Annotated in this window: 204 protein-coding genes, 4 tRNA genes, 1 other RNA gene and 2 pseudogenes (1 of these 211 running past the window's edge); 134 read left to right on the top strand and 77 right to left on the bottom strand. The window is 62.9% G+C overall.

The features are described 5' to 3' along the window. Positions 1-107 precede the first annotated feature (107 nt). Positions 108-347, top strand: a complete 240-nt coding sequence (locus C7H85_RS20005; RefSeq protein ID WP_245879536.1) for a hypothetical protein — start codon at positions 108-110, stop codon at positions 345-347. 25 nt (positions 348-372) lie between these two features. Here C7H85_RS20005 and C7H85_RS02290 read toward each other — a convergent pair whose 3' ends face one another. After that, entirely contained in the window at positions 373-933 is a 561-nt protein-coding gene (locus C7H85_RS02290) for a DUF3157 family protein (RefSeq protein ID WP_158260053.1), read from the bottom strand. Between the two features lie 158 nt (positions 934-1091). On the opposite strand from C7H85_RS02290, the gene C7H85_RS02295 reads away from it, so the two are divergent. Next, complete coding sequence (locus C7H85_RS02295; RefSeq protein ID WP_106728095.1) at positions 1092-1562, top strand: hypothetical protein; 471 nt, start codon at positions 1092-1094, stop codon at positions 1560-1562. A gap of 6 nt (positions 1563-1568) precedes the next feature. Here the strand turns inward: C7H85_RS02295 and C7H85_RS02300 are convergent, their stop codons facing one another. Both C7H85_RS02300 and asnB read right to left on the bottom strand, forming a co-directional pair. After that, positions 1569-2837 carry an MFS transporter gene (locus C7H85_RS02300; RefSeq protein ID WP_106728096.1) on the bottom strand — a complete coding sequence of 423 codons (1269 nt, stop codon included), beginning with the start codon at positions 2835-2837 and terminating at the stop codon, positions 1569-1571. A 270-nt stretch (positions 2838-3107) separates the two neighbouring features. Continuing rightward, positions 3108-4772: an asparagine synthase B gene (gene asnB / locus C7H85_RS02305; RefSeq protein WP_106728097.1), complete on the bottom strand. Its 1665-nt coding sequence runs from the start codon at positions 4770-4772 to the stop codon at positions 3108-3110. A 470-nt stretch (positions 4773-5242) separates the two neighbouring features. Between asnB and C7H85_RS02310 the strand changes: the two genes are divergently transcribed. Together C7H85_RS02310 and C7H85_RS02315 are read left to right on the top strand one after the other, a co-directional pair. Beyond that, the gene (locus C7H85_RS02310; protein WP_106728098.1) at positions 5243-6262 is read left to right on the top strand and encodes a patatin-like phospholipase family protein; all 1020 of its coding nucleotides are present in this window, start codon (positions 5243-5245) and stop codon (positions 6260-6262) included. 70 nt (positions 6263-6332) lie between these two features. Next, positions 6333-6866, top strand: a complete 534-nt coding sequence (locus tag C7H85_RS02315) for a Mut7-C RNAse domain-containing protein (protein WP_158260054.1) — start codon at positions 6333-6335, stop codon at positions 6864-6866. Positions 6867-6935: 69 nt separating this feature from the next. On the opposite strand, the gene C7H85_RS02320 is transcribed toward C7H85_RS02315, so the two are convergent. Next, positions 6936-7574 (bottom strand): 2OG-Fe(II) oxygenase, encoded by a 639-nt coding sequence (locus tag C7H85_RS02320; protein ID WP_106728100.1) that lies wholly within the window; start codon positions 7572-7574, stop codon positions 6936-6938. A gap of 262 nt (positions 7575-7836) precedes the next feature. Between C7H85_RS02320 and ffs the strand changes: the two genes are divergently transcribed. Next, positions 7837-7933, top strand: an RNA gene (gene ffs / locus C7H85_RS02325) — signal recognition particle sRNA small type. 341 nt (positions 7934-8274) lie between these two features. On the opposite strand, the pseudogene C7H85_RS02330 reads toward ffs, so the two are convergent. The 3 genes and pseudogenes from C7H85_RS02330 to C7H85_RS02340 all read right to left on the bottom strand — a co-directional run bounded on the left by C7H85_RS02330 (position 8275) and on the right by C7H85_RS02340 (position 11815). Then, positions 8275-9353 (bottom strand): annotated as a pseudogene (locus C7H85_RS02330) (IS4 family transposase). A gap of 369 nt (positions 9354-9722) precedes the next feature. Next, positions 9723-10994, bottom strand: a complete 1272-nt coding sequence (locus C7H85_RS02335; RefSeq protein WP_106728101.1) for an MFS transporter — start codon at positions 10992-10994, stop codon at positions 9723-9725. Between the two features lie 174 nt (positions 10995-11168). Then, positions 11169-11815 (bottom strand): annotated as a pseudogene (locus C7H85_RS02340) (PhzF family phenazine biosynthesis protein). 67 nt (positions 11816-11882) lie between these two features. On the opposite strand from C7H85_RS02340, the gene C7H85_RS02345 reads away from it, so the two are divergent. From C7H85_RS02345 to C7H85_RS02360, 4 genes are all read left to right on the top strand, one after another. Beyond that, complete coding sequence (locus tag C7H85_RS02345; protein ID WP_106728102.1) at positions 11883-13253, top strand: aminotransferase-like domain-containing protein; 1371 nt, start codon at positions 11883-11885, stop codon at positions 13251-13253. A 125-nt stretch (positions 13254-13378) separates the two neighbouring features. Further along, entirely contained in the window at positions 13379-13759 is a 381-nt protein-coding gene (locus C7H85_RS02350) for a hypothetical protein (RefSeq protein ID WP_146140400.1), read from the top strand. Between the two features lie 72 nt (positions 13760-13831). Beyond that, a complete protein-coding gene (secD, locus tag C7H85_RS02355; protein ID WP_106728104.1) occupies positions 13832-16339 on the top strand; it encodes a protein translocase subunit SecD in 2508 nt (835 codons plus the stop codon). Between the two features lie 12 nt (positions 16340-16351). Continuing rightward, the gene (locus C7H85_RS02360; protein WP_106728105.1) at positions 16352-17455 is read left to right on the top strand and encodes a calcium/sodium antiporter; all 1104 of its coding nucleotides are present in this window, start codon (positions 16352-16354) and stop codon (positions 17453-17455) included. A 38-nt stretch (positions 17456-17493) separates the two neighbouring features. Here C7H85_RS02360 and C7H85_RS02365 read toward each other — a convergent pair whose 3' ends face one another. Beyond that, positions 17494-18105, bottom strand: coding sequence for a LysE family translocator (locus tag C7H85_RS02365; RefSeq protein ID WP_106728106.1), 612 nt, complete (start codon positions 18103-18105; stop codon positions 17494-17496). Positions 18106-18212: 107 nt separating this feature from the next. Here C7H85_RS02365 and C7H85_RS02370 point away from each other — a divergent pair, with 107 nt between their 5' ends. From C7H85_RS02370 to mmsA, 4 genes are all read left to right on the top strand, one after another. Next, a complete protein-coding gene (locus C7H85_RS02370; protein ID WP_210433538.1) occupies positions 18213-19184 on the top strand; it encodes a GlxA family transcriptional regulator in 972 nt (323 codons plus the stop codon). Positions 19185-19325: 141 nt separating this feature from the next. Then, complete coding sequence (locus tag C7H85_RS02375) at positions 19326-20237, top strand: LysR family transcriptional regulator (protein WP_106728108.1); 912 nt, start codon at positions 19326-19328, stop codon at positions 20235-20237. 152 nt (positions 20238-20389) lie between these two features. Continuing rightward, entirely contained in the window at positions 20390-21733 is a 1344-nt protein-coding gene (aptA, locus tag C7H85_RS02380) for an omega-aminotransferase AptA (protein WP_106728109.1), read from the top strand. Between the two features lie 291 nt (positions 21734-22024). Further along, positions 22025-23404 carry a CoA-acylating methylmalonate-semialdehyde dehydrogenase gene (gene mmsA, locus C7H85_RS02385; RefSeq protein WP_106728110.1) on the top strand — a complete coding sequence of 460 codons (1380 nt, stop codon included), beginning with the start codon at positions 22025-22027 and terminating at the stop codon, positions 23402-23404. 200 nt (positions 23405-23604) lie between these two features. Here the strand turns inward: mmsA and C7H85_RS02390 are convergent, their stop codons facing one another. The 6 genes from C7H85_RS02390 to acnA form a co-directional block, all read right to left on the bottom strand. Then, complete coding sequence (locus tag C7H85_RS02390; protein WP_106728111.1) at positions 23605-24348, bottom strand: transporter substrate-binding domain-containing protein; 744 nt, start codon at positions 24346-24348, stop codon at positions 23605-23607. 77 nt (positions 24349-24425) lie between these two features. Then, on the bottom strand, positions 24426-25955 hold the full coding sequence (locus tag C7H85_RS02395) for a tripartite tricarboxylate transporter permease (RefSeq protein WP_106728112.1): 1530 nt from the start codon (positions 25953-25955) through the stop codon (positions 24426-24428). After that, the gene (locus C7H85_RS02400; RefSeq protein WP_106728113.1) at positions 25943-26395 is read right to left on the bottom strand and encodes a tripartite tricarboxylate transporter TctB family protein; all 453 of its coding nucleotides are present in this window, start codon (positions 26393-26395) and stop codon (positions 25943-25945) included. Before C7H85_RS02400 ends, C7H85_RS02395 begins: the two co-directional genes overlap by 13 nt. Beyond that, positions 26392-27378, bottom strand: a complete 987-nt coding sequence (locus C7H85_RS02405; RefSeq protein WP_106728114.1) for a Bug family tripartite tricarboxylate transporter substrate binding protein — start codon at positions 27376-27378, stop codon at positions 26392-26394. Before C7H85_RS02405 ends, C7H85_RS02400 begins: the two co-directional genes overlap by 4 nt. Positions 27379-27608: 230 nt before the next feature. Further along, the gene (prpF, locus tag C7H85_RS02410; RefSeq protein ID WP_106728115.1) at positions 27609-28751 is read right to left on the bottom strand and encodes a 2-methylaconitate cis-trans isomerase PrpF; all 1143 of its coding nucleotides are present in this window, start codon (positions 28749-28751) and stop codon (positions 27609-27611) included. 25 nt (positions 28752-28776) lie between these two features. Further along, on the bottom strand, positions 28777-31359 hold the full coding sequence (gene acnA / locus C7H85_RS02415; protein ID WP_106728116.1) for an aconitate hydratase AcnA: 2583 nt from the start codon (positions 31357-31359) through the stop codon (positions 28777-28779). Between the two features lie 336 nt (positions 31360-31695). On the opposite strand from acnA, the gene C7H85_RS02420 reads away from it, so the two are divergent. Further along, positions 31696-32577 carry a GntR family transcriptional regulator gene (locus tag C7H85_RS02420; RefSeq protein WP_106728604.1) on the top strand — a complete coding sequence of 294 codons (882 nt, stop codon included), beginning with the start codon at positions 31696-31698 and terminating at the stop codon, positions 32575-32577. Between the two features lie 182 nt (positions 32578-32759). Here the strand turns inward: C7H85_RS02420 and C7H85_RS20210 are convergent, their stop codons facing one another. The 4 genes from C7H85_RS20210 to C7H85_RS02440 all read right to left on the bottom strand — a co-directional run bounded on the left by C7H85_RS20210 (position 32760) and on the right by C7H85_RS02440 (position 35481). Further along, positions 32760-32882 (bottom strand): hypothetical protein, encoded by a 123-nt coding sequence (locus tag C7H85_RS20210; RefSeq protein ID WP_281257554.1) that lies wholly within the window; start codon positions 32880-32882, stop codon positions 32760-32762. 122 nt (positions 32883-33004) lie between these two features. Continuing rightward, entirely contained in the window at positions 33005-33895 is an 891-nt protein-coding gene (locus tag C7H85_RS02430) for a dihydrodipicolinate synthase family protein (protein WP_106728117.1), read from the bottom strand. Between the two features lie 113 nt (positions 33896-34008). Next, positions 34009-34650: an FMN-binding negative transcriptional regulator gene (locus C7H85_RS02435; RefSeq protein WP_106728118.1), complete on the bottom strand. Its 642-nt coding sequence runs from the start codon at positions 34648-34650 to the stop codon at positions 34009-34011. Between the two features lie 138 nt (positions 34651-34788). Then, entirely contained in the window at positions 34789-35481 is a 693-nt protein-coding gene (locus C7H85_RS02440; protein WP_106728119.1) for a B3/B4 domain-containing protein, read from the bottom strand. Positions 35482-35524: 43 nt separating this feature from the next. On the opposite strand from C7H85_RS02440, the gene C7H85_RS02445 reads away from it, so the two are divergent. From C7H85_RS02445 to C7H85_RS02475, 7 genes are all read left to right on the top strand, one after another. Beyond that, on the top strand, positions 35525-36157 hold the full coding sequence (locus tag C7H85_RS02445) for a helix-turn-helix domain-containing protein (protein ID WP_106728120.1): 633 nt from the start codon (positions 35525-35527) through the stop codon (positions 36155-36157). A 99-nt stretch (positions 36158-36256) separates the two neighbouring features. Next, positions 36257-37342, top strand: coding sequence for a fatty acid desaturase family protein (locus tag C7H85_RS02450; protein ID WP_106728121.1), 1086 nt, complete (start codon positions 36257-36259; stop codon positions 37340-37342). Between the two features lie 24 nt (positions 37343-37366). Next, positions 37367-37681 carry a MocE family 2Fe-2S type ferredoxin gene (locus C7H85_RS02455; RefSeq protein WP_106728122.1) on the top strand — a complete coding sequence of 105 codons (315 nt, stop codon included), beginning with the start codon at positions 37367-37369 and terminating at the stop codon, positions 37679-37681. Continuing rightward, on the top strand, positions 37665-38921 hold the full coding sequence (locus C7H85_RS02460; RefSeq protein ID WP_210433539.1) for an NAD(P)/FAD-dependent oxidoreductase: 1257 nt from the start codon (positions 37665-37667) through the stop codon (positions 38919-38921). Before C7H85_RS02455 ends, C7H85_RS02460 begins: the two co-directional genes overlap by 17 nt. Continuing rightward, complete coding sequence (locus C7H85_RS02465) at positions 38918-39757, top strand: sugar phosphate isomerase/epimerase family protein (protein WP_106728124.1); 840 nt, start codon at positions 38918-38920, stop codon at positions 39755-39757. The genes C7H85_RS02460 and C7H85_RS02465 overlap by 4 nt, the downstream gene beginning before the upstream one ends. 275 nt (positions 39758-40032) lie before the next feature. After that, a complete protein-coding gene (locus C7H85_RS02470; RefSeq protein ID WP_106728125.1) occupies positions 40033-41043 on the top strand; it encodes a LacI family DNA-binding transcriptional regulator in 1011 nt (336 codons plus the stop codon). A gap of 83 nt (positions 41044-41126) precedes the next feature. Next, entirely contained in the window at positions 41127-41507 is a 381-nt protein-coding gene (locus C7H85_RS02475; protein ID WP_106728126.1) for a VOC family protein, read from the top strand. A 44-nt stretch (positions 41508-41551) separates the two neighbouring features. On the opposite strand, the gene C7H85_RS02480 is transcribed toward C7H85_RS02475, so the two are convergent. Beyond that, positions 41552-42769 carry an MFS transporter gene (locus C7H85_RS02480; RefSeq protein WP_106728127.1) on the bottom strand — a complete coding sequence of 406 codons (1218 nt, stop codon included), beginning with the start codon at positions 42767-42769 and terminating at the stop codon, positions 41552-41554. Between the two features lie 109 nt (positions 42770-42878). Here C7H85_RS02480 and C7H85_RS02485 point away from each other — a divergent pair, with 109 nt between their 5' ends. The 3 genes from C7H85_RS02485 (at position 42879) to C7H85_RS02495 (ending at position 45893) form a co-directional block, all read left to right on the top strand. Beyond that, positions 42879-43811: a LysR family transcriptional regulator gene (locus C7H85_RS02485; RefSeq protein ID WP_106728128.1), complete on the top strand. Its 933-nt coding sequence runs from the start codon at positions 42879-42881 to the stop codon at positions 43809-43811. 20 nt (positions 43812-43831) lie between these two features. Further along, positions 43832-44011 carry an Lrp/AsnC ligand binding domain-containing protein gene (locus C7H85_RS02490; RefSeq protein WP_210433540.1) on the top strand — a complete coding sequence of 60 codons (180 nt, stop codon included), beginning with the start codon at positions 43832-43834 and terminating at the stop codon, positions 44009-44011. 439 nt (positions 44012-44450) lie between these two features. Then, positions 44451-45893, top strand: coding sequence for an SLC13 family permease (locus C7H85_RS02495; protein ID WP_210433541.1), 1443 nt, complete (start codon positions 44451-44453; stop codon positions 45891-45893). Between the two features lie 387 nt (positions 45894-46280). On the opposite strand, the gene C7H85_RS02500 is transcribed toward C7H85_RS02495, so the two are convergent. After that, complete coding sequence (locus C7H85_RS02500; RefSeq protein ID WP_106728606.1) at positions 46281-47186, bottom strand: LysR family transcriptional regulator; 906 nt, start codon at positions 47184-47186, stop codon at positions 46281-46283. 198 nt (positions 47187-47384) lie between these two features. Between C7H85_RS02500 and C7H85_RS02505 the strand changes: the two genes are divergently transcribed. The 3 genes from C7H85_RS02505 (at position 47385) to C7H85_RS02515 (ending at position 52247) form a co-directional block, all read left to right on the top strand. Further along, on the top strand, positions 47385-49010 hold the full coding sequence (locus tag C7H85_RS02505; protein WP_281257555.1) for a fumarate hydratase: 1626 nt from the start codon (positions 47385-47387) through the stop codon (positions 49008-49010). 215 nt (positions 49011-49225) lie between these two features. Further along, complete coding sequence (locus C7H85_RS02510; RefSeq protein ID WP_106728130.1) at positions 49226-50206, top strand: tripartite tricarboxylate transporter substrate binding protein; 981 nt, start codon at positions 49226-49228, stop codon at positions 50204-50206. 13 nt (positions 50207-50219) lie between these two features. Beyond that, positions 50220-52247 (top strand): tripartite tricarboxylate transporter permease, encoded by a 2028-nt coding sequence (locus tag C7H85_RS02515; protein WP_106728131.1) that lies wholly within the window; start codon positions 50220-50222, stop codon positions 52245-52247. Positions 52248-52644: 397 nt separating this feature from the next. On the opposite strand, the gene C7H85_RS02520 is transcribed toward C7H85_RS02515, so the two are convergent. After that, positions 52645-53568, bottom strand: coding sequence for a LysR family transcriptional regulator (locus tag C7H85_RS02520; RefSeq protein ID WP_106728132.1), 924 nt, complete (start codon positions 53566-53568; stop codon positions 52645-52647). Between the two features lie 251 nt (positions 53569-53819). Between C7H85_RS02520 and ttdA the strand changes: the two genes are divergently transcribed. Beyond that, a complete protein-coding gene (gene ttdA, locus C7H85_RS02525) occupies positions 53820-54725 on the top strand; it encodes a L(+)-tartrate dehydratase subunit alpha (RefSeq protein WP_106728133.1) in 906 nt (301 codons plus the stop codon). Further along, entirely contained in the window at positions 54722-55330 is a 609-nt protein-coding gene (ttdB, locus tag C7H85_RS02530) for a L(+)-tartrate dehydratase subunit beta (RefSeq protein WP_106728134.1), read from the top strand. The genes ttdA and ttdB overlap by 4 nt, the downstream gene beginning before the upstream one ends. Before the next feature lie 367 nt (positions 55331-55697). Here ttdB and C7H85_RS02535 read toward each other — a convergent pair whose 3' ends face one another. The 3 genes from C7H85_RS02535 to C7H85_RS02545 all read right to left on the bottom strand — a co-directional run bounded on the left by C7H85_RS02535 (position 55698) and on the right by C7H85_RS02545 (position 58843). After that, entirely contained in the window at positions 55698-56960 is a 1263-nt protein-coding gene (locus C7H85_RS02535) for a dicarboxylate/amino acid:cation symporter (protein ID WP_245879538.1), read from the bottom strand. A 45-nt stretch (positions 56961-57005) separates the two neighbouring features. After that, positions 57006-57380: a RidA family protein gene (locus C7H85_RS02540; protein ID WP_106728135.1), complete on the bottom strand. Its 375-nt coding sequence runs from the start codon at positions 57378-57380 to the stop codon at positions 57006-57008. A gap of 296 nt (positions 57381-57676) precedes the next feature. Beyond that, positions 57677-58843 (bottom strand): alanine racemase, encoded by a 1167-nt coding sequence (locus tag C7H85_RS02545; protein WP_106728136.1) that lies wholly within the window; start codon positions 58841-58843, stop codon positions 57677-57679. A gap of 111 nt (positions 58844-58954) precedes the next feature. On the opposite strand from C7H85_RS02545, the gene C7H85_RS02550 reads away from it, so the two are divergent. After that, positions 58955-59869, top strand: a complete 915-nt coding sequence (locus tag C7H85_RS02550) for a LysR family transcriptional regulator (protein ID WP_106728137.1) — start codon at positions 58955-58957, stop codon at positions 59867-59869. A gap of 30 nt (positions 59870-59899) precedes the next feature. On the opposite strand, the gene C7H85_RS02555 is transcribed toward C7H85_RS02550, so the two are convergent. Continuing rightward, positions 59900-60793 (bottom strand): LysR family transcriptional regulator, encoded by an 894-nt coding sequence (locus C7H85_RS02555; RefSeq protein ID WP_106728138.1) that lies wholly within the window; start codon positions 60791-60793, stop codon positions 59900-59902. Positions 60794-60984: 191 nt separating this feature from the next. Between C7H85_RS02555 and ampC the strand changes: the two genes are divergently transcribed. Both ampC and C7H85_RS02565 read left to right on the top strand, forming a co-directional pair. After that, positions 60985-62172 carry a class C beta-lactamase gene (gene ampC / locus C7H85_RS02560; RefSeq protein ID WP_106728139.1) on the top strand — a complete coding sequence of 396 codons (1188 nt, stop codon included), beginning with the start codon at positions 60985-60987 and terminating at the stop codon, positions 62170-62172. Positions 62173-62257: 85 nt separating this feature from the next. Beyond that, positions 62258-63214 (top strand): DNA-3-methyladenine glycosylase family protein, encoded by a 957-nt coding sequence (locus tag C7H85_RS02565; RefSeq protein WP_210433542.1) that lies wholly within the window; start codon positions 62258-62260, stop codon positions 63212-63214. Positions 63215-63224: 10 nt separating this feature from the next. Here C7H85_RS02565 and C7H85_RS02570 read toward each other — a convergent pair whose 3' ends face one another. From C7H85_RS02570 to C7H85_RS02590, 5 genes are read right to left on the bottom strand one after another with little or no spacing between them, the layout of a single operon-like run. Further along, positions 63225-64439, bottom strand: a complete 1215-nt coding sequence (locus tag C7H85_RS02570) for a beta-barrel domain-containing protein (RefSeq protein ID WP_106728140.1) — start codon at positions 64437-64439, stop codon at positions 63225-63227. After that, positions 64429-66564, bottom strand: coding sequence for an ATP-binding cassette domain-containing protein (locus tag C7H85_RS02575; protein ID WP_210433543.1), 2136 nt, complete (start codon positions 66562-66564; stop codon positions 64429-64431). The genes C7H85_RS02570 and C7H85_RS02575 overlap by 11 nt, the downstream gene beginning before the upstream one ends. Beyond that, the gene (locus C7H85_RS02580) at positions 66557-67813 is read right to left on the bottom strand and encodes a TolC family protein (RefSeq protein ID WP_106728142.1); all 1257 of its coding nucleotides are present in this window, start codon (positions 67811-67813) and stop codon (positions 66557-66559) included. The genes C7H85_RS02575 and C7H85_RS02580 overlap by 8 nt, the downstream gene beginning before the upstream one ends. Then, positions 67813-70443, bottom strand: a complete 2631-nt coding sequence (locus C7H85_RS02585) for a tetratricopeptide repeat-containing sulfotransferase family protein (RefSeq protein ID WP_106728143.1) — start codon at positions 70441-70443, stop codon at positions 67813-67815. The genes C7H85_RS02580 and C7H85_RS02585 overlap by 1 nt, the downstream gene beginning before the upstream one ends. Before the next feature lie 9 nt (positions 70444-70452). Beyond that, a complete protein-coding gene (locus C7H85_RS02590) occupies positions 70453-74148 on the bottom strand; it encodes a cadherin domain-containing protein (RefSeq protein WP_210433544.1) in 3696 nt (1231 codons plus the stop codon). Here C7H85_RS02590 and C7H85_RS02595 point away from each other — a divergent pair. From C7H85_RS02595 to C7H85_RS02640, 10 genes are all read left to right on the top strand, one after another. After that, positions 74116-75009: a 2-hydroxyacid dehydrogenase gene (locus C7H85_RS02595; RefSeq protein WP_168388223.1), complete on the top strand. Its 894-nt coding sequence runs from the start codon at positions 74116-74118 to the stop codon at positions 75007-75009. The two genes, C7H85_RS02590 and C7H85_RS02595, sit on opposite strands and share 33 nt — an antisense overlap. Positions 75010-75440: 431 nt before the next feature. Further along, on the top strand, positions 75441-76484 hold the full coding sequence (locus C7H85_RS02600) for a type 2 periplasmic-binding domain-containing protein (protein ID WP_106728145.1): 1044 nt from the start codon (positions 75441-75443) through the stop codon (positions 76482-76484). A 90-nt stretch (positions 76485-76574) separates the two neighbouring features. Further along, positions 76575-77018, top strand: coding sequence for a tripartite tricarboxylate transporter TctB family protein (locus C7H85_RS02605; protein ID WP_106728146.1), 444 nt, complete (start codon positions 76575-76577; stop codon positions 77016-77018). An 18-nt stretch (positions 77019-77036) separates the two neighbouring features. After that, entirely contained in the window at positions 77037-78569 is a 1533-nt protein-coding gene (locus C7H85_RS02610; RefSeq protein WP_106728147.1) for a tripartite tricarboxylate transporter permease, read from the top strand. Between the two features lie 7 nt (positions 78570-78576). Continuing rightward, positions 78577-80121 carry a galactarate dehydratase gene (gene garD, locus C7H85_RS02615; RefSeq protein ID WP_106728148.1) on the top strand — a complete coding sequence of 515 codons (1545 nt, stop codon included), beginning with the start codon at positions 78577-78579 and terminating at the stop codon, positions 80119-80121. 179 nt (positions 80122-80300) lie between these two features. Next, on the top strand, positions 80301-81212 hold the full coding sequence (gene kdgD, locus C7H85_RS02620) for a 5-dehydro-4-deoxyglucarate dehydratase (RefSeq protein WP_106728149.1): 912 nt from the start codon (positions 80301-80303) through the stop codon (positions 81210-81212). Between the two features lie 67 nt (positions 81213-81279). Beyond that, positions 81280-82605 carry an enolase C-terminal domain-like protein gene (locus tag C7H85_RS02625; protein ID WP_106728150.1) on the top strand — a complete coding sequence of 442 codons (1326 nt, stop codon included), beginning with the start codon at positions 81280-81282 and terminating at the stop codon, positions 82603-82605. A gap of 50 nt (positions 82606-82655) precedes the next feature. After that, a complete protein-coding gene (locus tag C7H85_RS02630) occupies positions 82656-83405 on the top strand; it encodes a FadR/GntR family transcriptional regulator (RefSeq protein WP_106728151.1) in 750 nt (249 codons plus the stop codon). Between the two features lie 71 nt (positions 83406-83476). Beyond that, positions 83477-85048, top strand: a complete 1572-nt coding sequence (locus tag C7H85_RS02635) for an aldehyde dehydrogenase (NADP(+)) (RefSeq protein WP_106728152.1) — start codon at positions 83477-83479, stop codon at positions 85046-85048. Between the two features lie 269 nt (positions 85049-85317). After that, positions 85318-86259 carry an AEC family transporter gene (locus tag C7H85_RS02640; RefSeq protein ID WP_106728153.1) on the top strand — a complete coding sequence of 314 codons (942 nt, stop codon included), beginning with the start codon at positions 85318-85320 and terminating at the stop codon, positions 86257-86259. A gap of 9 nt (positions 86260-86268) precedes the next feature. Here C7H85_RS02640 and C7H85_RS02645 read toward each other — a convergent pair whose 3' ends face one another. The 3 genes from C7H85_RS02645 to mtgA form a co-directional block, all read right to left on the bottom strand. After that, entirely contained in the window at positions 86269-87840 is a 1572-nt protein-coding gene (locus C7H85_RS02645) for a cation:proton antiporter family protein (RefSeq protein ID WP_106728154.1), read from the bottom strand. Positions 87841-87868: 28 nt separating this feature from the next. Further along, positions 87869-88621 (bottom strand): HAD-IIA family hydrolase, encoded by a 753-nt coding sequence (locus C7H85_RS02650; protein ID WP_106728155.1) that lies wholly within the window; start codon positions 88619-88621, stop codon positions 87869-87871. A 97-nt stretch (positions 88622-88718) separates the two neighbouring features. Beyond that, complete coding sequence (gene mtgA, locus C7H85_RS02655) at positions 88719-89387, bottom strand: monofunctional biosynthetic peptidoglycan transglycosylase (RefSeq protein WP_106728156.1); 669 nt, start codon at positions 89385-89387, stop codon at positions 88719-88721. A gap of 144 nt (positions 89388-89531) precedes the next feature. Between mtgA and C7H85_RS02660 the strand changes: the two genes are divergently transcribed. The 3 genes from C7H85_RS02660 to C7H85_RS02670 all read left to right on the top strand — a co-directional run bounded on the left by C7H85_RS02660 (position 89532) and on the right by C7H85_RS02670 (position 92335). Next, a complete protein-coding gene (locus C7H85_RS02660; RefSeq protein WP_106728157.1) occupies positions 89532-90548 on the top strand; it encodes an adenosine deaminase in 1017 nt (338 codons plus the stop codon). Between the two features lie 54 nt (positions 90549-90602). After that, positions 90603-91472, top strand: a complete 870-nt coding sequence (locus C7H85_RS02665) for a flagellar protein MotY (protein ID WP_106728158.1) — start codon at positions 90603-90605, stop codon at positions 91470-91472. 71 nt (positions 91473-91543) lie between these two features. Next, positions 91544-92335 carry a sulfite exporter TauE/SafE family protein gene (locus C7H85_RS02670; RefSeq protein WP_106728159.1) on the top strand — a complete coding sequence of 264 codons (792 nt, stop codon included), beginning with the start codon at positions 91544-91546 and terminating at the stop codon, positions 92333-92335. Positions 92336-92486: 151 nt separating this feature from the next. Here C7H85_RS02670 and lpxM read toward each other — a convergent pair whose 3' ends face one another. Then, on the bottom strand, positions 92487-93455 hold the full coding sequence (lpxM, locus tag C7H85_RS02675) for a lauroyl-Kdo(2)-lipid IV(A) myristoyltransferase (protein WP_106728160.1): 969 nt from the start codon (positions 93453-93455) through the stop codon (positions 92487-92489). A 55-nt stretch (positions 93456-93510) separates the two neighbouring features. Beyond that, a complete protein-coding gene (locus tag C7H85_RS02680) occupies positions 93511-94287 on the bottom strand; it encodes a DUF3025 domain-containing protein (RefSeq protein WP_245879539.1) in 777 nt (258 codons plus the stop codon). 155 nt (positions 94288-94442) lie between these two features. Here C7H85_RS02680 and C7H85_RS02685 point away from each other — a divergent pair, with 155 nt between their 5' ends. Further along, positions 94443-94955, top strand: coding sequence for an ATP-dependent zinc protease family protein (locus C7H85_RS02685; protein ID WP_245879540.1), 513 nt, complete (start codon positions 94443-94445; stop codon positions 94953-94955). Positions 94956-95028: 73 nt separating this feature from the next. On the opposite strand, the gene C7H85_RS02690 is transcribed toward C7H85_RS02685, so the two are convergent. Further along, positions 95029-95124: a MetS family NSS transporter small subunit gene (locus tag C7H85_RS02690; RefSeq protein WP_106728161.1), complete on the bottom strand. Its 96-nt coding sequence runs from the start codon at positions 95122-95124 to the stop codon at positions 95029-95031. After that, a complete protein-coding gene (locus C7H85_RS02695) occupies positions 95121-96599 on the bottom strand; it encodes a sodium-dependent transporter (protein WP_106728162.1) in 1479 nt (492 codons plus the stop codon). The genes C7H85_RS02690 and C7H85_RS02695 overlap by 4 nt, the downstream gene beginning before the upstream one ends. A gap of 575 nt (positions 96600-97174) precedes the next feature. Here C7H85_RS02695 and C7H85_RS02700 point away from each other — a divergent pair. Next, a complete protein-coding gene (locus C7H85_RS02700; protein ID WP_106728163.1) occupies positions 97175-97381 on the top strand; it encodes a DUF1127 domain-containing protein in 207 nt (68 codons plus the stop codon). A 69-nt stretch (positions 97382-97450) separates the two neighbouring features. Here the strand turns inward: C7H85_RS02700 and C7H85_RS02705 are convergent, their stop codons facing one another. Then, positions 97451-98818 (bottom strand): SLC13 family permease, encoded by a 1368-nt coding sequence (locus tag C7H85_RS02705; protein WP_106728164.1) that lies wholly within the window; start codon positions 98816-98818, stop codon positions 97451-97453. A gap of 71 nt (positions 98819-98889) precedes the next feature. Between C7H85_RS02705 and C7H85_RS02710 the strand changes: the two genes are divergently transcribed. The 19 genes from C7H85_RS02710 (at position 98890) to C7H85_RS02800 (ending at position 119920) form a co-directional block, all read left to right on the top strand. After that, a complete protein-coding gene (locus C7H85_RS02710) occupies positions 98890-101625 on the top strand; it encodes a hybrid sensor histidine kinase/response regulator (protein ID WP_146140402.1) in 2736 nt (911 codons plus the stop codon). A gap of 240 nt (positions 101626-101865) precedes the next feature. Beyond that, complete coding sequence (locus tag C7H85_RS02715) at positions 101866-103119, top strand: D-amino acid dehydrogenase (protein WP_106728165.1); 1254 nt, start codon at positions 101866-101868, stop codon at positions 103117-103119. A 98-nt stretch (positions 103120-103217) separates the two neighbouring features. After that, on the top strand, positions 103218-104099 hold the full coding sequence (locus tag C7H85_RS02720) for an AEC family transporter (RefSeq protein ID WP_106728166.1): 882 nt from the start codon (positions 103218-103220) through the stop codon (positions 104097-104099). A gap of 145 nt (positions 104100-104244) precedes the next feature. After that, positions 104245-104511 carry a DUF4212 domain-containing protein gene (locus tag C7H85_RS02725; RefSeq protein WP_094040994.1) on the top strand — a complete coding sequence of 89 codons (267 nt, stop codon included), beginning with the start codon at positions 104245-104247 and terminating at the stop codon, positions 104509-104511. A gap of 10 nt (positions 104512-104521) precedes the next feature. Beyond that, positions 104522-106222 (top strand): sodium:solute symporter family protein, encoded by a 1701-nt coding sequence (locus tag C7H85_RS02730; protein WP_106728167.1) that lies wholly within the window; start codon positions 104522-104524, stop codon positions 106220-106222. 125 nt (positions 106223-106347) lie between these two features. Then, a complete protein-coding gene (locus C7H85_RS02735; RefSeq protein WP_106728168.1) occupies positions 106348-107211 on the top strand; it encodes an MSHA biogenesis protein MshI in 864 nt (287 codons plus the stop codon). After that, a complete protein-coding gene (locus C7H85_RS02740) occupies positions 107208-107786 on the top strand; it encodes a fimbrial assembly protein (RefSeq protein WP_106728169.1) in 579 nt (192 codons plus the stop codon). Before C7H85_RS02735 ends, C7H85_RS02740 begins: the two co-directional genes overlap by 4 nt. Next, entirely contained in the window at positions 107783-108421 is a 639-nt protein-coding gene (locus C7H85_RS02745) for an MSHA biogenesis protein MshJ (RefSeq protein ID WP_106728170.1), read from the top strand. Before C7H85_RS02740 ends, C7H85_RS02745 begins: the two co-directional genes overlap by 4 nt. Next, on the top strand, positions 108414-108728 hold the full coding sequence (locus tag C7H85_RS02750; protein WP_106728171.1) for a SctD/MshK family protein: 315 nt from the start codon (positions 108414-108416) through the stop codon (positions 108726-108728). Before C7H85_RS02745 ends, C7H85_RS02750 begins: the two co-directional genes overlap by 8 nt. Then, the gene (mshL, locus tag C7H85_RS02755; RefSeq protein ID WP_106728172.1) at positions 108725-110365 is read left to right on the top strand and encodes a pilus (MSHA type) biogenesis protein MshL; all 1641 of its coding nucleotides are present in this window, start codon (positions 108725-108727) and stop codon (positions 110363-110365) included. The genes C7H85_RS02750 and mshL overlap by 4 nt, the downstream gene beginning before the upstream one ends. After that, on the top strand, positions 110362-111114 hold the full coding sequence (locus C7H85_RS02760; RefSeq protein ID WP_106728173.1) for a tetratricopeptide repeat protein: 753 nt from the start codon (positions 110362-110364) through the stop codon (positions 111112-111114). Before mshL ends, C7H85_RS02760 begins: the two co-directional genes overlap by 4 nt. Beyond that, positions 111092-112789 (top strand): GspE/PulE family protein, encoded by a 1698-nt coding sequence (locus C7H85_RS02765; protein WP_106728174.1) that lies wholly within the window; start codon positions 111092-111094, stop codon positions 112787-112789. The genes C7H85_RS02760 and C7H85_RS02765 overlap by 23 nt, the downstream gene beginning before the upstream one ends. Further along, entirely contained in the window at positions 112789-114012 is a 1224-nt protein-coding gene (locus C7H85_RS02770) for a type II secretion system F family protein (RefSeq protein ID WP_106728175.1), read from the top strand. Before C7H85_RS02765 ends, C7H85_RS02770 begins: the two co-directional genes overlap by 1 nt. Before the next feature lie 111 nt (positions 114013-114123). Beyond that, complete coding sequence (locus C7H85_RS20215; RefSeq protein WP_281257556.1) at positions 114124-114687, top strand: pilus assembly FimT family protein; 564 nt, start codon at positions 114124-114126, stop codon at positions 114685-114687. Positions 114688-114730: 43 nt separating this feature from the next. Beyond that, positions 114731-115279 (top strand): pilus assembly FimT family protein, encoded by a 549-nt coding sequence (locus tag C7H85_RS02780; RefSeq protein WP_106728177.1) that lies wholly within the window; start codon positions 114731-114733, stop codon positions 115277-115279. Continuing rightward, the gene (locus C7H85_RS02785) at positions 115269-115805 is read left to right on the top strand and encodes a type IV pilus modification PilV family protein (RefSeq protein WP_106728613.1); all 537 of its coding nucleotides are present in this window, start codon (positions 115269-115271) and stop codon (positions 115803-115805) included. The genes C7H85_RS02780 and C7H85_RS02785 overlap by 11 nt, the downstream gene beginning before the upstream one ends. After that, positions 115802-116551 (top strand): prepilin-type N-terminal cleavage/methylation domain-containing protein, encoded by a 750-nt coding sequence (locus C7H85_RS02790; protein WP_106728178.1) that lies wholly within the window; start codon positions 115802-115804, stop codon positions 116549-116551. The genes C7H85_RS02785 and C7H85_RS02790 overlap by 4 nt, the downstream gene beginning before the upstream one ends. Further along, entirely contained in the window at positions 116541-116906 is a 366-nt protein-coding gene (locus tag C7H85_RS02795; protein ID WP_245879541.1) for a hypothetical protein, read from the top strand. The genes C7H85_RS02790 and C7H85_RS02795 overlap by 11 nt, the downstream gene beginning before the upstream one ends. Next, positions 116903-119920: a polymer-forming cytoskeletal protein gene (locus C7H85_RS02800; RefSeq protein WP_146140403.1), complete on the top strand. Its 3018-nt coding sequence runs from the start codon at positions 116903-116905 to the stop codon at positions 119918-119920. The genes C7H85_RS02795 and C7H85_RS02800 overlap by 4 nt, the downstream gene beginning before the upstream one ends. Positions 119921-120006: 86 nt before the next feature. On the opposite strand, the gene glpD is transcribed toward C7H85_RS02800, so the two are convergent. Further along, complete coding sequence (glpD, locus tag C7H85_RS02805) at positions 120007-121524, bottom strand: glycerol-3-phosphate dehydrogenase (RefSeq protein ID WP_106728181.1); 1518 nt, start codon at positions 121522-121524, stop codon at positions 120007-120009. 316 nt (positions 121525-121840) lie between these two features. Between glpD and C7H85_RS02810 the strand changes: the two genes are divergently transcribed. Continuing rightward, entirely contained in the window at positions 121841-122602 is a 762-nt protein-coding gene (locus C7H85_RS02810) for a DeoR/GlpR family transcriptional regulator (protein WP_106728182.1), read from the top strand. Between the two features lie 57 nt (positions 122603-122659). On the opposite strand, the gene glpK is transcribed toward C7H85_RS02810, so the two are convergent. Both glpK and C7H85_RS02820 read right to left on the bottom strand, forming a co-directional pair. Beyond that, positions 122660-124165 (bottom strand): glycerol kinase GlpK, encoded by a 1506-nt coding sequence (gene glpK, locus C7H85_RS02815; RefSeq protein WP_106728183.1) that lies wholly within the window; start codon positions 124163-124165, stop codon positions 122660-122662. Between the two features lie 30 nt (positions 124166-124195). Continuing rightward, entirely contained in the window at positions 124196-125050 is an 855-nt protein-coding gene (locus C7H85_RS02820) for an MIP/aquaporin family protein (RefSeq protein ID WP_106728184.1), read from the bottom strand. Between the two features lie 412 nt (positions 125051-125462). Here C7H85_RS02820 and C7H85_RS02825 point away from each other — a divergent pair, with 412 nt between their 5' ends. Next, positions 125463-127463, top strand: a complete 2001-nt coding sequence (locus C7H85_RS02825; RefSeq protein ID WP_245879542.1) for a methyl-accepting chemotaxis protein — start codon at positions 125463-125465, stop codon at positions 127461-127463. Here the strand turns inward: C7H85_RS02825 and mepA are convergent. Continuing rightward, entirely contained in the window at positions 127456-128214 is a 759-nt protein-coding gene (mepA, locus tag C7H85_RS02830) for a penicillin-insensitive murein endopeptidase (RefSeq protein ID WP_106728186.1), read from the bottom strand. The genes C7H85_RS02825 and mepA overlap by 8 nt on opposite strands. A gap of 93 nt (positions 128215-128307) precedes the next feature. Between mepA and C7H85_RS02835 the strand changes: the two genes are divergently transcribed. Then, positions 128308-128919 carry a hypothetical protein gene (locus C7H85_RS02835; protein ID WP_106728187.1) on the top strand — a complete coding sequence of 204 codons (612 nt, stop codon included), beginning with the start codon at positions 128308-128310 and terminating at the stop codon, positions 128917-128919. A gap of 52 nt (positions 128920-128971) precedes the next feature. Continuing rightward, complete coding sequence (locus C7H85_RS02840) at positions 128972-129865, top strand: dienelactone hydrolase family protein (protein ID WP_106728188.1); 894 nt, start codon at positions 128972-128974, stop codon at positions 129863-129865. Here the strand turns inward: C7H85_RS02840 and C7H85_RS02845 are convergent. Then, positions 129843-131072, bottom strand: a complete 1230-nt coding sequence (locus C7H85_RS02845; protein ID WP_106728189.1) for an MFS transporter — start codon at positions 131070-131072, stop codon at positions 129843-129845. The genes C7H85_RS02840 and C7H85_RS02845 overlap by 23 nt on opposite strands. Positions 131073-131173: 101 nt before the next feature. Between C7H85_RS02845 and C7H85_RS02850 the strand changes: the two genes are divergently transcribed. Then, positions 131174-132067: a LysR family transcriptional regulator gene (locus tag C7H85_RS02850; protein WP_106728614.1), complete on the top strand. Its 894-nt coding sequence runs from the start codon at positions 131174-131176 to the stop codon at positions 132065-132067. Between the two features lie 133 nt (positions 132068-132200). Here the strand turns inward: C7H85_RS02850 and C7H85_RS02855 are convergent, their stop codons facing one another. The 4 genes from C7H85_RS02855 to C7H85_RS02870 all read right to left on the bottom strand — a co-directional run bounded on the left by C7H85_RS02855 (position 132201) and on the right by C7H85_RS02870 (position 136534). Continuing rightward, positions 132201-132833 (bottom strand): MBL fold metallo-hydrolase, encoded by a 633-nt coding sequence (locus C7H85_RS02855; RefSeq protein ID WP_106728190.1) that lies wholly within the window; start codon positions 132831-132833, stop codon positions 132201-132203. Positions 132834-132848: 15 nt separating this feature from the next. Next, positions 132849-133952, bottom strand: a complete 1104-nt coding sequence (mnmH, locus tag C7H85_RS02860) for a tRNA 2-selenouridine(34) synthase MnmH (RefSeq protein WP_106728191.1) — start codon at positions 133950-133952, stop codon at positions 132849-132851. Continuing rightward, complete coding sequence (gene selD, locus C7H85_RS02865; protein WP_425445057.1) at positions 133945-135000, bottom strand: selenide, water dikinase SelD; 1056 nt, start codon at positions 134998-135000, stop codon at positions 133945-133947. Before selD ends, mnmH begins: the two co-directional genes overlap by 8 nt. A 340-nt stretch (positions 135001-135340) precedes the next feature. Next, positions 135341-136534, bottom strand: a complete 1194-nt coding sequence (locus C7H85_RS02870) for a class I SAM-dependent methyltransferase (protein ID WP_106728193.1) — start codon at positions 136532-136534, stop codon at positions 135341-135343. A gap of 75 nt (positions 136535-136609) precedes the next feature. Between C7H85_RS02870 and yccX the strand changes: the two genes are divergently transcribed. Then, positions 136610-136882, top strand: coding sequence for an acylphosphatase (gene yccX / locus C7H85_RS02875; RefSeq protein ID WP_106728194.1), 273 nt, complete (start codon positions 136610-136612; stop codon positions 136880-136882). A gap of 117 nt (positions 136883-136999) precedes the next feature. Further along, the gene (locus tag C7H85_RS02880) at positions 137000-137296 is read left to right on the top strand and encodes a helix-turn-helix domain-containing protein (RefSeq protein WP_106728195.1); all 297 of its coding nucleotides are present in this window, start codon (positions 137000-137002) and stop codon (positions 137294-137296) included. A 60-nt stretch (positions 137297-137356) separates the two neighbouring features. Here C7H85_RS02880 and C7H85_RS02885 read toward each other — a convergent pair whose 3' ends face one another. Next, entirely contained in the window at positions 137357-141379 is a 4023-nt protein-coding gene (locus tag C7H85_RS02885; protein ID WP_106728196.1) for an NACHT domain-containing protein, read from the bottom strand. Positions 141380-141579: 200 nt separating this feature from the next. Then, on the bottom strand, positions 141580-143100 hold the full coding sequence (locus C7H85_RS02890; RefSeq protein WP_106728197.1) for a fumarate hydratase: 1521 nt from the start codon (positions 143098-143100) through the stop codon (positions 141580-141582). 128 nt (positions 143101-143228) lie between these two features. On the opposite strand from C7H85_RS02890, the gene pabB reads away from it, so the two are divergent. The 3 genes from pabB (at position 143229) to C7H85_RS02905 (ending at position 146689) form a co-directional block, all read left to right on the top strand. Beyond that, a complete protein-coding gene (gene pabB / locus C7H85_RS02895) occupies positions 143229-144605 on the top strand; it encodes an aminodeoxychorismate synthase component I (protein WP_106728198.1) in 1377 nt (458 codons plus the stop codon). Then, the gene (locus C7H85_RS02900; protein WP_106728199.1) at positions 144602-145165 is read left to right on the top strand and encodes a CoA pyrophosphatase; all 564 of its coding nucleotides are present in this window, start codon (positions 144602-144604) and stop codon (positions 145163-145165) included. The genes pabB and C7H85_RS02900 overlap by 4 nt, the downstream gene beginning before the upstream one ends. A 141-nt stretch (positions 145166-145306) precedes the next feature. Further along, entirely contained in the window at positions 145307-146689 is a 1383-nt protein-coding gene (locus C7H85_RS02905; RefSeq protein WP_106728200.1) for an L-serine ammonia-lyase, read from the top strand. Positions 146690-146926: 237 nt separating this feature from the next. Here C7H85_RS02905 and C7H85_RS02910 read toward each other — a convergent pair whose 3' ends face one another. Both C7H85_RS02910 and metG read right to left on the bottom strand, forming a co-directional pair. Next, positions 146927-148201: a capsule biosynthesis protein gene (locus tag C7H85_RS02910; protein WP_106728201.1), complete on the bottom strand. Its 1275-nt coding sequence runs from the start codon at positions 148199-148201 to the stop codon at positions 146927-146929. A gap of 254 nt (positions 148202-148455) precedes the next feature. Next, positions 148456-150486, bottom strand: a complete 2031-nt coding sequence (gene metG, locus C7H85_RS02915) for a methionine--tRNA ligase (protein WP_106728615.1) — start codon at positions 150484-150486, stop codon at positions 148456-148458. Positions 150487-150603: 117 nt separating this feature from the next. Between metG and glk the strand changes: the two genes are divergently transcribed. From glk to C7H85_RS02970, 11 genes are all read left to right on the top strand, one after another. Beyond that, positions 150604-151560, top strand: a complete 957-nt coding sequence (gene glk, locus C7H85_RS02920; protein ID WP_106728202.1) for a glucokinase — start codon at positions 150604-150606, stop codon at positions 151558-151560. Further along, positions 151557-152273: a response regulator gene (locus tag C7H85_RS02925; RefSeq protein WP_106728203.1), complete on the top strand. Its 717-nt coding sequence runs from the start codon at positions 151557-151559 to the stop codon at positions 152271-152273. Before glk ends, C7H85_RS02925 begins: the two co-directional genes overlap by 4 nt. Continuing rightward, entirely contained in the window at positions 152270-153721 is a 1452-nt protein-coding gene (locus C7H85_RS02930; protein ID WP_106728204.1) for an ATP-binding protein, read from the top strand. The genes C7H85_RS02925 and C7H85_RS02930 overlap by 4 nt, the downstream gene beginning before the upstream one ends. Before the next feature lie 163 nt (positions 153722-153884). Then, the gene (locus C7H85_RS02935) at positions 153885-155138 is read left to right on the top strand and encodes an ABC transporter substrate-binding protein (RefSeq protein WP_106728205.1); all 1254 of its coding nucleotides are present in this window, start codon (positions 153885-153887) and stop codon (positions 155136-155138) included. Between the two features lie 59 nt (positions 155139-155197). Further along, entirely contained in the window at positions 155198-156139 is a 942-nt protein-coding gene (locus tag C7H85_RS02940) for a carbohydrate ABC transporter permease (protein ID WP_245879543.1), read from the top strand. After that, positions 156132-156995: a carbohydrate ABC transporter permease gene (locus C7H85_RS02945; RefSeq protein WP_106728206.1), complete on the top strand. Its 864-nt coding sequence runs from the start codon at positions 156132-156134 to the stop codon at positions 156993-156995. Before C7H85_RS02940 ends, C7H85_RS02945 begins: the two co-directional genes overlap by 8 nt. Before the next feature lie 288 nt (positions 156996-157283). Continuing rightward, complete coding sequence (locus C7H85_RS02950) at positions 157284-158399, top strand: ABC transporter ATP-binding protein (RefSeq protein ID WP_106728617.1); 1116 nt, start codon at positions 157284-157286, stop codon at positions 158397-158399. A gap of 103 nt (positions 158400-158502) precedes the next feature. Continuing rightward, positions 158503-159576, top strand: coding sequence for an iron-sulfur cluster carrier protein ApbC (gene apbC, locus C7H85_RS02955; RefSeq protein WP_106728207.1), 1074 nt, complete (start codon positions 158503-158505; stop codon positions 159574-159576). A gap of 27 nt (positions 159577-159603) precedes the next feature. Next, positions 159604-160245 carry a uridine kinase gene (gene udk, locus C7H85_RS02960; protein ID WP_106728208.1) on the top strand — a complete coding sequence of 214 codons (642 nt, stop codon included), beginning with the start codon at positions 159604-159606 and terminating at the stop codon, positions 160243-160245. 21 nt (positions 160246-160266) lie between these two features. Then, positions 160267-160848 (top strand): dCTP deaminase, encoded by a 582-nt coding sequence (dcd, locus tag C7H85_RS02965; protein WP_106728209.1) that lies wholly within the window; start codon positions 160267-160269, stop codon positions 160846-160848. Positions 160849-160869: 21 nt separating this feature from the next. Next, positions 160870-162783, top strand: coding sequence for an AsmA family protein (locus C7H85_RS02970; RefSeq protein WP_106728210.1), 1914 nt, complete (start codon positions 160870-160872; stop codon positions 162781-162783). A gap of 24 nt (positions 162784-162807) precedes the next feature. Here the strand turns inward: C7H85_RS02970 and C7H85_RS02975 are convergent, their stop codons facing one another. After that, complete coding sequence (locus tag C7H85_RS02975) at positions 162808-163452, bottom strand: glutathione S-transferase family protein (protein ID WP_106728211.1); 645 nt, start codon at positions 163450-163452, stop codon at positions 162808-162810. 168 nt (positions 163453-163620) lie between these two features. On the opposite strand from C7H85_RS02975, the gene C7H85_RS02980 reads away from it, so the two are divergent. Further along, positions 163621-164106, top strand: coding sequence for a low molecular weight protein-tyrosine-phosphatase (locus tag C7H85_RS02980; protein WP_245879544.1), 486 nt, complete (start codon positions 163621-163623; stop codon positions 164104-164106). Positions 164107-164147: 41 nt separating this feature from the next. On the opposite strand, the gene rne is transcribed toward C7H85_RS02980, so the two are convergent. Beyond that, the gene (rne, locus tag C7H85_RS02985) at positions 164148-167186 is read right to left on the bottom strand and encodes a ribonuclease E (RefSeq protein WP_106728213.1); all 3039 of its coding nucleotides are present in this window, start codon (positions 167184-167186) and stop codon (positions 164148-164150) included. A gap of 332 nt (positions 167187-167518) precedes the next feature. Between rne and rluC the strand changes: the two genes are divergently transcribed. Further along, positions 167519-168469 carry a 23S rRNA pseudouridine(955/2504/2580) synthase RluC gene (gene rluC / locus C7H85_RS02990; protein ID WP_106728618.1) on the top strand — a complete coding sequence of 317 codons (951 nt, stop codon included), beginning with the start codon at positions 167519-167521 and terminating at the stop codon, positions 168467-168469. Next, positions 168466-169107, top strand: coding sequence for an HAD family hydrolase (locus C7H85_RS02995; protein WP_106728214.1), 642 nt, complete (start codon positions 168466-168468; stop codon positions 169105-169107). The genes rluC and C7H85_RS02995 overlap by 4 nt, the downstream gene beginning before the upstream one ends. A 182-nt stretch (positions 169108-169289) precedes the next feature. On the opposite strand, the gene C7H85_RS03000 is transcribed toward C7H85_RS02995, so the two are convergent. Further along, the gene (locus C7H85_RS03000; RefSeq protein WP_106728215.1) at positions 169290-169868 is read right to left on the bottom strand and encodes a Maf family protein; all 579 of its coding nucleotides are present in this window, start codon (positions 169866-169868) and stop codon (positions 169290-169292) included. A gap of 165 nt (positions 169869-170033) precedes the next feature. Between C7H85_RS03000 and yceD the strand changes: the two genes are divergently transcribed. The 15 genes from yceD to C7H85_RS03075 all read left to right on the top strand — a co-directional run bounded on the left by yceD (position 170034) and on the right by C7H85_RS03075 (position 181965). Further along, positions 170034-170555 carry a 23S rRNA accumulation protein YceD gene (gene yceD, locus C7H85_RS03005; RefSeq protein ID WP_106728216.1) on the top strand — a complete coding sequence of 174 codons (522 nt, stop codon included), beginning with the start codon at positions 170034-170036 and terminating at the stop codon, positions 170553-170555. A 21-nt stretch (positions 170556-170576) separates the two neighbouring features. After that, on the top strand, positions 170577-170747 hold the full coding sequence (rpmF, locus tag C7H85_RS03010) for a 50S ribosomal protein L32 (RefSeq protein WP_094040976.1): 171 nt from the start codon (positions 170577-170579) through the stop codon (positions 170745-170747). Positions 170748-170757: 10 nt separating this feature from the next. Next, the gene (gene plsX / locus C7H85_RS03015; protein WP_106728217.1) at positions 170758-171768 is read left to right on the top strand and encodes a phosphate acyltransferase PlsX; all 1011 of its coding nucleotides are present in this window, start codon (positions 170758-170760) and stop codon (positions 171766-171768) included. A 5-nt stretch (positions 171769-171773) separates the two neighbouring features. Further along, entirely contained in the window at positions 171774-172733 is a 960-nt protein-coding gene (locus C7H85_RS03020; protein ID WP_106728218.1) for a beta-ketoacyl-ACP synthase III, read from the top strand. A 13-nt stretch (positions 172734-172746) separates the two neighbouring features. Further along, on the top strand, positions 172747-173682 hold the full coding sequence (gene fabD / locus C7H85_RS03025; RefSeq protein WP_106728219.1) for an ACP S-malonyltransferase: 936 nt from the start codon (positions 172747-172749) through the stop codon (positions 173680-173682). 102 nt (positions 173683-173784) lie between these two features. After that, positions 173785-174519, top strand: coding sequence for a 3-oxoacyl-ACP reductase FabG (gene fabG / locus C7H85_RS03030; protein ID WP_106728220.1), 735 nt, complete (start codon positions 173785-173787; stop codon positions 174517-174519). Between the two features lie 158 nt (positions 174520-174677). Beyond that, complete coding sequence (acpP, locus tag C7H85_RS03035) at positions 174678-174914, top strand: acyl carrier protein (protein ID WP_106728221.1); 237 nt, start codon at positions 174678-174680, stop codon at positions 174912-174914. Positions 174915-174986: 72 nt separating this feature from the next. After that, positions 174987-176228: a beta-ketoacyl-ACP synthase II gene (gene fabF / locus C7H85_RS03040; protein WP_106728222.1), complete on the top strand. Its 1242-nt coding sequence runs from the start codon at positions 174987-174989 to the stop codon at positions 176226-176228. A gap of 57 nt (positions 176229-176285) precedes the next feature. After that, a complete protein-coding gene (gene pabC, locus C7H85_RS03045; protein ID WP_106728223.1) occupies positions 176286-177083 on the top strand; it encodes an aminodeoxychorismate lyase in 798 nt (265 codons plus the stop codon). Beyond that, a complete protein-coding gene (mltG, locus tag C7H85_RS03050) occupies positions 177067-178074 on the top strand; it encodes an endolytic transglycosylase MltG (protein WP_106728224.1) in 1008 nt (335 codons plus the stop codon). Before pabC ends, mltG begins: the two co-directional genes overlap by 17 nt. A 3-nt stretch (positions 178075-178077) precedes the next feature. Beyond that, positions 178078-178701 carry a dTMP kinase gene (gene tmk, locus C7H85_RS03055; protein ID WP_106728225.1) on the top strand — a complete coding sequence of 208 codons (624 nt, stop codon included), beginning with the start codon at positions 178078-178080 and terminating at the stop codon, positions 178699-178701. Beyond that, positions 178686-179666: a DNA polymerase III subunit delta' gene (gene holB / locus C7H85_RS03060; protein ID WP_245879545.1), complete on the top strand. Its 981-nt coding sequence runs from the start codon at positions 178686-178688 to the stop codon at positions 179664-179666. Before tmk ends, holB begins: the two co-directional genes overlap by 16 nt. A gap of 23 nt (positions 179667-179689) precedes the next feature. Then, entirely contained in the window at positions 179690-180478 is a 789-nt protein-coding gene (locus C7H85_RS03065; protein WP_106728226.1) for a TatD family hydrolase, read from the top strand. Positions 180479-180574: 96 nt separating this feature from the next. Further along, positions 180575-180988: an NfeD family protein gene (locus C7H85_RS03070; RefSeq protein ID WP_106728227.1), complete on the top strand. Its 414-nt coding sequence runs from the start codon at positions 180575-180577 to the stop codon at positions 180986-180988. A gap of 29 nt (positions 180989-181017) precedes the next feature. After that, a complete protein-coding gene (locus C7H85_RS03075) occupies positions 181018-181965 on the top strand; it encodes an SPFH domain-containing protein (protein ID WP_245879546.1) in 948 nt (315 codons plus the stop codon). A gap of 62 nt (positions 181966-182027) precedes the next feature. On the opposite strand, the gene C7H85_RS03080 is transcribed toward C7H85_RS03075, so the two are convergent. Continuing rightward, complete coding sequence (locus C7H85_RS03080) at positions 182028-183215, bottom strand: Bcr/CflA family multidrug efflux MFS transporter (protein ID WP_106728229.1); 1188 nt, start codon at positions 183213-183215, stop codon at positions 182028-182030. Between the two features lie 365 nt (positions 183216-183580). On the opposite strand from C7H85_RS03080, the gene C7H85_RS03085 reads away from it, so the two are divergent. Next, entirely contained in the window at positions 183581-183853 is a 273-nt protein-coding gene (locus C7H85_RS03085; protein ID WP_106728230.1) for a YebG family protein, read from the top strand. A gap of 9 nt (positions 183854-183862) precedes the next feature. On the opposite strand, the gene C7H85_RS03090 is transcribed toward C7H85_RS03085, so the two are convergent. Beyond that, entirely contained in the window at positions 183863-185653 is a 1791-nt protein-coding gene (locus C7H85_RS03090) for an ABC transporter ATP-binding protein (RefSeq protein WP_106728231.1), read from the bottom strand. Between the two features lie 74 nt (positions 185654-185727). Here C7H85_RS03090 and C7H85_RS03095 point away from each other — a divergent pair, with 74 nt between their 5' ends. The 8 genes from C7H85_RS03095 (at position 185728) to C7H85_RS03130 (ending at position 198585) form a co-directional block, all read left to right on the top strand. After that, entirely contained in the window at positions 185728-186186 is a 459-nt protein-coding gene (locus C7H85_RS03095; protein ID WP_106728232.1) for a GAF domain-containing protein, read from the top strand. Positions 186187-186274: 88 nt separating this feature from the next. Further along, positions 186275-186820, top strand: coding sequence for an RNA chaperone ProQ (proQ, locus tag C7H85_RS03100; protein ID WP_106728233.1), 546 nt, complete (start codon positions 186275-186277; stop codon positions 186818-186820). Between the two features lie 10 nt (positions 186821-186830). Then, positions 186831-188837: a carboxy terminal-processing peptidase gene (prc, locus tag C7H85_RS03105; RefSeq protein WP_106728234.1), complete on the top strand. Its 2007-nt coding sequence runs from the start codon at positions 186831-186833 to the stop codon at positions 188835-188837. Between the two features lie 74 nt (positions 188838-188911). Next, positions 188912-191509 carry an aminopeptidase N gene (pepN, locus tag C7H85_RS03110; RefSeq protein WP_106728235.1) on the top strand — a complete coding sequence of 866 codons (2598 nt, stop codon included), beginning with the start codon at positions 188912-188914 and terminating at the stop codon, positions 191507-191509. Beyond that, complete coding sequence (locus C7H85_RS03115; protein WP_106728236.1) at positions 191509-191730, top strand: DUF2835 family protein; 222 nt, start codon at positions 191509-191511, stop codon at positions 191728-191730. The genes pepN and C7H85_RS03115 overlap by 1 nt, the downstream gene beginning before the upstream one ends. A gap of 319 nt (positions 191731-192049) precedes the next feature. Then, entirely contained in the window at positions 192050-196885 is a 4836-nt protein-coding gene (locus C7H85_RS03120) for an NAD-glutamate dehydrogenase (RefSeq protein ID WP_106728237.1), read from the top strand. 57 nt (positions 196886-196942) lie between these two features. Further along, positions 196943-197950 carry a quinone-dependent dihydroorotate dehydrogenase gene (gene pyrD / locus C7H85_RS03125; protein WP_106728238.1) on the top strand — a complete coding sequence of 336 codons (1008 nt, stop codon included), beginning with the start codon at positions 196943-196945 and terminating at the stop codon, positions 197948-197950. A gap of 98 nt (positions 197951-198048) precedes the next feature. After that, positions 198049-198585, top strand: coding sequence for a cell division protein ZapC (locus C7H85_RS03130; RefSeq protein ID WP_106728239.1), 537 nt, complete (start codon positions 198049-198051; stop codon positions 198583-198585). 78 nt (positions 198586-198663) lie between these two features. On the opposite strand, the gene C7H85_RS03135 is transcribed toward C7H85_RS03130, so the two are convergent. From C7H85_RS03135 to C7H85_RS03150, 4 genes are all read right to left on the bottom strand, one after another. Then, positions 198664-198740, bottom strand: a tRNA-Met gene (locus C7H85_RS03135). 49 nt (positions 198741-198789) lie between these two features. Continuing rightward, a tRNA-Met gene (locus tag C7H85_RS03140) sits at positions 198790-198866 on the bottom strand. A 50-nt stretch (positions 198867-198916) separates the two neighbouring features. Beyond that, positions 198917-198993: transfer RNA gene (locus C7H85_RS03145), tRNA-Met, on the bottom strand. Between the two features lie 58 nt (positions 198994-199051). Beyond that, a tRNA-Met gene (locus tag C7H85_RS03150) sits at positions 199052-199128 on the bottom strand. Between the two features lie 182 nt (positions 199129-199310). Here C7H85_RS03150 and rlmKL point away from each other — a divergent pair. The 4 genes from rlmKL (at position 199311) to rmf (ending at position 203918) form a co-directional block, all read left to right on the top strand. Then, positions 199311-201419 carry a bifunctional 23S rRNA (guanine(2069)-N(7))-methyltransferase RlmK/23S rRNA (guanine(2445)-N(2))-methyltransferase RlmL gene (gene rlmKL, locus C7H85_RS03155; protein ID WP_106728240.1) on the top strand — a complete coding sequence of 703 codons (2109 nt, stop codon included), beginning with the start codon at positions 199311-199313 and terminating at the stop codon, positions 201417-201419. Beyond that, the gene (locus C7H85_RS03160) at positions 201412-201651 is read left to right on the top strand and encodes a glutaredoxin family protein (RefSeq protein ID WP_106728241.1); all 240 of its coding nucleotides are present in this window, start codon (positions 201412-201414) and stop codon (positions 201649-201651) included. The genes rlmKL and C7H85_RS03160 overlap by 8 nt, the downstream gene beginning before the upstream one ends. Then, positions 201648-203555, top strand: a complete 1908-nt coding sequence (uup, locus tag C7H85_RS03165) for an ATP-binding cassette ATPase Uup (protein WP_106728242.1) — start codon at positions 201648-201650, stop codon at positions 203553-203555. The genes C7H85_RS03160 and uup overlap by 4 nt, the downstream gene beginning before the upstream one ends. Positions 203556-203741: 186 nt before the next feature. Next, positions 203742-203918 carry a ribosome modulation factor gene (gene rmf, locus C7H85_RS03170; protein WP_094038823.1) on the top strand — a complete coding sequence of 59 codons (177 nt, stop codon included), beginning with the start codon at positions 203742-203744 and terminating at the stop codon, positions 203916-203918. A 63-nt stretch (positions 203919-203981) separates the two neighbouring features. Here rmf and fabA read toward each other — a convergent pair whose 3' ends face one another. Further along, the gene (gene fabA, locus C7H85_RS03175) at positions 203982-204512 is read right to left on the bottom strand and encodes a 3-hydroxyacyl-[acyl-carrier-protein] dehydratase FabA (protein ID WP_106728243.1); all 531 of its coding nucleotides are present in this window, start codon (positions 204510-204512) and stop codon (positions 203982-203984) included. A 92-nt stretch (positions 204513-204604) separates the two neighbouring features. Further along, positions 204605-206563, bottom strand: coding sequence for a Lon protease family protein (locus C7H85_RS03180; RefSeq protein WP_106728244.1), 1959 nt, complete (start codon positions 206561-206563; stop codon positions 204605-204607). Between the two features lie 178 nt (positions 206564-206741). Between C7H85_RS03180 and C7H85_RS03185 the strand changes: the two genes are divergently transcribed. From C7H85_RS03185 to C7H85_RS03200, 4 genes are all read left to right on the top strand, one after another. Next, a complete protein-coding gene (locus C7H85_RS03185; RefSeq protein ID WP_106728245.1) occupies positions 206742-207257 on the top strand; it encodes a phosphatase PAP2 family protein in 516 nt (171 codons plus the stop codon). Positions 207258-207270: 13 nt separating this feature from the next. After that, the gene (locus C7H85_RS03190; protein WP_106728246.1) at positions 207271-208326 is read left to right on the top strand and encodes an MJ1255/VC2487 family glycosyltransferase; all 1056 of its coding nucleotides are present in this window, start codon (positions 207271-207273) and stop codon (positions 208324-208326) included. A gap of 130 nt (positions 208327-208456) precedes the next feature. Further along, complete coding sequence (locus tag C7H85_RS03195; RefSeq protein WP_245879548.1) at positions 208457-208948, top strand: Fic family protein; 492 nt, start codon at positions 208457-208459, stop codon at positions 208946-208948. Between the two features lie 111 nt (positions 208949-209059). After that, positions 209060-210178, top strand: coding sequence for a CapA family protein (locus tag C7H85_RS03200; RefSeq protein WP_106728247.1), 1119 nt, complete (start codon positions 209060-209062; stop codon positions 210176-210178). 56 nt (positions 210179-210234) lie between these two features. On the opposite strand, the gene C7H85_RS03205 is transcribed toward C7H85_RS03200, so the two are convergent. The 4 genes from C7H85_RS03205 to C7H85_RS03220 form a co-directional block, all read right to left on the bottom strand. Continuing rightward, positions 210235-210537: an MTH1187 family thiamine-binding protein gene (locus C7H85_RS03205; RefSeq protein ID WP_106728248.1), complete on the bottom strand. Its 303-nt coding sequence runs from the start codon at positions 210535-210537 to the stop codon at positions 210235-210237. A gap of 13 nt (positions 210538-210550) precedes the next feature. After that, the gene (locus C7H85_RS03210) at positions 210551-210805 is read right to left on the bottom strand and encodes a hypothetical protein (RefSeq protein WP_146140404.1); all 255 of its coding nucleotides are present in this window, start codon (positions 210803-210805) and stop codon (positions 210551-210553) included. Further along, on the bottom strand, positions 210802-211077 hold the full coding sequence (locus C7H85_RS03215) for a putative DNA binding domain-containing protein (RefSeq protein ID WP_106728250.1): 276 nt from the start codon (positions 211075-211077) through the stop codon (positions 210802-210804). Before C7H85_RS03215 ends, C7H85_RS03210 begins: the two co-directional genes overlap by 4 nt. A 243-nt stretch (positions 211078-211320) precedes the next feature. Further along, complete coding sequence (locus tag C7H85_RS03220) at positions 211321-211653, bottom strand: helix-turn-helix domain-containing protein (RefSeq protein WP_106728251.1); 333 nt, start codon at positions 211651-211653, stop codon at positions 211321-211323. Positions 211654-211775: 122 nt separating this feature from the next. Here C7H85_RS03220 and C7H85_RS03225 point away from each other — a divergent pair, with 122 nt between their 5' ends. From C7H85_RS03225 to C7H85_RS03265, 11 genes are all read left to right on the top strand, one after another. Then, positions 211776-212009, top strand: a complete 234-nt coding sequence (locus C7H85_RS03225; protein ID WP_106728252.1) for a hypothetical protein — start codon at positions 211776-211778, stop codon at positions 212007-212009. Positions 212010-212023: 14 nt separating this feature from the next. Beyond that, positions 212024-212230, top strand: coding sequence for a hypothetical protein (locus C7H85_RS03230; RefSeq protein WP_106728253.1), 207 nt, complete (start codon positions 212024-212026; stop codon positions 212228-212230). Next, positions 212223-213437, top strand: a complete 1215-nt coding sequence (locus C7H85_RS03235) for a replication initiation factor domain-containing protein (RefSeq protein WP_158260055.1) — start codon at positions 212223-212225, stop codon at positions 213435-213437. Before C7H85_RS03230 ends, C7H85_RS03235 begins: the two co-directional genes overlap by 8 nt. A gap of 15 nt (positions 213438-213452) precedes the next feature. After that, positions 213453-213761 carry a hypothetical protein gene (locus C7H85_RS03240; RefSeq protein WP_106728255.1) on the top strand — a complete coding sequence of 103 codons (309 nt, stop codon included), beginning with the start codon at positions 213453-213455 and terminating at the stop codon, positions 213759-213761. A 180-nt stretch (positions 213762-213941) separates the two neighbouring features. Then, positions 213942-214082, top strand: a complete 141-nt coding sequence (locus C7H85_RS19695) for a major capsid protein (protein WP_158260056.1) — start codon at positions 213942-213944, stop codon at positions 214080-214082. A gap of 82 nt (positions 214083-214164) precedes the next feature. Further along, the gene (locus tag C7H85_RS19460) at positions 214165-215403 is read left to right on the top strand and encodes a virulence factor TspB C-terminal domain-related protein (RefSeq protein ID WP_146140405.1); all 1239 of its coding nucleotides are present in this window, start codon (positions 214165-214167) and stop codon (positions 215401-215403) included. A 9-nt stretch (positions 215404-215412) separates the two neighbouring features. After that, positions 215413-215709: a DUF2523 domain-containing protein gene (locus tag C7H85_RS03245; protein ID WP_106728256.1), complete on the top strand. Its 297-nt coding sequence runs from the start codon at positions 215413-215415 to the stop codon at positions 215707-215709. Further along, entirely contained in the window at positions 215706-216782 is a 1077-nt protein-coding gene (locus C7H85_RS03250) for a zonular occludens toxin domain-containing protein (protein WP_106728257.1), read from the top strand. Before C7H85_RS03245 ends, C7H85_RS03250 begins: the two co-directional genes overlap by 4 nt. Further along, positions 216676-217890, top strand: coding sequence for a type II secretion system protein GspD (locus tag C7H85_RS03255; RefSeq protein WP_106728258.1), 1215 nt, complete (start codon positions 216676-216678; stop codon positions 217888-217890). Before C7H85_RS03250 ends, C7H85_RS03255 begins: the two co-directional genes overlap by 107 nt. A gap of 151 nt (positions 217891-218041) precedes the next feature. Further along, a complete protein-coding gene (locus C7H85_RS03260) occupies positions 218042-218296 on the top strand; it encodes a type II toxin-antitoxin system RelE family toxin (RefSeq protein WP_106728259.1) in 255 nt (84 codons plus the stop codon). Continuing rightward, complete coding sequence (locus C7H85_RS03265) at positions 218280-218618, top strand: type II toxin-antitoxin system prevent-host-death family antitoxin (RefSeq protein ID WP_106728260.1); 339 nt, start codon at positions 218280-218282, stop codon at positions 218616-218618. The genes C7H85_RS03260 and C7H85_RS03265 overlap by 17 nt, the downstream gene beginning before the upstream one ends. A gap of 716 nt (positions 218619-219334) precedes the next feature. Here the strand turns inward: C7H85_RS03265 and C7H85_RS03270 are convergent. The 3 genes from C7H85_RS03270 to C7H85_RS03280 all read right to left on the bottom strand — a co-directional run bounded on the left by C7H85_RS03270 (position 219335) and on the right by C7H85_RS03280 (position 222335). Continuing rightward, positions 219335-219883, bottom strand: a complete 549-nt coding sequence (locus C7H85_RS03270; protein WP_168388229.1) for a heme-degrading domain-containing protein — start codon at positions 219881-219883, stop codon at positions 219335-219337. Continuing rightward, positions 219855-220901, bottom strand: a complete 1047-nt coding sequence (locus C7H85_RS03275; RefSeq protein ID WP_106728261.1) for a Gfo/Idh/MocA family protein — start codon at positions 220899-220901, stop codon at positions 219855-219857. Before C7H85_RS03275 ends, C7H85_RS03270 begins: the two co-directional genes overlap by 29 nt. Before the next feature lie 141 nt (positions 220902-221042). Next, positions 221043-222335, bottom strand: coding sequence for a tyrosine-type recombinase/integrase (locus C7H85_RS03280; RefSeq protein ID WP_106728262.1), 1293 nt, complete (start codon positions 222333-222335; stop codon positions 221043-221045). Between the two features lie 171 nt (positions 222336-222506). Between C7H85_RS03280 and C7H85_RS03285 the strand changes: the two genes are divergently transcribed. Further along, positions 222507-225398, top strand: a complete 2892-nt coding sequence (locus C7H85_RS03285) for an AMP-binding protein (protein WP_106728263.1) — start codon at positions 222507-222509, stop codon at positions 225396-225398. Between the two features lie 37 nt (positions 225399-225435). Here C7H85_RS03285 and C7H85_RS03290 read toward each other — a convergent pair whose 3' ends face one another. The 8 genes from C7H85_RS03290 to C7H85_RS03325 all read right to left on the bottom strand — a co-directional run. Next, a complete protein-coding gene (locus tag C7H85_RS03290) occupies positions 225436-225627 on the bottom strand; it encodes a hypothetical protein (RefSeq protein ID WP_106728264.1) in 192 nt (63 codons plus the stop codon). A 76-nt stretch (positions 225628-225703) separates the two neighbouring features. Then, entirely contained in the window at positions 225704-226300 is a 597-nt protein-coding gene (locus tag C7H85_RS03295; protein ID WP_210433546.1) for a VOC family protein, read from the bottom strand. A 29-nt stretch (positions 226301-226329) separates the two neighbouring features. Further along, entirely contained in the window at positions 226330-227904 is a 1575-nt protein-coding gene (locus tag C7H85_RS03300) for a GMC family oxidoreductase (protein ID WP_106728265.1), read from the bottom strand. 40 nt (positions 227905-227944) lie between these two features. Further along, positions 227945-228529, bottom strand: coding sequence for a gluconate 2-dehydrogenase subunit 3 family protein (locus tag C7H85_RS03305; RefSeq protein WP_106728266.1), 585 nt, complete (start codon positions 228527-228529; stop codon positions 227945-227947). Beyond that, positions 228513-229253 carry a lipoate--protein ligase family protein gene (locus C7H85_RS03310; protein WP_106728267.1) on the bottom strand — a complete coding sequence of 247 codons (741 nt, stop codon included), beginning with the start codon at positions 229251-229253 and terminating at the stop codon, positions 228513-228515. Before C7H85_RS03310 ends, C7H85_RS03305 begins: the two co-directional genes overlap by 17 nt. Then, a complete protein-coding gene (locus C7H85_RS03315; protein ID WP_106728268.1) occupies positions 229234-229941 on the bottom strand; it encodes a 2-oxo acid dehydrogenase subunit E2 in 708 nt (235 codons plus the stop codon). Before C7H85_RS03315 ends, C7H85_RS03310 begins: the two co-directional genes overlap by 20 nt. Next, complete coding sequence (locus C7H85_RS03320) at positions 229938-230180, bottom strand: biotin/lipoyl-containing protein (protein WP_106728269.1); 243 nt, start codon at positions 230178-230180, stop codon at positions 229938-229940. Before C7H85_RS03320 ends, C7H85_RS03315 begins: the two co-directional genes overlap by 4 nt. Continuing rightward, a protein-coding gene (locus tag C7H85_RS03325) for an alpha-ketoacid dehydrogenase subunit beta (protein WP_106728270.1) crosses the window boundary here: on the bottom strand, positions 230177-230686 show its 3' portion. It continues 519 nt past the right edge of the window; 510 of the gene's 1029 nt are visible here — the last part of the coding sequence; the start codon falls outside the window, past its right edge — the gene reads right to left on this strand; the stop codon is at positions 230177-230179. The genes C7H85_RS03320 and C7H85_RS03325 overlap by 4 nt, the downstream gene beginning before the upstream one ends.

The following is a 230686-nucleotide window of genomic DNA, read 5'->3' on the forward strand; positions in this document are numbered from 1 at the left end:
AATCCCCATGCTGGCCTTTGCCCTGGTCGGCGCCATTTCACCGGGTCCGGTCAATATGATTGCCACCGGCACGGGTGCCGGCTTCGGCATCGTGAAAGCCCTGCCCTATGTGCTGGGGATACCACACCCATGCGCACGACGAGTTCTCCTTCGGGGTCATCGATCAGAGCTCGGCCAGCTATCGCATGCTGTTCGTGGATCGCCGCTGGCTGGGCCGACTGCAACGGGAACTGGTGTTCGGCAGCCGGGATTATCTGGCTTTTGCCGATCAGGCGCATTTTCAGCGCCACTTCAAGCGACGGCTGGCGATCACTCCGGGCCAGTATCAGGCTTTTCTCTCTGATTGACGGGGGATAACATCACGGCGTCCGGCTACCGATAGAGCACCTCGGTGATGTCTGCCGACAGTCGGTAGGCGTCGGCCCGGGGGACCGCCAGCGCGATGTCCTGGCCCTGCCGGCGACTGCCGGGCCTGAAATAGGTGTCCGGCAAGCGCTTGATGGCGGTCAGCACCCGGATTTGTTCCTTGCCGAGCGGGCGCCCCTGCTCATCGCTCAGGGTCAGGGCGACCACCACCGAGATCACGGACTGGCTGCCGTGGTTGCCGAGCCGGGTCGGGATCACCAGCCGGCCATCTTGATAACGGGCGGGTTGCAGCAACAGCTCGACGCCGCCCTTGCTCAGCTGCAGCACCGGCTTGTCGCGGCCGGGCTCGACCCGCACCGAGGCGGGTTCGACAACTACCGAAGCGGGCGCGACCGGCACCGGCGTAGCGGCGCCGGATGGTACATCGTTCAGGTAGCGCCAGGTAAAATCGTCATGCAGCACGGCCTGGCGCCCATCGGGCAGGGTGACCCGCTGCTCGGCGGCCGGGGCCTGGCCGGCCCCCAGGGTGGCGAGCAGCAGTATGCCCGCGGGGATGAGTCTGTTCATGGCTGACTCCTGGTCGGGGCGGTGCACAGACCGCCTGGTGGTTAAATGGCTGTCCAGTTTAGCAAATAATGGCCGGGGCGGGGACGGATACCCGGGGCCGGTTAGCATTCCTCGCCGGCAGCGGTTAGGCTGTAAATAGCCGGGTAGGGAGGTGTCGCATGAAACTGCATCTTTGGGTGTTGCTGTGGTTGCCGCTGGCCGGTTGCGCCAGCCAGCAGGAGCGGGCGCTGATGCGGCTGAACGAGGTGGCCGAGCGGGTACTGGCGCAGGAATGCGCCCGGCCGCAGCTCAGCTACCGGGCGGTGGAAAATGCCCATGTATCGGGGCTGGTCGACGAGGTGGAAACCCTGCGCTGCCCGGGGCTGGAAGCACAGACCTACCTGTCCGAGGCGGCGGCCAACCCCAGGGGCATGCCCATCTATCTGCACGTCTTCGCCCCGCATCCGGCGTTGCCGGGCTTCATGAACATCGGCGCCGGCGCCGAAGGCGTCATCGAGGTGCTGGGCCGGCCGGCCCGGCAGGACGCGCGGCAGCTGCGCTACCAGTCCGGCGAAACCACCGACAGCGTGACGTTCCGGTTGCGCGGCAACCGTATCGGCGCCATTCGCTGGGAGTGGTATTTCGACTGAGCGCCGTTATGCCGGCTGACGCCGGTGCGCCGAGCCCGTCGCGGGCTCCACGTCGCTGAACCGGTCGACCCGCAGCAGGGAGCGGAAGCCCCACATCCAGGTGCCGGCCACCGCCAGGGTGGCCACCCCGCCGATGACGGCGGCGGGCACGGTGCCGAACCAGGCGGCGCTGGTGCCGGCGCGGAACTCGCCGAGTTCGTTGGACGAGCCGATGAACAGCATGTTCACCGCGCTGACCCGGCCGCGCATTTCATCGGGGGTGGCCAGCTGGATCAGGGTGGAGCGTACATAGACGCTGATCATGTCCGCCGCCCCCGCCACCAGCAGGGCGGTGAACGACAGCCAGAACAGGGTGGAGAAGGCGAACACCAGGTTGGCGACCCCGAACACCATGACGGCGACAAACATCGCCGGCCCCACGCGGCGGCTGAGCGACCAGGTGCTGAGCACCATGCCCATCAGCAGGGCACCGATGGCGATGGCGCTGCGCAGGGCGCCCAGGCCCTCCGGCCCCACCATCAGCACTTCCTGGGCATAGATGGGCAACAACGCCACCACGCCGCCGAGCAGCACCGCGAACAGATCGAGGGAAATGGCGCCGAGGATGATGGGCCGGGAGCGGATATAGCCGATGCCGGCGGTAAAGCGACGCCAGGCGGTGGCTTCCAGCGGCCTGGCGCCACCGGCAAAACGCACCCGTGCCATCGGCAACAGCGCCAGCGCCAGCAGGAAACAGCCGAGGCAGACCGCGTAGGCCAGGCTGCCGCCCAGGGCGTAGAGGATGCCCCCGAGCAGGGGGCCGCCGATGACCGCGATTTTCATGATCATGCTGTTCACCGCGATGGCGCGGGCCAACTGGGCCCGGGGCACGATTTGCGGCAACAGGCTCTGCAGGGTGGGGCCGGTAAAGGCGCGGGCACAGCCGAACAGTACCAGCACCGCGTAATAGTGGCGCACGTCCGGGGTCTCGTTGAGCGACAGGCCGAGCAGCAGGGCGCTGCACAGTCCCTGCACCGCCCAGCTCAGCCACAGTATCTTCTTGCGCGAATGACGGTCGGCCAGATCGCCGGCCGGCAGCAGCAACAGCAGCATGGGGATGAACTGGGCCAGGCCCACGTAGGCCAGGGCCAAGGGCTGGCGGGTGAGATCGTACACCTGCCAGGCCACCACCACCGCCTGGATCTGCATGGCGAACACCGCCGCCAGCCGGGCGGTCAGGAAGGGCAGGAAGCCCTGTTGTTGCAGCACCGTTGTGCTGCCTGGATCGGAAGACATACATTCTAGGGTAAAGCGGGACGGGCGGGCAGTGTAAACCCGCCGGCCCGAGGCAGCAAGTCGAGTGGGGGCGCCTCGGCAATCGGGCGCCGGGCCCGGTCGAATAAATTCGACCCTACGGATCCAGCCCGTCACGGCGCCATGCCAGATTGGAACGCCGGGTTGGCCGTAGGGTCCACTTCAGTGGACCACCCGACCACGGCGCCGCGCCCGGTCGAATAAATTCGACCCTACAGCCTGGGCCCTAGGGTCGATTTCAAGCGACTGTGCTCAGTAGGACTGGCTATGCACGCCCTTGATTGCGCGGCCGGAAGGATCGGCCATGTTCTTCCACTGCTCGTCCCACTCCAGGGCGGTGGGGGTGGAGCAGGCCACGGAGGGGCCGGTTGGCACGCACCTGGCGGCGGACTCCTGAGGGAAGTGATCCTCGAAGATGGCGCGGTAGTAGTAGGCTTCCTTGCTGGTCGGGGTGTTCAGCGGGAAGCGGAACGCCGCCGTGGCCATCATCTGATCGGTCACCTGCTCCTCCACCATCGCCTTGAGGCTGTCGATCCAGGAGTAACCCACGCCGTCGGAGAACTGCTCCTTCTGGCGCCAGGCCACTTCATGGGGCAGCATGTCGCTGAAGGCCTCGCGCAGTATGTGTTTTTCCATCTTGCCGTTGCCGCACATCTTGTCGGCCGGGTTCAGGCGCATGGCCACGTCCATGAATTCCTTGTCGAGGAAGGGGACCCGGGCTTCGACACCCCAGGCGGCCATGGACTTGTTGGCGCGCAGGCAGTCGAACATGTGCAGGGCCTTGAGCTTGCGCACGGTTTCCTCATGGAACTCCCGGGCGTTGGGCGCCTTGTGGAAGTAGAGGTAGCCGCCGAACAGCTCGTCGGAGCCCTCGCCGGAGAGCACCATCTTGATGCCCATCGCCTTGATGCGGCGGGACATCAGGTACATGGGGGTGGAGGCGCGCACCGTGGTGACGTCGTAGGTTTCCAGGTGGTAGATGACCTCGCGCAGGGCGTCCAAGCCTTCCTGTACCGTGTAGTGCAGCTCGTGGTGCACCGTGCCCAGATGATCCGCCACCTTACGCGCCGCCACCAGATCCGGGGCGCCTTCCAGGCCCACGGCGAAGGAGTGCAGCCGTGGCCACCAGGCTTCGCTGTGGCCGTCGTCTTCCACCCGGCGGTCGGCATACAGCTTGGCCACGGCGGAGATGATGGAGGAGTCCAGGCCGCCGGAGAGCAGCACGCCGTAGGGCACGTCGCACATCAGCTGGCGCTTGACCGCCGCCATCAGCGCGTCGCGCAGTTCGGTCACGCTGGAGACGTTGTCCTGCACCGCCTCATAGCTTTCCCAGTCGCGCTGGTAGTAGCGGCGCGGCTGCCCTTCCTTGCTGTACAGCAGGTGGCCGGGGGGGAATTCGCTAATGGTCTTGCACACCGGGGTCAGTGCCTTCATCTCGGAGGCGACGTAGAAGTTGCCCGCTTCGTCGTAACCGGTGTAGAGCGGGATGATGCCCATGTGGTCGCGACCGATGAGATAAGCGTCGTTTTCCTCGTCGTAGAGCACGAAGGCGAAGATGCCGTTCAGATCGTCGAGGAACTCGGGCCCTTTTTCCTGGTACAGGCCGAGGATGATTTCACAGTCGGACTTGGTCTGGAACTCGAACCCGCAGGTGAGCCCGGCTTCCAGCTCCTTGTGGTTGTAGATCTCGCCGTTCACCGCCAGGGCGTGGGTCTTGGCCGGGTTCAGCAGCGGCTGGGCGCCGCTGTCCAGGCCGACGATGGCCAGCCGCTCGTGCACCAGGATGGCGTTGTCGCTGCTGTACACACCGGACCAGTCGGGGCCGCGGTGACGCAGCAGTTTGGATAATTCCAGGGCGCGGCTGCGCAGGGCGGCGGGTTCGGATTTGAGTTCAAGAATACCGAAAATGGAACACATGGGGGCTTGTCCTTAACGTGCTGATCTACATGAATGAACGAAGGTTGCCAGAGTCAAACCGGGATGAAAAGCGAAAATAACGAAAATTTATAAAAAAAGGCCGTTAAACTTTGATTCGATATTTAAAGTGCCATTTTTTGGTAAATAAACAATTAAGCTGGCTATATATTGATTATTCATTAAAAAATAACCGGGCTGGGCAGGACGATCCGGAATCCGCGTCGCGGCGACCCCGCCGGCTGGCCGGCTCCGGATACCGCGGCAGCCCACCGCCATCGGCGGGCCGCTGTCATTAAAGCGATGTTCGGGGGATAGTAGGGTATGCAGGAGGGCGGGCGTCGGTAGCAGCCCTGTCCGCCCGTGCAGACCCTGCCGCCGGAGACGGTTCGGAGGCAGGCCGTGAAGAACTATTGTTGCAAAGGCACTGTTGCAGTGAGATGGCGGGAGCCTGGCGCAACTCGGAGGCTGTCATGCTGTTTCGTTCATCCCGCCGTCGTTCCATCAGCCTTGCCCTTCAGGGCGGCGGCGCCCACGGCGCCTTTACCTGGGGCGTACTCGACGCCCTGCTGGAAGACGGCCGCTTTGTCATCGAAGGCGTCAGCGGCACCAGTGCCGGTGCCATGAACGCCGTGGTACTGGCCCACGGCCTGTTGCAGGGCGGCAACGAGGGCGCACGGGAGGCGCTGGCCCGCTTCTGGGAAGCGGTCGCCGACTGTGCCCCCATGCTCAATGCCGGCGCCGACAGTGAAAGCGGCCGCCTGGCCTCCGCTATCAGGATCATGCTGTACTGGACGCAGCAGTTTTCACCACAGCAGTTTAATCCTTATGGTATCAATCCATTACGGGATATTGTCAGTCGGCAAATCGATTTTGACCGGCTGCGCGAGCGTTGCCCGCTGAAACTGTTCATCGCCGCCACCCATGCCAATACCGGCAGGCTGCGGCTGTTCCGGACGGCCGAGCTGAAGGCGGAGATGTTGCTGGCCTCGGCCTGTCTGCCGACCCTGCATCATGCGATATTGATCGATGGCGAGCCATACTGGGACGGCGCCTTTGCCGCCAATCCGGCGGTTTTTCCCCTGGTCTACGAGGCGTCCTCGGCGGATATCCTGCTGGTATTGCTCAGTCCCTTCGAACATGCGCAACTCCCGCTGACTCATGAGGAAATTCACCATCGTACCCAGGAGCTGGCGTTCAAAAGCACCTTGCTGCGGGAGATGCACAGTCTGGCGCTGGCGCGCCAGTTTGCCGGTCGGACGCTGTGGCCGGCGGGACGGCTGGAGCGGCGTCTTTCTCGCACCAGAATGCACCTGATCGATACCGGGGATCTGGTCGGCCGGCTGGCGATGGAATCCAAGCTGACGACCAGCCGGTCGTTTCTGGAGATGCTGCGTGATCAGGGCCGGGAGCGGACCAGCGTCTGGCTGTCGGAGCATGGCGACACCGTGGGCAAAGGTGCCACGGCAGACATTGCCAGGCTGTTTCTTTGAGTGACAGGGTGACCTCGGGGTTGAACAGATGTCGGTGCAAAGCGGAATAGGCGATGAGGTCGCCGGCAGGATGGCGGAACGCTTTTTTGCCGACGCCATGCTGGGCGGCCTGGCCAGGTGGTTGCGCCTGCTGGGTATAGATACCGCCTTCCAGGCCGGTATTGACGACGGCGAGCTGGTGCGCCGGGCCCGGAGCCAGCGGCGGGTGGTGCTGAGCCGGGATCGGGGGTTGGCCTGGCAGCAGCCGGAGCACGACCTCTATCTGGTGCGGGCGGAGCAAACCTATCTGCAACTGCGGGAGGTGACGCTGGTTTTTCGGCTGTGGCGGCAGTTTGCTCCGTTCAGCCGTTGCAGTTGCTGTAACCAGCCGGTACAGGCGGCGGATGCCGACACCCTGCACCGGCACCTGCCGCCCGGGCTGGTGGGTTACAACACCGAAGGCTGGTTCTGCCCGGTGTGCCGCAGGCTGTACTGGCGGGGCAGTCATGTGACGCGGATGGAGCAGATGCTGGCCCGGTTGCGTGAGGATCTGCTGGCCGAGCAGGTGTCGGCGGCATCGCTGACGGCGCTCGAGGGCAGGGGGCAGGCGACTCGCCGGGGGTGAACGGCCCGCAGACGGCCGACACCCTCCCGGGCCGGCTCGAGCGGCATGCCCATGCCGAACGGGCGGCACCTATAGCAGCACCGCCGGCGCGACGGGATCGTCGATGCGGAACCAGCCGGCGATGCTCAGCCGCTCCCGGCGGGCCGGCAGCACCTCGTGGGGAAACTGCTCCGAGAGAAAGCACACCAGGGTGCCGGCTTCGGGAAGCACCCGGTGCAGCACCGCCTTGCCCTTCTCCGGATACACCAGCAGGTCGCCGCCATCGGCGGGCCGCCAGTCTTCATTCAGGTAGACGACCGTGGTCAGTCGCCGGTTGCCGCGGCCGCGAAAGGCGTCCAGGTGTTTCTTGTAGAAGTCGCCGGGCTGATAGAGCGCGTAATGGCACTCATAATCCTTGAGCCCCATGAACAGCTGGCGGTTCATCTGTTGCTGCAGCCCGGCCATCAGCGCCAGGTAATCGCGCCGGGCCGGGCTGTCGCCTTCCAGCCAGCGGGTCTTGTCGGTGCGGATCCGCTTATTGGTGTGCTGGTGCTGGTCCCGGCCGATGCCGGCAGGGGTGAGCTGCCAGGCCGGCAGGGCGGCGAAATCCTGGTGCAGTGCCGCTACCCGGGGCGCGTCCAGGAAACGGGGAAAGATGCCGATGCCCCGCTCGGCGATGGCTTCGACAACCTCATCAAAGGCATTATCAACTGACGGCACTGTGTTCACGTGGTAAACCCTCTTGTGGAGCGCTCATATACACCCAACCGTCGCGATCCGGCCAGAGAGAAAAACTGCGTGTCGGGTGCAAAAATGCTGTTGTATCGCGCAGCCTGTGCCATGCAGGAGGAGATCGCCGGCCATGGCGCGGCAGGACGGCGTTTCCGGCGTGGCGGGCTCGCCTGGCAAGAGTAATAAACCAGCAGTTAAACAATGGCTTGTTGCATTCAAAGGGATTTTTGCTAGACTGGCCGCTCTTCGATGGTGGCCCCGTTGGTCCTCTCGCATCGATACCTCGTCGACCTGGTCAGGCCCGGAAGGGAGCAGCCAAGGCGAGCGACTCGAGTGCCGGGATGTGGCTGGCGGGCGCCACCTCCAATTTTCCCCTGTTGTCGCTTTCACCCTAAGTTGGCATATTTTCACTATAACCTGACATAGCCTATTTTTGTTGTAGAAAAACAACGGAAAGGCAGCTTGGCTATGTATTGGCGCCGATTGAAATACTCCCCGGTCAAGAACCTCTTTCGCTTCGCCAGCGCCAAGATGAAAACGGTGCTGACACTGGAATCCTTATTGCCCCGCTACACCTTCGAGTACTCGAACTGGTTGAAAAATATGGCATGATCATCTCTGATGAACTTGGTTTGCTCAACCGGAACAGGCGAAGGAGAGATGCTCGGTCCCTTAGAGATCCCCTCGTTTTTATTACTCAGGTAATGCCGGAGATGCGCTTGTACAATTTGTGCTGCGACAGATAGTAGGAAAACGTTTTCAACAGCGTGATGGCGTTTTCCTCTTTCATCTTCGGCAGCATCTGGTAATAAATGCCCCCTTGGCGGAAAAGGAGTTGGTCCGGGTTTTACTGGTGTTGGCTTTTATCATCTTCATCCAGTCCGGCGGCATCACCGGCCTTGCCTAGCAAGGTCAGCAGCACGATGGCCAGGGCGCTGAACAGGAACAACCGGTCGCGGCGCAAGGTGGAGCGCACATGGGTATCGGCCATGCCCATGCCGAACTTGTAGTCCTTGATGTCCCGGAAACTGCACTCGATGCCCCAACGTTTGCCGTACAGTTTGAGGGCATCGGCGGCGCTCAGGTCACGTCGGTTGCTGGCCAGCAACCAGGCCTCCTTCATGCCGGCTTTCTTGCAACAGAACACCCGGGCCACGGGCTGCCGCTGGCCGGTCAGCTCCATGTCTTCCAGGGGGCGCGTACGGCCGCTGGGCATCAGCCACGTCTTCGCCGGCTGGAGCTTTTCACCCACCGGACAGAGCAGAATATTGTCTTTAAAACGAATGAGATAGTCGAACTCCAGCGCGTCTTCCAGCAGGGTAAACAGCGCGGTGTCACCAACGCCCGGTCGGCCACCACGGTCACGCTCACATCGCTCGGCTGCGTGTTTTTCAGCTTCCACAACAACTCGTCTTCGTGGTCATTGCGCTTGCCTTTCAGTAGGGGTTTCTTGTGCGTCTTTACAGCAGTGGCGTGTTGCGTCCGTGGCTGGTCTGCATGCTCTGCACGATGCTGCAATGGTCGTCGGCATCGAATTCGGTCCAGTCCATGGAGACCACGATTTCCTTGCGCTCGGCCACCACGTAGGGCACCCAGTCGTCGAACAGCGACCAGATGTTGAGCTTGGTGTTGCTCAGCAAGCGGTCGACCTGCTATGGCATATTTACGCTCCAGGCCATTGGCCTGGGCCAGGCCAATGGCATGAATGGCCAGCGAGCTCGCCTCAATGACCCCCAAGGTGGCATTGGCCAATGAGAGCACACGCTCGGCATGCATATCCTGGCCGAAGATGTCGTTGAGGTATTCGGAGATGGAAGCGCGGGTGAGCAGGGGTGGTGATGCCGCCGAGTTTGGTTCAAAGGCGGGTAGTCTACCCGCCAGGCCGCGCCAGCTCTAGCTCATATGAGGGGATGGCTGAGGCTACGAGCAGCTATTTAGAGATACATCCGTCTCGGGTGCCGGCAACGTCGATTACCTGTTTTTCGCCAGATATTCCTCTTTTATCACTGCTGGTTAACCGTGGTCACCTCCGTGAAGACGAAGAACCATGACGGTTGCTACCGGACTCCCGCCTTCGCGGGAGTGACCACAGGGAAAGTCGAAGGTTTGTCACCAGACAAGAGCGGGCATCGGCCCGTCCTTGCCTTATACCGCTGTCAGCGGCTTTTCCCGCTTTGACCATGGCTTTTCTTCGATGGGCAGGTGCACCAGTGCCGACAGGGCACCGAAGCCGACGCCAATCCACCACACCAGCAGGTAGTTCGAATGCAGGTCATACAGGGTACCACCCAGCCAGACTCCCAAAAAGCCACCCAGTTGATGGGAAAAGAACACCAGGCCGTAAAGGGTGCCCATGTAGCGCAGCCCGTATATCTGGGCCACCAGGCCGGAAGTCAGCGGCACCGTGGCCAGCCAGAGGGCGCCCATGGCCATCGAGAACAGCACCACGCTTTCCGGGGTGATGGGGTTCAGGATAAAGAGCGCGGCCACCAGGGTGCGCAGGGCATAAATGCCCGCCAGCAGGTACTTGCGCGAGTACTTGTTACCCAACCAGCCGGCCAGCAGTGTACCGCCGATATTGAACAGGCCGATCAGGGCGATGGCCACGGCGCCGAGGCTGGAGGTGGAGCTCACGCCCAGGGACCGGATAATGCTGCCCGGCGCGATGGCGCTGCACATCTCGGTGATGAAGGCCGGGAAGTGGGCGGTAATAAAGGCCAACTGGTAGCCGCAGGAGAAAAAGCCGATAAAGATGAATAAAAATGACGGATCCTTCAGCGCCCGTTTTACGACCTCGCCCATGTTTTCTTCATGGGGCTGTTTTGGCGCGGGGGGTGGCACCCGCATCAGGAACAGCGCCAGCAGTGAAAGCACGATAAAGCCCGACAGGCTGACGAACACCGACTGCCAGGGCATCCGCTCCAGCAGCCACTGAGTGAGCGGCGGGCCGATGATCTGCCCGGCCGAGCCGGCGGCGGTGGCAATACCCAGGGCCAGGGAGCGGTGTTGGTCGGAGGCCGCCCGGCCCACCACGGCAAGGATAACGCCGAAGCCGGTGCCGGCGACGCCAAAGCCTATCAGCATCTCCAGCAACTGGTGCTGGGCCGGGGTAAACGCCTGGGCGGAGAGCACCAGCCCCAGCACATAACAGGCGACACCGGCGACGATGGCCTTCCTGTCGCCATACTTCTCGGCCAGGGCGCTGAACAACGGCTGGCCTATGCCCCAAAACAGGTTCTGGATGGCGAGGGCAAAAGAGAACTCCGCCCTCGGCCAGTTGAATTCCTCGGCAATGGGGAGCTGGAACAGCCCGAACGACGCCCGCACGGAAAAGCTGATCAGGATGACGATGCAGCCGCCGATCAGCACGGGATTGATCAGGCTGGGGTAATGGGGGGCTGGCGTGCTCTTGGCCATGTTCTTTATCCTGCATTATCTGAAATACAGCGCCTTTTCCCGATGGGGTAAAAGGGCTCCATACCGGGTTGGAAACAACAACCTGAACATCAACCGCCGGGCCGGCTGCCACGGCGTTCTTCCCCGGTGCGCATTATGGTAAAGGGCTGATTTTGCGCCGCTTCACCCGTTTCGTCAAAGGTGCAGCCGGCCGCTCGCAACAATAGCGGCTGCTCCGCTGAACCGCACGATCAGCGCCTCACCGTTCCGCTCCCAGGATGCATGAGCCTCGCCGTCCCGGCCGATCTCAATGCCCTGCTCGGCGACATAGCTCCCCGACGTTTCTCCCGGATGCTGATGCCGGGCGATAAAGGCCGCGACCGAGCCGTTGCCGGATCCGCACACCGGATCTTCGGGCACCCCCTCGCCGGGGCAAAGGTACGCACGCGCAGGCGAACCGGCCCATCCTGCCCTCGCTCGGCAAAGACGGTAACACCGGCCGCCTTGAGCCGCTTGCATTCACGCGCTATCAACCCCAGGTCCGGGTTGAGCGCCGAGATGGCCGCCAGCCGGGACAGCTCCACCACCAGCCAGGGCACCCCGGTCGAGACCACCTCGCACGGCGTGGCGGCCAGATCCGACTCGACACAGCCCAGCATCCTGGCCAGAGGCGCGCGCGGCAGGCCGGCGTCGCGCCAGCCGGGGGCTCCCTGGGTCATGCGCAGCAGCTTGCCCCCGGAGGCGGCGGGGTTGCCATAGAGGGGGCGATGGGTAAAGGCGTCTACCTGCACGAACTCCACGGCCATGATGTTCTCCTCCTGCTGTGCTGAAAACAGGAGCATAATAATTGGCACACTTTAGGTAAATAAATATAGTGTCACGTGACACTATATTTTCGAGGCACACAGTATGCGCCTGGTTTCTCCCTGGCATCCCCGGCTGAGCGAGGGGCCGGCTCCGCCCTCCGAGCGCCTGGCGGCGGCGCTGGCCGAGGATATTCTCGATGGAAAACTGGCATCGGGTGACCGGTTGCCGGCGCACCGGGATCTCGCCGACAAGCTCGGCATCGGCGTCGGCACCGTGACCAAGGCTTACGGCATACTGGAACGAAGAGGCCTGGTGTTCAGCGTGAAAGGGCGGGGCACCTTTGTGGCCCTGGTGCAGCGCCGGCGGGGGCCGCAGATCGAGCTGGCCCGCAACGTGCCGCCGGCGGTGATCACCGAGCGACTGCTGGGACAGACCCTGGCGGCGGTGGCCAGGCGTGTCGATGCCGGGCTGTTCAACGACTATCCTCCCCTGGGCGGACACGACGAGCACCGGCGGCTGATGGCGCGCTGGTTTGCCGGCATGGGGATGGAGGCCGATCCGGGCCGGCTGGTGCTGACCAGCGGGGCCCATCATGCGGTTTCCCTGGCCCTGCTGCTGACCTGTGGCGCCCGGGGAACCCTGTTTACCGAGGCGCAAACCTACCCCGGTGTCATCGCCCTTGCCCGTCACCAGGGCATCCGGCTGGTCGGCGTGGCGATGGATGAGCAGGGCATGGTCCCCGAGGCGCTGGAGCGGGCCCTGAGCGCCAGGGCCGAGGGACCGGCGGCGCTCTATGTCACGCCGACGATGCAGAACCCGACCACGGCGACCATGAGCCGAACCCGACGCGAGGAGACAGTGGCGCTCTGCCGCGCCCATGATATCGCCATCATCGAAGACGACGTATACAGCCTCTCGGCGGATGCACAACTGGTGCCCCTGGCCATGCTGGCACCGGAGCGCACCTTCTATGCCAACAGCCTGTCCAAGACCCTGAATCCGGCGCTGCGCATGGGCGGACTGGTCACCCCGCCGGGCCGGGTCGAGGCGGCCATCACGGCGCTGCAGGCCACGGCCATCATGGTGTCGCCACTGAGTTGTGCCCTGATGGAGCAATGGCTGCTGGACGGCACGGCGCAGGACGTCATCCAGGCGATCCAGGTGGAGTCGCAACGGCGCACCGTCCTGGCCGAGTCGATACTGGGCGACATGATGCGCGCGCGCCAGTATCACGGTTATCACGTATGGCTTCCGATGCCTAGGCGGGACGCGGAGCAGCTGGCACGGGCCGCCGGAGAGCTTGGCATCATGCTGACGCCGCCGTCCGCCACCGCGGCTGACCCCGGATCGGACGCAAGCGGCATCCGCCTGTGCCTGGGATCCCCCGACATGTCCGAACTGAACACGGCGCTGAACACCATAGCGCGGGTCCGGCAAGAAGTACGGACGACCAGCGCCCAATTGGCGCTATGACTTACCGCTTCGCCGCTTTTGCGGCCGGACGGCAGGCATGTCCGATGTTCCGACAGGTGCAGATATAGGCGTTGACTGTGACCCGGTCTGTCTCCAGACTGATGCGGTATCCCTGAGACAGCAGCATGATCCGACACCCTTCTCCCGACCATGGTTTTCCCCGCCTTTCACGCCCTGGCGTGGCCTTGGTGTGGCTGCTGTTTTTCATGTTGTCCTTTGGCGCTCATCATCCGCTGGCCGCCGCCGGACACCAGCAGGGCTTTACCGGCGAGCCGCTGTCACCGGCGGTGGCCAGCCCCAATGATCACTCGAGACTCCTGAAGGCAGCCAGGCCGACCACCCCGGCCGACCCGGACTCGCCGCCGGCCTGGCTGCCCGCGGTGGCCATGGTGCCCAAGGCGGGTGGCGGGCTTCTGCTTGCCACCGCCCGCAATCCGGTATATCCCCATCCCCGGGGCTATCCTCCTTTCCTGCGCCCACCGCTCCGGGCACCTCCTCTGGCGTAATCCGCACTGCCGACCACGGCTGCCGTTACCGGCGGCCCCACAGACAAGCGAACATCGTTTCGAGGATTTGCCATGAGATCGTTAAGAGCCAGGGCCGTCGTCTACGGCCTGGTGATCGTGCTCGGCTTGCTGAGCGCGTTGCCCAATGTATTGCCCGACCGGCTGGCCGACCGCCTGCCGGACTGGTACAGCGCCAACACCCTGTCGCTCGGGCTGGATCTGCAGGGGGGCTCCCAGCTGCTGCTGGAAACCGACACCACCGAGCTGCTGGCCGCTGAGCACCGGCGCCTGGCCGACGAGGCCGCCACCGCCCTGAATGAGGCCGGCATCGCCCATGCCCGCCCGCAGATCGATGCCGGCGGCGCCGAGCTGGCGCCGCGGGATCCGGCCCGCCTGGCCGAGGCCCTTGAGCTGCTCCGCGCCCTGGCGCGGGACGACGCCAGCGGCGTGCGCCGCTTCGACATCGAACGGGAGCCGGGCCGGCTGCGCCTCGTGCCAACCGAGGCCTGGCGGGCCCAGCTGACCCAGGACACGGTGGAGCGCACCCTGGAGGTGGTGCGCCGGCGGCTGGACGAAACCGGGCTGGTGGAGCCGGGCATCACCCGCCAGGGTGACAGCGGCATACTGGTGCAGATGCCCGGGGTGGCGGATCCGGCCGAGATCCGCTCGCTGCTGGGGACCACGGCCAGGATGAGCTTCCACTGGGTGGCCCGGGAGGGCGCCGCCGGCCAGGCCGTGATCACCGTGCCCGGCTCCGCCGGGGAGGGCAGCTACCGGCTGGAACGGCGAGTGGCGATGGCCGGCGAGCGCATCCGCGATGCCCACATGGCCTTCAGCCCCGCCACCGGCGAGCCGGTGGTCAGCTTCAAACTGGACAACGAGGGTGCCCGCCACTTCGGCGAGCTGACCCGGGACAACCTTGGCCGCGCCCTGGCCATCGTGCTCGATAACAAGGTGATCACCGCCCCGGTGATCCGCAGCGCCATTCCCGGCGGCAGCGGCGAGATCAGCGGCCGTTTCACCACCGGCGAGGCCAACGAGCTGGCCCTGTTGCTGCGGGCGGGGGCCCTGCCGGCGCCGCTGCTGGTGCTGGAGGAGCGGACCGTGGGCCCGGATCTGGGCAGCGACGCCATCGCCATGGGGCTTGGCACCGGCCTGCTCGGGGCCGCCCTGGTGGTTGCCTTTATGCTCGGGGTGTACGGCCGCTGGGGGCTGATCGCCTGCGTGGGCCTGGCGGTCAACATCGGCCTGGTGTTCGGCATCCTGAGCCTGCTGGGCGCCACCCTGACCCTGCCGGGCATCGCCGGCATCATCCTCACCGTCGGCATGGCGGTGGACGCCAATATCCTGATCAACGAACGCATCCGCGAGGAAAGCCGGCGGGGGCGTTCGGCCGCCATGGCCCTGCGCGAGGGCTTCGGCCGCGCCTACGGCACCATTCTCGACTCCAATTTCACCACCCTGATCGCGGTGAGCCTGCTGTTCCTGTTCGGCAGCGGCCCGGTCAAGGGCTTTGCCGTCACCATCGGCATCGGCCTGCTCACCTCCCTGTTCACGGCCATATCGGTGACCCGGCTGCTGATGGAGTGGCGGGTGAAGGGCAGGGAGCGGGCGCCGCTCAACCTGGCCGGCGGCCGGTTGTTCGAGCGGCTGGCCGGCTGGCGGCCGGACTTTCTGCGCGGCCGCTACCTGGGCCTGGCCGCCTCGGCGGTGCTGTCGGTCGCCTCCCTGGTGCTGTTCGTGCAGCCGGGGCTGAAATACGGCGTCGACTTCACCGGCGGCACCCTGGTGGAGGTGCGGGCGCCGGCCCTGGCGGTGGAGCCGCTGCGCGAGCGGCTCCACGACCACCAACTGGCGGACGCCGCCATCCAGGAGGTCGGCGAGGGGCGCTTCCTGATCCGCCTGCCGGTGGCGCAGGGCGGCGCCGACCAGGTGGCCGGGCTCAAGGCGGCGGTGCTGAGCGCCGAGCCCGAAGCGCAATTTCCCCGGGTGGACATGGTGGGCGCCAAGGTCAGCGGCGGCTTCTTCGAGGCTACGGTGCTGGCCATCCTGCTCGCCGGCGGCGGCATGCTGCTTTACCTGTGGTACAGGTTCGAGTCCCACTTCGCCCTGGCGGCCACCCTCACCATAGTGCTGGATCTGACCAAGACCATCGGTTTCTTCGCCCTGGCCGGGGTGGAGTTCAACCTCACCGCGGTGGCGGCGCTGCTGGCGCTGATCGGCTACTCGGTGAACGACAAGGTGGTGGTGTTCGATCGCATTCGCGAGAACCTGCGGCTGACCCCGGACAAACCCATGCTGGCGCTGCTCAACGACAGCATATCCGCTACCCTTACCCGGACCCTGTTTACCTCGTTCAGCACTTTCCTGGCGCTGCTGCCGATGGGGCTGGCGGGGGGCAGCGCGGTGGCCAGCTTCGCGCTGCCCATGCTGTTCGGCATCCTGGTGGGCACCAGCTCGTCGGTGTTTATCGCCTCGCCGCTGCTGTATTTCCTCGGCCAGCGGCGGCAGCGGCAGGGCAAGGCCCAGCTGCGGCCCACCGCCGAGCAAATGCGCAAGGAACTGGATTCGTTACCTTAAGGAGACAATGCGATGACCTGGTTAATGCTGATAACGGGATTGCTGCTGCTGATCCTGGGCGCCGAACTCCTGGTGCGGGGGGCGGCCCGGCTGGCCGCCAGCCTGGGGGTGCCGGCCCTGGTGATCGGCCTCACCGTGGTGGCCTTCGGCACCAGCGCGCCGGAGCTGGCGGTGAGCGTCAAGTCCGCCTGGGCCGGCCAGGCGGAGCTGGCCATCGCCAACGTGGTGGGCAGCAACATCTTCAACGTGCTGTTCATCCTCGGCCTGGCGGCGCTGATCTCGCCCCTGGTGGTGTCGAAGCAGCTGATCCGCCAGGATGTGCCCATCATGATTCTGGTGTCGGTGGTGGCGGTGCTGATGGCCTGGGACGGTACCCTGGGCCGGGGCGAGGCGGTGCTGTTGTTCGCCGGCCTGCTCGGCTACACCGCCTTCCTGTTCGTGCAGGGCCGACGGCAGGGCATGGACACGGCGGACGAGGAGGTCGACGAGCTGATACGCAGGCCCGTGCCCGCCTGGCAGAACCTGCTGCTGGTGGCGGGCGGCCTGGTGCTGCTGGTGGCGGGCGCCCGCTGGCTGGTACAGAGCGCGGTGCAGATCGCCGCCGCCTTCGGGGTGAGCGAGGCGGTGATCGGGCTGACCATCGTCGCCGCCGGTACCTCCCTGCCGGAGGTGATGACCTCGGTGATCGCCACCCTCAAGGGGCAGCGGGACATCGCCATCGGCAACGTGGTGGGCAGCAACGTGTTCAACATCCTGTGTGTGCTCGGCCTCTCGGGTCTGGTCTCGCCGGCGCCGCTGCTGGCCGGCGCCCAGCTGGCCAGCCTGGACATGCCGGTGATGCTGGGGGTGGCGGTGCTGTGCCTGCCACTGTTCTTCGTGGGTGCCAGCCTCACCCGCTTCGAAGGGCTGCTCTTCCTCGTCCTGTATCTGGCCTATGTGTGGTACATGGTGGCGCTGACCCTGGCCTTGGATTACCTGCCCCGGCTCGGTGCGGGCATCGTCTACGGCCTGATCCCGCTGGTGGTGCTCTACGTGGCCGCCACCCTGGGGCGGGATCTGTGGCGCCGGCGGCGGGGAACGGAGCCGGCCGAGGCCCGTGATAACCGAGCACCGTGATTTACTTGGGCACCGTTCCGGGCTATGGCTAGCTATGGCTAGCGGCTGAGCGGCAGCCAGGCCCCGAGCAGGACGAAGAGGCCGCCACAGGTCCGGTTGAAGCCCTTGCCGCAGCGCCCCAGCCAGCCGGAGACCCGGCCGGCAAAACCGGCGATAAACAGCTCGGTCAGGCACTCCACCAGCGCGAAGGTGGCCGCCATGATGGCGAACTGCAGCCCAAGGCCGGCCTTGGGGTCGATAAACTGGGGCAGGAAGGCGGCGAAGAACAGAATGACCTTGGGGTTGGCCAGGGCGGAGAGGAACCCCTGGCGGGCCATGGCCCAGCCGCTGGCCCGGCCTGCCAGGGTGCCGACGCCGCCGCCCGGGGTGGGCGAGCGCCACACCTGCACGCCCAGCCACACCAGGTAGAGGCCGCCGACCACCTTCATCACCAGCAGCAGCTCCCCCGCTAGGCTCAGCAGCGAGGCGATGCCGAACATCGACAGCCCGATCACGGCCACGAAACCCAGGGCGCCGCCCGCGATGGTGGCCAGGGTCTTGCCCGGGCCGTAGAGGGCGCCGTGGGTCAGCGCCAGCAGGCCGTTGGGGCCGGGAGTGAGCGACAGGCCGATGGTGGCCGCGAGGTAAACAAGCCAGGTATCCAGGGTCATGGCGGGCTCCTTATGGTGATGATGGGCGTCATTATGGGGCCACGGCCCCTTTCATTCTTGGTGCAAATAAGACATAAAAAAGGAATATTTGGACCAGTGGAGTCATGATGCCGAGCCCCGATGTCGGTTTTTTGCTGTTGCCCCTGCCGGGCTTCGCCCTGCTGCCCTTCGGCGGCTTCCTCGACAAGCTGCGCTTTTCCGCCGACGACGAGGATCACAGCCGCCAGCGCTATTGCCGCTGGCGGATACTGGGCCTGGCGGAGGACGAGACGATCACCGCCAGCTGCGGGGTGGAAGTCCGGACCCAGGCCTCGCCCCGGGAGCTGGACTGGACCCATTATCAGTACCTGGTGGTTTTCGGCGGCCGCGAAGCGGGGCAGACCCGGCAGCTGGCGCCGCGTTACCGCCACCTGCTGCGCCAGGCCAGTGCCCGTGGCCTCGGCCTGGTGAGCATCGACAATGCCTGCTTCCTGCTGGCCGAAGTGGGCCTGCTGGAGGGGCACCGGGTGGCGGTGCACTGGCGCCATGCCCGGGAATTTGCCACCGGCTTTCCGCACCTGGCCATGACCACGGAGCAGTTGTACCTGCTGGACGGCCAGCGCATCAGCTGCGCCGGCGGCAGCGCCGCCATCGATCTGGCCACGGAACTGCTCGGCCGTCATTGCGGCCGGGAACGCGCCCTGAAGGGGCTGGCCGACATGCTGGTGGATGAAAGCCGGGAAAGGGGCCACCGGCTCCGGTCGCTGCAGCCGGAGCCGGATACCGGCCGCCACCTGGGGCGGGCCCTGGCCCTGATGCGCCAGTATCTGGGCTCGGCCATGACGGTGGCGGAGCTGGCCGAGCGGCTGGGGGTGGGCCGGCGCCAGCTGGACCGGCTGTTCGTGGCCCGTTTCGGCCAGCCGGCCCGGGCCTACTGGCAGGAGCTGCGGCTGCAGCACCTGGCCTGGCGCCTGCGCCACAGCCACCATCCGCTGGCCCTGCTCGCCGAGGAAGTCGGCATCCCGGACACCGGCTACCTGGCCAAGCTGTTCAAGCGCCGCTTCGGGCTGACCCCGGCCCAATACCGCCGGCAATCATGAAGACGGCTTGCCGGGACCTGGGAGACGCCCGGTCCGATAAGCGATGAGCTCATGTCCTCCAGTCACCGGCCAGGCTTGCACCAGCGCCATGGTTGAGTTAATGCTGTAGTTACCCAGTTTTTGTTAAGTAAATCCAAAACCATGAGATCAAAAACGCCCTTGTCCCAGGTGACCGACTTCGATCTTCGCCTGCTGCGCCTGTTCAAGGTGGTGGCCGAGTGTGGGAGCTTTTCCGCGGCCGAAAGCGCCCTGGGGGTGACCCGTTCGGCGGTGAGCCTGCAGATGAGCGATCTGGAAAAGCGCCTGGGCATGCGGTTGTGCCAGCGCGGCCGGGCGGGCTTTGCCCTGACCGACGAGGGCAGGGAAGTGCTGCGGGCGGGGGAGGTGCTGTTGAGCGCGGTGGAGAACTTTCGCGCCGAGATCAACCAGATCAACCGGCAACTGCGGGGCGAGCTCAATATCGGCATCGTCAACAACCTGGTGACTCAACCCCATATGGAAATCACCCGCGCCCTGAAGGCACTGCGCGAGCGCAGTGACGAAATCCGGGTCAACATCAGCATGAGCACCCCCGGCGAGATAGAGCGGGGGCTGTTCGACGGCCGCCTGCACGTGGGCGCCATTCCCCTGACCACGCCGCTTTCGGGCCTGGACTACCGCCTGCTCTACGAGGAGCGCTCCAGCCTGTATTGCAGCCGCGAGCATCCGTTGTTTCATGCCGGCGCCGAGCCGGACGACGATACCCTGGGCTCGGTCGACGCCGTGGTGCCCGGCTACCGTATGACGGCGCAGGCCATGGCCCTGCATCAGTTGCTGAACTGCCCCGCCACCGCCTCCGACCGGGAAGGCATCGCCTTTCTGATCCTCACCGGCAGCTACATCGGCTACCTGCCGGATCACTATGCCGCCAACTGGGTAGCCAAGGGACAGATGAAGCCCCTGTGCCCGGAGCGGCTGTTTTTTGACTCCAAGCTGGCCGTTGTGACCCGCAAAGGGCGCCGCCCGAATCTGATCCTGGAGAGCTTTCTCGACTCCCTGCAAGACCCCCGCTAATGGCGGGGTGTCCGTGCCGGCGACACGCCGGCGCCGTTAAAGTTAAGTATTGGCTTACCTATGGTTAAATAGATTTGCATTTAACTTAACCAATCCGGCGACCAGAATGATCCCATCACTCCTTAATCATCAATGGCAGCAGGGATTGGATCATGGCTAAACAGGATATTCTGCAGCGCGCCGGCCTGAGCCCCGAGCAGCTCGACGCCTACTGGATGCCGTACACCGGCAACCGCCAGTTCAAACAGGATCCGCGCATCATCGTCGGTGCCGAGGGGGGCTACTACCGGGATGTGGACGGCCGCCGGATCTTCGACGGCCTGTCCGGGCTCTGGACCTGCGGCGCCGGCCACAACAGGCCCGAGATCGCCGAGGCGGTGGCCAGGCAACTGCGCGAGCTGGACTATGCCCCGGCCTTTCAGTATGGCCATCCCAAGGCGTTTGAGCTGGCCCATCGCCTGCGCGAGCTGACGCCCGCCGGCCTCGACTACGCCTTTTTCACCGGCTCCGGCTCCGAGAGCGCCGATACCGCCCTGAAAATAGCCCGGGCCTACTGGCGCAAGAAGGGCAAGGCCGGCAAGACCAAGCTGATCGGCCGCGCCAAGGGCTACCACGGCGTCAACTTCGGCGGCATCAGCCTGGGCGGCATCGGTGCCAACCGGGCCCTGTTCGGCCAGGGGATCGATGCCGACCACCTGCCCCATACCCTGCTGAAGGAGAATGCCTTCACCCGGGGCCTGCCAGGGCAGGGCGCCGCCAAGGCCGAGGATCTGCTGGAGCTGATTGCGCTGCACGACGCCTCCAACATCGCCGCCGTTATCGTCGAGCCGCTGGCCGGCTCCGCCGGGGTGATACCGCCGCCGGTGGGTTATCTGAAGCGGCTGCGCGAAATCTGTGATGCGCACGACATCCTGCTGATCTTCGACGAGGTGATCACCGGTTTCGGGCGCATGGGGTCCATGACCGGCGCCGAGGAGTTCGGGGTGGTGCCGGACATCATGAACCTGGCCAAGCAGCTGACCAACGGCGCCGTGCCCATGGGGGCGGTGATCTGCCGGGGCGAGATCTACCACACCTTTATGGAGCAGGGCGGGCCCGACTACATGCTCGAGCTGCCCCACGGCTACACCTATTCCGGCCATCCGGTGGCCTGCGCCGCGGCGCTGGCCTCGCTCGATATCCTCCAGCAGGACCAGCTCATTCCCCGCGTGAAGGAGCTGGCGCCGTATTTCGAGAATGCGCTGCACAACCTGAAAGGCACCCGCTATATCAGCGATATCCGCAACTACGGCCTGGCCGGCGCCCTGCAGATCGAAAGCTACCCCGGCGAGCCGGCGCGTCGCCCCTACGAGATTGCGATGAAGTGCTGGCAGAAGGGTTTTTACGTGCGCTACGGCGGCGACACCATCCAGCTGGGCCTGCCCTTTATCGTGGAGCGGGAAGAGATAGACCGGCTGGTCAACGCCCTGGGCGAGGCCATCGGCGAGCTGGACTGAGACCGCAGCCGTAATGCCTCTCGGTTTGAGGTGTTAGCGGGGCAGGCTATCGCCACGCCAACTCGCAGCAAGTACGTCCCTGTATGCTCGACGATGGCGATATCGCGGAAACCGTCGTTATCGCCGCGCTGCGAGTTGTCACTGGCAACTCGGTCGCGGCGATAACTCCGGTGCAAGGCGCTTCGCGCCCCCTGCCATCGACGGTTGGCTTAGGCAATAGCCTGTCCCTCTGCATGGGACGGCATTACGGTCACCGATTTTTGAATCACAGGAATTTAAAGAGGTATCTCAATGAAAACCATCGGCCACCTGATCAACGGCACCATCGTGACCGACGGCGCCCGCACCCAGGACCTGTTCAACCCCTCCACCGGCGAGGTCGCCAAACAGGTGTCCCTGGCCGGCAAGGCCACCGTGGAGGACGCCATCGCCGCCGCCCAGGCCGCCTTTCCGGCCTGGCGCAACACGCCGCCGCTGAAGCGGGCGCGGGTCATGTATCGTTTCAAGCAACTGCTGGAAGAGCATGCCGAGGAAATCTGCCGGCTGATCGGCGAGGAGCACGGCAAGATAGCGCACGACGCCATGGGCGAACTGCAGCGCGGCATCGAGAACGTCGAATACGCCTGCGGCGTGCCCGAGCTGCTCAAGGGCGAGCACAGCAAGAACGTGGGCCCGGCCATCGACTCCTGGAACGAGCTCCAGCCGCTGGGCGTGGTGGCCGGCATCACCCCGTTCAACTTTCCCGCCATGGTGCCGCTGTGGATGTACCCCATGGCCATCGCCTGCGGCAACTGCTTTGTGCTCAAGCCCTCCGAGCGCGACCCCAGCTCGACCCTGTTCATCGCCCAGTTGCTGGTGGAAGCGGGCCTGCCGGCCGGGGTGATCAACGTGGTCAACGGCGACAAGGAAGCGGTCGACACCCTGCTGGACGACCCCCGGGTGCAGGCGGTGAGCTTCGTCGGCTCCACCCCCGTTGCCGAATACATCTACGCCAGGGCCAGTGCCAACGGCAAGCGTTGCCAGGCGCTGGGCGGGGCCAAGAACCACGCCATCCTGCTGCCCGATGCCGACATGGACAACGCCGTCAATGCCCTGACCGGTGCGGCCTTCGGCTCTTCCGGCGAGCGCTGCATGGCGCTGTCGGTGGCGGTGGCGGTGGCGGTGGGCGACGCGGCCGCCGAGGCCTTTATCGAGAAGATGAGGGCGCAGATGCAGGGCCTCAAGGTCGGCGCCTTCAGCGAGCGGCAGAACGACTTCGGCCCGGTGATCACCCGCGCGCACCTGGACAAGGTGGTCGGCTATATCAATAGCGCCGAACAGCAGGGCGCCGAGATAGTGGTGGACGGCCGCAATCCCAGCGTGCCCGGTTTTGACAACGGCTTTTTCGTGGGCGGCACCCTGATCGATCGGGTCACCCCGGACATGCTTTGCTACAAGGAAGAGATCTTCGGCCCGGTGCTGCTGGTGGTGCGGGTAGCGACCATGCAGCAGGCGATGGATCTGATCGATGCCCACGAATACGGCAACGGCACCGGCATCTTCACCCCCGCCTGGCCGACAGGCATACCGAACCGGCGGCCTACGCCGTGCTGTTTCCCAGGCCGGTTGGAAAAAACAACCAACGAGTCCGTTTGTTCCCTGCGCCATTACCTTGAAAACAAACAGAATTAATCGACGTAATACCTCCTGAACCGCCGAGGTATCCGCCGCCACTATACCTTTGACCAGAACGCATCGAGGGGAAATGCCGGGAAGTGCAGGAACTGGTGGGGCGCAGGCGGCCCACCTGCGCCCCAATAATCATCGCTGCCCGATATTGCCATCCCTCGCCGAAGGCCCTCTGCCGGGTATTGGGGTCGCCCTGGCCGGCGCTACTGTACGGTCGGGACCTCGAGCCCGAGCTCGGCAAGCGACAGCTCCCGACACCACTGGGCCAGCAGGTCCTGTTGCCGGAGCTCGGCCAGCAGGGCGTCCAGGCCGGCCACTATGGCGTCGTCCTCACCCCTGGGCACGGCCAGCGCCTGCTCGATGAGCATGAAGTTTTCCTCCAGCAGCCGGAAGCCAGGCCGGGTGGCGGCCCATTGCCGCAATGGCCCGCGGATCCCCGCCGCCGCGTCCAGCCCCTGCTCCAGGAACAGCACCACGGCGCCCGGTGTGGTGGCGGCCCGGATCAGCTGCGCCTGTTGCAGGGTGCGGGAAAGGTGCAGGTCGTAGGCCGCGCCCCGGCCGACGGCGATGCGCATGCCGGGGCGGTCCAGCTGTTCATTGCTGTGGCAGGGGGAGTCCGCCGCCACCAGGTAACAGCCCTCTATCCGGGCGTAGGGGACGCTGTAGGCGATGGTCCGGGCGCGTTCGGGATCCCGGGCCAGGAATGCCAGGTCCCAGCGTTGCCGGCCGGCGTCGGCCACCACCTCGCCGGCGGCCCGGTAGGGCAGCAGATCCAGGGGCAGCTCGAGCCGTTCGGCCAGGTGACGGGCCAGCAGGACCGACAGCCCTCCGAGCTCGCCGTCGGTGCCCGCCTGCCGGGCCAGCATGGCGTTGCCCAGGTTGATGGCCACGCGCAGCCGGCCCGAAGGGGCGAGCCGTTGGCGGAGCAGGTGCAGTTCGGATTTCATGGTGAATGGCCTCAGTGAAGGTAAAGAGGGGAACAAGCGTTCCCCTGTCGGATGGAGGCATGGGACGGCCTCCGGCGTCAATCGGTGATGGCGTCCGCCTGCGCCTTTGCCGACGCCATGCGCCGGCGCAGCAGGGGGCCAAGCACGTAGGGCAGGAACAGACCGGCCATGACGACGGCCCAGATGCCGATGGAAATACTGCTGCTCCACAGAATACCCCAGTCTCCGTCGGAAATGGTCAGGGCATGGCGGAGGCTCTTTTCCATTTCCGGGCCCAGCAGCATGCCGAGGATGATGGGCACCAGGGGAATATGCAGCTTGCGCAGCACATAGCCCATCAGCCCGAAACCGATCATGAAGTACAGATCCAGGGCGCTGCTGGTGAGCGCATAGATCCCCACCGAGGCGATCAGGGTTACCACCGGCATCAGGTACTTGGGCGGAATGCTCAGCAGCTTGACGAATACCCCCACCATGGGAATGTTCAGCAGCAGCAGGATCAGGTTGCCGATAAAGAGTGCGGCAATGACTCCCCATACCAGATCCGCGTTCTGCACGAACAGCATGGGGCCCGGCTGGATGTTCAGCGACACCAGCATCGCCAGCAGCACGGCAGTGGTGCCGCTGCCGGGCACGCCCAGGGTCAGCATGGGCACCAGGGCACCGTTGGCGGCGGCGTTGTTGCCGGCTTCCGGCGCCGCTATGCCGCGGGGATCCCCTTCGCCGAACCTGCCCCTGGCGCCGATCAGGCGTTTTTCGAGGGTGTAGCTGACAAAGCTGCCCAGCGAGGCGCCGGCCCCGGGCAGCACCCCGGAGATAAAGCCCAGCACCGAACCGCGCAGGCTGGTCGGAAGCACCTGCACGATGTCGGTCATGGTCAGCTTCAGCTTGTTGAGGCCCACCTTTTTCAGTCCTTCACCGGCGTGCTGTTCGATAAACAGCAGCAGTTCGCTGATGGCGAACAGCCCCACGATGGCGATGATGAAGTCGATGCCTTCGTACAGCTCCAGGATGTCGTAGGTATAGCGTTGGTTGCCGGTGGATATATCCACTCCTATGGTGGCGATCATCAGTCCCAGGCAGGCGGCAACCAGGGTCTTGAACTGATTCTTGCCGGTAATGCCGCCCAGGGTGGCGAAGGCCAGGGTGTACAGGGCGAAGTATTCCGCCGGGCCGAACTTCAGGGCGAATGTGGCCAGCCAGGGCGCCAGTATCACCAGGCCGACCATCGCCAGCAGGCTGCCGATAAAGGAGGCGATGGCGGAGATGGCCAGGGCTTCCGCCGCCTTGCCCTTGAGCGCCATCGGGTGGCCATCCAGGCAGGTCATCATCGCCGGCTCGTCCCCGGGGATGTTGAGCAGGATGCTGGAGATGCGGCCACCGTACATGGCCCCGGCGTAAACCGAGGTCAGCATGATCAGCGAGGCTTCCGCCGATAGCCCGAGGCTGAAGGCCAGGGGGATGAGAATGGCCACCCCGTTGGCCGGGCCCAGCCCCGGCAGGGCGCCGATCAGGGTACCGAGCATGGCGCCGATCAGGGCGAACATCAGGTGTTCCATGGTCAGGGCGACGGAAAACCCCTGTAACAGCAGGTTCAAGGTTTCCATAAGTCGGACTCCAGAATGCCGGCGGGCAGGTGCAGCTCAAGCCCGAAGTTGAACAGAACAAATACTGCCACCGCGCTGCCGACCCCGGTGCCCAGGGACGCCAGGGGGCGGGCTCCCATCCTCCAGCACAGCATCGACACCATCAGGGTGGTGGCCGGCACGAAGCCGGCCGGTTGCAGCAGCAGGGCGAACAGGGCCAGCACCACCAGCACGAACCCCAGCTCGGCCAGCATGGCGGGGCCGGGCCAGGGAGCGTCGGGATCGGGGCGGATCAGCAGGTAAAGGCTGCCTATACCCAGCAAAACGGAGAGCAGCAGGGGAAAGGTTTCCGGACCCACGGCCTCGGCTGCCCCGAAGGGCTCCGGAAAGTGCGCGGCCTCCCAGCCGTAAATCACGGCCAGGAGGAAGAGCAGGGTGCCGAGAATGCGGTCGCCCTTCATTTTATCAACCCCACTTCCTTGGAAATGGCCTGGATCTCCGCCACCTGGTCACGAACATAGTCGGTAAAGGCCGGGCCGGATTTGTGGAAGGGGACCAGGCCGTTTTGCTCCATGATGGTCTTCCACTCATCGCTGGCATAGATCTTGTCCAGACTGCCGTTCCACCATTGGTAGGCCTCTTCCGAGACACCGGCCGGCACATAGAAACCCCGCCAGTTGGGCGACACCGTGTCGATGTTCTGCTCCCTGGCGGTGGGGAACCGGTCCAGCGGGGCGGGTAGGCGCTCCTCGGACAAGACCGCCAGTACCCTCAGGTCGCCGGACTCAATAAAGCCCATGGCTTCGGAGATGTCGCCGGTAAAGGCACCGATATGGCCGCCCACCACCTGGGTAATGGCCTCGGCTCCGCCGGCAAACGCCAGGTAGGTGATGCGGGACAGCCCTTCGACCTCGGCCTCTTTCGCCGCCATCAGCACCTTGAGGTGATCCCAGCCACCGGCGGCGCTGCCGCCGGCGAATTTGACGGCGGAGGGATCCTGCTGCAGGGCGGCCATCAGCTCGTTCAGGTTTTGGTAGGGCGAGTCCTTGGCCACGGCGATCACGCCGTAATCGGCCCCCAGGGCGCCGACCCATTGCACCATGTCGTGATCCATGCCCGCGAACTGGCCCTGGGCCAGGCGGGTGGTGGTGGCGGTGCTGGCGGCGACGATCAGGGCATTGTCCTCGGCGCGTTTGGAAATGACGTGGGCGAAGGCCACGCCGCCGCCGGCACCGGTCATGTTGGTGGTCTGCATACTGCCTCTTACCAGACCCAGTTCGGCCATCAGCCTGCCCACGCTGCGGCAGGTGAAATCCCAGCCGCCGCCGGGGCCGGAGGGGGCGATGCAAGTGACCGAACGGCTCTGCTCGAAGGCCATGGCGCCCTGGCTTCCCAGGGTGATAAGGGTGGCACCGATCAGAGCGAAAATAGTAGTGCGTTTCATAATTCAACCTCTGTATGTGAATGGTTAACCTGGGCGTTGGGGTTATCCCTGCCCGTTAATGCATCTGTAGCGACGGCCTGTCATGTCATCTCCTTGTGTGGTTGAGTAATGAACCCGGGCGAAAGGTCGGGGCGGTTATCGTCCACCGCCCCGGGTCATCCGGCACCGGCATGATCGCGTCGGCTCTGTTGCCGTGGTTTCCGTTGTTGTTATTGATTGAATGGTGCCCTTCAGACCAGCACCCAGCCTTCCATCAGGCGGCGGGCGCTGCGGCTCATGGTGACCTTTTCCACCGTCCAGTCGGCGCCCCGGGGCCGGACGGTGGCGCCCACCGCCATCAGCCCCGAAGGATGGCCGATGCGCAGCGGCTGGCCGCCGATAACCAGTTGGCCGGTGAGCCGCTGTACCAGGGTGCCCTCGACCCCGGCGGCGGCGGCCAGGGCCACTCCGCCGGTGCCGGTCATGGCGTGGTGCGCCTTGCCCATCGACAGGATGCGGGCGGTCAGATCGATGTCCGCCGCCGCCACCGGCTTGCCGCCGGCCCCCGGATAGGGCTGGGGGCGGGACACCCAGGCCAGCTTGGGGGTGTGGGGGCGCAGGCGGGTGGCCTCCTCGGCGCTGCCGGCCAGCCCCATCAGCACGGTGCAGTGGGCGCGGATCTGCTCGCAGCGGCGCAGCAGTTCGGCATCGCCGTTGATGGTGTCGGGCAGCTCGGCGCCGGTCAGGCCCAGGCTCTCGGCGGCGATGAAGATATGCGGGTTGCCGGCGTTGATCAGGGTGACCTCAACGGCGCCCAGCCCGGGGATGTCCACCCGCTCCAGGGCCCGGCCGGTGGGGAAGAGGCCGCCGGCGGCGTCGGCCGGATCGAGAAAGTCGAGCACGATTTCCGCGGCGGGAAAGGTCACCCCGTCCAGGTGGAAATCGCCGAGCTCCACCACCTCGCCGTCGCGCATCGGCACCCGGGCGACGATGCGCTTGCCGATGTTGGCCTGCCAGATCCGGACCTGGGCGATGCCGTTGGCGGGGGCCGGCACCAGGCCTTCGCGGATGGCGAAGGGGGCCACGGCGGAGGTGAGGTTGCCGCAGTTGCCGGACCAGTCGATCACCGGCCGGTGGATGTCCACGGCGCCGAACAGGTAGTCCAGGTCGCAGTCGTCCCGGCTGGAGGGGCCGACCAGCACCACCTTGCTGGTGCTGGAGGTGGCGCCGCCCATGCCGTCCACCTGCTTGCCGTAGGGGTCGGGGCTGCCGAGCACCCGCAGCAGGAGGGCGTCGCGCCCGGCCGGATCCGCGGGCACCGCATCGGCACGGAAGAAGACGCCCTTGCTGGTGCCGCCGCGCATGTACACGGCCGGGATTTTACGTTGCAACATGTTGAATCTCCTTGTGTCTTGATGGTCAGGCCGGGAGGTAGCCGGCGAGCAGGGCGGGCAGCAGGCCGCCGTGGCGGAAGTAGCGGATCTCCTCCTCCGTATCCAACCGGCAGCGCACCGCGATGGCGCGGTGGTTGCCGCCGGCGTCGGCGAGGGTCAGGGTCAGGCGCTGCCCGGGGCGCGGGGCCGCATCCAGGCCGGCCAGGGTGAAGGTCTCCTCGCCGGTCAGCGCCAGGCTGTGGCGGCTCTGCCCCTCCTCGAACTGCAGCGGCAGTATGCCCATGCCGGCCAGGTTGGCGCGGTGGATGCGCTCGAAGCTCTCGGCCAGCACCACCCGCACCCCCAGCAGGCGGGGTCCCTTGGCCGCCCAGTCCCGCGACGAGCCGCTGCCGTATTCCCTGCCGGCGATCACCAGCAGCGGCTGGCGGCGGGCCAGGTAGGCCCGGGCCGCGGTGAAGATGGTGGTGAGGGTGTTGTCCGGCAGCAGTCGGGTATAGGGGCCCTCGCGGCCGTCGGGGCAGAGCTCGTTCAGCAGCCGGGGATTGGCGAAGGTGGCGCGCTGGGCCGCCTCGTGGTTGCCGCGGCGGGTGCCGTAGGAGTTGAACTCCGCCTCGCCGATGCCCCGCTCCAGCAGGTAGCGCCCCGCGTCGCAGCCGGGCAGGATGGCGCCGGAGGGCGAGATGTGATCGGTGGTGATGTGATCGCCGAGCATGGCCAGCACCCGCATGTCGCGCAGATCCCGTTGCTGGCTGCCGGCCCCGAGTTCGCTGGACCAGTAGGGCGGTCGGCGGATGTAGGTGCTGTCGGCCGCCCAGGGATAGCGCGCCGGTACCGCGGCCGCCCGGGTGGACTGGCCTGCGGCCGGCGGCTGGTAGGCCTGGATGAACAGCTCGGCGTTGAGGCAGCGGGCCTCGATGGCGGCCACCTCGTCGTCGGCGGGCCAGAGCTCGCGCAGGTACACCGGCCTGCCGTCCGCGTCCCGGCACAGGGGATCCCGCTCGGGATCAAGCTGGGTGGTGCCCGCCAGCGTATAGGCCACGATCAGCGGCGGCGACATGATGAACACCTCCCGCGCCAGGGGATGGACCCGGCCGGCGAAGTTGCGGTTGCCGGAGGTGACGGCCGCCACCTGCAGCTGCCGGCGGCGGATTTCTTCTTCCACTTCGCGGCTGGCCAAGGGGCCGGACATGCCGTTGCAGGTCATGCAGCCGTAGCCGACCAGGTTGAAGCCGAGCTCGTCCAGGGCGGTGTTCAGCCCCGCCGCCTTCAGGTAGTCGGTCACCACCCGCGAGCCGGGGGCGAAGGAGGTCTTGACCCAGGGGGCCGAGCTCAGGCCCCGGGCCCGGGCGTTGCGGGCCAGCAGGGCGGCGCTGATCACCGCCCGCGGGTTGGAGGTATTGGTGCAGCTGGTGATGGCGGCGATGACCACGGCGCCGTCCTGCAGGCCGCTGGCCGGGGGGGCGGCGATGTCCCGTCGGCCCAGCGGGATGTGCTGGTGGGGCTGCAGGGGGCCGGCGATGGCCCGCCGCACCGAGCCCAGATCCAGGGTGACCACCCGGTCGTAGCGCACCCGCTCCAGGCTGTCGGCCCACAGGCCCTGGCGGCGGGCATAGTGCTCGGCAAGCGCGCAGCACTCGGGGTCCCGGCCGGTCATGCGCAGGTAGTCGATGCTGCGCCGGTCGAGGGGAAAGAGCGCGGCGGTGGAGCCGAACTCCGGAGCCATGTTCGACAGGGTGGCCCGGTCCGCCAGCGAGAGCTGCGCCACGCCGGGGCCGAAGAATTCCAGCAGGGCCCCGATCACCCCTTCCCGGCGCAGGGTTTCGGTCAGGGCCAGGGCGATGTCGGTGGCGATGTAGTCGGCGGGCGGCTCGCCCTCGAGGCGGATGCCGACGATGTCGGGCAGGCGCAGGGTGAGGGACTTGCCCAGCATGGCCGCCTCCGCCTCGATGCCGCCCACGCCCCAGCCCAGCACACCGATGGCGTTGATCATGGTGGTGTGGCTGTCGGTGCCCACCAGGGTGTCCGGGTAGGCGAGCACGCCGCCGTCGGGCATCGGCTCGGCGACGATGGCCGGGGTGAGCCGCTCCAGGTTGACTTGGTGGAGGATGCCGTTGCCGGAGGGAATGATGGACAGGTTGTCGAACGCCTGGTTGCACCAGTCCAGAAAGGCGAAGCGCTCGCGGTTCTTGACCTGCTCGATGTCCATGTTGGCGGCCATGGCGCCGTCGCTACCCCAGTGGTCGACGTTCACCGAGTGATCCACCACCAGGTGGGTGGGGATGACCGGGTTGACCCTGGTCGGGTCGCCGCCGCCCTCGGCCACCGCGTCGCGCAGCCCGGCCAGATCCACCAGCGCCGGGGTGCCCAGCAGATCTTGCAGCACGACCCGGGCCGGCCGGAAGGGGAGGTCGACGTCCCGGGCCCGGGCGGCGATGGCGCCGAGCAGGGCGTCGGCCTCGTCGCCGGCGGTTCTCATCACGTTCTCGGCCAGCACCCGCAGGCTGTAGGGCAGGGTGCCCGGCTCCAGCCCCAGTCGCTCCAGGCGCGCGGCCACATCATGAAAGCGATAGCGGCGCTCCCCGACCTGCAGTTCCGACATCTCGTGCATCTTCCTCTCCCTCATTGCGGTATCTGTCGATAAGCTGAAATTGCACTAAATTTTAAATTTGTGCAATTTTATGATGGGTGAAATTCACAAGTTGAGATGGGGATCTCATTTGTTGCACTGATTATTAATTTTGTGCAATCTTGGTGGGCGTGCCCCGGCAGCACCCGCCGGGGGTTTTCAACACCTTGTTTCTGCTGCGCTTATCATGAAGCAAGGGCTGCCGGGGCGGCGGCGGGGTTTATTCGGCGGCCCGGTGTGTGATAATCGATGTCTTCTTCGAATGTAACGGGAATCGCCATGGCCGCTCCGGTCGACAACCTTGCACTGACTGCGAAAATGACACCACTGCAACAACGCACGGTACGGGAACTGGTGCTGCATATCCGCCAGGAGCGTTACCCCGCCGGCCACCACCTCAAGGCCAGCTTCCTGGCGGAGCAGCTGGGGGTATCCCGCTCGCCGGTGAACGCGGCGCTGGCCCACCTGGCCGAGCTGGGGGTGCTGGAGCACGACCGGAACCGGGGCTTTTTTCTGCGCTGCCCGGCCGACGAGCTGGACAGCGCGCTGGTGGCCCTGGTCGGCGGCTCGGAAGATCCGCTCTACCAGCGCATCGTCGATCTGCGCCTGGCGCGGCAGCTGCCCGACAAGGTGCTGGAGTCGGATCTGATGCGCCTGCTCGATACCAGCCGGGCCAACCTGGGCCGGGTGCTGTCGCGCATTCAGGAAGAGGGCTGGATCGAGCGCCGGGCGGGGCAGGGGTGGGAATTTTTGTCGCTGATCGACTCCCGCCAGGCCTACGAGGAGTCTTACTATTACCGGCTGGCGCTGGAGCCGGCCGCCCTGCTGAGCCCTGACTTCAGGGCGGACCCCGCCGAGCTGGCGGAGTGCCTGCGCCAGCAGGAGTTCATCGCCGAGTCCGGCTACCTCAGCATGACGCCCTTCGAGCTGTTCGAGGCCAACAGCCATTTCCACGAAACCCTGGCGCTGTGGTCCCACAACCGTTTTATCCACCAGTCGCTGGTGCGGCTGGATCAGCTGCGCCGGCTGGTGGAATACCGCCAGGCGGCGCGCCGGGCCCCCCGGCGGGAGCAGGCGCTGGAGCACATCGCCATACTGCAGTGCATCGCCGGCGGCGAGCTGGTCGAGGCCGCCGCCCTGATGCGCCGCCACCTCAACCAGGCCCTGAGGGCGAAGCGGGAATTCCGGCTGGAGCCCTAAAGCGCCATCTCGTTTGAAACTGAGACAGTGATGATTGGAGCGCAGGCGGCCCGCCTGCCTTCCCGCACAGCGCGAACCCCCGGCCTGGAAAGCAATGCTTCAACCCCGGGCATACCCCCTATGCCGACGGGCCGCCCGCGCCCCATTCGGTCACAGGTGCTCTTAGAAGGCATGCCCGGCCATCAAACCGGCAGCGCTGGGGTCAGCTTGATTTTCTGCATGGGGATCTCGGTTTTCACACTCTGCACTCCCTTTATCCGGGTAAAGTGTTCTATCTGGAAACGGCGGTAGTGTTTACGTGGCACAAACCTGCTCCTGGAGCGCAGGCGGCCCGCCTGCCTTCGCGCGCAGCGCGAACCCCGGCCAGGAAAGCAGCGCGTCAGCCTCGGACATAATCCCTACGCGGGCCACCCTCCCTGCGGAGACCTTATGTCAACGCCGGCTCCGCCAGCCACTCGGCGAGCCGTTGCCGGTCGCTGCCGGCCAGGGTCTTGAGCGGCAGCGGCAGGCTGGGCGCCTCGGCCAGACCCAGCAGTTCGGCGGCGGTTGCGGTGACCCGCAGGCTGCCGTATTGGCGGAACAGCTCCCACATTGGCTGCAGCCGGCCGGACAACTGCAGGGCCCGGTGGGCGTCGCCGGACCGGGCGGCCCGGGTGATGGCCAGGGCCGTCTGGGGGAAGAGGCCGCCGGTTACCGAATACCAGGCCTCGCAGCCGGCGTTCAGCCCCCTGGCGGCCAGGGCATCGCCGCTGACGCCTATGGTCAGGTGCGGGGGAAGCTGGGCGCGCAGGCGCTCGATGCGCGCCCGGGCGGCCTCGGCGTCGTCCGGTACGCCGGGGATCTTGATGGAGGCCACCTGCGGCAGCCCCGCTATCCGGCCGTGCAGTTCGTCGCTGAAGGTGAAGTGGGTCGTGCCGGGGTTGTCGTAGACACAGAGCGGCACGGACAGGGTGCCGGTCACGTCCCGGTACAGGCCGAACACCTCGTCGTCCGACAGTTTCTGGTACGACACGGGCGCCAGCAGCACGCCGGCGGCGCCCGCCTGCTGGGCGTCTTCGGCCAGCTCCTGCACGGCGCGGGTGCGCAGGGCGCCGATGCCGGCGATCACCGGCACCGTCCCCGCGTGCTGCACCGCCAGCTGCACGATACGGGCCCGTTCGGCCCGTGTGAGGTAGGCATAGTTTCCCGTCGAGCCGAGCACGCCGATGGAGTCGACCCCGGCGCCGGCCAGGCGTTCGACCAGGCGGACAAAGGCGGCCTCGTCGATGCCGCTCTCGTTCATGGGGGTGAGGGGAAATGCGCTGAGGCCTGCAAACATGGTCGATTCTCCTGGTAACAAAGTTGCTGACAAGGGTTGGCTGCCCCGTGGTTGAACACCGACGCCCATCATCCAGGGCATGCTGCCGATGTTGCGGTATCGGCAGCCGTTATTTACTCATTCTTTGTGCCCGGCACCTGGGCGAGCATCGCCTCGCCGATCACATGGTTTCCACAGGCACTGAGCGCCTGGCCGGCACCCAGTCTGTCTTGTTCTACTTCGTCCTGCCCAAGCTTGTGCTTGCCGACGAGGCGGGTGATGTCGATCCGCAGGCCGATGATCTGCTCGAGCAAAGCGTCGATGTAGTCTCGGGGAGCGTCCGCCATCTTCCAGGGTGCGGGTTGCGATGCTTCGTGAGTGCGGGTCAGCCTGGCCACCACGCCCCGCACATACTTTTCGTCATCGAGGAAGTGGATACGGCCATGGGCGTGGACAACCCTATAGTTCCAGGTGGGTACCTGTCGGTGCGACTCGTGTTTGGTCGGATACCAGTTGGGCGAGATATAGGCATCGCCCGCCCGAAAAGCCACCAGCACTTGGTCGCCATTCTTGACGTCTTGCCATATCGGGTTGGCCCGTGCGATATGGGCCTTTAATACGCCCTGTTCCCCTTCACTCGCCACCAGCTCGAAGGGAAGGTGGTTGGCATCCAGGCCATGCTTGCCATGGGTGATCAGGGTTCCGAACGGATGCTTTTCAATGCATTCGTGCAGTATCTGGGTTCGGGATTCATTAAAATGGACGGGTAAATACATGTTTGCTCCAAGACAGGCTGAGAGAGGAGAGTAGCAAGCACCCTCCTGTCAGCCTTCCTTTTAATAAAACAATGGGCTTTCGACTCAGGTTTTTATTCATAACGGTAACCCGTGCCCGTTACCAGCAACACGCTGTTGTTAGCCCTCGACGCCGACCAGCCGGGACTCTATGGTGGCACCCGGCATCATAAGGTGTAATCCCTGGGTCAATTGCTCGCCAGCCTGGTGCAGTGCAGCCAGCGGCATGGCTGGCAGGCTTTCCAGAATAAACCACATCTGCCTGGCGTCGGCACCCAGCCGAGTCCTCACTCCCTGCCGCCAGTTCCAGCGCCGGCAGGTGACTCCGATGTCGTCGCGCCATACCACTTCCCCTTGTTCGGGGGATTCGTGGGCCGGCGCTCCGTCCTTCATGGTGTCGAACAGCTCGGTGCCGTCCGCGACGACCAGCCGGGGCGTGCCGGCATAGGCCGCCAGGTTCTCGCCGCCGACGGGAACGGCGTACTGGATGCTGATGGCGTTGTACAGATCGACCACCGGATCGATGCTCGGCAACTGCTGGTCGCGCCGTACCCGCTTGAGCAGGGCCTCGGCGGAGCAGGGGGTGCGCTGGGGCTTGGCGCCGAACCGCCTGAACACCTCGCCCCAGGCCTGCAGGTGCGCCTCGGCCCAGGGCGCGCCTCCCGTGCTCAGCGACTGGCAGGCGCGGTTCAGGGCATCGGCGCCGATGTGCGGATTGACGATCTCGGCTGCATCAACGCTGATGCTGAGGGCGCGAAAGCCGGGCGCCAGGTCGGCGATGGCGGGATCGATTGACGGCAGTACGGTGTGCATTGCAGAATCCTTTAATGACCAATTTATTCCATGCTAACGACCGATGACCAATAAAGTCAATATATCGACCGATCCGGGCGCCGATGTCCAGACCGTCAGCCAGGCCGTCGCCACCCGGCTCAAGGCGCACAGAAAAAGGCAGAAGCTTTCCCTGGACGAACTCTCCCGGCGCGCCGGCGTCAGCAAGGGCATGTTGGTCGAGATCGAGAAGGGCAGTGCCAATCCCAGCATCGCCATCCTCTGCAAGGTGTCGGCGGCACTCGGGGTGTCGGTGTCGGATATCGTCAATGTGGCCAGCGCGCCCTCGGTGCACTTGATTGAAAACGAGGACATCGCCACCCTCTGGACCGGCCCCGGGGGCGGCTCCGCGCGCCTGCTCGCCGGCACCAGCGGACCCGACATGATCGAGCTGTGGCGCTGGGAAATGCAGCCCGGCGAGCGCTTCGAATCCGCCGGGCATCCACCGGGCACCGTCGAGCTGTTCCATGTCGAGCAGGGGCAGCTGACGCTCAGGGTGGGGGAGACCGAGCTGCTCGTTGCCGCCGGCTGCTCGGCGGTGGCCAGAACGGATGTGCCCCACCACTATGCGAACGAGGGCGATGCCAGGCTGGTGTTTTCGATGACGGTGGCCGAGCTGCACGGACGACTCAGCCCTGAGGGCATGAACGGGCCCTGATGCTTTTGCATCAACGCCGTGCTGTTTAACGGTTAACGCTTTGTTTACTTTTCCTGTCGAGGGGCCCGCCTGGGCCGCACCACAGACAGGAACAACACCATGACCGCATCCGCAAGCACACGCGATTACCGCCTCACCGGCCCGAGCGCCCGGGAGGCGGTGGCCCGGGGCCTGGCCTCGGCCCAGTGGTACCAGACCCCGGTACCGCGCAAAACCCTCAAGGCGCTGATGCAGCGCCAGGACCGCAGCGCCATCCGCGATACCCTGCTGTGGTGGGCGCTGCTGCTGCTGTTCGCTACCTTGAGCATGCTGGCCTGGGGCAGCTGGCTGGCGGTGCCCTGTTTTCTGGTTTATGGCGTGCTGTACAGCTCGGCGTCGGACTCCCGCTGGCACGAGTGCAGCCACGGCACCGCCTTCCGCACCTCCTGGATGAACGATCTGGTCTACCGCCAGGCCAGCTTCATGATCCTGCGCGAGCCCACCGTCTGGCGCTGGAGCCACGCCCGCCACCACACCGACACCATCATCGTCGGGCTGGATCCGGAGATTAACGCGCCCCGTCCCACCCCGGTGCTGCGCCACCTGCTCGGGCTGCTGGCCATTCCCGCCGTGCTGGGCACCCTGCAAAGCCTGCTGCGCCACAGCGGCGGCCGGCTCACCGAGGACGAGCGGGCCTTCATTCCCGAGATGGAGTGGCCCAGGGTGTTCCAGCAGGCGCGCATGTACCTGGCCCTGCAGATGGCCGTGCTGCTGCTGGCGGTGGGGCTGCAGTCCTGGCTGCCGGTGATGCTGGTGGGGGTGCTGCCCACCATGTACGGCGCCTGGCTGGCCTACCTGTTCGGGCTGACCCAGCACGCCGGCCTGGCCGACAACGTACTGGATCACCGCAAGAACAGCCGCACCATCCGCATGAACCCGGTGTTCCGCTTTATCTACTGGAACATGAACTATCACACCGAGCACCACATGTACCCCATGGTGCCCTATCACGCGCTGCCGGCCCTGCACGAGCAGATCAAGCACGATCTGCCGCCGGTGTATCCCAGCACCTGGGCGGCCCTGTGCGAACTGGTGCCGGCCCTGTGGCGCCAGCGCCAGGACCCGGATTATTTCGTCGACCGGCCGTTGCCGGCGGCGGCCGAACCACCTACCGACGCCGACCTGCGGCCGGCCCATTCCCTGTAAGTCCCCCTGGGGGAGGAGAGCAAGATGAGCAACTGGATAGACGTGTGCGCCTTCGACGATATCGACGAAGAGGATGTTATTCGGGTCGACCGCAGCGAGCGGACCCTGGCCATATACCGCAGCCCGGACGACGAGGTGTTCGCCACCGCCGGGCTCTGCACCCACGAGGCGGTGCACCTGGCCGACGGCCTGGTGATGGGCGACATCATCGAGTGCCCCAAGCACAACGGCCGTTTCAACTACAAGACCGGCGAGGCCAAGAACGCTCCCGCCTGCGTTCACCTCAAGACCTATGCCGCCAAAGTGGAAGGCGGCCGGGTCTATGTCTGCCTGGATTGAGGTGAGCATGGACGAGCGCATCATCATCATCGGCGCCGGCGAGGCCGGCATCCGCGCCGCCCTCACCCTGCGCCAACAGGGCTGCCGGACGCCGATCACCCTGTTCGGCGACGAGCCCCACGCCCCCTACGAACGGCCGCCCCTGTCCAAGGCCGGGGGCGGCGAGCCGGTGGCCATCGGCGACCTGGTGGCCATGGAGCGGGTCGAGCTGCGCCTGGGCGAGCGGGTGGAACATATCGACCGGGCCCATCGCCAACTGGTTACCCGGCATGGCGAGCGCCTGCCCTACCGGCAACTGCTGCTGGCCACCGGCGCCCGTGCCCGGCGGCTGGTGCTGCCCGGCCTGGCGGCGGACGCGGCCCTGACCCTGCGCACCCTGGACGACGCCCGTAGCATCTTCGCCCGGGTGGCCCCGGGCAAAAGGGTGGTCATCGTCGGCGGCGGCTTCGTCGGCCTGGAGCTGGCCGCCGCCCTGATCGGCAAGGGCGCGCGGGTCAGCCTGCTCGAAAGCCAGCTCCGGCTGCTGCAACGGGCGGTGCCGGCGGAACTGGCCCGCGTCGTCGAGGAGGAGCACCGGGCGCGGGGCGTGGATCTTTACCTGGGCGCGGGCATAGCGCGGGCCGAGCCCCGGGGCGAGGGCGCCCGGCTGACACTTAATGACGGCCGCGAGCTCGAGGCCGAGCTGCTGGTGGCCGGCATCGGCTCCGAGCCCAACACCCGGCTGGCCGCCGGCGCGGGGCTGGCGCTCGACAACGGCATCGCCGTGGATGCCGAACTTCGCACCGGCGATCCGGCCATCTTCGCCGCCGGCGATTGCTGCTCCTTTCCCCATGCCCTGTACCGGCAACAGCGGCTGCGGCTGGAATCCTGGCGCTGCGCCCGGGAGCAGGGCGAAACCGCCGCCCTCAACATGCTGGGCGGCCGGCACGCTTACGCCCCGGCGCCCTGGTTCTGGTCGGATCAATTCGATCTGGGCCTGCAGATAGTGGGCCTGCCCCACCTGGCCGACCGCACCCTGTGCCGGGAGCTGGGCGAACGGGCCCGGCTGCTGTTCCATCTGGACCGGGACGGCCGCCTGCTGGCCGCGAGCGGCATCGGCCCCGGCAACGCCGTGGCCAAGGACATCAAGCTGGCCGAGCGGCTGATCAACCTGCGGGCCTGCCCCGATCCCGCGCTGCTCGCCGATCCCGGCGTCAGGCTCAAGCAACTGTTGTCCGCCGCCACCGGGGAGGCCGCATGAAACTGTTGATCCTGCAATCCATGTGGGCCATGGAAAACATCCTGCCGGGCGGCGACACCCTGCCGCTGCCCGAGGCGGTCCGGCGCATTGCCGAGCACGGCTTTGCCGGGGTGACCGACCACTTTACCGATCGCCGCCACGTGCGGCGGCTCACCCAGGAGCTGCGGCCGCTGGGGCTGACCGCCGAGGCCCAGTGCTTCCCTAAAAGCGTGGACGAGCTGCAGCCGACCCTGGAGCTGGCGGCCGAGTTCGGCTGCCACCACGTCACCATCCAGCCCGATGTGCGCACCCGCGACAAGGCGGCGGCGCTGGCCCTGCTGCGGGGCTGGCAGCGGCTGGCGGAGCAGGTGGACTTTCCGGTGCTGGTGGAAACCCACCGCTACCGGCTGACCAACGATCTGTTCTTCACCCTGGAGCTGCTGGAGGAACTGCCCAGCCTCCGGCTGGTGGGGGACTTGTCCCATTACGTGGCCGGGCACGAACTGCCGCTGGTGGAGGGCGACCCCCAGGCCGAGGCACAGCTCAGGGAGATCATGCGCCACTGCCACGCCTACCACGGCCGGGTGTCCAACTGCGAGCAGGTGCAGCTGCCGATAAGCTTTGCCCAGCACCAGCCCTGGGTGGAGCAGTACCGCCGGCTGTGGCGCTGGGGCTTTGCCAACTGGTGCGCGCGGGCGGCCCCCGGCGACAGCCTGGCCTTTACCTGCGAGCTGGGCACCCGTCCCTATGCCATCACCGGCGCGGACGGGCAGGACATCACCGACCGCTGGGCCGAATCCCTGCAACTGAAGCAACTGGCCGAAACCATCTGGGCGGAAGTACGGCAGGGCTTGTAGGTCGAATTTATTCGACTGAACCCGGCGTCGTTGGTGAATGGCCCATTGAAGTGGACCCTGCGGCGGGGTCTGTAGGGTCGAATTTATTCGACCGAACCCCGGCGCCGTTGGCGGGATGGTCCATTGAAATGGACCCTACGGCAGACTCCGGTGTAATCCGGCGCCCGTAGGGTCGAATTTATTCGACCGGATGCGGCGCCGGCTCTGTGCCGGGCTCCCGCCTTGTGCTGAAATGGCGGCCTTAGCGGCAACAACCTGATGCAAGGCGGAGCAGCGTGAAAAAAACCACCATCGTCGAGATCGCCGAACGGGCGGGCGTGGGCCGGGCCACGGTGGACCGGGTGCTGAACGAGCGGGGCAACGTCACCCCGGCCACCGCCGAGCGGGTATTGCGGGCGGCCCGGGAGCTGGGGCTGAAACGCACCCTGCCGGACGCCTGGCAGCCGCTGCGCCACCTGGAGGTGGTGCTCTGCGACAACGGCGCCAGCTTCTTCCGCCGGCTGGAGCAGGGCTTTGTGCGCGCCGCCGAGGTGCTCGGCAAGCGCCAGCTGGTGCTGCACCGCACCCTGGTGCGCGACCCGGAGCCGGAACGGCTGGCCCGGCTGCTGGAGCTGGCGGCGTCGCGGCGCGATGGCATCGTGCTGTTCGGCCCCGCCCATCCGGCGGTGGCGACGGCGGTCAACCGCGCCGGCCAGGCCGGCGTGCCGGTGGTCACCCTGGCTACCGTGCTGCCCAACACCCGTCCGCTCTGCCATGTGGGCATCGATCAGTACGCCGCCGGGCGCACCGCCGGCTGGTTGCTCGGACAACTGTGCCGGGAGCCGGGGGAGGTGCTGGTGGTGTGCGGCCGGCTGGAACTGACCGCCCATCGGGAGCGGGTGCGCGGCTGCCTGGAGCGGCTGGCCCGGTCCAGCCCCCGGTTGCAGCCCCGGGTGTTGGAAGGGCGTGAGCAGAACGAATTGATCGAATCCCTGGTGCGCGAGCGGCTGGCGGCGGGGGCGGTGGCCGGGCTGTACAACACCGGGCCCGGCAACGGCATCATCGCCGGCCTGCTGGAGCGGCGGCAACTGGCCGGACGCTGCGTTTTTATCGGCCATGAGCTTCACCCCACCACTCAGGCCCTGCTGCGCCAGGGCAAGATGCACCTGACCCTGGATCAAAACCCGGAGCTGCACGCCTTCCGCGCCCTGGAGTTGCTGATCTGCCACCTGGAGCGGACCACCCCGCCCGCCGCCGGCGGCCGCATCGACTTCACCCTGTACACCCCGGAAAACCTGGGCGACTGAGGGTGGCGGTGCTCTCATGGATGAGTAGTATTCTTGCAGGCGGTAACCGGTCGGTTAAATCGGCAATATGATGAGGAAGAACAATGATAGATCGTCTGGACCACCTGGTCCTCACCACCGCGGATGAGGCGGCCTGTATCGGATTTTATGTCGAGCTGCTGGGTATGGGGCTGGAATGCTTCGGCCAGGGGCGCAAGGCGTTGCGTTTTGGCAACCAGAAGATCAACCTGCACCTCAAGGGCAAGGAGTTCGAGCCCAAGGCCCACACCCCGGTGCCCGGGGCGCTCGATCTCTGTTTTATCGCCGACCGCCCCCTGGACGAGGTGATCCGCTTGTTGCGGGAAAAGGGGGCAAACATTATCGAGGGGCCCGTGATGCGCACCGGCGCTACCGGCCCCATCCGTTCCATCTACCTGCGCGACCCGGATCTCAACCTGGTCGAGATAGCCGAGCCGGCGGGCTGACCCCGGTTACCGCTGCGGTGCGCACCGGCCCGGGGTGTTTCTCCTCAATGCGCAGTTCTCCTGGCGGCCAGCGACAGCGTTGCCACCAGTGGCGTGGCCAGCGCGGCGAACACGGCGATAACACCAGACACGTAGCCGATATTGCCAACCCCCCAGGCCGAGATGCCGAGGCCGCCGATCATGGCGCCGAGGGCAATGCCGCCGTTGGCGGCGGACACATTGAGCGTGCCGGCCAAAGCCTGGGCCCCGGAAGCGGCGTTCATCACGCGGATCTGGCAGATTGGATAAAGGGCGGTGTTGGCGATACCCCAGACGGCCAGGGCGACGGCAAACCAGAGGCCGGCACTGGCAAACGCCATGGTCGCGACCATGCCCAGGGCGAGCACCACGCTGAAGATGGCGGTGGTGGCGAGCGGTTTTTTGTCCACCCACAGGCCGCCAAGCCAGTTGCCGAACAGGCCGACGGCGCCAAACCCCATCAGCCACCAGCCCACCCGGGCCGGTTCAATGCCCGCCGATGTTTCCATCATTTCCGCCAGGTAGGTGTAGCCGGCGAACATGGCGGTGAAGATCAAAACCGACAAGACGACATTGGCAACAAAGAACGGGCTCTTGAGGATCCTGGCCTGATCCGCCATCGCCACCGGCCGGGGCGCGCGCACGGCCGGCATGCTGATGTATATCAGCAGCGCGATGGCCAGCGACAGCGCGGCCAGCAGGGCAAAGGCGCCGCGCCAACCGATGGCATCGGAGGCAAGGGTTCCCAGCGGAATGCCGAACAGCATGGCGGCAGAGATACCGAGATAGACCCTCGACACGGCCCGGCCGCCCTTGCCCGGCCCGGCAATCTGCGCCGCCGTTTCGCTGGCGGTGCCCCAGAACACGGGCAACGCCAGGGCCGGCAGCAGGCGCGCCACGGCCAGCACCCAGGGGTTCGGCGCGACGGCCGCGAGGCCGTTGGAGAAGGCGAACAGCACCAGGATGCCGATAAATAGCCGCTTGCGATCAACATGAGCGAGCCAGGCGGTGAGGAAGGGGCCCGCCACTATCACCACCACCGCGAACAAGGTGACCAACTGGCCGGCGGTGGCGACCGAGATGGCGAGGTCGCGGGCCAACGCCGGCAACAGCCCGACGATGAGGAATTCGGTGGTGACGATGACAAAGGCGGCCACCGCAAGGATTGAAATGGACGCAGAACTGCCCCTGGCCGTTGCCAGGCGGGGCTGGGGGTCGTCATTCACGGGGTTAATGGTCGGCATGGTCTTTACTCCGGAAAAAGAAGGGCCTTATGTTACAGTGGATAAAAATTCTTTTTATGGATAACATTTACAGATTATTATGGAAATTAATTCTATAAAGGCCTGATTGATGACACCCGCACAACGCCTGAAAGGACTCGATACTTTTGTTGCCGTTGCCCAGGCCGGGAGCTTCACGGCGGCGGCCGCCCGGCTGAACCTGACCAACTCGGCGGTGGGCAAGGCCATCGCCCGGCTTGAGGGGCGCCTGAACCGGCAGTTGTTCGACAGGACGACGCGCCGGCTGGAAATGACGGACGCGGGAGAGGCTTTCTACAAGGTCTGCGTGCGCGTTCTGGAAGAGCTGGAGGCGGCGGAGCGGCAGCTGTCGGCAGAGCAGCTGATCCCATCGGGGCGGTTGAGAGTGGGTCTTCCCGCCACCTTTGGCCGAATGCGGGCACTGCCAGCACTGCTGGCGTTTGCTGAAAAACATCGGCAGGTGGTGCCACACGTATCCTTCACCGACCGATTCGTTGACCTGGCCGAAGACGGGCTGGATGTCGCCGTGAGAATAGGCGGAGCCGATACCTGGCCGGCGACGGTCGGCCATCAATTGCTGGGACACGAGGAACTGATTTTCTGCGCCTCTCCGGGCTACCTGCTGGCGCATGGAGAGCCGGCATCATTGGCTGAGCTGTTTCATCACGAGGCCGTTCTGTACGGCAGGGCCGATGGCGGCACAAGCCCCTGGCTGATCAAGGAAGGGCAGGCCCCGCTGGTGCGGCAACAGGTTGAAGGCCGGATAGTGCTCGGCCAGGCCGAGGCGCAGGTTGCGGCGGTGGAGGCGGGGCTGGGCGTGGCCCAACTCGCCACCTGGCTGGTGGAGCGGCAAATACGTGACGGCAAACTGACAAGGATACTGCCGCAACTGGCCACGCAGGGGCTGCCATTGCACGTGGTCTGGCAGCGTGGCCGGCAGCACCTGCCGAAGGTTCAAGCCCTGGTGTCTCATTTCGAGGCATCGCTCGACATCCGGCCTGGCAGCTGTGGTGCTTCCGGTTAGGAGCTGCCGGAACTTCGCCCTTGCAGCAGCAGTGCGGAGAATGCGACTTCGTGCTGATCTTCCTGGTCCGGGACATGGAGCAGTACGTCGAGCTCACGCACCGGCTGTTCCACGACAATAAAAACGTCAAATCATTCAAGACGCTGGTGGCGATGGACAGGGTCAAAACCGGGATGCAGGTCCCGGTTGACGCGGACTGACGCTGCCCGGCGAATGACGGTCCCGCCGGGCATGAATTATTGAGCTCATTTCAATAATGAAGTGAATCCACGTTAATCCATTACATCTTGCAGGGAGTTATATTAACAACACGTTAACGGGTTGTGGCAATTGATGCCTGACGTTAACGCCAGGCAAGGTATATAAGGATTATGATTGCATCCGCCCCGGATGTGATAAACAGACTCGTCCCTATTTTTATATGCCAATGGAAATAACTGAAAGGGTTTTTACCGGCCCAAACAGAAAAGGGAGTTATCGGTCATGTCATCCGTCAGGACATTCTGGAATCAAATGTGGGCTTGGAACGATCAGGCCAAAAAAACGCTGAGGTTTATTCTCACACTGGGGTTGAGTCCGGGTAATCAGGATTCGGCCTCGGACAATAAAAGATCGAGGAGTTACAGTAACGCGCAATATATGGGGCTGCTGATGGGGCCGGCCCTGTTCTTTATTATCAATGCCTTTTTCGCGCCGGCAGGCATGTCGGCCGAGGCGGTGGCGGTATTGGCCATCGTGGCCTGGGTGGCGACCTGGTGGATCACGGAAGCCATTCCCATTCCGCTCACTTCCCTGCTGCCGCTGATCCTGTTCCCGCTGATGGGCGTGATGAAGACGGGCGCGGTGTCCGCCTCCTACGGCGATCCGTTGATCTTCCTGTTCGTGGGCAGCTTCATGATGGCGCTGGCCATGGAAAAATGGAACCTGCACCGCCGGGTCGCGCTCGGCATCATTTCCTTCATCGGCACCAACCCGAACATGATTATCCTCGGGTTCATGACGGCCACCGCCTTTCTGTCGATGTGGATTTCCAACACCGCCACCACCATGATGATGGTGCCCATGAGCCTGGCGGTCACCAAACACATTGCCGACTCCATCCAGAAAAACAGCCCCGGAACCGACACCACGCCCGGCAACTTTCCCTTCGGCACGGCGATGATGCTGGGCACCGCCTATGCGGCCACCATCGGCGGTTTCGGTACCCTGATCGGTGCCCCCGCCAACACCATACTGGCGGCCACCGTCAAGAAGCTGTACGACGTGGAGATCTCCTTTGCCCAGTGGCTGCTGTTCGGCATTCCGCTGGTGGCCATACTGGTGCCGCTGATCTGGCTTTACCTGGTCAAGATTGCCTTCCCGATGAAGGTCAAGCATCTCCCCGGTGGCGTGGAAGTGATTAAAAAGGAGAAGAAGGAACTGGGCAAAATGAGCTTCGAGGAAACCGTGGTGCTGGCGGTGTTCTCGCTGGTCGCCCTGGCATGGATAACCCGCAGCTTCGTGCTCAAGGCCCTGATCCCCGGCATCGACGACACCATCATCGCCCTGTGCGGCGCCTTCGTGCTGTTTATCCTGCCGGCCAGGAACGCCGTCGGCAATATCCTGGACTGGGACACGGTGAAGAAGCTGCCCTGGGGAATACTGTGGCTGTTCGGCGGCGGCCTGGCCATTGCCGGCGGTATCACCAGCTCCGGCCTGGATCAGTGGATAGGCGGGCAACTGGTTAACTTCACCGAGGTGCCGCTGTGGCTGACCATAGCGCTGATCGTGGGCGTGATCACCCTGCTCACCGAGTTCGCCTCCAACACCGCCACCGCCACCATGGTGTATCCCATCGTGGCCGCCGGGGCCGCCGCCCTGGGCATGGATCCCATCATCCTGATGGTGGCGGCCTGCATGGGGGCGACCTTTGCCTTTATGTCGCCGGTTGCCGCGCCGCCCAACGCCATCGTGTTCGCGACCGGTTACCTGAAGATAGGTACCATGGTGAGGGCCGGGATATGGCTGAACCTGCTCGGCGTGGTGTTCTCGGTGATCATCATCTCGTACCTGGTGCCGCTTATCTTCGGCGGCATGCTCTGAGCCTCGGGGCGGTGATATAAAATGACGAAGGGTGGCAAGGGATGTCGCCCTTTTCCTTTTTCGTTGACCAGGTTGTCGTCGTATTTATTAGCCAGGCATTCTCTCTTCAGCGTGACTATTTAAATAGCTGTTCCGAATAGTAGATCAATAAAGACAGCGGGCAGGTACTACTAAGCAGACCCTCTGCGCCAGGGATAGCGCGGCGGAGCCCCCAGGGATGGGTTTACGGCGTGTCTGTGTGCGGTGCCCGGCCGATGTAGCACCATTAGGATCAGTTATTTAACAGTCACCTCCGCGAAGGCGGAGGTCCATAACGGTTTGCACTGGACTCCCGTCTTCGCGGGAGTGACGGGGTAGGGCCAAACAGCTTTCATATTACTTGTTATTCTATTTGGGCTCTTTGCTTTTTTCTTCATAAATGGATTCCCAAAAATTTTCCACAAAATAACCCATGTTACAGGTTGGCCTATACAGTCTAATTTCCAATGAGATATCAAATTCCTCACCAAATGCTCTTATCAGGGTTCCGTTATTAATATCACCGTCAGCAATAGATTTTGGTAACCAGGCAACGCCTTTGTTCTCTATCACCATCGATAGTAATACTGGTGACAGATGAGATTCAAATGCAACATCTAAGTTAGGGGTGTGAGTTGTTTTTAATATTTTGGAATCTAATATACGACCAAGCGCAGAGTCTTCACTGAACTTAAGGAAGGGAATGCTACTCTTTTTAAAAAGATCAGTGCCGAAGCATACCGTGCTACCAATTACAGGTATAAGGTAGTCATGGCCTATAACTTTATAAATAAATTGATCTTCAGGTAAATATGTTGGTACATCGGGGTGGCTGTGACATAACAAGAAATTAGCGTCACCATGAATAAGCATCTGTTCACATGTTTTCATACTATCAGTGGTTAATCGCATGGACTCAAAAGGAGCTTTGCTGTCGAGAGATCTAACCCATCGAGGAAAAAACATAAAAGAAAGTGAGTAGGTTGCCGCAAAACGCAACAGCCGTAATTCCTTACCTGCAACTTCATTAGCCTCTATACGAAACTGATAGAGTCGCCTGACCAAGTCTTGAGCAGAGTTAAGCACTTCGCGACCTGCTGTTGTAAGCGTTGCGCCTTGAGATGTTCGTACAAATAATTCGACGCCCAGCCAGTCTTCTAAAGAGCGGATGCGACGACTAAACGCAGGCTGCGTAACGTTTCGATGCTTGGCTGCACGAGAAAAGCTCTCATACTCCGCAAGTGCAATAAAGTCTTCTAACCAATGGAGTTCCATAAGCAATGCCGATCATGCATAGGGTCGCTCGAAAATAGCATTTCCTGTTGGATGGGTCAATCTAATAGAATCAAGATAAATGAGGGTGATAGTTATCATTTCTATGAAATGATATTTTTTAATATTTTTAACCATAGGAATATAAGGTAACTAACGCTGTTGTTGAATTTTTATGTGATAATGGCCCTGGAGGTGTTTGTGGAATATAAAAAAATGTTCCCTGTTGGGAAGAGTAATGTTAACTTCAGAAAGATAACGTCAGATTATGTTTCCATTTCCCATTTTGATGGGAAAGAAATATTAAAGGTCGATCCCGAAGGTATACGTTTGCTGACAAGGGAGGTATTTAAAGAAATATCCCATAAAGTCAGGCCATCTCACCTTAAACAAGTTCGTGATATTCTTGATGATCCTGAAGCATCTGAAAATGATCGATTTGTTGCCTTGCAGATGTTAAAAAATGCATCCATGGCTGTTGGCGGTGTGCTTCCAATGTGCCAGGACACAGGTACGGCTATCGTCCATGGTAAGCGAGGTAAGTATGTATGGATAGATGGAGAAGAAGAAGCGTATATATCTCAGGGGGTTTATGATGCTTTCACTCAGCTTAATCTCCGATATTCTCAGATATCTCCGGTTACTTTGTATGAAGAAGTAAACACTCGAAATAACCTTCCGGCTCAGATTGATCTATACAGTAGCGAAGGTCACGAGTATGAATTCTTATTTATGGCAAAGGGAGGAGGGTCTGCTAATAAAACTTACCTTTTCCAAGAAACAAAAGCTCTCTTGAACCACAAATCTCTTATGAACTTCCTTCGGGAAAATCTTAGAAAAATAGGCACCGCAGCATGCCCCCCTTATCACTTGGCAGTTGTTATTGGTGGAACTTCCGCAGAATCAACCCTGAAAACTGTGAAGCTGGCTACTGCTCGTTATCTCGATGACTTGCCGACACATGGTGGTGAATATGGACAAGCATTTCGAGATTTAGAAACTGAGCAGGAAATATTAAAATTAACTCAAGAGTTCGGAATTGGTTGTCAGTTTGATGGAAAGTACTTTTGCCATGATGTAAGGGTTATCAGGTTGCCACGACATGGTGCATCTTGTCCTGTTGGTATTGGCGTATCATGTTCAGCGGATCGCCAGGCTGTAGCAAAAATCACTAAAGATGGCATTTTTATCGAGCAACTGGAAGACGATCCGGCATCTTACCTCCCAGATATATCTGAAGAAGAATTAGGTGGCACGGCAATCCCTATCAACCTAAATGTTCCGATGAATGAGATTCAGGAGCAGTTAACTAAGTTAAAAGTTAGCACAAGAGTAAGCTTAACTGGGACAATTATTGTAGCCAGAGATATTGCGCATGCGATATTAAAGGATCGGCTCGATAGTGGCGAAGGCTTGCCAGAGTATTTCAAGAATCATCCAGTGCTATATGCTGGACCGTCGAAAGTGCCTGAAGGCTTTGTGATTGGCTCTCTTGGGCCAACTACTGCAGCAAGAATGGATCCTTATGTCGATGTGTTTCAGGCAGTTGGGGGTTCCATGGTTATGATAGGAAAAGGCAACCGAAGCCCGATGGTAGCCGCTGCGTGTAAAAAACATGGTGGTTTTCATCTTGGCTCTATTGGTGGAATATCAGCGTCATTAGCCCAGCATTCCGTAAAGGAAATTGAATGCCTGGAATATCCGGAGCTAGGGATGGAGGCAATTTGGCGGATAGACGTAGAGGATTTCCCTGCATTTGTTGTCGTTGATGACAAAGGAAATGACTTTTTTAACCCAAATAGAGGTGAAGTTATTAAGTTAGAATGATTTTTAATGTGAACCGGTATTCTTTTTTATGACACCAAAAAATCATCAATGATGCGAGTGGTTGTCAGGATGGATGCTATACCGGTTGTTTATCTATGACTCATTCCTATTCCTAACATTACTGCTGGATATGGCAGATAGTCATGTTTTGTTGGTTTGTAACTCCGTGATTGACTTTCAATCACGGTTAATTAAAACCTGGAGAGGTAAAGGCAATGCGTACTAATAATTTTAAATATGTTTTTGCAACAATCTCGGCCGCCGCGATATTTTCTGTCTCACTGAACTCAAGTGCGGAGTCTGTGGAGAATTATCCCAGTAAACCCATGAACTATATTATTCCGTTTAGCGCCGGCGGCGAGTCGGACTTGGCCGCTCGCTTTCAACAGGCATCTTTCGAGAAAGTTGCCGGCGTACCTGCCATCATTCAGTATATGGCAGGTGCTGGAGGGGCTGCGGCCTGGTCACAGTTGAACCGTATGCCTGGTGATGGCTATACCGTCATGGGTATCAATATCCCCCATACTATCTTGCAACCGCTGCAAAAAGACGTTGGCTACCAGACCGATGACCTGACTCCGGTTAATTATGATCACTATACTCCTGACGCCATCTTTGTTCTTGCTGACAGCCAGTTTGAGACATTAAATGATTTGATTGACTATGCCAAAAAGAATCCTGCTATGGTTACATTCAGTGGTTCTGGCTCTTACTCTTCCAACAATATCGCCCAGGTTCGTTTAGATGAACTTGCTGGTGTGACCACGACTTATATTCCCTACAATGGCACTGGTCCGGCTATTACTGCGGTGCTGGGGAATCAAGTCGTAGCAGGCTTTAATTATGCCAGTTCCGGATCTAATTACGGTGACAAACTGCGGATGCTGGCGATAGCGGCGGAAGAGCGTCTTCCTGCTTACCCGGAGGTCCCCACTTTTCGAGAGTTGGGTATCGAGCTTGTTGGTGGTGCCTACCGTGGTGTAGCTGTACCGTCATCAACTCCAGAGAAGATCAAGCAGAAAGTGTCGGATATTTTTTCTGAAATAAGCACTGATCCAGAGCATAAGAATAAAATGGAAGCTAATGGATTTGTTATCACTAATATCACTTACGATAAAATGGACGAATTTATTACTGCTAGGAAGAAGGAATACACTGCTGTAGCAGAGAAACTCGGTATCGTCACTCAGCAATAAAAGGGAATAGGGAATGGAAATCCTGACATATCTATTAGAGGCCATGACACCGTTCAATCTGTTATTGGCACTCGCAGGGGTCATTGCCGGTACCGTGATAGGCGCAATGCCTGGGCTCTCTGCCACCATGGCGGTAGCGATCCTGGTGCCATTTACCTATACGATGTCACCGGCATCTGGCCTTATCATGTTAGGCGCCATCTATACGGGGGCCATCTATGGTGGTGCCTTTGCTGCCATATTGGTAAATACCCCCGGTACTCCGTCCGCTATCGCAACCACTTTTGATGGGTTTCCGATGGCCAAGCGGGGGGATGGCGCGCTTGCCATAACGCTTGCAACAATAGCTTCTGTCGTCGGCGGCTTGGTTGGCGGTATCAGCTTGCTGCTGCTCTCACCGCCGTTGGCAGAGGTGGCGCTGGCCTTCGGATCTGCCGAATATTTCTGGCTGGCAGTGTTTGGCCTGACCCTTATCTCGGCGTTGTCGGTTGGCAACACCATCAAGGGGCTAATAGGTGCCTGTATCGGTTTGCTACTCTCGGTGGTAGGGGTTGCAGTTGTTGGAGGGGATATCCGGTATACCTTCAGCAGTCAAGCGCTGCTGGGGGGTATTGATATTACCTCGGCTATTATCGGTCTTTACTGTATTCCGGTGCTGATTGATTTGGTCGCAACCAAGGACCCACACCTGACGATCCAGTCAGTTGACCAGCGCTCACACTTGGCCGAAGCATTTCGAATCACACTGAGAAAAAAATTCAATATACTGCGCAGTTCCATAATCGGCACTATCGTGGGAATTTTACCGGGTGCTGGTGGTTCGATAGCTGGCTTGGTTGCCTATTCGGAAGCCAGGCGATCTTCTCGTCATCCCGAGCGTTTTGGTAAGGGTGAACCCGATGGCCTTATTGCAACCGAGTCAGCTAACAACGCAACTGTGGGTGGAGGCTTTATACCGACGCTCGTGCTCGGGATTCCTGGTACACCTCCTGACGCGATCATTCTGGGTGCTTTACTGGTTCAGGGTATCAAGATCGGACCGACGCTGTTCACTTCGCAGGGTGACGTTGTTTACACCTTTATCTATGGTTTGCTGATTGCGACACTTCTGATGTTGCCGGTGGGACTACTGTTGGGACGCTATGCCTTCAAATCGATCTCACGAACACCGAAGACGTTGCTGGTACCTACCATTGCGTTTTTGACTGTGATCGGTAGCTTCGCCATCCATAGCAACAGCCACGATACATTGATGATGTGTACTCTTGGCGTACTGGGATGGGTTCTTAATCGCTATGGATTCACTCCCTCTCCGATCGTACTGGGGCTGGTGCTGGGACAGATCGCTGAACAGGGCTTCGTTCAGACATATCTGATCGGCAATGCCCAAGGAGCGATCTTCGAGATGTTCTTTGGTCGTCCGATTAGCCTAGGCATTATCTTCTGTGCGGCTTTGGCTCTGTTTTATCCCCTGATCACGGAGTTCTTAAAGCAGCGAAAAGACCGTAAGGTTGTTGAGGATAATGGTGTTCAGGTTCAAGTTGCACATCCATCGGTAAGCTACCGATCTCATGCAGCTATCGGCTTTGCCGCACTATTTACTGCTACTGGTGTTGGAGCTTATGCAGAAACCCAAAATATGTCGGCAATGGGGGCTGTATTTCCACAGACAATTTCGACTTTGTTGGTTGTACTGTCAGTTATCCTTGGTGTGCAACAACTGCGTCGGCCACGTAAGCAAAACGAGGTGGGGAAGACAGTCGAGTCAACATCGATCAACTACCTTTCCAAGGCATCCAGTATTCGCAAGCTTATTGCTGTGCTCATACTTGGTTCTTGGGCGTTGTTGCTACCTGTACTTGGGTTTTTTGTATCAAGCTTGTTTGCTTTCATCGCATTCACGGCAAATGCTACATTTGAACGACCAAGTAAAAAAGAGCTTGCTATCAACCTGATAAGTGCAATAGTCATTATCGGTGGGTTTTACCTGCTAATGACCGAAGTGTTATTGATTCGCATGCCAGATAGTATCTTCTTTTAAATATGAATGATATTCAGCCCCAATATTGATATCCACTGCGATGGTTATTGGTAGGGGCTGAATGTTCATATCCCTAGTTATTTAATCTGTGAAATTATTAGTGTGCAAGTCCGGGCTGTGAATAAGTGGTGTTTGTTATTTTTTTAGCATCTAATTTGGGATGGTTATTAAATTTCATTGATTACGAAATGTAAATATATAAAGCACAAGTTGCGTATTGGTTGGACGGCTAAACTCAATATTATAGAGTGATTTTATGGTGGAGTAATCAAAGTATCTCACAGTATCTATATTAAAATTAGAAGGGCTGGATGTGATTGGGAGTACCTTGATTCGAAATGGGATGTTATTGACAGGGTTGAGAGCGGCAATAAATACCGCCCTATTTCATTTTTATTTACCAGATGGAAGGGCTTTCATTCCGCTCCTGCCTTTCCGGCAGGAAGGATTCCTGCAAATAATCGAGAAAGGCAACGACCTTGGCCGAGATGTTCAGTTTTTCCAGGTAAACCGCGTAAATGTCCGCCGGCGGGGTGGCGTAGTCCTCCAGCACCAGCTCCAGCCTGCCGCTGCGCAGGTAGCGGGCCAGATCCCATTCCGCCCGCATCAGGATCCCGTGGCCGTCCAGGGCCCACTTGAGCGCCACTTCGCCGTCGTTGGTGCTGGCCTTGCCGCTGACCCGGATGTTTTCGGTCTTGCCGTCTTTGGACAGACGCCACAGGCCGTAGGTGGCGTCGTTCTGCCGGAGCACGATGCACTGGTGCCCGGACAGCTCGGCGGCCGTGGCCGGCCGGCCATGTTGCTTGAGGTAGCCGGGGGCGGCGCACAACAGGCGGCGATTGGCGGCGATTTTCCTGGCGATCAGCCGGGAGTCGGGGATCTCGCCGAAGCGGATGGCGATATCGATGGCCTCGTCGGGCAGGTTGATCGGCCTGTCGGTCAGCTTCAGCTGTATTTCCACCTCGGGATAGCGCTGCATGAATTCGGACGCCACCGGGGCGATGTAGGAGCGGCCGAAGCCGAGCGGCGCATTGATGCGCAGCAAGCCCCTGGGGGTGGTGCGGCTGTGGGCAACCAACCCTTCCATGTCCGCGATGTCCGTCAGTATCCGCTGGGCGTAGTGCAGGTAGATCTCGCCTTCGTTGGTCAGGCTGATCCTGCGGGTGGTCCGGTTCAGCAGCCGCACCCCCAGCCGGTCTTCCAGGCCCGACAGCCGCTTGGTCACGGCGGAGGGGGTGACGTTCATCTCCCGGGCGGCGGCGGCCAGGCTGCCGGCCTTGGCCAGCAGGACGAAGAAGCCCAGCTCGGAAACTTGGTTCATTATTATTAACCTCAAGGAAAGAATGAAGTGAGCCCTAATCAACCTCAACATTTGATTAACAGCTTACAATGCAATTGTACCATATGAACAACCCTTGAATAGAAAAGGGATAACAACAGGAATATGGAACCGATACGGAAAGAGCGTATTACCTTTGTACCTGGAATAAATTCAAATGACGTGCCTCTTGTCTTTATTTTGGACAAGCCGACAGGAAATTATTATTTCTGAACAAGAAGAGGACAGCCCCAATGAGCTTAAATCATGACGAAGCCGTAGGTAAATTGACCGATGTCATCGCCAAGTTTACCAGCTATATCGGCAAGCGCCTGCCGACGGATGTAAAGGAAAAGCAGGCCGAGCTGAGAAAGAAAGAAACCAATCCGCTGGCCATCGCCATTTTCGATACCATGGCGGAGAACCAGGATGCCGCCGACAAGCTGAATAGACCCAGCTGTCAGGATACCGGCGTGATCCAATATTTCCTTACCGTCGGTGCCAAGTTTCCCTATCTGGGCGAGCTGGAAGACATATTGCGCAATGCCACCGTTGAAGCCACCCGCATCGGGCCCCTGCGGCACAACGCGGTGGAAACCTTCGACGAAAAGAATACCGGCACCAACACCGGCTCCAAGATCCCGTGGCTGGACTGGGACATTGTCCCCGGCGACGACAGCGCCACCATCGAAGTCTATATGGCCGGCGGCGGCTGCACCCTTCCCGGCTCCGCCAAGGTATTGATGCCCGGTCAGGGATATGAAGGCGTGGCCGAGTTCGTGTTCGATGTGATCACCTCCCGCGGCATCAATGCCTGCCCGCCCTTGCTGGTCGGCGTCGGGGTGTCCACCTCGGTGGAAACGGCGGCGCGACTGTCCAAGAAGGCCATACTGCGCCCGGTGGGCAGCAAGAACGCCAACGACAACGCCGCGCTGATGGAAGAGCTGCTGACCGACGGCCTCAACGAGATCGGCATCGGCCCCCAGGGCCTGACCGGCAACACCAGCGTAATGGGGGTCAATATCGAGTCCTCCGCTCGCCATCCTTCCACCATCGGGGTGGCGGTGTCCACCGGCTGCTGGGCGCACCGTCGCGGCACCATCCGCTTCAATGCCGACCTGTCGTATGAAGTCTTGTCACATCAAGGAGTTGTGTTATGAAAAAAGTACTGACTACCCCCATCAGAGACGAAGATCTTGAGTCCCTCAACGTGGGCGACGTGGTGTACCTGACCGGGCAGTTGGTCACCTGCCGTGATGTGGCGCACCGGCGGCTGATCGAGCTCAAGCGCGAGCTGCCGGTCGATCTGAAGGGCGGCGCCATTTTCCATGCCGGCCCCATCGTCCGGGAAAAGGAAGACGGCGGCTTTGAGATGGTGTCCATCGGTCCCACCACCAGCATGCGCATGGAGAAGTTCGAGAAAGCCTTTATCGAGCAGACCGGCGTCAAGCTGATTGTCGGTAAGGGCGGCATGGGCGAGGAGACGGCCCAGGGTTGCCTCGAGCACAAGGCGGTGCACGCGGTGTTCCCCGGCGGCTGCGCCGTGGTGGCGGCCACCAAGGTCGAGGCCATAGAGCGTGCCGAATGGCAGGATCTGGGCATGCCGGAAACGCTGTGGGTCAATCGTGTCAAGGAATTCGGCCCGCTGATCATCTCCATCGACACCAAGGGCAATAACCTCTTCGAGCAGAACAAGGCCCGCTTCAACGAGAAGAAAAAACCGGTGCTGGAAAAAATCTACGAGCAGGTCCGCTTCATCAAGTAAGCCGAACAGTGCCATGGGGCCCGGTATCCGCGGCGGCAAGACAGGGCCGAATGCGTTTCGGGACCATCGCCTCGATCGGAGAGGCCACGCAGACACGTTGCGCAGGGGGCTCGGCGTGTCCGTGGCGCCATCCGGTCGAGGTGGCGGTCACGGTACCGCTATTTAGCGGTGACTTGATTCACTGCGGATACGGGGCCCCGCCTCAGGCAGACCATATGACGTTGTCAGTGCTGTTTGCCGCGTTTATCCGAATCCTTCATGAATAGTCTGTGATGGGCAACCACGTCTGTAGAGAATGGGAAGTTATCTTTCATATTTGTGGGACAAGGAACCCCATCATATCCAAGAGGTTCCTTTTTATTAAAGGTTAGATAACGGTACCGGCTGAGGGGGCCTCCAGTTCTCCTTCACTTTTGGCCACTATCATGGAGACCATCATATCCCCGCAGACATTAACGGATGTTCTGGCCATATCCAGGATACGATCCACGCCAGCGATGATGGCCAAACCTTCCATCGGTAAACCAACGGACGTCAGTACCAGAGAGAGCATAATCAGTCCTGCGCCAGGCACCCCGGCAGTACCAATAGAGGCCAGGGTGGCGGTAGTGATAATAGTGAAATAATCCACCATGTCCAAGCTTACACCAAAAGCCTGGGCGATAAAAAGAGCAGTCACTCCCTGGTAAAGGGCCGTTCCGTCCATGTTGATGGTGGCTCCCAGGGGCAAGACGAAACCACAGACGGATTTGGAAACCCCCAAGTCTTCTTGAGCATGTCTGATGGTTACCGGTAAGGTACCGGAACTGCTTGCAGTGGAAAAGGCCACCATGGCAGGATTAATGATTGCTTTAAGGTATAGAACCGGATTTGAACGAGCAAGAAGGCCAATGATGCCAGTGTAAACAAGCAGTACCTGCACCAGACAACCGATGTAAACAGCAATGATCACCGAGCCCAGCGATAGCAAAACCTCGAAGCCATACTTGCCTGCCACCCAGGCGATAAGACCAAATACGCCGACCGGGGCCAGACGCATGACCATGGCAGTGAGCTTATACATTGCTTCGGCTAAACTTTCCAGTGCAGTAATGGCAGCCCGTCCCTTCTCACCAGATTGGCTCAGGGCAATACCCAGTGCCAATGCAAACAGAATAATTTGCAGAATATTACCCTCTGCCAGCGCAGCGACCGGATTTTGAGGGATTAAATTCAGCAGGCTCTGGATCAGTGTCTGTGGCTCACTCATTACCGGTGCGGTAATGGAAGTTGCCAGATCCATTCCTCTTCCTGGCTGCAGCACGCTGGCCAGCAGTAGCCCTACGGTAATGGCAACGGCCGTAGTCAAGAGGTATAGAACGAACGACTTCAGCCCTAGACGGCCCATTTTCTTGCCGTCTTTTATCGACGAAACCCCGACTATCAGTGAGCAAAAAACGAGGGGGACGATCAACATTTTTATTAGGTTAAGAAAAAGAATCCCGATCGGCTCCAGCATGACAGCCTGCTCTCCGAGGAATGACCCCGTTAGTGCGCCTAAGAGCATGCCAATTAATATTTTCTTCCATAACGCCATGTTAGAGGCTTTGGTTTCGTTTATTCGCACGGTGGCTTCATGGTGACTACTCATATTTTATACCTCAACTTCCTGTTGTGTTAAAAATCCATCTGTTTTCTATTCAGATAGTGCAAAGGCCTCTACTTCAATCAGATAACCATGGTGCAGTTCTGGTACGGGAACAACAGATCTGGCCGGCTTGGTTTCACCAAATAGTTCCGAGTATATTTTGTTGAATTCAGCCCAGTGTTCCACTCCAACAATGTAAGCGGTCACTTTTAATATCTGATGCTTTTCTGCGCCGGCCGCTCTGGCAATGGCCAGTACGTTGGCAAGGCATTGTCTGGTTTGTTCAGAAAACGATTTATTAAAGCCATGGGTTCCATCCTTTTCTGCGGCTAGTTGCCCAGAAATAAAGATGATGTCACCTCCGGTTTTTGCCTGGGAATAGTGACCAAAGGGGGCTGGTGCGTTCTTGGTTGAAATATTCATAATGAATTCTCCAATGTAAAGAAATGGCTGTTGAATCCTTAATGACCGATACTAATGCTGATTGAACCGGCGTTTAATAAAACCACATGTAGACCTGGTGAACGCCGTTGCAACCTGCCGTGAATACTCATCGAATATTTGCTCAGGCCGAACAGGCTCGCCACGGCAAGATAAAATCCCGGCCTTGGTGTGAGCCTGTTTGCAATGCTTGTGCGCTGCCCGGTCGATACAGCACTATCAGGAGCCGTTATTTAATTATTGCCTCATCCACCGCCACGGCGTCGGTGCTGCCGCAGTTACCACCCCTTGATCCGGTGCCAGACTTCGTGGGTTCCGTGCAGGCCGTCAAACACCTGATACTGGTCGTGCATGGCGGCGGTCGCACAGGCATGGTTGGGCAGGATACGCACCCGGCTGCCGATGGGAAAATCCTCGAAGCAGAGCGGATGGCCATCCACCCGGCCGATGATGCCGTGCTCCTGATTGGCGCTGAGCACCTGCATGCCCGCCATCACGGCGCCACCGGCGTTCGCCACCTGGCCATAACCATAATCGACCGGTGCCCTGGCCGTGCCCCGGTCGGCAGACAGCGCCATCCAGCCCGCATCCACCAGCACCCAGCCCTTGTCCCGATTGTGGCCGATCACGGTGGCGACCACGCTGAGGGCAATATCCTCGAGTTCGCAGACGCCGATATTGGCCATCACCAGGTCGAAAAAGCTGTATACGCCGGCGCGCACCTCGGTCACGCCCTCCAGTTGCCGGTAGCTGAACGCCGTGGGGGTGGAGCCCACGCTGACCACCGGGCAGGGGATCTGCCGTGCGGCCAGGGCGTTGCGGGCCCTGAGCGCGGTCGCGACTTCGTTGTCCGCCGCTTCCTGCAGCCCCTGCCGCCGGTAGCAGCGATAGGACTCACCCGCGTGCAGTAACACCCCCTGGAACTGGGCCGGCCCGTCCGCCAGCAAGCGGGCCAGTTCGATCAGCCGCGGATCTTCGGGGAGGATGCCGCCGCGGTGACCATCGCAGTCAATCTCGATCAGGGCAGGTATGGTGCACCGATGGGCGGCGCAGTAGTCGTTGACCGCCTGCACCTGTTCCGGGCTGTCGAGCAGCACGGTGAGGGTAACCCCTTGTTCAATCAGGGCACCGACCCGGGGCAGCTTGGCCGCCGAAATGCCGACGGCGTAGGTGATGTTGCGATAGCCCGCCTCCGCCAGCGCTTCCGCTTCCCGCAGGGTGGACACGGTGACGGGCGATGAAGCGTCGGGCAGCACATAAGCCGCCGCCTCGATGGCGCGTATGGTCTTGAAGTGCGGCCGCAGGGCCACGCCAAAGGGTGCGATCAGCGAGCGCAACCGGATCAGGTTATCGATGAATTTGGGTTTGTCCACCATTAGAAAGGGGGTGTTCAGATGGCCATGGGCCGCTGCCGGCGCTTGCGTTGATCCTGTATGGGTTTGCATGATGACGTTCCTCCTGTCGTTGCTTCGATAATTTCGCTGGTGTTGAGTATGGAGGAACTATGCTTTAATAAATATTAATCAAAAATTACTTATTAATTAGGTTTCATCTTAATGATCAGTACGGAAGACTTGCGCTTTATCAGGATGCTCGCCGGCCATCGCACACTCGCCGAGGTCGCCCGGGCAATGAATGTGACCCCACCTTCCGTCACCCAGCGGCTCAAGCACATTGAAGACAAACTCTCGACGCCCCTGGTGCAACGGCCTTCCCGCACCATCAGCCTGACCGAAGAAGGGCTGCTGCTGCTGGAGAAGGGGCAGTCCATCCTGAACGAGCTGGATGAACTGCAGGAACAACTGGCCGATCGAAAACGCCTGGTCGGCGGCAAGCTGCGCGTGCTGGCGCCGCTGGGCTTCGGCAACGAGCACGTGGCCCCCCTGCTCGGAGCGTACAAGCGGGCCCATCCGCAGCTGGATGTTGAGCTGGAACTCTCGGATAACCCCGTCTGGTCCAGCTGCCACAAGTGGGACGTGATCATCTACATCGGCGCCCTGAGGGACTCCTCCCTGAAGATGGTGACCCTGGCCAGAAACCGGCGTTTTGTCTGCGCCGCGCCCGCTTACCTGGCCGCCCACGGCGAGCCGCGCAGCCCGAGGGAGCTGCTCCGGCACCAGTGCATCGCCCTGCGGGAAAACAACGAAGACGTGACCTTGTGGCCCTTCAGGCAGCGGAACAGCAACAAGGAAGAGGTCATCCGGATACATCCGCAACTGGCCAGCAACGAAGGCAGGGTGGTCAAGGATTGGGCCCTGGCCGGGCTCGGCATCATCATGCGTTCGGAGTGGGACGTGCAGGCCGCAATCAACAGCGGCGCTCTGGTGCGCCTGTTGCCCGACTACCGGTTGCCGGATGCCGACATCGTTGCCCTGGTGAGCGGCCGGGGAGGGGAACGCTCCGCCCGGGTCTCCGGTTTTCTCGCCGCGCTCAAAGCCGGTCTGCAGCCGGCACCCTGGCTGGCCGGGTAGCGGCTATCGGCTTTCCCGACACCATGTTCCTCAGGTTTTTCCCTCGGTAGCAATGTTCACGGCCGCGAGAATCCATTCCCGAAAAGCGGCCATGGCGGAGGTTTCGACCCGCGACTGCAGGCGTGCCAGCCAGTAGCTTCCCAGGCTGACGGCGGTGTCGAAGGGTTGTACCAGATCTCCGGCGACCAGGTGGCGGGAAAACATCAGGGGAGGAGCCAGGGCCAGGCCCACGCCCTGCCGCGCCGCTTCCATCATGGCGATGGACGAGTCGAACACCATGCTTCCCGGCACCGGCAGGGTGGCGGTCACCCCGGCGGCCAGCAGCCATTCCGTCCACTCGTCGGCCCGGTAGGAGCGCAGCCAGGTTTCGTTCAACACATCGACGGGGCCACTGAGCCGGGCGGCGATGGCGGGAATGCACATCACCGACAGCGAGGCCGGCAGCAGGGGTTGTGCCGCTATGCCGTTCCAGGCGCCGGTGCCGAAGCGGATGGCGTAGTCGAGTCCTTCGGCGGCGATGTCCACCCTGTTGTTATGGGTGGAGAGGCGCAGGTCGACGAAGGGATACCTCGCCTGGAAATCCGCCAGGCGGGGCAGCAGCCAGCCCACGGCGAAGGTGCCCACGGCTCCCACGCTCAGCACTTCCCGGTAGTTGCCGTCCCCGAGCCGTCCCAGGGTATGGGTGATCCGGTCGAACGAGTCGCGCAGCACCGGCAGCAGTAGTTCGCCTTCGCGGGTGAGCATCAGCCCGCGGGGCAACCGTTTGAACAGGGTCACCTGCAGCTGCTGCTCGAGGCTCTTGACCTGGTGGCTGACCGCGGCCTGGGTCACGCACAGCTCGATGGCCGCACGGGTAAAGCTCAGGTGCCGGGCCGAGGCCTCGAAGGCCCGCAGTGCCTTTAACGGCAAGTGGGGACGTGCCATACAAACCCTCAAATTTTTCTAATGGCTGATGCAAAATATCGCCGTTTGTCGATTCGGACGAAGCCCCGTATGTTAGGCGCCTGCAGCGGCCCGCCAAGACTCCGGCGAGCCATGCCGACAGCAACGGGCCGCCTCGTAGCCAAGCGGACGACGACGGCCAATAACCTGATACACGGGAACAGGATCCTATCATGAGCAAGATTTTCATGGCAAAAGCGGGCATTATCGCGGCCAGCTTTCTTTTATTCGGTGCCGCCACCTGGGCCGCCGATGGTGACGACAGGGGGCGGATCGAGGCGCTGGTGAACGAGACCATCGAGCCCCTGCTCGCCGAGCACCGTATCCCGGGGATGGCGGTCGCCCTCAGCCTCGATGGTCGGAGGTATTATTTTAATTACGGTGTGGCCGATCGGGAGGCGGGCGTGAAGGTCACGGAAGACACCCTGTTCGAGATCGGCTCCGTCAGCAAGACCTTCACCGCCACCCTGGCGTCCTACGCCCAGGCGGTCGGCGCCCTGTCGTTCTCCGATCCCGCCAGCCGGTATTTGCCGGCGCTGGCGGGCAGCCGGTTCGATGAGATAAGCCTGCTCGAGCTCGGCACCTACACGGCTGGCGGCCTGCCCCTGCAATTCCCCGAGCAGGTGCAGAGCGAGGAAGACATGCTCGACTATTATCGCCACTGGCGGCCGGACCATGCCGCCGGCAGCCACCGGCTCTACTCCAATCCGAGCATCGGCCTGTTCGGCTATCTGGCCGCCCGGAGCCTGGACGAACCTTTCGAGGAACTGATGGAAAAACAGCTGTTTCCCCGGCTCGGCCTGAGCCACAGCTACCTGCGGGTGCCAGCGGCGCAGCAGCCGCACTACGCCTGGGGTTATTCGAAGGAAGACAAGCCGGTGCGGGTGAATCCGGGCATGCTGGATGCCGAGGCCTACGGGGTGAAAACGAGCGCGGCCGACTTGCTGACCTTCGCCGAGGCCAACATGGATGACGCCGCACCTGACGAGAATCTGCGCCAGGCCATGGCGGACACCCGGGCGGGCTACTTCCGCGTGGGTGACATGACTCAGGGCCTGGGCTGGGAAAGCTATGACTACCCGGTCACGCTCGAACGGCTGCTGGCTGGAAACTCGACGCCGATGATCCTGGAGGCCAACGAGGCCGTCCGGCTCAGCCCGCCGTTGCCGCCGCGCAAAGCGGCCTGGTTCAACAAGACCGGCTCGACCAACGGTTTTGGCGCCTATGTCGCCTTTGTGCCCAGCCAGCGGTTAGGCATCGTCATGCTGGCCAACCGGAACTACCCCAATCCGGAACGCGTCCAGGCGGCCCACCGGATCCTGACGGCGCTGGCGGCCGAGCCCGGGCGCTGGCCCGGTTGATAGACGCCCGGCGCAAGATCCGGGGTGCCGGCGGGGGAATGGGGGGCTATGCTCAAGGCCGTTATCTTGCTTTCAGGATACCCTCATGACCCCTTCGACTGACGATACCGCCCCCTCCGTCGGTAGCGGCATGGCACCCGCCGGCGGCCGGTTGGCCCTGTCGCTTTCCCTTCCCGCCGGTTTTCGCCCCGGCGACATCCTGGCCTTTCACCGTCGGGACCCCGAGGCGATCGCGGAAAGGGTGGATGAGGCGGGCCTGCACAAGGGGCTGCTGTGGCAGGGGAGGCCGGCCTGTTTGAGCATTCGTTTTCAGGGCTCGGTCGCCGTGGTGCGGCTGGCGGTCGACGGCCGGGTTGCGGAGGCGGACTCGCCGGCGCTGGAGGCCATGGCGAGACGCATGCTCGGCCTGGAGCAGGACGTCGCCGCCTTCGAGGCCCGTTACCGGGAGCATCCGCAACTCGGCGAGCTGCTCGGCCGCCAGCGGGGGTTGCGGGTGCCGCTGACCGCCACCCCCTTCGAAGCCCTGGTGTGGGCGGTGACCGGCCAGCAGATCAGCGTGGCGGCGGCGGTGTCGATCCGGCGCCGCCTGCTGCTGGCCGCCGGGCTGCGCCATTCCTCCGGGCTGCTCTGCCACCCCGCGGCCCCGCAACTCGGCGCGCTGGGCGCGGAGCGCCTGCGCCGGGCCGGCTTCTCGGCCGCCAAGACCGCCACCCTGCTGGCCCTGTGCGAACAGGTCGGGTCGGGCCGGCTGCCGCTGGAACACTGGCTGCGGACGCTGCCGGTCGAGGAGATAGCGGCGCGGCTGGGGGCGGTGCGCGGCATCGGCCCCTGGACAATCAACTATTCCTTGCTGCGCGGCTTCGGCTGGCTGGACGGCTCCCTGCACGGCGATGTGGCCGTGCGCCGGGGCCTGCAACGCCTGCTCGGCAAACCCGGGCCCCTTGCCGAAGCCGAGGTCCGGCACTGGCTGGCGGCCTTTTCCCCCTGGCGCGCCTTGCTGGCCGCCCACCTCTGGGCCATGCAGTCCGCCGCCGGCTACTGAACGGTCGGCACTAGCGCTCGCCGAAGGATTCCGACAAAGTCTTGCGCAGGGGCTTGAGCAGATATTTCATCAGGGTGCGGTCGCCGGCGCGGATATCAACCTGGGCGGTCATACCGGGCAGGATATCCAGTGTCTTGCCGGTTGTGGTCGTGACAGGAATACGGGTCGGCGCAACCCTGACCCGATAATAGATATCCATGCCGCGGGGGGTTTCTTCCTTCAGGGTATCGGGGCTGACATAAACCACCTTGCCTTTGACGCTGCCGAAAATGGTGTAGTCGAAGGGGTCGAAGCGAATGGTCGCCTCCTGTCCCGGCCGGACCCGGGAAATGTCAGCCGGACTTACTTTGGCTTCGATCAGCAGGTCGTCATCGATCGGGATGATCTGCATCAGTTCGTCACCGGCCCGCAGCACCCCGCCGACGGTGGTGACCCGGATGTTCTTGACGATACCCGGCACCATGGCGGTAAACACGGCGCCGGCCTGCTCTTCCAGGCGGCGCGCCAGTACCTGCTCGTTCTGGCCGATGTCGTCTTCGGCCTTGGCCAGTTCCTGGCGGGCCTCTTCCAGGAACTGATTCTGTCGATTGACCAGCTTGGCGTCCGCCTCGTTCAGGTTGCGTTGTACCCGTAATCGCTCGGTACCGCTGGCATCCCCGCGCCGGTGCAGGGCCTCGACCAGGTTCAGCTCCTTGCGGGCCAGTTCAACGGCCGTGCGCAGGGTGCGCAACTCTTCCCTTAGCCCGGTCTGGCGCTGGCGGAACAGGGCCTGCTCCAGCGCGGCGGTATCCGGTGCCCGCTCCAGCAGATCCACGGGAAAGGCCAGGCCGTCTTCACCCAGGACTTCGGCCCGCAGCCGGGCGGCCTTGGCCCGGAGGGCGAACAGCCGGGCTTCTATTTCGCCCACAGACGCGCCAAAGCGGGCCTGATCGAGCCTGGCCAGCTCTTGCCCCGGTGTTACCCTGTCACCCTCTCGGACCATCAGGGATTCCAGCACGCCGCCATCGATGGACTGGATCACCTGTACCCGGCTGCTGGCGATCACCTCGCCGCCGGCCCGGGCGACTTCATCGATGCGAAAATAGCTGGCCCAGAGGATAAACAGCACCACCGCCCCCAGGAGCGGCAGCAAAAACCAGCCATAGCGGGCCCGGTGTGCATTCTGCAGCCGGGCCACCCGCGCCCGCAGCCGGGCGTCGTCGTCTTTCACCACCTCAGACCACATGGATACTTTCCTTATGCCTGACCGTTACGCCGGAACGTGCGGCCAGGGCCGGGAGCACCTGCCCGGGGCTGCCGTCCTGGATGATTTTGCCTCGTTGCATCACCAGCACCCGGGTCGCCAGCCGGGCGGCCATCATGGGTCTGTGGGTGGCCATCAACACGATATCTTCCGGTTGGACGGCGGCACCGAGCACCTGCCACAGGCGTTGTTCACTGTCGTTGTCGAGGGAGGCCGTGGGTTCATCCAGCAGCCAGATGCGTGGCCGGGCCAGCATGACCCGGCCCAGGGCTACCAGCTGGCGCTGGCCGCCGGACAGTCCCTCACCGCCTTCGCTGATCGGCAAGTCCAGGCCTTGCGGGCTGCCGGCGGCGATGTCGTCGATGCCCAATTGCCGGGCCAGGCTCAACAACTGCGAATCGCTACCGCTGCCGGCCAGGCCGAGGTTGCTGCGCAGGGTGCCTTTGAACAGCTGCGGGGATTGCGGCAGGTAGCCGACAAAGCTCGTCAGCATCTGCGGGTCGATTTCCCACAAGTCGGCGTCATCCAGCCGGATCCGACCCTCGCCGGGCCGGTACAGGCCCGCCAGCAGCTTCAGCAGCGTGGACTTGCCACAACCCACCGGCCCCACCAGCAGGACCCGCTCGCCGGCCCGTAAATCCAGGCGGTCGATATCCAGCTGGCGTACCGGCGCATCGCCATAGGCGAAGCGGAGCTGCTCCAGGGTGACCGATGCCGGCGGTTGATCGGGCAGTACCAGGTGCTGATCCGGGCGCCGTTCCCGGGGCAGGGCCAGCACCATGTGCACCATTTTCAGGGCCTGGGAAACATGTTGCCACTGCACCAGGTTTTGCACGCTCTGGGCGACAGGGGCGATCACCCGTCCGCCGAGAATGCTGCAGGCGATAAGGCCGCCCATGGTCAGCACACCGGCTTCTATCTGCCATACCCCTACCACCACGGCACCGACATAGGCGAGTGTGGACAGGCTGGCGGTCGTTACCGAGGAAAAGGTACTGATGGCTTTCTGGCGGATATTGTAGGCGTCGACGGAGTCGGTCAGATCCTGCCATTCCTCGGCAAAGCGCCAGCCCGCGTGGTTGGCCCGGATCGACTCGGCTCCGCGGATGGTATCGACCAGCAGTCCCTGGCGTTCGTTGCTGCGGACCAGCTGCTTGCGCAACAGCTCGCGCAGCCGCCATTGCGTGAACAGGCCCAGCACCAGGGCGAGCGGCAACAGCAACGCATACACCCACCCGACCTTGCCGCCGATCACCGCAATCATGGTGATAAAAAACAGGGCAAAGGGTAAATCGATCAAGGCAAAGACGATGCCGGAGGAAAAGAACTGACGCACCGCATCCAGGCCGTTTACCTGGGCCGCCAGGGTGCCCAGGCTGGGAGGCAGGGCGTCCAGCCGGATATGCAGCAGGTGATCAAACACCTGGCGTGACACCCGTTTGTCCACCGCGCAGGCCAGGCTGTCGATGATCCGGGCCCGGATGGTCTTCAGCAGCCAGTCGAGCAGGATCACCAGCAGCATGCCGGCCACCAGGGTGGTCAGGGTGGCGTAGGCCAGGGTTGGAACTACCCGATCATAGACCTGCATGGCGAACAGCGAGGTGGCCACGGCCAGCAGATTGACCAGCACGGTGGCGATAACCACCTTGCCAAGCCAGCCCTGCTCATGGAACAGCGCCTGCCATACCAGCCGGGCGGCCAGGTTGCCGTGCAGGGAGGGCAGGCTGTCGAAGGCCCGGGGCGGCGGTATCCGCAACCACAGTACCCGGGCATCCTGCAGTTCCTCGTCGGTGGCGGTATGGATGGCGCCGGTGTCATCGGTCAGCAGCAACTGGCCGGCGGCATCGCGTTCGGCCAGCCACCATTGCTGTTGGTGGTAAACCAGCCCGGGCAGCCGTCGCGGATCGAACCGGCGCCATTGCAACAGCGCCGGACTGATGGTGCTCTGGCCACATTGTTTCAGCACCTGGCGCAGCCAGTCGGCGATCGGCAAAGAGCCGTCCTGCCCGGCACAGGCCTGGTGCAGAACCGGGGTGTCCACCGTTAGCGCAAGCCGTTGCAGCAGCTTTTGCAGGGCCCGGGCACTGGGGTAGGGCAACTCAGACATGATCGGCGTCATCCTTGATCAGGGCGTCGAAGCCGCCGATCAGCGTCATCAGCTGCAGGCTGTATACCAGCCAATCGTTCTGGGCCTGCACCTGCTGCAGCCGCTGGTCGGCCAGCTCGCGCTGGATATTCAGCAGATCCTGCCAACTCTTGGTGCCGGTTTCATACTGACGGCGGTAGGAGTCGAGCAGCGAGTCCAGCTCCTGGATGGACGTCGCCAGGGAAGCCTGCAGCGTTTGCTGCAACTGTCGCTGGCGGATCAGCCGCTGGCTGATGCGTGTGGTGTCGTTACGGGCGCTGAGCAGGGCCTGCTCGGCGGCGCTCTGCTCGGCGAGCGCGGTGCGGGTCCGGCCGCGGCTGGCAAAGCCCAGCCCATCGAGGGTTCCTTCCAGTACCAAACCGGCGCGGCTGTCGTTGCCATAGCCGGGTTGGTCATAGTCCTGATCCAGTTGCAGATACAGGGTGGGCATGGCGGCGGTGCGGGCCTGAGCCACTCCGGCCCTGGCTCCGGCAATCAGCCGTTGTTTATGCAGTATCTCGGCACTGTTTTCGAGCGCCAGCTCTTCCAGCATCTCGGGGGCGGGCAGGCGCAGCAGCGCATCCGGTACACCGGGTGTGGTGTCCACGGCGATCTGGGTCAGTGAGCGCAGTTCGTTCAGGGCCACATCCAGCTCCCCCAGGAGCAACTCATGGCGGGCTTCCGCCTGGGCCAGCCGGGTTGTCGCCAGGCTGACATCGGCACCGGACGCCAGCTCCCCCCGTGCTCGGCGCTGGATCTGCCGGTGCAACTGGCGGTGGGCGTCGATATTCTCCCCGGCGACGTCCAGGCTGCGACGGCTGCCCTGTACCCGGGCATAGGCCACCGCCGTCTGCTCAAGCAGCTGCCGACGCACCCGCAGCAGATCGGCCTGTTCGGCCTCGGTCTGGGCATCGGCAAAAGCGATGTTGTTGTCGATGCGGCCGAATGCCCACAACGGCTGCCGGACCCGGAGGTTGACCGGAGAGTCGTGGTCGCCGCTGCCCACTCCTTGCTGGGCCTGGGCCGACAGGGTGGGGTAGCGCTGGCTGCGGGCGGTATCGCCACCAAAGGCGCGGGCATCCAGCTCGGCCTGTTTGCCGCCAATGGCCGGATGATGGGTCAGCGCCGCCTCCAGCGCCGCTTCCAGCCCGGCCTGGGCCCAGGTCGGGCCGGACAACAGGCCGAGGCAAGCGGCCAGCAGAGCCGGCCGCCAGCAAGGTAAGCCTTTCATTACACACTATCTCCATCATGATGATATTCGGGATCAATGCCATCGGCTTCATGCCGGTTTGGCACCGCCAGCAGGGTGCCGGCTCGGTCGGGCCGGCCGTGTAATCGCCAGGCCCGGGCCAGATCTTCCCGCCATTGCCGGTTCCAGGGGCAAGCGGCCAGGGCCTTTTCCATCAGGCCGATGCCATCGGCCAGGTGGCCCTTGTCGCAATACACCAGCCCCAGCATGAAATGGGCGGCGGCATGTCCGGGCACAAAATGCAGCAGTTGTTTGAAACAACGCTCGGCCTCGTCCAGCAATCCGGCCCGATATTGGTCCACCCCCTGGCTGAGCCAGCCGGGCTCCGGCAGGGTGACCATTTCGATCGGCTCCCAGCGGATCTTGCGGTTGGTGCCGGCAATCAGCGGCGCCAGGTGTCGTTCATAGCGGCGCCATTTCTCGCGGCTGCTGTGGTAGATGGGCTGGCGCACCTGCCAGACACTGGCGGTTTTCACCGGCCGCTCGAGTTCGCTGAAATTGAGCACCTGTGGTTCCCAAGCGACCCCGATATAGTCGAGCATCATGCGCGCGCTGGCTTCGGGGTCGGCGATCACCGCCTCGTATTGCACTTCCAGGATCTCGCCGGGAAAGACCTGGTTCCAGTGGTGCATCAGCAGGTTGTGATCGGCCAGTTGTTCGCCGATCCACTCGAGATGGTAGGCAAAGCCCATGCCGCCGTGCTTGGCGGCATAGTCGGTGAAATAGTTGGAAAGGGCGATGTCGCGTGGATCCCGCCGCACCGAGATGATTCGGGCATGGGGAAACAGCAGCTTGATTAGGCCGATATTTTCGAAGTTGTGGGGTAGCTTGTCGACCACATGAAGGGCTTCCGGCGCGTACTCCTGCAATTCCTTGAGCACGTACCCGGCGATGCCCCGGCTCACCCGGGCATCAAGATCGTCCACGCAGTCCGGGTAGCCACGACCGGAGCCTGCGCGCCGTTCCCAGCGCTCCAGGCCGGTGATGACCCGTGGCATGATCCCCAGCTCACCGGCGCCGTGGATGCGGCTGTGGCCGGCAATGATCTGCTCCACCAGGGTGGTGCCCGAGCGGGGCATGCCCAGCACGAAGACCGGCAGACGGCTGTCCACCCCGCAGCCAGGCCGATGCTCGTACAGAGCCCGGTTGAAGGCATGGCGAACGCGGGCGCAGCGCTGTCGATGGGCCTTGGGATCATAGTTGAGCAGGCGGCGGGCAGCCGCATTGGCCTCATCCGCCAGCGCAAAGGCCCGGTCGTAGTCTTTTCGCTTCTCCCAGGCGACGGCCAGCTGCAGCAGCAGACTGGCACGCACACTACCTTCCTGCCCCGGGGTGCGCGCCAGGGTTTCGAGGCGCTCGAGGGTGGCGTCGTCATCCGGAAAATGCCGGGCGTTGATCAGGGCGCTGTGACCCCGGGCCGGATCGATGGACTTGAGCTGCTCAAAGCACTCTACGGCCTCATCGATACGGCCCAGCTGCATGAGCAACTGACCCAGGCCCTGCCATGCCGGGACATTACCCGGCTGCTCCTCCAGCACCTGGCGGTAGGCGGCGACCGCTTCGTCGAATTTCTGTTCCTGGCCAGCCAGCCCCGCTCGCGCCAGGCGCAACTGAAGGTTCAGCTCAGCCAGAACCTCGGCCGGCAGGCGAGCCGCGGAATAACCGTCGAGTTCGGCACCGGCCTGGTCGATGGCGTGTCGCGCGGTGGCCGGGTCGAACTGAATGCTGTGGCTGGCCAGTTGCAGCCACAGCCCCACCGAGGGCTCCTGCGCATCCCGCGCGCAGCGAATGGCGCGGCGCAACAGGGCTAGGCACTGGGCCGTGCGGCCCTGTAGCTGGGCCAGTTCGGCCAACTGCGTGAGCAGAAGGCGATTATCGGGGTAGTGGTTGAGGCCGGCACGCAGCCGCTCCTCCGCCTGGGCATGGCGATCGCGGCCTTGCAGGCGCCGTGCATAGCCGGCCAGCAGGGCACACCAGTCGGCTGCCGGCAGTGCGCCGCGCTGCACCTCCAGCCAGCTCTCCGCAGCATCGAAAGCCTCGTCCAGCAACCACAGGTCCAGGCGCAGGCCGCGCAACTGCTGGTCGTAAAAGGCGACGCTGTCGGCCGGCCAGTGGCCGCGCTCCGTCCGCCAGCAGGCTTCGGCCCTGGCCAGCACTGCCCAGCCCTCGTTCACTTGCTGCTGTGCGTACAGGCGCAGCAGGTTAAGGAACACCGGCATGCGGGGGGTCAGTGACAGGCTTTGCCGGAACAGCGTCAGGGCTTCATCAATTTGCCCCTGGTGCTGGCGACAGAACCCCAGGCGGGCCAGCAACAGGCTGTGAGGAGCCTTATCACGCCGCAGCTCGGCTTCCAGCAGCTCGACGGCGCAGTCCAGGTCGCCCAGCGCCAGATGCACCGCGCCGAGGTCGACCCGGGCATCGCGGTCCAGGGCGGCAATATCCAGCCTCTCCAGCATCGCCCGCGCTCCACCGCGATCGCCCAACTGGGCCATGGCCAGGGCCAGCAGAACGGTCACGGCCGGATCGGTGGACGATTCCTGAAGACAAGCTTCTTGCAAGGCGAAGTACGCCTGTTGCTCCGCCAGGCGGCGGAGCAGTGTCAGTATCATCATCCCGCCCGCCTACACCAGGCCTTGGGACGTGAGGATATTGCCGGGCATCTGTGTAAGATAGTGTTGAGCAAGGCCGAGCTTGGGAGGTTGAGCCGACTCCCACAGGTGGTGCGAGGTGCCTTCGCTCGCACTCCAGAGCGTCGCAGAGCCTCTCTCGTTATTCACCGCTCTCGATAGATAAGCGTAGGATGCGAACACGGCAAAGGCGCTGCTGGTCGGGCCCGTCCAGAGGAAGAAGCCTCCCGCCGAGTCGCTGCCCGTCGCGGTGACTACATTCCCTTTGTTCCCGATCATGGGACTGCCATCGCCAACGAATACGATCTTGTCATCGGTTCCCAGCGTTCCTGCGCTACCTGTCCAGGTTCCCCAGCTGGCAGCCGGATTGGACGAAGTACCATCTGTATTCAATATATGAGAATCACTCTGCATACGGATATAGATGGTGTAACTGGTATTCGCATCGAAGACACGTCCGCTGTGGTTGGAGCTGACGCCGTTAACCAGATCGAAAACAACAATGGACGTATCGGTAGAGGATTCGGCCACATCATTGATGGCCAGTGCCACGCCCTGCTCGGTCTGGTTGCCGGCGGCGTCGGTGGCCACCACGGTGAAGTCGTAGCTGGCCTTGGTTTCGAAGTCCGGGTTGCCGGTCAGCGTGACCGCGCCGGTGGCGGCATCGATGGTAAACGCCGCCGCGTCATCGCCGTTGTCGGCCTTGAGGCTGTAGCTCAGCACCGTGTCATCCGTGGCCTGGGCGGTGTAAACCACCTGCTCCGCGCCGCTGTTTTCGTTAATGGCGGTGGCGGTAGCGCCGGAAGTGAACCCGGGAGCTGTGGTATCTACCTTGTAGCCGGCGTTATCCGTGACGACACCGTAGTCGAGGATCACGTCCACCCCGTTGACGTTTTTCAGGGTGCTGCCGTTGAGCTCCAGGGCATCCTCGGGCAGGGCGATGCCATCCAGGTCGGTCTGGCCCGGCAGCACGGTGTAGGTGAAGCTCAACTGCCTGGTGCCCGAGCCGCCGGCATAGGTCGCGTAGACGGTTTCGCCACCGATGTCGAGCGCCAGGCGCGGGTTGCCACCGGTGGTGTCCACCGTTACCGACTCGAACAGCCCGACCGTCAGGGTGAGGGTATCGCCGGCATTGAGGTAATCTCCCTGCTTGCCGGACGCCGCGGTGATCGCCACGCTGGTGATCACCATTTGGGCCAGGCCCTGATCGATCAACACCCCTTCCGGAATGGCATGATCGTAAGCCTGGTTCAGCGAGGCGCCCTGATCCGGGTTGCTGGCCCAGGCGCCGCCCCAGAGATCGACACTGATCGCCCCGGGACGCTGGAGCACCCCGGTATGATGCAGCGCAATCTGGTTGCTGACAGGCATCGGCATTGGAGCGCCAGGATGATACATCGGGAAGCCAAACGATGTAGTCGTATATCCGGGCCCGGGCACCCACTGTATCGTTTGCGTTTTCCAGCCCAGGCTGTTGTCGTTTACCGCAAGCTGTGAGACGGCCTTGTTGACGACGGTGACGGCTGCATCATTGCCTACCAATATGATCTGATCATCGGCACCGAGGTGTTCGGCACCACTCCAGGTACCCCAGCTATCATCCAGCCCCGGCCCCTCGCCGTCGGTACTGGGGCTGGAGCCATAGCCGCCGTTGACCCGGATATAGACGGTGTAGCTCTTGTCCGCCTGGAAAGTACGGTCGCTGTGGCTGGAGCTCACTCCTTCCGCCAGATCGAATACCACCACGGAGGTGTCCATGTCCGGCGCCGTGGTGAAATTCAGCATGCTGCTGTCGGCAATGCCGGCATAAGGGTTGCCGGCTGCATCCGTGAGGGCGCCGTCGTCAATCTGAAGGTGATAGTCGGTTTCGAAAGCCAGGTCGAGCGTGGGATTGATGGTCACCGTATTGCCGCTGATGCTCACCTGGGCGTCATCCACCGCAATGGTGCGGATGTCTCCGGCACCGTCGCTGATCACGATATTGCCGCTGCCCGCCTGCACGGTTTCCGCGAAGGTCAGCACAATATTGCCGTCGACCGCCATAGCCCCGGCGCCATCCACCGGGTTGCTGGAGGCGAGGGCTGGTGCCGTGGTATCAACCAGAAAACCTGCGTTATCGGCCACGGCATGGTGAGCCAGGTTCGCTGCATTGCCTGCCGCGTCACGCAGTATGCCGCCATTTAATTGCAGCGCGTTTTCCGGGATGCCGATGCCATTGGCATCGGTTTGCCCGGCCTCAATGACATAACTGAACACCAGGCTGGTGCCGCCGCTGCCCGAAACATAGTCGGCGTAGACGGTGCTGCCGCCGATATTGAGCGCGATACGCGGCGTGCCGCCCGTGGTGACCACGCTGGTATTCTCGCTCATGGTCACGGTGATGCTGACGGTGTCACCTTCGTTAAGGGTATCGTTCCGCCCCCCAACGGCACCGGAGATGGCCACGCTGCTGACCGAAGGCGGAACCTCGTCGGCAATATCATTGATATTCAGCGTGACCGCCTGCTCACTGTGGTTGCCGGCGGCATCGGTGGCCACCACGGTGAAGTCGTAGCTGTCCTTGGTTTCGAAGTCCGGGTCTCCGGTCAGCGTGACCGCGCCGGTGGCGGCGTCGATGGCGAGCAGGGCATGGTCGTCGACGTCCTTCAGGTGGTAGCTCACGCCGCCGCTGATATCGCCGTCATCGGTGCTGCTGGCGGTGTAGATCCGCTGGCCGGCGCCACTGTTCTCGTCGATAGCGGTGGCGGTCGCACCGGAGGTGATGGTGGGCGCGCTTTCATCCAGATCGTTGATGGTGAGGGTGACCGCCTGCTCGCTGTGGTTGCCGGCGGCATCGGTGGCCACCACGGTGAAGTCGTAGCTGCTCTTGGCTTCGTGATCCGGATCGCCCACCAGGGTGACCTCGCCGGTGGCGGCGTCGATGGCGAGCAGGGCATGGTCACCGACCGCCTTCAAGCGGTAGGTCAACCCCGCACTGGTATCGGTGGTGTCGTCCGTATCGGCCGTGTCGGTAGCCGAGGCGGTATAAATCACCTGTCCAGATCCGCTGTTCTCGTCGAGCGTCGTGGCGGTTGCGCCGGAGGTGATGGTGGGCGCGCTTTCATCCACATCGTTGATGGTGAGGGTGACCGCCTGCTCACTGTGGTTGCCGGCGGCATCGGTGGCCACCACGGTGAAGCTGTAACTGCTCTTGGCCTCGTGGTCCGGATTGTTCACCAGGGTGACCTCGCCGGTGGCGGCGTCGATGGCGAGCAGGGCATGATCGTCGACCGCCTTGAGACGGTAGCTGACGCCATCGCTGATATCGCCGTCATCGGTGCTGCTGGCGGTGTAGATCCGCTGGCCGGCGCCGCTGTGCTCGTCGAGGGCGGGGGCGGTGCTGCCGGAGGTGATGGTGGGCGCGCTTTCATCCACATCGTTGATGGTGAGGGTGACCGCCTGCTCGCTGTGGTTGCCGGCGGCATCGGTGGCCACCACGGTGAAGTCGTAGCTGCTCTTGGCCTCGTGATCCGGATCGCCTACCAGGGTGACCTCGCCGGTGGCGGCGTCGATGGTGAGCAGGGCATGGTCGCCGACGTCCTTGAGACGGTAGCTGACACCGCCGCTGATATCGCCGTCATCGGTGCTGCGGTGGTGTGGCCGAACCGGCCCGCCCAGATGCAAATGCTGGAACAGCGTTACCACTTGCACCGGCTGGATCTGGCGGCCGATCCGGACGCCCTGCTGGCGGCGGTGGGCGGGCGCGTCCGGGCGGTGGTCACCTCCCACGGCGGCGGTTTCCCGAAACACCTGCTGGACCGGCTGCCCAGGCTGGAGATCGTGGCCTCGTCCGGGGTGGGGGTCGATACCCTCTGCGTGGCGGACTGCCACGCCCGGGGCATACCGGTGACCCATACCCCGGACGTGCTGACCGAGGACGTGGCCGACATGGGGCTGCTGCTGCTGGCCACGGTGCGCCGGCTGCTGCCCGCCGAGCGCTGGGTGCGGCAGGGGCTCTGGCAAAAGCGGGGCATGATGCCGCTCAACCGCTCGGTCACCGGCAAGAAGCTCGGCATCGTGGGGCTGGGCCGTATCGGCAAGGCCATCGCCCGGCGGGCGGAAGCCTTCGGCATGGCGGTCTGCTACTACGGCCGCCGCCGGCAGGAAGGGGTGGACTACCCCTGGTACGACGATCTGGTGCAACTGGCCCGGGAGGTGGACATCCTGATGCCGGTGCTGCCCGGCGGGGAGCAGACCCGGGGCATCATCAGCGCCGAGGTGCTGCGCGCCCTGGGGCCCGGGGGCTATTTCGTCAATATCGCCCGCGGCTCGGTGGTGGACGAGCCGGCCCTGGTCGCGCTGCTGCAACAGGGCGGGCTCGCCGGCGCCGGGCTGGACGTGTTCGCCGACGAGCCCCGGGTGCCGGCGGCGCTGCTGGACCTGGACAACGTGGTGTTGCAGCCGCACTGTGCCAGCGGCACCGAGGAAACCCGCGGCGCCATGGCACAGCTGGTGGTCGACAACCTGGCGGCCCATTTCGCCGGCCGGCCGCTGCTGACCCCGGTCGGCTGAGGGCGCGCCGCCCGCGCCTTTATCACCGCCGTCATGCCCGCGAAGGCGGGCATCCACAGCCCGGGGGTATTGCTGCAAAAGCCGGAAGGCCCCGACTCATGGACCCCCGCCTTCGCGGGGGTGACGGGGTAAGGTGCCTTCGCGGGGGTGACCGGGGAGCCATCCGCCGGCAGCCCTCCCATACCAGCCGGTTTTTTCGCACAACGGCCGGCCTTTTCCCTTGCCCGATGATTTGTTAACGGTTTTTACAACTGTGATCCGCTTCACGTAACAAGTGTTGCGCCTTGGTTTGTATGATGTACGATGAATGACAGTCCACTCAGGATGCTCCGGCATCCGATGGTACGGGGTGGCCTGTCGCACGATTATCGCGATGCTGGCGCCGTCCGGCAAAATCACGACGTTAACTTCAACATTATAGGGAAGGACATATGAAAGGATTAGTTCATGGCATGCGTCTGGCGGTATGTGGTCTGGCGGTCGTCGCGGCGACCCAGGCGATGGCCGAGGAACAGCTGATCAAGGGCAATATCCGCCTGGTGATCGGCTCCACCTCCACCGGCGGCGACACCTATCAGAACGCCAGCATCATCGCCGAAGAACTGGCTAAGAAGCTGGATGTCAACGTCAAGGTCGACGCGGTGGGCACCTCCGCCGCCTTCAAGGCGCTGGCCCGGGGCGCCAGCGGCAACACCCTGATGTTCTTCCACGATCAGTCCTACCTGGGCAACCTGTACGGCATTCGTGGTTACGACGACATCTTCACCGAGTACAAGGTGGGCCCCATGGTGTCCATCAACCCGGGCGACGCCTTCCTGACGCCGAAGAACTCCCCCTACCAGACGGTGGAAGACATCGTCGAGGCGGTCGGCCAGGACAAGCAGGTGCGGGTGGCCATCCAGCCCGGCGGCGTGTCCGAGATCGGTTATTCGGCGCTGAAAAACGCGGTCATCCTCACCCACCCGGGCAAGGAAGACAACCTGGTGGCGGTGAACACCGGCTCCCAGTCCGACAAGAACCAGCTGCTGTTCGACGGCCAGGCGGATCTGATCCACGGCTCGGTGCAGGCCAACGAGCAGTACACCCGCTTGCCGGCGGACGATCAGAAGGCGATGAGCTTCGCCTGGCTGATGGCCCGTGAAGGCACCCTGGCCCAGGCCAACGAGGAAGGCTTCGGCCAGACCAACCGGGACGCCCTGCTGGGCTACGCCGAGCCCAATATCAGCGTGACCCTGAACGGCACGGACAACTTCACCTTCGACAAGGAATTCTTCTTTATCTACAACAAGGATATCAAGCCGGAGATCGTCGAGTACCTCGACCAGGCCCTGACCGAGATCTATGCCGAAGGCCAGGTGCAGCAAACCTTCAAGAAAAACTTCTTTATCCCCAACTTCATGGCGTCGGCTGAATCCGAGCGCTACCTGAAAGAAAAAGCCACCACCTACCAGAAGGTGATCCAGGCGATTCAGTAAGGCAACCCGGGGCTGCCCCACGGCGGGGCAGCCTTGTTTTCGGTGTTATATGGCGCTCCATATAACGGCATAGTTGGTATAGGTGTTGATATGGCAGCTTCACTCTCTTCCCTGCTCGAGGTCTCGATCGACTTCGAGCAGTCACATCTCTTCTTCCCCCGCCTGGTGGCCATCACCCTGCTGGTGCTGCTGGTGATGATAGTCGCGATCTACGGCCGCGCCTTTCTGGCCGAGGTCAGGTCCGGGCAGCGCTCCCTGGCGTTCTTCGATGCCCACTCGGACAAGTTCCGCCTGTTCGGCACCATCGGCCTGACGGTGGCCTACTTTCAGCTGATGGACTGGGTGGGGTCGATGTTTCCCAACATGGGCTACGGCTTCCTGTTCGTGTCCATGCCCTTCATGTTCCTGATGTCGCTGCTCTATGTGCACGGCCTCGACAAGCGCAAGCTGACGGGCATCGCGCTCAACGCGCTGATCGCCCCCTCCGTGGCCTGGTACGTCCTGGCCAACCTGTTCAACATCTCTTTGCCTTAACGAGCGAGGATTTACCCGATGGACTTTTTATCGCTCCTGTCCCCCATGTTCTACGTGCTGGTCACCTGCGGGGTACTGATCGGCGTGATCTTCGGCGCCATTCCCGGCATGACCGCCACCATGGCGGTGGCGGTGTGCCTGCCGCTGACCTATTCGCTCGGGCTGGAAAACGCCCTGGCGCTGCTGCTCGGGCTCTACGTGGGCGGCATTTCCGGCGGCCTGGTGCCCGCCATCCTGATCAACATTCCCGGCACCCCGTCCTCCATCACCACCACCTTCGACGGCTACCCCATGGCCCAGAAGGGGGAGGGGGAGCGGGCGCTCAAGATCAGCATCGTCGCCTCCCTGTTCGGCGGCCTGTTCAGCGCCCTGGTGCTGTACTTTTTCGCCCCGGTGCTGGCCGACTTCGCCATCAAGTTCTCCTATATCGAGAAGTTCCTGATCATCTTCTTCGCCCTGACGGTGATCGCCTCCCTGTCCAAGAACATGCTGGTGGGCATCTTCAGCGGCGTGCTCGGGGTCTTCCTCAGCCTGATCGGCACCTACGACATCTCCGACGGCGGCAACGGCGAGCCGCGGCTGATGTTCGAATTTATGGAGCCCTACCTGGAAGAGGGCTTCTCCCTGCTGCCGGTGCTGATCGGCCTGTTCGGCCTGGCCTCCATCCTGGAGGACGCGGAGAAGGGCGCGCGCCGGGAATCCGGCGAGAGCAAGATCGAGCTGAACAAGGGCAAGCCCTTTTCCTTCCGGGTGTTCCGCGGCCAGCTCGGCAACCTGATCCGTTCGTCCTCCATCGGCACCTTCGTCGGCATCCTGCCCGGGGTGGGCGGCAGCGCCGCTTCGGTGCTGGCCTACACCCAGGAGAAAAACTTCTCCAAGGAGCCGGAGAAGCTGGGCAAGGGCGCGCCCGAGGGGCTGGTGGCCTCCGAGTCGGCCAACAACGGCCTGACCGGCGGCGCCCTGATCCCGCTGCTGTCGCTCGGCATCCCCGGCGACAGCACCACGGCGGTGCTGATCGGCGCCTTCACCCTGCAGGGCATCCAGGTCGGCCCGCTGTTCATCGGCGAGAACCTGGACACCTGGAACGTGATGATGTTCGGCCTGCTGATCGCCAACCTGCTGATGTTCGCCATCATGTTCTTCGCCATCAAGTACGTGGCGCGGGTGGTGCTGGTGCCCAAGCACATCCTCTACCCGATCATCGTGATGATGTGCGTGGTGGGTGCCTATGCCATCAACTACGGCATCATGTTCGACGTCTGGACCCTGCTGATCTTCGGCATCTTCGGCTACGTGGCACAGAAGATCGGCATCGAGCTGGCGCCGCTGATCATCGGCTTCATCCTCGGCTCCTCGGCGGAGATCTACTTCGTCAAGAGCCTGGAATCCTTCGGCACCCTGAGCATCTTCTTCACCAAGAGCCCCATCGCCCTGGTGCTGTGGCTGCTGATCCTGGCTTCCGTCGCCTTCTCGGTGTTCATGGCGTTGAAGGCCAAGCGCTCCCGGGCCGTCGAAGCCGCCGCCCACTGTCCCCATCAAGCCGAATCCTGAGGTTTCCATGCAACTTACCATCAAGGTCAATGACATCGACAACGTCGCCATCGTGGTGGAGGCGGCCGGCCTCCAGGCCGGCACCGGGCTCGACGACGGCACCTGCCTGCGGGAGCCGGTGCCCCAGGGTCACAAGGTGGCCCTGGCGGACATCCCCGAAGGGGGCGACATCGTCCGCTACGGCGAAATCATCGGCCAGGCGCTGCAGCCCATCGCCCGCGGCGCCTGGATCAACGAAACCATGGTGCGGTTGCCCCGGGCGCCGGCGCTCGACGAGCTGCCCCTGGCCACCCGCGCCGCGCCGGCCCAGGCGCCGCTGGAGGGCTACACCTTCGAGGGCTACCGCAACCCGGACGGCAGCGTCGGCACCAAGAACGTGCTGGCGATCAGCACCAGCGTGCAGTGCGTGGCCGGCATCACCGATCACGTGGTGCGGCGCATCAAGCAGGAGCTGCTGCCCCGTTATCCCAACGTGGACGACGTGGTGGCGCTGACCCACAGCTACGGCTGCGGGGTGGCGATCAACGCCCCGGCGGCGATAGTACCGATCCGCACCCTGCAGAACCTGGCGCGCAACCCCAACTTCGGCGGCGAGGTGATGGTGATCGGCCTGGGCTGCGAAAAGCTGCAGCCGGGCCGGCTGCTGCCCGCGCCGCCGCAAGGACAGATCATCCAGGTGGGGGAGGGGCGGGAGCCGATCCTCAGCCTGCAGGACGAATCCCTGCACGGCTTCGCCGACATGGTCGAGGGCATCCTGGCGATGGCCCGCCGGCACCTGGAAAAGCTCAACCGCCGGCGGCGCGAGACCTGCCCGGTCTCGGAGCTGGTGGTGGGGGTGCAGTGCGGCGGCAGCGACGCCTTCTCCGGGGTGACCGCCAACCCGGCGGTGGGGTTTGCCGCCGATCTCATCGTGCGCGCCGGCGGCAGCGTGATGTTCTCGGAAGTAACCGAGGTGCGTGACGCCATCCACCTGCTGACCCCGCGCGCCGCCGACGAAGCCGTCGGCCGCGCGCTGCTGCGGGAAATGCAGTGGTACGACGACTACCTCAACCAGGGCCAGGCGGATCGCAGCGCCAACCCCTCGCCGGGCAACAAGAAGGGGGGGCTCAGCAACGTGGTGGAGAAGGCGCTCGGCTCCATCGTCAAGTCCGGCTCCAGCTCCATCGTCGACGTGCTGGGCCCGGGGGAGCGCATCCGCCGCAAGGGACTGACCTTTGCCGCCACCCCGGCCAGCGACTTCGTCTGCGGCACCCTGCAGTTGGCCTCGGGCATGAACCTGCAGGTGTTCACCACCGGCCGGGGCACCCCCTACGGGCTGGCCATGGCGCCGGTGATCAAGGTGGCCACCAACAGTGCCCTGGCCCAGCGCTGGCACGATCTCATCGACCTGGACGCGGGGCGCATCGCCACCGGCGAGGCCAGCATCGAGCAGGTGGGCTGGGAGCTGTTCCAGCTGATCCTGGAGGTGGCCAGCGGGCGCCGGCAGGTGGCGGCGGACGCCCTCGGCCTGCACAACGATCTGGTGCTGTTCAACCCGGCGCCGGTGACCTGAGCTCCCGGTTCAGGCCGGGTTAACAAAGCGTTAATTTGGCTTGATCCATTAAAAGTATGATGTATGATGAATGACATGTGGCGAAGCGACAGCGGCGCCATATCGACAACCGAATCCGTGGAACAACGGGATAGGGCTCCGGGAGGGGCTGCCCGGCAACCGAACAAGGAACCAGCAAGATGGCATTTTCTGTAGAGCAAATCAGACAAGCACTGGGTAACGGCTTACTGTCCTTCCCCATCACCGACTTCGACGCCGAAGGCCGTTTCGATGCCGAGAGCTATCGCCAGCGCATCGAGTGGTTCGTCGGCAACGACGTGTCCGCGGTGTTCATCGCCGGCGGCACCGGCGAGTTCTTCTCCCTCTCCTTCGAGGAATACCAGGACATCTGCCGCATCGCGGTGGAGACCGTGGCCGGCCGGGTGCCGGTGATCGCCAGCGCCGGCCGCAGCATCCCCGACGCCAAGGCCTTCTGCAAGGCGGCGGAAGCGGCCGGGGTCGACGGCATCCTGCTGATGCCGCCCTACCTGACCGAATGCCCGGCGGAAGGGGTGGCCGACTACGCCAAGGCGGTGATCGACAGCACTTCCCTGCAGGTGATCTACTACAACCGCGGCAACGGCATCCTGGACGCCGAAAGCGTCAAGCGGCTGGCGGCCTCCTGCCCCAACCTGGTGGGCCTGAAGGACGGCGTGGGCAACATCGCCGCCCTGAACGACACCATCAAGACCGTCGGCGACCGCCTGGTGTACATCGGCGGCGTGCCCACCGCCGAGATCTTCGCCGAAGCCTACCTGGCCATCGGGGTGAACACCTACTCCTCCGCCGTGTTCAACTTCATGCCGGAAATGGCCAACCGCTTCTACAAGGCCCTGCGCGGCGGCGACCAGGCCACGGTGAACGGCATTATCAAGGACTTCTTCGTGCCCTTTTGCCGCCTGCGCGACACCAAGAAGGGCTACGCGGTCAGCCTGATCAAGGCGGGCGCGGACCTTATCGGCCGCCCGGCCGGCGACGTGCGCGCGCCGCTGACCATGCCCTCGGCCCAGGACAAGAAGGCGCTGGAAGCCATTATCAACGCCAACCGTTAATGGGCCGGCCTTCCCCGTGTCGGTGGGGCGCGGGGAAGGTGGAAGGAACCTTATCAAGGAGTAACAGATGTTCAGCACCATTAAGAAAATGACGGTCGTGCCGGTAGCCGGTTACGACGGCTTCCTGCTCAACCTGAGCGGCGGCCATGCGCCCTGGTTCATCCGCAGCGTGGTGGTCCTGGAAGACAACGCCGGCCGCATCGGCCTGGGCGAGGTGCCGGCCACCCAGGGCATCCTGGATACCCTGGAGCGGTGCCGCGAGCTGGTGGAAGGCCAGAGCGTCGGCCACTACAAGGCCATCATCAGCCGGGTGCGCCAGGCCACCTCCGGCCAGGCCGACGACGTGCGCGGCAACCAGACCTTCGACCTGCGCATCGCGGTGCACGTGATCACCGCCATCGAATCGGCGCTGCTGGATCTGGCCGGCCAGAACATGGAGCTGCCGGTGGCGGATCTGCTGGGCCAGTTCGGCAAACAGCGGGACGAAGTGGAAGCCCTGGGCTACCTGTTCCTGCTGGGCGATCCCAAGAAGACCGACCTGCCTTACCCGGGCTGCGACAACCCTCAAGACGACTGGGATCGGGTGCGCACCCAGGAGGCGCTGACCCCGGAAGCGGTGGCCAGGCTGGCCAAGGCGGCCTACGACCGCTACGGTTTCAAGGATTTCAAACTCAAGGGCGGGGTGCTGGACGGCCGCCAGGAAGCGGAGTGCATCGCGGCCCTGTATGAGGCCTTCCCCGAAGCGCGGCTGACGCTGGACCCGAACGGTGCCTGGACCCTGCAGCAGGCCATCGACTACCTGACCCCGATCAAGCACATGCTGAGCTACGCCGAAGACCCCTGCGGCCAGGAAGGCGCCTGGTCCGGCCGCGAGACCATGTCGGAGTTCAAGCGCCGCACCGGCCTCAAGACCGCCACCAACATGGTCGCCACCGACTGGCAGCAGCTGCGCAACGCGGTGCGCCTGGACTCGGTCGACATACCGCTGGCGGACTGCCATTTCTGGACCATGCAGGGGGCGGTGGCGGTGGGTGAGCTGTGTAACGAGTGGGGCCTGACCTGGGGCTCGCACAGCAACAACCACTTCGATATTTCGCTGGCGATGATGACCCACGTGGCCGCCGCCTGCCCGGGCGAGATCACCGCCATCGACACCCACTGGATCTGGCAGGACGGCCAGCGCATTACCAAGGAGCCCTTGTTGATCCGCGAAGGCAAGATCAAGGTGCCCCGCAAGCCGGGCCTCGGCATCGAGCTCGACTGGCAGCAGCTGGAGCAGGCCAACGCCCTGTACAAGACCCTGGACGTGGGCCAGCGCGACGACGCCATGGCGATGCAGTTCCTGATCCCGGGCTGGCGTTTCGACCCGAAAAAACCCTCGCTTGTCCGCTGAGGGAATGACGGGGATAATCAGGTGAAATAAATGTTATCGGACATCAGCTTATGAGCAATCTGGATCTTAATGCGCAGGCCCCCTTTCAGGTCGAACGGGTGCAACAATCCGGCAGCCTGGCCAAGAACGTGGCCGGCCAGCTGGAAAAGATGATCACGCAGGGCAAGATTGAGGTTGGTCAGAAACTGCCGACCGAAAACAACCTGTGCGACATGTTCGGCGTCAGCCGCACCGTGATCCGCGAGGCCATCACCCAGCTCAAATCCTTGAACCTGGTGGAAACCAAGCGGGGCGTCGGCACCACTGTGCTGCGCAGCACGCCGGCCGACACCTTCTACGCCCGTGCCATCAACCCCACCGCGGTGGAAGACATCCTGCACGTGCTGGAACTGCGGCTGGCGCTGGAGCCTGCCGCCGCCGAGTGGGCGGCACTGCGGCGCGACGAGGAGGATCTGCGCCACATCGAGCAGCACCTGCTGGCCTTCCAGCAGGCGCGCCGCGAGCATGGCCAGGCCCGGGAGGAAGATTTCGCCTTTCACCTGAGTATTGCCGCGGCCAGCAAGAATCCGCTGATCCTCAACATTTACGAGCAATACAACAACAATATTATCCCTCGTTCCAAAATCCTTAAGGAAAACATCGATCAGGACGCGGCGGGGAAATACCTGCTGCGGGTCGAGCAGGAGCATGTCGACATCTTCGAGGCCATCAAGGCCGGCGATGCCGCCGCCGCCAGGGCGGCCATGCACCAGCACCTGTTCCGCTCCTACCAGATGTACAAACAATATAAAGCGGGCTGAATACAGCCCGCCGGATATGGCCGCTTCCCGGTTGGGGAAACCGATATCCGCATGACTGACAGAGGTAAAACATGCAAATTCGAGGAGAGATGCTGATTGGTGCCCAATCGGCAACAGGCACGACCGCGCCGGTGTTCGCCATCAACCCGGCCAGCGGAGCGCAGTTGCAACCCGGTTTTGCCGGCGACGACGGCACCCGGGTGCGCCAGGCCTGCGAGCTGGCCGGCCAGGCCTTCGACGACTACCGCGCCCGGCCGCTGGAAGAGCGCGCCCGGCTGCTGGAAGCCATCGCCAACCAGATACTGGCCCTGGGCGATGCCCTGATCGAGCGGACCATGGCCGAGACCGGCCTGCCGCGGCCACGGCTGGAAGGGGAGCGGGGCCGCACCGTCGGCCAGCTGCGCCTGTTCGCCGCCGTGGTGCGTGCCGGCGACTTCGTCGATGCCCGCCTCGATCCGGCCCTGCCCGAGCGCCAGCCGCTGCCGCGCGCCGATCTGCGCCAACGGCACATTCCCCTGGGCCCGGTGGCGGTGTTCGGCGCCAGCAACTTCCCGCTGGCGTTTTCCGTGGCCGGCGGCGACACCGCCTCGGCCCTGGCTGCCGGCTGCCCTGTGGTGGTCAAGGCCCACTCCGCCCATCCCGGTACCTCCGAGCTGGTGGGCCGGGCGGTGCAGCGGGCGGTGGCCGAGTGCGGCCTGCCGGAAGGGGTGTTCTCGCTGCTGTTCGGCTCCGGCAACCTGGTCGGCTCGGCGCTGGTGGCCCATCCCGCCATCAAGGCGGTGGGCTTTACCGGCTCCCGCGGCGGCGGCACCGCGCTGATGCACATCGCCGCCAACCGGCCCGAGCCGATCCCGGTCTACGCGGAGATGAGCAGCATCAACCCGGTATTCCTGCTGCCCCAGGCGCTGGAAGCCCGGGCCGACGCCATCGCCAAGGGCTTCGTCGGCTCCCTGACCATGGGCGCCGGCCAGTTCTGCACCAACCCGGGCCTGGTGATCGCGGTGGAAGGGCCGGCGCTGGAGCGCTTCCTGGCCACGGCGGCCGCCGAGCTGGCCAACGCCGCCGGCCAGACCATGCTGACCCCGGGCATCCATAACGCCTACGATCAGGGCGTGGCGCGGCTCGCGGGCCACCCGGGGGTGACCGAGCTGGCCCGGGGCCAGGGCGGCGGCGCCCCCAACCAGTGCCGGGCCGGGCTCTATGTGACCAGCGCCGAGGCCTTCCTGGCCGATACGGCGCTGCATGAAGAGGTGTTCGGCTCGGCTTCGCTGGTGATCCGCTGCAAGTCGGTGGCCGAGCTCGGCCGCATCGCCGAACGGCTGGAAGGGCAGCTGACCGCCACCCTGCAGCTGGACGAAGGCGACGTGGCGGCGGCCCGTGCCCTGCTGCCGGTGCTGGAGCGCAAGGCCGGCCGCATCCTGTGCAACGGCTACCCCACCGGGGTGGAAGTGTGCCATGCCATGGTGCACGGCGGGCCCTTCCCGGCCACCTCCGACAGCCGCTCCACCTCGGTGGGCAGCGCCGCCATCTTCCGCTTCCTGCGTCCGGTGTGCTACCAGGATCTGCCGGCGGCGCTGCTGCCGGCGGAGCTGCAGGACGACAACCCACTCGGGTTGCGGCGCCTGCTGGATGGCCGCTACTGAGTCTTCGACCGCTAACGCCCCGTCCAGGGGCGTTTTAGTGTGCTGACTACGTAGTTTGTTATGGCCGGTGAAGTCGGCCAAAGGGTCCGCTCCGCCGACTCGCTGTAAATACATCCATGTACGCTCGCACATGCCATCCATGGCATGTGACGGTCGGCGGAGCGGCTCCCTTTGTCCTCCTGCCTGGCTTGGGTGGCGCCTGTCCGGGACAGTCCTGGAGTATTGTTAGCCCCGTCCAGGGGCGTTTTCCATTGTACGGGAGCCCTTCGATGAATAACGAGATCTTCGCCCAGGTGTTCGCGGTGACCGCGCCGGTGTTCACCATGGTGCTGCTGGGTGCCCTGCTCAAAAAAATCCGCCTGATCGACGATGCCTTTATCGGCACGGCGTCGATGCTTACCTTCAAGGCCACCATGCCGACCCTGCTGTTTCTGAGCATACTGCAGGCGGATCTGAGCACGGCGCTGCAGCCCTGGCTGGTGGGTTATTTCTGCCTGGCCACCTGCCTGACTTTCGCCGGCGCCTGGGCCTGGGCGGCGAAGCGGGTGCCGGCGGCGGCGCGGGGCGTGTACGTGCAGGGGGCCTTTCGCGGCAACTGCGGCATCGTCAGCCTGGCGCTGGCGGCGGGGCTCTATGGCGACTACGGGCTGTCGGTGGGCGGGGTCATGGCCGGGCTCATCATCGTGGTGTTCAACGTGCTCTCGACCTTGGTGCTGTCGGTCTATGGCGGCTACCGCACCACCCCCCGGACGGTGCTGCGGGATCTGGTCCGCAACCCGCTGATCATCGCGGTGGCGGCGGGCCTGCTGGGATCCCTGGCCGGGCTCTCCCTGCCGCGCTGGCTGCTGGTGTCCGGCGACTACTTCGCCGGCATCACCCTGCCGATCGCCCTGATCTGCGTGGGCGGCAGCCTGTCGCTGGCGGCCTTCCGCCAGTCCGGCTCGCAGGCCCTGGGGGCCAGCGTCATCAAGGTGGGGGTGTCGCCGCTGCTGTTCACCACCCTGGCCTGGGTGCTGGGTTTCGAGGGGCGGGAGCTCGGCATGCTGTTCCTGTTCCTGGCCAGCCCCACGGCGGCGGTGAGTTACGTGATGGCCAAGGCGGCCGGCGGTGATAGCCGGCTGGCCGCCGGCATCATCGCCCTCTCCACCCTGCTGGCGGCGGCCAGCATCATGACGGGGCTGGTGCTGATGAGCGCTCTGGCGCTGATCTGACCGCCCGGCTCAGCCGCGGCTCTCGATCACGTGGCGGGCGAAACCGCTGCCCGCTTCCTCGAAGATATTGAAGATATCGTCCGCGCCCATGTCGCGCAGCTGGGCCCCTTCTTCCGGGTAACGGATGATGGCCGCCACCCGGCCCCTGAAGTCGGTATGACGGATCTGCTCCAGGGCGTAGAGGTTACCGGCGTGGTTGGGCATGGCCAGGAAGATGTACTCCAGCTGGGTGCCGATGTTGGTCTTGTCCCAGAAGTCCGAGTCGGAGGCGTCGCCCTTGATGGCGTTGATGTTCAGCCCCTGCAGCAGGCCCACCTTCTTCTCGTCGCTGTCGATGCCGAGCAGCCTGCCGTCGAAGCGGCCTTCCAGCTCCATGTAGGCGCCCTGGCCGATGCGGCCCATGCCGATGATCAGCACCCGGGCGTCGCCCAGCTGGATCGGCATGTCGTCCGGATGCAGGCGCAGTTTTTCCCCGGGCCGGAAGCGGCCGATCAGCCGGCGATAGATGTTCTCGTTATGGCTGTTGAGCGGGGCCGACACCACGAAGGAAATGGCCAGGGCGATGGAGGCGACGATCACCCAGTCGTTGCTGAGCAGGCCCTGCTTGGCGGCCAGGGCGGCGACGATCAGACCGAACTCGGAATAGTTGGTCAGGCTGAAGGTGGCCAGCAGCGAGGTCCGCACCCGCAGGCCGCAGCGGTCGTACAGCAGGTAGTAGAGCAAGCTCTTCACCGGCAGCGCCAGCAGCAGGATGCCGGCGATCCACAGCGCCTCGGCGGTGGGCATGCCGTTCAGGCCGATACTGAGGAAGAAGGCGACCAGGAACAGCTCTTTCATGTTGAAGAACGACTTGGCCAGCGCCGAGGCGCTGTAATGGGGCGCCAGCATCATGCCGATCACCAGCGCCCCCAGGTCGCCCTTGAGCCCGACCAGCTCGAAACCGCCCACCCCCACCACCAGCGCCAGGAACACCGCGAACAGGGTCTGCAGCTCGCCGTGGCCGGCCCGCTCCAGAATGCGGAAAAACAGCGGCCGCAGCAGCGGTAGCACCACCAGCAGGCCGAGCGCCCAGGGGCTGGGGATCTTGCCGCTGGAGGCGGTGAGGAAGGCCACCGCGAACAGGTCCTGCATCACCAGTACGCCGATGGCGATGCGGCCGTAGAAGGTGTTCATGTCGCTGCGCTCTTCCAGCACCTTGACCGCGAACACCGTGCTGGAAAAGCTCAGGGCGAAGCCCATCAGCACGGCCTGGCGCCATTCGAGTTCCATCGCCAGGCTGAAGCCTATCCCTTTCACCAGCAGCAGCACCCCGGTGAACAGCAGGGTGGACAGCACTATGTGCCCGGTGGCCGTGCCCCACACCTCCTTCTTCAGCAGGGTCTTGATGTCGAGCTTGAGGCCGATGCTGAACAGCAGCAGGGTCACCCCCAGGCTGGCGAGGGTGTCGAGGGTGGCGTTGCTTTCATAGCCCATGGCGTTGAGCACGAAGCCCGCGGCCAGGAAACCGATGAGGGGAGGGAGGCTGAGCAGGTACACGGCCAGGCCGCAGCCGAAGGCGATGGCGATAAAGATAGGATCCATGAACTCGTCTTGTTGTTGTTTTGTTGTGTTAAAACAGGTCTATTTCGGCGACGGACGCATACACGTGCTGGGGACGGAACGGCATCTTGTCGATGTCCGCCACCTGGCTGACCCCGGTCAGCACCAGCACCGTTTCCAGCCCGGCCTGGAAGCCGGCGAGGATGTCGGTGCGCAGGTTGTCGCCCACGATCAGGGTATTCTCCGAATGGGCGTCCATGTGGTTGAGCGCGGCGCGTACTATCCAGGCGCTGGGCTTGCCCACGTAGAAGGGCTTCTTGCCGGTCATCCGTTCGATGGGGGCACAGAGGGCGCCGCAGGCCGGGTGCATGTGCGGGCCGTGGGTGTCCGGGTTGGTGGCGATGAAGCGAGCGCCGCCGGCCACGAACTTGGCGGCCATCTGGATCATGCTCCAGTTGTAGTTGCGGGTTTCGCCCACCACCACGAAATCGGGGTCGATGTCGGTGATGGTGAAGCCGGCCTTGTACAGCTCGTGGATCAGCGCCCCTTCGCCGATGACGAAGGCCTTTTCGCCGCTCTGGCGCTTGAGAAAGTCGGCGGTGGCCATGGCCGAGGTGTAGAAGCAGCTTTCCGGCACCATGATGCCGGCGGAGTAGAAACGGTTTTGCAGATCCTTGGGGGTTTGTGCCGGGTAATTGGTGAGGAACAGCAGGTTCATTTCCTGCTCCAGCACCCGCCTGATAAAGCCGTCGGCGCCAGGGATCAGATCGTTGTTGTGCAGGATGACACCGTCGATGTCACAGATCAGGTTTTTTTTATTCATTCGCTCTCCTTCTCGCCGGAGCCATTCCCGGCGGGTGTTCCCACTGTTACGGCAGCATATGACAGATTAATGACAATGGGTACGGCTTTGATGACATTCAGATGCAGCTCAGCAGGGGGCCGAGCTGGCTGATGCGGCCCTGGATGGTGGCGGCCCGCCGTTGTACGTAGGCCGAGGGCCGGCCGGCATCGTACTGGCGCGGGTTGGGCAGCACCGCCGCCAGCAGCGTCGCCTGCCGCCGGCTGAGGTTGGCCGCCGAGGTGTTGAAATGGGCCCGGGCCGCCGCCTCGGCGCCGTAGATGCCGGGGCCGAATTCGGCGATGTTGAGGTAGAGGGTGAGGATGCGCTCCTTCGGCAGCATCAGCTCCAGCATGGGGGTGTACACCGCCTCCAGCGCCTTGCGGGTGTAGCTTCGGCCGGGCCACAGGTAGAGGTTCTTGGCGGTCTGCATGGTAATGGTACTGCCGCCGCGCAGCCGGCCGTCGCTGCGGAACTCGTTGAGCACGTCGCCGAACGCCTGCCAGTCGAAGCCCCGGTGGCGGCAGAACTTGTTGTCTTCGGCGGCGATCACCGCCATCTTAAGATGGTTGGCAATACGCGCTGCGGGCTGCCAGTCTTTGGAGAGCCCCTCGCCCTCGAACAGGCGGATCACCATCAGGGGCGTGGCGGGCACGGGCAGGTAACGGTAGACCAGGGTGAGCAGCAGGGGGGCCAGGATCAGCAGGGCCGCCAGCCAGAGCAAACAACGCTTGATAAGACGTATCATCAATATAAAGTCCGTTTATCGGGTCCGCCGCGACAGCGGGTCACTACATATCAATTTTTTTGACCAGCAGGTTATGTTTTTACGACGGCTGTGGTTAAATTTTTGTTTTCATTAAATCAGGCCGGCAAGAAACGGAGGTACGCCATGTCCGCATTTATCAACGAATTACCCAAGGTAGAGCTGCATCTGCACATCGAAGGCACCCTCGAGCCGGAGATGGTGTTCGCCCTGGCCAGGCGCAATGGTATCACCCTCGATTACGCGGATGAAAGCGCGTTGCGGGCCGCCTACGACTTTCAGGATCTGCAGTCGTTCCTGGACGTGTACTACCAGGGCATGCAGGTGCTGCTGACCGAACAGGATTTTTTCGACATGACCTGGGCCTATCTGAGCCGGGCCCATGGCGAGCGGGTGCGCCACACCGAGATCTTCTTCGATCCCCAGGCCCACACCGACAGGGGCGTGCCCCTGGCCGCGGTGGTGGGCGGCATTCACCGGGCGCTGGAGCAGGCCAGGCAGCAGTGGGGCATGAGCAGCCGGCTGATCATGTCGTTCCTGCGCCACCTGTCGGAGGAGGCGGCCTTTGAAATCCTGCACCATGCCGAGCCCTTCCGTCACAAACTGGCGGGGATCGGGCTCGATTCCTCGGAAAAAGGCAATCCGCCCGCCAAGTTTGCCCGTGTGTATGCCGCCGCCCGGGAGCAGGGATTCCGGCTGGTGGCCCACGCGGGCGAGGAGGGGCCGGCCCGCAACATCCGCGACGCGCTGGACCTGCTGCAGGTGGAGCGCATCGATCACGGGGTGGCGGCGGTGCAGGACGGCAAGCTGATGCAGCGGCTGGCCCGGGAGCGGATCCCGCTCACCGTGTGCCCGCTGTCCAACCTCAAGCTGAAGGTGGTGGACACCATGGCCGGGCACCCCATGCTCACCCTGCTGCGCGCCGGGCTCTGCGTCACCGTGAACTCCGACGATCCGGCCTATTTCGGCGGCTACATGAACGCCAACTACCAGGCGCTGCAGGATGGCCTGGGCGCCACCGACGGCGAGCTGCTGCAGATGGCGCTCAACAGCGTGGAAGCCTGCTGGCTGTCGCCGGAGGAAAAGGCGGTGCTGGTGCGCGACGTCCGGGCCCACGGCGAGGCCTTCGGCGTAAAGCACTAAAGCTATTCCGGCGCGGGCCGATACAGCAGTATCGGTCAACAGGAGACAGCTGGCGTGCGCATTATTACTGTGGTGGCGGGGGGGCTGCTGTGTTCGGCGGCCTGGTCCCAGCCCCGCACCTACCTGGCGGACATTGAACAATCCTTGTGGCGGCTCACGTCGGATTCGGCGGTGGAGTGCCGCCTGGAGCACCCCATTCCCGGCTTCGGCACCGGCGCCTTCGTCAGCCGCGCGGCCAAGACCCTCAACCTTACCTTCGAGCTGAGCCCGCTGCGGGCCCAGCCGCGTACCCAGTCGGCCTCGCTCAGGAGCGAGTCGCCCTACTGGCAGCCGGGGCGGGGCGCTCGGGATCTCACCCGGGTCACCTTCTACCAGCAGTTCGACGCCATGGTGGAGCAGCAGTCCGCCTGGGTAATGCTGGACGAGCTGAGCCAGGGGCGCTGGCCGGTGTTTTATTTCGACGACTGGTACCGCAACGATCAGACCACGGGGGTGGGGCTGTCGTCGGTCAACTTCCGTGCCCGCTATGCCGCCTTCCTCGACTGCCAGCACAACCTGCTGCCCTACAGCTTCCAGGACATCGCCTTCAGCGTGCTCAACTACGTGAACAACGCGGATGAGCTGACCCCCCATTCCCGCCGGCGGCTGGCGATGATCGCCGAGTACGTCAAGGCGGACCCCGATATCGGTGAGGTGGTGATCAATACCTATACCGACAGCTTCGGCACCGAATACCACAACAAGGCGTTGTCCAAACGGCGGGCCGAAGCCATCAAGGGCCGTTTCGTGGAGCTGGGGCTGCCTTCGAGCTCCATTTCCCTGGAAGGCCATGGCGAGCGCCGGCCGATCGCCGACAACAGTACCCCGGAAGGGCGGGACAGCAACCGGCGGGTGGTGATCAGCCTCGGCCGCGACCGGCTCTGAGTGCGTCCGGCCATTGGCTTTTGCCGCCGTCTTCGGTAGCTTATGGCCTTTGCTTTTTTAGGAACAAGTGCATGACCTGGTTGATGTATCTGATGCTGGGGGCTTTTGCCGGCACCCTGGCCGGGCTGTTTGGCGTGGGCGGCGGCCTTATCATCGTGCCGGTGCTGATCTTCAGCTTCAAGCTGCAGGGCATCGGCGGCGAGCTGGTGACCCACATGGCGGTGGGCACCTCGCTGGCCACCATCATGTTTACCTCGCTGAGCGCCATTCAGGCCCACCAGAGCCGCAAGGCTATCGACTGGCGGCTGGCGGCCTTGCTGTCGCTCGGCATCGTCGCCGGCGCCTGGCTGGGCGGCATGACCGCCGACAAACTGTCGGGCCAGCACCTGCAGATGCTGATCGGCCTGTTCGCCTGGCTGATGGCGGCGCAGATGCTGTTTCACCTCACGCCGAAGGGCGGCACCACCCTGCCGGGCAGGCCGGTGCAGGTGGCGGTGGGGGGCGTGATCGGCTGGGCCTCGGGCATCTTCGGTATCGGTGGCGGCTCGCTGACGGTGCCCTTCCTCAGTTGGTGTTCCATTCCCATGCAGCGGGCGGTGGCGGTGTCGGCGGTGTGCGGTTTTCCCATCGCCCTGGTGGGGGCGCTCAGCTACGTGGTGCACGGCCTGCGGCATCAGGGCCTGCCCGCCGAAGCCTGGGGCTATGTGTACCTGCCGGCGATGATCGGCATCAGCCTGGCAAGCATGCCCTTCGCCCGTGTCGGGGCCATCCTGGCGCACAAGCTCTCCGCCAGGGCACTGCGGCGGGCCTTCGCCGGCTTCCTGATCCTGGTGGGCGCCAAGTTTCTGCTGTTTCCGGGCTGAAGATGGATACGATTGGGGACTGGTGCAGTTTCCAATCCCTAATCCTTGTTTTCCGCCTTTTCCCGCGCTATCAGCCAGTCGTCGGTCCGGGCCACCAGCCACAACACCAAGAGGCCGGCGGCCACCAGCAACAGGTAGTCGAGCCAGGCCATTACTGTCTCCTTACCTTGCGGATACCGGCTTCATAGCGGCCCACATCGCTGTCGACCTGGGTCTGGAAGTATTTCAGGAACCACATGTACTGCTCCGGCCAGTCGGTCAGCAGGGCCTCGATCTCCGCGTTCATCGCCCGGGTATCATCGGTGAGATCGGCGGTGGGGTAGGGCGCCATGGGCGGGCGGATGATCAGCTCGTAGCGGTGCCGCTCGGTGTTGTACACGCTCAGCACCGGCAGCACCCGGGCACCGGTGAGCCTGGCCAGCTTGGGCAGGGCCGGCAGGGTGGCCTTGAGCTCGGCGAAGAAGGGTACGAACAGGCTGGCTTCCCGGCCGTGATCCTGATCCGGCAGATAGAAGAAATGCTTGCCGGTCTTGATGGTCTTGATCACCGCCTTGATACCGGCGTCGCGTTCGTAGACGATGCCGCCGAAACGGGCCCGCTGGCGGTTGATAAACCAGTCGAACACCTCGTTCTTGGCGCTGTGCATCATGGTGCACATGGGCAGGCCGAGGGAGGTCAGGTAGAGGCCGCCGGCGTCGATGGCCCAGGTGTGGGGGATCATGAAGATGATCTTGTCACCCGCCGCCAGGCAGGCATCCAGGTGCTCCTGCCCCCGTACCTCGAACCGCCCCTGCAGGTAGCGCTTGCCGCGGGCAGTCCACTCGCCGTAGCCGAGGAACCCCATCAGGCCGGCACGAATGGAATGGCGCAGCATCCGCTCCACCTCCGCCTCGCCCAGCTCGGGAAAACACAGCCGGATGTTGGTGCGGGCGATGTAGCACTGCTTTTTGGCGAGCCGGATCAGCAGGGGGGCCAGGGCGCCGGCAACACGGTCGCGCAGCCGGGCCGGCAGCCAGGCCAGCAGCCAGAGCAGGGCGATGGCCAGCCAGGTCGGCCAGTAGCGGGGGTGCAGGTAGCGGGGCTTAAACGCGAGATCGTAGACGGGATCATGCCCGGACATAAGGTCATCCTCTCTGTTGCAAGGGCGCCAAGTGTAAGGAAAAATGCCGCCGAAATCACCTGTCGCGCCGGGGGCGGAAATAGTCCCGGTTGCGGTAAAAGCCGGGGTCCTCGTTGGCCGGCCACCAGCCGGGGATGCCGAGCAGCGGCAGCGGCAACAGCGGACGGGGAACATGGAACGGATCCTGCCGGGCGAGGTGGTCCGCCAGCCGCGCATCCAGCTGCCGGTACTGCGCCGCCGGCGGCAGGCCGAAGAAGGCGGGCGCCATCTCCAGCACCATGGCCTTGCCGGTCAGGCCGACGAAGGGCGCCAGCGCCTGTTCGTAGAGGGCATGGCCGAAGATAAAGGGCCGCCAGTCCCGGCTCCAGCGGGCCCGGTTGCCGATAAAGAGCGCCTGCCAGTCGTGCTCGCGCAGCAGGGCCTCCGCTTCCGCCCGCTCGGGCACCGCCAGCAGCAGGCCGCATTCGTCGAAATGGGTGATGCGATCACGCCGGGGCGTGCGGGTCTTCGCCCCGGCTCGGGCGATGTCTTCCATATGCTGCCGGTTCAGCAGGGCCTTGCTGCGCGGGAACAGGTACCAGATCAGGGCGCCGAACAGGTCGTGCCAGTTGGCGGCGCGGGTGGGCACCATGCCCCGGGCCACCGCCTGCTCGTAGCAGCAGCCGAGCCCGGCAAAGGTGTCGTCGTCGATAAAGGCCACCGGCAGTGCCCCGGCCAGGGCCCGGTTCAGCTCGGCGGTGGTCGGCCAGCGCGGCCGGTTCAGCGGTACCAGGCCGTCGAGCTGCGCCAGTATGGCGTTGCGCCCGGTTACCTCGGGATCCCAGTCCATCATTGCTGTCCACCTACGGAAAACGGCAAAGCATACCCTGAGCCGGCGCCAAGATCAGGATATAATTATGGTTATTTCCCTGTTTTACCCCATTTCCCAGCTTCATCGGCTTGGGTAACATAGCGCCGTCAAATTCTGCCGCACCGAGGAGTGTGCCGATGAAGTGGTTGTTTGCACTGGTAACTGTGATGAGTTTGCTGACCCCGACCGTCTTCGCCCAGAGCCAGGGTGACGAGGGTGTGAAAATTGAAGACAAATGGCTGCTGGGCCGGGTGGAGTGGCTGTGGCTGCCGGTGCTGGGCGACAGCGTCAAGGCGCGTATCGACTCCGGCGCCAAGACCTCGTCCATGAGCGCCACCGACATCGAGGAGTTCCGCAAGGACGGCCAGCGCTGGATCCGCTTCAGCTTCAATCACAAGGATCACCTGGAGCGGCTGGAAGCCCCGCTCAGCCGTTATGTGCGTATTCGCCAGGCCAACAGCAAACAGCTGGACCGCCGCCCGGTGATCCTGCTGCCGGTGCAACTGGGCGGCATGGCCAAGGAAGTGGAGTTTACCCTCAAGGACCGTACCCGGATGATCTATCCGGTGCTGCTGGGGCGCGAGTTCATGGGCAAGGAGGTACTCATCGACCCCTCCCGGCTCTATATCCAGCCGGTGCGGGAGAAGTAGGCTTAGAAGCTGGAAGCTGGAAGCTAGAAGCTAGAAGCTAGAAGCTAGAAGCTTGGCTTCCGGCTTCCGGCCTTCAGCGTCCGCGCATCGCCCGGCGGATGCACAGGGCGGCCCCGCCCCAGGTAATGCCGAGACCGAGCAACATCATGATAATGGCACCTGTGGTCATGCGCTGACCTCCTGCTTGCTGGTGGTATTGATCAGAATAGCCAGGATCAGCATGACGGCGATCATGCCCCAGCCCATGAAGAGGATCTCGTTGTTGGAGTAGCCGCCGTAGTTCTCGCGGAAGGCGCCGAGGATGTTGTTGAACAGGATCACCGCCAGTATCCCCACCGACACGAACTTGATGCAGACCAGCCACCAGCCGCCGATGGTGAACTCGGAGAGGCGGTTGGCGTGTACGCGGTAGTCGTCCAGGCGGCACAACCAGCCCACCAGCAGCAGTTCCAGCAGGCAGGAGCCGAGCAGGGCGATGTTGTTGATAAAGTAATCCACCAGATCCAGCAGCAGCAGGCCGCCCTGGGTGATGAACAGCAGGCTCACCACGAAGCCCGCGCCGCAGAAGACGGTGGCGGTTTTCGGGCGGCTCCAGCCCAGCTTGTCCATCAGCCCGGTGGTCACCGCCTCGGCGATGGAGATATGGGAGCTGACCCCGGCGAACACCAGCGCCAGGAAGAACAGCGGCCCCATGACCCCTGGTGCGGGCAGCAGGTTGATGGCGGTGGGCAGGGTCACGAACGCCAAGCCCACGCCGGAGCTGACCACCTCGGTCAGTGCCTTGTCCTGGGCCGCGGCCATGTACCCCAGGGCGCCGAAGATCATGATGCCGGCCAGCATGGAGAAGCCGCAGTTCATCAGCACCGTCATAAAGGCGTTGTTGTTGATGTCGGATTTTTCCGGCAGGTAGCTGGCGTAGGACAGCATGATGGCGAAGCCCACGCTCAGGGTGAAGAAGATCTGGCCATAGGCGGCGGACCACACCTTGAGGTCCCAGATCTTGCTGAAATCGGGGGCGAACATCCAGTTGATGCCGTCGAGGGCGCCGGGCAGGAACACGATGCGGGCGATCAGCAGCAGCACCATGATGAACAGCAGCGGCATCAGCACCTTGTTGATCTTCTCGATACCGCCTTTCACCCCGCGGAAGGTGGCGAAGTAGGTGGCGGCCCAGGCCAGGCACAGCGGCAGCAGCAGGTGCCACTGCAGGCTACCCAGGCTGGAGGGCGAGTTGTCACCGGTCAGGCCGAGGAAGTTGCCGAAGAAAAAGCCGTTGCTGTCGTCACCCCAGGACTGGGTCAGGGCGAAATAGGTGTAGGACATGGCCCAGGCAATCACCACCACGTAGTAGAACGCGATAATGGCGGAGATCATCACCTGGAACCAGCCCAGCCATTCGAAACGGCGGTTGAGGGTTCTCAGGGTCTTGGGAGCCCCGGAGCGATACTTGTGACCCAGGGTAAACTCCAGAATCATGAAGGGGATTCCGGCGGTGAGCATGGCGAACAGGTAGGGGATGAAAAAAGCCCCGCCACCGTTCTCATAGGCCATGTAAGGGAAGCGCCAGATGTTACCCAGGCCCACGGCAGAACCCACCGCCGCCAGGATAAAACCGGTGCGAGAACCCCATTGTTCTCGTTTCATAATGACTCCTTATCGGGAAGCGTCAGCTGTTTAAGGATAGATAAGCGGGGCGCAGGGTAGGGAGACGGCGAGACAAAATCAACGTACCAATCTGCTTGCCGATCGAATGATGACCTTATAATAGCGTGGTAAAGTCTTATTTATCGGTAGAAATAATGGTGTTTGTGTGCCACGGCAGGAATTTATTTTTTGATGCGCGGCGTTGGGCAGCGTATCCGTGTTTATTGATATTTGATAAAAACCGTTAACAAGGCCACACTTTGGTCGGATTGCATGGTGTTTGCTATTTATGCAGCACAACCCCCCGCTTCCCCTTGATCATGAAGAAGATTTTATTGGTATCTGCATAATATTTCGCTGGATCGGAATAGCCAGCCAAGGATAACTATTTTTGATTTTAATATCGGCAATTTTGAATTGTTTTGTTATTGTTAAATCAAGGTAAAACAGTATGTTGCGTAGTTCATTATGGAAGTAATTGATTAGAAAATATAATAATACAATCGAATAAAAGTCGGTTGAGACGCGCCAAGGTGCTCAGTATGCTGTGCCTGAAATCAATCAGGAGGCGCATCATGAACCCCATCAGCTATCAGCAAACCCATACCATCGACACCGCCGGCCAGCCGGTATCAGGCCCGTTTTCCACCCTGAGCACCTGGCTGCAGCGCAGTCGCACCCGGCGTCAACTGTCCGAGTTGCCCGCTTATTTGTTGAAAGACATCGGTCTGAATGAATCGGACCGCTACCAGGAAGTCAGCAAGCCGTTCTGGCAGCAATAATCAGCAAGGATGCGCCCGATAAAAAAGCCGCTGTGACCAGCGGCTTTTTTGTATCTGAAGGCGGCCGGCTCAGCCCAGCACAAAGAAATACACCGCCAGCAGGCCGATGCACGCCAGGTTCAGGAAGAAGCCGGCCTTCATCATGTCCCGCTGCCGGATAAGGCCGGAGCCGAACACGATGGCGTTGGGCGGGGTGGCCACCGGCAGCATGAAGGCGCAGGAGGCGGACACCGCGATCACCGAGGCGACCATCACCGGCGTCAGCCCCAGGCCCTCGGCCACCGCCACGAACACCGGGATCAGCAGGGCGGCGCTGGCGGTATTGGACGCCAGTTCGGTGAGGAACACCACGAAGGCGGTGACCGCCAGCAGGATCACGAAGGGACTGGCGTTGCCCAGCAGCTCGGCCAGGTGGCTGGCCAGGAACAGGCTGGTACCGGTCTCGCGCAGGATGTGGCTCAGGGTCAGGCCGCCACCGAACAGCAGCAGCACGCCCCAGTCGGTATGTTTTTCAATGTCTTTCCACAGCGCTACCCGGCTGATGCCGATCAGGATGATGGCCAGCAGCGCCACCAGGGTGTCGAAGGCGGCCAGGCCGCCGAGGGCGGCCGACACCGGGGTGGAGAAGATCCACAAGGCGACCGTCAGCACGAAGATGCCCAGGGTGATTTTGCGCTTGCCGGTCCAGCCGATGTGTTCCTGGTCCAGTTCGATCCGCTCGCCGAGCCGCGGGCGGAACAGCACGAACAGCACGGCGATGGCCACCGGCAGCAACAGCAGGGTCACCGGCAGGCCCAGCGCCATCCATTCACTGAAGCTCAGGCCCACCTCCGCCGCGGCAATGGCATTGGGCGGGCTGCCCACCAGGGTGGCGATGCCGCCGATGCTGGCGCTGTAGGCCACGCCCAGCAGCACGAACACATAGGTGTTGCGGTGCCGTTGTTCATCCAGGCAGCTCAGCAGCCCCAGGGCCAGCGGCAGCATCATGGCGGCGGTGGCGGTGTTGCTGATCCACATCGATAAAAAGGCGGCGGTGGCAAACAATAAGTAGACGGCGGCGCCGAGCCGGCCCCTGGCCAGCCGCAGGATACGGCTGGCGATCAGCCGGTCCAGTCCCTGGCTGTGCAGGGCGGCGGCGAGGGCGAAACCGCCGAGGAACAGGAAGATGATGGAGTTGGAAAAGTTGCTCAGCGCGGCGCCGGTGTCGAGAATGCCGAGCAAGGTGGCCAGCAGCGGCACCAGCAAGGCGGTAATGGTAATATGCACGGCCTCGGTCAGCCAGAGCACGGCAATAAAGGTAAGCAGGCTCAGCCCCTTGTTGACATCGGGCTCAAAGGGCAGCGTGGTGAGCAGCACCAGCAACAGCACCACATCGGCCAGCAGGATGCCCCATTTGCCCTTGCTGTTGACACTTTGCTGCGGAATATTATCAGGCATGTTTGTTTCTCGTTATGTTATTGTTTTGTATAGAGTTGTTAGTAGTATATACCAAGTGATGGATGCAACAGATGACGATATCTGTAAAACCGCGTATTTTCCGACTGCCCGTGCTGGGCGTCCTGTTGTGCCTGCCGGCCCTGATCGCCCTGCTGGGGGTCGGCGGCCTTTCCTATCGCCAGTATCAGGACAGCCGTGCGTTGCTGCAGCGGGCCGAGCCGGTACTCGAAGCGCTGCATCATCTGCACCACAGGGTGATGCTGCTGGACATCGAAGGTGGCACCCTGCTCGACGAGGAGGTGAAATCCCTGGCGCTGATGTTGTCGCGCTTCGTGGCTTTTCTCGAGCCGCGGGCGGAGGGCCGGGCGGACCTTGTCCGGGTGATCGAGGAGCTGAACGGCTACCAGCAGCAGCTGCGGGCGCTGCAGGAGGCGGACATCCGCAGCCGCTACACCCTGCGGGCCTTTGCCGACAGCGTGCTGGCACTGAACAACCCGGCGGCGGAAACCTCGCTTGGCCGCCTGCTGCAGCTGAGTCGCCTCTATCTCTATGCACCCAGCCCGCAATTCGTGGCCGAGCTGGAGGAGGAGGCGGATCGGCTGATGCTGGCCGCCGATCCCCGCCTGGACGAGGTGCTCTATGCCCACCGGCTCTACCGGGACAGCCTGGCCACCATGGTGAACCTGCGCCGGCAGCTGGCCTATGAGGACATCGCCGAGCTGGTACGCTGGAAAACGCGCCGGCAGCAAGACGCGGAAAACCGCCGCGACGAGCTGCTGCTGACCCTGGTGCTGTCATTGCTGCTGCTGTTCAGCCTCGGTCTGCTGCTGCTGTATTACCGCAACCGACAACTGCGCCAGGCCAGCGAGTCGTCCTTTGCCCTGGCCCGGGCCAAGACCGACTTTCTGGCCAATATGAGCCATGAAATCCGCACCCCCATGAACGCCATCATCGGCTTCGCCTCGCTGATGCAGCAGACCCCGCTGGACCTGCAGCAGGCCGAATACCTGAAAAAGATCAAAAGCTCTTCCGACAACCTGCTGCTGCTGATCAACGACATCCTGGATCTGACCAAGGTCGAGGCCGGCAAGCTCGAGCTGGAAGACATCGACTTCGATCTCAACCAGCAACTGGAGCGGCTCTCCGGCCTGTTCGCCGACATGTCGGAGCAGAAGCAGCTGGAGGTGATCATCAACAAGGCGCCGGAGGTGCCGGATTTTATCCGCGGCGATCCGCTGCGCCTGGGCCAGGTGCTGGTCAACCTGGTCAACAACGCGGTCAAGTTCACCGAGCGGGGGGAGGTGGTGCTGTCGGTCTCGGTGGGTGGCGAGCCGGCTTCGCCCCGGCTGTGCTTCGAGGTTCGCGACACCGGTATCGGCATCATGCCGGAACAGCTTGACAAGCTGTTCCAGTCTTTCACCCAGCTCGACGCCAGCACCACCCGCAAGTACGGTGGCAGCGGCCTGGGGCTCAATATCACCCGCCACCTGGTGCAGCTGATGCGGGGCCAGATAGCGGTACAGAGCCTGCCGGGACGGGGTTCTACCTTTACCGTCAGCCTGCCGCTGCGCCGGACCGCGGAGATGACCAGTGAGGTGCCGTCGCCCGCCTTCGTGCCGGGGCAGAAGGTGCTGCTGGTGGATGACAACGCCCTGGTGGTGGAGGTGATGAGCCGCCTGCTGCGCCAGGCCGGTTTCGTGGTCTATGCCGCCGCGGATCTGGAAAGTGCCCGTGATATCGTGCTCAAGCGGGGGGCCGAGCTGCGGCTGGCGCTGATCGACTGCTGCCTGGGCCGGGACAATGGCCTGGAGCTGGCACGCTACCTGGTACAGCAGCCCCATCTGCGGGGGCTGGACATCGTGATCATCAGCGCCTTCGGACGGGAGCGGCCCTCGTCCCAGATGCGGGCCCTGGGGCTCACCCATTACCTGTCCAAGCCGGTGACCCAAAGCAGCCTGCTCGATTGCCTGGCCCTGGTGCTCAACGGCGCGGGCCAGGGTATGAGGGACGCGGCGGCGCCGGTGCGGGAGGACACCGACTATTACCGCAGCCGGCTGGCCGGGCGGCAGATCCTGCTGGCCGAGGACAACAGGGTCAACCAGCAGCTGATCATCGAGTTTCTCAAGAAGGTGGAGGTGAGCGTGACCCTGGCCGACAACGGCCGCCAGGCGGTGGAGCAGGCGGCCCGGCGCGCCTTCGATGCCATCCTGATGGACTTGCAGATGCCCATTCTGGACGGGCTGGAGGCCACCCGGCAGATCCGCAAGCTCCGGGCACACCACGATGTGCCCATTATCGCGCTGACCGCCAGCGCCATGCGCGGCGATCGGGAAACCAGCCTGCGGGCGGGCATGAACGGTTATGTCACCAAGCCGGTGAACCGCCGCGATCTCTACCAGGCCTTGCTGCAGGTGGTGACCGACAAGGTGCTGGCCCCGGCCGGCGGCGAGGCGGAGCCGGCGGGCTCCCCCTCAATGCTGGATCGGCAGGCGGCCCTGGCCCGACAGACGGAGGCGGCCTGGCAACAGGCCCTGCGCCAGTTCATCGGTGAGCATCAGGATGAACTCTGGCTGTTGCAGGCGGCCCTGGCAGGGCCCAACTGGCAGGAGGCCGGCTTTATCGCACGCCGGCTGGTGGAGCTGGCCGAGAGCATCGGCGCCGAGCGGCTGGCCGGCAAGGCCCGGCAACTGCTCGACCCCCTGTCCCGGCATCAGCGGCCGGCGGCGCCCCTGCTGGATGAGCTGAGCCGGGTGTTCGAAAAAACCCGGCAGCAGGCCATGGCGGAGCTGGCCCTGGACTCGCGATGATTTTCCTCTTTTGTGATATTTATCACACAATATCTTAGATTGGTTTAATATCCCTTAAATGTTTTTATATCAGGAATATTATTCTGGCTATAAAAACTTGTTCAGATAAAGATAGACCTCCCTTGTTTCGTGCCTTTACCACGGCTGACGACGGTGACTTTCAGGGTTTTTATTACTCTGGATTTTATTTATTTTTTAGATGATATTGTCGCGGTCTACGCATCTTGATAGGGGAGTGTTATGAAAGTTTTGGTGTTGGGTAGTGGTGTTGTCGGTGTAACCAGCGCCTGGTATCTGGCCCGCCAGGGGCATGAAGTGGTGGTGCTGGATCGCCAGCCCGATGCGGCCGAGGAAACCAGTTTCGCCAACGCCGGCCAGCTTTCGTTCGGCATGTCCTCCCCCTGGGCCGGTCCCGGCATTCCCCAGAAGGCGGTGAAGTGGATGTTCCAGGACCATGCCCCGCTCAAGGTACGTCCCAGTCTCAATCCAGCGCAGTGGAGGTTTATGCTGTCCATGCTGGCCAATTGCAACGAAAAATCCTATGGCGTAAACAAGTCGCGCATGGTGCGGGTGTCGGAATACAGCCGCCAGTGCATCAACACCCTGCAGCAAGAGCTGCAACTGCCGTTCGAAGGCCGCAAGAAGGGTCTGCTGCAGGTGTTCCGCACCCAGAAGCAGGTGGACGACGCCGCCAAGGACATCAAGGTGTTGCAGGACTTCGGCGTGGCTCATGCCATGCTCGGCGTGGACGAGTGCATCGCCCGGGAGCCGGCGCTGGCGCGGGTGAAGGACAAGCTGGTCGGTGGCCTGCACTTCCCCGACGACCAGACCGGCGACTGTAACCTGTTCACCAAGGCGCTGGTGAAAAAGTGCCGGGAGCAGGGCGTGACCTTCAAATTCAACACCGAGATCAAGGGCCTGGTCAGCGACGGCGACCGTATCCGCGGGGTACAGACCGGTGACGGCCAGGAAACCGCAGATCAGGTGGTGGTGTGCATGGGCAGCTATTCGCCCTTCCTGCTCAACCCCTTGGGCATCCGCCTGCCGATCTACCCAGTGAAGGGCTACTCCCTGACCATCGAGGTCAAGGACGATGCAGATGCACCCCAGTCCACGGTGATGGATGAAACCTTCAAGGTGGCCATTACCCGCTTCGACAACCGTATCCGTGCCGCCGGTACCGCCGAGCTGGCCGACTTCAACGGCGACCTGCCCGGCGCCCGCCGCGAGACCATCGCCCACTCGGTGAAAAGCCTGTTCCCGGAAGGCGGCAAGGTCGACGAGGCAGCGTTCTGGACCGGCTTCCGCCCGATGACTCCGGATGGCACCCCCATCATCGGCGGCACCCGCTACAAGAACCTGTGGCTCAACACCGGCCACGGTACCCTGGGCTGGACCATGGGCCCGGGCTCCGGCAAGCTGATCGCCGACCTGATCAGCGGCAACAAGCCGGAAATCGACGATCAGGGACTGGCCTTCAGCCGCTACGGCTGACCTGAGCTGGAAGACAGAAGCCGGAAGCGTGAAGACCGGCATCTGGACAGGGCGGGGCCGAGGCGCCATACTGGCGTCTTTTGGCCCCGTCCTTTCTTATGTTTCTTACCCTGCTCAATATCGTGGTGCCGGTGTTCGCCGTGGTGGCCGTCGGTTTTGCCTTCGGCCGCCGCCAGCGCCATGCGGACATGGGCTTCGTCAACCTCGCCAACGTGGTGGTGTTTTGCCCGGCGCTGGTGTTTTCGGCGCTGATCCAGAACCCGGTGTCGGTGACCGAAAGCTGGCCGCTGATCCTGGCCGGTGTGCTCACCATCGTCTTGCCCGGCCTGCTGCTCGCCCTGTTCCGGTTCCGTGGTCTGGAGCGGCGTACTTTAGTCGTAGCCGGCATGTTCCGTAACGCGGGCAATATCGGTATTCCGCTGATGATGCTGGCCTATGGCGCCGATCAGCTGGGCGCCATCATCATTCTGTTCGTGCTGTCCAACCTGCTGCACTTTTCCCTGGGGCTCTTTATCCTGTCGAAGGACGCGGGCCGCTGGCAATGGCTGAAAAACCCCAACGTATGGGCGGCGATGCTGGGGGTGCTGCTGGCGGATCACCGGGCCATGCTGCCGGAATTCATCTATACCAGCGCCGATCTGCTGGGCCAGATAGCGGTGCCGCTGATGCTGTTCGCCCTGGGGGTGCGCCTGTCGGGTGGAGAGGTCGGCGATCTGGGCATGGCGTTCAGGGTCAATCTCGCCTACCTGCTGGCGGGGGCGGCCAGCTTCGCCCTGGTGGCCTGGCTGCTGCCGCTCGGCAACGACTGGCTGCGCCTGCTGGCGCTGTCGGTGATGCTGCCGCCGGCGGTGCTCAACTACCTGCTGTGCGAGCAGTACCGCTGCCAGCCCGATCGCATGGCCAGCATCGTCTTGCTCGGCAATGCCATGTCGGTGGTCACCATCCCGTTGGTGGTCTATCTTACCTTGACCTACCTCTGAATCTTCCTCCGGCCGGGCGGCATGTCCGGCATCAATTGTTTCATTTTTGTTAATAATTAGTTAATACCAAAGTCTAAGTTTCAGCATCCTGTTAACGCGCTACTGTTATTCTCGAACCGACTTCGGCTATTCAAGGAGAAAGAGAATGGCGTTCGAAAATCAGGAAAAAGCAAAAGCGTACTGGAGTGAAAACCTGCGGCTGATGGCCATCTTGCTGGCCATCTGGTTTGCGGTGTCCTTCCTGTTCGGCATTGTACTGGTGGATCTGCTCAATGCCTTCACCATCGGCGGCGCCAAACTGGGATTCTGGTTTTCCCAGCAAGGCTCCATTTATGTGTTCGTGGTGCTGATCTTCGTCTACGTATGGCGAATGAACGTGCTCGACAAGAAATACAACGTTGACGAAGCGTAAGGGGTAGGACATGGATATCCAAACCTGGACATTTATTCTGGTGGGGCTGAGTTTCGCCCTCTATATCGGTATCGCCATCTGGGCCCGTGCTGCCACCACCGGCGAGTTCTACGTGGCCGGCGGCGGTGTGCACCCCATTGCCAACGGCATGGCCACGGCGGCGGACTGGATGTCGGCGGCCTCCTTCATCTCCATGGCCGGCATCATCTCCTTCGCCGGCTACGACGGCGGCGTCTACCTGATGGGCTGGACCGGCGGCTATGTGCTGCTGGCGCTGTGCCTGGCCCCCTACCTGCGCAAGTTCGGCAAGTTCACGGTGCCGGACTTCATCGGTGATCGCTACTACTCCCAGACCGCGCGCATGGTGGCGGTGTTCTGCGCCATCTTCGTGTCCTTCACCTATGTGGCCGGCCAGATGCGCGGCGTGGGCGTGGTGTTCTCCCGCTTCCTCGAGGTGGACATCAACCTGGGTGTTGTCATCGGCATGGCCATCGTGTTCTTCTACGCGGTCATGGGCGGCATGAAGGGCATCACCTACACCCAGGTGGCCCAGTACTGCGTGCTGATCTTCGCCTTCCTGGTGCCGGCCATCTTCGTGTCGCTGCTGGTGACCGGCACCCCGGTGCCGCAACTGGGCTTCATCGGCCAGACCACCGACGGCGTCTACCTGCTCGACAAGCTGGACGGCCTGTCCCAGGAGCTGGGCTTCACCGAATACACCTCGGGCACCAAGTCCGGCATCGATGTGTTCTTCATCACCGCCGCACTGATGGTGGGCACCGCCGGTCTGCCCCACGTGATCATCCGCTTCTTCACCGTACCCAAGGTGCGCGATGCCCGCATCTCCGCCGGCTGGGCGCTGCTGTTCATCTCCTTCCTGTACACCACCGCTCCCGCCGTGGCCGCCTTCGCCCGCGCCAACATGATCGAGGGCCTGAACGGCGCCAATGGTCAGGGCGTGGTCGCCGAGCAGGCCCCGGGCTGGGTCGGCAACTGGGAGAAGACCGGCCTGGTGGCCTGGGAAGACAAGAACGGCGACGGCCGCATGTTCTATGCCGGCGACGAGCGTAACGAAATGACCATCAGCCCGGACATCATCGTGCTGGCCAGCCCGGAAATCGGCCGCCTGCCGAACTGGGTGGTGGCCCTGCTGGCGGCCGGTGGCCTGGCGGCGGCGCTCTCTACCGCGGCCGGTCTGCTGCTGGTGATCTCCACCTCCATCGCCCACGACCTGCTGAAAAAAGGCTTCCAGCCCGACATGACCGACAAGCAGGAGCTGCTGGCGGCGCGCCTGGCGGCGGCGGTAGCGGTGATCGGCGCCGGTTATCTCGGCATCAATCCGCCCGGTTTCGTGGCCCAGGTGGTGGCCTTCGCCTTCGGCCTGGCGGCGGCCTCCTTCTTCCCGGCCATCGTGCTCGGTATCTTCTACAAGAAGATGAACAAGGAAGGCGCCATCGCCGGCATGCTGTGCGGCATCACCTTTACCGCCGCCTACATCATCTACTTCAAGTTCATCAACCCGGCGGCCAGCGTACCCGAAAACTGGTGGTTCGGTATCTCCCCCGAGGGCATCGGTACCCTGGGCATGCTGGTGAACCTGGCGGTGTCGCTGGTAGTGGCCAAGCTGACCACCGAGACCCCGAAAGAGGTGCAGGAGCTGGTGGAGAGCATCCGCTTTCCGAAAGGGGCCGGTGCCGCTCACGATCATTGATCAAAATCAAACCGGCTGAAGTAAAGGGGCGCGCTGGCGCCCCTTTTGCCTGGCTGGCCTTAGTCGTTTGTTTATAAACCGCTTTCATCTGTTTATACTGGCTTTTTATTTTTTGTGCGGTGCGAATGTCCTTGGGTTTCACCTGGTTTAAATCCGTTAAGCCGACCTCTTCGGTCGGCCTGTATCTGATGCAGGATCGTATCCTGGCGGTGGACGAGCTGACCCCGCAGCAGCTGGTGCCAAGGGAGATCGCCGCCGGCGAAAATGCACCGCAGGCGTTGGCGGCGATGCTCCATGAGCAGCGCTGGCAGGGCCGCCGGCTGCATATTGCGCTCGGCCGGCACTGGTATCAGCAGGTCCAGCTGGAAAAACCCGCCATGCCGGAGGAGGAGCTGGCCCGGGCGCTACCCTGGTGCATGCGCGAGCTGGTGAGCGAGCCGGTCGACCGCCTGCTGTTCGACTATATCGAGTTGCCGCCCAATCCCCAGGGGCAGGCGCGCATCGCCGTCTATTACAGCCAGCGGGAGCGGCTGGCCGCCCTGGTGAAGGCGGTGACGCCATGCACCGTCGCCACCATCGGGGTGGACGAGCTGGCCATGGCCAACCTGCCGGCGCCCGATGTCCGGGGGCTGGTGCTGTACAAGGCGCCCGGTCAGGAGCTGACCCTGACCTTCATCCACCAGGGGCAGTGGCACTTTTCCCGTACCATCCGCGGCTTCCAGGCACTGGACGACGAGCAGGCCGCCACCGACCAGTTCGTGTTCGACAACCTGCTGCTGGAGCTGCAGCGCAGCATCGACTACGCGGTGGGGCAGTTGAAGCTGCAGGCCCCCAACCGCTGGTACCTGGCCCTGCCGGAGCGGGTGACGCCGGCGGTGCAGGCCGCCATCGGCCAGGTGTTCGACCTCCGGCCCGAGTCCCTGACCACGGCCATGCTACCTCCCGTCGCCTTGCCGGCCGTGGGCATATTGCGGGAGGGGGGCGAGTGAAAGGTCGCATCGAGTTTTACCAGCCGGCGCTCAGGCCGGATCGGGATCGGCCGACCCTGGCCTTCGCCCTGCGTGGGGCGGGGGTCATGGTGCTGCTCTGGTTGCTGGCGTGCGCCTATGCCGGCGTGAACAGCGTCTGGCAGGCGGAGCAGAATCGGCAGCTGCGGGCGGCGGCGGACTCGGGCCAGGCCGATATCGCGCGGTTGCAGCAGAGCCTGGCCCTGCTCAACCAGAGCCGGGACGACGGCCGGCAGCAACGGCTGGAGCAGGATATCCGTGCTCGCCAGCGCTTGCTGGGCGTGCTCAGCCAGGAAGAGCTGGTGTCCTACGCCGGTACCCTGACCGAGCTGGCGAGCATCCCCTGGCGCGACGTGGCGCTGCAGGGACTGACCCTGGACGGGCAGCGGATGGTGATCCGCGGTCAGGCCAGCCAGCGGGCGGCGGTGCCGGCGTGGATCCAGGGTTTCGGCCCGGGCGGCGGCCTGCGGGGCCGGACCTTCAGTGAACTGAGCATTCAGCAGCAACAGCCGGGCCTGTGGCTGTTCACCCTGCAGAGCGAGGGGCTGACACCATGAGTCAATGGATAAACCGGCTCGAACGCGCCTTCATGGCCCGCACCGGGCGCGAACGCTGGCTGCTGCTGTGCGCCGGCTGGGCCCTGTTGGCCTGGCTGTTGCTGCTGGTGTACGAACAGACCGTCCAGCACCATTACCAGGCCCGAATGGCGGAGCAGCGGCAAGTACGGCAGACCCTGGACGGCCAGCAGGCCCGGCGGCTGGAGCTGGAGCAGGGCATTGCCCGCCTGTCCGGCACTGATCACCGCCGGCAGCTGGAACGGCTCAACCGCCGGCTGGCGAGCCTGAACGAAACCGTGGAAAACCGGATGCGCACCCTGGTCGGCCCGGAGCAGATGGCGGCCCTGCTGCTGTCGGTGCTGGAGCAGCAGGGGGGCCTGGAGCTCCGGCAGATGACCAGCCAGCCCCCCCAGGCGGTCACGGTGAACGAGGGGGAAACCCTGTATCGCCATGGCCTGAGCCTGCAACTCGGCGGCAGCTACATGCAGTTGCTGGATTATGTGCAGCGGCTCGAGCGGTTGTCGGGCCGCATTTTCTGGCATCGCCTGGAGTTCGAGCTGGAGCAGTACCCCCGGGGCGTCATTCGTCTCGATTTTTTTACCATCAGTCAACACAAGGAGCTGTTGCGTGGTTAATACCCTGGTTTTGCTGATGCTGAGCTCGGCCCCCCTGTTGCAGGATCCGACCCGGCCCGTGTCGCCCGAGGCGGCGGAGCCGGTCGCCGAGGCGGCGTCCCGGGAATACCTTCCCCGGCTGGAAGCGGTCTTTATCGGCGGGGCGGCACCCAGCGCCATCGTGGACGGCCAGCGTTACCGGCCGGGGGATCGGATTGCCGATTACCGCCTGCTGCGCATCGAGCGCGACCGCATCCTGCTGGAAGGCCGGGGTGCCCGGCTGGAGCTGATGTTATTCCCTTCACTCGTGACCCTGAGTAATCAATGATCCTGATCAAACGACCCTTTACCGTGGCGCTGCTCGGCGCCTCCCTGGCCGCCTGCGTCAATGTGCCGGACGGCAGTGTACCCAAGGCGGCCCTGGACGAGGCGCTGCGCCTGCGCCCGGATCCGGTGCCGGCGGCGGTGGAGCGGGAGCTGTTATCCCGGCAGGAGGTTCGGCCGCTGGTGGCCGGGCCCGAGAGCAGCCGACGCTTCGACATCGCCGCCAGCGAGGTGGCGGCGCGCAGCTTTTTCGCCGCCCTGGGCAACGAACGGGGCATCAGCATCGCGGTACACCCGGAAGTAAGCGGACTCATCAGCCTCAACCTGCGCCAGGCCACCCTGCCGGAGGTACTGGACGCGGTGTCCGGCCTGTACGGCTACGGCATAGAGCAGCGGGGGCGGGTGTATCAGGTGTTTCCCAACGGGGTGCGCACCCGCACCTTCAGTGTGGACTACCTGATGATGAGCCGGGAAGGGCTGTCGCAGACCGCGATCAGCGGCAGCAGCCTGTCCGGCTCCGGTGATGACGGCCAGACCGACAACAGTGGTACCCGCATCAATACCCGGGGCAACAGTAATTTCTGGAGCGATCTGGAAAACGCCCTGAGCCGGCTGATCGGCAACGAGCAGGGCAGGGTGGTGGTCACCAATCCCCAGGCCGGGCTGGTGACGGTCCGCGCCGCCGCCGATGAACTGATGCTGGTCGAGGAGTTCCTGCAGCAGGCCGAGCGTCAGCTCAAGCGCCAGGTGGTGCTGGAAGCGCGCATCATCGAGGTGGAGCTGAACGAAGGTTATGAACAGGGGATCGACTGGAGCAACCTGACCGCGGGCACCAGCACCAGCCGCGGCGGCCAGCCCCTGGTGACAGCCGGCAGTGCGGTCGAGTACCCGACCGGCACCATCGGCCTGAACCCCATCGCCAACCTGCTGGGCGGCGGTGCCCTGTTTCGGGTCAGCGACGGCAATTTCAGCGCGGTGATCAGCCTGCTCGAGACCCAGGGTGACGTGAATACCCTGTCCAACCCCAGGGTCACCGCCAGCAACAACCAGAAAGCGGTGATCAAGGTGGGCACCGACGAATATTTCGTGACCGACTTTTCGGTGACCACCACCACCGGGACCTCCACCACCACCACCCCGGAGGTGGAGCTGACGCCCTTCTTCTCGGGCATCGCCCTCGACGTGACCCCGCAGATCGCCGACGACAACCGCATCCTGCTGCATGTGCATCCCTCGGTGACCAGCGTGGAGGAGCGGGAAAAGGTGATCAATTTCGGCAACGACGGCGCCGGCAATGCCCAGGTGGTGCGCCTGCCCCTGGCTCGCAGCAGCATCCGCGAGTCCGACACCGTGGTGGAGGCCCGCTCGGGGGAGCTGATCGTCATCGGCGGCCTGATGCAGACCACCGAGAGCGAGCAGAACACCCGGGTACCCCTGCTGGGCGACATTCCGCTGCTCGGCGAGCTGTTCAAAAACCGCAGCACCAGCACCCGCAAGAGCGAGCTGGTGATCATGCTGCGCCCGGTGGTGGTCACCGACAATACCTGGCAGACCGAGCTGCGGCGTTCCCGCGGCTTGCTGGAGAAATGGTATCCAAGTGAAACTATTTCAGGACCCGTGACGGATACCCACAACCTATGATCGGTAAACGCTATTTGCTGGGGCTGGCCCTGGCCCTGTTGTCGCCCGCCTGGCTGGCGACCCAGGCCGACGACCTCAACGACAACTGGAACGACGGTGACTGGGCCGATCTGATGGTGGAGCTGCCGCCGGCCGGCGGTGAGCTCACCATCACCGAGGTTACGCTCAGCCGTGCCGAGCGGCTGGCCGAGGCCCATCGCCAGGCCGACAGCGCCCTGGCCGCCGGCGACTGGGCGCGGGCCGAATACCGGCTGGCCCAGGCCCTGGCCGAATATCACGATGCCCACGACACCCGCTTGCGGCTGGCGGCCATGCAGTTCGGCCGGGGGGCGCTCGAGCAGGCCCGGGTACTGCTGCAGCAGGGGCTGGAGCTGGAGCCGGATCATGCCGACATGCGCCTGGCCCTGGCCCGGCTGCTGGCCGAGCAGGCCCGTTACGCCGCGGCCTTTCGGGTACTCGACGAGATCAGCCCCCCGCTGGCCGCCCACCTCGACTACTACAGCCTGAAGGCGGAGATGGCCCGGCGCAGCGACCGCTGCGCGCTGGCGGTGGTGCTCTATCAACGGCTGCTGGCGCAGTCGTCGGGGGTGGGGGCCTGGTGGCTGTCGCTCGGTCTGTGCCAGCAGCGGCTGGGGGAGGATTTTATCCCTTCCTACCGGCAGGCGCTGGCCAGCGCCGATCTGGGCAATGCCTCGTTACGTTTTGTCGAACAGCAACTGGAGCACCATGGTACAGCGCAAACTCACTAAGCGCCTCGGCGAGCTGCTGATCGAGCACGGGGTGATCAGTGCCCGGCAACTGGACACCGTATTGCAGCAGCAACAGCAGGAAGGCGGGCGTATCGGCACCCTGCTGGTGCAGATGGGCATCCTCGGCGAGATGGAGCTGTTGGGCTTCGTGGCCCGCCAGCTGGATCTGCCGCTGCTCGACCTGAACAAGGTCAGCATCGACAAGCAGGCGGTCAAGCTGCTGTCCGAGGTGTACGCCCGCCGTTATCGCGCCCTGGTGATCGACGGGGACGACACCCGGGCCACGGTGGTGCTGTCGGATCCGGCGGATCTCGACACCCAGGATGCCATCGGCAACCTGCTGGCACCGCGGGAGATCAGCCTGGCGGTGGCGCCCCATGGCCAGCTGCTGGGACTGTACGATCAGCTCTACCGCCGTACCGACGATATCGCCAACCTGGCGGAGCAGCTGCATGTGGAGCACGCGCCCAGCCGGCCGGCGGTGGACGCCGCCGGCCTGGACGACAGCGATGCCACCGTGGCCAAGCTGCTCAACTCCCTGTTCGAGGATGCCTTGCAGGTCGGGGCCTCCGATATCCATATCGAGCCGGACAAGGCGCTGATCCGCCTGCGCATGCGGGTGGACGGCCTGTTGCAGGAAACCGAACTGAAGGAGGTGGGCATCGCCCCGGCGCTGGTGTCCCGGCTCAAGCTGATGGCCGGGCTGGACATCGCCGAGCGCCGGTTGCCCCAGGACGGCCGGTTCGAGCTCAGGATCAGGGACAACCCGGTGGACGTGCGCATGGCCACCATGCCGGTGCAGCACGGCGAGGCGGTGGTGTTGCGGCTGCTGGACCAGTCCGGCGGGGTGCGAACCCTGGCGCAGTCCGGCATGCCGGACGAGCTGCTCCGGGCCTTTCGCCGCCGGCTGGCCAGCCCCAACGGCATCATTCTGGTGACCGGTCCCACCGGCAGCGGCAAGACCACCACCCTCTACGGTGCGCTCAATGAGCTCAACACCCCGGATCGCAAGATCATCACCGCCGAGGATCCGGTGGAATACCGGCTGTCGCGCATCAATCAGGTACAGGTCAACGCCAGGATCGGCCTGACCTTCGCCCGTATCCTGCGCACCAGCCTGCGCCAGGATCCCGATGTGCTGCTGATCGGTGAAATGCGCGACCAGGAAACCGCCGAAATCGCCATGCGCGGGGCCCTCACCGGTCACCTGGTGCTGTCTACCCTGCACACCAACGACGCCCCCAGCTCGGCGGTGCGGCTGATGGACATGGGCGTGCCCGGCTACCTGGTGGCCAGCACCCTGAAGGCGGTGCTGGCCCAGCGGCTGGTGCGCAAGCTGTGCGAGCACTGCAAGACCCCGCACCGGCTGGACGAAGGGGAATACCAGTTCCTGCTGCACCTGGATCCGGCGGTGGCCGGCGGGGATTTCTATCAGGCCCCGGGCTGCGCCAGCTGCAACCACAGTGGTCACAAGGGCCGCATCGGCGTCTATGAATGGCTGGAGATCAGCCACGAGATGGCCGATGCCCTGCGCGAGCAGGACATCGAGGCCTTCAACGGCCTGGTCGGCGTCGTGCCGGGCTTCAGGACCCTGGCCCAGGCGGCGCTGGCGCTGGCGCTGCAAGGGAAGATAGCCGCCGCCGAAGTGCTGCGGCTGGCGGAGTGGGTAGACTGATGGCGTTCTACCGGTACAAGGCCCGCAACCGGCAGGGGCAGCTGCATGAAGGCCGGCTGGAGGCCGCCTCCGTCCAGGCCGCCGGGGAAAGCCTGGCCAATGCCGGGCTGATCCCGGTCGAGTTGAGCGAAGCGGGCAGGGGGACGAAAACCTGGCTGCAGCTGCGCCAGTTCCTGAAGGGCGGACTCAAGCCGGAGGTGCTGCTGATCCTGAGCCGGCAGTTCGCCTCCCTGACCCGGGCCGGCATCCCCATACTGCGCATCGTCGAAGGGCTGGGTGACACCACCGACAACAAGGTGCTGCGTGAAGCGCTGACCGAGGTGGGCCAGGCGTTGAATCAGGGCCAGACCCTGGCCAATGCGCTGGCGGCCCACCCCCATATTTTCAATTCGCTGTTCGTGTCGCTGGTGGAAGTGGGCGAGAGCACCGGCCAGCTCGAGCAGGCCTTCCTGCAACTGGCCCATTACTACCAGCTGGAGCTGGATACCCGCCGCCGGGTCAAGGCCGCCATTCGCTATCCCCTGTTCGTGTGCCTGGCGATGATAGCGGCGATGACGGTGCTCAACCTCTATGTGATCCCGGCGTTCAGCGGCATTTTTGCCCGCATGGGCACAGAGCTGCCCTGGACTACCCGTTTTCTGCTGGGAACCTCCCATTTCTTCGTCAACTACATCGGCCATCTGCTGGTGGCGCTGGCGCTGGCGGCGGTGCTGCTCTGGCGCTATATCGCCACGCCGGCCGGGCGTTATCGCTGGCACCGGCTGCAACTGCGGATCCCGATAGTGGGACCGCTGGTCAAGCGCATCCTGCTGGCGCGTTTTTGCCGCAGCTTCGCCATGATGCTGGCCGCCGGCGTGCCCATTACCCGGGTACTCACTCTGGCGGGCAGCGCCACCGACAACGCCTTTCTGACCCGTGCCATCCTGGGCATGGGCGAGGGGCTGGCCTCGGGCAGCAGCCTGTCGGCGGTGGCCGCCCGCAGCGGCGTCTTTACCCCGCTGATCCTGCAGATGTTCCGGGTGGGGGAAGAAACCGGCCGGGTGGATGAAATGGTGATGGAAGCCGGCCGTTTCTACGAGGAAGAGGTGGATTACGACATCGCCAACCTCACCGCCAGGATCGAGCCCATCCTGATCGTCGCTATCTCCATCATGGTGCTGATCCTGGCGCTGGGCATCTTCACCCCCATGTGGGACATGGTCAATGTGGCCCAGGGACGCTAATCCACAAAAATGTTATGGATGTTGGCTTTTTGTCCAAAAGCGCTGGATCCGGCCAAAACGGGCCCGTATCATACCCGGGTGGTAACTTACTTATTTTTATAAAGAAAATAATTGCATCAACAACAAAGGCATAACATTTTAAATGGGGAAAATATGAAAAAAGCAGCGGGCTTCACCCTCATCGAGCTGGTGATTGTAATCGTTATTCTGGGCATCCTGGGCGCCGTGGCCGCGCCACGGTTTATCAACCTGCAAGGGGATGCCTATGAGGCCAATGTTAATGCTCTCAGAGGTTCTATTCAGTCTGCAATGACGTTGGGTAATACAAAAGCCATTCTGGCTGGACAGGATGTGAACACAACCGATGAGGACGATGAACCTGTTGCTCAAGTAGTTGCTATTGATGGCACTAATGGAGTTAATTTCTTATTCGGTTACCCTGCTGCTACTACCGGCGGTATCCTTGAGATGCTTCAAGATGTTGATGTTCCAGAAGATGACCAAGATACATCCTCATCCTATATCCTGAATACTGAGACAGCCAATACCTTAAGAATTGCGCCAAGAGCTCGTGGCTTTGGTGATAATGAAGCCGAGCAGTGTGAAGTCATTTATGTACAAGCGACAGGCGTTAATAATCCTGCCAGTGTAACGGCTGTTACTAATGGCTGCTAAGTGAGCCATTAAATGGGCGGCGTGGCCGCCCTTTTTTATCCTTATGCTCCTCCAACGCGGCTTTACCCTGATTGAACTGGTGGCGGTACTGGTGCTGGCCGGCATACTGGCGGCGGTGGCCCTGCCACGCCTGTCGCTCTCTTCTTCCTTTGACGAACGCCTGCAGGCCGACAACCTGGTCGGCCTGCTGCGCCTGGCCCAGCTCCGGGCGATGAACGATCCGCTCGCCCTGCAGCCCGGTACCGATACGGGCCGCTGTGGCCGTGTCGTCATCACCGCCAGCGGATTTTCGCTTTCATCCGGCTGCGATACGGCGGTCCTGCTGGACGACAACGCCCTGGGCGAGGCCGAGCGTCAGGGGTTTTTCCTGGGCAGGCGCGACATTGCCGTCAGTGCCGACCAGGCCCTGCCGCTGGTACTGCAATTCGGCCGGCCGGCGGCGGACCCCGGTTTTTTGAGCGGCGACAGCCGGCTGGGCCGGCCCTATCTGCACCGTTCCGGCGGCCCGGTGCGCCTCGCCGCCCCCCTCACCGTCACCGTGGGCGGCAAGGCCGTACGGGTGGAAACCGAGGGTTATGTCCATGCGCCCTGAGCCGGGTTTCAGCCTGCTGGAGTTCGTGCTGGGGCTGGTGATCCTGGCCATCGCCCTGGTGGGGGTCACCCTGTTTTTTGCCGCCCAGCCGCGCCAGCTGGATCCGGTGTTCCAGTTCCGTGCCGTGTCCCTGGCCGAGGCCCTGGCCGAGCAGATCCTGGCGGTGCCCTACGATGCGCAGAACAACCCGGCCATGCAGCGGCGTTGCGATATTACCGCCGGTGCCGGGGTCTGCTCGGCGGCCGCCGGCTACGGCACCGAACACGAGGCCGATCGCGGCATCATCACCCGCTTCGACGACGTGGACGATTTCCACGACTGGTGCACGAGCCCGGTGGCGGGCACTCGGCTGGCCGCCGATCTGGGCCTGCCCGACACGGCCCTGTATTCCCGGTTTCAGGTGACCAGCTGTGTGACTCCGCAAACGGATGAGGCGGGTCAGCCCTACAAACAGATCCGGCTGACCGTGCGCCAGGTCGGCAGCGGCGAACTCTCGCTGCTGCTCAACAGGTACAACATCCGATGAGGCAGCGCGGATTTACCCTGCTCGAGCTGGTCATTGTGCTGGTGCTTATCGGCATCACGGCGCTGCTGGGCACCCGTTTTATCGCCGGCATGGCCGGTGGCTACATGGCCGCGGCGGAGCGCAGCCAGGGGCTGGCCTCGGCGCGTTTTGCGCTGGAGCGGCTGAAACGCGAGCTCGGCCTGGCCTACAGCCCGAGTGTCTATCTGAACGACGACCATCGCTGCCTGTCCTTTGTGCCCGTGCTGGCGGCGGGCCGGTACCGCGGTCAGGTGATGAACGGCAGCGCCGACTTCGTCATGCCGCTGGTACTGCAGGGGCAGGCCATGGCGGGGATAGACCTGGCGGTGCGGGCGGACAGTGGCGAAGCCGCCTGGGAGGACTATCCGACCGTGGCGCCGGCCAATGTCTTTGCCCTGGCGGACCAGGAGCCGGTCCCGGTGGTGCTGCCCTTTGCCGATGCGTTCCCGGCACCGGCACACTTTGTCCGGGAAGGGGCGGGTGAACGTTATACCCTGCTGCACCGGCGACAGGTGCGTTACTGCATTGACGGTGGCGAGGTGCGGCGTTCGGAGCGTGGCGAAGAAGGGTGGGGCCCGGCCGAACCGATGTTGACTCAGGTCACGACGGACAGCGCTTTTTCGGACTATTATGAGTCCATTCAACTGCTGGGGCTGGCCCTGTCGGTGCAAGGCCGGGACGGCAGGCTGGTCCTCCCCAGCCAGATCCAGGTGGGTTATGAACCCTAGACAGCGGGGCAGCATGCTGCTCAGCGCAATATTCATGATAGTGCTGCTGGCGGGGCTGATGGCGGGCATTGCCGCCCTCTCGGGACAGAGCAGCCAGCGGCTGATTTACGAAGTGCAGGCGCTGCAGGCCCGGCTGGCGGCGGAAGCGGTGCTGGAGCGCAAGGTCTACGAGTTGCTTGCCGATATCGAAGAGATCGATAGCGTCACCGCCACGTTGGGCGCTTGCGATGCCGAGGCCGACGCCGCCACGGTCAGCGCCGCCGGCATCACCCAGGTCAGGGTGCTCGCCCGGGGGCGATGCAGCACGGGAGCACTGACGGTACAACGCCATATCGAGGTCGAGGTGATTGAATGATGAATACCAGAATGATGCTGCTGGCCGGCCTGTTTGTTCCCTTGCCGGCCCTGGCCGATGCGCCGACCGGGCTGTTTCCCTACGCGGCCCAGAGCCACGCCGCCGATGGCGAATTGATGATGGACTGGAGCACCTCGATCACCGGGGCCAGGGTGATGAACGACAAACCGGGCTACCTGGATTTCCGGCGCAGCGATGGCACCCTGCGGGGCCATTGCGACGGCGTGACCTGTGCGCTCAGCGGTGCCACCGGGCCGGGCTATGCCTTGCCCGCCTTCAATGATGCACCGGTGGCGCTGCCGGCGTTTCAGACCACAACAAGCAGCAAGGACGCCGTCTGTACCGGCTCGGGGACCCTGTCGTACCGCGACAGCGCCTACCGTCAGGTCAGTGTGGGTGGCAGTTGTCGCCTCTACCTTGCCAACGATGGCGACACCCTGGTACGGGATTCGCTGTCGGCCAGTGGCAGCGGCACACTTTACCTCGAAGCGGGCAACTACTGGGTGGACTCGTTCAGCCTGTCCGGCAGCGGCAAGGTGGTGGTCACCACGCCGGGGGACGTCAACCTCTACGTCCGGGACCAGTTGGCGCTGGCAGGCAGCGAGCCCCTGGGCAGTGAGGCTTCCCGGGTCAACGTGATGTTCTACGGGGAGCATGATATCGCCTTGACCGGCGGCCTGAGCTGGCACGGTGATCTGTACAGCCGGGGCGAAGTGGTGATCGGCGGCAGCAGCGAGGTGCATGGGGCGGTACAGGCCCGGACGCTGAAGCTGGAGGGCAGTGCCCGCCTGCATCAGCCCGGCGATGACTACTGGTTCGAGGAGCTGGAGCTGGCCGGCAGTGCCCGCCTGCTTCCGAGCGGGGACGGCCTGACCCGGATCTTGGTCCGGGACGAAATCGGGCTGCAAGGCAGCGCCGTCTTGGGCCAGGAAGGCCAGGCCCTGCTGCTGCTGGTGCATGGCGAGCGGGACGACGACGGCGATGACGGCGAGGTGGATCTGGACGGCTCGGCCGCCATTTACGGCCACCTCTATATCCAGGGTGATCTGGAAATGGACGGGGCGACCCGAATTTACGGCGCGGTAAACCTGGGGGATCTGGAGATGGACGGCAGCTCGGCCATCATCTACCGCGAGCTGGAGGCGGCGGTGCCGGCGGGAGTCGACCATTATGAACTTCATTTCAACAGCTGCAGCAGCCTGCTGACCGTCAAGGCCTGCGCCGACACCGGCTGCTCGCTGCTGTATGACCGGGAGGCGACCGTACATGTCAAGAATCAGGGGCATCCATCGCGGGATCTGCACAAGTTCCGGGCCTTTGTCGGGCAGGCCAGCCAGGATATTTCCAGGGAGGCCGATCGGCTCGGCTATCGCTTCGTGCTTGGTTACCAGGCGACGGGCAAGGGTAACCTCGATCCCAGGCCGGACAATGACCTGGTGTGTTACGTGGACGGTCGTCAGAGCTGTACCGTCAATGGTCGCAGCCATGGCACCGGCTTCGGCAGCCTGACGCTGGACGTCGACACCGGTTATGCCGGCGATACGGCGCCCCTGCGGCTGAGCGGCGGTTGCCTGGCACAAGGCGGCGAGGCGGAAGTGGAAGTGCGCTTCGATGACAATTCCAGCGACAGCGCCACGCCCCTGACCCTGAGCTGGCCGGGTAACAGCGAGACCCTTTACCCGGGCCAGGGCAAGACCCTGCTCCTGCCGGTCACCGGGGCGACCATCGGTTATCCCCTGGCCGATCTGTTGTCGCTCAGCATCCGGGAAATCAGGGCGGATGGCTCCAGATCGGATCCGATTTCCGACCAGGCTGCCTTCGTGCCCAAGGCCTGGCGGGTGGAAGAAGCTGCCGATTGTGGCGGTGACCAGGGGTTCAGCTACGGGGAACACGGCAGGGGTTGTCCTGTACTGGCGGTAGCCGGGGAGCCTCTGGGGTTCGCCGTCTCCGCCCTGGACAGCACCGGCGAGGCGCTGCCGCTGGACTGGCTGGCCGGGCAGCTGGATAACCCCTTGGTCAGTCTGCAATTGCGCAACGGTCAGCGTACCCTGTTCAGCCGGGACTACGGCCTTTCAGGTTTCGAAGCGACACCCGGCGAGGTGGGAGTGGTCAGGGTGCTGGCTTCGTCCTGGCGTGCCGGCTATATCCCCGGTGAGGACGCCGGCCTGGTTACCGAAGGGGATGCCGCCACCATCGGCCGTACCGTGCCGGCCCGACTGGCGATTGTCGACAGCCGGACGGGACAAATACGGGGTGGGGTGGCCCATGCCGGCAAGGCGGTGGCGTTCGAGCAGTTGCCGGCCTTTACCATCCGGGCCTGTGCGGCGGGGCAGGACGATGATGATGACTGTCACCTGACCGGCTATAGCGGCGAGTTTGCCGGTGGCCTGGAGGACAATATCCAGCTGGTGTTGGAAGCGGAACTCGACGAACCCATTGCTTATGTGCTGGACGAGCCGACGGCGGGGCAGCATCGACTAACTCTGGTCAACGACACCTTGGTGTTCGCCAAGGTGGCTCCTTTCCCCGAGACGTCCCTGGCACTGCCGTTGCGTCTCGATATCGGTGAGCACGATCTGACCGGCGGCGATCAGGGGCAGGTGGCGCTGACCGGTGAGTCGGACAGGCTGCGCTATGGCTTCCTGGTGCTGGAAGACACCGAACTGGCGGTCGGGGAGGCCGGCGAGATGGCCGCCCGCTTCTATTACTACTCGACGGATACCGATACCCGGCTCAAAGACGAGCAACAGCCCTTCGCCCTGGCTCCCTCGGCGGCACTGACGGTGGCCCCCGCGCTGCAGCCAGCGCTGTCGCTGACGGTGGCCGAGCAGGCGATACGGGTGGCCCCCTATATAGTGCCGACCGAGGTTGAGGTGGAGGTTGAGGCGCCGCTCTGGCTGCAGCCTTATCGTGATGGGGCCCTGGCCAGCCCGGCCGGCACCTTGAGGGTCCTCGAAGAAGGACGCAGGCGGGCCAATGATCGCACCTTCAACCGGCGGGAAGTGATCCGCTGAGGCGAGTCGGTTCCGGCCGCCGCCCGGGCCGCCCGCCCATAAAAACGCCCCGGCATCGACCGGGGCGTTTTTATCTCGGCGACGGCTCAGCCGGCCATGCGGTCCTGGCTGATCCCCAGTGTGCCGTGCAGGTAGGCCTGCAGCCGGGCCTTTTCGCCCTCCTGCAGGTAGAGGCCGAGCTTGCTGCGGCGCCAGATGATGTCTTCCACCGTGCGGGCCCACTCGTGCTCCACCAGGTAGTCCACTTCTTTCTGATGCAATGAGGCGCCGATGGCCGGGCCCAGGTCTTCCAGCCGGGTGCAGCCGTCGAGGAAGTGGTGGCACAGGTTGCCGTAGCTACGCACAAAGCGCGTGAGCATGGCCTCGGGCAGCCAGGGGAACTGCTGCCCGAGCGTGGCGGCCAGGCTGCCGTGATGCTCGAAGTTGCCGCCGGGCAGCGCCGCCGTCTTGGTCCAAGGGCCCCTGGCCTCGGGAAAGAAGCGGCAGACGGCGTTGGTGGCCGCTTCCGCCAGCTTGCGGTAGGTGGTGATTTTGCCGCCGAATACCGACAGCAGCGGCGCTCCGCCCTCGGGGGCGTCCACCTCGAAGCTGTAATCCCGGGAGGCCTTCTGGGCGTCGCCGTGTTCGTCGTCCATCAGCGGCCGCACCCCGGAATAGGTCCACACCACATCGGCGGCGCTTATCTTGCGTTTGAAGTGGGCATTGACCACGGCGCACAGATAATCCACCTCTTCCCCGCTGATCGCCGCCTCGGCCGGGTTGCCGTCGTAATCCACGTCGGTGGTGCCCACCAGCGAGAAGTTGTCCTCGTAGGGGATCACGAACACGATGCGGTTGTCTTCGTTCTGCAGGATATAGGCCTCGGGCTCGTCATGCAGGCGCGGCACTATGATATGGCTGCCCTTGACCAGGCGGATCTGCTTGGGCGCCTGGAGGGACATGGTCTCGTCGAACAGTTTGCTGGCCCAGGGACCGGCGGCGTTGACCAGGGCGCGGCAGCGGTAGCGCTGCTGCCGGCCGGTGTCGGTATCCTGCAGGGTCACCAGCCAGAGGCCGTTCTGCCGCTCGGCCCGGACGCAGCGGGTGCGGGTCCTGATGTCGGCGCCGTGCTGACGGGCGGCCATGGCGCACAGCACCACCAGGCGGGCGTCGTCGACCCAGCCATCGGAATACTCGAAGCCCTTGGTGATTTCGCTCACCAAAGGGCTGTTTTCGCCGAAGCGGATACCGCGGGAGCCGGGCAGCAGCTCCCGTTTGGCCAGGTGGTCGTACAGGAAGAGGCCGATGCGGATCATCCAGGCCGGGCGCAGGTGCGGGCGGTGGGGCAGGCGAAAGCGCAGCGGCCACATGATGTGGGGAGCGTTGCGCAGCAGGGATTCCCGCTCGGCCAGGGCTTCCTTCACCAAACGAAACTCGTAATGTTCGAGGTAGCGCAGGCCACCGTGGATCAGCTTGCTGCTGTTGGAGGAGGTGGCGGAGGCCAGATCGTTCATTTCGCACAGCAGCACCTTCAGCCCCCGGCCTGCCGCGTCCATGGCGATGCCGGCGCCGTTGACGCCACCACCGATAACCATCAGATCATGAATGGTGTGCTCAGCTGTCATGTTTCTCTTCTCCTGTAGGGAGGCCAGTACCGGAGCACCGCGTCCCTGTGCGTTATCGATGGGGGTCATATTCGGTCACCATAGATGGATTATAATCTTCGAAAAAGAAAATAACCAACCACAAAACAAACATCAAGTAACTTTTTTCATTCTTTTGGACGATTTTTTAACAAATTGGTGGTGCTTGATGGGAGTTTTGTGTTCGAAATGAGACATTTGTGATATTGGCGAGCACCGGGGCCCGGCCGCTGTGCATTTGGGTATTGAACGAGTACAATCGGGCGATGAAGTTTCATCCATTACAGGGAGTTACCGCGTGAAGCAAACCCTGCGTCATCAGCAGATCCTGGAGTTGCTCAAGCAGAAAGGCTTTGCCAGCACCGAGGATCTGGTTGCCCAGTTTGACGTGAGCCCGCAGACCATTCGCCGGGATCTGAATGATTTGGCCGAACACAACCGCATCCGCCGGCATCACGGCGGGGCCTCGCTGATGTCGAGCACGGTCAACGCCGCCTACGATTCCCGCAAGGTGATGTATGCCGGGGAGAAGGACAGCATAGGTCGGGCCATCGCCGCCGAGATCCCCGACGGCGCCTCCTTGTTCATCGACATCGGCACCACCACCGAGGCGGTGGCCAAGGCGTTGCTCGATCACCAGGAACTCAGGGTGATCACCAACAACATCCATGTGGCCAGCATCCTCAGCCAAAAAGAAGACTTTACCGTGATCATCGCCGGCGGCGAGGTGCGCAACCGGGACGGCGGCATCGTCGGCGAGGCGACCCGCGACTTCGTGCAGCAGTTTCGCACCGACTACGGCATCATCGGCATTTCCGGTATCGACACCGACGGCTCCCTGCTCGAATTCGACTACCACGAGGTGCGCATCGCCCAGGCCATCATCAACAACAGCCGGCAGGTGTTCCTGGCCGCGGACCACAGCAAGATTGGCCGCAACGCCATGGTCAACCTGGGCCATATCAGCCAGATTACCGCCCTGTTTACCGATGCCCCGCCGCCGGCCTCGCTGCAGAAGATCATGGAAGAGCATCAGGTCGCCTGCCATATCGCCCACTGAGCGAACCGATTAAACGGAAAGGGCGCCTCGCGGCGCCCCTGGTATTTTCGTTTTCGCTTAGTGTTCGGCCCAGTCCAGGGAGCGGGCCACCGCCTTCTGCCAGCCCCGGTACAGGGTGGCGCGGGTGTCCTTGTCCATCTGCGGCTTGAACTCCTTGTCGACCGCGAACTTGTCGGCCAGCTCGTCGGTGCTCTGCCAGACCCCCACCGCCAGGCCGGCGAGGAAGGCCGCGCCCATGGCGGTGGTCTCGGTCTGCCGGGGACGCACCACCCTGGCGTTGGTGATATCGGACTGGAACTGCATCAGGAAGTCGTTGGCCACGGCGCCGCCGTCCACCTTGAGCGCGGCCAGCCTGAGCCCTGAGTCTTCCTGCATGGCTTCCAGCACGTCCCGGCTCTGGTAGGCCACCGCCTCCAGCGCCGCCCGGATGATATGGTTGCGGTTCACGCCCCGGGTCAGGCCCACCAGGGTGCCGCGGGCATAAGGGTCCCAGTAGGGCGCACCCAGGCCGACGAAGGCCGGCACCAGGTAGACGCCGTTGCTGTCCTTTACCTTCTCGGCGAAATAGCCGGTGTCGTCCGCCTCGCGAATGAGGCCCAGCTCGTCCCGCAGCCACTGGATGGTGGCGCCGCCCATGAATACCGAGCCTTCCAGCGCGTAGTTGACCTCGCCCCGGGCGCCCACCGCCAGGGTGGTGAGCAGGCCGTGGCTGGAGCTGACCTTCTGCGAGCCTGTGTTCATCAACAGGAAGCAGCCGGTGCCGTAGGTGTTCTTGGCCATGCCCTTGTTGAAGCACAGCTGGCCGAACAGCGCCGCCTGCTGGTCGCCGGCGATGCCGGCGATGGGAATGCGGGTGCCGCCCTTGCCGCCGATGTTGGTCTTGCCGTATACCTCGCTGGAGGGGCGCACCTCGGGCAGCATGGCGGCGGGGATGCCCATTTCATCCAGCAGCTTCTGGTCCCACTCCAGGCTGTTGATATTGAACAGCATGGTACGGGAGGCATTGGTGTAGTCGGTGACGTGCACCCGGCCGTCGGTCAGTTTCCAGATAAGCCAGGTATCGATGGTGCCGAACAGCAGCTCGCCGTTGTTGGCTTTCTCCCGGGCGCCGTCCACATTGTCAAGGATCCATTTGAGCTTGGTTCCGGAGAAGTAGGCATCCGGCACCAGGCCGGTGTTGTCGCGGATGTAGTCGGCCAGGCCGCGTTCCTTCAGCTGTTCGCAGATGTCGGCGGTGCGGCGGCACTGCCAGACGATGGCGTTGTAGACCGGCTTGCCGGTGCTCTTTTCCCACACCACCGTGGTTTCCCGCTGGTTGGTGATGCCGATGGCGGCGATCTGATCCGGGCTGATGCCGGTCTTGGCCAGCACCTCGGTCAGGGTGGAGCGCTGGCTGGCCCAGATTTCCATGGGGTCGTGCTCGACCCAGCCGGCCTGGGGGTAGATCTGGCCGAATTCCCGTTGGGCGACGCCCTGGATGGCGGCATCCTGGTCGAAGATGATGGCACGGGACGAGGTGGTGCCCTGATCCAGGGCGACGACATACTGCTTTGCTTGGGACATCTGTGATTCTCCTTGTCGAATTCGTATCAATCAGGCCGCGGCATTGCGTTCCTGGGCGGTGTTCTGTTCGGCGGCTTGCGTGGCCTCCGCTGTCGCTGCCGGCAGGAAGCGGGCGATGGTGTTATCGTACAGCCAGGCACCCAGGCAGGCCCCCGCGATGGGGCCGAGAATGGGTACCCAGAAATAGGGGTTGTCACGCCCGCCGGTCAGGGCCATATCGCCCCAGCCGGCCAGCCAGGCGAACAGCTTGGGGCCGAAGTCCCGCGCCGGGTTCATGGCAAAGCCGGTCAGCGGGCCGGTGGCGGCGCCGATCACCGCGATCAGCAGGCCGATCAACAGGGCGGCAGCCATACCCTTGGGGCCGCCGTTGCGATCGTCGGTCAGCGCCAGTATCGCCATCATCAGCACCGCCGTGATGGTCAGCTCCACCATGAAAGCATGGCTGTTGGACAGCAGGCTGTGCGGATAGGTGGAAAAAATACCGGCCAGGGCCAGACTCTCCTGGCTGCCCCTGAGCACGCCCGCGGCCTGTTCCCATTCGATGAACAACGGCTGGTACAGGCTGTAGACGAGGGCGGCAGCCGAGAAGGCGCCCGCCAGTTGCGCCCCTATATAGGGCAGCACCTTGTGCTTGTCGAAGCCCCGGAACAGGGTCAGCGCCAGGGTGACCGCCGGGTTGATATGGGCACCGGACACGCCTCCCGCCACGTAGATGGCGATGGCCACGCCCACGCCCCAGCTGATACTGATTTCCCAGAGTCCGAAACTGGCATTGGCCACCACCAGGGCGGCAACACAACCGGCGCCAAAGAAGATCAGCAATCCGGTGCCGATAAACTCCGCAAGGCATTCTCCGAACAGGGTGTTTGGTCGTTTGATAGACATTTTCCTACTCCATTGTGTGTGTACAGTCATCCTGTCACCTTGATTCTGAGTTATTTGTTCGAATTCGAAAATATAGTGTTGGCGAATTTGTGCTCTTGATCACTTATTTTTGACTTTTCACCTTCGTTGTAACACATGGGCATCATTTTCCTTGTGCTGCCGGTGTGCCGTAATGTGCTGGTTATTATGTCAATTATCGTATTTGAGAGGTGTTTGCCGGATGTTTATCGTCGTGTTCGGGCTTCGATCGGGATAAGTTGTTGTCAGTTTTTCTTGTCTTTTGCGAGCGTGGATGTATTTTTATGTTCGAATTTGGTCGTTTTGGTTTGGGCGCTGTCGTTGCCGGCGGAGAAGGCGACCTTTGGCCGGGTGGATGCCCGGCTTTTTTTAGTAGAACGACAAGGAGGCCGTGATGCCACTCAGGCTTAAAACCCGTTACAACCTGCTGCTCCTGCTGTTTATGGCCGGGGTATTGCTGCTGACCATCGCCGGACTGCGCTGGCTGCTTACCCCCAGGCTGATGGCCATGGAAAGTGAACTGGTTCGCCACGAACTGGTACGGATCGGCGAGACAGTGCAGCGGGAGCTGGCCCAGGTACAGGCGCAGCAACGGGCCATCACCCAACTGGCACCGACGCTTGCCAGCGACCAGATCGATGCCCAGTTACCGAGCCTGCTCGATCAGTACGGCGAGCTCAAGGTATTCGGCGGCGGTATCTGGCCATTGCCGGAGATGAGAACCCCGGGACGGATCAGGCACAGCACCTTCTATCATCGGGACTCGACTGGCGGCCTGGTCATCAACCGCTACTGGAATTCCGCCGAGGCGCCCGCCTATTACCAACAGCCCTGGTACCGCAATGGCCGTGACGCACCCGGGGGGCAATGCGCCTGGGCCAAGGCCTACCGGGACGACGCCAGCGCCGAGCCGCGCACCAACTGTGCCATGGGCATTTACCGGAACGGCGCCCTGTACGGCGTGGCCACCATCGATGTGACCCTGGGCTTTTTCAACGAACTGGTGCGGCGCAGCGAGCGGCAGATTGGCGGCCAGGTGCTGATCCTGGAACGGGATGGCACCCTGGTGGGCACCGGCCCGGCCCTGAGCAGCGGCGCGGTACTGGCACCGGTGGCCGAACTGGCCGGCCAGGCCGACATCACCCGCCAACTGGCAAAGCTCGGAAGCGGACTGGCCCGGGCCGGCAGGGAGCGGATGGCGTACCGGGGGGCCGACGGACAGGACCTTACCCTGTTGCTCGAACCCATCGCCGGCACGCCCTGGCTGATGGCGGCCAGCCTGCCGTCCACTCTGCTGCAGCAGCAGAGCCAGGCGTTGGTCCGCCTGCTGCTGTGGTTTCAGGTGCCGGCCTTGCTGCTGCTGTTATTGGTGGTGGCCCTGGTGCTGCACCGCCTGATGGGACGGCTGGTGGCATTGAAGGGCAGCATCGATCTGCTGTCCGCCGGCGAGGCGGACCTGACCCGGCGCCTGGTGATCGGCCGGGGCGATGAAATCGACGACATCGGCGCCTCGGTGAACCGCTTCATGGCCTATCTGCAGCAGATGATAGGCCGTATCGACCAGGCCAGCGACGATATCCGGCAGTCGTTGCACCGGCTGAGGGAGGGCGCCGGCAACAGCGGCGCCGTGCTCGGCGCCCATGCCCGGGAAACCGAACAGGTGGTGACCGCCATTAACCAGATGAGCGCCACCTCCGACGAGGTGGCCGGCAACGCCAATGACACCGCCGATTATATTCGCGCGGTCAACCGGCAGGCCGAGGCATCGCGGGCCCTGGTGCAGCGGGCCTCGGAGGCGGTGTCGGCGTTACTGGACGATGTCGACGGCACCGCCGGGCAGGTGGGGCTGATGCGTGAGACGGTGCAGCAGATCACGCCCATCCTCGACAGCATCACCGGCATTGCCGAGCAGACCAAGCTGCTGGCGCTCAACGCGGCCATCGAGGCGGCGCGCGCCGGCGAGCAGGGGCGGGGCTTCACGGTGGTAGCGGACGAAGTGCGGGCACTGGCGGCGCGCACTCAGAGCAGCACCGAAGAAATCGGTGCCAGGCTGGGGCAACTGACTGGAGGCGTCTCGGCGGTGGTGGCGGCCATGGCGACCACCCGGGACAGCTGTCACGCCACCGCCGGCCATACCGTCGCCGTCAACCGGAGCCTGGACGAGATGGCGGCGGCGGTCCGGCATATTCACGGCCTGAGCAGCCAGATCGCCACCGCCGCCGGGCAGCAGCGCGCGGTGGCACGCCAGGTGGATGAAAACATGGTCAGCATTCGCGACATGGTCGCCTCCCTGGTCAGCCAGGGACGGCGGAACGACGAGGCCAGCGCCACCCTGGCGAGGGCCAACGGCGAGCTGGAGCGGCTGATCCGCGACTTCAATACCGGCGCTACCTGACCCAGCCGACGCAGGCCTTGGGCAGGGTCGGCCGCCAGGGCGTGCGCGGGCCGGCGGTGATTTCGCCGGCTTTGTCGTTGAGCCAGCCGGCCAGCTCGGCGCCGCAACCGGTACCGGCCGGCACCGGCGCCTGGGGCTGGCACCGGCTCTGTCCCTCGGGACAAGTGAGGCGCACGTGGAAATGGCTGGAATGGCCGAACCAGGGGCGGATCTTCCTGAGCCAGGGAGATTCGCCATAGGCCTGGCACATGGCCTGCTTGATCAGCGGGTGCACGAAGATACGGTTCACCCGCTGATCCCGGGCCGCCAGGGCGAGCAACTGGCGTTGCTGATCGCGAAAATCCGCGCTCAGGATATAGTGGCGGTGATCGACCATGTCCACCGCCTCAATGGTTTCCAGTTGCCGGGGCAGGGGATTGGCCGGTGGGCTGCGCAGCCAGATATCCGCGTCCAGCCCGGTCTGGTGGCTGCGATGGCCGTAGGCGAAGGGCCCGCCCCGCTGCATGGCGATATCGCCCACCAGCATGGGCGGCAACCCGGCCCGGCTGACCCTGTGCCCCAGATCCTGCAGGTAGTGGATCATCTGCGGCTGGCCGTAATAGCGCTGCCGCTCGCTCCTGATCACATAATACCCCGGGCCGCTGCCGGGCAGGGCCCGGGCGTTCATCTGACAACCGGCGGCATAGCCGCCGATGGCCTCGGCCCAGAGGGCGCCCGGCAGCAGCCACAGTAACCAGCACCATCTGACCATCGGTATCTCTCCCTCATGTCCGACCAGGCCCATTATTTATGGCTCCCGTTTTTTTTGCTAGGGTTGTCACCCCTTCCCCAGATGGACAAGATGATGACAGTGCAGCGCCTGCCCCTGCAACAGCTACTTGAACAACCCCTGGAATTCGTGCTCTGCCCGCCCGCGCTGCGCTTTTACCTCACCCACGGCCTGGTGCTGCTGGCCAGCCTGACGGCGGTGGTGCTGGCCATTTGGGATGGCCGGGACGGCTTCGGCCTGATCCACTGGGTGGGGGTGTTCTTCGGCGGCGTGGTGCTGCTGATCAGTCTATGGCCGCCGAGCTGGAGCCGGCAGCGGCTGATCAACCTGGCCTTTGATGCCGAGCGGCTCTACATCGTCAACGGGGTGAGCGGGGTGGCCATGGCACTGCCCCGGGAGCGGGTGCTGGCGGTCAACCGGGGCAAGCTGCCCGGCCACGACGGCGCCATCATCGCCTTCACCCTGGACCTGTCCCTGAACGAGCAGGAGCTGGCACAGATCAACGAGGCCCTGGGGGCCCAGGTGGAAGACCGCTTCAGGCTCGATGAAAACCGCTATCGCTTCGGCTTTGTCGGCAACTGGCAGCCTCGGCGCAGGCTGCTGGACACCATAGCGGTACTGGCGCCGGTGGTCATCGTCAATGCCAACGACGAGCCCGTCGGGGAGGACGACGACTGGGACGATTGAGCCCGGTTGCTATACTGCATAGGCATCTTCATCCAGACAGGAGCCTGTTGCCATGACCTCGCGAGATTCCGCCAAGATCCCGAAGCGCGCCTTCGAGCTGTACGATAAGTATGCCCACGGGCAGATCGACCGCCGCCAGTTTATGACCGGCCTGGCCGGCGTGGCGGTGGGCGGCATGAGTGCCGCCGCCCTGTTCAGTGCACTGATGCCCGATTACGCCCGGGCGCAGCAGGTGTCCTTCAACGATCCGGACATCACCGCCAGCTATCGGGAGTTCGACGCCCCCGAGGGCCATGGCAAGGGCAGGGGCTACCTGGTGCAGCCCAGGAGTCCTTCCTCCCGGCCCGGCCTGGTGCTGGTGGTACATGAGAACCGCGGCCTCAACCCCTATATCGAAGACGTGGCCCGGCGCCTGGGCAAGGCCGGTTTTATCGCCTTCGCCCCCGACGCGCTCTTTCCGCTGGGCGGCTATCCGGGCAACGACGATGACGGACGGGCCATGCAGCAACGGCTGGACGGCGACAAGGCAGCCGCCGACTTCGCCGCCGCCGCCCGCTTCCTGCAACCCTTGGAAGGGGGCAACGGTAAACTCGGGGTGGTGGGGTTCTGCTTCGGCGGCTTTATCGCCAACAAGCTGGCTGCCGAGCAACCGGCGCTGGTCGGCGCCGCCGTGCCCTTCTACGGCATGCCGCCGGCACTGGACAAGGTGGCCGACATCAAGGCCGCCCTGCTGATCCAGATGGCCGAGATGGACGAGCGCATCAACGCCGCCTGGCCGGACTACGAGGCGGCCCTGAAACGCCACGGTGTGCGTTACCAGGCCCACCAGTACCCGGGCACCCAGCACGGCTTTCACAACGACTCCACCCCCCGCTACCAGCCCGAGGCGGCGGAGCTGGCCTGGTCCCGCACCCTGGCGTTCTTTAGCGAGCATCTGGCGGGGTAGGGCCTGAAACCTCCTGCCCGCGGTCGATTGCCGATGATACTGGCGCGATTTTTCCGGTGGTGTTCAACATCAGGGTCAGCAGGCCGACCAGCGCCACCGCCACGCCGACCCACATGGGGGAGAGCAGGCTGTAGCCCTGCTCCAGGACCTGGCCGCTGGCAAAACTGCCGAACATGATGCCCAGCGTGATCACCGAGGCATGGACGGTATTGACCAGGGGGCGTTCACCATGAGGAAGCTGCATGATCCGGCTGACCATGGCCGGGTTCATGCTGACGCCCACCAGCCCGAGGCCGATCACGGCCGCTACTGCGACCCACGAGTGCTGGATGAAGAGGGCCAGCAATGACAGGAACAGGATTTGCAGCACCAATCCAATGGCCAGGATCAGGATGTTCCGTCGGCCGGCGAACATGGCCACCAGGTGGTTGCCGAGCAGCATGGCGATGCCATAAACGAAGAGCAGGAGGGAAACGCTGCTACTGGCAAAGCCGGCAACCTGGGTGAGGATGGGCACGAAGTAGCTGAAGGCGGCATAGGTGGCGCCTATCACGCAGAAGCTGGTCGAGTAGACATACCAGAGCCGTCGGTTGTGGAATGCCGCCAGCTCCTGGGCCAGGCCTGTCCTCGCCGCGGCGGGCAAGGCCGGTAGCAGGGCGGCGCTGTACAGGACACCGAAAAGAGCCAGGGCCACCACCAGCCAGAAGCTGGCGCGCCAGCCGTAGTGCTCCCCCACCAGGCTCGCCAGGGGCAGCCCCAGTATGGTGCCCACCATGATCCCGGCCAGTACCACGGCCACCGCCCGGATGGCGAGGCCGGGAGGGACGAGGCGGCCGCACATGCCTATCGCGATGCCGAAGAAGGCACCGGAAACGGCGCCGGTGACAAGACGTGAGACAACCACCAGTCCGTAGGAATCGGACAGGGCTCCCAGGCTTTCCCCCAGTATGAAGATGGTGTAGAGCAGGTAGATGGCCCGCTTGGGAGGCTGGGCACTCAGCAGCAGTGTCAGCAGTGGGCCGCCGATGGCCATGGCGGCGGCATAGAGGGAAACCAGATAGCCCACCTGCGAGATGCTGAGCTCCAGATCCCGGGCCATGAGGGGCATCATGCCCAGGACTTGCAGCTCGCAGCTGATCATGGCGAAGATGCCAAAGGCCAGCAAGTAGACGGAAACGGGAATGGTTGAGGTGTGGTGGTTGGGCATCTGTGGTACCTGTCGTTGGTGGTCATGAAAGTTGCGACAGTATTTCCTATGATTTAAGTTTTATTAACCCCTTAAAAATGCTTTCAGATATGACTTTAATCATGGATTTGAATGCGGTCCGCCAGTTTCTCAAGGTGGCCGAGTGCCAGAGTTTCACCGAGGCGGCGGTGCAACTCGGGGTGACCCAGTCCGGGGTGTCCCGCGCCATCGGCCGGCTGGAGCAACAGCTGGGAGTACGCCTGCTGCACCGCAATACCAGGGGGCTCAGCCTGACACCGGATGGCATGCTGTTTTACGAGCGCAGTGCGCCGCTGGTGGGGGGGCTGGAGGAACTGAGAAGGCAGTTGCAAGAGCGCCGCTGTTCTCCTTCGGGAGTGCTGAAGCTCAGCGCGCCGTCCGCCTTCGGTCGGGTAGCGCTGATGCCGATCCTGGCCCGGTTGCTCGAGCGCCATCCGCAGTTGCAGGTTGACATGGTAATGACGGACCGGATGGTCGAATTGGTGGACGAGGGCTTCGATGCCGTGCTTCGCACGGGGACCATAGGGGATCAGCGTCTTATCGCCAGGCCTCTGGCGCCCCTCGACTGGGTGACCATTGCCTCCCCGGATTATCTTTCACGCCGGGGCATCCCCGGACATCCCCGCGAGCTGGTGGCCCACAATTGCCTGCGGGTACGCAGCCAGCATACGGGCCGGCCTGACAACTGGTGCTTTAGCGAGTCGGGCCGGACCTGCGAGGTCGACGTCGATGGCAATCTGGTGTTTGACCATGGCGATCCTTTGCTGGACGCTGCCCGCCAGGGGGTCGGCATCGTACAGGTGATGGCGTTCTATGCCCGGGAGGCCCTCGCCAGGGGGGAAGTGCAAGCCATTCTTGTCGATCACACTCGTCCGGCACATCCGCTTTCCCTGGTCTATCAGCCGTCAAGGCAGCATTCGGCCAAACTGCAGGTATTGAAAGACGCCCTGCTTCAGGATTGGGGCGCGGCCGAGTGATGCCGCGCCGGCTTGGGCCGGGATGGCGATATGGGGCGTTTGGGCGGAAAATGCGGGGCCGGCGGATTGCGCGGCCCCTGCTTGGGTTTGACCATGGGACACCTCCTGCCCTCAGTGTGGCAGAAGGCGGCGTTCAGCGCAGGAAGGGGTTGTGCAGCCGCTCTTCGCCCAGGGTGCCTTCCGGGCCGTGGCCGGACACGAAGGTGACGTCGTCGCCGAGCGGCAGCAGGGTGTGCAGTATGCTGTCGATCAACTGCTGGTGGTTGCCGCGGGGAAAGTCGGTGCGGCCGATGCTGCCGTGGAACAGCACGTCGCCCACAAAGACCAGCCGCTGGCTCCTGTGCAGCAGCACCACGTGGCCCGGGGTATGGCCGGGGCAGTGATACACCTCCAGGGTTTCCTCGCCGACGGTGACGCTGTCGCCCTGCGCGAGCCAGCGGTCGGGTACAAAGTCGTTAACCGGGGGAAAGCCGAACATCTGCGCCTGCTGCGCAAGGGCTTCTATCCAGAAGGCGTCGTCCCGGCCGGGGCCGATAATGGGCACCCCGGTCTTTTCCTTCAGCTCGCCGGTGGCGCCCACGTGGTCCAGGTGGCCGTGGGTGAGCAGTATGCTTTCCAGCTCGAGGCCGCGCTCGGCCACTGCCGCCAGCAGTCGCTCGGTCTCGCCGCCGGGGTCGACGAGTGCGGCCTTGCCGCTCTGGCTGCACCAGATCAGGCTGCAGTTCTGGGCGAAGGGGGTCACCGGCAGGGTGATTCGTTCAAGCATGCTGAGTTTCCATTTTTAACATAATGTAGTGGTGGGCGAAGTATCGGCCTGGTGCCGACTGGCCAGCCAGTCGGCCAGCTCCCCGGCGTCGCCGCGTTTGACCACACGGGCTTCCTTCGCGGCCAGATGGCGGCGGTAGATGGGATCGTAGTAGCGCTCCAGCAGCTCGGTGATCCACGCCTGGTGGCCGTCGCTGCCCAGGCCGCGGGCTTGTGCGGTCAGGGCCTCGTCCATGATAGCGGAGAGTCGGCGCCACTCCCGGTCGCCGAGGCGCTTGTACAGGCGCTTGAGGCCGCCCTGCAGGTAGTCGCCGAGGCGGGCCATGTCGTTGCCGAAGCGGGCCTGCATCAAATCCACGTAGTCGTACTGGATCTGTCGTACCCGCTGCTCGAAAGGCACTTCCAGCACCAGCAGCGGCGATTGCTGCATCCGCTGGTAGAGTGACAGGGGCAGGGGGCAGCGGCCGATCATGGCGCTTTCATCTTCCACCAGCCAGGGCGTGATACCGGCCCGGCGCTGTTTGAGCCGGGCGATGGCCAGCCGGTTCTCGAAGTCGATGGGCGTGGGCTGGGGCTCGCCCCAGTGGCCGAAGCTGGAGCCGCGATGATGGGCATGGGCTTCCAGATCCAGGGCCAGGGGAGTATGGCTGAGCCAGTCGGTCTTGCCACTGCCGGTCAGCCCCGCCAGCACATAGCCGGGCTGGCGGAACTCCTCCTCGATAACGGCGAGCAAGCGGCGGCGCAGGGCCTTGTAGCCGCCCTCCACCCGGAGGACGGGCCGGCCGGCCTCATGCAGCCACTGCTGCACCGTCTGGCTGCGCAGGCCGCCGCGAAAGCAGTAGATGACGCCCCGGGGATGGGCGTCCAGCCAGTCCAGCCAGGCCTGCATCCGCTGTGCGCGCACCTCGCCCGACACCAGTTGATGGCCGAGTTCGATGGCGGCGGCCTGGCCCTGTTGTTTGTAGCAGGTGCCGACCCGGGCGCGCTCGTCGTCGGTCATCAGCGGCAGGTTGGAGGCCGAGGGAAAGGCGCCCTGGGTGAATTCCACCGGGGCGCGCAGATCCAGCATGGGCACACCTTCGCCCAGCAGGAAGTCGTAATCGGTGGTCAGTTCAGTCACCGCTCACCTCGATGCGATGGGCGCCCGGAGCGGTGAGTCGGCCGATGGGGGCGAGTTCGAGAGCATGTTGCCGGGCCAGGGCCAGGAAGTCGTCTTCCGCCACGGGGCGTACCGCCACCAGCAGGCCACCGCTGGTTTGGGGATCGCACAGTATGTGCTGCTGGCGTGGGCTCAGCGGGGCCAGCTTGTGGCCGTAGGCGTCCAGGTTACGCAGGGTACCGCCGGGTACGGCGTCGGCCTGCAGGTAGTGATCCAGGTTGGGCAGCAGGGGGATGGCGGCCATTTCCAGCCGGGCAGCGACGTCGGCGCCTTCACACAGCTCCAGCAGGTGGCCCATCAGGCCGAAACCGGTGACGTCGGTCATGGCGGTAACCCCCTCCAGGGCGGCGAAGTCCTGGCCCGGCTTGTTAAGCTGGCACATCACCTCGGGCGCCAGTTGGCTGTCTTCTTCCCGCAGCAGCCCCTTCTTCTGGGCGGTGGAGAGGATGCCGATGCCGAGCGGCTTGGTGAGATAGAGGCGGTCGCCGGCGCCGGCGGTGTCGTTGCGCTTGACCCGCGCGAGCGGCACCTGGCCGGTGACCGCCAGCCCGAAGATGGGCTCGGGCGCGTCTATGCTGTGGCCGCCGGCAAGCGAAATGCCGGCGTCATGGCAGGCCTGGCGGCCGCCGTCGATCACCTGTTGGGCCACTTCCGGCGGCAGCAGGTTGACCGGCCAGCCGAGGATGGCGATGGCCACGATGGGGCTGCCGCCCATGGCGTAGATGTCGCTGATGGCGTTAGTGGCGGCGATGCGGCCGAAGGTGAAGGGGTCGTCCACTATCGGCATGAAGAAGTCGGTGGTGGAGATGATGCCCATGCCGTTGCCGATGTCGACCACGGCGGCGTCGTCCCGGCTGGCGTTGCCCACCACCAGGCGGGGATCGGCGAAGGCGGGCAGTTGGCTGTGCAGTATGGTGTCGAGCACCTTGGGCGAGATCTTGCAGCCGCAGCCGGCGCCGTGGCTGTATTGGGTAAGGCGAATGGGGTCCACTGCGGATTCCTTGGTCACAAACGTAAAGTGCGTATAGTAACGGTTAGACTGCCTGGCTGACAAACCTTCGGGCTTACCTTGGCAGGCAACAGCGGTGTCAAAACAGGCGGATAAAGGGAACGGCTCCGCCGACCGTCACATGCCATGGATGGCATGTGCGAGCGTACAGGGGGCGAGCTTGCTCGCCGTGACGAGCGGTTTCGGCCTGACCGAACATCCAGTGAATGTTCGCAGCAGGCCGAAACCGCGAGTGTCATATTTTGCAGCGTGTCGGCGGAGTCGTTCCCTTTGGCCGACTTCTACGATCATGACAATGGCGGCGTCATCAAGCCGAGGAGCCGCAAGCGGCCCCTGGCCGTTACCAGGCCTTGACCACCAGCCCCTTGAGGTAGTGGCCTTCCGGATAGGCGGTGCCGATGGGATGGTCGGCGGCCTGGTTGAGCCGCTCCAGGATCTGGGCGTCGCGGCCGGCGTCGAGGGCGGCGTCTGCCACTATCTTCTGGAACAGATCCGAGGTCATCAGTCCGGAGCAGGAGAAGGTCAGCAGCACGCCGCCCGGGTTGAGCAGCTGGAACGCCAGCATGTTGATGTCCTTGTACCCTCTCGCCGCGCCGTTGAGCTGGGCCTTGCTCTCGGCGAACTTGGGCGGGTCCAGCACGATGACGTCGAAGCGCTGGCCCTGTTCCCGGTAGTCGCGCAGCAGCTTGAACACGTCCGCCTGCTCGAAGCGGGCCCGGCCAAGATCCAGGCCGTTCAGCTCGGCGTTTTGGCGGGCGAGGGCCAGGGCCGACTCGGACACGTCGGCGTTGATCACCTCATCGGCGCCGCCTTTGAGGGCATAGACGCCGAAGGTGCCGGTGTAGCTGAAGCAGTTCAGTACCCGCTTGCCCTTGCAGTAGCGGCCGGCGATACGGCGGTTGTCCCGCTGATCGAGGTAGAAGCCGGTCTTGTGGCCGTTTTCCACGTCCACCAGAATGCGTACCCCGTTGTTTTCCTCGATCACCACGGGCTGGGGCGGCAACTGGCCCGCCAGCAGGCCCTTGCGCTCCTTCAGGCCTTCCTTCTTGCGTACCGCCACGTCGGAACGCTCGTAGATACAGGTATCCGGGTACAGCTGGGTCAGTGCCTGGACGATGGCTTTGCGCCAGCGCTCGGCACCGGTGCTGAGCAATTGGCACACCACCACTGCGCCGTAGACGTCGATGGTCACGCCGGGCAGGCCGTCGGATTCGGCGGCGCACAGGCGATAGCCGGTGAGGCCCTGCTCGGCGATAAGGGGCTGGCGGCCGTCCCGGGCCCGGCTCAGCCGGCGCAGAAAGAAGGCCTCGTCCACGACTTCGTCTTGGTCGAAGGTCCACACCCGGGCGCGGATCTGGGACTGGGGCGAGTAGAAACCCCGGCCCAGCCACTGGCCGTTGTGGCTCAGGATATCGACGGTATCCCCGGCGTTGGGCTGGCCCTGCACCTTGTCGATGGCACGGGAAAACACCCAGGGGTGGCGGCGCAGGAGGGATTTTTCCCGTCCGGCGATAAGGGTAACGGCTGCGGTCATAGGCTGGTGCTGCTGAAAATAAGGGGCCACAATTCTAGGGGGCGGCGCGGTAAAACACAAACGAGGAGCCGAATCATGGGCGAGATGGCGAAAAAAATCCGGGTCAGCGGTCTGGTACAGGGGGTGGGCTTTCGCTTCTACACCCAGCGCGAGGCGGAGAAGCTGGGGCTCAGCGGCTACGCCCACAACCTGCCCGACGGCCGGGTGGAGGTGGTGGCCGAAGGGGAGGCCGGGCAGGTGCAGCGGCTGGTGGACTGGCTGAAGGTGGGGCCGAGCAGTGCCCTGGTCGAGGACATCGAAGTGGAAGAGGTGGCGCCGGGCCACCATCGGGGGTTCGAGACCGGTTAGTTGCTAATTACAACTTATATGTTGTTTGTATGGTCTTTAACAATTTTTAAGTTGTTTTTTATATGGATAACAATCAATGTGTTGTTATGTGTCCGGCCAGATGAAGATGGATCATGTATGAAACACCTTGTCGAGCTGGCGCCCATCCTCAAACAACGGCGCCAGCAATTGTCTCTGAACCAGAAAGACATGCTGATGCGCATCGGCATGTCTCAGCAGCAGTATCAGCGAATAGAGGCCGGCGGCGACCCGCGGCTCAGTACCTTGTTGCGCATCGCCGAGGGGATGGGGCTGGAACTTCTGCTGGTGCTCCGTGAACAGGCGGCACAGCCACAAGCGTCCGACGCCGCGGTCAACGAGGAAAAACGGCCGGGCAGCTGGGATCAATTGCTCGGTGGCCTGGAGGATGATTAAGTGAACGGGAAAAAGGCTCGGGCCGAGTACGTCGAGGCGCTGCAACCGTATGACATAAGCTTAGTGCTTGGACACATCCAGAACGAACACATCAATTAGCCCTGTCAGTTCTGTCGGTAATACGGCTTCAATGCTGCTTTTTAGTTCTTGGGCGCTTTCAATCCCGTGGGTCTTTCGCCCTGCTACTTTTTCGTCGGTACCAAACCAGATTACGAGGAAGATGCCTTGTTGTTCGGCATCTGGATGAATTGAGTAGCGTTCATAGAGTTGAGCGGAAGCGGCGGTGTAGAGTTCCCTGTGCCACTGCCCCTTGACCTCTGTAACAAGCAGTCGTCTCTTGCCACCAATCATCTTGGCTACCGTGAAGTCACTCCGGTTTGCATCCTTCAGCTGATGTTCTGGCGTCACCGAGATGCCTTGCGGCTCAAGCCTTAGATTGAGACGCTCGGCAATAATAGTGGTAGACCGTACTTCGTCCAGTCGCTCACCCTTTTCATAAAAGAGAGCTGCGGAATTGTACTCACCACCGTCAATGGCTTTCTGATAGTCCTGGAGCTCCTGAAGTACGAGTTGGCGCAGGCCTTCCACTGTCACCACCACGTCGTGGTCCAGTCGGGCTACGATTTCCTGGGGCGTCGGTGGTTCGAAATCCCTCAGTGCTTTTTTCCTAATCTGAGCGGTATGTATGCTCCACAAGTCCTTGTGCAGATCTGCAAAACGTGGATTGGAAAGGAGCCGAGCGAGGACAGGGATTGCATCGTTTGGATCATCAGCATCGATGGACCAGATCACCTCGGTCAGAAAGCGGTATGCTTGTTCTTCTTTGGGGCTGCCGGTTCCCCAGCCGCTCGGCAGGTCGACCTTGGGCCATTGGTCGATAAAGGCTTCCAGGATGGCTTCTACCTTGCCCGATGTGAGTTTGGGCCAATCAGGATGATCGCTGCGGTTTATTCGCCCGGATCGCTTGTTAAGCAGAAATACGGTGTCTTTATCGGCTTTGAGCCAGTGCCAGCAGGCTTCAGGCGCATCGTCCAGAAAGTAGAAAGCGCGCAGGAACCAGAATGCGCGTTTTTGTTCAAGGTCTTCGTTGTCACTTGGGGTGGGCCAGTCGGACATAAACCCTGCACAACGCTGCGCGATGATTTCTTTCAAGGCATCACGATTTCCATACTGGGCTGCAATCTCAAAAAGTGTATCCAGCGGCTCCAGCGCCAGACCAGGAAAGCGCTCAAGCCATTCAATGGATAGTGTGCCGCGCAGATGGCGGAAGGTATCTTCACCGCGCAGTAACCAAACCTCAGGGTGAGCACATCCTGACTGGGCCAGCTGTGGCTCAAGGTATTGCCGGAGAAAATGCTCGGTACTCGCGAGGTCAGGAAAGAGCAGGCGGTCAACTTCGGCCTTCAGTGCATCGCACTCTTCTCTGGATACTGCACTGTAGCCCATGCGGATGTTGGTGCGCAGTGCCTTCAGGAGTCGAAGGTCAACGCCTGCCAGGTTGCCCCTAACACGCATGATCTCCAGACAAGCTGCGTAAAGGATCGTTTCAACGTGTAGGCCCTGTGAAGCACACTGTAGTTCAGCGAGCTTGCGCAAATCGGGGACATGCGGCTCTATAAAGTCGAGGCAGTTTCTGAGTGCGCTCCGAGCAAGCGTCTCATCACCAAACTCGTGCTCGATTTTGTCCGGGGTCATCAGCACAAGTTCTGCGAAGCGAACCAAACAGCTCCAATGACGGCCACCTTCTACAAGCTCCCGGTTATCTTGAACATAATTGATGTTCGCCAGACGGATATCGTCTTGTTGCTTGCGACGGCGTTTCATCCGACGGGTATGCCTGAATATCCGCGTTCGTTGTTTTCGTTCAAATAGCGCCGCAGCCCTGTTGGACTTAGCCCACTCTCGCATAAGGGCCGGCTTCTCCGATGCTTGCCCGCGCATATATCGCCGCAAGCTGTCAGGGCCTCTGTCATCCTTATTTCGATAGCGATGATGATGGGCTATGAAACTTGCCCACAATTCCGAATTGTCGGTTTCAAATGCCAGATCGACGATGAATTTGTAGTCATCGGTATGAAAGCAAAGGCCGGAGTGGGATTCCCCATTATTGAACTTATGTACCCTTGTCTCGAAAATCTGATTACGGTCAGTCAGTATTCCGAACACATGGGCGATAATGCCTTGGCGCAGGCCGTCGTTTTCCCGAAGCACCTGGACAGACTTGCTTTGGTCTGCACTCTTATGCTCATGGAAGTTCAGGTTTGCGAGCCATTGCCATACCCGCACCGGATCAAACGGCGGCTTGGCGAGTTCGAAGTACCTATCCAGCATAGAGCCGACGATCTTGCTGATGCCGTTTCGACAATCACATTCGTAGGACTCCTTGCCACAATGACAGACCAGGTCTCTGGTCAGTTCATCCAAGAGCCATTCGATAGGCGCCAAGTCCAGCTCAGCGATGAGTCTCTTCACGAAGTAGCGTGCGCCTATTGTACGATCCCACTCCCGGTGCCCGGGATAAAGGTTTGCGCAGACCCGAAAGAAGTCGGCAAGATACGCCCGCTCGAATGTTTCCGGACCTAGTGTTTCAATTACCTGGGCCGCAACCTCCAGCGAAGTTTGACTTGCTTCAGAAACGAGAGCGGCCAAATCGGCACGGTGGTCGTGGCCTGTTATCTCGAGCAAACACCTGCTCGCCAGCAAGCGAGTGTTCTCACCTTCTTCCACGGCTAGAGCGAGTTGGCGTAGCTCATCTCTCAACTGGCCAATTGCAGATGACCCCGTCAGCAGCTCGAGGATCAGGTCACGCAAATACCCGTCGTCTCCTACCGCGAGAAGAGGCCTGATCTCGTCCACAACTTCTTGGGTGAAGAAACCTGCAACACTGAACCTGCGCCAGAAATCTCCCCTTCGAAAATAGGGGTCTTTGACCTCAAGTTCTTTTAGCCGGTTTATAAGCCAGCGCTTTGACGAATGTTCAAGCTGGGAAGGGTCACCGTTCGCAAGCACGGCGTAAGGATCCAGGTCGATTGCGGCTTCTTCTATAGATTTATTACCCAGTGCCGCCATCCAGCCCAACAATCCCCGGAGTTCATCTCGCATTGCGGAGTTTGGGGCGATAATGGCTAGGCACTTGGCTAGCGTCAGAGGATCTGCCGGGTCTGCTATCCGCCTGGTGAGATAGTCCGCAGCGCAGTATTCGGCGACGATTTTATGAACAGGGCGATGCTGGTCCGCGTTGCCGCCGGGTTTGAAAAGCCGGGTAGCCAGGATACCGTAAGCCGCCGTGTCCTTGCTAAACAGTGATGCCAGCAAAGGATAGCTCCGGTCTTCAGTGGCTTCGCTCGTGCTGACACCTTCGGCACCGGACAACAAGAGCTTGGCGAACACTTCCGACGATAGGTCTACTTTTTGTGTGATCGAAAGTGTCGTATTGGTTCTTGTTACATCGATGTTTGTTTCTTTTGCAAGACGCTCGATCGCCTGTGTGAAAATTGAGCGTTTGTCGTTGAAATGTCTTCCACTCTCGATATAGGCATCCGCAAACAGTTTCAGAAACTGAGGATTCGGGAGTAGGATTTCTAAGTCAAATCGAGCAACTTCGGTCTGGAACGCCGCGAAGTCCTCTCCTTGTAGGTGATGTTCGAAGATCGCCCGCTGTTCCGCCTCGTCAAACTCGCACAGCCTGGCTACCAGAGGAGAGTGGCCGAGGAATTCTTTGAATATGTTTGTAGCAGCGAGGTCCCATTCACTGGACCGGCTTGAAATGATGAGGTGCGTCGGGTTTGCCTTTCTGGCTTTAGCGAGCAGCTTGTGAATGCCTGTCTGATCGACCTTGGACAACTCATCAAATGCATCGACTACAAGGGGGATATTCTCTGCATTGGCTCCCATGTACCCGAACACGTTTGCGGTTACGGCAGAAGTGCCCAGCTGTTGAGCGAGGCTCCCCAATAGTTCAGTTTTACCGCCGCCGGGTTCGGCCAAGACAATAACGTAATTCGAAACGGCCAGCAGCTCCGCCTCAGTGTATATCTTGTCATCGATCGCAAGTCTGCGTGGAAGGTAGAGAGTTGAGCTCATAGGCGAAAAGTATTATGTATTGAACGGCCTCGGATATTCCGGGGGCATTTTTCCGAGTCGGACGATCTCATCTGACTTCTTCTGCTGGAGTATACCCCATGTAATAAAACTTTATCTCATCTCTCAGGGTTGTTCGATGCATAAAGCCCGGCAGTGCCGGGCTTTGATAACATCTGGCTTCCAGCTTCCAGCCGCCGCCGTCAGGCTTTCAGCTGGGCATCCAGCTCTTCGATTCTGGCCTGCCAGATGGCGGGGCCGGCCACGTGGGCGTTGTTGCCCTCGGCGTCCACCGCCACGGTGACCGGCATGTCTTCCACCTCGAATTCGTAGATGGCTTCCATCCCCAGATCCTCGAAGGCCAGCACCCGGGCCTTTTTCACCGCCTTGGCCACCAGGTAGGCGGCGCCGCCCACGGCCATCAGGTACACCGCCTTCTGCCGCTTGATGGACTCGACGGTAGCCGGGCCGCGCTCGGCCTTGCCCACCATGCCCATCAGGCCGGCCTGCTCCAGCATCATGTCGGTGAACTTGTCCATGCGGGTGGAGGTGGTGGGGCCGGCGGGACCCACGGCCTCGTCGCCGATGGCATCGACCGGACCCACGTAGTAGATGAAGCGATCCTTGAAGTCGACCGGCAGTTTTTCGCCCTTGTTGAGCATCTCCTGGATGCGCTTGTGGGCGGCGTCACGGCCGGTGAGCAGTTTACCGGACAGCAGCACGGTTTCGCCCATCTTCCACTGGGCGACGTCGTCGCGGGTCACGGTGTCCAGGTTGACCCGGCGCACGTTCTCGCCCACTTCCCAGGTCACTTCCGGCCAGTCTTCCAGCTTCGGCGGGGTCAGCTCGGCGGGGCCGGAGCCGTCCAGGTGGAAGTGCACGTGGCGGGTGGCGGCGCAGTTGGGGATCATCACCACCGGCTTGGAGGCGGCGTGGGTGGGGGCGGATTTGATCTTGATGTCCACCACCGTAGTGAGGCCGCCCAGGCCCTGGGCACCGATGCCGAGCTTGTTGGCCTTGTCGAAGATCTCCAGGCGCAGTTTTTCCTCGGTGGTCTCGGCGCCGCGCTCGATCAGATCGTGGATGTCCACCGGATCCATCAGGGCCTCCTTGGCCAGCACCGCGGCCTTCTCGGCGGTGCCGCCGATGCCGATACCCAGCATGCCCGGCGGGCACCAGCCGGCGCCCATGGTGGGCAGGGTCTTCAGCACCCATTCGACGATGTCGTCGGAGGGGTTGAGCATCACCATCTTGGATTTGTTCTCGGAGCCGCCGCCCTTGGCGGCGATGGCCACTTCCACATGATCGCCAGGCACCATGTCGATATGCACCACGGCGGGGGCGTTGTCCTTGGTGTTCTTGCGGGCGCCGGCCGGGTCGGCGACGATGGAAGCGCGCAGGGGATTATCGGGGTTGTTGTAGGCGCGGCGCACCCCTTCGTCCACCATCTGCTGTACCGTCAGGTCGCTGTCCCATTGCACCTGCATGCCGATTTTCACGAAGCAGGTGACGATGCCGGTGTCCTGGCAGATGGGCCTGTGGCCCTCGGCGGACATGCGCGAGTTGATCAGGATCTGGGCGATGGCGTCCTTGGCGGCCTGGCTCTGCTCTTTGTGGTAGGCCTTTTCCAGGGCCTGGACGAAGTCCAGCGGGTGGTAGTAGGAGATGTACTGTAGGGCGTCGGCAACGGAGTCGATAAAGTCCTGCTTCTTGATAATGCTCATGGCTTCCTCATGGGTTATCGGCATTGGCTCTGTGTTGTTATAAGCCCCGCTATGATACGCTTAGCGCCCCCCGGCTGGCCAGCCTGAGCCTCCAGCCGGATGCCAAAACTGTCGAGTGGATTACATTAATGGGACCGCGTTTGCACATTCACAGCCAGCCGTTTTCCGGCTCGGTGCATGACTTCTTTTCTCCCGTCGCCGAATTGCCCTGGGCCATGCTGCTGGAGTCGGCCGCTCCCCACCGGGCCGACAGCCGCTTCCATATCATCAGCGCCGCGCCCCTGGCCACCCTGGTCACCCGGGGGGAGGAAACGGTGATCGATCATCAGGACCGAAGCCAGGTCTCGACCGCTTCCCCCTTTTCCCTGCTGAAAGACTGGCAGCAGCGGCTGCTGGGCGAGCTGAGCCTGCCGGCGCCGTGGCGCCATCTGCCCTTCGCCGGCGGGGCCCTGGGGCTGTTCGGTTACGATCTGGGCCGGCGGCTGGAGCGGCTGCCGGCCTTTGCCGTCAACGAGCTGGCCACCCCGGACATGGCGGTGGGCCTCTACGACTGGGCCTGGGTTATCGATACCCGGGAACAACTGGCCCATCTGCTGGTGTTGGGCGACGAGGCGGCGCTCGAGGTTCGGCTGGACTGGTGGCGGCAACGGCGGGAGCGGGCAGTGGTGCCCTTCCGTCTGGCCGGGCCCTGGCGGGCAAACCAGTCCCAGCATCAATACGGAGCCAACTTCGAGCGGGTGCAGGCCTATCTGGCCGCCGGCGACTGCTATCAAATTAATTTGACGGTGCGCTTCGACGCCCCCTTCGAGGGCGACGCCTGGGCCGCCTACCGTCACCTGAGCGAGCACAACCGGGCGCCCTTTTCCGCCTTTCTGCAGTTGCCCGGGGGGGCGGTGCTCAGCCTGTCGCCGGAGCGCTTTATCGCCCTCGAGGGACGGCAGGTGGAAACCAAGCCGATCAAGGGCACCCGACCCCGGGGCGCCGATGCCGCCGAGGACCGTCGGCTGGCCGAGGCGCTGGCGTCATCCCCCAAGGACAGGGCCGAGAACCTGATGATAGTGGACCTGTTGCGCAACGATATCGGCCGGGTGTGCGTGCCCGGCACGGTGCGGGTGCCGGCCCTGTTCGCTATCGAATCCTTCCCGGCGGTGCACCACCTGGTATCCACCATCACCGGCGAGCTGGTCCCCGGGCTCGACGGCACCGATCTGCTGGCGGCCACCTTTCCCGGCGGCTCCATCACCGGTGCGCCCAAGATCCGGGCCATGCAAATCATCGAGGAGCTGGAGCCCCACCGCCGCCATGGTTACTGCGGCAGCATCGGCTACCTCAGCGCCCACGGCCGCATGGACACCAGCATCACCATCCGCACCCTGCTGGCGGAGCGGGGGCGTCTCTACTGCTGGGCCGGCGGCGGCCTGGTGGCGGATTCCGAGGCCGGCGCCGAATACCAGGAACTGTTCGATAAACTGGGCAAGATCTTGCCGGTGCTGGAAAAGCTATGACCCGGGACGAGCTCGTCACCCGCCTCAACCTGCTGCCGCCGTTGCCGGATCCGGTGCTGCCGGCCCAGGCGCGGCCGGCGGCAGTGTTGATGCCGCTGGTGGAAGGCGCGCAGGGGCTGGAGCTGGTGTTCACCCGGCGCAGTCGGTGGCTGCGGCACCACCCGGGCCAGGTCAGTTTTCCCGGCGGGCGGGTGGATGAGGGCGATCCCAGCCTGTGGTTTACCGCCCTGCGCGAAAGCGAGGAAGAGATCGGGCTGGAGCCGGGCCGCTGCCGTCCCCTGGGACGGTTACGGGCGCAATACACGGTGTCCGGCTTCGCGCTCACACCCTTTGTCGGCTTGGTCGAGGGGCAGCCGCGCTTTATCCTGAATCCCGCCGAGGTGGACGAGGTGTTCCAGGTGCCGCTCGGCTACCTGCTCGATTTCGACCGCCACTACCTGTATCGCCTGTACCGTCGCGGCCGGGTGCATACCGTCTGTTTCATTCCCTGGCACAACACCTGGATCTGGGGCGTGACGGCCGCCATCATCCATCAGTTTGCGCTGCAGATCGCCCGCTGAACAGACGATCCCAATCACAAATCCCCGCTCACTTCATCGCCCTCATCAAAATCCTGTTGGGTTATAACTAAAATAATCCTACAATCATTCAATATAAGTTGAATGATTGCGTTCAGCCTCGTTGTGTTTCGGAGTATTCCCATGATCAGTGTGTTCGACATGTTCAGTATCGGCATCGGCCCTTCCTCCTCCCATACCGTGGGTCCCATGCGGGCGGCCCATGCCTTCGTGGCGGGTCTGGCGGAGCAGGGCACCCTGACCCGGGTCAGCCGGGTCGAGGTGGAATTGTTCGGCTCCCTGGGCCAGACCGGCATCGGCCATGGCACCGGCAAGGCGGTGATCCTGGGGCTGGGGGGCTTCGACCCGGAAAGCGTGGACGTGGACATGATCCCGGGCTTTCTGGCCGAGGTGGACGCCAGCCAGCGCATCCTGCTCAACCGCGAGCATGCGGCGGCGTTTCCCCGCAGCGGCGCCATCGTCTTCCATCGCCGCAAGACCCTGCCCCTGCACAGCAACGGCATGACTTGCCGGGTGTTCGAGGGTGACGCCCTGCTGGCCGAGCAGTCCTACTACTCCATCGGCGGCGGCTTTATCGTCAAGGCGGAAGAGTTCGCCGACACCAAGGCCGGCGCCCAGGCCCAGGCCGCCGCCCGGCCGGCGCCCTATCCGTTCAGGAGTGCCGCCGAGCTGCTGCGCCTGTGCCAGGAAAACGGCATGTCCATCAGCAGCCTGATGATGGCCAACGAGAAGGTCAACCGTTCCGAGGAGGAGATAGTCCGCGGCCTGCGGGAGATCTGGGGGGTGATGCAGGCCTGCGTCAAGCGCGGCTGCAAGACCGAGGGCATATTGCCGGGCGGGCTCAAGGTCAAGCGCCGGGCTCCCTCCCTCTATCGCCGGCTGACCAGCGAGTCCCAGTACAACAAGGATCCGCTGAGCGTGATGGAGTGGGTGGATCTGTTCGCGCTGGCGGTGAACGAAGAAAACGCTGCCGGCGGCCGGGTGGTGACGGCGCCGACCAACGGTGCCGCCGGCATCATTCCGGCGGTGCTGCATTACTACGACAAGTTTGTGCAACCGGTGGATGACGACGCCCTGGTGCAGTATTTCATGACCGCCGCGGCCATCGGCATCCTGTACAAGGAAAACGCCTCCATCTCCGGCGCCGAAGTGGGCTGCCAGGGCGAGGTGGGGGTGGCCTGCTCCATGGCCGCCGGGGCGCTGACCGCGGTGGTGGGCGGCACCATAGAGCATGTGGAGAACGCCGCCGAGATAGGCATGGAGCACAACCTGGGGCTGACCTGCGATCCGGTCGGTGGCCTGGTGCAGGTGCCCTGCATCGAGCGCAACGCCATGGGCTCGGTCAAGGCTATCAACGCCAGCCGGCTGGCGCTGCGCGGCGACGGCGAGCACAAGGTGTCGCTCGACAAGGTGATCAAGACCATGCGCGACACTGGCATGGACATGAAAACCAAGTACAAGGAAACCGCCCGCGGTGGCCTGGCGGTGAATATTATCGAGTGCTGACGGCGAGCGGTAAGCTCGAAGCGATAAGAGACAAAAAAGCCCGGGGAACCGGGCTTTTTTCAGCGTGATGACAAAGTCTATTACCTGCTTTTTTGCCAGATATTTCCCTTTATCGCAGCTATTTAACCCTGGTCACCTCCGCGAAGGCGGAGATCCATGACAGTGTGCACTGGACTCCCGCCTTCGCGGGAGTGACTACAGAGAATGACGAAGCTTTGTCAGCAGTCTGTTTTTTGTTCAGGGCTGGGGCTGCAGCCCTATCTGGCGGCTGCAGACAGCGGGACCGGGCTCGGACGGCAACACCGGCTGCGGGTAGAGGTGGCTCAATTCGCCCATCCGCTGCCAGATCTGCTGGCAGGTCTTGTCGTACTCGCCGTAAAAGCTGCCGTTGAGCTGGGTGTAGCGCAGCAGGAAATGACGGAACTGGCGGAACAGCGCCTTGTCTACCGGCGCCGGCGCCCGCCAGAAGGCATCCAGGCCGTTCCGGCTGGTGAGCCCTGGCACGTCATACAGCGCCTTGCCCAGGGTGATGGTCGGAATATGGTGGATCAGGGCCGAAATGCCGACGGTACTGTTGACGGTAACCACCCCCTTGCAATGGTGATACAACTCGGGCAGGGATAATTCGTAACCGTAGAACACCCTGTCCGCTACTCCCAGCCGTGCCGCTTCCCGGCACAGCAGCGACTGATAGTCGCTGTAGCCCCGGTCCATGGGGTGGTGTTTCAGCACCAGCACGTCGGCCGCGTCCGCGTGTCGGGCGAAGGAGGCCAGGATCACCCGGATGGAATGGGCCACGTCCTCGAAGTCGGAATGGGTGCGGATCTGAAAATCATCGGCCACCTGCAGCGGCAGCAGGAAGAGATGGCCGGAATGCCGGTCGATCAGGTTTTGTTGCAGCCCCAGATCGATGTTCTTGTGGCGATACTTGGTGGCCCAGCCTTTCAGCCAGGCGATGGCTTCGGTCCAGTAGGGCCGGTGCCGGTGATGGCGATAGTGGGGGTAGATCCGGCCACCGAGCTGCATCGACAGATAATAGCGGATGGCGTAATAGATACGCCGGCGAAAGGTGGGAGAAATGATGAAATGATCCGACTCGTCCACCTTTTCCACCGTCGGCAGCATCTGCGCCAGGTTGTCATACCAGGGACTGTGGGCGTTGACGCCGCCCTTTTCCAGGGTGATGTAATCGGGGCGCAGGTAGCCCTCTTCAAACACCCAGAAGTCGATATCCTGGTCGAGGCAGAGGCTGCGGGCGGCGCAGTGATACTCGCGGCAATCACTGTAGCAGAACACGGCGTCGATACCGTGCCGTTTGACGTAATCGGCCAGAAACGCCGGCCAGTCCTGCAGGGTGCCACGGTAGCCGACGTTGCTGCCGGCGCAGGGCCAGCAGCCTTCTCCGGCGTTGAAGTGAATTTTATGGACTTTGATGCCCTTCTTGGCCAGGAACCGAGAAAAATATTGAAAAAAAGGTCCCAATGGTCCCTGGAGTAGCAAAACCGACTGCATTCATTGTTCCGTTGGCTATATTTTTCTTCGATGAAAATAAGCGGTGCTGACCGCCGCCCATCTCGTTATCCGGCACTCGTACAAGGGCGCATATTAACACAGCTTGTTGCCGCTGAGCACCTTCTGATCCCGTTTTACGACAGTATCCTGCGGTCGGAGCCGTGGTGGCAAGTGGGAAGGGAGGAGAGCAGGGCCGCATGGGCCCCGGATAGCAGACAGCTAGCGGGGCCGAGGCCCCGCTATGGTCCTGGGAATTATTTCACTTTCATGCCCGGCTGGGCGCCGGCCTGGGGCTCGAGGATCCACAGGTCCTTGCCGCCGGGGCCGGCGGCAAGGACCATGCCTTCGCTCATGCCGAAACGCATCTTGCGCGGGGCCAGGTTGGCGACCATGACGGTGAGCTTGCCTTCCAGATCTTCGGGCAGGTAGGCGGACTTGATGCCGGCGAACACCTGGCGGGTCTCGCCGCCCAGATCCAGCTGCAGCTTGAGCAGCTTGTCCGCCTCCGGCACCGCTTCCGCCTTCTTGATCAGCGCGACCCGCAGATCCACCTTGGCGAAGTCGTCGAAGCCGATGGTGTCGGCGATGGGGTCGTCGGCCAGGGGACCGCTGGGCTTGACGGCCTGCTCGGCGGCCAAATCCTCCCGGGAGGCATCCACCATGGCGGCCACCTTGTCCGCCTCGATGCGGCTGAACAGGGCGCTGAACTTGTTGACCCTGTGGGCCAGCAGCGGCTCGGCTACGGCGTCCCATTCGAGGGTAGTGTCGAGGAAAGCCTCGGCCCGCTCGGCCAGTGTCGGCATCACCGGCTTGAGGTAGGTCAGCAACACCCGGAACAGGTTCAATCCTAACGAGCAGATGGCCTGCAGCTCTGCCTCCTTGCCTTCCTGCTTGGCCACCACCCAGGGCGCCTTGTCGTCCACGTAGCGGTTGGCCCTGTCGGCCAGGGCCATGATCTCGCGGATGGCGCGGCCGAATTCGCGCTGCTCGTAATACTGGCCGATGCGCTCGGCGGCGTCGGCGAACTCGGCGTACAGGGTCGGCTCGGTACAATCGGCGGAAAGCTGTCCGTCGAAGCGTTTGGCAATGAAGCCGGCGTTGCGCGAGGCCAGGTTGACCAGTTTGTTGACCACGTCTGCGTTCACCCGGGCGACGAAGTCGTCCAGGTTGAGATCCAGATCGTCGATGCGGCTGGACAGCTTGGCGGCGTAGTAGTAGCGCAGGCACTCGGGATCCAGGTGGGCGAGGTAGGTGTCGGCCTTGATAAAGGTGCCCTTGGACTTGGACATCTTGGCGCCGTTGACGGTGACGTAGCCGTGCACAAAGATATTGCTCGGCTTGCGAAAGCCGCTGCCCTCGAGCATGGCCGGCCAGAACAGGCTGTGGAAGTAGACGATGTCCTTGCCGATGAAGTGGTACAGCTCGGCGTCGCTGTCCGCCTTCCAGTAATCGTCGAAGTTCAGGTCACCGCGCCGGTCGCAGTAGTTCTTGAACGAGCCCATGTAGCCGATGGGGGCATCCAGCCACACGTAAAAGTACTTGCCCGGGGCGTCGGGGATCTCGAAGCCGAAGTAGGGCGCGTCGCGGGTGATGTCCCACTGCTGCAGGCCGGCCTCGAACCACTCTTCCAGTTTGTTGGCCATTTCTTCCTGCAGGGCGCCGGAGCGGGTCCAGGCCTTGAGCATGCCCTCGAACTGGGGCAGGTCGAAGAAGAAGTGCTCGGTGTCTTTCATCACCGGGGTGGCGCCGGACACCGCCGATTTGGGATCGATCAGCTCCGCCGGGGTGTAGGTGGCGCCGCACACCTCGCAGTTGTCGCCGTACTGATCTTCCGCCTTGCAGCTGGGGCAGGTGCCTTTCACGAACCGGTCCGGCAGGAACATGTTCTGCTCGGGATCGTACAGCTGGGAAATGGTGCGGCTCTGGATAAAGCCGTTGGCCTTGAGCTTGCCGTAGATCAATTCCGCCAACTCGCGGTTTTCCGCGCTGTGGGTGGAGTGGTAGTTGTCAAAGCCGATGTTGAAGCGGTCGAAGTCGGCTTTGTGCTCCTGCTGCACCGCGGCGATCATCTGCTCGGTATCCAGGCCTAGTTGCTTGGCCTTGAGCATGATGGGGGTGCCGTGGGCGTCGTCGGCGCAGATAAAATGGACCTGATGACCACGCATTCGCTGATAGCGAACCCAGATGTCGGCCTGAATGTGTTCCAGCATATGACCAAGGTGGATGGAGCCGTTGGCATAGGGAAGGGCGCAGGTAACGAGAATCTTACGTGGATCGGTAGCCATAATTTCCATTTTGTCGAATCAATTACGTGGGACCGAGCATGTTACCCGAGTTTTTTCTGTTATACACTCCCCGCCAGTTTTTTCCCTTTTTAAAGCGTTTTGAACAAGGAGTGTGACATGACATCAGCCTGTCTGATCGCCGATATCGGCGGCACCAACGCCCGTTTTGCACTGGTAAACGAAGGATCGCTGGCGGTGCGGGATATCCGGGTATTGCAGGTCGCGGCCTTTGCCGGCATCGAGCCGGCCATCCGCCATTACCTGGCCGAGATGGGCCAGCCGCTGGAGGGTGTCAAGCGGGCTTGCCTGGCCATCGCCTGCCCGGTGGAACAGGACCGGATTGCCATGACCAACGGCGGCTGGGTGTTTTCCCGGCAGGCGTTGCAACGGGCGCTGGCGCTGAGCGAGCTGCGCGTCATCAACGACTATGCCGCCCTGGCCTACAGCATTCCGCATCTGGCGGAGCATGAGAAGGTGAGGGTTGGCGGCGGCGAGGCGCGCGGCGGCTATCCCATCGCCCTGCTCGGTCCCGGCACCGGCCTGGGGGTGGGCGGGCTCGTCGGCGGCCGGCCCCTGGTTACCGAAGGGGGTCACGTGGACTTTGCCCCCAATGACGAGGTTGAGCTGGCCATGCTGCGCTTTCTGTGGCGGGAATACCCTCACGTGTCCGCCGAGCGGCTGTTGTCGGGCATGGGTCTCGAGAACATCTACCGGGCGCTGTGCGCATATCACGGCGAAACGGCGGAAAGCTACAGCGCCGCCGACATCGGCCGCCATGCCCTGGCCGGCAGCGATCAACGCTGTGTCGACACCGTGGCACGCTTCTTCGCCATCCTGGGGTCGGTGGCGGGCAACCTGGCCCTGACCATGGGCGCACTCGGCGGTATCTACATCACCGGCGGCATAGTGCCGCGCCTGCTGCCGTGCCTGTCCCGCAGCCCGTTCCGCGAGCGGTTCGAAGCCAAGGGGCGCTTTCATGACTATATGGCCGGCATCGGTACCTGGGTGGTGGTGGCCGAGCAGCCCGGCCTGCTGGGGGCGGCGGTGGCCTTGCTGGAGCGGGAGGCGATATGAGCGACTGGACGGGCCGGCACATCCTGGTGGTGGACGATGACGAGGAGATCTGCATCCTGCTGAAGTCCTACCTGGAGCGCAGCGGCTTTCGGGTGAGTTCCCTCAACAGCGGTGAACGCCTGCTGCAGGCGCTGGAACTGGCCCAGCCGGACATGATCATCCTGGATGTGATGATGCCCGGCGACGACGGCTTCAGCCTGTGCGGCCAGGTGCGCAAGGTCTCCTCGGTGCCGATCATCATGCTCACCGCCTCGGCGGAAGAAAGTGATCGTATCATCGGGCTCGAGCTGGGCGCCGACGACTACGTACCCAAGCCGTTCAGCCCGCGCGAGCTGTTGGCGCGAGTCAAGGCGATTTTCCGCCGGGTGGGCGGACTGGTGCCGGGCGGCCATCACCGCTACTACTGTTTTGCCGGCTGGCAGCTGGACACGGTCAACCGCAGCCTGATCGATCCCCAGGGCCAGGAGCATCCGCTGAGCGGCGCCGATTATGGCCTGCTGCTGCTGTTCCTGGAGCGGCCGGGCGAGGTGCTGAGCCGGGACGACCTGCTGGGGCTGACCCGGGGGCGAGAAGCCAACCCCTTCGATCGCAGCATCGATGTACAGCTCAGCCGGCTGCGCCAGCGGCTGGGGGAGGACGCCAAGGATCCCCATATCATCAAGACGGTGCGCGGCGCCGGCTATGTGCTGGCGGTGGCGGTGGAGCCACGATGAGACGCTGGCTGCGCTGGCCCAACTCCCTGCTCGGGCGGATGTCGCTGGTGATGATCCTGGGGGTGGTGCTGGCCCAACTGGTCAGTAACACGGTCTGGGTGCAGCAGCTCAACAAGGACAAGGCCGAATCGGCGGCGCGCCTGGCCGAGGAGCTGGCCGACAGCGTGGCCTCCACGGTCAACTTCTTCCGTGCCCTGCCGCGCAACTACCAGCATCTGGTGCTGTCCCAGCTCAGGGACATGGGGGGTACCCGCTTCTTTGTGTCCCTCAACCGGGAGTTCATCGAGATCCAGGACATTCCCGACTCCCCGGTCAAGACCATCGTCACCCGCCGCTTCGAGCAGGAGCTGCGCCGGCGCCTGGGCGGGGCACTCGAGCTGCACATCGGGGTATCCCATCCCCAGAGCCTGCATGTGTACAAAAACGATGTGCGGCTGCTGGACCTGCCCGCCCGCTGGGCCCAGCAGAGCCAGATCCACGACCCGGACGCGCCGCCCATCCTGGTGATGCAGTTGGCCATGGGCGAGGGCGACTGGCTCTACCTGGCTGCCCTGCTGCCCGACCGGACCCTGCTGGCACCGACTTCCTACCTGGACGGCGAACGACTGCTGTTCCTGACCCTGCTGGTGCTGGTGTTGGTGCTGGCCGGCGCCCTCGTGTTCCGCTGGCTCAATCGACCGCTGCGCCGACTGGCCCGGGCCGCCGAGCGGCTGGGCCGGGGGCTGGACGTGGCCAAGCTCGACGAGAGCGGGCCGCGGGAGATCCGCGCCACCGCCCGGGCCTTCAACCTGATGCAGGACCGGATAGGGCGCTTTATCGCCGATCGGGAGCGGCTGTTTTCGGCTATCTCCCACGATCTCAAGACCCCCATCACCCGGCTGCGGCTGCGCGCCGAGCTGCTCGACGACGAGCAGGCCAGGGCCAAGTTCGAGCAGGATTTGCTGGCATTGGAGCAGATGGTCAAGGGGGCGCTCGACTGTGCCCGGGGCACCGATATCCGTGAGCCGGTCACCCGCATCGATCTGTACGCCCTGCTGCAGACCCTGTGTGACGATGCCGCCCTGATGGGAGCCGAGGTGACCCTGCAGGGACGGGCACCGGCCTTCTTTCACGGCAAGGCGCTGGCGCTCAGGCGCGGTTTCGGCAATTTGATCGACAACGCCGTCTTCTACGGCCACTCGGCCGAGGTGACCCTCACCGAGTACGGTGGCTGGCTGGAGGTGCAGATCCGCGACCGGGGCCCGGGCATACCGGAGGCGGCGCTGGAGCTGGTGTTCGAGCCCTACTACCGGCTGGAGTCCTCCCGCAGCCGCCACACCGGCGGCACCGGCCTGGGCCTTAGCATCGCCCGCAACATAGTGCATGCCCACGGCGGCGAGCTGACCCTGGCCAACGGCCCCGAGGGCGGCCTGGTGGTGTCGGTACGGCTGCCCCGGGGCAGCGGTTGAACTGCGAACTGTGATCCTGGTGTTGCTTATCCGTCAATTTATTAACACTTCGTTACAATTCATTTCCTTATGTAACCGACCCCCGGGATCCCCCGTGCTTTAATCTGATGGTGCTCCCGGGCGGGAGTCCTCCACAGCGTGAAACCATAAAAAGGGAACCTTCATGAAAAAGTTACGGAAATCGATTCTCGGCGTGATCTGCGCGGGCCTGGTGGCGCCGTCGGCCTGGGCGGGCAAGGTGGAAGTGCTGCATTTCTGGACCTCCGGTGGCGAGGCCAAATCGGCGGCGGTGCTGAAGGAATTGCTCGAAGCCGAGGGTCATGGCTGGGAAGATTTCGCGGTGGCCGGTGGCGGTGGCGAAAGCGCCATGACGGTGCTCAAGTCCCGGGCGGTGTCCGGCAATCCGCCCAGCGCCGCCCAGATCAAGGGGCCGGACATTCAGGAATGGGCCGAGCTGGGCCTGCTGGCCAACCTGGACACGGTGGCCCTGCAGGGCGGCTGGGACGAGCGGCTGCCCAGGGTGGTGGCGGACGTGATGCGCCATGACGGCCACTACGTGGCGGTGCCGGTGAACGTGCACCGGGTCAACTGGCTGTGGGCCAACCCGGCGGTGTTCGACCAGGTGGGGGTGAGCGTGCCGACCAGCTGGGATGAATTCCTCGCCGCCGCCGACCAGATCCAGGCCGCCGGCATCATTCCCCTGGCCCACGGCGGCCAGGCCTGGCAGGACGCCACCCTGTTCGAAGCGGTGGCCCTGGGCAAGGGGGGCGTGGATTTTTATCGCAAGGCCTTCGTCGAGCATGACGAGGCGACCCTGTCCGGCCCGCAGATGGTGGCGGTACTGTCCCTGTTCAAGCAACTGCGCGACTATATCGACGCCGATGCCCCGGGACGGGACTGGAACATCGCCACCGCCATGGTGATCAACGGCGACGCCGCCATGCAGGTGATGGGCGACTGGGCCAAGGGCGAGTTCAGTGCCGCCGGCAAGGTGGCCGGTCAGGACTATGTGTGCGTGGCCGCGCCGGACACCCTGGACGCCTTCACCTTCAATATCGACAGCTTCGCCATGTTCGAGCAGCGCAACGACGACGATGTGCAGGCCCAGAAGGATCTGGCCCGGCTCATCATGGAGCCGACTTTCCAGGAAACCTTCAACCTCAACAAGGGCTCCATCCCCGCCCGTACCGGCCTGCCCCGGGACAAGTTCGACCGCTGTGCCCACCAGTCGATGGACGACTTCGTGCGCAGCGCCCAGAGCGACACCCTGGTGCCCAGCATGGCCCACGGCATGGCCACCAGCTCCGCCATCCAGGGCGCCATCTATGACGTGGCGACCAATTTCTTCAACAGCGCCGACATGAGCGCCGAAGATGCCGCCCGGCAGATGGCGAGAGCGGTGAAGGCCGCCATCTGAGTCCGGTGGGCGGGCTCTCGCCCGCCCGTCGTCTTCCGGTCTTATCTCAGGGATTTGACATGACCAAGTATTCCATGACCCGGGCTTTGCCGCGGGGAGAGGCCCCTGTCCGCGCCGGCGGCGGCCTGGCGGACCGGCTGCAGTGCTGGTTGCCCAGGCTGGTGCTGGGGCCGACCATGATCACCACCTTGCTGTTCGTGTACGGTTTCGTGGCCTGGACGGTGCTGCTGTCCTTCACCTCGTCCCGTTTCCTGCCCAAGTACGATTTCGTGGGCTGGCTGCAGTACCAGCGGCTGCTGGACAACGAACGCTGGAGCGTGGCCTCGCTCAATATCCTGATCTTCGGCGGGCTCTTTATCCTGATCTGCCTCGCCATCGGGGTGTTGCTGGCGGTGCTGCTGGATCAGCAGATCCGCGCCGAGGGCGCCATCCGTACCGTCTTCCTCTATCCCATGGCGCTGTCCTTCATCGTCACCGGCACCGCCTGGAAGTGGATCCTCAACCCCGGCCTGGGGCTGGAGAAGCTGGTGCGGGACTGGGGTGTCGAGTCCTTCACCTTCGACTGGCTGGTCAACCCGGACCTGGCCATCTACACCCTGGTGATCGCCGCGGTGTGGCAGTCGTCGGGGTTCGTGATGGCGCTGTTCCTGGCCGGCCTGCGCGGGGTGGACAACGACATCATCAAGGCGGCCCAGCTCGACGGCGCCGGCCTGTTCACCATCTACCGGCGCATCATACTGCCCTATCTGCGGCCGGTGTTTTTCAGCGCCTTTATCATCCTCTCCCATATCGCCATCAAGAGCTTCGATCTGGTGATGGCGCTGACCGGCGGCGGCCCCGGCTATGCCACCGATCTGCCGGCCACCTTTATGTACACCACCGCCTTCAGCCGCGGCCAGATGGGCCTGGGCTCGGCCAGCGCGGTGATGATGCTGGGGGTAGTGCTGGCCATTTTGATCCCCTACCTGTATTCCGAGCTGAGAGGTAAGCGTCATGGTTAAATCTGCGGCCAATCCGCTGGGGCGCGTGCTGCTGTACGGCGTGCTGGGACTGGCGGTGCTGTTCTACCTGCTGCCGTTGCTGGTGATGGTGTTCACTTCCTTCAAGAGCATGGCCGACATCCGCGGCGGCAACCTGCTGGCGCTGCCGGAGCTGTGGGTGCTGGAGGCCTGGAGCAGGGCCTGGGGCAGCGCCTGCACCGGGGTGAGCTGCGAGGGGGTACAGCCCTATTTCTGGAATTCCTTCGCCATCACGGTGCCGGCGGTGCTGATCTCTACCCTGCTCGGCTCCCTCAACGGCTATGTGCTGACCAAGTGGCGTTTCCGGGGCTCGGAGCTGTTTTTCGGTGCCATGCTGCTGGGCTGCTTCATCCCCTTCCAGGTGGTGATACTGCCGATGGCCCAGACCCTGGGCTGGCTGGGCCTGGCCAACACCATTCCGGGCCTGGTGTTCGTGCACGTGGTCTACGGCATGGCCTTTACCACCCTGTTTTTCCGCAATTTCTACGTGGCGGTGCCGACCGAGCTGGTGAGTGCGGCGCGCATCGACGGGGCCGGTTTCTTCCGTATCTACTGGTGCATCATTCTGCCGGTGTCGGCGCCCATCTTCGTGGTGACCATCATCTGGCAGTTCACCCAGGTATGGAACGATTTCCTGTTCGGGGTGGTGTATTCCGGCGGGGATACCCAGCCGGTCACGGTGGCGCTGAACAACCTGGTGAACAGTTCGACCGGGGTGAAGGAGTACAACGTGGACATGGCGGCGGCGATGATAGCGGCGCTGCCGACCCTGCTGGTGTATGTGCTGGCGGGCAAGTATTTCGTGCGCGGCCTGACCGCCGGCGCGGTGAAGGGATGATGAAGCGGCATGGGTGGCAGGGAATGGCGGCGCACCGTCCAAAGGGACAACTCCGCCGACACGCCGTAAGACATGACACTCGCTGTTTCAGCCTGCTGCGAACATTCACCGGATGTTCGGTCAGTCTGAAACGGCTCGTCACGGCGAGGCAAGCTCGCCCCATGGGGGCTCGGACATGCCATCCCTGGCATGTCACGGTCGGCGGAGCCGCTCCCTTTGACCGTCACCCGACTAGGGCGTTGTCTGTCCACCATGGCGACGCGGCAATATATTGAAGAGGACGCCATCATGGCAGCATTGGCAATTGAGAACGTAAAGAAAAGCTTTGGCGATACCCAGGTGCTCAAGGGCATCGATATCGACATCAAGGACGGGGAGTTCCTGATCCTGGTGGGACCTTCCGGCTGCGGCAAGTCGACCCTGATGAACGCCATCGCCGGGCTGGAGGAGGTGACCTCCGGCGATATCCGTATCGGCGAGCGGGTGGTCACCGGGCTGCAACCCAAGGACAGGGACATCGCCATGGTGTTCCAGTCCTATGCGCTCTACCCGAGCATGACGGTGCGCGACAATATCGCCTTCGGCCTGGAGATCCGCAAGGTGCCCAGGGCCGAGCGGGAGCAGGAAGTGCAGCGGGTGGCGGAGTTGTTGCAGATAAGCCACCTATTGGACCGCAAGCCGTCCCAGCTCAGCGGCGGCCAGCGCCAGCGGGTGGCCATGGGGCGGGCGCTGGCGCGCCGGCCCAAGATTTACCTGTTCGACGAGCCGCTCAGCAACCTGGACGCCAAGCTGCGGGTGGAGATGCGTACCGAGATCAAGAAGCTGCACCAGCGCCTGGGCACTACCATCGTCTATGTGACCCACGATCAGATAGAGGCGATGACCCTGGCGGATCGCATCGCGGTGATGAAGGACGGCATCGTCCAGCAGTTCGGCACGCCGCGGGAAATCTACGAGAACCCGGTGAACATGTTTGTGGCCGGCTTTATGGGCTCGCCGGCGATGAACTTCCTGCGCGGCGAGCTGGTGGCGGGCGAGCAGGGGCTGGGGGTGCAGGTGCTCAACGGCGACGGCGAGGTCTTCGTCTTCCCCCTGGGGCCAGATACCCAGGGCTTGACCGGCCGGCTGGGCCAGGAGGTGGTGCTGGGCATCCGTCCCGAGCACCTGACCCAGGTGATCCCCCATCAGCAAGGGCTGGCGCAGGTGTGCCGCTTTCGGGCACGGCTGGAAGTGGTGGAGCCGACCGGGCCCGATACCCTGGTGGAGGTGCAGCTCAACGGCCAGGGCATCAACTGCCGGGTGCACCCGGCCGAAGCGGGCCGGGCCGGCGAGAGCATGGCGCTGATGGCGGACATGGGCAAGGCGGTGCTGTTTGACCCGGCGACCGGGCAACGGTTGCTGTAAGTCCTTCGGCGCATCTAATCCCCTTTACGGCCCGGGCCGGCGTTTCGCCGACCCGGGCTTTTTGGTAGAGTGCGGGGCGGACTCTCTATTCAGGCGAAACAGCATGAACAACGAACAGATTAGCGCCCGGCTCGCGCAATTCAGGCCGCCGCACTGGGCCCAGGATCCGGTCAGCGCCGGTTTTGTCCGCGCCATCGGGATGGAGCGGGACGAGCTGGTGATCCGGCTGGTGCTGCCCTTCGCCGACCTGGCGGTGGCCGAGAGCCTCAAGACCCTGGATCTGGAGCTGTGTCAGCTCAGCGGCGCCAGGGCGGTGCGCTGGCAACTGGCGCTCGACGTCGCCACCCTGGCCCGGGCCAACGAGGCCCAGGGCGTGGCCGGGGTGCGCAATATCATCGCCGTCTCATCCGGCAAGGGCGGGGTGGGCAAGTCCACCACTGCAGTCAACCTGGCGCTGGCGCTCAAGCGCCAGGGCGCCCGGGTCGGCATCCTGGATGCGGACGTTTACGGACCTTCCATCCCGCTGATGCTGGGGGTGGCCGACGCCCGTCCGGAAAGCGACGACGGCAAAACCATGAGCCCCATCGAAGCCTATGGCCTCAAGGCCAACAGCATCGGCTTCCTGGTGGGAGCGGACGACGCCACCATCTGGCGGGGGCCCATGGCCAGCAAGGCGCTGGCGCAGATCCTGCGCGAGACCCGCTGGGGCGAGCTCGACTACCTGGTGGTGGACCTGCCCCCGGGCACCGGCGACATCCAGATCACCATCGCCCAGCAGGTGCCCACCACCGGCGCCCTGGTGGTGACCACGCCGCAAAACGTGGCGCTGGCCGATGCGGTCAAGGGCATCAGCATGTTCCGCAAGGTCAATATCCCGGTGCTGGGGGTGATCGAGAACATGAGCTACCACCAGTGCAGCCAGTGCGGCCACCAGGAAGCCCTGTTCGGCGAAGGGGGCGGCCTGCGGGTCTCGGTGGAACACCAGGTACCGCTGCTCGGCCAGCTGCCGCTGGATGTCAATATCTGTCGCCACATGGATAACGGTACCCCCACGGTGGAGGCGCTGCCCGAAGGCCATATCACCAAGGCCTATCTGGATATCGCCGCCCGGGTCGCCGCCGGCCTGTATTTCACCGGTACCCCCATTCCCACCAGCCTCTATACCCGGTCGGTGTGATGCTCTTTTCCCTTTTCAGGTAACACTATGTCAGAACAGCGCAGCTGCGTGATCATCGGCATCGCCGGTGCGTCCGCCTCGGGCAAGAGCTTGATTGCCCAGACCATTTACAACGAGCTGATGGCGGAGCTGGATGCCGCCGAAATCGGGGTGATCAGCGAGGACTGCTATTACCGCGACCAGGGCCACCTGACCATGGAAGAGCGGATAAAGACCAACTACGACCATCCCCGCGCGCTGGATCACGAGCTGCTGGCTGAGCAGCTGCGCGCCCTCAGCCGGGGAGAGGCGGTGGATATCCCCCAGTATTCCTACGTGGCCCATACCCGCACCTCCGAGACCATCCACTTCCTGCCGAAGAAGGTGATCATCCTCGAGGGCATACTGCTGCTCACGGATCCGCTGCTGCGCGAGCTGATGGATGCCTCCATCTTTATGGATACGCCCCTGGACATCTGTCTTATCCGCCGGCTGCAGCGGGACGTGGAAGAGCGCGGCCGTTCCATGGACTCGGTATTGCAACAGTACCGGGACACGGTGCGGCCCATGTTCCTGCAGTTTATCGAACCGTCCAAGCAGCATGCGGATATCATAGTGCCGCGAGGCGGCAGGAACCGCATCGCCACCGACATGATCAAGTCGCGTATTCGCCATTTGCTGCTGGATTAATCACCAATTTAAGGAGTTGTCATGCGTCTTTGCGATCGGGATATCAAACGCCATCTGGCCGAGGGGCGGATCCGTATCGTGCCCGAGCCGCTGCCCGAGCGGATCAGCGGGGTCAGTGTGGATGTGCTGCTGGGCAACGAGTTCCGGGTGTTCCAGGATCATACCGCCCCCTACATCGACCTGAGCGGCCCCAGCGCCCAGGTCTCCGAAGCCATCAATCGGGTGATGAGCGACGAGATTTTCATCAACGACGGCGATGCTTTCTTCCTGCACCCGGGGGAATTGGCCTTGGCGGTAACGCACGAGTCCGTTACCCTGCCGGATGACATCGTCGGCTGGCTGGACGGCCGCTCTTCCCTGGCGCGCCTCGGGCTGATGGTGCACGTCACCGCCCACCGCATCGATCCGGGCTGGTCCGGGCGCATCGTGCTGGAGTTCTACAACAGCGGCAAGCTGCCGCTGGCGCTGCGGCCCAAGATGGTGATCGGCGCGCTCAATTTCGAAACCATGTCGGGGCCGGCGGAGCGACCCTACATGAGCCGGGCCAGTGCCAAGTACAAGGCCCAGCGGGGAGCGGATGCCAGCCGTATCAATCAGGACTGATAATCCAACGGGATAACAACAATGAAAAAACTGCTCTATGTGATCGCGGCGCTGTTGCTGCTGGTGGTGGCGGGCCTGCTGGTGATGACCCAACTGGTGGACACCGAACGGGTCAAACGGGTGATGATCGAGCAGACCCGGGAGAAAACCGGCCGTACCCTGGTGATCGACGGCGACCTGAGCTGGCGCTTCTTTCCCTCCCTCGGCTTTACCCTGGGACGAACCGCCCTGCTCAACCCACCCGGCTTTGCCGAGGGGGCGACTCTGTCGATCGGCGAGGTCAGCCTGGATGTGGCGCTGCGACCGCTGTTCGACCACCGGCTGGAGATCGGCGAGGCCGTGCTCAGCAATGCCCGCCTGCACCTGATCACCCGGGCCGACGGGGTGTCCAATATCGACGATCTGCGGGCGCTGTCGGCCGCCGGCGAGCCGGCCGGGGACGCGGATGAGCAAGCGGCCGCCGGCGAGCAGGACGAGCGGCCGCCGATGAGCTTCAGCCTGGCGGGCATCCGGGTGGCGGACGCGGAGGTGGTGCTCCAGAACGAAGCCAGCAACACCCTGACCCGGGTGAACAAGGTCAACCTCGAACTGGCCGCCTTCGCCCCCGGCCAGGCCGTGCCGTTGCGCCTGTCCGGCAACCTGTTCCGGGACGACGTACAGGCCAACATCGGCGGCGAAGGCCGGCTGTGGCTGGCGCCGGAGTATGATCGGCTGCGCCTCGACGAGCTGGTGCTCAACGTCGGCGCCACCGGCCGGGCCATCCCCGGCAACAAGCAGCTGCAATTGCAGGGCAGCCTGGCCTACGATCTGGACCGCCGGCTGGCGCAGTTCAACCCGCTGGCGCTGCAGCTGGGCGCCCTGGACGTGACCGGCGAGCTGTCGCTGCGGCACCGGGACACCCCCGAAATCCGCTTTGCCCTGGCGACCGGGATGCTGGACGTGGATGCCCTGCTGGCCGAATGGCGCAGCACCCAGGGCGCCGCCGGCGAAGTGGTGTCCGGGGCCGAGGTGACGCTGCCGACGTCGGTGGCCGCGGCAGAGCCGGATCTGTCCTGGCTCAGGGGGCTGGATGTGCAGGGCCGGCTGACGGCGGAGCAGGTACGGGCCCAGGGCATGGAGTTGGAGCAACTGACGATTTCGGTGCAACTGGAGCAGGGCAAGCTGAGCCTGGACGACATCCAGGCGGCCCTGTACGAGGGACGAGTCGAGGCCAGCGGTGAACTCGACGTCAACAGCCGTCCGGCGCGCTTCAGCGTGCAAAAGCGGCTGACCGGCGTCAACGCCCGGAAGCTGCTGGATGACGCCATGGGGCTGGATTACCTGGAGGGCAGGGCGGATCTGACGGTGGCGCTGCAAGGTCGTGGCCTGTCGGCCGGCGCCATCAAGCGCAGCGTCAGCGGCAGCAGCCATCTCGAGGTGACCGACGGCGCCCTGCACGGGGTGAACATTCCGGCCATGATCCGCCGGGGCTATGCCCAGGTGAAGGGGCAGCCGCTGCCGGCGGAAGAGGCGGTGCAGAAAACCGATTTCAGCGCCCTGAACGCCGACTTCGACATCGGCGACGGCAAAATCGGCACCGACAACCTGACCATGGCGTCTCCCTTGCTGCGCATCGAAGGCAAGGGGGAGGGCGACCTGCTCGACGAGTCGCTCGATGTGCTGCTCAACACCTCGGTGGTCGGCAGCCTCAAGGGGCAGGACGGGGAAGAGCTGACCGAGCTGAAGAACATCACCCTGCCGGTACGCATCAGCGGCACCTACCAGGATCCCAGATACGGCCTGGACATGCAGCAGGTGTTCGATCGCTACCTGCGCGACAAGGTGGACCGGGAAGCGGAGCGGCTGCAGCAGCGGCTCAACGAAAAGCTGGGCGACGAGCTGGGCGACAAACTCCAGCAACGGCTGCCGGGCCTGCTGGACAAGCTGGGACTCTGAACGCCCGTCTTCCCGTCGGGCGGCTCAGGCCGCCCTGAAGGTCGCCAGCGCCTGGCGCTGCTCGGTCAGCACCCGCTGGCTGTGTTCCCGCCCCACCATCCGCGCTTGCCAGGCGCGCAGCCCCGGGTAGTCGGCGAGGGGATCCCAGCGGTACAGCTGTCGCGAGACCAGCTCGACCAGTCCCAGGCTGTGCAGCAGCACGATATCCGCGTAACTGAAACCGGCCCCGGCGAGCCAGGGGAAACCGTTGCTCAGCCTGGCCAGCGCCTTCATTCCCCGCTCCAGCTCGCTTTTCACCTGCCCATGGGCCTCGGCGGACAAGGGCGTGCCGAACAGCACATGGTCCAGGTGGCGCCGGGCCGGGGCATCCAGGTAGAGCTGGGCCATCAGTATCAGCTGGCGTACCCGGGCGCGTTCGAAGGGGGCGACCGGCATCAGCCGGGGCACCGGCCTTATCTCTTCCAGGTATTCCATGATCGCCAGGGATTCCGTCAGGTAGCCCTGCTCGGTCTGCAGCAGCGGTATCTTGCCCATGGGGCTGTGTGCCAGGAAGCCGGCCTGCTGGCCGGGAGGCTGGAACACCTCTTCGAAGGGCAGGCCCTTTTCCAGCAGGCTCTGTTTCACCATGTTGTAGTAGTTGCTGATGGCGACGCCATGCAGTTTCAACATCTGGGCTGTGCTCCTGAATAATGAGTGGGTGGCAGCAACAGCATGGTTCAGGCGCGGGAAATTCTCCAGACGGCGGTACTTGATTTGGCCGCTTTCTGCGCCAGAATGGTCTGCTGGCCGCAGGTACGGCGGCGGCCGTTGGAACCGTATTCGCAGGAGGAGTATATTTTGGGAGCCAAGCAGAGGGTTAGGGTGCTTTTTGTCTGCCTGGGCAATATCTGCCGTTCGCCCACCGCCGAGGCGGTATTCCGCCACAAGGCGAGCCTGTCCGGGGCGGAGATCGAGATCGATTCGGCCGGTACCACCAGCTATCACAGCGGTGCCTTGCCCGACAGCCGGGCCCGGGCGGCGGGGGAGGCCAGGGGCTATGATTTCGGCGGCATCCAGGCACGCAGGATCAGGTCGGAAGACTTTGTTGAATTCGACCTTATCCTGGCCGCCGATCGCGGCAACCTGGCAGATTTAACGGCGCTGTGCCCGCCGGAGCACCGGCACAAGATCAAGCTGCTGCTCAGTTTTTCCACGGCGCAGGAGCTGGAGGTACCGGATCCCTACTATGATGGCGAGCAGGGCTTTGAACATGTACTGGATTTGATTGAATCGGCTTGTGACGGCCTGCTCAACACCATCGGGGCACAAGGTCACCGGACATAAAAAAGGCTCCCGCGGGAGCCTTTTTCCTGGTCGAGCCCTTGTCAGGGTTTGGCCATGGGCGCCGAGGCGCTGTTGCGGGCGGCAACGGTGCCGGCCTGGCGGCCACTGACCGCGACCGGCTTGCGCTCCAGCGGCGGGTACTCGGGCTTCACGTAGCGCTGCTCGGGGGCCACCGGCGGTTTGGCCATGGGCGCAGATGCCTTTCTGGCGCCCAGGTACAGGCCGGCGATGGTGTGCTGCGCCTGGGTCGGAGCAGCCTGAGCCGTGTCGGCTGGCGACGTAGCCACCACCTCGGTTTGCGCTACTTTCGCCGGCGCTTCGACCTCGACGGGTGCCACTTCCGGCTGCTCGGTGACCACCTCGGCCGCGGCAGGACGCGGCGGCTCGGTCGGCGCTTCGGCTGCCGCTACCGGTTCGGCGGGTTCGGCGGGTTCGGCCGGAGCTTCGGCTTCCGCTTCCGGCTCGACGGATTTGGCCGGGGTCTCGGCTGCCGCTGCCGACTCGGCCGTGTGAGCCGGCTGCGGCTCTACCTCGGTTTTGGTTGCCTCAACGGCATGGTCGATCTGCTCCGGCTGTGCCTGAGCTTCCTGCTCCACGACCGCCGCCGGTGCTTCGACCGGGGATTCAACGGCCGGTGCGGGGCTTGCGCGCTCAGGCTGCTGGGCGGGGGCGGCGTCTGGCTGCTCCTGGGCCACCCATTTGTCTTCACCCTGGGCGGCGATCAATGCCGCGGCGCTTTCCTGGCGACGCTGGCGACGGCTGTCTTCGTTGATGCGCTTGCGTTTGGGCATCGCGCTGCGCTGGTGGTGCGCCGGTTGCTCGGTCGCCTGTTCTGTCTGCACGGCTTCCGCCGGGGCGGCCTCATCGATACGGGGCTTGGGTTGACGGCGCGAACGACGGCCGGTCTGCTCCTGGCCCTGCTGGTCGGCGGCCTGCTCGGTCACCTCGGCATCACTTTCCTCGGGCGCCTGCGCATCGGTCTGGATACGCACTTTCTTGCGCAGTTGCCGGCGCTGGCGGCGCTCGGCCACGGCCTGCTCTTTCTGCTCCTGAACGGCCTCGTCCTGCGGCAGTGGCCTGGTCAGCGCCTCTGTGGTGACCGCTGGCTCTTCTTTCTGTTGGGGTTTCTGCCGTTCCTGTTGCTGTCCCTGGGGCTGCTCGCGACGGGGCTTGCGGCGCTCACGGCGCGGCTTTTCGCTCTTGGTGTCGACGGCCGGAGCCTCGGCCGACGGCGTCCGGCTGCTGCGGGATTCTTCCTCCCTCGGCTTGCGGCTGCGCGGCGCACGACGGTCACCCCGTTCACGACGATCGCTGCCACGAGGCTGTTGCACGGGTTTTTCCGCAACTACCGCCGGCTCGCTCGGGGTCGGCTCCGGCGTCTTGAACCAGCTGCTGATCACCGAGATCAGGCGGCTGAGCAGGCCAGGTTGGGGAGCGGGCGCCGCCGGTTGCGGCTCCGGCCTGGCGATCTGCGGGGCCGGTTGGGCCGGGGCGGCAAAGCCCTGCAGGGCCGGTTGTTCGCTCCGGGCTATGGACGAGGCCTGCCGCGGGGTGTAAACGGGCTTGTCGACCCGGGTCTTCAGCTCGAAGCTGGTGACGTTTTCCACCTCGCTGGTGCGCACCCGGGTCACATCGAAGTGGGGGGTTTCCAGCTGCTCGTTGGGGATGATGTAGATGTCGGCCTTGTAGCGGTTTTCCAGCCCGGCGATGGACTTGCGCTTTTCGTTGAGCAGGTAGGCGGCCACGTCGACCGGCACCTGGGCGTGGATCTGCCCGGTGTTGTCCTTCAGCGCCTCTTCCTCGATCAGACGCAGTATGGCCAGTGCCAGGGACTCGTTGTCGCGGATGGTGCCCTGGCCGAGGCAGCGGGGGCAGACGTGGGTGCTGGACTCGCCCAGCGACGGACGCAGTCGCTGGCGGGACATTTCCAGCAGGCCGAAGCGAGAGATGCGGCCGAGCTGGATGCGTGCCCGGTCCTGGCGTACGGCGTCGCGCAGGCGGTTTTCCACCTCGCGCTGGTGGCGCACCGGAGTCATGTCGATAAAGTCGATCACCACCAGGCCGCCCAGGTCGCGCAGGCGCAGCTGGCGGGCAATTTCTTCCGCTGCTTCCAGGTTGGTCTGCAGTGCGGTCTCCTCGATGTCGCCGCCTTTGGTGGCACGGGAGGAGTTGATGTCGATGCTGGTCAGTGCCTCGGTGGGGTCGATGACGATGCTACCGCCGGAGGGCAGACGGACTTCCCGCTGGAAGGCGGACTCGATCTGGCTCTCGATCTGGTAGTGGCTGAACATGGGCACGTCGCCCTCGTACAGCTTGACCCGGTTGACGAAGTCGGGGCGGACCAGCTGGATATGCTGCTTGGCGCGTTCGAACACCACCGGGTTGTCGATCAGGATCTCGCCGATATCCCGGCGCAGGTAGTCGCGGATGGCACGCACGATGACGTTGCTTTCCTGATGGATCAGGAAGGGGGCTGCGCGGCTCTCGGCGGCTTCCTGAATGGCGGACCAGTGAGTCTGCAGCACATTCAAATCCCATTCCAGCTCTTCACCGGATTTACCCACCCCGGCGGTGCGTACGATAAGACCCATGCCGTCGGGAAGTGTGAGCTGACCCAGGGCTTCCTTCAGCTCGGTGCGTTCGTCCCCCTCGATACGACGGGAAATACCGCCGGCGCGGGGGTTGTTGGGCATCAGCACCAGATAGGAGCCGGCCAGGCTGATAAAGGTGGTGAGGGCTGCGCCCTTGTTACCGCGCTCTTCTTTGTCGATCTGGACGATGACTTCCTGCCCTTCCTTGACTACTTCCTTGATGTTGGGGCGGCCCTGGTAGCTGTAACCGGAGGGAAAGTAGTTACGGGCGATTTCCTTGAGCGGCAGAAAGCCGTGGCGTTCGGCGCCGTAGTCGACGAAGGCGGCTTCCAGACTGGGTTCTACCCGGGTGATCCTGCCTTTGTAGATGTTGGCTTTTTTCTGTTCGTGGCCGGGGCTTTCGATATCCAGGTCGTAGAGTTTCTGCCCATCTACCAGGGCAACACGCAACTCCTCTTCCTGGGTTGCGTTGATTAGCATTCTTTTCATTGAGTACTCTTTTTTATAGGTTTTTACTGTTGCTACAGTGTCGCTTCCCCCTTGTTGGCCGTTCTGTTCCGACCGGCACCGGCCTCGAGTCTGTTAGCGTAACGGATGCAGCCTCCCGGCTGGATACGCATGAGGCGCATTTTCGGGTGTCTTTCACGTCAAAGGGGGGAGCCCAAAGGTCGCGAATAAAACGGATAACCAGGGGTGTTCAGGGTGCGCCATCCGGTTGCGGAAAGCGCGAAAAACGCATGCATTATCACACTTTACCCACAACCTTAGCAAGGCACCTTTTTTACAGCAAAAGGGCGATGCCTGGTGTTAGAATGGCGGCCATGAAACAAGAACAGCAAACCGTGCGGCTGCTCACCATAGAGGCTGAGCATGAAGGGCAGCGCATCGACAATTTTTTACGGACTCAGCTTAAAGGCGTTCCCAAAAGCCTGATTTATCGAATTCTGCGCAAGGGCGAGGTAAGGGTTAATAAGAAGCGCATCAAACCGGAATATAAACTGCTGACCGGTGACGTGATCCGGGTGCCGCCGGTGCGGGTGGCGGAGCGGGAGCAGGCGTTGCCCTCGGCCAGGCTCGACAAGGTGCAGGCACTGGATGCGGCCATCCTCTATGAAGACGATGCGCTGATCGTGCTGAACAAGCCGGCGGGGACCGCGGTGCACGGCGGCAGCGGCCTGAGCTTCGGGGTGATCGAGGGCCTGCGGGCGCTGCGGCCCGAGGCCCGTTTTCTGGAACTGGTGCACCGGCTGGATCGGGATACCTCCGGCATTCTGCTGGTGGCCAAGAAGCGCAGCATGCTGAAAAGCCTGCATGAACAGCTGCGCGAAAAAACCATGGACAAGCATTACCTGGCCCTGGTGCGCGGCCAGTGGCAGGCACACCAGAAGGCGGTGACGGCACCGCTCAAGAAAAACGTGCTGGCCTCGGGCGAGCGCATCGTACGGATCGACAAGGAAGGCAAGCCGTCGGAAACCCGTTTTCGCATCGTCCGGCGCTACCGGGAGGCGACCCTGGTCGAAGCCAGCCCGGTCACCGGGCGGACCCACCAGATCCGGGTACATACCCTGCATGCGGGGCATCCCATCGCCGGCGATAACAAGTACGGCGATACCCAGTTCGATGAACAGATGCGCGAACTGGGGCTGGGCCGGCTGTTCCTGCACGCCTGCCGTATCCGCTTTTATCACCCGAGGCTGGAGCAGACCATGACCCTGGAAGCGCCGCTGGAGCCGAGCCTGCAGCGGTTGCTGGACAAACTGGATCCCACATGAAGTACCAGTTGGTGATCTTCGACTGGGACGGCACCCTGATGGATTCGGTGGCGCGCATCGTGTCCTGCATGCAGGCGGCAGCCCTTGATTGTACGCTGCCGGTGCCCGAGGCTGCGGCGGTGCGCCATATCATCGGGCTCAGCCTGCGGGAAGCCTTTCCGCTGCTGTTTGGTACCCTGACGGCGGGGCAGGCGGAGTCGTTGCTTGCGGCCTATCGCCGCCATTACCTGGAGCTGGACACCACCCCGTCGCCGTTGTTTGCCGGTGCGGCCGACACCGTCGCCGGCCTGCACCAAAGCGGCTACCGGCTGGCGGTGGCCACTGGCAAGGCCAGGGAGGGGCTGGACCGGGTGCTGGCACAGACCGGCCTGGGCCGCTATTTCCACGCCCTGCGCGGTGCCGACCAGGCCCGCTCCAAGCCGCACCCGCTGATGCTGGAGCAGATCCTGGAGGAGCTGCGGCTGACGCCCGGCCAGGCGGTGATGGTGGGGGACTCCAGTTACGATCTGGCGATGGCCGATGCCATCGGCATGGATCGCATCGGCGTCACCTACGGGGTACATGACCAGGATAGGTTATGCCAACATACACCGTTAGCCCTGATCGACAACATCCGCCAACTGCCGCGCTGGCTGTAACCTTCCTGTCGACGCCGCGGTAAGCGAGCAGCTTGAAGCCGGAAGCAGCCCGAGTTGGATGACCCGGGCTGCCATCTTCGGCGCTGCCTGCGGACACCGTCTGCAGACGCCATCGGAGCTTGAAAGCGGCAACAGGGAGCGTCCTGGCAGCCTGACTTTTGACCAAGAGACAGGCTTTCGGCTCAGGGCACTTCCACTCCGAAACGAGCCAGCAATTCCACCAGTCCGATCAGCGGCAGGCCGACCAGGCTGTTGGGATCCCGCCCGTCCATGCGTTCGAACAGGCTGATGCCGAGGCCCTCGCACTTGAAGGCACCGGCGCAGTCCAGGGCCGGCTCCCTGTCCAGATAGCGGTCCACCTGGGTTTCGTTCAGCGTACGGAAATGAACCGCGAAGGGCTCGACCAGCGAGTGCAGCTCACCGCTCGCCGCATCCAGCACGGCCAGGCCGGTATAAAAGGTCACGACCCGGCCGCTGGCGGCCAGCAACTGGGCCCGGGCGCGCTCCCGGGTGCCGGGCTTGCCGAGGATCCGGCCCTGATTGACGCATGCCTGATCCGAGCCGATGATAAGGCCCAGGGGGATGCCGGTCGCCACCGCCCGGGCTTTCTGCTCGGCCAGACGCCGTACCAGGGCCTGGGGCCCTTCGCCGGGGCGGGGAGACTCGTCGATGTCCGGACTTGTGCAGTCGAAGTCGAGGCCCAGCTTGTGCAGTAGCTGTTGGCGATAGCGAGAGGAGGAGGCGAGGATAATGGCGGCCATCAAGGTTACCTGGGTCGTAAAGTAAGAATAGAAAGGGATTGTAGGGTCTGGAACGCCGGTCGTCATGCCCGGTTTCACCGGTTCGCCGGCGGCGGCCCGGTTATTGTTCCCCGGAACACTTTTCCCTTTGACTCCAGTGACCTGTCGCTATAATATGCGCGCCTTATGGAAAAGGTAAAGTTGCCCATTAAGGTTGATCCCGCCCGCTGTGCGCTCAAGCGCCTCGATTATCGAGGTGCCTTCGCCGCAGCGCTGATGCCCAGACTGGCGGAGTCGACCCAAGGTATCCATGGTGATATTGACGTGTCTCTGCGCTTTGGTACAGATGCCCAGGGGTTGCGCGTGATGTCGGGCCAGGCCCGTGCACAGGTGACGCTCCAGTGCCAAAGATGCAATGAGCTGTTTGATACCACTATAGAGTCCGAGTTTACATACACGCCCCTGCGTGAAGACGCCGAGGCGCCGGAGTTGCCGGAAGCCTACGACACTTTTGAAGTGGATGAATTCGGGGAGATCAACCTGGTTCAGGTCATCGAGGATGAACTCATCCTCAACCTGCCGCTGGTGCCGGCTCATGAGAATGAGCACTGTGCCGAGGGCAAGTATGACCTGAGCTTCGGCGATATCCCCACCGCCGATGAGCGTCCGAATCCTTTTGCGATTCTGGAAGAATTGAAACGTAAGTAACTGATTTAGGAGTGAGGTCAAATGGCCGTACAACAGAACCGTAAAACCCGTTCCAGACGTGGCATGCGTCGTTCACACGATGCCCTGAGCACTGCTGCGCTGTCCGTGGATCAAACCACCGGTGAAATTCATCGTCGTCACCACGTGACTGCCGACGGTTTCTACCGTGGTAAAAAGGTAATCGCCAAGTAAGGGTTGCCTTTTGTCGCAGCTGACCGTTGCGTTAGATATGATGGGGGGCGATCATGGCCCCTCAGTCACAGTGCCTGCCGCCGCGCAGGCATTGTCGCTTTTGCCCGAGCTGAATCTGGCCCTGTTCGGTCCGGAGTCGGAACTCTCTCCCTGGCTGAGCCGCTTTCATCTGCAGTCCCATCCCCGGGTGCGGATCCACTTCTGTACCCAGCAGGTCGGGAACGAGCACAAACCGGCCTATGCGCTGCGCCATCTCGTCGACTCTTCCATGCGCAAGGCGCTCGACACCCTGGCCGAAGGCCGGGCGCAAGCCTGCGTCAGCGCTGGCAATACCGGTGCCCTGATGGCCATGGCGGTCAAGGTGCTCAACACGGTACCCGGGGTGGAGCGTCCGGCCCTGATCACCCGGTTGCCCCGGGCCGGTGGCGGTTACACCCTGCTGCTGGACGTGGGGGCCAATGTGAGCTGTGATGCCCATCAGCTGGTGCAGTTTGCCCTGATGGGCGAGCAGGCCTCACGCCATGTTTTGGCGGTGACGCGCCCGCGGATCGCCCTGCTCAACGTCGGCGCCGAGGCCAACAAGGGCAATGAAGCGGTGCGCCAGGCCTCACGAACATTACAGGCGCTCGGGCAGATGAACTATGTGGGTTACGTGGAAGGGGATGATCTCTTCAGCGACAAGGCGGACGTGATCGTCTGCGATGGATTTGTCGGCAACGTCGCCCTGAAAACCAGTGAAGGGGTGGCCAGGTTGTTGCTGGGCCTGGGGCGACGACGCGGCCTCGGGTGGAAAATGCTGACTTTTTGGTTGAAAAAACGGCTTTCCCATCTGAACCCCGACCAGTATAACGGCGCGAGTCTGGTAGGATTACGCGCCAGTGTGGTCAAGAGTCACGGAAGTGCCGGCTCACCCGCCTTCTTAAATGCGATCTTGCAGGCCGTCGCCGAAATTGAGCATGACCTGCCCGCGAGTATCGCGCATCGTTTTGACACTGCCCCTCAGGACAGTCACGCAAGATAACGCCTATGAACAGTAGAATATTGGGAACTGGCAGCTACCTGCCAGAGGCGGTACGCACCAATGCCGACCTGGAGCAAATGGTAGAAACCAGCAATGACTGGATCGTCGAGCGCACCGGTATCCGGGAGCGCCGCATCGCCGGGGCGGAAGATACCATTGCCAGCATGTCCTACGGCGCCGCCGTTCGGGCCCTGGATGCGGCCGGCATCGACGCCCGGCAGCTGGACATGATAGTGCTGGCCACCACCAGCGGTGACAACGCCTTTCCGGCCGCCGCCTGCGAAGTGCAGGCCATGCTGGAAGTACCGGGTATCCCGGCTTTTGATCTTGCCGCCGCCTGTGCCGGCTTCAGCTATGCCCTGAGCGTGGCCGATCAATTCATTCGCGGCGGCCAGGCTCGCCACATCCTGGTGATCGGCGCCGATGCGCTGTCACGCATGTGTGCGCCGGACGATCGCTCGACCATTATCCTGTTTGGCGACGGTGCCGGTGCCGTGGTACTGGGGGCCAGCGAAGAGCCCGGCATCCTGTCCACCCACCTGCACGCGGACGGCCGCTACGGTGAGCTGCTCAAGCTGCCCCAGCGCCAGCGCGGGGTGACCGGCAGCGAGATGGATGCCTACATGCACATGAAGGGCAACGAAGTGTTCAAGGTGGCGGTATCGCGGCTGAGCGACATCGTGACCCAGACCCTGGAAGCCAACGGTATCGACAAGTCCGAGCTGGACTGGCTGGTACCGCACCAGGCCAACTATCGCATCATCAACGCCACCGCCCGCAAGCTGAACATGCCGCTGGAGCGGGTGATCCTGACCCTCGACAAGCACGGCAACACCTCGGCCGCCAGCGTGCCCATCGCGCTGGATGAGGGGGTGCGCGACGGCCGCATCCAGCGAGGCCAGCTGATCCTGCTGGAAGCCTTCGGCGGTGGCTTCGCCTGGGGCTCGGCCCTGGTCCGTTTTTAAAGAAGGAAACACCATGACTTTTGCCATTACCTTTCCCGGACAGGGATCCCAAGCGGTAGGCATGCTCGCGGGCGTGCTGGCCGAACATGACATCGTCAAGCTCACCTTTGCCGAGGCGTCCGCCGCGCTGGGCTATGATCTGGCCGAACTGGTGCTGAACGGCCCGGCGGACGAGCTGAACAAAACCTGGCGTACCCAGCCGGCGTTGCTGACCGCTTCCGTCGCCCTGTGGCGGCTGTGGCAACAGCAGGGCGGGGCCACCCCGACGGTGATGGCCGGGCACAGCCTGGGCGAGTATTCCGCCCTGGTCTGCGCCGGCGTGCTCGACCTGGCGGACGGCGTCAGGCTGGTGGAGCTGCGCGGCCGGCTGATGCAGGAAGCGGTACCCGAAGGCACCGGCGCCATGTCCGCCATCATCGGTCTGGACAACGACACCATCGTCGCCAACTGCGCGAAGGCGGAACAGGACGAGGTGGTTTCGGCGGTCAATTTCAACTCGCCCGGCCAGGTGGTGATCGCCGGCCACAAGGCGGCGGTGGAACGGGCCAACGTCCTGATGAAGGAAAGCGGCGCCAAGCGCGCGCTGCCCTTGCCGGTGAGCGTGCCGTCCCACTGTGCCCTGATGCGCCCGGCCGCCGAAAAGCTGGCCGAGACCCTGGCCGGCATGACGCTGCAGGCGCCGCAGATCCCGGTGATCAACAACGTGGACGTCAGGGCCGAGACCGATCCGGCGGCGATCAAGGACGCCCTGGTGCGCCAGCTGTACAGCCCGGTGCGCTGGACCGAAACCGTCGAAACCATGGCCGGGCAGGGGGTGACCCGGTTGCTCGAAGTGGGCCCGGGCAAGGTACTGAGCGGCCTGGCCAAGCGCATCGACAAGCGGGTCGAGGGCCTGGCGGTGAACGACGCCGCCGGTCTGCAGCAGGCACTGGCTGCCGTTTTGGCCTGAGGTAAGACTACTATCGTCGGGGGAGGGGAGCCGCGGCCGTTGTGCTGTCACCGGCCTCTTCCGACAGCCGTGCGGGTATTGAAAAGAGATCAAGGAGTCACTATGAGTTTTTCCGGTAAAGTGGTACTGGTCACCGGCGCCAGCCGGGGTATCGGCCGGGCGACCGCCGAACTGTTCGCCGAACGTGGCGCCATCGTGATCGGCACCGCCACCAGCGAGAAGGGCGCCGAGGCGATCAGCACCTACCTGGGCGAAAAAGGCACCGGCCTGGTGCTGAACGTCACCGATGTGGAGTCCATGAACCAGCTGCTGGACACCATCAAGCAGCGTTACGGCGATATCGACGTGCTGGTCAACAACGCCGGCATTACCCGCGACAACCTGATGATGCGGATGAAGGACGAGGAGTGGCAGGATATCCTGGACACCAACCTGACCTCGGTGTTCCGCCTGTCCAAGGCGGTGCTGCGCGCCATGATGAAGAAGCGTTTCGGCCGTATCGTGACCATCGGTTCGGTGGTCGGCACCATGGGCAACGCGGGCCAGGCCAATTATGCCGCCGCCAAGGCCGGCCTGATCGGCTTCAGCAAATCACTGGGCCGGGAAGTGGCTTCCCGCGGCATTACCGTAAATGTGGTAGCCCCCGGATTTATTGAAACAGATATGACGCGCGCATTGAATGACGAGCAAAGGGCCGCTATCTTGTCTCAGGTTCCGGCACAACGTCTGGGCGACCCGAAAGAAATTGCCTCCGCGGTAGCGTTTTTGGCGTCGGAAGAAGCCGGTTACATCACCGGCGAGACGTTGCACGTTAACGGCGGCATGTACATGGTATGATGAAAATCCCGGCAGTTAGTGCCTATTTGACGGAAAATGCTGCATTTTTAGCATAAATTCTGGTTAGACCAGCCTCAAATAGGCTTGCAAACTACGGTTAATTTAATACACTACCGCAACGACACGCACTTGCGTATTTCTAAAGGAAAATACTGGTCATGAGCAACATCGAAGAACGCGTAAAGAAAATCATTGTTGAGCAACTGGGCGTTAAGGAAGAAGAAGTTAAACCCGAAGCCTCTTTCGTTGATGATCTGGGCGCTGATTCCCTGGACACAGTTGAGCTGGTAATGGCTCTGGAAGAAGAATTCGACACCGAGATTCCTGACGAAGAAGCGGAAAAAATCACCACCGTTAAAGCCGCGATTGATTACATCAACGCCAATCAGGAATAACAAACCTGTACCGGAGTGGCAATCGCCGCTTCGGTTCTTTCCCCGTTTTAACCCCCATTCGGAGGCGCTCCTGTGTCTAAACGCAGAGTCGTGGTGACTGGCCTCGGTATGCTCTCTCCTGTCGGAAACTCGGTCGATGCCAGCTGGCAGGCCCTGTTGGCAGGCCAAAGCGGCATCACCAACATTGAGCACTTTGATACTACCGATTACACCACCAAGTTTGCCGGCCTGGTAACGGGCTTCGAGCCCGAAGAGCACGGTATCGCCAAGAAAGAAGCCCGCAAGATGGACCTGTTCATCCAGTACGGGGTGGCGGCCGGTCTACAGGCAATGACCGATTCCGGTCTTGAGATTACCGATGCCAATGCAGATCGCGTTGGTGTCTCCATCGGCTCCGGGATTGGTGGCCTGGGTCTGATCGAACAAAACCACAGCAACCTGATGGCCAGCGGCCCCCGCAAGCTGAGTCCGTTCTTTGTGCCGTCCACCATCATCAACATGGTGTCCGGTCATCTGTCGATCATGAAAGGGTTGCGTGGCCCCAATATCGCGGCCACCACCGCCTGCACCACCGGTACCCACAGCATCGGCCTGGCGGCGCGGATGATCGCCTACGGCGATGCCGACGCCATGCTGGCCGGCGGCACCGAAAAAGCTTCCACCCCCATGGGCATGGGCGGCTTTGCGGCGGCCCGGGCCCTGTCCACCCGCAACGACGCCCCTCACAAGGCGAGCCGCCCCTGGGACAAGGAGCGGGATGGTTTTGTGCTGGGCGATGGCGCCGGGGTGATGATGCTCGAAGAGTACGAGCACGCCAAGGCCCGTGGTGCCAGGATCTATGCCGAGCTGGTCGGCTTCGGCATGAGTGGCGATGCCCATCACATGACGGCGCCGCCCGATGACGGCAGCGGTGCCGCCGCGGCCATGGCCAACGCCATCCGCGACGCCGGCATCGCCCCCGAACTTATCGGCTACGTCAATGCCCACGGCACCTCCACCCCCCTGGGAGATGTGGCCGAGCTGCGTGGCGTGAAGAAGGTGTTCGACGATCACGCCTACCAGCTGATGGTCAGCTCCACCAAGTCCATGACCGGCCACCTGCTGGGCGCGGCCGGGGCGGTGGAAGCCATCATCACCGTGCTGGCCCTGCGGGACCAGATGGCTCCGCCTACCATCAACCTGGATAACCCGGATGATGAATGCGATCTGGATCTGGTGGCCCATACCGCCAAGTCCGGCACCTTCGAGTACGCGCTGTCCAACTCCTTCGGCTTTGGCGGCACCAATGGCTCATTGATTTTCAAACGCATATAATGGCCTCTTGGCCCGAAACAGCCCGGCCTCAGTGCCGGGCTTTTTTATCCGGATAGCATGCAGAAAATCATCACCGACAACGACTCGGAGCAGGCGCTGAGCCGAGGCTGGCAGCTGGGCGACGGGCATTTCACGACAATTCATGCGCACGGCGGCAGGCTGCGGCTGTGGCGCTATCATCAGGCGCGCCTGGCCGAGGCCTGTGCGCGGCTGTACCTGTCGGCTCCCGACTGGCGGCGGCTCCATGCCGAGGCCCTGGGCCTGCTGGACGGCTCCGATCAGGTGCTGCGCATTTCCCTGCTGCGCGGCCCGGGCGCCCGTGGCTATGGCATCGCCGGTTGCGGTGAGTCCACGGTGGTGCTGAACAGCTCGCCCTTTCCCGTCCATTATTACCGCTGGCGGCAGCAGGGGGTGGCCATCGGCGTCTGTCACGGCCGACTCGGCCGCTGCCCGCTACTGGCCGGGCTGAAAACCACCAACCGGCTGGAGCAGGTGTTGCTGAAGGCCGAGCTGGAGCGACAGGGGTTGTCTGAAGCGGTGGTGCTGAATGACGCGGGCGAGCTGATGGAGGCGGTCACCGCCAACCTGTTCTGGCGCGAAGGCGAACGGGTGTGTACCCCGGATTTGTCTGAGGGCGGGGTTTGCGGTACCTTGCGCGCCTGGGTTCTGGACCACCTGGGGGAACGGGTCGCGGTGGTTCGTGCCGGACCGGAGCGGCTGCTGGCCGCCGACGAAGTGTGGCTGACCAACGCCCTGATGGGGGTGGTACCGGTGACGGCGGTGGGCGAGCAGCCCTTTCCCTCCTCTTTTTTATTGGCGAGAGAATTACAGCGAGCGTATGAACAGACTGATTAAATGGCTGGGGCGGCTGATGTTGCTGCTGACCCTGGTGCTGCTCGGGGCGACGGGCTACGGCGTGAGCCAGTGGCAGAAACTGGAAGCCATGACCATTGCCGCCCCGTCCGAGCCCCTGTTCGTGGTCGCCAGGGGAGAAACCACCTTCAACCTGATCAACCGGCTGGCAGCAGAGCCGGTGTCCGGGCTGCACCGGCGGCTGTGGCTGAAGTTTCATCCCGAGCTGGCCGCCGTGCGCCAGGGAGTCTACCGGCTCGAGCCGGGAACCCGGCTGCGCGATGCGCTGATGACCTTTGTCGACGGCGATGTGTACCAGTTGCGGGTTACCCTGGTGGAAGGACTGCGGCTGACCGACTGGCTCAAGCGGCTGGCCGAGTCGGAATACCTCGACAGCGAGCTGGGCGGGGTGAGCGAGGCGGAGCTGGCCGAGCGGCTGGGGGTTGAGCAGGGCAAGCTCGAGGGGTTGTTCCTGCCGGAAACCTACAGTTATACCCCGGGCGAAACCGATCTGCTGATCCTGCAGCGTGCCCACCAGGAAATGCAGCAGTTTCTCGACGAAGCCTGGGAAGACCGGGCGCCGGGCCTGCCCATCGCTTCTCCCTACGAGGCGCTGATCCTGGCTTCCATCATCGAAAAGGAAACCGGCATCGCCGAAGAGCGCCCGCTGATCGCCTCGGTGTTTGTCAATCGGCTGCGTCGGGGCATGCGGCTGCAGACCGATCCGACCGTGATTTACGGCATGGGTGAAGACTATGACGGCAATATCCGCAAGCGGGACCTGCAGACCCATACCGCCTACAACACTTACATGATCGACGGCCTGCCGCCGACGCCCATCGCCATGCCCAGCAAAGAGGCGATTCTGGCCGCGCTGCAGCCGGCACAGAGCGATTATTACTATTTCGTGGCCATGGGCGAGGGGCGGCATTATTTCTCCCGGACCCTGCGCGAGCACAACAGTGCCGTGCGCCGCTATATCTTGAAAAGGTAATCCATGAGCCAGTTTATTGTGATTGAGGGGCTGGAAGGCGCGGGCAAGAGCACGGTTCAGCGCCACGTGGTGGCCTGGCTCGAAGCCCGGGGGCTGACGGTGATGACCACCCGCGAGCCCGGCGGGACACCACTGGCCGAAAAGATGCGCGCCCTGGTCAAGGAGGTGCACGACGAGCCGCTGACCATGGAAGCCGAGTTGTTGCTGATGTATGCCGCCCGGGTTCAACTGGTGAAAACCCGCATCCAGCCCTCGCTGGCGGCCGGTACCTGGGTGGTGGGGGACCGGCATGACCTGTCGTCCCAGGCCTACCAGGGCGGCGGCCGTGGCCTCGACCGCCACCTTATCGACCAGATCAAGCTGGCGGTGCTGGGGAATTTTGCCCCGGATCTGACCCTCTACCTGGACATTGATCCCGCCCTGGGGCTGCAGCGCGCCCGGGCCCGGGGCGAGCTGGACCGGATAGAACTCGAGCAGCTGGATTTCTTCGAACGCACCCGGGCGCGCTATCTGGAACTGGTGCAGGCGGATCCGCGCATCGTGCAGCTGGACGGCAGCCAGAGCCCGGAGCGGGTGAGGGCCGACGTTATCCATTGCCTGGAGCAGCATCTGTGTATCCCTGGTTGAGTGCCCACCGGGCACAACTGCGCGCCCTGGTGCAGGGCGACCGGCTCGGGCACGCCCTGTTGCTCAAGGGCATCGACGGGCTCGGCAAGGGTTGGCTGGCGGACGAGCTGGTCAGCATGATGTTATGCCAACATACAAAGGATGCCCCATGTAGGCGGTGCCACTCCTGCCAGCTCGATGCCGCCGGCAACCATCCGGATCACCATGAAATAAGCGGCAATGAACGCAGCATCGGTATCGATGCCATCCGCCAGCTCGGCCAGGTGCTGGGCGAAAGTTCGTGCCTGGGACATGGAAAGGTCGCCATCATCAAGCAGGCGGACAAGATGACCGACGCCGCCGCCAACGCCCTGCTCAAGACCCTGGAGGAGCCGGCGGGAGAAACCACCCTGATCCTGACCAGCTCCCGTGCCGAGCGGCTGCCGCTGACCATCCGCAGCCGCTGCCAGCAATGGCTGCTGCCGGTTCCCGAGGGAGCCACGGTACTGTCCTGGCTGGCGGGGCAGGGGCTGGATGCCGGCGTCGCCGCGCTCAACATCAACCAGGGCTCCCCCTTGCGGACCCGAGACTATCTGGCGTCCGGCGCGGACGGCAAACGACTGCAGCTGTTGCGGCAGTTCGCCTCCCTGCATCAGACACCACAGGTGCTGCCGCCATTGCAGGCCGGCTTGCTGGAGCAACAGGTCCACCTGCAGTGGGTGCAGCTGCTGTTGCTGGATGCGACGCAACTGAGCCTGGGGCTGAGCGGGACCCCGCTGCGGCTGCACGACTGCGAGCCCCTGAGCCGGGCGCTGAGCCGGCTCGGCCCGGAACGGCTCAACCGGGCCCTGACGGGGCTGCTGCAGCTCGGGCAGCAGCTGCAGCCGTCGAGCGGCCGTCCGCTCAATGCAGGGCTGCAACTGGGCCGCTGGTTGCATGACTGGCTCGGATTGTGGTCGGCGCCGGCGACACCCCGAATCGATTGATACTGGATACTCAGGAGAACGTTTTGCTGGTTGATTCCCATTGTCACCTGGATAAACTCGAATACGGAAAGAAACATGCGGACATGGCCGAGGCCGTCCGCAAGGCGGCCGCCCGCGGGGTAAATCACATGCTGTGTATCGGCGTGGGACTGTCTTCCTTCCCGTCCATGCTGGAGGCGATAGCGCCATTCCCCCAGGTGTTCGCCTCCTGCGGCGTGCACCCGTTGCACCAGCAGGATGAGCAGAATGACCCGGCGCTGCTGCGCCGGCTGGCGGCACACCCGGCGGTGGTCGCCATCGGCGAGACCGGGCTCGACTATTTCTATGCCCCGGAAACCCGGGACATCCAGCGGCGGGCATTTGAACAACATGTGGCCACCGCGGTGGAGCTGGACAAGCCGCTGATCATCCATACCCGCAGCGCCCAGGAGGATACCCTGGAGATCCTGCATCGGGGCGGGGCCGAGCGGGTGGGCGGGGTGTTGCACTGCTTTACCGAATCCCTGGACATGGCACAAGCCGCCATCGAGCTCGGTTTCTACATCTCCATTTCCGGCATTGTCACCTTTCGCAGCGCCGACGCCCTGCGCGAGGTGGTGAAGGCCTTGCCGCTGGAGCGACTGTTGGTGGAGACCGACTCCCCCTGGCTGGCCCCTGTGCCCTTCCGGGGCGAAGAAAACGAACCCGCCTATACCCGTACCGTCGCGGAGTACATCGCCAGGCTCAAGGGGGTTTCCTTCGAGCAGTTGGCGGCACAGACCACCGCCAACTTCTTCGACCTGTTCAAGCTCGCCCGGCCGGTCAACGGCTGATAAAGGGGGCCAACCATGGCCTCCGTTTCCCTTCTCCCGCGCTGTCCTCTATAGTAACTCTGTTTCGTTTGTATCCTTTAACCTGGAGATACCCGCTTGCTCGCCTGGCATTTATGGCTGATTGCCGCCCTGTTACTGTTGCTGCTGGAACTCCTGGGGACCGGCTTTTTCGCGTTTGCCATGGGCCTTGCGGCGCTGGCGGCCATGACCGCGGCCCTGCTGGACGCCGGCGCAACCCTGCAATGGTTCGTGTTCGCCATCGCCGCCGTGGTACTGGCGCCGCTGCTCAAGCGCCTCTTCCGCCGTTATGCGCCTTCCCGGCGCTCCAGCGCCTTGGCCGGGGAAGGGCGCCGGCAGCAAGGAGAGCTGGTGCAGTTGCCTTCCGGGGAAATCCGGCTGCGGTTCGAAGGAGACCTGTTTCTGGTGCGCAGCGAGTCGGGCGCGGCCCTGAACCCCGGAGAACGGGTCACTGTACGTTGTTTCGATGGCATTACCGCCGTCATAGATTAACCCAACCGAGGACAAGCCAAATGGATGCCATGTTCATCATTGCTCTGATATTTACCCTGTTGATCCTGGCCCTGATCATCAAGGGCCTGATGATAGTGCAGCAGTCGGAGGCCGTGGTGATAGAGCGGCTCGGCAGCTACCAGAAAACCCTGAGTCCGGGCATCAACTGGATCATTCCCTTCGTCGACAAGCCGCGTTCGATCAAGGTGCGCCGTTACCAGGCCATCGGCGGTGAAAATATCCCCGTGGTGCAGGAGGAAACCCGTATCGACCGGCGGGAAACGGTGCTCGATTTCCCAGGGCAGTCGGTGATCACCGCCGACAACGTCAGCGTCACCGTCAACGGCGCCCTCTATTTCCAGGTGATCGATCCGGAGCGGGCGGTGTACCAGACCGAAAACCTGATCCAGGCCATTGAGATCCTGGCCAAGACGTCGCTACGCTCGGAAGTGGGCAAGATGGAGCTGGACAAGCTGTTTGAGTCCCGCCAGGAGATCAACGACAAGTTGCAGATCGTGATGGACGAGGCGGGCAACAAGTGGGGCGTCAAGGTCACCCGGGTGGAGATCCAGGACATCAATATTCCCGCCGAGGTCGAAGACGCCATGCGCAAGCAGATGGCGGCCGAGCGGGAGCGGCGGGCGCTGGTGCTGCGGGCCAGCGGCGAGCGGGAAGCCGCCATCGCCAAGGCAGAAGGGGAGAAGCGCTCCAATATCCTGGTGGCCGAGGGTGAGAAAGAGGCCGCCATCCTGATGGCCGAAGGCCAGCGCCAGGCCATCGACAAGGTGCTGGCGGCAGGAGGCGACCGGCTGGATCCGCAACTGGTGGTGGGCTACCTGCTGGGCCTGGAATACCTGAAGACACTGCCGGACATCGGCAAGGAGGGGGATCGTATCTTCCTGCCTTACGAGGCCAGCAGCGTGCTGGGCGCCGTCGGCAGCCTGGAAGCGTTGCTGAAGGGCAACGGTAAAGGCTGAGCACAGGGGAGAGCGCCGGCCGCTCTCCTTTCATACAGGTTATTATTTTACATAACATAAAGTTACGCAGTTTTGTCGCTGGTACACAACAGCCAGTAGCAGAGGGAGGAGACCAGGGCACACAGGCTCATGGTCAGCAGCATGTAGAGCGCCGACTGATCCGGCAGGGCGGCCACCAGGGCCCCCACCAGGGCGGCGGTGCCGAAACGCAGGGTACCGGCGAGGGACGACGCCGTGCCCGCCAGGTTGGGCAGGGTGCTGAGCAGGCTGGCCATGGTATTGCTGCCGATGGTGGAAATGACCCCCACGTAAAGCATGATTGGCAGCACCACCGCCCACAACCCCCAGCCGAGCAGGGGTCCCACGGGCATCATCAGCCCGGCCAGCAATTGCAGGCCCAGGGCCAGGCGCAGCATGGTGGCCGACCCCAGTCGCCGGACCCATCGGCCGTTGAGGGTGGTAAACAGCATCAGCGAGAGTACATTCAGCCCGAACAGATAGCCGGCGTGCTGGGCCGAGACTCCGTACAGCCGGATATAGACGAAGGCGGCCCCGGTCAGGAAGGCAAACATGCCGGCGAAGGAAAAAGCCCCGCACAGCATGAATCCCAGCGCCCGGCGGCTGGTGAGCAGGCGCAGGTAGCTGCGCAGGATGGCGGACAAATGCAGGGGTTGCCGTCGCGCCGGGCTCAGGGTCTCCGGCAGACGCAGGCTGCACGCCAGTGCGACCAGAAAGGCGAACGCGGCCAGTACCCAGAAAATCGATCGCCAGCCAAACCAGTGGGCCAGGTGGCCGCCCAGCATGGGCGCCACCAGGGGGGCGACCGTCATTACCAGGGTGATGTAGGCCATGGTGCGGGCAAAGTCCTCCCGATCAAAGAGATCACGCACCAGCGCCTGCACCACCACTGCCGAGGCGGCCCCGGCAAAGCCCTGGCCGGCACGCAGCCAGGTGAGCATCTCGATACTGCCGGCCAGGGCACAGAGCAGGGCGGCGACGGCAAAGATCAGGATGCCGCCCAGCAGCACGGGGCGTCGGCCCCTGGCGTCGGACAAGGGACCAAACAGCAGCTGACCGATGGCAAAGCCGCCGGTATAGGCGGCCAGGGTGGCCTGCACCCGGTGGGAGTTGCTGGCCAGCGCTTCGGCGATGGCCGGCATGGCCGGAAGGTACATATCGATGGCGAGGGGAGTCAGAGCAGAGACGGCGCCGAGCAGGATGATCAACGGCAGGGTGGAGGATGAAGGCATGAAGCTGAGTGTTCCGGCAATGGCGTAAATCGGCTCCCGTTGATTTACGATAAACAAAAAAAGCCAGGTACAAAATCCGTGTACCTGGCCTAGGGGAATGGCTCATATGCTGAGCCGTGCGCTAGTGAGAAGGCACTAAAAAGTGCGCTTCTGCTTAACTATTGGCCATAAATGACGGCCTGTCTAGGCAGGGTTAAATTAGTGCTCGAAATCAGCAGTTTATCATACTGAATCCGGCCAGTTGAGCGATTGGGGGTCATATGAAAGCCAAACGCTCGCGGTGGCCGCTCGCCTTTTTGTCTGGCGGGGCTTGCAACCCCGGGTGACAGCCATTACTGTATGGATATACAGATAAGGAGTCGACAATGGCAGTAACACTACAATACCTGGTAGTAAGAAACGGAATCGAGAAAATGACGTTTACCAATAAAAAAGAGGCCGACGCCTACGATCGCCTGCTCGATCTGGCCGAACACCTCGACGAACTGCTGGCCACGGGGCCGGTCAGCCTGGATGAAGTGGATCGTGAGGCCCTGGCCCTGTTCCTGGCGCAAAACCAGCATCGGCTCGGCGGTCCCGGGAAGAAAGTGGCCAGCAAGGCGGAGAAGACCGCCGCCGGCATCAAGGCCGTGGCCTGAGGCTCTCCCTCAGTAATACAGGGTCCGGTACAGTCCGGGCTGCTCCAGCAGTTCGTGATGGGTGCCGGACTGACTTATCTTGCCGTCTTCAAATACCAGTACCCGATCTGCCTGGCGCACCGAACTCAGCCGGTGCGCCACTATCAGGGTGGTGCGCCCCTGCAGAAAGGCCGCCAGCGCCTGGTGCAGTTTCTGCTCGGTTTCCGTGTCCAGCGCCGAGGTGGCCTCATCCAGGATCACGATGGCCGGATTTTTCAGCACCATGCGGGCGATGGCCATCCGCTGCTGCTGGCCACCGGAGAGCCTGACCCCGCGCCGGCCTATTTCCGTATCCAGCCCCAGCTCCATGGCGGCCACCACCTCATCCAGCTGGGCGACCCTGAGCGCCTGCCAGAGGGCACTATCGTCGTGCTCATCCCCCAGGCTCAGATTGGCCCTGACGCTATCATTGAACAGCACCGGCTGCTGCAGCACGGTCGCCACGTGCTCGCGGATGGTGGCGAAGCCGATATCACCGGTACTGATCCCGCCGAAGCGAATATCCCCGGTATCGGCGGGGTAGAGCCCCAGCAGCAACTGGATAAAGGTGGACTTGCCGCCGCCGCTGGCCCCGACCAGCGCCACCTTTTCCCCGGCGCGGATATGCAGGCTGACATCGTCCAGCACCTTGCGCTCGCGGTTGTAGGAGAAACTCAGGCGCTCCACTTCGATCGACAGGGTGGTGGCCCCGGCGAAGGGATCGGTCGCGCCGTTCGGCTCCTCCGGCTCGCCGCCCAGGGCCAGCATGCCGTTGATGCGCCTGAGGGCGGCGCTGGCGGCGTAAAAGGAGTACTGCATGTTGAGCAGCTCCTGCACCGGTCCCATCATGAACCACAGGTAGCTGAACACGGCGAAGATCTGACCTACGGTCAGATCGGTGTAGAGCACCATGATCATGCCCGCCGCCCGGAACAGTTCGACCCCGGACAAGAACAGCAGAAAACTGGCCCGGCCGGCGGCTTCGCTCTTCCAGGCGTAATCGATAGCGCAGTCCCGGACCCCGCGAGCCCGGTCGATCACCCGCAGCAGGTAATGCCGTTCGCGGTTGGCGGCCCGGATCTCGTGGATACCGTCGAGGGTTTCCACCAGCGCCTGCTGGAACACCTCGAAGGCGCTGTTTTCCTGGCGCTTCAGATGTTTCACCCGGGCACCCAGGCGGCTGGAAAAAAACACCACCACCGGGTTGAGCAGCAGAATGAAGAGCCCGAGCTGCCAGTTGATCAGCAACAGCACCACAGCGGTCCCGATCACGCTCAGCAGGCTGATCAGCAGCCGGCTCAGGGTTTCGCCGAGAAACTTGTCCAGGGTTTCCACGTCGGTAACGTAATGGGAGCTGACGCTGCCGGCGCCGATGGATTCGAAGGCCCGCAGCGGGGTTTTCATCAGCTGGCGGGCCAGCCGGCGCCGGATCTGGAAGGTCAGATGCTTGGCCACCCGGGCGAAATGCCGTCCCTGGATGATATTGAACACCAGCGCCAGGGCGCGCAGCAGCAGGGTGATCGCCAGGATCGACAGGATATAGCCGACGCCGGTCTGCCAGGCCGCCGGCAGCAGCCGATCGAGCCAGGCCAGCAGGGTACCAGGGCTGTCGAGCAGGACCTCATCCACCAGCAATGGCATCAGCAGCGGCACCGGAACCGCCAGCAGGGTACCGATCAGTGCGAACAGGTGGGCGTAGAGCAGGAGACGGCGATGGCGTTGCATCATGCGGAGCAGATCGGGCCATTGCAAAACCGGCAGCGTCAGATTTTTTTTATCCATCAATCACCATCATCGGGTTTTCATTTGGGGAAAGGGCAGGTAAGTTAGGCGAAAATAATTAGTGCTTTCCCTTTATGACTGAAAAATCTGCATTTTATCAAAGCCTCACCGCCCAGGCACTGGCCCTGTGCGAGGGGGAGCCCGACCGTATCGCCAAACTGGCCAACCTTTCCGCCTTGCTCAATCTCGCCCTGGACGACATCAACTGGGTCGGCTTCTACCTGCGCGAACAGGGCACCCTGGTGCTGGGGCCCTTCCAGGGCAAGCCGGCCTGCGTGCGTATTCCCGTCGGCAAGGGCGTCTGCGGCACCGCCGTGGCCACCGGCCGGGTCCAGCGTGTGGCCAATGTACATGAATTTTCCGGCCATATCGCCTGCGACGGCGCCAGCAACTCGGAAATCGTGCTCCCTCTGGGGCAGGGCGATGATATCTGGGGAGTGCTGGACATCGACAGCCCGCGGTTCGGACGTTTCGACGAGGCGGATGAAGCCGGGCTCAGTCTGTTGGTGACGCAGCTGCAGGGACGGCTGTAAACTCTGGGGGTCGCTTTTGTTGGCGTGCCCCTTATAATGTGAAGGTTTCAACGGGCGTGCGCCCCTGGTCTTATATCCAAGGTATTTCATGGAAAACTCGGAAAAACTCAAAAACAGTAAAGAAGTTATCGCCTACCTGGCCGAATGCTTTCCCCGGTGCTTCGTTGCCACCGGTGAAGCCAAGCCACTCAAGATCGGCATTTTTCAGGATTTGGCGGAACGCCTGGCGGAGGATCCCAAGGTATCCAAGACCATGTTGCGCACGGCCTTGCGCCAGTACACCTCCAGTTGGCGGTACCTGCACGGCCTCAAGGCCGGCATGAGCCGGGTCGACCTGGACGGAGAGCCTTGCGGTGAGCTGACCCAGGAGCATATCGACCATGCCAGGGGAGCGTTGAAGGAAAGCAAGGAAAAGGTATTCGGTGCCCGCAAGGACAAACCGGCGGCCAAGAAGCCGCGTCCCAAGGCACGCAAGGTCGATCCTGCGAACTTGACCGTGGAGCAGAATGTCAAAGTATTGCTGGGCAAGTCCCCGGTTCCCGCTACCATTAAGGAAGTCACCCGGGATGATGTCCAGGTGGAACTCAAAACCGGCATGTCGGTACGAGTCAAGTTCGACCATCTTATTCTCTAAGGAGTAGGGTTTGACCAGTCACGTAATTCGTTTGTCTCTGGTGGCCGCCGGGCTTATGGCCGCCGGGATGGCGGTGGCCGTGCCCCCGGCCATCGATGCCTCCGCCATTCCGGTCCTGGCACCAGAAAGTCAGCATGCGGCCGCCAGCAAGCGGATTACCGCCCTGTTTACCCGCTCCCACTATCAGCAGTTCCAGCTGGACGACGCCTTCTCGGAGGAGATCTTCGCCCGTTTCGTGGAAAGCCTCGATTTCAGCAAGAACATCTTTACCCAGGCGGACATCGCCCGTTTCGAACGCTATCAGCACAGTTTCGACGATCTGTTGCGGGCGGGACGGCTGGAAACCGCCTTCGAGATGTACAACGAGAGCCTGAAGCGGCGCTACGAACGGCTGGTTTACGCCCTCTCGCTGCTCGACACACCCATGACCTTCGACGGCAGTGAAAAATACCAGTTCGATCGTACCGAGGCCGACTGGCCCCAGGACGAGCAGGAGCTCGATGAGCTGTGGCGGCAGCGGGTCAAGTACGACGCCCTCAGCCTGGCCCTGGCGGACAAGGAATGGGATGAAATCAAGGACACCCTGGCCAAGCGCTACAACAACGCCATCAAGCGGCTGTCCCAGAGTGAAAGCGAAGATGCCTTCCAGAGCTTCGCCAATGCCTTTGCCCGCGCCATCGAGCCCCATACCAGCTACCTCAGCCCGCGTAACGCCGAACGCTTCGAAACCGAGATGAACCTGTCGCTCGAAGGCATCGGCGCCGTGCTGCAGGCCGAGGACGATTACACCGTGATCCGCTCCCTGGTGCCGGGGGGCCCGGCGGCCAAATCCAGCGAACTGCAGCCCGAGGATCGCATCATCGGCGTCGGCCAGGAGGCGGAGCAGATCACCGACGTGATCGGCTGGCGGCTGGATGAGGTGGTCGACCTGATCAAGGGGCCCAAGGGCACCAAGGTCTGGCTGCAGATCCAGCGTGGCCAGGCAGTGACCGCCACCCCCAAGATCGTCGAACTGACCCGGGATACGGTGCGGCTGGAAGACAGGGCCGCCAGCGGCAAGGTCATCGAGGCCGGGGGGCAGAACATCGGAGTGGTCGAGATCCCGAGTTTTTACGTCAACCTGAGCGTCGACGTGGCGAAGGAGATCGACAAGCTGAAGGTGCAGGACATCGGCGGCCTGGTGATCGATCTGCGCGCCAACGGCGGCGGCGCCCTGACCGAGGCGTCGGCGCTGACCGGGCTCTTTATCGACAGCGGCCCCGTGGTGCAGATCCGTGACGGCCTGGGCCGGATCTCGGTCAACAGCGATGACGACAACCAACTGGCCTATGACGGCCCCATGGCGGTGCTGGTGGACAGGTACTCGGCGTCGGCCTCGGAGATCTTCGCCGCCGCCATGAAGGACTACGGCCGAGCCATCATCCTGGGGGAAAACACCTTCGGCAAGGGCACGGTACAGCAGCATCGCAGCCTGTCGCGCATCTACGATCTGTATGAAAACCCCATGGGCTTCGTGCAGTTCACCATCGCCAAGTTCTACCGCATCAACGGTGGTAGTACCCAGAACCGGGGCGTGCGGCCGGATATTCCGTTCCCGACCGCCATTGAGGCCGAGGAAACCGGGGAGAGCATGGAGAAAAACGCCTTGCCCTGGGATCAGATCTCCAGCGTCGACTTCGGCCGGGTCACGGATCTCCAGCCCTATGTCGGCAAGTTGCGCCAGCGCCACCAGGCCCGCATCGAAACGGATCCCGAGTTCACCTATATCTTTGAAGACATTAGGGAATACCAGCAGCTCAAGGACAAGACCTCGGTGTCGCTCAACCTGGAAGAACGCAAGGCCGAGCTGGACGAGCAGGACGCCAAGTCCCTGGCCCGGCTCAACGACCGGCTGGCCCGGGCAGGCAAGGAACCGGTCGACTCGCTCGACAGCACGCCCGGAGACTTTGAACCCGAGGACAGCTACCTGAAAGAAGCCGCACGCATCACCGCCGATCTGGCCAAGCTGCTCGGCTGACCTCCCGGCCCGGAGCCTGTGCTCCGGGCTTTCTTATTAAAGCCCTTCAGACGACTTTAACGAGATCTCCGCTTATGACCCAGACCAAACCCCAAGTACAGTATCGCGATGATTATCAACCGCCCCATTACTGGATAGATACCCTTGATCTGGATATTCAGTTGCACGACAGCCGGACCGAGGTGGTGGCCATCAGCCGCATCCGGCGTAACGGCGAGCACAGCGAGCCCCTGATCCTCAACGGCGAGCATCTGGCGCTGTTGCAGGTAGCCATCAATGGGGTGGAAACCCGGCAGTACCAGCAGGACGATGAAAGCCTGCTGCTGCCCCAGGTTCCCCAGGAGTTTGTGCTGACCATCAAGACCCGTATCAACCCGGCGGCCAACAGCGCCCTGGAAGGGCTGTACAAGTCGGGTTCTGCCTTCTGTACCCAGTGCGAAGCACAAGGGTTTCGGCGCATTACCTATTATCTCGACCGGCCCGACGTCCTGGCCCGCTTTAGTACCCGCATCACCGCCGACGCCGCGGCCTATCCTTATCTGCTGTCCAACGGCAACCGGGTTGGGCAGGGGGTGCTTGACGACGGCCGTCACTGGGTGCAGTGGCAGGATCCTTTCCCCAAGCCGGCCTATCTGTTCGCCCTGGTCGCCGGGGACTTCGACGTGCTGCGCGACAGCTTCACCACCTACAGCGGGCGGGAGGTGGCGCTGGAGATCTATGTCGACAAGGGCAACCTGCACCGGGCCGGGCATGCCATGGACAGCCTCAAGGCCTCCATGGCCTGGGACGAGCAGCGCTGCCACCTGGAATACGATCTCGACGTCTACATGATAGTGGCGGTGGATTTCTTCAACATGGGCGCCATGGAAAACAAGGGCCTTAACGTGTTCAACGCCAAGTTCGTGCTGGCCGACGAAAATACCGCCACCGACAACGATTACCTGGACATAGAGCGGGTGATCGGTCACGAATACTTCCATAACTGGACCGGCAACCGGGTGACCTGTCGCGACTGGTTCCAGCTGTCGCTGAAGGAAGGGCTGACCGTGTTCCGCGATCAGGAGTTTTCCTCGGATCTGGGATCCCGCACCGTCAACCGCATCCGCAACGTGCGCATCATCCGCGGCCCCCAGTTCGCCGAGGATGCCGGTCCCATGGCCCATCCGATCCGCCCGGATGAAGTGATCGAGATGAACAACTTCTATACCCTGACCGTGTACGAAAAGGGGGCGGAAGTGATCCGCATGCTGCACACCCTGCTCGGCGAGCAGGCCTTCCAGCGTGGGCTGGCTCTGTACCTGCAACGCCACGACGGCCAGGCCGCCACCTGCAACGACTTTGTGGCGGCCATGAGCGAGGCCAGCGGCCGGGATCTGGGCCGCTTCAACCGCTGGTACGGCCAGTCCGGCACGCCGGTGCTGACGGTCAGCGATGACTACGATGCCGACCAGGGCCGCTATACCCTGACGGTACGCCAGCACACGCCGCCCACCCGGGATCAGCAGGAAAAGCTGCCGCTGCATATTCCGCTCAGTCTGGCCTTGTACAGCGAGCAGGGGGAGCCCATCACCCTGATGCGGGAAGGCCAGTCCTGCGGCCCGGTGCTGGACGTGCTCGAGGCCGAACACCGCTTCGTGTTCGAGCAGGTACCGAGCTGCCCGACCCCGGCCTTGCTGCAGGGCTTCTCGGCGCCGGTCAAGCTGAGCTACCCCTACAGCGACGAGCAGCTGTCGCTGCTGGCCCGATGCAGCATCGACGAGTTCGTCCGCTGGGACGCGGTGCAGATGCTACTCAACAAGACGGTGCAGGCGCAGATGGCCGCCGGGGGCGAGACCGCCTTGCCCCGGTCGCTGGTGGACGTGTTCCGTACCATCCTGGAGGATCCGGCCCTGGATCGGGCGCTGAAGGCGGAAATGCTGACCCTGCCCGATCTGGGCAGCCTGCTCGAGCTGTTCGAGCAGGTGGACATCGAGGTGTTGGCCCGGGTGCACGACCGGCTCGGCCTGGGGCTGGCCGAGGCCCTGCAACCGCTGTGGCGGCAGGCCTACACCGACAACCTGACGCCCGAATACCGCATCGAGCACCAGGACATGGCCCGGCGGTCGCTGAAGAACGTGGCCCTGGGCTACCTGGCCCTGGCCGGTGATGAGGCCCGGGTATTCGAGCAGTACCGGCAAGCCGACAACATGACCGATACCCTGGCGGCGATGAAGGCGGCGGTGCGCGCCGGGCTCGGGAGCCGCGACGCCATGCTGACCGACTTCGAGGGCAAATGGCACCACGACGGCCTGGTGCTCGACAACTGGTTCCGGCTGCAGGCCACTGCGCCGGGCGAGCAGACACTGGCGCGGGTCAGGCAGTTGATGCAGCACCCGACCTTCAGCCTGAGCAATCCCAACCGGGTACGGGCGCTGATCGGGGCCTTCACCAGCGGCAACCCGGTGCAATTCCACCGGGCCGATGGGGCCGGCTACGACTTCCTGCTGGAGATATTGAGCCAGTTGAACCGGCTCAATCCCCAGGTGGCGTCGCGGCTGATCACCCCGCTTATCCAGTTTTCCCGGCTCGACGACGCCCGCCGGCGGATGATCACCCTGCGCCTGCAACAGCTGATGGCTATGCCGGATCTGGCGCGGGATCTGTTTGAAAAGATCAGCAAGGCCCTGGACTGATGCGGCGACTGCGTTTTCGGTTGAGTATTTCCAAGGCGCAGCTGCTACGTTATTACCAGGGGCGGGTCGCGGCCCTGTCGGTCGATACCGAGCAGGGGCTGCGCCTGCAATTGCCGCTGCATCATCTGCGCGGTTTCGTCGGCCACGATGGATTGAGCGGATATTTCGAAATCGAGCTGAATGAACTGAACCAGCTGCAAGGGCTGCGCCGGATTTTTTGATCATTCGCCGGCTGCATATAAAAAAGCCCGGTTTCCGGGCTTTTTCCGTTATTTATTCAGCCATTCAGGATGCTTAATAATTTGCCTGCCTAATTATTCAAATCGGCAATGAAACAATTCATTTACCTTTAGCATATTGTTTTGCATGAAGCTTTTATCGCCTTGTTTATATTCCACTCACAAGTGACCTGGTCGATATTTTGGGACCTTTTCTCACTGCTTTTCTCGCATTCCGTTAACCTCGCGCTTACACTGGGCGGGTCCCGTTGGGGCTACATTCTCCCCATGGTTATTGCCTGTATCCGAGGAACACTACGCCATGACATTTAAAGACGCAGCGGCATCCGTTTTGCTTGAAAACGTCAACCAACTTGTAGAAAACAAATTTCCCGATCATCTTGCCGACCTGGTCAATACCTTTGTCGCCAAACTTTACGGCAGCATGACCCACGATGATCTGAATCACCGTAATGACAGTGACCTTTATGGCGCGGCCATCAGCCTGTGGAACGCCTTCGAAACCCGCCCCGAGGAAACGCCCTATGTGCGGGTCTATAATCCCGAACTGGCGCGTCACGGCTGGCAGTCGCCGCACACCATCGTTGAACTGGTCATCAAGGACGCCCCCTTCCTGGTGGACTCCATCCGCATGGCCCTGAGCCGGCTGGGGATCACCTCGCACCTGATGCTGCACCAGCCGATGCACCTGATCCGCGACAAGCAGGGCAAGCTGCAAAACATCCTAGGCAGCAACGACAAGCAACAGCAAAACCGGGTTGAAACCGCCTTCCTCATCGAAATCGATCGCCAGCCTCAGGAAGCGGCGCGCGAGCGGCTGTGCGACGAGCTGCTGTCGGTGGTGGAAGAAGTGGCGCTGGCAGTGGGAGACTGGCAGCCGATGGTGGAAAAGCTCGACAGCATCATCAAGGCGCTGCCCAAGCAGACCACCGGCACCGATGCCGACATGTTGCAGGAAACCCTGTCGTTCCTGAGCTGGGTGGCCGATCACAATTTTACCCTGATGGGCTATCGCCGCTACAACGTGTCGGCCATCGAGGGCGACTACGAGCTGCTCCCCGAGCCCGAGTCCGGGCTGGGCCTGATGCGCAAGGCCCTGCACAACGAGGGCCTCAAGCTCAGCAGCCTGACCGCCACCGCCCGCGAGGCGGCGCTTGGCAAGGACATCCTGGTGCTGACCAAGACCAACCACAAATCCCGGGTACACAGGCCCGCCTATATCGACTACATCGGCGTCAAGCGGTTCGATAAAAACGGCAAGGTCATCGGCGAGGACCGCTTCATCGGCCTCTACGCCTCCAGCATCTACAACACCAGCGCCATGCAGATCCCGCTGATCGGTGCCAAGCTCAAGCGGATCATCGATGCCTCCGGGCTGGAGCGGGGCTCCCACGCCTACAAGGCGCTGCTCAATATCCTGGAAACCTATCCGCGGGACGAGCTGATCCAGGCCACCGAAAAGGAGTTGCTCGACATCGGCATGGGCGTGCTCGGCATGCAGGAGCGGGACATGACCCGGTTGTTCGTACGCCGGGATCTGTTCGGCCGCTTCTTTTCCTGCATGGTGTACGTCACCAAGGAGCGCTACAACACCGCCCTGCGGGAAAAGACCCAGCGCATTTTCCAGCGCTACTTCGGCTCCACCGAAGAGGTGGAATTCACCACCTATTTCTCCGAAGGCGTACTGGCCCGCACCCATTACCTGATCCGGGTGCAGAACAACTCGATGGATATTGACGTGAACGAAATCCAGGCAAACCTGATCGAAGCGGCCCGCAGCTGGGAAGACAAGCTGGAGAGCGCCCTGGCGTCGAGCTTCGGCGAAGCCGAAGGCAACCGGCTGAAAAACAAGTACCGCAACGCCTTCCCGCGCGCCTACGCCGAAGAAGTGATGCCCGGGTCGGCGGTGGCCGACATCGAGAAACTGGAAGCACTGAACGACGACAACCGCCTGGGCATGCTGTTTTACCGCGCCCAGGAGGAAGAGCGAGACTCCAACCGGGTCCGGCTGAAGCTGTACCACAGGGCCGAACCCATCCACCTGTCCGATGTCTTGCCCATGCTGGAAAACATGGGGCTGCGGGTGATCGGTGAAACCCCCTATGAAATCGACTGCGCCGGGGAAACCTTCTGGATCCTCGATTTCTCCATGTTCTATACCGGCAAGCCGCTCGATCTGGACGCCAGCCAGGAGCGCTTCCAGAAAGCCTTCGCCCAGGTGTGGGCCAGCGAGCTGGAAAGCGACGGTTTCAACCGCCTGGTGCTGGCCGCCGGCCTGTCCGGCCGGGAAGTCAGCGTACTGCGGGCTTACGCCAAGTACATGCGCCAGACCGGGGTCAGCTTCAGCCAGAGCTATATCGAGGAAACCCTTTCCCGCTATCCGGAGCTGGCCGGGCTGCTGTTCACCCTGTTCCAGCGCCGGCTCTCGCCCAGGCTCAAACAGGATCCCAAGCAGCTGCAGAAGCTGCACCAGCAGCTTATCGACGGGCTGGACAAGGTCGCCAACCTGGACGACGACCGTATCATCCGCCGCTACATGGAGATGATTGAGGCGACCCAGCGCACCAACTTCTACCAGCTGGCCAACGACGGTGGCGACAAGCCCTATATCTCGTTCAAGATGGCGCCGGAGTCCATCAGCGAGATGCCACTACCGTTGCCCAAGTTCGAGATCTTCGTGTATTCGCCGCGGGTCGAAGGGGTGCACCTGCGCTGGGGCAAGGTGGCACGGGGCGGCCTGCGCTGGTCCGACCGTCGCGAGGATTTTCGCACCGAGGTACTCGGCCTGGTGAAAGCCCAGCAGGTGAAGAATACCGTCATCGTACCGGTGGGTGCCAAGGGCGGCTTCGTGTGCAAGCAACTGCCGGTGGGCGACCGTGCCGCCTTCCTGAAGGAAGGGCAGGCCTGCTACCGCCTGTTTATCCGCGGTCTGCTGGACGTGACCGACAACATCATCCAGGGTGAGGTAATACCGCCGAAGAGCGTGGTGCGCCACGACGAGGACGACTACTACCTGGTGGTGGCGGCGGACAAGGGCACCGCCACCTTCTCCGACATCGCCAACGAGATCAGCGCCGAATACGGCCACTGGCTGGGCGATGCCTTCGCTTCCGGCGGCTCGGTGGGTTACGATCACAAGAAAATGGGCATTACCGCCCGTGGTGCCTGGGAATCGGTCAAGCGCCACTTCCGCGAAATCGGCATCGACTGCCAGCAGAGCGACTTCACCTGTGTTGGCGTCGGCGACATGGCCGGCGACGTGTTCGGCAACGGCATGCTGTTGTCACCCCACACCCGTCTGGTGGGCGCCTTCAACCATCTGCACATCTTTATCGATCCCGAGCCGGATGCGGCGAGCACCTTCAAGGAGCGGGAGCGGCTGTTCCACTTGCCCGGTTCAACCTGGGACGATTACGATGCCTCCCTGATCTCCGAAGGCGGCGGCCTTTTCCTGCGTTCGGCCAAGTCCATCAAGCTGAGCCCGCAGATGAAAAAACTGCTGGGTACCCAGAAGGCCAGCCTGACCCCGACCGAGGTGATCCGTCACCTGCTGATGGCCGAGGTGGATCTGCTGTGGAACGGCGGCATCGGTACCTATGTGAAATCCCGCCGGGAAACCGACGCCGACGTGGGCGATCGCGCCAACGACGCGGTGCGGGTGAACGGTGAAGACGTCCGTGCCCGGATAGTAGGCGAGGGCGGCAACCTGGGTTGCACCCAGCTCGGCCGAATCGAATATGCCGGCCACGGCGGTCGCATCAACACCGACTTTACCGACAACGTGGGCGGGGTGGACTGCTCGGACAACGAGGTCAACATCAAGATCCTGCTTAATGCCCTGGTCGACAAGGGAGAGCTGACCAAGAAACACCGGGACCAACTGTTGTACGACATGACCCAGGACGTGGCCGGCATCGTGCTGACCAACGCCTATCGTCAGTCCCAGACCATCTCCATTACCGAGCACCGTGGTGCCAGCCCGCTCAAGGAGCATCAGCGCTTCATGCAGTGGCTGGAGCGGGAAGGTAAGCTCGATCGCAACCTGGAATACCTGCCGAACGATGAAGAGCTGGCCGAACGCATGGCCGCCGGCCGGGGGCTGACCCGTCCGGAGCTGGCGATCCTGGTGGCCTACGGCAAGATGGTGCTCAAGGATTTGCTCAACGTGCCCGAGCTGACCGACAACGCCTTCATCGCCCGGCTGTTACCAACCAGCATGCCGGCCCAGTTGGTGGAGCGGTTCGGCGAGGCGCTGATGGAGCACCCGCTGCGCGGCGAGATCATCGCCACCCGCCTGGCCAACATCATGGTCGACGACATGGGCTTCAACTTCGCCAACCGCATGCAGGACGAAACCGGCGCCAGCATGGGCGACATCGCCATCAGCTTCATCATCGCCCGGGAAGTGTTCGGCATGGATACGCTGTTGCGGGATATCGAGGCGCTGGACAACCAGATTCCGGCCGAAGCCCAGCTCGACATGTTCTACCAGGTCCGGCGCATGGTGCGCCGCGCCACTCGCTGGTTCCTGCGCAGCCGCAACCGTAACCTGGGGGTAGAGGAGACCATCGCCCAGTTCCAGCCGGCTTACGCCACCCTGACCGAACACCTCTACCAGGTAATGGTGGACGCGGAAGTGAGCGAGCACCAGGCGGCGGTTACCCGCCTGGAAGAGCTGGGGGTTCCGTCGTCGGTGGCGCAACGGGTCGCCCACATGAGCAGCCTGTTCTCCGCCCTGGATCTGGCCCAGGTGGCCACCGAGCAGGAGCGGGACATCCGGGTGGTGGCCGAGCTGTATTTCCACCTCGGCGCCGAGCTGGAACTGCACTGGTTCCTCGATCAAATCAACCAGCAGGCGGTGGGCAACCACTGGCAGGCGCTGGCCCGGGCCGCCTTCCGGGAAGATCTCGACTACCAGCAGCGCAGCCTCACCTCGGTGGTGCTGAAAAACTGTAAAGCACAGGATGAATGCGCTAGTATGCTCGACCAGTGGCTTAATGAGCATGAGCAGCTGCTGAATCGCTGGCACCACCTGCTGGCCGATTTCAAAACGTCCGGCAGCCACGAGTTTGCAAAATTCTCGGTCGCCCTGCGCGAGCTGAACCTGCTCCATCTCAATTGTCTGAACGCCGTTTGACGGTGAACAACGCAAAAGCCCCGGCCATGACCGGGGCTTTTTTATGAGGAACGATACGTGTATTCACTGGCTAAATCCCTGCTTTTCCAATGCGATCCCGAGCACGCCCACGAACTGACCATTCGTGGCCTGGCCAAGACCCAGCATACGCCGCTGGCCACCCTGTACCGCCGCCCGCTGATCCACAACCCGGTGCAGCTGATGGGGCTGACCTTCAGCAACCCGGTCGGCCTGGCGGCGGGCCTGGACAAGGACGGGGACTGTATCGATGCCTTTGCCGCCATGGGGTTTGGCTTTATCGAAATCGGCACCGTGACGCCCAGGCCCCAGGCCGGCAATGACAAGCCCAGGCTGTTCCGGGTAAAACCGGCGGAAGGGATCATCAACCGCATGGGCTTTAATAACAAAGGCATCGACAACCTGATCGAAAACGTCAAGCAGTCGCGCTACCAGGGTATTCTCGGGATCAACATCGGCAAGAACAAAGACACGCCGATAGAGCATGGCAAGGACGATTATTTAATCTGCATGGAAAAATCCTATGCCCATGCCAGTTATATCACCGTCAACATCTCCTCACCCAATACCCCGGATCTGCGTTCGCTGCAATATGGCGATGCACTCGATGATCTGTTGTCCGCGTTAAAACAGAAACAGCAGCAACTGGCGGAGCAGCAGGGCAAATATGTTCCCCTGGTGGTGAAAATAGCACCGGATCTTTCCCCCTCCGAAATAGAGCAAATTGCCGACAGCCTGATCCGGTTTAATATCGACGGGGTGATCGCCACCAACACCACCCTAGATCGGGAATTGATCTTCGATCTGCCCCATGCCCACGAAGCCGGCGGCCTGAGCGGCAGGCCGGTGCAGGGAAAAAGCACCCTGGTTATCCGTGAACTGGCGGCCCGGCTCGATAACAAGGTGCCCATTATCGGGGTCGGCGGCATCGACTCGCTAACCGCGGCCCGGGAAAAAATGGCCGCCGGCGCCAGCCTGGTGCAGATTTATTCCGGTTTTATCTATCACGGTCCGGCCCTGATCCAGCGACTGGCAAAGCACATTTAATGGCTCAGGGTCAATAATAATTTGCCCCCAACGTCAAAATAAAATATAAGTTAAGGTGTTGGGGGACAAACTCTTTTCATTCACAAGGCGTGATCTGGATGCTGCTACAACCAAACGATAGTTGGCGCTGGTTTCTCGGAGAAGAACGGCGCCTGATGCTGGATTTGGGTGAAGAAATGATCTTCGCCACTCCTTACCCACAAAAACAGCTGGTATGCACCGACGGCCTGGCCCAGGCATTTTCGGTTGAGGATACCGGCCTGTATTACACTTTTCTCGACAAGCTCGGGATGATGACCGCCCCGGCGCAACGGGTACAGGCAGCACTGAACGGCATTGCCGTGGCGCGTTTTTATAAGCCGCTGATGCCGCAAAGCTGGTTCTTCGAACCACAGGCCGACTATCACCAGCCACAGTTGGGCGAGTTGATCGGGCTGGATACGCCGGCCGGCCGCCTGACCATGATGGTGGTGGAGGCCTCGGCTTCCGCGTCGGTGTGTATTTCATTGTCGGCCGGGGTCGAGCTCGGCGAGACCAAGGTGCTGCCCGCCTTCGGGGCCATCAAGGTGATGAACGACAGGCTGATCAGCCTGGAGGCCGAGGCACGGGAAATGGAAATAAGAAGGGTAGGCTAGGGCCTGCTCACGCGGGATCAATCTACTTTCTGATGTAGATGGGGAATGATGCGACCGAAGAGGAGGGTGGCGTTAAATTGGTTGCGGGAGCCGGATTTGAACCGACGACCTTCGGGTTATGAGCCCGACGAGCTACCAGGCTGCTCCATCCCGCGTCCGGTATTTAACGTCTTCATCTGATTGAGTGCCGAATTAACATCAAGTTGGTTGCGGGAGCCGGATTTGAACCGACGACCTTCGGGTTATGAGCCCGACGAGCTACCAGGCTGCTCCATCCCGCGTCCGATACTTAATGTCTTACATCTGCTGGTGTGCCATCAGGATATCAGGTTGGTTGCGGGAGCCGGATTTGAACCGACGACCTTCGGGTTATGAGCCCGACGAGCTACCAGGCTGCTCCATCCCGCGTCCGATACCTAACACACTAACAAATTGTATCACTGCACTTTTTTACTGCTTTCCGAGTTGGTTGCGGGAGCCGGATTTGAACCGACGACCTTCGGGTTATGAGCCCGACGAGCTACCAGGCTGCTCCATCCCGCGTCCTCAGGCTGCGTATACTAGTGATCTGCATCACTGAACGCAAGGGCTTTACCAAAACTTTATTTCATCTGCGTAATAATGCTGCTATGTGGTTATCTTCCGCGCAACGCCCCTGGCAATTTCTACAGCCCCTGCGCGCTTTGGGGTATAATGCCGCCTTCTTTGATCAAACAAGCCTGATTATGCTGCCGTTTTTTGCTACCTGCCCCAAGGGCCTCGAATCCTTACTCACCGACGAACTGCACAACCTGGGAGCCACCGAGCTGCAGGAGACCGTGGCCGGCGTGGCCTTCAAGGGCGAACTGGCCACCGCCTATCGTGCCTGTATGTGGTCCCGGCTGGCCTCACGCATCATGCTGCAACTGGCGGACTTCACCATGCGCGACGACATGGACCTCTACCTGGGCGCGGCCAATATCGAGTGGGAGCGGCATATCCAGGAGGGACAGACCTTCGCGGTAGACTTTTCCGGCGGCAATAATGCCATCACCAACACCCAGTACGGTGCGCTCAAGATCAAGGATGCCATCGTCGACCGGCTGAGCAAGCGTCGGGGCGAACGGCCGAGCGTCGATAAGCGCGCGCCCGACATCCGCATCCTGGCCCACCTCAAGCGCAACCAGCTCAGCATCACCCTGGACCTGTCCGGACCGGCCCTGCATCAGCGCGGCTACCGCCAGCAGGCGGGGGAGGCGCCGCTGAAGGAAAACCTGGCTGCCGCCATCCTGCTGCGCAGTGGTTGGGATAAAGGCTCGCCCCTGGTCGATCCCATGTGCGGCTCCGGCACGCTATTGATAGAAGCGGCGCTGATGGCCGCCGATCAGGCGCCGGGGCTGCTGCGCCCGCGTTTCGGCTTTATGGCCTGGTCCGGCCATGACGCGGGTCTGTGGCAAAGCGTGAAGGCCGAAGCCACGGTGCGTGCCACCCGCGGCCTCAAGCAGGCCGAACCGGTGCTGTTCGGTTTCGATCAGGACCAGCGGGTACTGGCCTTCGCTCGGGACAATGCCGAGGCGGCCGGGGTGGCGCACCTGGTGCAATTCCGGGAAGGGACGGTCGGCAGCCTGGAAAACCCCGGCGGGCAGGCCGGCTGGCTGATCTCCAACCCACCCTATGGCGAGCGCCTGAGCGACTTTCCCTCTCTGCTCGGTTTGCACCAGTTGCTGGGCGAAAAGCTGCGGGCCGAGTTCAAAGGCTGGCAGGTCAGCCTGATCTCCAGCTCCCCCGAGCTGCTCAGTTGCCTGCGGCTGCGCCACGAGAAAAGCTATCGCCTGTTCAACGGCGCCCTGGCCTGCGAATTGCGCAACTACCGCATTGCCGAGGATGCCAGGGCCGCCCGACCGGTGGCGGAAGACTTCGCCAACCGTCTGGCCAAGAACGTCAAGGCGCTGGAAAAGTGGGCCAGGAGTGAGCAGATCGACTGTTACCGCCTCTACGACGCCGACCTGCCCGAGTACAACGCCGCTATCGACCGGTACCGGGATCACCTGGTGATCCAGGAATATGCCGCGCCCAAGACCATTCCCGAACACAAGGCCCGGGCCCGCTTTTTCGATCTGGTGCAGACCGCCATGGCGGTGACCGGCGTGCCCGGCGACAAAGTCGTGCTCAAGGTCCGGGCCCGGCAAAAGGGCAAGGAGCAATACGAAAAGCTGGATCGGCGCGAGCAGTGGATGGAAGTGCAGGAGCACGATGCCTGCCTGCTGGTCAACCTGTACGATTACCTGGACACCGGTCTCTTTCTGGATCACCGGCCCATCCGCAAGCGCCTGGGTGAGCTGGCCCGGGGCAAGGACGTGCTCAATCTGTTCGCCTATACCGGCACCGCCACCGTGCACGCCGGCCTGGGCGGCGCCAGGTCCACTACCACGGTGGACATGTCCAGGACCTACCTGGCCTGGGCCGAGCGCAACATGCAACTCAATGGCCTGCGCGGGCGGGAGCACCAGTTCATCCAGGCCGACTGCCTGAGCTGGTTGACGAAATCCGGCGGCGATTATGACCTCATCTTCGTCGATCCGCCGACCTTCTCCAACTCCAAACGGATGGAGGACAGCTTCGACGTGCAGCGCGATCATATCGAGCTGCTGCACCTGCTGAGCAAGCGGTTGCGCCCCGGCGGCCTGCTGATCTTCTCCAACAACAAGCGCAATTTCAAAATGGACATGGACGCCCTGGTCGAACTGGGGCTGAACGCCACCAATATCAGCAAGGACACGCTGCCCAGGGACTTTGCCCGCAACCCGCAGATCCACAACTGCTGGGAAGTCCGTTGGAGCCGGCCCCATGAGTAACAAGATGACGCTGTTTTCCACCGACGGCTGCCACCTGTGCGAGCAGGCCTGGTCCCTGCTGGAGCAGACCGGCCTGGCAGACGGTACCGAGCAGAAAGACATCATAGACGACGAGCAGTGGCTGGCCGCCTATTCAGTCCGTATTCCGGTATTGCGCCGGCAAGACGGCGCCGAGCTGGACTGGCCCTTTACCGCTGCCGACCTTATTGAATTTAGCCGAGTAGAATCATGAGTTTGTTAACCCTGCAAAACGCCCAGCTGGCGTTTGGTGATGCCCCGCTGCTGGACGGGGTGGAATTGAATATTCAGGCCGGAGAGCGGCTCTGTATCGTCGGCCGCAACGGCGCCGGCAAGTCGACCCTGATGAAGGTGATCGCCGGCGATATGCAGCTGGACGACGGCCGTCGCCAGCTGCAACAGGGCATCAATATCGCCCGCCTGGAGCAGGATCCCCCCAAGGTCGACGACGATCAAACCGTGTTCGACTATGTTGCCGGTGGTCTGGCGGAGCTGGGCACCTTGCTGGCCCGTTACCATCACCAGCTGGAGCGGGTCGGCCACGACAGCTCCGACAAGGCGATGAACGAGCTGATGCGGCTGCAGGAGCAGGTGGAGCACGCCAACGGCTGGCAGTTCGATACCCGCATCAACCAGAGTCTGACCCTGCTGGGCCTGGACGGCGATACCCGGCTCAACGATCTGTCCGGCGGCTGGTTGCGCAAGGTGGCCCTGGCCCGGGCGCTGGCCAATGATCCTGACATCCTGCTGCTGGACGAGCCGACCAACCACCTGGACATTGAGGCCATCGCCTGGCTGGAGAGCTTCCTGGTCGATTTTCGCGGCGCCATCGTTTTTATCAGCCATGACCGGGCCTTTATCCGCAAGATGGCCACCCGTATCCTGGATCTGGATCGGGGCAAGCTTTCCAGCTGGCCGGGCAACTACGACGACTACCTGGTCAACAAGGAAGAGGCGCTCAGGGTGGAAGCGGAACAGAACGCCCTGTTCGACAAACGCCTGGCCCAGGAAGAAGCCTGGATCCGCCAGGGCATCAAGGCCCGCCGCACCCGTAACGAAGGCCGGGTGCGGGCGCTGAAGGCGCTGCGCAATGAGCGAAGCCAGCGCCGGGAAAGCCTGGGCAAGGTCAGCGTGACCCTGGATGACGTGCGCCGCTCCGGCAAAATCGTGTTCGAGGCCGAGCACCTGGACTTCGCCTACGAAGGCAAGCCGCTGCTCAAGGATTTTTCCGCCCTGGTGCAGCGTGGCGACAAAATCGCCCTGGTCGGCCCCAACGGCTGCGGCAAGAGTACCCTGATCAAGCTGCTGCTCGGCCGGCTCGAGGCCCGGCACGGTAGCCTCAAGTGCGGCACCAAGCTGGACGTGGCCTATTTCGATCAGTACCGGGAGCAGCTGGATCCGGAGCGCACCGTGATGGACAACCTGGCCGACGGCAAGCAGGAAGTGGAGGTGGGGGGCCGCAGCCGCCATGTGCTGGGCTACCTTCAGGATTTCCTGTTCGAACCCAAGCGCGCCCGAACCCCGGTGAAGGCGCTGTCCGGCGGAGAGAAAAACCGGCTGTTGCTGGCCCGGTTGTTCCTCAAGCCCAGCAACCTGCTGGTACTGGACGAACCGACCAACGATCTGGACGTGGAAACCCTGGAGCTGCTGGAAGAGCTGCTCGCCGACTACCAGGGCACCCTGCTGCTGGTCAGCCACGACCGGGACTTTATCGACAACACTGCCACCCATTGCTGGCTGTTCGAAGGCGAGGGCAGGGTCAGCGAATACGTCGGTGGCTATCAGGACATGCTGCTTCAGCACTCTCGCCAGGCCGAGGCCAAACCAGCGGCCGCGAAGGAAAAGGCCGACAAACCGGCCCCCAAGGCGGAAAACAAGCCCAAGGCCGGTAAAAGGCTGTCCTACAAGCTGCAGCAGGAGCTGGAGGGACTGCCGCTGAAACTGGAGCAGCTCGAACAGCAGATAGCGGCGCTGCAGGAAGAAATCAACGGCCCGGACTTTTTCAGCCGGTCGGAGGCGGAAACCCAGCCCAGGCTGCAACGGCTGGCCGAGCTGGAAAACGGGCTGGAGGCGGCCTTTGCCCGTTGGGAAGAGCTGGAGGAAATGGCCGCCGGCTGAGTGAGCCATCTCACATTTCCTGTTTTTGCCTGTTCATCAAAACTTCATAAATATCAGGTGCTAATCCGGTATTCTGGACTATGCTCATAAATTGCGCTTGATCTCGCCCCCGCACTCAACTATTCATAGGGGGCGGTGGTTGATAACCGCCGTGCACTTTTTGTTGATTAAATGAGGGTTATACCTATGAAGAGACAAAAACGTGACCGTTTGGAAAGAGCGCGTACCCGCGGTTACCAAGCTGGAGTCAGTGGTCGTTCTAAAGAGCAGTGCCCTTACAATGATTTTGATGCCAAAGGACATTGGTTAGGGGGCTGGCGAGACGCAATGGAAGACAAAGGCTCTGGCCTCTTCATGAAGTAAACAGTTTTCACCTTCAACAAAAAAGGCCCCGGATCCCGGGGCCTTAACGTATCTGCAGCTGGTTCAGAAGCTGGAGGTATCGGTAAAGAGGCCGACCTTCAGATCCTTGGCTTCGTAGATCACGCGGCCATCGACTTCCACGATACCGTCGGCGATACCCATGATCAGCTTGCGCCAGATCACCCGCTTCAGGGTGATTTTATAGGTGACTTTCCTGGCGGTGGGCAGGATCTGGCCGGTGAATTTCACTTCACCCACTCCCAGCGCACGCCCCTTGCCCGGACCACCTTTCCAGCCCAGGAAGAAGCCGACCAGCTGCCACATGGCGTCCAAACCCAGGCAGCCGGGCATGACAGGATCGCCGGGGAAGTGGCAGTCGAAGAACCACAGATCGGGAGTGATATCCAGCTCGGCCAGGATCTCGCCCTTGCCGTGCTCGCCGCCTTCATCGCTGATATGGACGATACGGTCCATCATCAGCATGTTGGGGGCGGGCAGCTGGCTGTTGCCCGGGCCAAACAGTTCACCGCGGCTACAGGCCAGCAGTTCGTCTCTTGTAAAGGCGTGTTTGCCCAGTTCTTTTTGTGAAGGCATCTAACTCTTCCAGTTTTGGTCGGGCCAGCGGGGCCCTGTTTGCAAATTGGCGTCACTTTAGCGAACAGTTGTTAGCCAGACAAGTCCGATCTCTAGCGCCGACGGAATAAACGCCGTAAAAAGCTGCTTTCCACCGTGTGGCCATTGAGATCGTCCAGCCGGTCGCGGATGCGCCCGAACAGGGTGTCGGGCTGCTCGACATCACCAGCGACGCAACCGGTGAGTAGCTCGATGGCTTGCTCCACGTGGGCCACCGGATAGATATGGAAGCGGCCGGCGGCGATGGCGGCGCACACCTCGTCGGACAGGTTGAGCTGCAGGCGGTTGCTGGCCGGGATCAGCACCCCTTGCTCGCCGGTGAGCCCCTGGATCTGGCACAGCCGGAAAAAGCCCTCTATCTTCTCGTTGACCCCGCCCACCGGCTGGACATTGCCGAACTGATCCACCGCGCCGGTCACCGCAAAGTGCTGGTAGATGGGCTCCTGGGCCAAGGCCGAGAGCAGGGCGCACAGCCCGGTCAGCGAGGCACTGTCACCGTCGATCTCATGATAGGACTGCTCGAACACCAGGTTGGCGGAGAGCGGCGAGGGGTGCTCGGCGCCAAACAGGTTGGCCAGGTAACCGTGGATGATCATCATCGCCTTGGCGTGGATGTGACCGGCCAGTTCCGCCTTGCGCTCAATGTCGGCGATATCGCCATCGCCCAGGTGGACGGTGGCGGTGAGCCGCACCGGCTCGCCGAAATCGTAGGGATGGCCGGTGATCTGGATCACCGACAGCCCGTTGATCTGGCCCACCTCCCGGCCCTGGGTCTGCATCAGGTACTGGCCGTCGCGCACCCCCAGATCGGAATGCTCGACCAGGAAGTTGAGCCGGTAGTCCTGCTCCTGCTGCGCCAGCACCAGATACTGCTCGGTGATAAGCTCGCTCTGCTCCCGCTTGGCGATCACCTCGGCCAGTTGCATCATGGCAATCAGTTGGGCTTCCACCAACGATAACCGGTGCTGGTGTTCGGTGAGCCGGCTGCCGTAGCGGCACAGCCGACGCACCGCGCCGGCGTCCATGTCCATCAGCCGGTGCTTCTGCCGCAAATGGGCCAGGTAGCCCAGGTAACCGGACAGATCCTTCTGGGCATCCCATTCGGGAATGATGTCGGCACGTAGGAAGGCGAGGGTGTCCAGCTCCCGGTCCAGCAGGTACAGCTCGGCCACCGACATCCGATCACCCACCAGGATCAGGTGAATATCGAGGGGCGGCGGCTCGGGCTGAAAGTAAAAGGCGGCCATTTCCGCCGGCCGGCTCCATTCCACCTGGCGGGTGGCCAGCGCGTTCTTGAGCCGGAACCAGACCGAAGGCTGCTCCAGCAGTTCCTCGATCGGCAGGATCAGGTAACCGCCATTGGCCTGGTGGATGAGACCCGGCTCCAGCAGGTGGTGGTGGCTGAATACCGAGCCCTGCTCGGTCTGGAAGTGGATGGCGCCAAACAGCTGTTCGGGACTGAACTGGCGGGCATAGACGATGGGAATGGTCTCGTCGTAGCGGTGCACCATCAGATTGATCAGGATGGGATGGCTGAAGCCCTGGCCGGCGGCCACGTGCTGGGACAGCAACGACAGGTAGTCGGCAATCTTTTCATCCTGGCCCTGTTTTTTCAGGATCCGTTCGACGACGTGCTCCGCTTCCAGGTGGCGGGAAGACAGCTCCAGCAACTGGCCGACCAGCTCACAGAACTCGATGCCGGAGCCGGCCTTGAGCTTGAGCCAGATCGGCTTTTGCGGATGATGCAGGTTTTCGGCGTAGCAGAGATCGAACAAATCCGCATGGTTGGCATGCTGCTTGACCAGATCCTGCACCAGCTCTTCATAATCCACCCCCGGAAAGCCGTTGAGCAGCAGCACCGGATTGACCGAATTCAAGCCGGAGAGGGTCGCGAAGGCGGAATCCACCCGGGCTTGCAGCGCACTGAACGCCAATGGCGGACAGTCGTTCAGGGTGGTCAGGGCGGGGAGTTCGAAAACGGGATTCAGCTCGGCAGGGCTCAGTGATTGCACTCGAAAACTCATCAACTTAAGTAAATTGTTGCCAGTATACTTGAGCCGGCGGGCAGGTCGAGTCTCGGCGCAAAAAACTGTGTCTTAATTCGGGGCGCTGTCATCCTGCGGTCAAGCGGCGGTCATGCTCTTGTCATGCCCCCGGCTTATTCTGCCGCCGGAGCGAGGAGGAAAGCCGATGGGATGGACATTGCTAACGCGCTGGGATCACCAGCTGTTCCGTAAGAGCCAGGCCAGCCGCTACTGGCAGCAACGGGCCTGGCTGGCCCGCTGGATTTCCCGCACCGGGGATGGTCCCCCTTATGTACTGCTGGGGCTGGCGTTCTGGTTGAGCCAGCAGGAGCAACTGCAAGCCTATGTGGCTGACCTGCTGTTTGCTTTTGCCCTGGAGCTGCCCCTTTACCTGAGCCTGAAGCATACCTGCCGCCGTTGCCGGCCGATGATGGCCCTGCCCGACACCCGCGCCTATATCGAGCCTTCCGACAAATTCAGCATGCCCTCCGGCCATACCGCCGCGGCTTTTCTGGTGCTGACCCTGGCCCTGGTGCACTTTGGCCAGTGGGCGCTGCCGGCCCTGCCCTGGGCACTGGTGGTAGGCTGGTCCCGGGTCTGGCTGGGGGTGCATTTTCCCTCCGATATCCTGGCCGGCGTGCTGCTGGGCGCGGGGGTTGCGGGCCTGGTGGCCCTTTACTGAACAGGGAGACAGCATGCGCATTCTCTATGGGGTGCAGGGCACCGGCAACGGTCACATCACCCGGGCCCGGGTGATGGCGGCGGAGTTCGCCCGCCGCCGCCTCGAGGTCGACTTTATCTTCTCGGGCCGCGCGCCCTCCGCCTATTTCGACATGGCCGCCTTCGGGGACTTTACGACCCGCCCCGGGCTGACCTTCGTCACCGAACGGGGCCGGATTAGCGTCGGCAAAACCCTGCGCAACAGCCGCCCGCTGCAATTGCTGCGGGATATCCGCCAGCTGCAGATAACGAACTATGACCTGCTGATCAACGACTTCGAGCCGGTCTCGGCCTGGGCGGCCAGGCGGGCAGGGGTGCCCAGTGTCGGCATCAGCCACCAGGCCGCCTTTTTAAGCCCCATCCCCAAGGCGGGAGAAACTCCGGTCGCCCGCCGTATCATCCGCCACTTTGCCCCCACTCGGCAGCCGCTGGGCGTGCACTGGTACCACTTCGGCCGGCAGCTGCTGCCGCCGCTGATCGAAACCCACCCGGCGGCACCGACCGATGCCGGTCGGCACATCCTGGTGTATCTGCCGTTCGAAAGCCCGGACGAGATTGCGGCCCTGCTGCATCCGTTCGGCGATACCCGGTTTCATTGTTATCACCCCGCTGCGGTGACGGCGCCGCAGGCGTCCCACATCCGCTGGCGGCCGCCGTCCCGGGACGGCTTTCAGCAGGATCTGCAACAGGCGTCCGGGGTGATTGCCAACGGCGGGTTCGAACTGCCTTCGGAGGCCCTGGCGCTGGGCAAGAAACTGCTGGTCAAGCCGGTGCTGGGTCAGTTCGAGCAACAGTCCAATGTGCTGACGCTGCAACAGATGAAGCTGGCCCGCGTGATGTACCGGCTCGAGCGGCAGGCGGTGGCCGACTGGCTGAGCCTGCCCCCGGCCCAACCGGTGCACTACCCCGAGGTGGCCGCTCCCCTGGTGGACTGGCTGCTGGCCGGCGACTGGCGGGATCCGGCGCCCCTGTGCGATAGCCTCTGGCGGCAGGTGCGCTTTCCCGATTACTGCACCCTGTCCGGGAATTGACCGCGGCGGCGAAAGCCGGCCAGCCTGACCACATTGTTGCGGGCCAGCCGGTCCGGATAGGGGCAGGGTAAATCTCCCACCGGGGTCTCGGGGCAGCTGGCACGGGTGAGCCGAATGTCACCTGTGGTTGGTGACCCTGCATCCCTTCGACGATGGCAATGGCCGCATCAGCCGCGCCCTGACCGACATGGCCCAGGCCCAGGACGATAGCCAGGGCATCCGGCTTTATGCCATGTCGGTGGCCATTCTCGAGCGCCGGGCCGATTATTACCGGCCGCTGGAACAGACCCAGCGGGGAGGGCTGGACATCACCCCCTGGCTACTGTGGTTTATGGATACCCTGGACGCCACCCTGCAGCAGGCGTTGGCGCAAATAGAACGCATCCTGGTGAAGAGCCGTTTCTGGCGACAATACCAGGCGGCTGGCCTGGTGCCGGAGCAGACCAAGGTGCTGAACCGGCTGTTGGATGGCGGTGACAAGGGCTTCGAGCAGGGGATCAGCGCGGCCCAGTATCAGAAAGTGGCCAAGGTCAGCAAGGCCACCGCCACCCGGCCGATCTGCTCGGCAAGGGTTGCCTGGAGAAACTGCCGGGCGGAGGCCGCAGCACCCGTTATCGGATAAAGCAGCCATAAATGCGCAACCAATGGTGTTATGTTAAATGCTAAGCGGCTTATGCGCATTTTTTTGCCAGACTAGAGAAGTACGGCATCTCTTTTTCCCGGAAGGGCCCCTATGTCCCGACAAACTTTGAGCCTGTTCCTGTGCGGCGATGTGATGACGGGAAGAGGAATTGACCAGATCCTGCCTCGTTCCTGCCCGGACGAGCTGCACGAAGCCTATATGACCCGGGCGAGCGGCTATGTCAGGCTGGCCGAGCGACGGCGAGGGCCGATATCACGACCGGTGGATTTTACCTATATCTGGGGCGACGCCCTGGCCGAGCTGGCGCGGGTCGGGCCTGCGGTGCGGGTGATCAACCTGGAAACCAGCATCACCACCAGCGAAGACTGGCAGCCCAAGGGCATCAACTACCGCATGCATCCGGCCAACCTGCCCGTCCTCGGCGCCGCCGGCATCGACGTCTGTGCCCTGGCCAACAACCATGTGCTGGACTGGGGCCGGCGGGGGCTGCTCGACACCCTGGCCGGGCTGGAGCGACAGGGCATCCGCACCGCCGGTGCCGGCAGGGATCTCGCCGAGGCCAGGGCGCCGGCCAGGATCGAACTCGGACCCGGGGAGGGCGGGCGCCTGCTGATCTTCGCCCTGGCCCTGGCCTCCAGCGGCGTGCCGGAAAGCTGGGCGGCCGGCGTCAACCGACCTGGGGTATTCTTTTTGCCGGCGCTGACGGCGCCGGCACTCGATGAGCTCAAGGCCCTGATCCGGCGCTGGCAACGGCCAGGGGACCGGGTGCTGGTGTCGATCCACTGGGGCCCTAACTGGGGTTACGCCATACCGGCCGCTCACCGCGATTTCGCCCGGGCCCTGATCGACGAGGCCGGGGTCGACCTGGTGCACGGCCATTCGTCCCACCATGTGCTGGGGCTGGAGCTGTACCGGGAGCGGCTCATCCTCTACGGCTGCGGCGACTTTATCAACGACTACGAGGGCATCCACGGTTACGAACAATACCGGCCCGATCTGGTGGTGATGTTCTTTCCGGTGCTGGAGCGGGACAGCGGTCGTTTGCAGTCGCTGCGCCTGGTGCCGCTGCAGCTGAACCGGTTCCGGCTGTGCCGGGCCCGGCCCGCAGACGCTGCCTGGCTGGCGCAGCGAATGAACCGGGAAGGCAAACGTACCGGCACCAGGTTCAGCCTCCAGCCGGACGGCAGCCTGACGCTGAACCTGGATTAAAGACGGGCAAAGCGCCGAGTCTTGGGCCTTTTCGCCGCAGCCGGTGAAGACCCCGGCTAGCCGCCCAGCTTTTGTTGCACGCTGGCGACCTTATCGGCCATGGTCTGCGCCCGGTCGTTGCGGGTGCCCAGCTTGATATGGCTGGTAATGCGCACGGCGCCGGCATCGTGCAGCACCTCGTGGCAGCGCTTGACCGCCGCCATCACCTCATCCCATTCGCCTTCCACATTGGTGCCGTAGCCGTGCATGGTGTGAACCAGACCGGCATCCTCAAAGATTTGCTGGCACATGGCCACATAAGGCGACACCGACACGCCAACGCCACCGGGCGAGACCATGATATCCATCAGTACGAACATAACGGCTCCTTGGTTAGAATGAATCGGTAAGTTGAATCATTCCGCCATTCGAGCCAAAACGCGCGCAGGCCACAAGGGCCAGATGGGGAATTTGCGTTGGCCAGTGCATTGTGGTCATAGGGTTCCATTGCATCTGCGCCAGGGTGCTGTTAGTAATGAGGGCAGGGGAAAAAGTAGAACTCCCATGGGTGCCCACTTCTAGGCGATCACTCTCGGCAAGCTGAGCCTGCGGCTGTTCGGTCAGCCAAATTGTAAGAATCATTCTCATATCTTTACCTTCCAATAACCGCGAGTACCGCCAATCCGTTCAATGGCGCCGGCTTCTTTCAATTTATTCTGAACGGCCGAGGCATTGATGTTCAGCTTATCGGCCCGCGCTTGACGAGTAATGGGCGGGTTTTCCTGAATCAGGACCAGTACGTCCCGCTGTCGTCCGGTGAGTTCCAGCATTTGACCACCTATCTGACCACCTATTGAACCACCTGTTTCCATCGCATCTGCAGCGGCGAGGCTGGTATCCCGGAGGAATTCAATATCCATAAAATCCCCGGTCTAAATGGTGGTTTGATCATCAACGTGTTGAACAGGTTCTAATATTAAAGCTCCAAACGTAACCAGCGTGAGATGCCATGGCCGCCCCAACATCGCTTTCCCACCAATCGCCCTCGGCACCGGGTGCATGACACCCTGCGGGCAAAGTAACGGTACCGATAAATCTTTAAAACCGGGCAGTAGAGCCAGGGTGTCTTGAGCCTTATAACTTATTATTTAACATAATATACATTATGCGCAGTAATAGAGGCCATTGCTTAAGAACATGAAACCCAGCACGGACGCGGCATGCAGGCTGTTGCGGTGCTCCTTCAACAGCTTGTCCCAGACCGCTTTTGTGGTGTCTGACTTGGCTCTCGCCCTGGCAAGTTCAAGTAGCACTTCGCTTGGGTCTAGCCCCACCTCTTTTGCAATGTAAGTCGCTGTTTCGTCGGTGAATTCTCTTTGTCCGCTGTAGATTTCTGAAATGTAAGGTCTGCTTAGCCCTAGCTCTGCTGCTACTTGCTTCTGAAGGTTGTATTTTTTGGCTTTCATTAGCTCGTTTATCAGTGTTTTCGAATACATTTTTTGTTTTCCTCCAAAGTCAATCCCCCTGATTCTAGTTCGCTAGTTATCAAATTACCTGTCTTGTTGTTCGGTAAATGACGAACTAACATGCTCTTAATTCGATAATAGGCGAACTAATTATGTCCACCATCACCCTGAATTTGTCAGAAAACGATCTCGATGTACTGCGCACTGCGCGGACCTTGTCTGCTGCGGCTCAGTTGGCGCTGGCTGAGTATCGCGCGTTGTTGGGCATGGTTGAGTCTGAGCTGGTGGGTGCTGCCTATGAACGTTGGCTGGCCCTGGACAAACAGGCCGAACGTCAATTCGCGCTGTTCGCCCGCATCTGCTCCGTGCAGATCACTAGCCTGTAATCGGAGCCACCGCCATGACCGTCACCATCTACTGGCAGGAACAACCGGAATTTGGCCCAGGCTGGGTCTCCGCCTGCATCTGTGGTGATGTGGATTTCTTCCCTAGCATGAGCCGCCTTCGCCAGCATCTGGCCTTTGAATTCGATGATTACGAGCTGGTCGAGGTGACGCCGGACAACTGGCAGGAACTGCATGATGCGGGGGCCTTCCGCCATGGCTAACCGGGTCATTCACGATTACCTGTCGTTCACGTGGTCGCCTGAGTCGCTGGTCAGGATGAAAAGACTTGCCCGTACCGGGGCCATCATTAAGACCCCTCGCCCGGTGGGTGTAGAGCGGTTTTCGGGCGCTGATTCGGAGCTGAACCGGGCATTCATGGCTGAGATGGCCGATATGCTCGATGAGGCCATGGGCTCGGCTGAGTGTATCGCCGCCGGGGTCGACTATAACGACGCCTATAACGATATTGTGCACCATTACGGGGTTCAACTGCTCGATGCCCTGTGCTGCGCTGAGGTCGAGGCGTTTGTTCAGGAACTCAATGAGGAACTGAGCCCCACGGGCGTTGCTCGTTTCAGCTATGAGGCCCGCCAGGGCGGCATGTACGGCTATAGCCGCTCGGCTACACTCAAAATCGACGCTGCTAACGCCGGTGTCGTCGCCTGGGGTGCGGAAAACGGCGGCTGTCTGGTGTCCATTAGTGGCGCCGGTTGTGTGGCTATTGACTTTGCTCGTCTGCACGGGATTGTTCAGCGGCTGCCGGGCTTCAAGATCACCCGGGTGGATTTGGCGCTGGACGATTACGAGGGAGTGGCGTTCTCGGCTGCCCGTTTTCGTGAAATGGCGCTCGAAGGGCTGTTTAGCGGTCGTGGCCGTCCGCCCAAGTACACCTATATCGAGTCCGGCCATATCAATCTGATTGACCCTAAAGCCGCCAAAAAGCGTTACGGCATGGTGCCGGATTTGGGTTGCTCCTTTTATGTCGGTGCTCGGGAGTCCGGCAAGGTGTTCCGGGCCTATGAAAAAGGCCGGCAAATGCAGTCCCAGGAACATCCGGAATGGCAACGGGCTGAAGTCGAGATCCGCTCGAAAGACCGGGAGATTCCGCTTGATGTGCTGCTTAACCCGGATGCGTATTTTGCCGGGGCCTATCCTGCCCTTGCCGGATTGGTCGAGCAGGTGGAGCCTGAGCGTATAAGGACGTTTAAAAACCTGTTCAGGGTTGACCGTCAACGGTCAATCGAAGCTGCCGCCATTCAGGCCGGACGGCTGATTAATTATCTCGCTCGTTGGGAAGGGATAAGCCCGGGTGACATTTGTCACCGTCTTACCTCCCATTTGGGTATTGACGATATACCGGCGCGATTAAAGCGACCGGTCAATTATGAGTTGTTATCTACCAACGGCACAATTGAGCCAGCATTTTAAAAAGAGGATTTTGATATGTCTACTATGCAAGTGATGGCCGTAATTTCTGTTACCAAAGGTTCAGGTATTAGCCGAAAAACTGGCATTCCTAAACCGTATGATTTTGCTCAGCTCACTTATTTGGTGCCAGCTAAATCAATCGCTAAGGAAGAAACCAATATTACCAATTACGGGTTTGATACTCGTGATTTGGGTGTGCTCAATACGCCCGAGACTATCGAAACCCTGAAAAGTATTCCGTTTATGCAGCCGGTCAAGCTTCTCTTGGAAGCGGATCCGGAAAACCCGAGCCGTAACGTCGTTACCGGGTGGGATGCTGTGTAATGGTGTTGTACGCCTGTGACGCTGTGATTGATGGCGTATGCCAGAACCCGCAAGCCGTCGAGGTGTATTTTCTTTCCGGCCTCATGGCCGGTTCTACTGCGATTGTGGCGGCGCTGGCAACAATGATATGCGTTGCTGGTGGCCTCAATTTGTTATCAAACTTTACTGGAAGGTGAAAATATGGAAGCCATCGATACCGCGCAAGCTCTGACCGCTATTGGTCTGCTGACTGCTGCTGTCGCCGCTATTGGTGCGGCAAAAATGGGCATTAACGGCCTCGTCTTCGTCTGGCGTAAAATCCAGGGCGTGGTTAGCCGTTAATATCGGCTCGGTTAAACAGGGGGCTGCGGCCCCCTTTTTAGATCTAAGGGTCGAACATGCTTATTCTCGATGGTGATGGCTTATGGATGCTCGTTGGTTACTTGGTCTTTTTGTCCTGTGTCTATCTAATTTGGCGTTAGCCGATGAACCGATAATTTGCCCCCCTAACGCCTTATTTTATGTGTCTGACACAACAGCAATGCCGGTTTGCCTGGCTGATCTTTGCGAGGCTTCTTGTCGGGAGCCGGGTTGTATTGGTGTAAATGGCCAGATGGCTGTTTATACCAACGGCAATATTTGTGGATCTGGTGGAGATTCAGGTTCTGAAGGTTCAGGCTCCGAGGATCATGGTCTTAGTGATTTGCCGTCTCCTGATGATTTCGGGATTAGGGATAGTCTTTCAGTTTATTCAATTGATGGTGTCTATGTAGCCGGATATGAGTCTGTTAAGCGTAATCTCGGTCAAATTAGAGATTATCTTACTTATTTTAGAGAGGGGGTTTTATATGACATTGATCTGTTGAGTTCAAAGGTTAGATCTTCTAGCTTTAATTCTATGACGGCCACTATTTCTGCGAATGGTGCTTTTTTTAAAGCTGATTCCGCATTAACAAAAGTTCAGTTATTAGAATCTGATTTGGATTCGATTTCATCTGATTTTTCAAGTGAACTTTCTGCTGTTAATCAATCAATTAATCGACAGATTTCAGATGTTTATGGTTCGATTAATCAACAGGTCTCAGATATTTATTCTTATGTGGGGGATGTGGCTGATGTTGCTTATTCTGCGCCGTCGCGTGATGAGATTTATGGTCATGTTGACGCTATGATTGATGGTGTTTATAGACATACTGATGGTGCGTATGAATTAGCGGCCAGTGTTAGTGATAGTCTTGGTGATGTTTATTCTGAAATGAACGATAATTTTTACTCCAATGATATGGCTATTAATGAATTGAGAGAGTCAATAGAATCAGGTGAATGGTTTGATGATTCAGGTATTATTTCTGCAGTGAATAATCAAACTAATGTAATCAGTGAATCTTTAAATAATGTTAGTATTCCAGAGATTCCCGGTGGTTCTACTGAAATCCCTACGGATTCATTTGATATAAATGAATTTGTGATGGATAAAGTGGATTTGAATATTTTTGACTCTCACGCAACTTGCCCGCCTGATGTTAATGCGGTCATCTTGGGCGAAGTGCTTTCATTCACTTATCAGCCGTTTTGTGATTTTGCCGAATATGTAAGGCCGGCCATTCTTTTGATTGCTTGGATCGCCTTTGCCTTTATTGTCATGCGTAGTCGTTACCGATAAGAGGGTCATATGCCATTTGTAAGCGCCATACTGTTGGGATTGCTGACCTTTGTCGGTGAGTCTATTACTAGGTTCCTCGTTTCTGCGGGTGCTTTCTTTGTTGTGTACACTGGTGTTGCTGCATTATCCCAAGGTTTGATTGAACTTAGCCAAGGTTATTGGGCAGGGATACCCGGGCATATATTGCAAATTATGGCACTAGGTGGTCTTGATGAAGCGTTGTCCATATTGATGTCAGCTGTAGCCACACGGTTTGCAATGGATTTTACCGATGAAAAGATAATGAGTTTTAGGGCGGCAAAATGATTAGGTTAATAACGGGGTTTCCAGGCGCGTCTAAGTCACTTAATACAGTAAAAGAGGTGGTTGAGGATTTAGATTATTCCGGTCGTCCGGTGTATTACTACAATGTCAAGGCGCTCATGCTCGATATTGATTTCGCGGCGTCGTTTTCTGGTTGGTTCTACGGCTCTTGGTTGCCAACTGCTGGTGATGCAGATCTTGAGCGTGTGATCCCTATTGTGCGTGTCGTGCACAAGCAGAGCCGGGTGGTGACTGAGGATGATTTGCCTTTTCTGGTCTGCTACTGGCGTCAGGGCGAAGTTTATCAAACGTGGGTCGACTGGGTTCTAAAGCTGTATCCAGAGCAGAAAACCGCTGAGCTGAGGCGCTTCCTTGATGCCTGCGAGCACTTTGGCTTCAAGGCCAATAAGGACAGGCTCAAGCGGTTTCATCTGCATTGGCACAAGATGAAAAATCCGCATGATTGGCATAAGCTGCCTTATGGTTCAGTGATTATTATCGACGAAGCTCAGGAATTCTTTCCGCCTCGTTCGGTGGGTTCGAAAGTGCCGGAGCATATCAGTAAAATGAACGTGCATCGCCATTCAGGTTTTGACCTTCACTTGATTACGCAACAGCCGAAATTGGTTGATTCTCAGATTCGTTCAGTGACTGGGCGTCATATTCATTTTCACAACCCTGATAACGGTGAAAAGGTCGTGCGTTATCAGTCGGCCAAGTTGATGGATGTGGAAAATGAATCAAGCCTGAAAGATTGTTTGAATTTAACTTATCACCCAAGGGATAAGAAATTTTATGGCTCTTATTATTCAGCCGAAATCCATACGCATAAGCGTATTGTGCCGGACTTTTATAAAAAGATAATTCCAAGCATATTGATGCTGCTGATTGGCCTTGGCGGTGCTGGCTATGTCTTCTGGAATATGGGGTTCAAAGAAGTTTTTGCGAATGAAACCACAATAGAGGTTAATGAAAATGATCATGCAAACACTCAAGCGCCTGCTGGTTCGCCGGCTGACTCGGTTCCTGTTGGCAATCGCTGTATCTTTGTTGGTGAGCGGCGTATCTGCCGTTAAGGCCATTGAGACCGATGGCCAGCCGATGACGCTTGATGTGTTTTCGGATTTAGTGGGTATGGCTCTTGGTCGTAATGTGGTTTTACATTCAGGGTTAGATATAAATGCCAGGGTATACGGCATAGATCCTGAAGATAATATCGTCGATGTGCTGGATGCAGTGATTAAAGCCAATGGGCTTTTTATTCAGACCGTGGGCAATGTGGTTTATATCTACCCTTTTGATGAAGATGCCCGACCTGATTACAGCATGTTCCCGGTGCGGCTGGACTATCCAAGGCCGACGCTTGCCGATGATCTCGATAAGCTGTTTGCGTGGTTAAATGAGGTCCACGGGGCGCCCTGTTCGTTTGTCACCGCGTCGCCGCTAGCGGTGCATGCCAACTGCCCGGTTTTCATCAAGGATGCCGTTCAAGCGGTGGTTGGTATGTTTGCTGCCGATGTGCCCCAGTATGTGGTCAGAGCTTATATCGTTGAAACGAGCAGTATTAGCGCCCGGGAGTTGGGCGCCAAATTTGGTTACAGTGGTTCGCGCTCAGGTGTTGTATGGAATCCACAACCGGACATCAAAATAGATTTGGGCAACGCCAGCGTACAAGCGAACTTTGATGACTTCTCGCTGTTTGGCCGCTTTCTTGCGCGTGAATCGGGGGTGTCAATGGTCAGTCAGCCCATGCTGGCCGTCGATGCTGGTACCGGGGCACGCATCCACGTGGGTAATAATGTGCCTATCGTGGTCAGGGCGGCCACTGTAGAGCAGGGAGCCAGTATAGAGCGGCGTGACGTGGGGGTGATCCTTGATGTGCTGCCAGTACAGCTTTCCGGCGGTCGTATCCATGTGACGGTGAAAACTGATGTGAGTCGAGTCGATGAAGTGACAAACCAATTCGGGGCGATTATCAGTACCAGGGCGATTGATACCACGATCACCTTGCGGGAAGGCCAGACCGTGGTGTTAGGTGGCCTGATTGACTACTACATGGAAAAATCGAGTCAGGGAGTGCCGGTGCTGCGCTCCATCCCTATCATCGGTCGGGCGTTCCGGGGTGATCTCGATAATGCCGACCGGCGCGAAATATCCGTTATGCTGCGCATCGAGCCGGTTTAGCCAGCCGGGGGGATGCGGACGCTTGCGGCCGGGCGTCTCGGCTGGCTAACCTGCCTTCCTTCGTGCATCACCTCTATTCCGCGCCGATAAAGGCTTATAATAAGCCTTATAATTCCTTTACAATATGATAATAAATCTTATAATGTAAGCCATGAACTCAATAAGCTGGTCGAAGAAAGCCAGGAAACAATTGCTGAAGCTGCCTCAACAAGATGCCGTTGTCATTTATGACGGTGTTGAGGAGTTAAAGCAGTTTCCGGAAAGCCGTAACGTTAAGCGTCTGACCAACCATCAATATGACTACCGGCTAAGAGTGGGCCGCTATCGGGTCCTGTTTGACTTTGATGGCGAAGTGAAAGTTGTCAGCATCGAGGAGGTAAAGAAACGCGATGGCCAGACATACTGAAGTGCAAATCATCAGCCAGGGGGGGCGCCCTGCGTTCGCCGTGGTGCCCTATGATGAATGGCTGGCTTTGACCGGTCAGCAGGAGGAAGCCGGCGCTTACATCCCTCATGAAGTGGTGGGCTTGCAGCTACACAAGGGGCTGTCACTGCTGGCTGCCTGGCGGGCTTATCAGGGCCTGAGTCAGCAGGAGCTGGCTGACCGTATGGGTGTCAGTCAATCCAGCGTGGCCCAGATGGAAAAGCCGGGGGTCAATCCGCGCCGTAGTACCCTGGAACGGGCCGCCGCGGCCCTGGGGATCACCGTCGCTCAACTGGAAGACTAAGCATAATCGGCTGGGGCCCCGCTTGCGGGGTGGGTATGGGCGAAGCCCATGATAAACCAGCGTCCTATCAGGCCCCTGCGGGGGCCTTTCGCGTTTTTGTGCCTGCATCCCATGCCGATCCATCCCCGTGCCCTGCCAAACCGGAGCGAAGCGACCCACTACACGGGATTTTCAGCGTCTCGGGCTCTGCCGGTCGTATGACAAGAGGGAGCATCAGCAACGCGGTATCGGCGGGGTGGGGGCGTCCTGTGGCGCCTGTGGCCGACTATCCCCCCGTATAGTAATACGGGGGGAATTCGACTCCGGGCTATCCCCGGACTCGGTTTAGCCTTTCTCTAATCCTGCGGGCTCGCTCGGGATCGATGTGCTGCGCTGAGTCAACGGCATACTGTAGCATGGCGGATAAACGAAAGCGGTGCTGTCTGAAAGATGATTATTGGTTCGAATCCATGGGGCTGTTCAAACACGGATCCTTAAGTGCCAATAACCAGCCCCGGTGCGGATGGTATCATCCGGTATTGTCACACTTGGTCCCGCTCCTCACGGCCGCCTGCTGTGGGGAGGTTCCAGGATTGCAATGGGACAGGCCCCAAAAAGAAAATGCCGATAAACTGTATTATCGGCAACAAGCCATCTGAACAATAAACAGGGCCACCCACAGCGTGGCGTCGACGGCACATGCCCTGCCCGGTTTATCCGCTCGATGTGAACGCCGCCTACCCCGCCAGCAGCGTATCCAGGCCGATGTTCTGCACCTCCAGGTGCGATGCCAGGGCCCGGACGATGAGTTCGTGGTCGTCCCGCGCCGGCAGGCCCGATACGGTGATCACCGCCACGACGCCGACGCCCCCAACCCGCACCGGGAAGCTGCCGCCATGGGCGGCGTAATCCAGCGGATCCAGACCCATATCGGGCCCGACTTCCTTGCCTTTCACCGCCAACCGTTCGCCACACAGCAGTGACGAGCACTGCTTGCGCAACGTCATATTGCCCTTGCGGCGTGCCCATTCATCATTGTCCGGCGCCGAACCCGGCAGCGCCGCAAAATACAGCCGGCGGTTGGCGGTGCGGATATCGATCACTACCGGCGCCCTCTCCGCTGCCGCCAGTTCGCGTAGCGCGGTGCCCAGCCGATAGGCTGCCTCTTCATCAAAGCCGCTGAACACCAGGGCCCGCTCCTGCTGTTCGAGTGCGCTGATCAGATTGGTCACGTTCACCTCTTCTTCCTGTTCCGGATTATTGAATAGTGGCAGTTTGCTCTTCATTAAACACCACGCCTATCTGCCTTCTCACTTCATCCATCGCCGTCAGCGTTGCGATCGAGGTCGCCAGCGAACGTACCGGTGAGTCGGTCAGGCCCCGACCGATACACCAGGCGATGTGCTCAATTTCATGACAGAGCTGGGTATAGCGGTTTGCCGGCTCCTGCCAGTGCAGTGTGTGTTGGTTATCACTGGAGGTAAGACGGAAATTGCCCGGCGCATAGAACTGGCCGTCGAGCACCAGAGTGGCATCGCGTCCGGCAATCACGGCCCGGCCCGGGGTATTGCTGAACAGGGTGGTATTCAGCACCGAATGCATGCCCTGCGGGTGGGTCAGCAGCATGGAGATCTGCCCGTTCACCCGGTCGGTGGCGGGCTGCCCTGTGGCGACGATGCTGTCCGGCGCGCCGCCCACCAGGCCGCTGAAACCAAGCAGATAACTGCCGAGATCGAGCATGGGGCCACCCGCCAGATCGGCATTGAAAATACGGTGATCGGGGGTGAAAAACTCGCCGTGGTCGGCAATCAGGGTATGCAGATCCCCCAGTACGCCATCTTCCAGCAACTGGCGGATCACATCGTATTTCGGCGTGAAGTCGCACCACATCGCCTCCACGCACAGGCGGTTCTGCCTGCACGCTTCCTGCTGCAACGCTGCCGCCTGAAGGGCGTTGAGCGCCAACGGCTTCTCGATCAGCACATGTTTGCCGGCGCCCAGCGCGCGCAGCCCATCCGGGTAATGGTGATTATGGGGCGTTGCGATATAGACCACATCCACCTCGTCCCGGCTCAGCAGCGCGTCGATACCTTCACAGGCGTGCGGGATCTCCCACTTGCGGGCAAACGCCTCGGCTTTTGCCTTGCTGCGCGACGAGACGGCGACCAGCCGCTGTTGCGTGTGGTGGCGCAGCGCATTGGCAAAGTGATCGGCAATCCAGCCGGGACCAACAATGCCCCAGCGCAGGGCGGGAATGTCACTGGCGGCAGGTCGGCGGTGCACGGGTAAGGTTGAGGGGAACATATCATCTCCATGATGTTTGTTGCGTAAGGCAACCAGACTCAGACAAGAACAACACCTTGACACTATAGAAAGGCGCAGATAACCCTCTAATGTTTTGTTGATGCAAATCCATCAAGGCCTGGGGCTATCCACGGCCGCCCTTCAGGACTTCAGCCGGTCCAGGCGCTTGTTGGCGGCGCTTTCATGGCGTTCCACCTTGCCGGTGTGCAGGTACTGGGAGGTGGTGTCGATGCTGTCGTGGCCGGCGTCGGCCTGCACATGGGACAGCGGCCGGCCGTTGTAGTTGATGTCGTGGGTGATGCCGGTATGGCGGATGCTGTGCACCCTGAGGCTGCGCATTTCGGCGGCGTCCTGGTCGAAACCGTCGTCGGCGGCTACATCGGCGGCGGTGGCCATCAGCTCGTCGAGCAGCTCGCGCAGCTGGCGGATGCCGAGGTTGGCGTTGAGCAGGCCTTGCTCCCTCCCCCGACCGGCGGCCCGATGGCGCACGAACAGTGGTGTGTTTTCGTTGGGCGCCGGCAAGGGCGACAGCTTGAGGTAACCCCGGTAGCGCGTCAGCGCCGCCAGCAGTTCCCGGGACACCGCCACCGTGCGCCGTTTGCCGCCCTTGCTCACCGGGATGTGGAAGCTCCAGATCCCGGTCTTGCCGTCCCGGCGGAACTGACTCATCACCGGCGAAAAACCGGGCCGGGCCGCCACTTCGGATATGCGCAGGTAACAGCCGTACATCAGCGACACCAGGAACAGGGTGCGCTCATGCCGCTCGGGCTGCTCCCGGGCCAGACGCTCGGCGGTGCCCATCACGTAGGACCACTGCAAGTCACTGAATACCCTGAGCTCTTCTTCCTCACCCAAGGGGCCGGCGGGTACCGGGCTGGCACCGAAGCGGCTGTGGCGCATCCACATCACCGCCGGGTTGCGCTCAGTCACCTCCTCGTTGATGAGATAGGCGTAGAAGGATGACAGCACCGCCATCTTGGTCTTGAGCGCCTTGTCGCTCAGCCGGTACGGCTGTGCCACGCCGTCCGCCTTCTTGCCCAGGAACGGCCGCCACAGCGGATTGGGCCGGCGTTCGCCCCAGTCCTTGTCCAGCACGAACTGAGCCACGTTGCGATAGGCGATCAGGGCCGGCGGCGGCGCCAGGCAGTAGTCCACATAACGCTGGATGCCGCGCCGGCTCAGGGCCACCGGCGACAGCTGCTCCACATCGAAGCACCAATGCAAAAAGGTGGTCAGCTCGCTGCGATAGGTCTTGTAGTTGTTCTCGCTGTAGCGGCTCTCCAGCAGCCAGTCCATGGCATGCTCGTAGATAAAGGCGGCGTCCGCCACCCGGTTCAGGGTGACTTCGGCAATATGCTGGTTGACCAGGCTGTTGCCCTCTTCCAGGTATTGGGGTGCGTCGAACAGTGGAGTAACGGGAGGAAGCTCGGGCATGATCGCTTGGGGTGGTATAAAACAGGTAAATAGTGTACCAAAAACAAAAAGTTACCACATACCCATAAATCCGGTTGCCGGCGATGACGGACAGCGCCGGGCGGGCCGATCCTCGACAAGGGCTACCGCGGCGGCCAACGGCTATAGTTGTTAGAGACAGGCTGGACCCGGATGCCGCCGCACCTCGACCCGCATCCGGCCAGCGGCGTGATCCACCGCAACCAGGGCGACCCGGTGCAAGACGAAGACAACAGTCCCCGACAAGACGGACCGCACGCGCAAAGGCTGCTCGAGCTGGTCGACCAGACTCTGCGCGATCTGCAGCCGGATGCGCCGGCGATGCCGCCCGCCCGGCTCGACAGCACCCTCGACCAGGATCTGGCCCTCGATAGCCTGTCCCGGATGGAGCTGCTGTTGCGTATCGAACAGGCCTTCGCGCTCGACCTGCCGGAAGATACCCTGCAGCGGGCCGACACAGTCCGGGATCTGCTGCTCGCCATCGAACAGGCACCACGCGCCGCGGCGCGTGGCCGGCCGAAGCAGGCCACGGCGCCCGGCCCCACCCCGCCGGACGACGATGACAAGGCGCTGACCACCGCCAGCACCCTGTTGGAGGTACTCGACTGGCATGAGCGGGCGCATCCGCAGCGGGTGCAGAGCATCCTGGTAACAGACGAGTCTGATCAGCCGCTCAGTTACGGCGAGCTGGCGGCCGGCAGCCGGAGGGTGGCCGCCGCCCTGCAGCAGGCGGGGGTCGCGCCGGGCCAGGCCGTGGCCATCATGCTGCCCACTTCCCTCGCCTACTTTCACTGCTACTTCGGCATCCTGCTGATGGGCGCCATTCCGGTGCCCATCTACCCGCCGGCGCGGGCGTCCCAGCTCGAAGATCATGTACTGCGCCACGCCGGCATCCTCGCCAATGCCGCGGCCGTGCTGCTGATCACCGTGCCCGAGGCCAAGGTGGTAGCCCGCCTGCTGCAGGCCCGAGTGCCGGGACTGCGCCGGCTGGCGACCCCCGAGCAGATGGTCGCGCCGGCGGAGAGCCTGCTCCCGGTCGAGATCCGGGGCGAGGACACCGCTTTTATCCAGTACACCTCGGGCAGCACCGGCAATCCCAAGGGGGTGGTGCTGAGCCACGCCAACCTGCTCGCCAACATCCGCGCCATGCAGCAGGTGCTGGCGGCCAGCCCGCGCGACGTCTTCGTCAGCTGGCTGCCGCTGTACCACGACATGGGACTTATCGGCGCCTTTCTCGGCAGCCTCTGTGTCGGTTTTCCGCTGGTGGTGATGTCACCCCTCACCTTCCTGGCCAGGCCCGAACGCTGGCTGTGGGCCATCCACCGCTATCGCGGCACCCTCTCGGCGGCGCCCAACTTCGCCTACGAACTCTGCCTGAAACGCATCGCGCCGGCGGCGCTGGAAGGACTCGACCTGAGCCATTGGCGGCTGGCCTTCAACGGCGCCGAGGCGGTCAGCCCCGACACCCTGCGGCGCTTCACCGAGCGTTTCACCCCCTACGGCCTCAGGCCGGAAGCCGTCACCCCCGTCTACGGCCTGGCCGAGGCCTCGGTCGGCCTGCTGTTTCCTCCGCTCGGGCGCGGCCCCGTGATCGATGGCATCCGGCGCGAGCCCCTGGCACTCGAGCACCGCGCCCTGCCCGCCGCCGAGGGGGACCAGGGCGCCCAGCGTTTCGTGTCCTGCGGGGTCCCTTTACCCGGTCACGCCATCCGCATCGTCGACGAGGCCGGCCAGGAGGTGACCGAGCGTATCGAGGGGCGGCTGGAGTTCAAGGGGCCGTCGGCCACCCGGGGCTACTTCCGTAACAGCGAGGCCACCGCCGGGTTGTTTCACGACGGCTGGCTCGACACCGGCGATCGCGCCTATGTCGCCGCCGGCGAGGTGTACCTTACCGGGCGGGTGAAGGACATGGTGATCCGCGGCGGCCGCAACCTCTACCCCCAGGAAATAGAAGACAGGGTCGCCGCCGTGGAGGGCGTGCGCAAGGGCGGGGTGGCGGTGTTCGGCAGCCCGGATCCGGCCACCGGCACCGAACGCCTGGTGGTGCTGGCCGAAACCCGCCTGGACGGAGGCGCCCTCGACCGCCTGCGTCAGGAGGTGGTGAAGGCGGTACTGGGTGTGCTGGGCGAGCCGCCCGACGAGGTGGTGCTGGCCCCCCCTCACACGGTGCTCAAGACCTCCAGCGGCAAGGTGCGCCGCGCCGCCTGCCGTAACCTCTACCAGCAGGGGGGTATCGGCAAGGCGGCCCCCACGGCCCGGTTCCAGCTGCTGCGCTTAGGGGTAGGCAGCGCCGCGCTCTGGCTACGCCGCCTGGGCGGGCAGCTGGCCCGCGCCGCCTTCGCCCTGCACGCCATGCTGATGCTCGGGCTGTTGGCCCCCCCGACCTGGCTGGCGACCCTCGCCACCCGGTCGCCCGCTTTCGCCTGGCGCCTCGGCGGCCGGGCGGCCCGCTGGCTGCTGCGCCTGACCGGCACGCCCTTCAGGGTGGCGGGACTGGAGCGACTGCCGGCGGGCCCCTGCGTGCTGGTGTGCAACCACGCCAGCTACCTGGATGGCCTGTTGCTGGTGGCGGCCCTGCCCCGGCCCTATGCCTTTATCGCCAAACGGGAGCTGGGCGAGCAGTTCGTCGCTGGTCGCTACCTGAAGAAACTGGGGGTGGAATTTGTCGAGCGCGTCGAACTGCGGCGCAGCGTGGAAGACGCCAATCGCATGGCCGAGCTGGTCAAGGGCGGGCGCTCGCTGCTGGTGTTCCCGGAAGGGACCTTCATCGCCCGCCCGGGGCTGCTGCCCTTTCACCTGGGCGGTTTTCTCGCCGCCGCCGGCGCGTCCGTGCCGGTGGTGCCGGTCACCATCCGCGGCAGCCGATGGGTGCTGCCCGCCAGCCGCTGGTGGCCCCGGCACGGCGCCCTTGAGGTGGAGGTGGGAGCCCCCCTGCCGCCCCGGCAGGAGGACGAGGAAGTGTTCGCGGCGGCGGTGCGGCTCAGACAGGCGGCCCGTGCCTGGATCGCTCAGCAGCTGGCAACGACAGAGCAGGAGGAGGAATAAGGGAATAAAAAACGACCCGCCGGAGCGGGTCGGAAGGTCAGTAATAGGTGTCTTCCGGGTTGTGTACCTGGGGGTCGTCGAGAATATCATCCAGATCGACGTCGAACTCCCGTTCTTCCCCCTGGGCCTTCATGTGCAACCGATGGTGTTCGGCATCGATCGACATTATCCAACCCGGGCCCTTTTGCGTGGCACAGAGCATGCCCTCATGCAGCCTTGACAGATCCATGGTGTTCACCTCCACATCAACCGCCTAATAAACAGTATGAACGCTGGGCCCCGTTTACTCCATGCGAGCCGTTCGGCTACCGGGCCGGCGTGCGCGGATCCCAGAGCTCGCGCTCCAGCCCCTGCTCATAGGCCATGCCGCCGGGGGCACTGACCAGCTCCAGCTGCAGGCCCCAGGGCGCCAGGAAGTAGACCCAGGTCAGCCCCGCCGCCGGCCCCTCGGTGAAGGTACTGGGTTCGCCCAGCACCCGTATCCCCCGCTCTGTCAGGTCGGCCACGGCGGCGGCCATGTCGTCCACGTAAAACGCCAGATGGTGGCCGCCGATATCGCTGTTGCGCAGCCCACGCCGGTTCTGATCCGGGGCGCTGTATTCGAACACTTCGAGGTTGGTGCCGTTGCCGCAGCGCACCATCTGGAAGTCGCGGATGCGGGCCCGCGGGTGCACGTTCAGGTGGCGCTCCATCCAGTCGTCCTCGAAGCTGAACTCGCCGAAGGTGAAGAAGGGCTCGCAGCCGAGCACCTGCTCGAAGAAGTCGACCGCCTCCTCCAGTCGGGGCACGGTAATGCCGATGTGCTGCAGGCCCTTCATGCCCGGCATGGGATCGGCGGCGGCCGGGAGGGGGGTGGCCAGGGCGGCCCCGATCAGGCTGCCGGTCAGTCCTTGTTTTATCATCTTTGCTTCCTTTCTGGTTCGGGGCGGGATCAGAGTTCCCGCCGGCTCATGGCGTTGGCGATGTATTCGGCCTGGCGTACCGCCAGCGCGACTATGGTCAGGGTCGGGTTGGCGGCGGAGCTGGAGGTGAACTGGCTGCCGTCGGAGACGAAGAGGTTGCCCAGGTCGTGGCTCTGGCCCCATTTGTTGACCACCCCGTCCCGCGCCTTGGCGCTCATGCGGTTGGTGCCCATGTTGTGGCTGGCCGGATAGGGCGGCATGTCGACAACCCGGGTCGCCCCCACCGCCTCCGACACCTTGCGCCACTGGGCCAGACCGTGGCGGCGCATGATGGCGTCGTTGGTGTGATCGGTCTTGGTGACCACGGGCACCGGCAGGCCGTACTGATCCTTCTCGCTGGCATGCAGGCTGATGCCGTTCTCCTCCTGGGGCATGTCCTCGCCACAGACCCAGACGCAGCTCATGTGGTCGTACTGCTCCAGGGCCGAGGTCACTTCCCGGCCCCAGCCGCCCGGCTTCATAAAGGCGGCGGTAAAGGGCAGGTGCAGGGCCAGGCCTTCCAGGTGGTAGCCGCCGAGGAAGCCCCGCTCCGGCTTGAGCTCGGCCTCGTCCGAGATCACCGCGGCGATGTCGAAGCCCCGGTACATGCGCACCGGCCCCTGGTGGATGGCCACCGCCGCCGCCGTGGTGTGGGTCATGTAGTTGCGGCCCACCTGGCCGGAGGAATTGGCCAGGCCGTCGGGGAACAGGCTGGAGGCGGAGTTGAGCAGCAGCCGGGGCGATTCGATGGAATTGCCCGCCACGCACACCACCCGCGCCTTCTGCAGCTGCAGCTTGCCGTCCTTGTCGGCGTAGAGCACGCCGCTGGCCTTGCCCTGGGCGTCGTGCTCGATGCGCAGCACCATGCTCTGGGGCCGCAGCTCGGCGAGCCCGGTCTTCAGTGCACGGGGGATCTCCGCATACAGGGTCGACCATTTGGCGCCTATCTTGCAGCCCTGCATGCAAAAACCGATCTGCTGGCAGGCGGGACGACCGTCGTTGGGCCGGGTGTTGGAGGCCACCGGCCGGCTGATGTCCTTGTAGCCCACCTTGCGGGCGCCGGCGGCGATCACCTGGTAGTGGTTGTTGGGCGGCATCTCGGGCAGGCCGCTGGCCTGGGTGCCCGCCACCCCCATCTTGCGCTCGGCGATGTCGTAGTAGGGAGCCAGCTCGTCATAGCCGATGGGCCAGTCCAGCACATTGGCGCCCTTGACCTCGCCGTAGACGCTGCGGGTCTCGAAGTCGTGGGGCAAAAAGCGCAGGGCCAGGCCGGAGAAGTGCATGGTCGAGCCCCCCACCCCCTTCACTATCCAGGCCGGCAGGTTGGGGTAGGTTTCGGCGTGGTGCCAGCCGCCGGCGGAAATGCGCTTGTCCAGCCAGGAAATCTTGTGGAACATGGCCCATTCGTCGTTCTCGAAGTCGGCCTGGGTGTAGTGCCTGCCCGCTTCGAGGATCACCACCTTGACGCCTTTTTGGGTCAGTTCGTCGGCCAGGGTGCCGCCACCGGCGCCGGAGCCGATGATCACCACGACGCTGTCGTCGTCCAGTGAGAAGGTCGCGCTCATAATGCTCTCCTTGGGATGGTTGTTGGCCGGGGCCGCCCGCTCAGGCGTCCTGCTCCAGCCAGTCGATGTCGTTGAAGCCCCGGTTGAGGTAGCCGCCCTGCTCCCAGGACGAGCCCTCGTAGCCGAACAGGGGCCAGACTTCCTTGTTGTCGTAAAAACCGGTGACCAGGTGGCCCTTCAGCCGCTGGAAGAAGGCGCCGTGCTCGATCTGGTAGAGCAGCACCAGGCGATCGCTCTCTCGCTCGATGGCGGCGTAGGGCCGCTGGAAGCGCGCCCCGGCCAGCTCGTCCAGGGTGGCCGTGCCCTCGGCCAGCAGCTGCCTGAGCTCGGCGTCGTCGGCGGCCTGGGCCTCGAGCGGCGCCAGGGCCTGCCGGTAGTAGCGGTCCTCGATGTGGTCGTGGGGAAAGATGTCCCGGGCCAGCACCAGCAGGGTGTTGCCCGCCTCGGCGCCCAGCAGGGTGAACTCCCGGGCCAGGGCTTCCCGGGCCGAGGCCTCGAGGCCGGTGGCCGACAGGGCGCCCACCCCCAGGGCCACCATGCTGCCCGCGGCCAGAAAGCGCCGCCGGCTTAGGCCAGGGGTGGCCTCCACCTCGGCCACCGGTATCCGTTCATGCTTGTCCTTCATCTTCATTCCTCCGTGAAAGATGCTGCTGCAGGGTGCGCCCCAGCAGCGCCATGGCGCTGTGGCCGGGCCCCAGCCCCAGCAGGCGGGAGACGGTCACGTGCCGGTCTCCCCGCACCCGCTGGGGTTGCCGGCAGTAGCGGTAAAAGTCGTTGGTCAGCCGGCACAGCTCGCCCTCGTCCTCGTCGCAGAGGATGGCGGCATGGGCCAGCACCGCCTGGGCCCCCCGCCCCTGCACCTTGCGCCACCGCTGGGCGGTGCCGGCGAGCTTGCGGCCGTCCACCACCAGGTTGTAGTCGCCATCGCAGAAGGCCCCGGGCACGGCGCCGCAGTAGGCGTCGATGCCCATCTCCGCCAGGGCCGCGAGCAGCGGCCGGCAGAAGCGCCGGTAGGCCTGGCCGATGGCCCCGGGGGCCGGGTTGAGGGTGAACACCATGGCCACGTTGAGCAGGTGCGGGCTCTGCACCGTGAGATCGCCCCCGGTCTGGCGCAGCACCAGGGGCCAGCCGCGCCGGGCCAGGCGCTGGCCGGCGAGCTCGAAGCCCGGCAGCCGGCTCGAGGCGGTGGGCACCACCAGGGCGCGGCGGCTGCGCCAGAGCAGGAAGCCGTAGTTCCGCCCGCCGCGCACCACCGCCTCCAGCAGTTGCTGCTCCCGGGCCAGCCCCCGCTCCGGGCTCAGCAGCGGCGGCAGGCCGCCGGGCAGGGCATCAGGGTTGGGCAGGCTCATCGGGTTCTCCTTCCAGCAACCGGCACAGGGTGTCGAAGAAGGCGGCGGCTGGTCCGCCGTCCACCGCCCGGTGGTCGAAGGTGAGCGACAGCCCCATCAGGGAGCGCGCCCGTATCTCGCCGTCGGCGCCGACCACCGGCACCCGCCGGGTTTCGCCGATGCCGAGGATGGCCAGCTGCGGCAGGTTGATGACCGGGGTGAAGAAGCGCACCCGCGAGCGACCCAGGTTGGTGAGGGTGAAGGTGCCACCGGTCATCTCGCTCACCGACAGCCGGCCGGCCCGGGCCCGCGCCACCAGCGCCTTGCGCGCCGCCGCCAGCTCGGTCAGGCTCAGCCGCTCGGCGTCGAACAGCGCCGGGGCCACCAGTTGGGTCTCGCTCAGGGCCATGGCAAAACTCAGGTGCACCGCGTCGTAATGCAGGATCTCGTTGCCCTCCAGCCGGCCGTTGAGCAGCGGATGCCGCCGCAGCGCCCGGATCAGGCCGTGGGCCAGCAGATCCTCCAGCGACACCCGGATGCCCGCCTCGTCCAGGGCCGCCTTGTGCTCCAGCAGGGAGGTGACGTCGCACTCCCCCTGGTGGCTGAGCTGGGCCGCCTCGTCCAGGCTCTTGCGCATGGCGCCGGCGATCATGGCGCGCATACCCCGGAGCGGGGTGCGGCGGATGTCGGCAACCGCGGTCATGGTCATGATGCGTCCTCCAGTGCGGCGATCTGCTCGCCCTTGGCGACCACTTCGTCCGCGTCCTTCAGGATACGCAGGCGGCCGGCCGCCGGGGCCAGGATGTCGTGCTGTATCTTCTGCACCATGATCTCGGCCACCACCTGGCCGGCCTCGACCGCGTCGCCGTCGGACGACAGCCAGGCGGTGATCACGGCGTCGTCGGCTTCTTCCCAGAGATCATGGGGGATGAGTATGGCGTGGCTCATGCTTGTTGCTCCTGCATCAGTTGCCGACAGGCCTGGACGACCTTGTCCGCGCTGGGCAGCGCCCATTGCTCCATCGGCGGGGTAAAGGGAATGGGAATGTCGGGAAAGGCCACCCGTTTGGGCGGGGCCTTCAGGGCCAGGCCCCGTTCGGCGACGGAGGCGATGATCTCGCCGCTCAGCCCGAAGCTGTGGTAGTCCTCGTCCACCACCAGCAGCCGGCCGGTCCTGGCCACCGAGGCCAGCACGGTGTCGCGGTCCAGCGGCACCAGGGCGCGCAGGTCCACCACCTCGGCGCTGATGCCCTCCTCCGCCAGGAGGCGGGCCGCCTTCAGGCCGTGGTGCACCCCGGAGGTGATGCCGACGATGGTGATGTCGCTGCCTTCGCGCACCACCGCCGCCTGGCCGATGGGCAACTGGTAGGCCTCTTCCGGCACGTGGACGATGGCGTCCTTCTCGGTGCCGAGCCAGCCCATGCCCTGCAGCGCCTTGTGGAACAGGAACACCAC

This window comes from Zobellella endophytica (assembly GCF_003012775.1).
In the GTDB taxonomy this organism is placed as follows: domain Bacteria; phylum Pseudomonadota; class Gammaproteobacteria; order Enterobacterales; family Aeromonadaceae; genus Oceanimonas; species Oceanimonas endophytica.

What these genes read in the sequence shown, in the direction of transcription:
- C7H85_RS20005 (WP_245879536.1), top strand. Translation starts at nt 108, where the DNA reads ATGTGCTGGGGATACCACACCCATGCGCACGACGAGTTCTCCTTCGGG.
- C7H85_RS02290 (WP_158260053.1), bottom strand. Translation starts at nt 933, where the DNA reads ATGAACAGACTCATCCCCGCGGGCATACTGCTGCTCGCCACCCTGGGG.
- C7H85_RS02295 (WP_106728095.1), top strand. Translation starts at nt 1,092, where the DNA reads ATGAAACTGCATCTTTGGGTGTTGCTGTGGTTGCCGCTGGCCGGTTGC.
- C7H85_RS02300 (WP_106728096.1), bottom strand. Translation starts at nt 2,837, where the DNA reads ATGTCTTCCGATCCAGGCAGCACAACGGTGCTGCAACAACAGGGCTTC.
- asnB (WP_106728097.1), bottom strand. Translation starts at nt 4,772, where the DNA reads ATGTGTTCCATTTTCGGTATTCTTGAACTCAAATCCGAACCCGCCGCC.
- C7H85_RS02310 (WP_106728098.1), top strand. Translation starts at nt 5,243, where the DNA reads ATGCTGTTTCGTTCATCCCGCCGTCGTTCCATCAGCCTTGCCCTTCAG.
- C7H85_RS02315 (WP_158260054.1), top strand. Translation starts at nt 6,333, where the DNA reads ATGGCGGAACGCTTTTTTGCCGACGCCATGCTGGGCGGCCTGGCCAGG.
- C7H85_RS02335 (WP_106728101.1), bottom strand. Translation starts at nt 10,994, where the DNA reads ATGGCCAAGAGCACGCCAGCCCCCCATTACCCCAGCCTGATCAATCCC.
- C7H85_RS02345 (WP_106728102.1), top strand. Translation starts at nt 11,883, where the DNA reads ATGCGCCTGGTTTCTCCCTGGCATCCCCGGCTGAGCGAGGGGCCGGCT.
- C7H85_RS02350 (WP_146140400.1), top strand. Translation starts at nt 13,379, where the DNA reads ATGATCCGACACCCTTCTCCCGACCATGGTTTTCCCCGCCTTTCACGC.
- secD (WP_106728104.1), top strand. Translation starts at nt 13,832, where the DNA reads ATGAGATCGTTAAGAGCCAGGGCCGTCGTCTACGGCCTGGTGATCGTG.
- C7H85_RS02360 (WP_106728105.1), top strand. Translation starts at nt 16,352, where the DNA reads ATGACCTGGTTAATGCTGATAACGGGATTGCTGCTGCTGATCCTGGGC.
- C7H85_RS02365 (WP_106728106.1), bottom strand. Translation starts at nt 18,105, where the DNA reads ATGACCCTGGATACCTGGCTTGTTTACCTCGCGGCCACCATCGGCCTG.
- C7H85_RS02370 (WP_210433538.1), top strand. Translation starts at nt 18,213, where the DNA reads ATGCCGAGCCCCGATGTCGGTTTTTTGCTGTTGCCCCTGCCGGGCTTC.
- C7H85_RS02375 (WP_106728108.1), top strand. Translation starts at nt 19,326, where the DNA reads ATGAGATCAAAAACGCCCTTGTCCCAGGTGACCGACTTCGATCTTCGC.
- aptA (WP_106728109.1), top strand. Translation starts at nt 20,390, where the DNA reads ATGGCTAAACAGGATATTCTGCAGCGCGCCGGCCTGAGCCCCGAGCAG.
- mmsA (WP_106728110.1), top strand. Translation starts at nt 22,025, where the DNA reads ATGAAAACCATCGGCCACCTGATCAACGGCACCATCGTGACCGACGGC.
- C7H85_RS02390 (WP_106728111.1), bottom strand. Translation starts at nt 24,348, where the DNA reads ATGAAATCCGAACTGCACCTGCTCCGCCAACGGCTCGCCCCTTCGGGC.
- C7H85_RS02395 (WP_106728112.1), bottom strand. Translation starts at nt 25,955, where the DNA reads ATGGAAACCTTGAACCTGCTGTTACAGGGGTTTTCCGTCGCCCTGACC.
- C7H85_RS02400 (WP_106728113.1), bottom strand. Translation starts at nt 26,395, where the DNA reads ATGAAGGGCGACCGCATTCTCGGCACCCTGCTCTTCCTCCTGGCCGTG.
- C7H85_RS02405 (WP_106728114.1), bottom strand. Translation starts at nt 27,378, where the DNA reads ATGAAACGCACTACTATTTTCGCTCTGATCGGTGCCACCCTTATCACC.
- prpF (WP_106728115.1), bottom strand. Translation starts at nt 28,751, where the DNA reads ATGTTGCAACGTAAAATCCCGGCCGTGTACATGCGCGGCGGCACCAGC.
- acnA (WP_106728116.1), bottom strand. Translation starts at nt 31,359, where the DNA reads ATGCACGAGATGTCGGAACTGCAGGTCGGGGAGCGCCGCTATCGCTTT.
- C7H85_RS02420 (WP_106728604.1), top strand. Translation starts at nt 31,696, where the DNA reads ATGACACCACTGCAACAACGCACGGTACGGGAACTGGTGCTGCATATC.
- C7H85_RS02430 (WP_106728117.1), bottom strand. Translation starts at nt 33,895, where the DNA reads ATGTTTGCAGGCCTCAGCGCATTTCCCCTCACCCCCATGAACGAGAGC.
- C7H85_RS02435 (WP_106728118.1), bottom strand. Translation starts at nt 34,650, where the DNA reads ATGTATTTACCCGTCCATTTTAATGAATCCCGAACCCAGATACTGCAC.
- C7H85_RS02440 (WP_106728119.1), bottom strand. Translation starts at nt 35,481, where the DNA reads ATGCACACCGTACTGCCGTCAATCGATCCCGCCATCGCCGACCTGGCG.
- C7H85_RS02445 (WP_106728120.1), top strand. Translation starts at nt 35,525, where the DNA reads ATGACCAATAAAGTCAATATATCGACCGATCCGGGCGCCGATGTCCAG.
- C7H85_RS02450 (WP_106728121.1), top strand. Translation starts at nt 36,257, where the DNA reads ATGACCGCATCCGCAAGCACACGCGATTACCGCCTCACCGGCCCGAGC.
- C7H85_RS02455 (WP_106728122.1), top strand. Translation starts at nt 37,367, where the DNA reads ATGAGCAACTGGATAGACGTGTGCGCCTTCGACGATATCGACGAAGAG.
- C7H85_RS02460 (WP_210433539.1), top strand. Translation starts at nt 37,665, where the DNA reads ATGTCTGCCTGGATTGAGGTGAGCATGGACGAGCGCATCATCATCATC.
- C7H85_RS02465 (WP_106728124.1), top strand. Translation starts at nt 38,918, where the DNA reads ATGAAACTGTTGATCCTGCAATCCATGTGGGCCATGGAAAACATCCTG.
- C7H85_RS02475 (WP_106728126.1), top strand. Translation starts at nt 41,127, where the DNA reads ATGATAGATCGTCTGGACCACCTGGTCCTCACCACCGCGGATGAGGCG.
- C7H85_RS02480 (WP_106728127.1), bottom strand. Translation starts at nt 42,769, where the DNA reads ATGCCGACCATTAACCCCGTGAATGACGACCCCCAGCCCCGCCTGGCA.
- C7H85_RS02485 (WP_106728128.1), top strand. Translation starts at nt 42,879, where the DNA reads ATGACACCCGCACAACGCCTGAAAGGACTCGATACTTTTGTTGCCGTT.
- C7H85_RS02495 (WP_210433541.1), top strand. Translation starts at nt 44,451, where the DNA reads ATGGGGCTGCTGATGGGGCCGGCCCTGTTCTTTATTATCAATGCCTTT.
- C7H85_RS02500 (WP_106728606.1), bottom strand. Translation starts at nt 47,186, where the DNA reads ATGGAACTCCATTGGTTAGAAGACTTTATTGCACTTGCGGAGTATGAG.
- C7H85_RS02510 (WP_106728130.1), top strand. Translation starts at nt 49,226, where the DNA reads ATGCGTACTAATAATTTTAAATATGTTTTTGCAACAATCTCGGCCGCC.
- C7H85_RS02515 (WP_106728131.1), top strand. Translation starts at nt 50,220, where the DNA reads ATGGAAATCCTGACATATCTATTAGAGGCCATGACACCGTTCAATCTG.
- C7H85_RS02520 (WP_106728132.1), bottom strand. Translation starts at nt 53,568, where the DNA reads ATGAACCAAGTTTCCGAGCTGGGCTTCTTCGTCCTGCTGGCCAAGGCC.
- ttdA (WP_106728133.1), top strand. Translation starts at nt 53,820, where the DNA reads ATGAGCTTAAATCATGACGAAGCCGTAGGTAAATTGACCGATGTCATC.
- ttdB (WP_106728134.1), top strand. Translation starts at nt 54,722, where the DNA reads ATGAAAAAAGTACTGACTACCCCCATCAGAGACGAAGATCTTGAGTCC.
- C7H85_RS02535 (WP_245879538.1), bottom strand. Translation starts at nt 56,960, where the DNA reads ATGAGTAGTCACCATGAAGCCACCGTGCGAATAAACGAAACCAAAGCC.
- C7H85_RS02540 (WP_106728135.1), bottom strand. Translation starts at nt 57,380, where the DNA reads ATGAATATTTCAACCAAGAACGCACCAGCCCCCTTTGGTCACTATTCC.
- C7H85_RS02545 (WP_106728136.1), bottom strand. Translation starts at nt 58,843, where the DNA reads ATGCAAACCCATACAGGATCAACGCAAGCGCCGGCAGCGGCCCATGGC.
- C7H85_RS02550 (WP_106728137.1), top strand. Translation starts at nt 58,955, where the DNA reads ATGATCAGTACGGAAGACTTGCGCTTTATCAGGATGCTCGCCGGCCAT.
- C7H85_RS02555 (WP_106728138.1), bottom strand. Translation starts at nt 60,793, where the DNA reads ATGGCACGTCCCCACTTGCCGTTAAAGGCACTGCGGGCCTTCGAGGCC.
- ampC (WP_106728139.1), top strand. Translation starts at nt 60,985, where the DNA reads ATGAGCAAGATTTTCATGGCAAAAGCGGGCATTATCGCGGCCAGCTTT.
- C7H85_RS02565 (WP_210433542.1), top strand. Translation starts at nt 62,258, where the DNA reads ATGACCCCTTCGACTGACGATACCGCCCCCTCCGTCGGTAGCGGCATG.
- C7H85_RS02570 (WP_106728140.1), bottom strand. Translation starts at nt 64,439, where the DNA reads ATGTGGTCTGAGGTGGTGAAAGACGACGACGCCCGGCTGCGGGCGCGG.
- C7H85_RS02575 (WP_210433543.1), bottom strand. Translation starts at nt 66,564, where the DNA reads ATGTCTGAGTTGCCCTACCCCAGTGCCCGGGCCCTGCAAAAGCTGCTG.
- C7H85_RS02580 (WP_106728142.1), bottom strand. Translation starts at nt 67,813, where the DNA reads ATGAAAGGCTTACCTTGCTGGCGGCCGGCTCTGCTGGCCGCTTGCCTC.
- C7H85_RS02585 (WP_106728143.1), bottom strand. Translation starts at nt 70,443, where the DNA reads ATGATGATACTGACACTGCTCCGCCGCCTGGCGGAGCAACAGGCGTAC.
- C7H85_RS02595 (WP_168388223.1), top strand. Translation starts at nt 74,116, where the DNA reads ATGCAAATGCTGGAACAGCGTTACCACTTGCACCGGCTGGATCTGGCG.
- C7H85_RS02600 (WP_106728145.1), top strand. Translation starts at nt 75,441, where the DNA reads ATGAAAGGATTAGTTCATGGCATGCGTCTGGCGGTATGTGGTCTGGCG.
- C7H85_RS02605 (WP_106728146.1), top strand. Translation starts at nt 76,575, where the DNA reads ATGGCAGCTTCACTCTCTTCCCTGCTCGAGGTCTCGATCGACTTCGAG.
- C7H85_RS02610 (WP_106728147.1), top strand. Translation starts at nt 77,037, where the DNA reads ATGGACTTTTTATCGCTCCTGTCCCCCATGTTCTACGTGCTGGTCACC.
- garD (WP_106728148.1), top strand. Translation starts at nt 78,577, where the DNA reads ATGCAACTTACCATCAAGGTCAATGACATCGACAACGTCGCCATCGTG.
- kdgD (WP_106728149.1), top strand. Translation starts at nt 80,301, where the DNA reads ATGGCATTTTCTGTAGAGCAAATCAGACAAGCACTGGGTAACGGCTTA.
- C7H85_RS02625 (WP_106728150.1), top strand. Translation starts at nt 81,280, where the DNA reads ATGTTCAGCACCATTAAGAAAATGACGGTCGTGCCGGTAGCCGGTTAC.
- C7H85_RS02630 (WP_106728151.1), top strand. Translation starts at nt 82,656, where the DNA reads ATGAGCAATCTGGATCTTAATGCGCAGGCCCCCTTTCAGGTCGAACGG.
- C7H85_RS02635 (WP_106728152.1), top strand. Translation starts at nt 83,477, where the DNA reads ATGCAAATTCGAGGAGAGATGCTGATTGGTGCCCAATCGGCAACAGGC.
- C7H85_RS02640 (WP_106728153.1), top strand. Translation starts at nt 85,318, where the DNA reads ATGAATAACGAGATCTTCGCCCAGGTGTTCGCGGTGACCGCGCCGGTG.
- C7H85_RS02645 (WP_106728154.1), bottom strand. Translation starts at nt 87,840, where the DNA reads ATGGATCCTATCTTTATCGCCATCGCCTTCGGCTGCGGCCTGGCCGTG.
- C7H85_RS02650 (WP_106728155.1), bottom strand. Translation starts at nt 88,621, where the DNA reads ATGAATAAAAAAAACCTGATCTGTGACATCGACGGTGTCATCCTGCAC.
- mtgA (WP_106728156.1), bottom strand. Translation starts at nt 89,387, where the DNA reads ATGATACGTCTTATCAAGCGTTGTTTGCTCTGGCTGGCGGCCCTGCTG.
- C7H85_RS02660 (WP_106728157.1), top strand. Translation starts at nt 89,532, where the DNA reads ATGTCCGCATTTATCAACGAATTACCCAAGGTAGAGCTGCATCTGCAC.
- C7H85_RS02670 (WP_106728159.1), top strand. Translation starts at nt 91,544, where the DNA reads ATGACCTGGTTGATGTATCTGATGCTGGGGGCTTTTGCCGGCACCCTG.
- lpxM (WP_106728160.1), bottom strand. Translation starts at nt 93,455, where the DNA reads ATGTCCGGGCATGATCCCGTCTACGATCTCGCGTTTAAGCCCCGCTAC.
- C7H85_RS02680 (WP_245879539.1), bottom strand. Translation starts at nt 94,287, where the DNA reads ATGATGGACTGGGATCCCGAGGTAACCGGGCGCAACGCCATACTGGCG.
- C7H85_RS02685 (WP_245879540.1), top strand. Translation starts at nt 94,443, where the DNA reads ATGAAGTGGTTGTTTGCACTGGTAACTGTGATGAGTTTGCTGACCCCG.
- C7H85_RS02690 (WP_106728161.1), bottom strand. Translation starts at nt 95,124, where the DNA reads ATGACCACAGGTGCCATTATCATGATGTTGCTCGGTCTCGGCATTACC.
- C7H85_RS02695 (WP_106728162.1), bottom strand. Translation starts at nt 96,599, where the DNA reads ATGAAACGAGAACAATGGGGTTCTCGCACCGGTTTTATCCTGGCGGCG.
- C7H85_RS02700 (WP_106728163.1), top strand. Translation starts at nt 97,175, where the DNA reads ATGAACCCCATCAGCTATCAGCAAACCCATACCATCGACACCGCCGGC.
- C7H85_RS02705 (WP_106728164.1), bottom strand. Translation starts at nt 98,818, where the DNA reads ATGCCTGATAATATTCCGCAGCAAAGTGTCAACAGCAAGGGCAAATGG.
- C7H85_RS02710 (WP_146140402.1), top strand. Translation starts at nt 98,890, where the DNA reads ATGACGATATCTGTAAAACCGCGTATTTTCCGACTGCCCGTGCTGGGC.
- C7H85_RS02715 (WP_106728165.1), top strand. Translation starts at nt 101,866, where the DNA reads ATGAAAGTTTTGGTGTTGGGTAGTGGTGTTGTCGGTGTAACCAGCGCC.
- C7H85_RS02720 (WP_106728166.1), top strand. Translation starts at nt 103,218, where the DNA reads ATGTTTCTTACCCTGCTCAATATCGTGGTGCCGGTGTTCGCCGTGGTG.
- C7H85_RS02725 (WP_094040994.1), top strand. Translation starts at nt 104,245, where the DNA reads ATGGCGTTCGAAAATCAGGAAAAAGCAAAAGCGTACTGGAGTGAAAAC.
- C7H85_RS02730 (WP_106728167.1), top strand. Translation starts at nt 104,522, where the DNA reads ATGGATATCCAAACCTGGACATTTATTCTGGTGGGGCTGAGTTTCGCC.
- C7H85_RS02735 (WP_106728168.1), top strand. Translation starts at nt 106,348, where the DNA reads ATGTCCTTGGGTTTCACCTGGTTTAAATCCGTTAAGCCGACCTCTTCG.
- C7H85_RS02745 (WP_106728170.1), top strand. Translation starts at nt 107,783, where the DNA reads ATGAGTCAATGGATAAACCGGCTCGAACGCGCCTTCATGGCCCGCACC.
- mshL (WP_106728172.1), top strand. Translation starts at nt 108,725, where the DNA reads ATGATCCTGATCAAACGACCCTTTACCGTGGCGCTGCTCGGCGCCTCC.
- C7H85_RS02760 (WP_106728173.1), top strand. Translation starts at nt 110,362, where the DNA reads ATGATCGGTAAACGCTATTTGCTGGGGCTGGCCCTGGCCCTGTTGTCG.
- C7H85_RS02765 (WP_106728174.1), top strand. Translation starts at nt 111,092, where the DNA reads ATGGTACAGCGCAAACTCACTAAGCGCCTCGGCGAGCTGCTGATCGAG.
- C7H85_RS02770 (WP_106728175.1), top strand. Translation starts at nt 112,789, where the DNA reads ATGGCGTTCTACCGGTACAAGGCCCGCAACCGGCAGGGGCAGCTGCAT.
- C7H85_RS02780 (WP_106728177.1), top strand. Translation starts at nt 114,731, where the DNA reads ATGCTCCTCCAACGCGGCTTTACCCTGATTGAACTGGTGGCGGTACTG.
- C7H85_RS02785 (WP_106728613.1), top strand. Translation starts at nt 115,269, where the DNA reads ATGCGCCCTGAGCCGGGTTTCAGCCTGCTGGAGTTCGTGCTGGGGCTG.
- C7H85_RS02790 (WP_106728178.1), top strand. Translation starts at nt 115,802, where the DNA reads ATGAGGCAGCGCGGATTTACCCTGCTCGAGCTGGTCATTGTGCTGGTG.
- C7H85_RS02795 (WP_245879541.1), top strand. Translation starts at nt 116,541, where the DNA reads ATGAACCCTAGACAGCGGGGCAGCATGCTGCTCAGCGCAATATTCATG.
- C7H85_RS02800 (WP_146140403.1), top strand. Translation starts at nt 116,903, where the DNA reads ATGATGAATACCAGAATGATGCTGCTGGCCGGCCTGTTTGTTCCCTTG.
- glpD (WP_106728181.1), bottom strand. Translation starts at nt 121,524, where the DNA reads ATGACAGCTGAGCACACCATTCATGATCTGATGGTTATCGGTGGTGGC.
- glpK (WP_106728183.1), bottom strand. Translation starts at nt 124,165, where the DNA reads ATGTCCCAAGCAAAGCAGTATGTCGTCGCCCTGGATCAGGGCACCACC.
- C7H85_RS02820 (WP_106728184.1), bottom strand. Translation starts at nt 125,050, where the DNA reads ATGTCTATCAAACGACCAAACACCCTGTTCGGAGAATGCCTTGCGGAG.
- C7H85_RS02825 (WP_245879542.1), top strand. Translation starts at nt 125,463, where the DNA reads ATGCCACTCAGGCTTAAAACCCGTTACAACCTGCTGCTCCTGCTGTTT.
- mepA (WP_106728186.1), bottom strand. Translation starts at nt 128,214, where the DNA reads ATGGTCAGATGGTGCTGGTTACTGTGGCTGCTGCCGGGCGCCCTCTGG.
- C7H85_RS02835 (WP_106728187.1), top strand. Translation starts at nt 128,308, where the DNA reads ATGACAGTGCAGCGCCTGCCCCTGCAACAGCTACTTGAACAACCCCTG.
- C7H85_RS02840 (WP_106728188.1), top strand. Translation starts at nt 128,972, where the DNA reads ATGACCTCGCGAGATTCCGCCAAGATCCCGAAGCGCGCCTTCGAGCTG.
- C7H85_RS02845 (WP_106728189.1), bottom strand. Translation starts at nt 131,072, where the DNA reads ATGCCCAACCACCACACCTCAACCATTCCCGTTTCCGTCTACTTGCTG.
- C7H85_RS02850 (WP_106728614.1), top strand. Translation starts at nt 131,174, where the DNA reads ATGGATTTGAATGCGGTCCGCCAGTTTCTCAAGGTGGCCGAGTGCCAG.
- C7H85_RS02855 (WP_106728190.1), bottom strand. Translation starts at nt 132,833, where the DNA reads ATGCTTGAACGAATCACCCTGCCGGTGACCCCCTTCGCCCAGAACTGC.
- C7H85_RS02870 (WP_106728193.1), bottom strand. Translation starts at nt 136,534, where the DNA reads ATGACCGCAGCCGTTACCCTTATCGCCGGACGGGAAAAATCCCTCCTG.
- yccX (WP_106728194.1), top strand. Translation starts at nt 136,610, where the DNA reads ATGGGCGAGATGGCGAAAAAAATCCGGGTCAGCGGTCTGGTACAGGGG.
- C7H85_RS02880 (WP_106728195.1), top strand. Translation starts at nt 137,000, where the DNA reads ATGAAACACCTTGTCGAGCTGGCGCCCATCCTCAAACAACGGCGCCAG.
- C7H85_RS02885 (WP_106728196.1), bottom strand. Translation starts at nt 141,379, where the DNA reads ATGAGCTCAACTCTCTACCTTCCACGCAGACTTGCGATCGATGACAAG.
- C7H85_RS02890 (WP_106728197.1), bottom strand. Translation starts at nt 143,100, where the DNA reads ATGAGCATTATCAAGAAGCAGGACTTTATCGACTCCGTTGCCGACGCC.
- pabB (WP_106728198.1), top strand. Translation starts at nt 143,229, where the DNA reads ATGGGACCGCGTTTGCACATTCACAGCCAGCCGTTTTCCGGCTCGGTG.
- C7H85_RS02900 (WP_106728199.1), top strand. Translation starts at nt 144,602, where the DNA reads ATGACCCGGGACGAGCTCGTCACCCGCCTCAACCTGCTGCCGCCGTTG.
- C7H85_RS02905 (WP_106728200.1), top strand. Translation starts at nt 145,307, where the DNA reads ATGATCAGTGTGTTCGACATGTTCAGTATCGGCATCGGCCCTTCCTCC.
- C7H85_RS02910 (WP_106728201.1), bottom strand. Translation starts at nt 148,201, where the DNA reads ATGCAGTCGGTTTTGCTACTCCAGGGACCATTGGGACCTTTTTTTCAA.
- metG (WP_106728615.1), bottom strand. Translation starts at nt 150,486, where the DNA reads ATGGCTACCGATCCACGTAAGATTCTCGTTACCTGCGCCCTTCCCTAT.
- glk (WP_106728202.1), top strand. Translation starts at nt 150,604, where the DNA reads ATGACATCAGCCTGTCTGATCGCCGATATCGGCGGCACCAACGCCCGT.
- C7H85_RS02925 (WP_106728203.1), top strand. Translation starts at nt 151,557, where the DNA reads ATGAGCGACTGGACGGGCCGGCACATCCTGGTGGTGGACGATGACGAG.
- C7H85_RS02930 (WP_106728204.1), top strand. Translation starts at nt 152,270, where the DNA reads ATGAGACGCTGGCTGCGCTGGCCCAACTCCCTGCTCGGGCGGATGTCG.
- C7H85_RS02935 (WP_106728205.1), top strand. Translation starts at nt 153,885, where the DNA reads ATGAAAAAGTTACGGAAATCGATTCTCGGCGTGATCTGCGCGGGCCTG.
- C7H85_RS02940 (WP_245879543.1), top strand. Translation starts at nt 155,198, where the DNA reads ATGACCAAGTATTCCATGACCCGGGCTTTGCCGCGGGGAGAGGCCCCT.
- C7H85_RS02945 (WP_106728206.1), top strand. Translation starts at nt 156,132, where the DNA reads ATGGTTAAATCTGCGGCCAATCCGCTGGGGCGCGTGCTGCTGTACGGC.
- C7H85_RS02950 (WP_106728617.1), top strand. Translation starts at nt 157,284, where the DNA reads ATGGCAGCATTGGCAATTGAGAACGTAAAGAAAAGCTTTGGCGATACC.
- apbC (WP_106728207.1), top strand. Translation starts at nt 158,503, where the DNA reads ATGAACAACGAACAGATTAGCGCCCGGCTCGCGCAATTCAGGCCGCCG.
- udk (WP_106728208.1), top strand. Translation starts at nt 159,604, where the DNA reads ATGTCAGAACAGCGCAGCTGCGTGATCATCGGCATCGCCGGTGCGTCC.
- dcd (WP_106728209.1), top strand. Translation starts at nt 160,267, where the DNA reads ATGCGTCTTTGCGATCGGGATATCAAACGCCATCTGGCCGAGGGGCGG.
- C7H85_RS02970 (WP_106728210.1), top strand. Translation starts at nt 160,870, where the DNA reads ATGAAAAAACTGCTCTATGTGATCGCGGCGCTGTTGCTGCTGGTGGTG.
- C7H85_RS02975 (WP_106728211.1), bottom strand. Translation starts at nt 163,452, where the DNA reads ATGTTGAAACTGCATGGCGTCGCCATCAGCAACTACTACAACATGGTG.
- rne (WP_106728213.1), bottom strand. Translation starts at nt 167,186, where the DNA reads ATGAAAAGAATGCTAATCAACGCAACCCAGGAAGAGGAGTTGCGTGTT.
- rluC (WP_106728618.1), top strand. Translation starts at nt 167,519, where the DNA reads ATGAAACAAGAACAGCAAACCGTGCGGCTGCTCACCATAGAGGCTGAG.
- C7H85_RS02995 (WP_106728214.1), top strand. Translation starts at nt 168,466, where the DNA reads ATGAAGTACCAGTTGGTGATCTTCGACTGGGACGGCACCCTGATGGAT.
- C7H85_RS03000 (WP_106728215.1), bottom strand. Translation starts at nt 169,868, where the DNA reads ATGGCCGCCATTATCCTCGCCTCCTCCTCTCGCTATCGCCAACAGCTA.
- yceD (WP_106728216.1), top strand. Translation starts at nt 170,034, where the DNA reads ATGGAAAAGGTAAAGTTGCCCATTAAGGTTGATCCCGCCCGCTGTGCG.
- rpmF (WP_094040976.1), top strand. Translation starts at nt 170,577, where the DNA reads ATGGCCGTACAACAGAACCGTAAAACCCGTTCCAGACGTGGCATGCGT.
- C7H85_RS03020 (WP_106728218.1), top strand. Translation starts at nt 171,774, where the DNA reads ATGAACAGTAGAATATTGGGAACTGGCAGCTACCTGCCAGAGGCGGTA.
- fabD (WP_106728219.1), top strand. Translation starts at nt 172,747, where the DNA reads ATGACTTTTGCCATTACCTTTCCCGGACAGGGATCCCAAGCGGTAGGC.
- fabG (WP_106728220.1), top strand. Translation starts at nt 173,785, where the DNA reads ATGAGTTTTTCCGGTAAAGTGGTACTGGTCACCGGCGCCAGCCGGGGT.
- acpP (WP_106728221.1), top strand. Translation starts at nt 174,678, where the DNA reads ATGAGCAACATCGAAGAACGCGTAAAGAAAATCATTGTTGAGCAACTG.
- pabC (WP_106728223.1), top strand. Translation starts at nt 176,286, where the DNA reads ATGCAGAAAATCATCACCGACAACGACTCGGAGCAGGCGCTGAGCCGA.
- mltG (WP_106728224.1), top strand. Translation starts at nt 177,067, where the DNA reads ATGAACAGACTGATTAAATGGCTGGGGCGGCTGATGTTGCTGCTGACC.
- tmk (WP_106728225.1), top strand. Translation starts at nt 178,078, where the DNA reads ATGAGCCAGTTTATTGTGATTGAGGGGCTGGAAGGCGCGGGCAAGAGC.
- C7H85_RS03075 (WP_245879546.1), top strand. Translation starts at nt 181,018, where the DNA reads ATGTTCATCATTGCTCTGATATTTACCCTGTTGATCCTGGCCCTGATC.
- C7H85_RS03080 (WP_106728229.1), bottom strand. Translation starts at nt 183,215, where the DNA reads ATGCCTTCATCCTCCACCCTGCCGTTGATCATCCTGCTCGGCGCCGTC.
- C7H85_RS03085 (WP_106728230.1), top strand. Translation starts at nt 183,581, where the DNA reads ATGGCAGTAACACTACAATACCTGGTAGTAAGAAACGGAATCGAGAAA.
- C7H85_RS03090 (WP_106728231.1), bottom strand. Translation starts at nt 185,653, where the DNA reads ATGGATAAAAAAAATCTGACGCTGCCGGTTTTGCAATGGCCCGATCTG.
- C7H85_RS03095 (WP_106728232.1), top strand. Translation starts at nt 185,728, where the DNA reads ATGACTGAAAAATCTGCATTTTATCAAAGCCTCACCGCCCAGGCACTG.
- proQ (WP_106728233.1), top strand. Translation starts at nt 186,275, where the DNA reads ATGGAAAACTCGGAAAAACTCAAAAACAGTAAAGAAGTTATCGCCTAC.
- pepN (WP_106728235.1), top strand. Translation starts at nt 188,912, where the DNA reads ATGACCCAGACCAAACCCCAAGTACAGTATCGCGATGATTATCAACCG.
- C7H85_RS03115 (WP_106728236.1), top strand. Translation starts at nt 191,509, where the DNA reads ATGCGGCGACTGCGTTTTCGGTTGAGTATTTCCAAGGCGCAGCTGCTA.
- C7H85_RS03120 (WP_106728237.1), top strand. Translation starts at nt 192,050, where the DNA reads ATGACATTTAAAGACGCAGCGGCATCCGTTTTGCTTGAAAACGTCAAC.
- C7H85_RS03130 (WP_106728239.1), top strand. Translation starts at nt 198,049, where the DNA reads ATGCTGCTACAACCAAACGATAGTTGGCGCTGGTTTCTCGGAGAAGAA.
- rlmKL (WP_106728240.1), top strand. Translation starts at nt 199,311, where the DNA reads ATGCTGCCGTTTTTTGCTACCTGCCCCAAGGGCCTCGAATCCTTACTC.
- C7H85_RS03160 (WP_106728241.1), top strand. Translation starts at nt 201,412, where the DNA reads ATGAGTAACAAGATGACGCTGTTTTCCACCGACGGCTGCCACCTGTGC.
- uup (WP_106728242.1), top strand. Translation starts at nt 201,648, where the DNA reads ATGAGTTTGTTAACCCTGCAAAACGCCCAGCTGGCGTTTGGTGATGCC.
- rmf (WP_094038823.1), top strand. Translation starts at nt 203,742, where the DNA reads ATGAAGAGACAAAAACGTGACCGTTTGGAAAGAGCGCGTACCCGCGGT.
- fabA (WP_106728243.1), bottom strand. Translation starts at nt 204,512, where the DNA reads ATGCCTTCACAAAAAGAACTGGGCAAACACGCCTTTACAAGAGACGAA.
- C7H85_RS03185 (WP_106728245.1), top strand. Translation starts at nt 206,742, where the DNA reads ATGGGATGGACATTGCTAACGCGCTGGGATCACCAGCTGTTCCGTAAG.
- C7H85_RS03190 (WP_106728246.1), top strand. Translation starts at nt 207,271, where the DNA reads ATGCGCATTCTCTATGGGGTGCAGGGCACCGGCAACGGTCACATCACC.
- C7H85_RS03200 (WP_106728247.1), top strand. Translation starts at nt 209,060, where the DNA reads ATGTCCCGACAAACTTTGAGCCTGTTCCTGTGCGGCGATGTGATGACG.
- C7H85_RS03205 (WP_106728248.1), bottom strand. Translation starts at nt 210,537, where the DNA reads ATGTTCGTACTGATGGATATCATGGTCTCGCCCGGTGGCGTTGGCGTG.
- C7H85_RS03210 (WP_146140404.1), bottom strand. Translation starts at nt 210,805, where the DNA reads ATGAGAATGATTCTTACAATTTGGCTGACCGAACAGCCGCAGGCTCAG.
- C7H85_RS03215 (WP_106728250.1), bottom strand. Translation starts at nt 211,077, where the DNA reads ATGGATATTGAATTCCTCCGGGATACCAGCCTCGCCGCTGCAGATGCG.
- C7H85_RS03220 (WP_106728251.1), bottom strand. Translation starts at nt 211,653, where the DNA reads ATGTATTCGAAAACACTGATAAACGAGCTAATGAAAGCCAAAAAATAC.
- C7H85_RS03225 (WP_106728252.1), top strand. Translation starts at nt 211,776, where the DNA reads ATGTCCACCATCACCCTGAATTTGTCAGAAAACGATCTCGATGTACTG.
- C7H85_RS03230 (WP_106728253.1), top strand. Translation starts at nt 212,024, where the DNA reads ATGACCGTCACCATCTACTGGCAGGAACAACCGGAATTTGGCCCAGGC.
- C7H85_RS03235 (WP_158260055.1), top strand. Translation starts at nt 212,223, where the DNA reads ATGGCTAACCGGGTCATTCACGATTACCTGTCGTTCACGTGGTCGCCT.
- C7H85_RS03240 (WP_106728255.1), top strand. Translation starts at nt 213,453, where the DNA reads ATGTCTACTATGCAAGTGATGGCCGTAATTTCTGTTACCAAAGGTTCA.
- C7H85_RS19695 (WP_158260056.1), top strand. Translation starts at nt 213,942, where the DNA reads ATGGAAGCCATCGATACCGCGCAAGCTCTGACCGCTATTGGTCTGCTG.
- C7H85_RS19460 (WP_146140405.1), top strand. Translation starts at nt 214,165, where the DNA reads ATGGATGCTCGTTGGTTACTTGGTCTTTTTGTCCTGTGTCTATCTAAT.
- C7H85_RS03245 (WP_106728256.1), top strand. Translation starts at nt 215,413, where the DNA reads ATGCCATTTGTAAGCGCCATACTGTTGGGATTGCTGACCTTTGTCGGT.
- C7H85_RS03250 (WP_106728257.1), top strand. Translation starts at nt 215,706, where the DNA reads ATGATTAGGTTAATAACGGGGTTTCCAGGCGCGTCTAAGTCACTTAAT.
- C7H85_RS03255 (WP_106728258.1), top strand. Translation starts at nt 216,676, where the DNA reads ATGAAAATGATCATGCAAACACTCAAGCGCCTGCTGGTTCGCCGGCTG.
- C7H85_RS03260 (WP_106728259.1), top strand. Translation starts at nt 218,042, where the DNA reads ATGAACTCAATAAGCTGGTCGAAGAAAGCCAGGAAACAATTGCTGAAG.
- C7H85_RS03265 (WP_106728260.1), top strand. Translation starts at nt 218,280, where the DNA reads ATGGCCAGACATACTGAAGTGCAAATCATCAGCCAGGGGGGGCGCCCT.
- C7H85_RS03270 (WP_168388229.1), bottom strand. Translation starts at nt 219,883, where the DNA reads ATGAAGAGCAAACTGCCACTATTCAATAATCCGGAACAGGAAGAAGAG.
- C7H85_RS03275 (WP_106728261.1), bottom strand. Translation starts at nt 220,901, where the DNA reads ATGTTCCCCTCAACCTTACCCGTGCACCGCCGACCTGCCGCCAGTGAC.
- C7H85_RS03280 (WP_106728262.1), bottom strand. Translation starts at nt 222,335, where the DNA reads ATGCCCGAGCTTCCTCCCGTTACTCCACTGTTCGACGCACCCCAATAC.
- C7H85_RS03285 (WP_106728263.1), top strand. Translation starts at nt 222,507, where the DNA reads ATGCCGCCGCACCTCGACCCGCATCCGGCCAGCGGCGTGATCCACCGC.
- C7H85_RS03290 (WP_106728264.1), bottom strand. Translation starts at nt 225,627, where the DNA reads ATGGATCTGTCAAGGCTGCATGAGGGCATGCTCTGTGCCACGCAAAAG.
- C7H85_RS03295 (WP_210433546.1), bottom strand. Translation starts at nt 226,300, where the DNA reads ATGATAAAACAAGGACTGACCGGCAGCCTGATCGGGGCCGCCCTGGCC.
- C7H85_RS03300 (WP_106728265.1), bottom strand. Translation starts at nt 227,904, where the DNA reads ATGAGCGCGACCTTCTCACTGGACGACGACAGCGTCGTGGTGATCATC.
- C7H85_RS03305 (WP_106728266.1), bottom strand. Translation starts at nt 228,529, where the DNA reads ATGAAGGACAAGCATGAACGGATACCGGTGGCCGAGGTGGAGGCCACC.
- C7H85_RS03310 (WP_106728267.1), bottom strand. Translation starts at nt 229,253, where the DNA reads ATGAGCCTGCCCAACCCTGATGCCCTGCCCGGCGGCCTGCCGCCGCTG.
- C7H85_RS03315 (WP_106728268.1), bottom strand. Translation starts at nt 229,941, where the DNA reads ATGACCATGACCGCGGTTGCCGACATCCGCCGCACCCCGCTCCGGGGT.
- C7H85_RS03320 (WP_106728269.1), bottom strand. Translation starts at nt 230,180, where the DNA reads ATGAGCCACGCCATACTCATCCCCCATGATCTCTGGGAAGAAGCCGAC.